This is a genomic window from Telluria sp. BA11 (assembly GCF_056680305.1).
Window position 1 is genome coordinate 287,445 of record NZ_CM155275.1, and the last position, 230,686, is coordinate 518,130.

General features: G+C 64.2%; 193 protein-coding genes, 1 tRNA gene, 2 pseudogenes and 2 riboswitches (2 of these 198 only partly in view). Of the genes and pseudogenes, 69 read left to right on the forward strand and 127 right to left on the reverse strand.

The window, feature by feature from the left end:
- A protein-coding gene (locus AC1MGT_RS01240; protein WP_499502617.1) for an OsmC domain/YcaO domain-containing protein crosses the window boundary here: on the reverse strand, positions 1-2,134 show its 5' portion. It extends 65 nt beyond the left edge of the window; only the first 2,134 of its 2,199 coding nucleotides appear in the window; its start codon is at positions 2,132-2,134; its stop codon lies off the left edge, out of view.
- Positions 2,135-2,467: 333 nt separating this feature from the next.
- The gene (locus AC1MGT_RS01245; RefSeq protein ID WP_499502619.1) at positions 2,468-3,466 is read right to left on the reverse strand and encodes a GlxA family transcriptional regulator; all 999 of its coding nucleotides are present in this window, start codon (positions 3,464-3,466) and stop codon (positions 2,468-2,470) included.
- Between the two features lie 138 nt (positions 3,467-3,604).
- Here AC1MGT_RS01245 and AC1MGT_RS01250 point away from each other — a divergent pair, with 138 nt between their 5' ends.
- The 5 genes from AC1MGT_RS01250 to AC1MGT_RS01270 all read left to right on the forward strand — a co-directional run bounded on the left by AC1MGT_RS01250 (position 3,605) and on the right by AC1MGT_RS01270 (position 12,903).
- A complete protein-coding gene (locus AC1MGT_RS01250) occupies positions 3,605-4,153 on the forward strand; it encodes a cysteine hydrolase family protein (RefSeq protein ID WP_499502621.1) in 549 nt (182 codons plus the stop codon).
- Between the two features lie 611 nt (positions 4,154-4,764).
- Positions 4,765-7,608, forward strand: a complete 2,844-nt coding sequence (locus tag AC1MGT_RS01255) for a TonB-dependent receptor (protein WP_499502623.1) — start codon at positions 4,765-4,767, stop codon at positions 7,606-7,608.
- Positions 7,609-7,709: 101 nt separating this feature from the next.
- The gene (locus AC1MGT_RS01260; RefSeq protein ID WP_499502625.1) at positions 7,710-8,807 is read left to right on the forward strand and encodes an amidohydrolase family protein; all 1,098 of its coding nucleotides are present in this window, start codon (positions 7,710-7,712) and stop codon (positions 8,805-8,807) included.
- Positions 8,804-11,497, forward strand: coding sequence for an alpha-galactosidase (locus AC1MGT_RS01265; protein WP_499502626.1), 2,694 nt, complete (start codon positions 8,804-8,806; stop codon positions 11,495-11,497). Before AC1MGT_RS01260 ends, AC1MGT_RS01265 begins: the two co-directional genes overlap by 4 nt.
- A complete protein-coding gene (locus tag AC1MGT_RS01270) occupies positions 11,494-12,903 on the forward strand; it encodes a DUF4832 domain-containing protein (protein ID WP_499502628.1) in 1,410 nt (469 codons plus the stop codon). The genes AC1MGT_RS01265 and AC1MGT_RS01270 overlap by 4 nt, the downstream gene beginning before the upstream one ends.
- Positions 12,904-12,934: 31 nt before the next feature.
- Here AC1MGT_RS01270 and agaR read toward each other — a convergent pair whose 3' ends face one another.
- The 5 genes from agaR to AC1MGT_RS01295 all read right to left on the reverse strand — a co-directional run bounded on the left by agaR (position 12,935) and on the right by AC1MGT_RS01295 (position 18,151).
- Entirely contained in the window at positions 12,935-13,702 is a 768-nt protein-coding gene (gene agaR / locus AC1MGT_RS01275; RefSeq protein WP_499502630.1) for a transcriptional repressor AgaR, read from the reverse strand.
- 78 nt (positions 13,703-13,780) lie between these two features.
- The gene (locus tag AC1MGT_RS01280) at positions 13,781-14,749 is read right to left on the reverse strand and encodes an N-acetylglucosamine kinase (RefSeq protein ID WP_499502631.1); all 969 of its coding nucleotides are present in this window, start codon (positions 14,747-14,749) and stop codon (positions 13,781-13,783) included.
- On the reverse strand, positions 14,733-15,917 hold the full coding sequence (locus tag AC1MGT_RS01285; protein WP_499502633.1) for an SIS domain-containing protein: 1,185 nt from the start codon (positions 15,915-15,917) through the stop codon (positions 14,733-14,735). Before AC1MGT_RS01285 ends, AC1MGT_RS01280 begins: the two co-directional genes overlap by 17 nt.
- Complete coding sequence (locus tag AC1MGT_RS01290; protein ID WP_499502635.1) at positions 15,911-17,221, reverse strand: D-tagatose-bisphosphate aldolase, class II, non-catalytic subunit; 1,311 nt, start codon at positions 17,219-17,221, stop codon at positions 15,911-15,913. The genes AC1MGT_RS01285 and AC1MGT_RS01290 overlap by 7 nt, the downstream gene beginning before the upstream one ends.
- A gap of 3 nt (positions 17,222-17,224) precedes the next feature.
- A complete protein-coding gene (locus tag AC1MGT_RS01295) occupies positions 17,225-18,151 on the reverse strand; it encodes an EamA family transporter (protein ID WP_499502637.1) in 927 nt (308 codons plus the stop codon).
- 334 nt (positions 18,152-18,485) lie between these two features.
- Here AC1MGT_RS01295 and AC1MGT_RS01300 point away from each other — a divergent pair, with 334 nt between their 5' ends.
- The 17 genes and pseudogenes from AC1MGT_RS01300 (at position 18,486) to AC1MGT_RS01380 (ending at position 42,819) form a co-directional block, all read left to right on the forward strand.
- Positions 18,486-20,486: an NPCBM/NEW2 domain-containing protein gene (locus tag AC1MGT_RS01300; RefSeq protein WP_499502639.1), complete on the forward strand. Its 2,001-nt coding sequence runs from the start codon at positions 18,486-18,488 to the stop codon at positions 20,484-20,486.
- A gap of 21 nt (positions 20,487-20,507) precedes the next feature.
- Positions 20,508-22,175, forward strand: coding sequence for a sodium:solute symporter family transporter (locus AC1MGT_RS01305; RefSeq protein WP_499502641.1), 1,668 nt, complete (start codon positions 20,508-20,510; stop codon positions 22,173-22,175).
- A 510-nt stretch (positions 22,176-22,685) separates the two neighbouring features.
- Entirely contained in the window at positions 22,686-23,921 is a 1,236-nt protein-coding gene (gene proV / locus AC1MGT_RS01310; RefSeq protein ID WP_499502642.1) for a glycine betaine/L-proline ABC transporter ATP-binding protein ProV, read from the forward strand.
- Complete coding sequence (proW, locus tag AC1MGT_RS01315) at positions 23,918-24,970, forward strand: glycine betaine/L-proline ABC transporter permease ProW (RefSeq protein ID WP_499502644.1); 1,053 nt, start codon at positions 23,918-23,920, stop codon at positions 24,968-24,970. The genes proV and proW overlap by 4 nt, the downstream gene beginning before the upstream one ends.
- Positions 24,971-24,982: 12 nt before the next feature.
- Positions 24,983-26,032 carry a glycine betaine/L-proline ABC transporter substrate-binding protein ProX gene (proX, locus tag AC1MGT_RS01320; protein WP_499502646.1) on the forward strand — a complete coding sequence of 350 codons (1,050 nt, stop codon included), beginning with the start codon at positions 24,983-24,985 and terminating at the stop codon, positions 26,030-26,032.
- Positions 26,033-27,349: 1,317 nt separating this feature from the next.
- Positions 27,350-29,434 (forward strand): ankyrin repeat domain-containing protein, encoded by a 2,085-nt coding sequence (locus tag AC1MGT_RS01325; RefSeq protein WP_499502648.1) that lies wholly within the window; start codon positions 27,350-27,352, stop codon positions 29,432-29,434.
- A 308-nt stretch (positions 29,435-29,742) separates the two neighbouring features.
- Positions 29,743-30,204, forward strand: a complete 462-nt coding sequence (gene tssE / locus AC1MGT_RS01330; RefSeq protein ID WP_499502649.1) for a type VI secretion system baseplate subunit TssE — start codon at positions 29,743-29,745, stop codon at positions 30,202-30,204.
- A 14-nt stretch (positions 30,205-30,218) separates the two neighbouring features.
- Positions 30,219-32,063 carry a type VI secretion system baseplate subunit TssF gene (gene tssF / locus AC1MGT_RS01335; protein ID WP_499502651.1) on the forward strand — a complete coding sequence of 615 codons (1,845 nt, stop codon included), beginning with the start codon at positions 30,219-30,221 and terminating at the stop codon, positions 32,061-32,063.
- Positions 32,027-33,100, forward strand: a complete 1,074-nt coding sequence (gene tssG, locus AC1MGT_RS01340) for a type VI secretion system baseplate subunit TssG (protein ID WP_499502652.1) — start codon at positions 32,027-32,029, stop codon at positions 33,098-33,100. Before tssF ends, tssG begins: the two co-directional genes overlap by 37 nt.
- A gap of 23 nt (positions 33,101-33,123) precedes the next feature.
- Positions 33,124-35,952, forward strand: a complete 2,829-nt coding sequence (locus tag AC1MGT_RS01345; RefSeq protein ID WP_499502654.1) for a type VI secretion system Vgr family protein — start codon at positions 33,124-33,126, stop codon at positions 35,950-35,952.
- A gap of 10 nt (positions 35,953-35,962) precedes the next feature.
- Positions 35,963-38,302 (forward strand): T6SS effector phospholipase Tle3 domain-containing protein, encoded by a 2,340-nt coding sequence (locus AC1MGT_RS01350; protein ID WP_499502655.1) that lies wholly within the window; start codon positions 35,963-35,965, stop codon positions 38,300-38,302.
- Positions 38,299-40,119 carry a type VI lipase adapter Tla3 domain-containing protein gene (locus AC1MGT_RS01355; RefSeq protein ID WP_499502657.1) on the forward strand — a complete coding sequence of 607 codons (1,821 nt, stop codon included), beginning with the start codon at positions 38,299-38,301 and terminating at the stop codon, positions 40,117-40,119. The genes AC1MGT_RS01350 and AC1MGT_RS01355 overlap by 4 nt, the downstream gene beginning before the upstream one ends.
- Positions 40,120-40,164: 45 nt before the next feature.
- The gene (locus AC1MGT_RS01360) at positions 40,165-40,443 is read left to right on the forward strand and encodes a PAAR domain-containing protein (protein ID WP_499502658.1); all 279 of its coding nucleotides are present in this window, start codon (positions 40,165-40,167) and stop codon (positions 40,441-40,443) included.
- 153 nt (positions 40,444-40,596) lie between these two features.
- Positions 40,597-41,127 carry a hypothetical protein gene (locus AC1MGT_RS01365; protein ID WP_499502660.1) on the forward strand — a complete coding sequence of 177 codons (531 nt, stop codon included), beginning with the start codon at positions 40,597-40,599 and terminating at the stop codon, positions 41,125-41,127.
- Positions 41,128-41,282: 155 nt separating this feature from the next.
- A pseudogene (locus AC1MGT_RS01370) lies at positions 41,283-41,519 on the forward strand (hypothetical protein); the annotation flags it as partial.
- Between the two features lie 121 nt (positions 41,520-41,640).
- Entirely contained in the window at positions 41,641-42,504 is an 864-nt protein-coding gene (locus AC1MGT_RS01375; RefSeq protein WP_499502661.1) for a T6SS immunity protein Tli4 family protein, read from the forward strand.
- A gap of 48 nt (positions 42,505-42,552) precedes the next feature.
- A complete protein-coding gene (locus tag AC1MGT_RS01380; protein WP_499502662.1) occupies positions 42,553-42,819 on the forward strand; it encodes a PAAR domain-containing protein in 267 nt (88 codons plus the stop codon).
- A 151-nt stretch (positions 42,820-42,970) separates the two neighbouring features.
- On the opposite strand, the gene guaA is transcribed toward AC1MGT_RS01380, so the two are convergent.
- Complete coding sequence (gene guaA / locus AC1MGT_RS01385; RefSeq protein WP_499502664.1) at positions 42,971-44,581, reverse strand: glutamine-hydrolyzing GMP synthase; 1,611 nt, start codon at positions 44,579-44,581, stop codon at positions 42,971-42,973.
- Between the two features lie 167 nt (positions 44,582-44,748).
- Entirely contained in the window at positions 44,749-46,209 is a 1,461-nt protein-coding gene (gene guaB, locus AC1MGT_RS01390) for an IMP dehydrogenase (RefSeq protein WP_499502666.1), read from the reverse strand.
- A gap of 149 nt (positions 46,210-46,358) precedes the next feature.
- On the opposite strand from guaB, the gene AC1MGT_RS01395 reads away from it, so the two are divergent.
- A complete protein-coding gene (locus tag AC1MGT_RS01395; RefSeq protein ID WP_499502668.1) occupies positions 46,359-46,889 on the forward strand; it encodes a DUF4124 domain-containing protein in 531 nt (176 codons plus the stop codon).
- Here AC1MGT_RS01395 and AC1MGT_RS01400 read toward each other — a convergent pair.
- Both AC1MGT_RS01400 and AC1MGT_RS01405 read right to left on the reverse strand, forming a co-directional pair.
- Complete coding sequence (locus AC1MGT_RS01400) at positions 46,861-47,193, reverse strand: RnfH family protein (RefSeq protein ID WP_499502670.1); 333 nt, start codon at positions 47,191-47,193, stop codon at positions 46,861-46,863. The genes AC1MGT_RS01395 and AC1MGT_RS01400 overlap by 29 nt on opposite strands.
- Positions 47,186-47,617, reverse strand: a complete 432-nt coding sequence (locus AC1MGT_RS01405) for a type II toxin-antitoxin system RatA family toxin (RefSeq protein WP_499502672.1) — start codon at positions 47,615-47,617, stop codon at positions 47,186-47,188. The genes AC1MGT_RS01400 and AC1MGT_RS01405 overlap by 8 nt, the downstream gene beginning before the upstream one ends.
- Positions 47,618-47,713: 96 nt before the next feature.
- On the opposite strand from AC1MGT_RS01405, the gene smpB reads away from it, so the two are divergent.
- Positions 47,714-48,163, forward strand: a complete 450-nt coding sequence (gene smpB, locus AC1MGT_RS01410; RefSeq protein ID WP_343028481.1) for an SsrA-binding protein SmpB — start codon at positions 47,714-47,716, stop codon at positions 48,161-48,163.
- A 6-nt stretch (positions 48,164-48,169) separates the two neighbouring features.
- Here smpB and AC1MGT_RS01415 read toward each other — a convergent pair whose 3' ends face one another.
- From AC1MGT_RS01415 to lepB, 4 genes are all read right to left on the reverse strand, one after another.
- On the reverse strand, positions 48,170-48,787 hold the full coding sequence (locus tag AC1MGT_RS01415) for an ATP-binding cassette domain-containing protein (RefSeq protein WP_499502674.1): 618 nt from the start codon (positions 48,785-48,787) through the stop codon (positions 48,170-48,172).
- On the reverse strand, positions 48,784-49,863 hold the full coding sequence (locus AC1MGT_RS01420; RefSeq protein WP_499502676.1) for a hypothetical protein: 1,080 nt from the start codon (positions 49,861-49,863) through the stop codon (positions 48,784-48,786). Before AC1MGT_RS01420 ends, AC1MGT_RS01415 begins: the two co-directional genes overlap by 4 nt.
- A 30-nt stretch (positions 49,864-49,893) precedes the next feature.
- Positions 49,894-51,087 (reverse strand): multidrug effflux MFS transporter, encoded by a 1,194-nt coding sequence (locus tag AC1MGT_RS01425; RefSeq protein WP_499502678.1) that lies wholly within the window; start codon positions 51,085-51,087, stop codon positions 49,894-49,896.
- A 131-nt stretch (positions 51,088-51,218) separates the two neighbouring features.
- The gene (gene lepB / locus AC1MGT_RS01430) at positions 51,219-51,890 is read right to left on the reverse strand and encodes a signal peptidase I (RefSeq protein ID WP_499502680.1); all 672 of its coding nucleotides are present in this window, start codon (positions 51,888-51,890) and stop codon (positions 51,219-51,221) included.
- A gap of 156 nt (positions 51,891-52,046) precedes the next feature.
- On the opposite strand from lepB, the gene ppk1 reads away from it, so the two are divergent.
- Together ppk1 and AC1MGT_RS01440 are read left to right on the forward strand one after the other, a co-directional pair.
- Positions 52,047-54,197 (forward strand): polyphosphate kinase 1, encoded by a 2,151-nt coding sequence (ppk1, locus tag AC1MGT_RS01435; protein ID WP_499502682.1) that lies wholly within the window; start codon positions 52,047-52,049, stop codon positions 54,195-54,197.
- The gene (locus tag AC1MGT_RS01440) at positions 54,169-54,636 is read left to right on the forward strand and encodes a SixA phosphatase family protein (RefSeq protein ID WP_499502684.1); all 468 of its coding nucleotides are present in this window, start codon (positions 54,169-54,171) and stop codon (positions 54,634-54,636) included. Before ppk1 ends, AC1MGT_RS01440 begins: the two co-directional genes overlap by 29 nt.
- On the opposite strand, the gene AC1MGT_RS01445 is transcribed toward AC1MGT_RS01440, so the two are convergent.
- The 3 genes from AC1MGT_RS01445 to AC1MGT_RS01455 all read right to left on the reverse strand — a co-directional run bounded on the left by AC1MGT_RS01445 (position 54,633) and on the right by AC1MGT_RS01455 (position 57,536).
- Positions 54,633-56,087, reverse strand: coding sequence for a Ppx/GppA phosphatase family protein (locus tag AC1MGT_RS01445; protein WP_499502686.1), 1,455 nt, complete (start codon positions 56,085-56,087; stop codon positions 54,633-54,635). The two genes, AC1MGT_RS01440 and AC1MGT_RS01445, sit on opposite strands and share 4 nt — an antisense overlap.
- Positions 56,088-56,181: 94 nt before the next feature.
- On the reverse strand, positions 56,182-56,373 hold the full coding sequence (locus AC1MGT_RS01450) for a hypothetical protein (protein WP_183552938.1): 192 nt from the start codon (positions 56,371-56,373) through the stop codon (positions 56,182-56,184).
- The gene (locus AC1MGT_RS01455; protein WP_499502688.1) at positions 56,370-57,536 is read right to left on the reverse strand and encodes a PepSY-associated TM helix domain-containing protein; all 1,167 of its coding nucleotides are present in this window, start codon (positions 57,534-57,536) and stop codon (positions 56,370-56,372) included. The genes AC1MGT_RS01450 and AC1MGT_RS01455 overlap by 4 nt, the downstream gene beginning before the upstream one ends.
- A gap of 118 nt (positions 57,537-57,654) precedes the next feature.
- Between AC1MGT_RS01455 and AC1MGT_RS01460 the strand changes: the two genes are divergently transcribed.
- Positions 57,655-59,838, forward strand: coding sequence for a TonB-dependent receptor (locus tag AC1MGT_RS01460; RefSeq protein ID WP_499502690.1), 2,184 nt, complete (start codon positions 57,655-57,657; stop codon positions 59,836-59,838).
- A 13-nt stretch (positions 59,839-59,851) separates the two neighbouring features.
- On the opposite strand, the gene AC1MGT_RS01465 is transcribed toward AC1MGT_RS01460, so the two are convergent.
- The 3 genes from AC1MGT_RS01465 to ppsA form a co-directional block, all read right to left on the reverse strand.
- A complete protein-coding gene (locus AC1MGT_RS01465; protein ID WP_499502692.1) occupies positions 59,852-60,772 on the reverse strand; it encodes an SPFH domain-containing protein in 921 nt (306 codons plus the stop codon).
- A 52-nt stretch (positions 60,773-60,824) separates the two neighbouring features.
- Positions 60,825-61,247 carry an NfeD family protein gene (locus AC1MGT_RS01470; RefSeq protein ID WP_499502694.1) on the reverse strand — a complete coding sequence of 141 codons (423 nt, stop codon included), beginning with the start codon at positions 61,245-61,247 and terminating at the stop codon, positions 60,825-60,827.
- Positions 61,248-61,338: 91 nt separating this feature from the next.
- Positions 61,339-63,771, reverse strand: coding sequence for a phosphoenolpyruvate synthase (gene ppsA / locus AC1MGT_RS01475; protein WP_183552948.1), 2,433 nt, complete (start codon positions 63,769-63,771; stop codon positions 61,339-61,341).
- Positions 63,772-63,968: 197 nt separating this feature from the next.
- Here ppsA and ppsR point away from each other — a divergent pair, with 197 nt between their 5' ends.
- Entirely contained in the window at positions 63,969-64,826 is an 858-nt protein-coding gene (gene ppsR, locus AC1MGT_RS01480; protein WP_183552950.1) for a posphoenolpyruvate synthetase regulatory kinase/phosphorylase PpsR, read from the forward strand.
- Positions 64,827-64,847: 21 nt separating this feature from the next.
- Here ppsR and AC1MGT_RS01485 read toward each other — a convergent pair whose 3' ends face one another.
- The 19 genes from AC1MGT_RS01485 to rpsB form a co-directional block, all read right to left on the reverse strand.
- Complete coding sequence (locus tag AC1MGT_RS01485) at positions 64,848-65,279, reverse strand: hypothetical protein (RefSeq protein ID WP_499502695.1); 432 nt, start codon at positions 65,277-65,279, stop codon at positions 64,848-64,850.
- 88 nt (positions 65,280-65,367) lie between these two features.
- Complete coding sequence (locus tag AC1MGT_RS01490) at positions 65,368-66,306, reverse strand: IS5 family transposase (RefSeq protein ID WP_499501859.1); 939 nt, start codon at positions 66,304-66,306, stop codon at positions 65,368-65,370.
- A gap of 132 nt (positions 66,307-66,438) precedes the next feature.
- Positions 66,439-67,635 carry an EAL domain-containing response regulator gene (locus tag AC1MGT_RS01495; protein WP_499502696.1) on the reverse strand — a complete coding sequence of 399 codons (1,197 nt, stop codon included), beginning with the start codon at positions 67,633-67,635 and terminating at the stop codon, positions 66,439-66,441.
- Positions 67,636-67,685: 50 nt separating this feature from the next.
- A complete protein-coding gene (locus AC1MGT_RS01500) occupies positions 67,686-68,480 on the reverse strand; it encodes a TrmH family RNA methyltransferase (protein WP_499502698.1) in 795 nt (264 codons plus the stop codon).
- The gene (gene rnhB / locus AC1MGT_RS01505; RefSeq protein ID WP_499502699.1) at positions 68,477-69,145 is read right to left on the reverse strand and encodes a ribonuclease HII; all 669 of its coding nucleotides are present in this window, start codon (positions 69,143-69,145) and stop codon (positions 68,477-68,479) included. The genes AC1MGT_RS01500 and rnhB overlap by 4 nt, the downstream gene beginning before the upstream one ends.
- Positions 69,146-69,153: 8 nt before the next feature.
- Complete coding sequence (gene lpxB / locus AC1MGT_RS01510) at positions 69,154-70,344, reverse strand: lipid-A-disaccharide synthase (RefSeq protein ID WP_499502701.1); 1,191 nt, start codon at positions 70,342-70,344, stop codon at positions 69,154-69,156.
- Positions 70,328-71,116, reverse strand: a complete 789-nt coding sequence (gene lpxA, locus AC1MGT_RS01515; protein ID WP_258834502.1) for an acyl-ACP--UDP-N-acetylglucosamine O-acyltransferase — start codon at positions 71,114-71,116, stop codon at positions 70,328-70,330. Before lpxA ends, lpxB begins: the two co-directional genes overlap by 17 nt.
- A 9-nt stretch (positions 71,117-71,125) precedes the next feature.
- Complete coding sequence (gene fabZ, locus AC1MGT_RS01520; protein ID WP_183552960.1) at positions 71,126-71,638, reverse strand: 3-hydroxyacyl-ACP dehydratase FabZ; 513 nt, start codon at positions 71,636-71,638, stop codon at positions 71,126-71,128.
- Positions 71,635-72,687, reverse strand: a complete 1,053-nt coding sequence (lpxD, locus tag AC1MGT_RS01525; protein ID WP_499502703.1) for a UDP-3-O-(3-hydroxymyristoyl)glucosamine N-acyltransferase — start codon at positions 72,685-72,687, stop codon at positions 71,635-71,637. The genes fabZ and lpxD overlap by 4 nt, the downstream gene beginning before the upstream one ends.
- 56 nt (positions 72,688-72,743) lie before the next feature.
- Positions 72,744-73,289, reverse strand: a complete 546-nt coding sequence (locus tag AC1MGT_RS01530) for an OmpH/Skp family outer membrane protein (RefSeq protein WP_332531605.1) — start codon at positions 73,287-73,289, stop codon at positions 72,744-72,746.
- Between the two features lie 40 nt (positions 73,290-73,329).
- Complete coding sequence (bamA, locus tag AC1MGT_RS01535; RefSeq protein ID WP_332531604.1) at positions 73,330-75,678, reverse strand: outer membrane protein assembly factor BamA; 2,349 nt, start codon at positions 75,676-75,678, stop codon at positions 73,330-73,332.
- An 81-nt stretch (positions 75,679-75,759) separates the two neighbouring features.
- Complete coding sequence (rseP, locus tag AC1MGT_RS01540; protein WP_499502705.1) at positions 75,760-77,097, reverse strand: RIP metalloprotease RseP; 1,338 nt, start codon at positions 77,095-77,097, stop codon at positions 75,760-75,762.
- 17 nt (positions 77,098-77,114) lie between these two features.
- Complete coding sequence (gene ispC / locus AC1MGT_RS01545; RefSeq protein WP_499502707.1) at positions 77,115-78,287, reverse strand: 1-deoxy-D-xylulose-5-phosphate reductoisomerase; 1,173 nt, start codon at positions 78,285-78,287, stop codon at positions 77,115-77,117.
- Between the two features lie 12 nt (positions 78,288-78,299).
- Positions 78,300-79,130, reverse strand: coding sequence for a phosphatidate cytidylyltransferase (locus tag AC1MGT_RS01550; protein WP_499454690.1), 831 nt, complete (start codon positions 79,128-79,130; stop codon positions 78,300-78,302).
- Positions 79,131-79,883, reverse strand: coding sequence for a polyprenyl diphosphate synthase (uppS, locus tag AC1MGT_RS01555; protein ID WP_499502709.1), 753 nt, complete (start codon positions 79,881-79,883; stop codon positions 79,131-79,133).
- A 188-nt stretch (positions 79,884-80,071) separates the two neighbouring features.
- Complete coding sequence (gene frr, locus AC1MGT_RS01560; RefSeq protein WP_258834509.1) at positions 80,072-80,632, reverse strand: ribosome recycling factor; 561 nt, start codon at positions 80,630-80,632, stop codon at positions 80,072-80,074.
- Positions 80,633-80,657: 25 nt separating this feature from the next.
- On the reverse strand, positions 80,658-81,374 hold the full coding sequence (pyrH, locus tag AC1MGT_RS01565) for a UMP kinase (protein WP_183552976.1): 717 nt from the start codon (positions 81,372-81,374) through the stop codon (positions 80,658-80,660).
- 394 nt (positions 81,375-81,768) lie between these two features.
- Complete coding sequence (gene tsf / locus AC1MGT_RS01570) at positions 81,769-82,677, reverse strand: translation elongation factor Ts (protein ID WP_183552978.1); 909 nt, start codon at positions 82,675-82,677, stop codon at positions 81,769-81,771.
- A gap of 139 nt (positions 82,678-82,816) precedes the next feature.
- Positions 82,817-83,569, reverse strand: coding sequence for a 30S ribosomal protein S2 (gene rpsB, locus AC1MGT_RS01575; RefSeq protein ID WP_183552980.1), 753 nt, complete (start codon positions 83,567-83,569; stop codon positions 82,817-82,819).
- 295 nt (positions 83,570-83,864) lie between these two features.
- Between rpsB and map the strand changes: the two are divergent.
- The 3 genes and pseudogenes from map to AC1MGT_RS01590 all read left to right on the forward strand — a co-directional run.
- Positions 83,865-84,755: pseudogene (gene map, locus AC1MGT_RS01580) on the forward strand (type I methionyl aminopeptidase); the annotation flags it as partial.
- 10 nt (positions 84,756-84,765) lie between these two features.
- A complete protein-coding gene (locus tag AC1MGT_RS01585; protein ID WP_499502711.1) occupies positions 84,766-87,348 on the forward strand; it encodes a [protein-PII] uridylyltransferase in 2,583 nt (860 codons plus the stop codon).
- A gap of 30 nt (positions 87,349-87,378) precedes the next feature.
- Entirely contained in the window at positions 87,379-88,125 is a 747-nt protein-coding gene (locus tag AC1MGT_RS01590) for a pseudouridine synthase (RefSeq protein ID WP_499502713.1), read from the forward strand.
- Between the two features lie 290 nt (positions 88,126-88,415).
- Here AC1MGT_RS01590 and AC1MGT_RS01595 read toward each other — a convergent pair whose 3' ends face one another.
- The 6 genes from AC1MGT_RS01595 to AC1MGT_RS01620 form a co-directional block, all read right to left on the reverse strand.
- Positions 88,416-89,396, reverse strand: a complete 981-nt coding sequence (locus tag AC1MGT_RS01595; RefSeq protein ID WP_499502715.1) for an aldo/keto reductase — start codon at positions 89,394-89,396, stop codon at positions 88,416-88,418.
- Between the two features lie 69 nt (positions 89,397-89,465).
- Positions 89,466-91,115, reverse strand: a complete 1,650-nt coding sequence (locus AC1MGT_RS01600) for a hybrid sensor histidine kinase/response regulator (protein WP_499502716.1) — start codon at positions 91,113-91,115, stop codon at positions 89,466-89,468.
- A 169-nt stretch (positions 91,116-91,284) separates the two neighbouring features.
- Complete coding sequence (locus AC1MGT_RS01605) at positions 91,285-92,013, reverse strand: amino acid ABC transporter ATP-binding protein (protein WP_499502717.1); 729 nt, start codon at positions 92,011-92,013, stop codon at positions 91,285-91,287.
- A gap of 20 nt (positions 92,014-92,033) precedes the next feature.
- Entirely contained in the window at positions 92,034-92,726 is a 693-nt protein-coding gene (locus AC1MGT_RS01610) for an amino acid ABC transporter permease (protein WP_499502719.1), read from the reverse strand.
- Positions 92,727-92,742: 16 nt separating this feature from the next.
- Positions 92,743-93,441, reverse strand: a complete 699-nt coding sequence (locus AC1MGT_RS01615; protein ID WP_499502721.1) for an amino acid ABC transporter permease — start codon at positions 93,439-93,441, stop codon at positions 92,743-92,745.
- A gap of 2 nt (positions 93,442-93,443) precedes the next feature.
- The gene (locus tag AC1MGT_RS01620) at positions 93,444-94,274 is read right to left on the reverse strand and encodes an ABC transporter substrate-binding protein (RefSeq protein ID WP_499502722.1); all 831 of its coding nucleotides are present in this window, start codon (positions 94,272-94,274) and stop codon (positions 93,444-93,446) included.
- A 184-nt stretch (positions 94,275-94,458) separates the two neighbouring features.
- Here AC1MGT_RS01620 and xth point away from each other — a divergent pair, with 184 nt between their 5' ends.
- The 3 genes from xth to AC1MGT_RS01635 all read left to right on the forward strand — a co-directional run bounded on the left by xth (position 94,459) and on the right by AC1MGT_RS01635 (position 96,600).
- Positions 94,459-95,253: an exodeoxyribonuclease III gene (gene xth / locus AC1MGT_RS01625; RefSeq protein ID WP_258834520.1), complete on the forward strand. Its 795-nt coding sequence runs from the start codon at positions 94,459-94,461 to the stop codon at positions 95,251-95,253.
- A gap of 58 nt (positions 95,254-95,311) precedes the next feature.
- Positions 95,312-95,887: an MliC family protein gene (locus tag AC1MGT_RS01630; RefSeq protein ID WP_258834521.1), complete on the forward strand. Its 576-nt coding sequence runs from the start codon at positions 95,312-95,314 to the stop codon at positions 95,885-95,887.
- A gap of 86 nt (positions 95,888-95,973) precedes the next feature.
- Positions 95,974-96,600 (forward strand): LysE family translocator, encoded by a 627-nt coding sequence (locus tag AC1MGT_RS01635; RefSeq protein ID WP_499502724.1) that lies wholly within the window; start codon positions 95,974-95,976, stop codon positions 96,598-96,600.
- An 11-nt stretch (positions 96,601-96,611) separates the two neighbouring features.
- On the opposite strand, the gene AC1MGT_RS01640 is transcribed toward AC1MGT_RS01635, so the two are convergent.
- The 3 genes from AC1MGT_RS01640 to AC1MGT_RS01650 form a co-directional block, all read right to left on the reverse strand.
- On the reverse strand, positions 96,612-97,691 hold the full coding sequence (locus tag AC1MGT_RS01640) for a catalase family protein (protein ID WP_499502725.1): 1,080 nt from the start codon (positions 97,689-97,691) through the stop codon (positions 96,612-96,614).
- An 85-nt stretch (positions 97,692-97,776) separates the two neighbouring features.
- Positions 97,777-100,197 carry a glycoside hydrolase family 31 protein gene (locus AC1MGT_RS01645; protein ID WP_499502726.1) on the reverse strand — a complete coding sequence of 807 codons (2,421 nt, stop codon included), beginning with the start codon at positions 100,195-100,197 and terminating at the stop codon, positions 97,777-97,779.
- Positions 100,198-100,304: 107 nt separating this feature from the next.
- A complete protein-coding gene (locus AC1MGT_RS01650) occupies positions 100,305-101,537 on the reverse strand; it encodes a beta propeller repeat protein (RefSeq protein ID WP_499502727.1) in 1,233 nt (410 codons plus the stop codon).
- A gap of 204 nt (positions 101,538-101,741) precedes the next feature.
- Between AC1MGT_RS01650 and AC1MGT_RS01655 the strand changes: the two genes are divergently transcribed.
- Together AC1MGT_RS01655 and AC1MGT_RS01660 are read left to right on the forward strand one after the other, a co-directional pair.
- Entirely contained in the window at positions 101,742-103,244 is a 1,503-nt protein-coding gene (locus AC1MGT_RS01655) for a peptide MFS transporter (protein WP_499502728.1), read from the forward strand.
- 46 nt (positions 103,245-103,290) lie between these two features.
- Positions 103,291-104,487 (forward strand): pyridoxal phosphate-dependent aminotransferase, encoded by a 1,197-nt coding sequence (locus tag AC1MGT_RS01660; RefSeq protein ID WP_499502729.1) that lies wholly within the window; start codon positions 103,291-103,293, stop codon positions 104,485-104,487.
- Positions 104,488-104,500: 13 nt separating this feature from the next.
- Here the strand turns inward: AC1MGT_RS01660 and AC1MGT_RS01665 are convergent, their stop codons facing one another.
- Positions 104,501-105,418 (reverse strand): LysR family transcriptional regulator, encoded by a 918-nt coding sequence (locus AC1MGT_RS01665; protein WP_499502730.1) that lies wholly within the window; start codon positions 105,416-105,418, stop codon positions 104,501-104,503.
- A gap of 182 nt (positions 105,419-105,600) precedes the next feature.
- Here AC1MGT_RS01665 and AC1MGT_RS01670 point away from each other — a divergent pair, with 182 nt between their 5' ends.
- Complete coding sequence (locus AC1MGT_RS01670) at positions 105,601-106,077, forward strand: VOC family protein (protein ID WP_499502731.1); 477 nt, start codon at positions 105,601-105,603, stop codon at positions 106,075-106,077.
- Positions 106,078-106,289: 212 nt separating this feature from the next.
- Complete coding sequence (locus tag AC1MGT_RS01675) at positions 106,290-107,657, forward strand: serine hydrolase domain-containing protein (RefSeq protein ID WP_499502732.1); 1,368 nt, start codon at positions 106,290-106,292, stop codon at positions 107,655-107,657.
- A gap of 55 nt (positions 107,658-107,712) precedes the next feature.
- Here the strand turns inward: AC1MGT_RS01675 and AC1MGT_RS01680 are convergent, their stop codons facing one another.
- The 5 genes from AC1MGT_RS01680 to AC1MGT_RS01700 form a co-directional block, all read right to left on the reverse strand.
- Complete coding sequence (locus AC1MGT_RS01680) at positions 107,713-108,864, reverse strand: MFS transporter (protein WP_499502733.1); 1,152 nt, start codon at positions 108,862-108,864, stop codon at positions 107,713-107,715.
- On the reverse strand, positions 108,854-109,387 hold the full coding sequence (locus AC1MGT_RS01685) for a TetR/AcrR family transcriptional regulator (RefSeq protein WP_499502734.1): 534 nt from the start codon (positions 109,385-109,387) through the stop codon (positions 108,854-108,856). Before AC1MGT_RS01685 ends, AC1MGT_RS01680 begins: the two co-directional genes overlap by 11 nt.
- A gap of 106 nt (positions 109,388-109,493) precedes the next feature.
- Positions 109,494-110,789 (reverse strand): hybrid sensor histidine kinase/response regulator, encoded by a 1,296-nt coding sequence (locus AC1MGT_RS01690; RefSeq protein ID WP_499502735.1) that lies wholly within the window; start codon positions 110,787-110,789, stop codon positions 109,494-109,496.
- A gap of 9 nt (positions 110,790-110,798) precedes the next feature.
- Complete coding sequence (locus AC1MGT_RS01695; protein ID WP_499502736.1) at positions 110,799-112,265, reverse strand: ATPase domain-containing protein; 1,467 nt, start codon at positions 112,263-112,265, stop codon at positions 110,799-110,801.
- Entirely contained in the window at positions 112,265-112,648 is a 384-nt protein-coding gene (locus AC1MGT_RS01700) for a hypothetical protein (protein WP_499502737.1), read from the reverse strand. Before AC1MGT_RS01700 ends, AC1MGT_RS01695 begins: the two co-directional genes overlap by 1 nt.
- A gap of 319 nt (positions 112,649-112,967) precedes the next feature.
- On the opposite strand from AC1MGT_RS01700, the gene AC1MGT_RS01705 reads away from it, so the two are divergent.
- A complete protein-coding gene (locus tag AC1MGT_RS01705) occupies positions 112,968-114,764 on the forward strand; it encodes a DUF885 domain-containing protein (protein WP_499502738.1) in 1,797 nt (598 codons plus the stop codon).
- Positions 114,765-115,009: 245 nt separating this feature from the next.
- Here AC1MGT_RS01705 and AC1MGT_RS01710 read toward each other — a convergent pair whose 3' ends face one another.
- The 7 genes from AC1MGT_RS01710 to AC1MGT_RS01740 all read right to left on the reverse strand — a co-directional run bounded on the left by AC1MGT_RS01710 (position 115,010) and on the right by AC1MGT_RS01740 (position 126,918).
- Positions 115,010-115,495 (reverse strand): hypothetical protein, encoded by a 486-nt coding sequence (locus AC1MGT_RS01710; protein ID WP_499502739.1) that lies wholly within the window; start codon positions 115,493-115,495, stop codon positions 115,010-115,012.
- Complete coding sequence (gene def / locus AC1MGT_RS01715; protein ID WP_499502740.1) at positions 115,495-116,031, reverse strand: peptide deformylase; 537 nt, start codon at positions 116,029-116,031, stop codon at positions 115,495-115,497. Before def ends, AC1MGT_RS01710 begins: the two co-directional genes overlap by 1 nt.
- Positions 116,028-116,921: a UTP--glucose-1-phosphate uridylyltransferase GalU gene (gene galU, locus AC1MGT_RS01720; RefSeq protein WP_499502741.1), complete on the reverse strand. Its 894-nt coding sequence runs from the start codon at positions 116,919-116,921 to the stop codon at positions 116,028-116,030. The genes def and galU overlap by 4 nt, the downstream gene beginning before the upstream one ends.
- Before the next feature lie 9 nt (positions 116,922-116,930).
- The gene (ligA, locus tag AC1MGT_RS01725; protein WP_499504361.1) at positions 116,931-119,258 is read right to left on the reverse strand and encodes an NAD-dependent DNA ligase LigA; all 2,328 of its coding nucleotides are present in this window, start codon (positions 119,256-119,258) and stop codon (positions 116,931-116,933) included.
- Positions 119,259-119,298: 40 nt separating this feature from the next.
- Positions 119,299-120,714 (reverse strand): cell division protein ZipA C-terminal FtsZ-binding domain-containing protein, encoded by a 1,416-nt coding sequence (locus tag AC1MGT_RS01730; protein WP_499502742.1) that lies wholly within the window; start codon positions 120,712-120,714, stop codon positions 119,299-119,301.
- Between the two features lie 194 nt (positions 120,715-120,908).
- Positions 120,909-124,421: a chromosome segregation protein SMC gene (gene smc / locus AC1MGT_RS01735; RefSeq protein WP_499502744.1), complete on the reverse strand. Its 3,513-nt coding sequence runs from the start codon at positions 124,419-124,421 to the stop codon at positions 120,909-120,911.
- 91 nt (positions 124,422-124,512) lie between these two features.
- Complete coding sequence (locus tag AC1MGT_RS01740; RefSeq protein ID WP_499502745.1) at positions 124,513-126,918, reverse strand: DUF1631 family protein; 2,406 nt, start codon at positions 126,916-126,918, stop codon at positions 124,513-124,515.
- A gap of 181 nt (positions 126,919-127,099) precedes the next feature.
- Here AC1MGT_RS01740 and AC1MGT_RS01745 point away from each other — a divergent pair, with 181 nt between their 5' ends.
- Complete coding sequence (locus AC1MGT_RS01745) at positions 127,100-127,504, forward strand: hypothetical protein (protein ID WP_499502746.1); 405 nt, start codon at positions 127,100-127,102, stop codon at positions 127,502-127,504.
- A 50-nt stretch (positions 127,505-127,554) separates the two neighbouring features.
- Here the strand turns inward: AC1MGT_RS01745 and AC1MGT_RS01750 are convergent, their stop codons facing one another.
- Positions 127,555-128,115 carry an ATP-dependent Clp protease proteolytic subunit gene (locus tag AC1MGT_RS01750; RefSeq protein WP_499502747.1) on the reverse strand — a complete coding sequence of 187 codons (561 nt, stop codon included), beginning with the start codon at positions 128,113-128,115 and terminating at the stop codon, positions 127,555-127,557.
- 407 nt (positions 128,116-128,522) lie between these two features.
- Positions 128,523-128,607: riboswitch (glycine riboswitch) on the forward strand.
- A gap of 17 nt (positions 128,608-128,624) precedes the next feature.
- A riboswitch (glycine riboswitch) is annotated at positions 128,625-128,721 on the forward strand.
- A 46-nt stretch (positions 128,722-128,767) separates the two neighbouring features.
- Here AC1MGT_RS01750 and gcvT point away from each other — a divergent pair.
- The 3 genes from gcvT (at position 128,768) to gcvP (ending at position 133,303) form a co-directional block, all read left to right on the forward strand.
- Positions 128,768-129,886, forward strand: coding sequence for a glycine cleavage system aminomethyltransferase GcvT (gene gcvT, locus AC1MGT_RS01755; protein ID WP_332533356.1), 1,119 nt, complete (start codon positions 128,768-128,770; stop codon positions 129,884-129,886).
- 58 nt (positions 129,887-129,944) lie between these two features.
- Entirely contained in the window at positions 129,945-130,325 is a 381-nt protein-coding gene (gene gcvH / locus AC1MGT_RS01760; protein ID WP_332533355.1) for a glycine cleavage system protein GcvH, read from the forward strand.
- Between the two features lie 95 nt (positions 130,326-130,420).
- On the forward strand, positions 130,421-133,303 hold the full coding sequence (gene gcvP / locus AC1MGT_RS01765; protein WP_499502748.1) for an aminomethyl-transferring glycine dehydrogenase: 2,883 nt from the start codon (positions 130,421-130,423) through the stop codon (positions 133,301-133,303).
- 25 nt (positions 133,304-133,328) lie between these two features.
- Here the strand turns inward: gcvP and AC1MGT_RS01770 are convergent, their stop codons facing one another.
- Positions 133,329-135,041 carry a methyl-accepting chemotaxis protein gene (locus AC1MGT_RS01770; protein WP_499502750.1) on the reverse strand — a complete coding sequence of 571 codons (1,713 nt, stop codon included), beginning with the start codon at positions 135,039-135,041 and terminating at the stop codon, positions 133,329-133,331.
- Between the two features lie 162 nt (positions 135,042-135,203).
- On the opposite strand from AC1MGT_RS01770, the gene AC1MGT_RS01775 reads away from it, so the two are divergent.
- Positions 135,204-136,250, forward strand: coding sequence for a DUF3108 domain-containing protein (locus AC1MGT_RS01775; RefSeq protein ID WP_499502751.1), 1,047 nt, complete (start codon positions 135,204-135,206; stop codon positions 136,248-136,250).
- Between the two features lie 37 nt (positions 136,251-136,287).
- Here the strand turns inward: AC1MGT_RS01775 and AC1MGT_RS01780 are convergent, their stop codons facing one another.
- From AC1MGT_RS01780 to AC1MGT_RS01820, 9 genes are all read right to left on the reverse strand, one after another.
- Positions 136,288-137,973, reverse strand: coding sequence for a peptide chain release factor 3 (locus tag AC1MGT_RS01780; protein ID WP_499502752.1), 1,686 nt, complete (start codon positions 137,971-137,973; stop codon positions 136,288-136,290).
- Between the two features lie 94 nt (positions 137,974-138,067).
- Positions 138,068-142,720: a pilus assembly protein gene (locus AC1MGT_RS01785; protein WP_499502753.1), complete on the reverse strand. Its 4,653-nt coding sequence runs from the start codon at positions 142,718-142,720 to the stop codon at positions 138,068-138,070.
- A 28-nt stretch (positions 142,721-142,748) separates the two neighbouring features.
- A complete protein-coding gene (locus AC1MGT_RS01790) occupies positions 142,749-143,351 on the reverse strand; it encodes a pilus assembly PilX family protein (RefSeq protein ID WP_332533350.1) in 603 nt (200 codons plus the stop codon).
- A complete protein-coding gene (locus AC1MGT_RS01795; RefSeq protein ID WP_499502755.1) occupies positions 143,348-144,532 on the reverse strand; it encodes a PilW family protein in 1,185 nt (394 codons plus the stop codon). The genes AC1MGT_RS01790 and AC1MGT_RS01795 overlap by 4 nt, the downstream gene beginning before the upstream one ends.
- Complete coding sequence (locus tag AC1MGT_RS01800; protein WP_499502756.1) at positions 144,529-144,981, reverse strand: type IV pilus modification PilV family protein; 453 nt, start codon at positions 144,979-144,981, stop codon at positions 144,529-144,531. Before AC1MGT_RS01800 ends, AC1MGT_RS01795 begins: the two co-directional genes overlap by 4 nt.
- Positions 144,978-145,613, reverse strand: coding sequence for a prepilin-type N-terminal cleavage/methylation domain-containing protein (locus AC1MGT_RS01805; protein WP_499502757.1), 636 nt, complete (start codon positions 145,611-145,613; stop codon positions 144,978-144,980). The genes AC1MGT_RS01800 and AC1MGT_RS01805 overlap by 4 nt, the downstream gene beginning before the upstream one ends.
- On the reverse strand, positions 145,601-146,017 hold the full coding sequence (locus AC1MGT_RS01810) for a type IV pilin protein (RefSeq protein ID WP_332533346.1): 417 nt from the start codon (positions 146,015-146,017) through the stop codon (positions 145,601-145,603). Before AC1MGT_RS01810 ends, AC1MGT_RS01805 begins: the two co-directional genes overlap by 13 nt.
- 206 nt (positions 146,018-146,223) lie before the next feature.
- A complete protein-coding gene (locus AC1MGT_RS01815) occupies positions 146,224-147,540 on the reverse strand; it encodes a sensor histidine kinase (protein ID WP_499502758.1) in 1,317 nt (438 codons plus the stop codon).
- Between the two features lie 13 nt (positions 147,541-147,553).
- Entirely contained in the window at positions 147,554-148,249 is a 696-nt protein-coding gene (locus AC1MGT_RS01820; RefSeq protein WP_499502759.1) for a response regulator transcription factor, read from the reverse strand.
- Positions 148,250-148,538: 289 nt separating this feature from the next.
- On the opposite strand from AC1MGT_RS01820, the gene AC1MGT_RS01825 reads away from it, so the two are divergent.
- Positions 148,539-149,342 carry a Crp/Fnr family transcriptional regulator gene (locus AC1MGT_RS01825; protein ID WP_183553067.1) on the forward strand — a complete coding sequence of 268 codons (804 nt, stop codon included), beginning with the start codon at positions 148,539-148,541 and terminating at the stop codon, positions 149,340-149,342.
- 4 nt (positions 149,343-149,346) lie between these two features.
- Here the strand turns inward: AC1MGT_RS01825 and AC1MGT_RS01830 are convergent, their stop codons facing one another.
- The 11 genes from AC1MGT_RS01830 to AC1MGT_RS01880 all read right to left on the reverse strand — a co-directional run bounded on the left by AC1MGT_RS01830 (position 149,347) and on the right by AC1MGT_RS01880 (position 160,071).
- Positions 149,347-150,837 (reverse strand): CHASE3 domain-containing protein, encoded by a 1,491-nt coding sequence (locus tag AC1MGT_RS01830; RefSeq protein ID WP_499502760.1) that lies wholly within the window; start codon positions 150,835-150,837, stop codon positions 149,347-149,349.
- A 201-nt stretch (positions 150,838-151,038) separates the two neighbouring features.
- Positions 151,039-151,671 (reverse strand): response regulator, encoded by a 633-nt coding sequence (locus tag AC1MGT_RS01835; protein WP_091873377.1) that lies wholly within the window; start codon positions 151,669-151,671, stop codon positions 151,039-151,041.
- Positions 151,672-151,917: 246 nt separating this feature from the next.
- A complete protein-coding gene (locus AC1MGT_RS01840) occupies positions 151,918-152,325 on the reverse strand; it encodes a MerR family transcriptional regulator (RefSeq protein ID WP_332533342.1) in 408 nt (135 codons plus the stop codon).
- Positions 152,326-152,331: 6 nt separating this feature from the next.
- Positions 152,332-152,700, reverse strand: a complete 369-nt coding sequence (locus AC1MGT_RS01845; protein WP_183553735.1) for an integration host factor subunit alpha — start codon at positions 152,698-152,700, stop codon at positions 152,332-152,334.
- A 152-nt stretch (positions 152,701-152,852) separates the two neighbouring features.
- Positions 152,853-155,279, reverse strand: coding sequence for a phenylalanine--tRNA ligase subunit beta (gene pheT, locus AC1MGT_RS01850; RefSeq protein ID WP_499502761.1), 2,427 nt, complete (start codon positions 155,277-155,279; stop codon positions 152,853-152,855).
- Between the two features lie 23 nt (positions 155,280-155,302).
- Positions 155,303-156,316 (reverse strand): phenylalanine--tRNA ligase subunit alpha, encoded by a 1,014-nt coding sequence (pheS, locus tag AC1MGT_RS01855; protein WP_499502762.1) that lies wholly within the window; start codon positions 156,314-156,316, stop codon positions 155,303-155,305.
- A 137-nt stretch (positions 156,317-156,453) separates the two neighbouring features.
- On the reverse strand, positions 156,454-156,813 hold the full coding sequence (gene rplT / locus AC1MGT_RS01860; protein WP_183553077.1) for a 50S ribosomal protein L20: 360 nt from the start codon (positions 156,811-156,813) through the stop codon (positions 156,454-156,456).
- Between the two features lie 20 nt (positions 156,814-156,833).
- Positions 156,834-157,031 carry a 50S ribosomal protein L35 gene (rpmI, locus tag AC1MGT_RS01865; RefSeq protein ID WP_183553079.1) on the reverse strand — a complete coding sequence of 66 codons (198 nt, stop codon included), beginning with the start codon at positions 157,029-157,031 and terminating at the stop codon, positions 156,834-156,836.
- Between the two features lie 289 nt (positions 157,032-157,320).
- Entirely contained in the window at positions 157,321-157,791 is a 471-nt protein-coding gene (gene infC, locus AC1MGT_RS01870) for a translation initiation factor IF-3 (protein WP_221290154.1), read from the reverse strand.
- A gap of 87 nt (positions 157,792-157,878) precedes the next feature.
- Positions 157,879-159,789 carry a threonine--tRNA ligase gene (gene thrS / locus AC1MGT_RS01875; protein WP_183553081.1) on the reverse strand — a complete coding sequence of 637 codons (1,911 nt, stop codon included), beginning with the start codon at positions 159,787-159,789 and terminating at the stop codon, positions 157,879-157,881.
- A gap of 205 nt (positions 159,790-159,994) precedes the next feature.
- Positions 159,995-160,071, reverse strand: a tRNA-Val gene (locus tag AC1MGT_RS01880).
- Positions 160,072-160,205: 134 nt separating this feature from the next.
- On the opposite strand from AC1MGT_RS01880, the gene AC1MGT_RS01885 reads away from it, so the two are divergent.
- Together AC1MGT_RS01885 and AC1MGT_RS01890 are read left to right on the forward strand one after the other, a co-directional pair.
- A complete protein-coding gene (locus tag AC1MGT_RS01885; protein WP_499502763.1) occupies positions 160,206-161,129 on the forward strand; it encodes a cation diffusion facilitator family transporter in 924 nt (307 codons plus the stop codon).
- 106 nt (positions 161,130-161,235) lie between these two features.
- Entirely contained in the window at positions 161,236-162,165 is a 930-nt protein-coding gene (locus AC1MGT_RS01890) for an NAD(P)/FAD-dependent oxidoreductase (RefSeq protein WP_499502764.1), read from the forward strand.
- A gap of 11 nt (positions 162,166-162,176) precedes the next feature.
- Here the strand turns inward: AC1MGT_RS01890 and AC1MGT_RS01895 are convergent, their stop codons facing one another.
- From AC1MGT_RS01895 to AC1MGT_RS01920, 6 genes are all read right to left on the reverse strand, one after another.
- Positions 162,177-162,806, reverse strand: coding sequence for a hypothetical protein (locus AC1MGT_RS01895; protein ID WP_499502765.1), 630 nt, complete (start codon positions 162,804-162,806; stop codon positions 162,177-162,179).
- The gene (locus tag AC1MGT_RS01900; protein ID WP_499502766.1) at positions 162,803-163,750 is read right to left on the reverse strand and encodes an MlaD family protein; all 948 of its coding nucleotides are present in this window, start codon (positions 163,748-163,750) and stop codon (positions 162,803-162,805) included. The genes AC1MGT_RS01895 and AC1MGT_RS01900 overlap by 4 nt, the downstream gene beginning before the upstream one ends.
- A gap of 20 nt (positions 163,751-163,770) precedes the next feature.
- Entirely contained in the window at positions 163,771-164,577 is an 807-nt protein-coding gene (locus AC1MGT_RS01905) for an MlaE family ABC transporter permease (protein WP_499502767.1), read from the reverse strand.
- An 84-nt stretch (positions 164,578-164,661) separates the two neighbouring features.
- Positions 164,662-166,902, reverse strand: coding sequence for a RelA/SpoT family protein (locus AC1MGT_RS01910; RefSeq protein ID WP_499502768.1), 2,241 nt, complete (start codon positions 166,900-166,902; stop codon positions 164,662-164,664).
- Positions 166,903-166,906: 4 nt separating this feature from the next.
- Positions 166,907-167,257, reverse strand: a complete 351-nt coding sequence (locus AC1MGT_RS01915; protein ID WP_499502769.1) for a RidA family protein — start codon at positions 167,255-167,257, stop codon at positions 166,907-166,909.
- A gap of 41 nt (positions 167,258-167,298) precedes the next feature.
- On the reverse strand, positions 167,299-168,186 hold the full coding sequence (locus tag AC1MGT_RS01920; RefSeq protein WP_499502770.1) for an alpha/beta fold hydrolase: 888 nt from the start codon (positions 168,184-168,186) through the stop codon (positions 167,299-167,301).
- Positions 168,187-168,335: 149 nt separating this feature from the next.
- Between AC1MGT_RS01920 and AC1MGT_RS01925 the strand changes: the two genes are divergently transcribed.
- The 6 genes from AC1MGT_RS01925 to AC1MGT_RS01950 all read left to right on the forward strand — a co-directional run bounded on the left by AC1MGT_RS01925 (position 168,336) and on the right by AC1MGT_RS01950 (position 173,377).
- Positions 168,336-169,118 (forward strand): 3-hydroxybutyrate dehydrogenase, encoded by a 783-nt coding sequence (locus tag AC1MGT_RS01925; protein ID WP_499502771.1) that lies wholly within the window; start codon positions 168,336-168,338, stop codon positions 169,116-169,118.
- 163 nt (positions 169,119-169,281) lie between these two features.
- On the forward strand, positions 169,282-170,583 hold the full coding sequence (locus tag AC1MGT_RS01930; RefSeq protein WP_499502772.1) for a dicarboxylate/amino acid:cation symporter: 1,302 nt from the start codon (positions 169,282-169,284) through the stop codon (positions 170,581-170,583).
- 143 nt (positions 170,584-170,726) lie between these two features.
- Positions 170,727-171,230, forward strand: coding sequence for a GAF domain-containing protein (locus AC1MGT_RS01935; RefSeq protein WP_499502773.1), 504 nt, complete (start codon positions 170,727-170,729; stop codon positions 171,228-171,230).
- Positions 171,223-171,633, forward strand: a complete 411-nt coding sequence (locus tag AC1MGT_RS01940; RefSeq protein ID WP_332533718.1) for a DNA-binding transcriptional response regulator — start codon at positions 171,223-171,225, stop codon at positions 171,631-171,633. Before AC1MGT_RS01935 ends, AC1MGT_RS01940 begins: the two co-directional genes overlap by 8 nt.
- Before the next feature lie 89 nt (positions 171,634-171,722).
- A complete protein-coding gene (locus AC1MGT_RS01945) occupies positions 171,723-172,109 on the forward strand; it encodes a BlaI/MecI/CopY family transcriptional regulator (RefSeq protein ID WP_332533719.1) in 387 nt (128 codons plus the stop codon).
- On the forward strand, positions 172,106-173,377 hold the full coding sequence (locus tag AC1MGT_RS01950) for a M56 family metallopeptidase (protein WP_499502774.1): 1,272 nt from the start codon (positions 172,106-172,108) through the stop codon (positions 173,375-173,377). The genes AC1MGT_RS01945 and AC1MGT_RS01950 overlap by 4 nt, the downstream gene beginning before the upstream one ends.
- A 133-nt stretch (positions 173,378-173,510) precedes the next feature.
- Here the strand turns inward: AC1MGT_RS01950 and AC1MGT_RS01955 are convergent, their stop codons facing one another.
- Both AC1MGT_RS01955 and AC1MGT_RS01960 read right to left on the reverse strand, forming a co-directional pair.
- Positions 173,511-174,170 carry a 3-oxoacid CoA-transferase subunit B gene (locus AC1MGT_RS01955; RefSeq protein ID WP_499502775.1) on the reverse strand — a complete coding sequence of 220 codons (660 nt, stop codon included), beginning with the start codon at positions 174,168-174,170 and terminating at the stop codon, positions 173,511-173,513.
- Between the two features lie 34 nt (positions 174,171-174,204).
- Complete coding sequence (locus tag AC1MGT_RS01960) at positions 174,205-174,909, reverse strand: CoA transferase subunit A (protein WP_499502776.1); 705 nt, start codon at positions 174,907-174,909, stop codon at positions 174,205-174,207.
- A gap of 129 nt (positions 174,910-175,038) precedes the next feature.
- Here AC1MGT_RS01960 and AC1MGT_RS01965 point away from each other — a divergent pair, with 129 nt between their 5' ends.
- Positions 175,039-175,596 carry a LuxR C-terminal-related transcriptional regulator gene (locus AC1MGT_RS01965; RefSeq protein ID WP_499502777.1) on the forward strand — a complete coding sequence of 186 codons (558 nt, stop codon included), beginning with the start codon at positions 175,039-175,041 and terminating at the stop codon, positions 175,594-175,596.
- 32 nt (positions 175,597-175,628) lie between these two features.
- Here AC1MGT_RS01965 and AC1MGT_RS01970 read toward each other — a convergent pair whose 3' ends face one another.
- From AC1MGT_RS01970 to AC1MGT_RS01980, 3 genes are read right to left on the reverse strand one after another with little or no spacing between them, the layout of a single operon-like run.
- Positions 175,629-177,164, reverse strand: coding sequence for an HAL/PAL/TAL family ammonia-lyase (locus AC1MGT_RS01970; RefSeq protein WP_499502778.1), 1,536 nt, complete (start codon positions 177,162-177,164; stop codon positions 175,629-175,631).
- Positions 177,161-177,592 (reverse strand): acyl-CoA thioesterase, encoded by a 432-nt coding sequence (locus AC1MGT_RS01975; protein WP_499502779.1) that lies wholly within the window; start codon positions 177,590-177,592, stop codon positions 177,161-177,163. The genes AC1MGT_RS01970 and AC1MGT_RS01975 overlap by 4 nt, the downstream gene beginning before the upstream one ends.
- Positions 177,593-177,608: 16 nt before the next feature.
- Positions 177,609-178,385: an SDR family oxidoreductase gene (locus AC1MGT_RS01980; RefSeq protein ID WP_183553104.1), complete on the reverse strand. Its 777-nt coding sequence runs from the start codon at positions 178,383-178,385 to the stop codon at positions 177,609-177,611.
- Positions 178,386-178,567: 182 nt separating this feature from the next.
- On the opposite strand from AC1MGT_RS01980, the gene AC1MGT_RS01985 reads away from it, so the two are divergent.
- Together AC1MGT_RS01985 and AC1MGT_RS01990 are read left to right on the forward strand one after the other, a co-directional pair.
- Complete coding sequence (locus AC1MGT_RS01985) at positions 178,568-180,244, forward strand: electron transfer flavoprotein-ubiquinone oxidoreductase (protein ID WP_499502780.1); 1,677 nt, start codon at positions 178,568-178,570, stop codon at positions 180,242-180,244.
- 131 nt (positions 180,245-180,375) lie between these two features.
- Positions 180,376-180,729: a hypothetical protein gene (locus tag AC1MGT_RS01990; RefSeq protein WP_499502781.1), complete on the forward strand. Its 354-nt coding sequence runs from the start codon at positions 180,376-180,378 to the stop codon at positions 180,727-180,729.
- A gap of 60 nt (positions 180,730-180,789) precedes the next feature.
- On the opposite strand, the gene AC1MGT_RS01995 is transcribed toward AC1MGT_RS01990, so the two are convergent.
- Together AC1MGT_RS01995 and AC1MGT_RS02000 are read right to left on the reverse strand one after the other, a co-directional pair.
- A complete protein-coding gene (locus AC1MGT_RS01995) occupies positions 180,790-181,629 on the reverse strand; it encodes a transporter substrate-binding domain-containing protein (RefSeq protein ID WP_499502782.1) in 840 nt (279 codons plus the stop codon).
- Between the two features lie 60 nt (positions 181,630-181,689).
- Entirely contained in the window at positions 181,690-182,799 is a 1,110-nt protein-coding gene (locus AC1MGT_RS02000) for a Gfo/Idh/MocA family protein (RefSeq protein WP_499502783.1), read from the reverse strand.
- A 126-nt stretch (positions 182,800-182,925) separates the two neighbouring features.
- Here AC1MGT_RS02000 and AC1MGT_RS02005 point away from each other — a divergent pair, with 126 nt between their 5' ends.
- Positions 182,926-183,897 carry an SMP-30/gluconolactonase/LRE family protein gene (locus tag AC1MGT_RS02005; protein ID WP_499502784.1) on the forward strand — a complete coding sequence of 324 codons (972 nt, stop codon included), beginning with the start codon at positions 182,926-182,928 and terminating at the stop codon, positions 183,895-183,897.
- Between the two features lie 6 nt (positions 183,898-183,903).
- Here AC1MGT_RS02005 and AC1MGT_RS02010 read toward each other — a convergent pair whose 3' ends face one another.
- The 5 genes from AC1MGT_RS02010 to AC1MGT_RS02030 all read right to left on the reverse strand — a co-directional run bounded on the left by AC1MGT_RS02010 (position 183,904) and on the right by AC1MGT_RS02030 (position 186,553).
- Positions 183,904-184,308: a hypothetical protein gene (locus AC1MGT_RS02010; RefSeq protein ID WP_332533729.1), complete on the reverse strand. Its 405-nt coding sequence runs from the start codon at positions 184,306-184,308 to the stop codon at positions 183,904-183,906.
- An 88-nt stretch (positions 184,309-184,396) separates the two neighbouring features.
- Positions 184,397-184,858 carry a metallophosphoesterase family protein gene (locus AC1MGT_RS02015; RefSeq protein ID WP_499504242.1) on the reverse strand — a complete coding sequence of 154 codons (462 nt, stop codon included), beginning with the start codon at positions 184,856-184,858 and terminating at the stop codon, positions 184,397-184,399.
- A gap of 6 nt (positions 184,859-184,864) precedes the next feature.
- Complete coding sequence (locus AC1MGT_RS02020) at positions 184,865-185,155, reverse strand: DUF378 domain-containing protein (RefSeq protein WP_499502785.1); 291 nt, start codon at positions 185,153-185,155, stop codon at positions 184,865-184,867.
- Between the two features lie 144 nt (positions 185,156-185,299).
- Positions 185,300-185,917 (reverse strand): YcbK family protein, encoded by a 618-nt coding sequence (locus tag AC1MGT_RS02025; protein WP_332533731.1) that lies wholly within the window; start codon positions 185,915-185,917, stop codon positions 185,300-185,302.
- A 111-nt stretch (positions 185,918-186,028) separates the two neighbouring features.
- The gene (locus AC1MGT_RS02030) at positions 186,029-186,553 is read right to left on the reverse strand and encodes a GNAT family N-acetyltransferase (RefSeq protein ID WP_499502786.1); all 525 of its coding nucleotides are present in this window, start codon (positions 186,551-186,553) and stop codon (positions 186,029-186,031) included.
- 221 nt (positions 186,554-186,774) lie between these two features.
- Between AC1MGT_RS02030 and AC1MGT_RS02035 the strand changes: the two genes are divergently transcribed.
- Positions 186,775-187,794: a sulfate ABC transporter substrate-binding protein gene (locus AC1MGT_RS02035; RefSeq protein WP_499502787.1), complete on the forward strand. Its 1,020-nt coding sequence runs from the start codon at positions 186,775-186,777 to the stop codon at positions 187,792-187,794.
- Between the two features lie 60 nt (positions 187,795-187,854).
- Here the strand turns inward: AC1MGT_RS02035 and AC1MGT_RS02040 are convergent, their stop codons facing one another.
- Positions 187,855-188,823 carry an IS1595 family transposase gene (locus tag AC1MGT_RS02040; RefSeq protein ID WP_499502788.1) on the reverse strand — a complete coding sequence of 323 codons (969 nt, stop codon included), beginning with the start codon at positions 188,821-188,823 and terminating at the stop codon, positions 187,855-187,857.
- Between the two features lie 335 nt (positions 188,824-189,158).
- On the opposite strand from AC1MGT_RS02040, the gene AC1MGT_RS02045 reads away from it, so the two are divergent.
- Positions 189,159-190,130 (forward strand): serine hydrolase, encoded by a 972-nt coding sequence (locus tag AC1MGT_RS02045; protein ID WP_499502789.1) that lies wholly within the window; start codon positions 189,159-189,161, stop codon positions 190,128-190,130.
- Positions 190,131-190,179: 49 nt separating this feature from the next.
- On the opposite strand, the gene AC1MGT_RS02050 is transcribed toward AC1MGT_RS02045, so the two are convergent.
- The 7 genes from AC1MGT_RS02050 to AC1MGT_RS02080 all read right to left on the reverse strand — a co-directional run bounded on the left by AC1MGT_RS02050 (position 190,180) and on the right by AC1MGT_RS02080 (position 204,359).
- Positions 190,180-190,707, reverse strand: coding sequence for a GNAT family N-acetyltransferase (locus AC1MGT_RS02050; RefSeq protein ID WP_499502790.1), 528 nt, complete (start codon positions 190,705-190,707; stop codon positions 190,180-190,182).
- 39 nt (positions 190,708-190,746) lie between these two features.
- Positions 190,747-191,409 (reverse strand): thiol:disulfide interchange protein DsbA/DsbL, encoded by a 663-nt coding sequence (locus AC1MGT_RS02055; RefSeq protein WP_499502791.1) that lies wholly within the window; start codon positions 191,407-191,409, stop codon positions 190,747-190,749.
- An 86-nt stretch (positions 191,410-191,495) separates the two neighbouring features.
- The gene (recD, locus tag AC1MGT_RS02060) at positions 191,496-193,421 is read right to left on the reverse strand and encodes an exodeoxyribonuclease V subunit alpha (protein WP_499502792.1); all 1,926 of its coding nucleotides are present in this window, start codon (positions 193,419-193,421) and stop codon (positions 191,496-191,498) included.
- Positions 193,408-197,055 (reverse strand): exodeoxyribonuclease V subunit beta, encoded by a 3,648-nt coding sequence (gene recB / locus AC1MGT_RS02065; protein ID WP_499502793.1) that lies wholly within the window; start codon positions 197,053-197,055, stop codon positions 193,408-193,410. Before recB ends, recD begins: the two co-directional genes overlap by 14 nt.
- Entirely contained in the window at positions 197,052-200,453 is a 3,402-nt protein-coding gene (recC, locus tag AC1MGT_RS02070) for an exodeoxyribonuclease V subunit gamma (RefSeq protein ID WP_499502794.1), read from the reverse strand. The genes recB and recC overlap by 4 nt, the downstream gene beginning before the upstream one ends.
- A 72-nt stretch (positions 200,454-200,525) precedes the next feature.
- Positions 200,526-203,579 (reverse strand): CHASE domain-containing protein, encoded by a 3,054-nt coding sequence (locus AC1MGT_RS02075; protein WP_499502795.1) that lies wholly within the window; start codon positions 203,577-203,579, stop codon positions 200,526-200,528.
- 198 nt (positions 203,580-203,777) lie between these two features.
- On the reverse strand, positions 203,778-204,359 hold the full coding sequence (locus AC1MGT_RS02080; protein ID WP_499502796.1) for an acyl-homoserine-lactone synthase: 582 nt from the start codon (positions 204,357-204,359) through the stop codon (positions 203,778-203,780).
- 236 nt (positions 204,360-204,595) lie between these two features.
- Between AC1MGT_RS02080 and AC1MGT_RS02085 the strand changes: the two genes are divergently transcribed.
- A complete protein-coding gene (locus tag AC1MGT_RS02085) occupies positions 204,596-204,811 on the forward strand; it encodes a helix-turn-helix domain-containing protein (protein WP_332530918.1) in 216 nt (71 codons plus the stop codon).
- Here AC1MGT_RS02085 and AC1MGT_RS02090 read toward each other — a convergent pair.
- Together AC1MGT_RS02090 and glpD are read right to left on the reverse strand one after the other, a co-directional pair.
- On the reverse strand, positions 204,786-205,538 hold the full coding sequence (locus AC1MGT_RS02090; RefSeq protein ID WP_499502797.1) for a helix-turn-helix transcriptional regulator: 753 nt from the start codon (positions 205,536-205,538) through the stop codon (positions 204,786-204,788). The two genes, AC1MGT_RS02085 and AC1MGT_RS02090, sit on opposite strands and share 26 nt — an antisense overlap.
- A 289-nt stretch (positions 205,539-205,827) precedes the next feature.
- Entirely contained in the window at positions 205,828-207,390 is a 1,563-nt protein-coding gene (gene glpD, locus AC1MGT_RS02095) for a glycerol-3-phosphate dehydrogenase (protein WP_499502798.1), read from the reverse strand.
- An 88-nt stretch (positions 207,391-207,478) separates the two neighbouring features.
- Between glpD and AC1MGT_RS02100 the strand changes: the two genes are divergently transcribed.
- Complete coding sequence (locus AC1MGT_RS02100) at positions 207,479-208,162, forward strand: phosphohydrolase (protein WP_499502799.1); 684 nt, start codon at positions 207,479-207,481, stop codon at positions 208,160-208,162.
- A gap of 18 nt (positions 208,163-208,180) precedes the next feature.
- Here AC1MGT_RS02100 and AC1MGT_RS02105 read toward each other — a convergent pair whose 3' ends face one another.
- The 3 genes from AC1MGT_RS02105 to AC1MGT_RS02115 all read right to left on the reverse strand — a co-directional run bounded on the left by AC1MGT_RS02105 (position 208,181) and on the right by AC1MGT_RS02115 (position 212,774).
- Positions 208,181-209,614: a sugar porter family MFS transporter gene (locus AC1MGT_RS02105; RefSeq protein ID WP_499502800.1), complete on the reverse strand. Its 1,434-nt coding sequence runs from the start codon at positions 209,612-209,614 to the stop codon at positions 208,181-208,183.
- Between the two features lie 524 nt (positions 209,615-210,138).
- Complete coding sequence (locus AC1MGT_RS02110; protein ID WP_499502801.1) at positions 210,139-212,232, reverse strand: ATP-dependent helicase; 2,094 nt, start codon at positions 212,230-212,232, stop codon at positions 210,139-210,141.
- Positions 212,233-212,555: 323 nt separating this feature from the next.
- Positions 212,556-212,774: a hypothetical protein gene (locus AC1MGT_RS02115; protein WP_499502802.1), complete on the reverse strand. Its 219-nt coding sequence runs from the start codon at positions 212,772-212,774 to the stop codon at positions 212,556-212,558.
- Between the two features lie 141 nt (positions 212,775-212,915).
- On the opposite strand from AC1MGT_RS02115, the gene AC1MGT_RS02120 reads away from it, so the two are divergent.
- The 4 genes from AC1MGT_RS02120 to AC1MGT_RS02135 all read left to right on the forward strand — a co-directional run bounded on the left by AC1MGT_RS02120 (position 212,916) and on the right by AC1MGT_RS02135 (position 216,935).
- Positions 212,916-213,515 carry a chromate transporter gene (locus AC1MGT_RS02120; protein ID WP_499502803.1) on the forward strand — a complete coding sequence of 200 codons (600 nt, stop codon included), beginning with the start codon at positions 212,916-212,918 and terminating at the stop codon, positions 213,513-213,515.
- On the forward strand, positions 213,512-214,093 hold the full coding sequence (locus AC1MGT_RS02125; RefSeq protein ID WP_499502804.1) for a chromate transporter: 582 nt from the start codon (positions 213,512-213,514) through the stop codon (positions 214,091-214,093). The genes AC1MGT_RS02120 and AC1MGT_RS02125 overlap by 4 nt, the downstream gene beginning before the upstream one ends.
- Positions 214,094-214,176: 83 nt before the next feature.
- Positions 214,177-215,019 (forward strand): S-formylglutathione hydrolase, encoded by an 843-nt coding sequence (gene fghA / locus AC1MGT_RS02130; RefSeq protein WP_499502805.1) that lies wholly within the window; start codon positions 214,177-214,179, stop codon positions 215,017-215,019.
- A 377-nt stretch (positions 215,020-215,396) separates the two neighbouring features.
- Positions 215,397-216,935, forward strand: coding sequence for a methyl-accepting chemotaxis protein (locus AC1MGT_RS02135; protein ID WP_499504243.1), 1,539 nt, complete (start codon positions 215,397-215,399; stop codon positions 216,933-216,935).
- 61 nt (positions 216,936-216,996) lie between these two features.
- Here the strand turns inward: AC1MGT_RS02135 and AC1MGT_RS02140 are convergent, their stop codons facing one another.
- Genes AC1MGT_RS02140 through AC1MGT_RS02195 form a run of 12 tightly spaced genes read right to left on the reverse strand, consistent with a single transcriptional unit; the run spans position 216,997 to position 227,640 of the window.
- Complete coding sequence (locus AC1MGT_RS02140; protein WP_499502806.1) at positions 216,997-218,004, reverse strand: MBL fold metallo-hydrolase; 1,008 nt, start codon at positions 218,002-218,004, stop codon at positions 216,997-216,999.
- Positions 218,005-218,036: 32 nt separating this feature from the next.
- Positions 218,037-219,716, reverse strand: coding sequence for a 4Fe-4S binding protein (locus tag AC1MGT_RS02145; protein ID WP_499502807.1), 1,680 nt, complete (start codon positions 219,714-219,716; stop codon positions 218,037-218,039).
- Positions 219,713-220,354, reverse strand: coding sequence for a DUF3306 domain-containing protein (locus tag AC1MGT_RS02150; RefSeq protein WP_499502808.1), 642 nt, complete (start codon positions 220,352-220,354; stop codon positions 219,713-219,715). The genes AC1MGT_RS02145 and AC1MGT_RS02150 overlap by 4 nt, the downstream gene beginning before the upstream one ends.
- Positions 220,351-220,779 (reverse strand): DUF3305 domain-containing protein, encoded by a 429-nt coding sequence (locus tag AC1MGT_RS02155; protein WP_499502809.1) that lies wholly within the window; start codon positions 220,777-220,779, stop codon positions 220,351-220,353. The genes AC1MGT_RS02150 and AC1MGT_RS02155 overlap by 4 nt, the downstream gene beginning before the upstream one ends.
- Positions 220,780-220,810: 31 nt before the next feature.
- Positions 220,811-221,386, reverse strand: a complete 576-nt coding sequence (locus AC1MGT_RS02160; RefSeq protein WP_499502810.1) for a hypothetical protein — start codon at positions 221,384-221,386, stop codon at positions 220,811-220,813.
- Positions 221,383-221,847, reverse strand: coding sequence for a hypothetical protein (locus AC1MGT_RS02165; RefSeq protein WP_499502811.1), 465 nt, complete (start codon positions 221,845-221,847; stop codon positions 221,383-221,385). The genes AC1MGT_RS02160 and AC1MGT_RS02165 overlap by 4 nt, the downstream gene beginning before the upstream one ends.
- A gap of 8 nt (positions 221,848-221,855) precedes the next feature.
- Positions 221,856-222,980: a formate dehydrogenase subunit gamma gene (locus tag AC1MGT_RS02170; protein ID WP_499502812.1), complete on the reverse strand. Its 1,125-nt coding sequence runs from the start codon at positions 222,978-222,980 to the stop codon at positions 221,856-221,858.
- A gap of 9 nt (positions 222,981-222,989) precedes the next feature.
- Positions 222,990-223,217, reverse strand: coding sequence for a hypothetical protein (locus tag AC1MGT_RS02175; RefSeq protein WP_499502813.1), 228 nt, complete (start codon positions 223,215-223,217; stop codon positions 222,990-222,992).
- A complete protein-coding gene (gene fdh3B / locus AC1MGT_RS02180; RefSeq protein ID WP_499502814.1) occupies positions 223,214-223,885 on the reverse strand; it encodes a formate dehydrogenase FDH3 subunit beta in 672 nt (223 codons plus the stop codon). Before fdh3B ends, AC1MGT_RS02175 begins: the two co-directional genes overlap by 4 nt.
- A gap of 34 nt (positions 223,886-223,919) precedes the next feature.
- Complete coding sequence (locus tag AC1MGT_RS02185) at positions 223,920-226,739, reverse strand: formate dehydrogenase subunit alpha (protein ID WP_499502815.1); 2,820 nt, start codon at positions 226,737-226,739, stop codon at positions 223,920-223,922.
- A gap of 30 nt (positions 226,740-226,769) precedes the next feature.
- Positions 226,770-226,979 (reverse strand): twin-arginine translocation signal domain-containing protein, encoded by a 210-nt coding sequence (locus AC1MGT_RS02190; protein ID WP_499502816.1) that lies wholly within the window; start codon positions 226,977-226,979, stop codon positions 226,770-226,772.
- Complete coding sequence (locus tag AC1MGT_RS02195; RefSeq protein ID WP_499502817.1) at positions 226,969-227,640, reverse strand: TorD/DmsD family molecular chaperone; 672 nt, start codon at positions 227,638-227,640, stop codon at positions 226,969-226,971. Before AC1MGT_RS02195 ends, AC1MGT_RS02190 begins: the two co-directional genes overlap by 11 nt.
- A 235-nt stretch (positions 227,641-227,875) precedes the next feature.
- Between AC1MGT_RS02195 and AC1MGT_RS02200 the strand changes: the two genes are divergently transcribed.
- The 4 genes in view from AC1MGT_RS02200 to AC1MGT_RS02215 are tightly spaced (at most 25 nt apart) and all read left to right on the forward strand, a layout consistent with a single transcriptional unit that may run on beyond the window.
- Positions 227,876-228,772 (forward strand): formate dehydrogenase accessory sulfurtransferase FdhD, encoded by an 897-nt coding sequence (locus AC1MGT_RS02200; protein WP_499502818.1) that lies wholly within the window; start codon positions 227,876-227,878, stop codon positions 228,770-228,772.
- Positions 228,773-229,480, forward strand: coding sequence for an ABC transporter permease (locus AC1MGT_RS02205; protein ID WP_499502819.1), 708 nt, complete (start codon positions 228,773-228,775; stop codon positions 229,478-229,480).
- On the forward strand, positions 229,477-230,130 hold the full coding sequence (locus tag AC1MGT_RS02210; protein ID WP_499502820.1) for an energy-coupling factor ABC transporter ATP-binding protein: 654 nt from the start codon (positions 229,477-229,479) through the stop codon (positions 230,128-230,130). The genes AC1MGT_RS02205 and AC1MGT_RS02210 overlap by 4 nt, the downstream gene beginning before the upstream one ends.
- 25 nt (positions 230,131-230,155) lie before the next feature.
- Positions 230,156-230,686, forward strand: partial view of an ABC transporter substrate-binding protein gene (locus AC1MGT_RS02215; protein ID WP_499502821.1) — the 5' portion only. Its footprint extends 273 nt past the window's final position; only the first 531 of its 804 coding nucleotides appear in the window; it begins with the start codon at positions 230,156-230,158; its stop codon lies off the right edge, out of view.

Consider the following 230,686-nt stretch of genomic DNA (forward strand, 5'->3'; position numbering starts at 1 on the left):
GACGGTCGAGACCCTCCAGCGCCATGCTCGTCGGGGTCAGGCCATGGAAGCGCACGCTGCCGTCCACCGAGCCGAGTACCGCGTCCATGCGCTCGTCGCCATACATGCGGCGGAAGTTGGCGACATAATCGTCCAGTTCCAGATCGTCGTCGAGCGAGACTTCCAGCACCACATTCATCGCCTGATAGAACAGGCCGCGTTCGACGGTGTTGTCGTTGTACTGCAGGAAGGCACCGACCAGTTCATGGGCATCCTCGAGCTGGCCCAGCGCCAGGTGAATCAGCAGCTTGAGTTCGAGCACGGTCACCTGACCCCACTCGGTATTCTCGTCGAACTCGATGCCGATCAGCGTAGCGATATCCGAATACTCGTCGAGCTCACTGTTTTCCAGCCGATCGATCAGCGCTTCGAGGCTGGCGTCGTCGAGGCGATGCAGATTCAGGATATCGCTGCGGAACAGCAGCGACTTGTTCGTGTTATCCCAGATCAGGTCTTCGACCGGATAGATCTCGGAGTAACCCGGCACCAGGATGCGGCATGCCGTCGCACCAAGCTGGTCGTACACCGCCGTATAGACTTCCTTGCCCATGTCGGCCAGGATCGCCAGCAGCGTCGCCGCTTCCTCGGCATTGGCGTGTTCGCCCTCGCTCGAGAAATCCCATTCCACGAAATCGAAATCGGCTTTCGCGCTGAAGAAGCGCCACGAGACGATGCCGCTCGAATCGATGAAGTGTTCGACGAAGTTGTTCGGCTCGGTGACGGCATTGCTGGCAAAGGTCGGCTGCGGCAGATCGTTCAAGCCTTCGAAGCTGCGGCCCTGCAGGAGTTCGGTCAGACTGCGCTCGAGCGCCACCTCGAAACTCGGGTGCGCGCCAAACGAGGCAAATACGCCGCCCGTCTTGCGGTTCATCAGCGTCACGCACATGACGGGATACGTGCCGCCCATCGATGCGTCTTTCACGAGCACCGGGAAGCCCTGCTCTTCCAGCGCCGCGATGCCGGCCACGATGCCAGGATATTTCGCCAGCACTTCTTGCGGCACGTCCGGCAGCGCCAGTTCACCTTCGAGGATTTCGCGCTTGACGGCGCGCTCGAAAATCTCGGACAGGCACTGTACCTGGGCTTCGGCCAGCGTGTTACCGGCGCTCATGCCATTGCTGACGAACAGGTTCTCGATCAGATTGGTCGGGAAGTACACGACCTCATTGTCCGACTGGCGCACGTACGGCAGCGCGCAGATGCCGCGCGCGGCATTGCCCGAATTGGTGTCGATCAGATGCGAGCCACGCAGTTCGTCGTCCGGGTTGTAGATCTCGAGACTGTAGGCATCGAGAATCTCCGCCGGGAGCGCGTCGTTCGGGCCTGGCTTGAACCAGCGCTCGTTCGGATAATGGACAAACGGCGCATTGGCGATGTCTTCGCCCCAGAACGCGCCGGCGTAGAAGTGGTTGCAATTGAGACGTTCGATGTATTCGCCCAGTGCCGAGGCCAGTGCGCTTTCCTTCGTCGCGCCCTTGCCGTTGGTGAAGCACATTGGCGAATGGGCGTCGCGGATATGCAGCGACCACACGTTCGGCACGATATTGCGCCACGAGGCGATCTCGATCTTGATGCCCCAGTCAGCCAGCATCCCCGACATATTGGCGATGGTCTGCTCAAGCGGCAGGTCCTTGCCGGTGATGTAGGTGCGCGAGTCGGTCGATGGCTGCAGCGTGAGCAAGGCCTGCGCATCGGCGTCGAGATTCTCGACTTCTTCGATGACGAATTCGGGGCCGGCCTGCACCACTTTCTTGACCGTGCAGCGGTCGATCGAGCGCAGGATGCCCTGGCGGTCCTTGTCCGAGATATCGGCAGGCAGCTCGACCTGGATCTTGAAAATCTGCTGGTAACGGTTTTCCGGGTCGACGATATTATTCTGCGACAGGCGGATATTTTCGGTCGGGATGTTGCGCGTATCGCAGTACAGCTTGACGAAGTACGCCGCGCACAGGGCCGACGAAGCCAGGAAGTAATCGAACGGGCCCGGCGCCGAACCGTCACCCTTGTAGCGGATGGGTTGGTCGGCAATCACCGTGAAGTCATCGAACTTCGCCTCGAGACGAAGCTTGTCGAGAAAGTTGACCTTAATTTCCATCGCAGATTTCCTCAGTAACGCTCTAAATCGTTCAAAAACATAAAGCCCTGTAAAAACAGGGCTTTATTATTATGCAGACACTTGCAGCTGCGCTGCCAGAAGCTGGCACCACGCAAGCAGCGCGCCATTCTAGCATTATTGCGGTGCCAGATCGTCGCTGGCGGGCGTGATTATCACGCGATCTGGCGACGGTTCCATGTACTCGCAAGGTTGGCGCCGCCGCTAACGCGGGGTTTATGGTTTCGCAGACTTATACGTTGGTTAGTTACATTTTATCGAAGAAAGGCGCCTGTCTCCTCGAGCCGGCGACGATCTTTATAGCCATTGCCCTGATCAGGTTTCAGCACGCTCAACGCTACTGGCCCGAAAACGCTTGCGGTAGTCGGACGGCGATGTACGCAGGGTTGCCTTGAAATGCTGCCGAAGCGACAGCGCCGTGCCAAATCCGGATGCGTGCGCGACGCGCTCGATCGACAAGTCCCCTGCCTCGAGCAGCCGCTGGGCATGGATCAGTCGTTGATTCTGCAACCACTGCTTGAAAGAGGTTCCGGTCGCAAGGCGAAAATGACGTGTGAAATTGCGCCGGCTCATGGCAGCGCGCTCGGCCAGCATGTCAATGCTGTGCTCCTCGTGCAGATGTTCACCGACCCACTCGAGCAACTGGGCGAACCGCCCTGCCGCAGCGTCGTCCGGCAACGGCCGTTCGATGAACTGCGCCTGCCCGCCGTCACGGTGCGGCGCGACCAGGATATGCTTTGCGACACGATTGGCGACCTCGGCGCCACAAAGCCGCCGCAGCAGATGCAGGCAGCAGTCGAGGCCGGCGGCAACACCCGCCGACGTCAGTATGTCGCCATCATCCACGTACAGCACGTGCCGGTCCACGGCAAGTCGGGGATAGTGCTGCGCGAGCATGTCTGCCGCCTCCCAGTGCGTTGCCACGGTCCGGCCATCGAGCAGGCCGGCCTGTGCCAGCGGAAACGCGCCCAGGCACAAGCCGACGATGGTGGCGCCGCGCGCATGCCCGCGACGCACACTGTCAAGCAGGCTGTCCGGTGCGCTGCGCCCGTCTGCGTGCCAGGACGGCATGACGATGATGTCAGCCTCGTCGACTGCCGAGAGATCGGCATCGATCGCGATCGCGAATCCGGCGGAGGTCGGCAACGTGCCCGTCTGCGGTGCGCAGACAGTGATCTCGAACGACATCGCACCGGCACTGGCCACGTGGCTGCCGAACACCAGGCAAGGCACCGACAGATGAAATGGCGTGATGCCCTCGAAAGCGATGATGGCAACTTTTTGGTGGTGGACTGCAGGCGCAATAGGAGGCATGGCCCGATTGTATCGAAAGTTAGCCTTCGGGCCAATGTTCGATGGTGGCCGTTGCGAGCACAATCGGTCTTCCGGCTTGCCCGACACGTCACGCGATATTGTCGCTGGCTGCCTCACTTCAACGAAAGGAACACCACCATGAACAAACGTGCTGTCGTCGTCGTCGACCTCCAGAACGAGTATCTCCCTACCGGAAAACTGGCCCTGGCCGGCATCCATGACGCCTTGGCCAATGCAGCGCGCGTGATCGCCGATGCCCGCGCCAAAGGCGACCTGCTCATCCATATTCGCCACGAGTCCACGGACCCGGACGCGCCCGTCTTCACGCCGGGAACGGATGCCGTCCAGATCCACGACACCGTGGCGCCGGCGCAGGGCGAACCGGTCATCGTCAAGAACTTCCCGAATGCTTTCCGCAAGACCGATCTCAAGGCACTGCTCGACGACCACGGCGTCGATCGGGTGACGGTCATTGGCGCCATGAGTCATATGTGCATCGATGCGACGACCCGTGCAGCGTCCGACTTCGGATACAAGACCACGGTCGTGCACGATGCGTGCGCCACGCGCGACCTCGAGTTCGGTGCACAAACCGTGCCGGCCGCGCAGGTGCACGCCGCATTCATGTCGGCACTTGCGTTTGCCTACGCATCGGTGATGTCTGCCGACGACTACCTGGCGGGCTGACAGGCCGCTGATCCCGGACAGGCTGCCGCGAGCGTTCGGCTGTTGGTAGCCCGATGCCGTGCGCGGTGGCCTGCTCCGTCCCTGGCGCTCTCGCATTCGTTCACGCCCATCCAAATCCCCGCTGACCACGATCTCGTCCCGAAGCCACTTCGGCGATAACCCATCGACCCCGGTCACCAGTTCTCACCCCCTCCCCTCTCACATCCAACCGGTTCGGCACCGTTTGATCGCGGCGCCGACCTGCCCGTGCACAGGCGCGCCTCACCAAACAAAAATCCGCGGCAGACCCGACTTTCGAATGAAAGAATTTTTATGAAATACGTTAACACAACGGAAATTCGAAAAAACGAAAGATGTTTTGTATTACACAGAATTTCGCTATAGACTTGGTGTCACAGCGATCGTTCGAGCATTGTCGAAGACTTTCGATATCTCTCAACCGAAAGCTGCGCGATGAGGATTCAAGCAATACGAAATAAAACGAAAGATAGAATCGAGTCACATCAGCTGGTAAGTACCCCGGCTCGTGGAGGCAGTGATCGCAACTAGACAGCCTTTCCGTTTGCCAGCCATTGCCACGCTGCTCCAACAACTTATAAAGGAAGCGTTTCATGAATTCTCCTTCACAGTGCCGCTCGCGCGCCGATCGTCAGGATCGGTTTATGCTCAATCCGCTCACGTCCGCTTGTCTGCTCGCGCTTGCCACACTTGCGACATCGGCCCGCGCTCAGGATGTCATCGCGCCCGATGCCGGCAAACTGGAGCAAGTCGTCGTGACCGGCACCCGTGCCAGTCTGCAGCAATCGCTGGAACTCAAGCGCAACGCCGCTGTTGTACAGGACAGCATCAGCGCGACAGAACTTGGGCGCTTCCCCGACAACAATGTGGCCGACTCGCTCAGTCATATCACCGGCGTGTCGATCACCCGTACGGCCGGCGGCGAAGGCCAGCGGGTCAGCATCCGCGGCCTGGGCCCTGACTACACGATCACCACGTTCAACGGGCGCCTGCTGGGCACCGACAGCGCGGGCCGATACTTCGCGTTCGACGTGCTGCCGGCCGACGTGATCAGCGGCGCCGACGTCGTCAAGTCGACCCAGGCGCAGCTGATCGAAGGCGCCATCGGCGGCCTGGTGAACCTGCGCTCGGCCAGCCCGTTCGACCAGAAAGGCCAGCGTGGCCTGGTGCGCGCCGAGGCTGACCGCAACGACATGAGCAGCCTGAACGGCAAGAAGCTGTCCGCCACCTACAGCAACACCTTCGATAACAAAATCGGCGTGCTGCTCGGCCTCGTGTATGCCAAGCGCGACGTGCGCACCGACACTGCCGGCAACGACGGCGGCTGGTCGCGCAACCCCATCCCGAGCGACCCGAGCCAGTTCTGGGAATTTGGCAATACCTGGGGCGGCGCCATCGATCCGAATGGCAACGGGGTACTCGACCCCAGCGAAGAAGGCCTGATCGGGCCGGGCCAGTTCCGCTTCGGCTCCATCATGGAGAAAAAAGAGCGCATCGCGCTCTCGGGCAAGGTGGAGTGGCGGCCCAGCAGCGACGTCAAGGTCATTTTTGATGGCTTCAAGACGCGGCTCGACTCACCCCAGGTGGGCTACCAGCTATCGTACTACCCGCTGTACGCCCCGGGCCGCTGGTCCGACGTCAAGGTCACCAACAATGTCGTGACGGACCTGACGTTAAACAGCAACGACCCCGAGCTGCGCCTCAATCCCGAAGTGCTGAACAAGACCGAATATCGGGTCGTCGATACCGCGATGTACGGTACCCGGGCCGAATGGCGGATTTCCCCGACGCTGAACGTGGCTGGCGACGTCTATCTGTCCACGTCGAAGCGCGACTCCGGCGGCAAGGACAGCTACGTCGTGCTGCGCATGAACCAGCCCAATACCACGCGCATCCGGCTCACCGGCGCCGCCGTGCCCGATGTGACGACCACGCTGGCCGATGGCCGCGACCTGCAGAGCGGCCTGGCCCAGGGCCTGTTCAGCGGCAACGACTTCAACACCCACTTCTACAGCCGTGCGGGCGACAATATCGACGACCGCATCGGCGGCGCGACCGTCAATGCCGACTGGAAGGTGGACCGCTACAGCATCGACTACCTCAAGTTCGGCCTGAGCCAGACCAACCGCAAGAAGTCACGCGACATGATCAACAATGCGTTCAACTCGGGCCAGGATCACTACTCTGGCGAAAACGCGATCAACGTCGGCACCCTGGGCGGCAACGTGATCAACCAGACCCTGAGCCCGAAAGGCTTCCTGTCGGGCGTCAACGGCAACTTCCCGCGCAGTTTCCTGGGCTTTGACGTCGACCGCTACGCGCAGGCACTGGCTGGCCTGGACGGCAAGCCACGGCCAGGCGGCGGCGTCTACAGCTCGACCCTGTCGGCGCCAGCGTTCAACCCGCTGGAAAGCTACCGCGTCGAAGAAAAGACCTCGACCGCGTTCGTGCAGGCCGACCTGGCCGGCGAGCGCTGGTTTGCCGACGTCGGCGTGCGCTTCGTGCGCACCAAGACCGGTGCGCAGGCGTGGGACGCCAAGATCGAAGACATCGTGCAGAACGGCGCTTTCAACTTCACGCCTGTCTACGCCGATCCGTCGATCGTGCGTCAGGACGCCACCTACAGCTTCGCCCTGCCGTCGGGTAACTTCACCTACTCGCTGACCGACAAGCTGCAGCTGCGGGTTGGCGCCGCCAAGACGATGGCGCGCCCGTCGGTCGACAAGCTGGCGCCGTCCAGCACCACCGCCAGCATCTCGTGGGGCGACTTCACGCAGATCTACGGCGGCAATGCCGACCTCAAGCCGTACACGGCGCACCAGGCCGACATCTCGCTGGAGTGGTACTACGCCAAGAGCTCGGCGCTGACTTTCGCCGTCTACCAGAAAAACATCAAGAACCAGATCACCAATCTCTACCTGGCCGGTCAGGACATCGGTGCACCCGGCGGGCGCCTGTTCAACGTGCAGCGCCCCATCAACGGCGACAGCGCCAAGGCGCGCGGCATGGAGATCGGCCTGCAGCACCTGTTCGACAACGGCTTCGGCGTACGCGCACAATACACGCGCAATCTGTCGAGCAGCTGGGTCGGCGGCGTCGAACGCCCGCTCGAAGGCATTGCGCCAGCAACCGCATCGCTGGGCATCCTGTACGAACGGGGTCCGTGGAGCATGAGTACCACAGCCGACTTCACCGATTCGTTCGTCACCGCGACCAACGTGATCGGTTCCGGCTTCAACGAGGTGACCAACTCGGTGACCTGGCTCACGGCCCAGCTGGCCTATGATGTGAACAAGTCGCTGCGTATCAGCATCGAAGGCAACAACCTGACCGATGCCGAGCAGGCACCACGACTGACCAATGGCACCGTCAGTCTGCCCAACGGCTATTACCGTTACGGCCGCTCCGTGACACTGGGCGCTAGCCTGAGGTTCTAATGCAGCACGCGGCGCCATGGTACGTGGCGCCGCACAGCCCATCGCCAGCGCGGGCCGGCCTGTCAGTTCACCGGCCCGCAACACCGAGAACTGGAATCCTGATGCACACTTCTGTTTTTTCCCTTGCCGTCCTGCTCGCCGGGGCCATCCCTTTCTCCTCGTACGCCGCGGACGAATCCAGCTACACGATGGCGGACTATGCCAGCGTTGCCAAGATCGACGCGCACCTGCACCTGCACAATGCGGCGCCGGCGTTCATGGACGCCGCCCGGCGCCAGAATTTCAAGATCCTGTCGATCAATGTCGACTACCCTGATTTCCCACCACTTGATGACCAGCAGCGCGTCGCCATCGCACTGAAAAAGCAATTCCCGCAGGACGTGGCATGGGCAGCGAGCTTTTCCGTCGATGGGTCCGCCCAACCTGCGTGGCTCGCCGCCACCCGCCACCGCATTGCCGCGTCGATGGAAGCCGGCGCCGTGGGCGTGAAGGTCTGGAAGAACATCGGCATGAGCCTGCGCGGCGCCGATAAAGAACTGGTGATGATCGACGACGCGCGCTTTGCGCCGTTGTTCGACGACCTGGCCCGCCAGGGCATCCCGTTGCTGGGCCACCAGGGCGAGCCGCACAATTGCTGGCTGCCGTTAAAACGCATGACGGTCAACAACGACCGCACCTACTTCAAGAACCACCCGCAATACCATATGTACCTGCATCCCGAAATGCCAAGCTGGGAAGCGCAGATGGCCGCGCGCGACCGCATGGTCGCGGCGCATCCGACGCTGCATTTCGTCGGCGTGCACCTTGCGTCGCTCGAGCGCAATGTTGACGAACTGGCCGCCTTCCTCGACCGGTTCCCGAACGCCGTCGTGGATGCTTCGGCCCGCATCGGCCAGCTGCAGTACCAGAGCCAAAAAGACCGCGAAAAGGTGCGCAACTTCTTCATCAAGTACCAGGACCGCATCCTGTACGGCAGCGACATGGCGCAAGAGCCTGGCCAGGATGGGGCCGCACTGGGTCGCGAGGCTGAAGGGGTGTGGCGCATGCACTGGCGCTACTTCAATACGGCAGAGTCGTTCAAGGTCGCCGATCTCGACCAGCCCGTCCAGGGGCTCGCATTGCCACGCGACGTTGTGGACAAGCTGTATCGCACGAATGCCGAGCGCGCTTTCCCCGACGCCTGGAAAGGCCAGCCATGACCGCGCGCCGTGCATTCCTCGGGTGGCTTGGCGCGGCGCCGCTGGCCACGCAGATCCCGCTGGCCCAGGCAGCGCCCGCCGCCGTGGCCGGCAAGGGCCATGTGCGCATGCGGGACGCCGCCGTGTCACTGCAGTTCGACGAGCAGTTGCGCTGCCGTGTCGTCAGCCTGCTGGGCAAGCAGCCTATCGCGCTGACCGGCTTTGACACCAGCGAACACCTGGTCGTCGGCGGCAAGCCGCTCGGCCGCTTCACGTTGCAGAAAGCCGAGCCGGCCCCGGCGACGACGCCGTTTGGCGCGGGACAGGCGCTGCACCTCGTTGGCCGCTCTGCGGAGGGCATCGAGAAGCGCGTCACCGTGACGCTACTTGACGAGCATCCGGGCGTGGCTTTGCTGGACGTGCAGTACGTGAATACAGGCGCCAAGCCGCTGACGATCGACGCCTGGGTAAATGGCGCGCACCGCCTGGCTGCCGCGCCGCGCCATGCGGGCGGCTACTGGACCTATTCCGGCGCCAGTCACGCCGACCGGCGCGACTGGGTGCAGCCTGTCAAGCGCGGTTTCGAGCAAGGCAACTTTTTGGGCATGAATGCATCCGACTACGGCGGCGGCACGCCGGTTGCGGATGTCTGGCGCCGCGACGTCGGCCTGGCCGTTGGCCACCTCGCGCTGCAGCCGCTGCTGGTGTCACTGCCCGTCAAGGCGGTCGGCGATGCGGTGGACATCTCGCTGCGCGGCGACGTCCCACAGACGCTGGCCCCGGGCGCCACGTTGGCCACCCCACCCACGTTCATCGCCGTGCACCGTGGCGACTTCTACGTGCCGCTCGACCGCTATCGCCGCCTGATGGCCGCGCAGGGCCTGGCAGCTCCCGAGCCGCCGCAAAGCGCCTACGATGCGCAGTGGTGCGCGTGGGGCTACGAACGTGACTTTTCGCTCGACTATGTGCGCGCCACGCTGCCCAAGGTGCAGGAACTGGGGTTCAAGTGGGCCGTGCTGGACGACGGCTGGCAGGTCAAGACCGGCGACTGGACGCCCGACCTCGCCAAATTCCCGCGCGGGGGTGACGACATGAAGGCGCTGGTCGCCGACATTCACGCGCGCGGCATGAAGGCGCGGCTGTGGATCGCGCCACTTGCCGTGGCCCCCGGCAGCGACGAGCTGCACGAGCATACCGATCTGCTGCTGCTCGACGAGACCGGCGCGGCCCAGGACGTGACCTGGTGGAACTGCTTCTACCTGTGCCCCGCCTACGACAAGACGCAGACGCGCCTGGCCGCGACGCTGCGCATGATCATTGCGGACTGGGGCTTTGACGGCCTGAAGGTCGATGGCCAGCACCTGAACGGCGTCGCGCCATGCTTCAATCCCAAGCACCAGCACAAGCGCCCCGAGGAATCGGTCGAGGCGGTCGCGGACTTCTACAAGGTCATGCACGACGTGGTGCATGCGGCCAATCCGGAAGCGGTGCTCGAGGTGTGCCCGTGCGGCACCAGCTACGCCTTCCACAATATGCCGTACATGGACCAGGCGCCATCGTCCGACCCGCTGTCGAGCTGGCAGGTGCGCCACAAGGGCAAGACGCTCAAAGCGCTGATGGGCCCATGGTCCGCCTACGCAGGCGACCACGTGGAACTGAGCACGGGTGGGCAGGATTTCGCTTCCAGCGTCGGCATCGGCGCGGTCGTTGCCACCAAGTTCACGTGGCCGGTGGACCCGAAACCCAAGGACTCGTTCCTGCTGACACCCGAGCGCGAAGCGCACTGGCGAAAGTGGGTGGACCTGTACAACAAGGGGCGCCTGGCCGAAGGCCGTTACCGCGGTGAGCTGTACGACCTGGGTTTCGACAAGCCGGAAACCCACGTCGTGGAGCAGGACGGTGCATTGCACTACGCGTTCTATGCCGATCGCTGGGATGGCATGGTCGCCTTGCGTGGCCTCGGCCCGGGCACCTGGACGGTGCGCGACTCGCTCAGCGGCAGCGTATTGGGGAAGGTGACAACCAACAAGCCAACGCTGCCGCTGCGCTTCACGCACAGCCTGCTGATCGAAGCGCGCCCCGACCTTCCCGACCAGCTGCCCGTTGCGTTTGCCAGCAACGTCAAGGCCGTGGGCGCGGACGGCTTCCCCCACGCATCGCAATGGGCCGACGCACCCACGACCTTCTTCCGCCACGACTGGCAAGGCAAGCCGCTCCCTGGCCCACAATCGACGCGCGTTCAGCTGCTGCGGGGCGCAGGCCACCTGTACCTGCGCTTCATCTGCAAGTACGAGACGCTCACCACCTTCGACCAGGCCGGCCCGGCGGGCGCCATCTGGCCGCTGTGGGAGCGCGACGTCGTCGAGGTGTTCCTGCAGGCGCCTGATCGCGCCGGACTGAAAAGCTATCGCGAGATCCAGGTTGCGCCCAATGGACTGCTGCAGGAAATCGCGATCGAGGTGTCGGGCAAGCGGCGCATCGACGGCGGCAGCCGCGCCAAGGCGCACGTCGATGCGGGCAACAAGGTCTGGACAGCCGAGCTGGCCATACCGATGCAGGGTGGAGACGGCTGGCGCCTGAACCTGTTCCGCATCGAAGGCCCCGAAGCTGCCGGTGACAACCGCCTGCATTCGGCGTGGAGTCCGACCCGCACTGCGGCGCCCGACTTCCACGTACCAGGCGCGTTCGGCCGGCTGCTGATCGACGCATGATGCTGCAGCGCCTGCGTCCACTCGCCCTGCTCGTCATGCTGTCGGCGCACGCCCACGCCGGGCACACGACCGACCGCCCGTCAGGCAGCCCCGTCGAGACAACGTTCCAGGCGTCGGGCGACGAGATCGCCAACCCCGAGCGTGGCATGTATGTCTGGGCGGCCGACAACCTGGCGGCCTGGACGCAGACGCAAGCCGATGCCCAGTTTGCGGCCGGCTACCGGCTCGTCTATGCCCCGGTGCGGCTGGACGCGCATGCCGGCCACGCGCTGCCTGCGACGCTGCTGGGCGAATTGACCGACGGCTTTGCGGTCGCCCGCCGCGCGGGCCTGAAAGTCATTCCGCGTTTCATGTACAACTTCCCGGCAGGCGAAACTGCTTACCGGGCGGCGCAGGATGCTCCCATAGATCGCGTGCTGGAACATATCGGGCAGCTCAAGCCGGTCCTGGCGGCGAACGCGGATGTCATCGGCTATCTGCAGGCGGGCTTTGTCGGCGCCTGGGGCGAATGGCATACCTCGTCGAACAACCTGACCCTGCCGGCGCGGCGCACGCAGATCCGCGATGCGCTGCTGGCCGTGCTGCCCCCGGACCGCTTCCTGCAAGTGCGCTATCCACCCTATCTGATGGCGTGGGCGCCGCAAGCGCCGCGCTGGCGCGACGGTTCGGCCGCGGCACGCATCGGCGTGCACAACGACTGCTTTCTGGCGTCAAGCACGGATGTTGGCACCTACAGTGAGAATGCGGCGAGCCGGCAGCGCGAGCGCGATTACGTGGCCGCGCTGTCGACGACAGCGCCATTTGGCGCAGAGACCTGCAATCCTGCCGATGCGGTCAACCCGACGCCACGCACGAACTGCGACGACATCCTGCGCGAAGGCCGGCGCTTCGGCCTGACGTACCTGAACGACACTTACTATCGCGACCGGTTTCACCAGCGCTGGCAGACGCAGGGTTGCATGGCGCAGGTCAAGCGCAGCATGGGCTACCGGTTCGAGCTCTCGACGTTGCGGCATAGTTGGCGCATCGTGGCTGGCCGGTCAGGCGAGCTGGTGCTGACCGTGAAAAACACCGGTTGGGCGCGCGCCTTCAACCCGCGAGGTATGCAGATGATGCTCAAGCACCGCGCTACCGGCAGGGTCGTACGGCTGGCCCTGACGTCGATCGATCCCCGTGCCTGGCTGCCGGGGCAGACCAGCACCGCAACCGCACGGATTGCGATCCCGGGCGGCACGCCCACCGGCGCCTACGACATGCTGCTGGCATTGCCAGATGGCGCAATGTCGCTGGCCGACGACGTGCGCTACAGCGTGCGGCCTGCCAACGCCGACGATGCCGCCAAAGCGCAGGGATGGGATGCATCGCTGGGCGCGTTCCGTACCGGGACAACGCTGAACATTTTCTGACGTGCAGCCACGCCGTGCGCGCGTGGCCGGCTTACTCGGCGATCAGGAGTTCGATGCCGGCCTCGCGCAGGCCGTCCCGGTATTGCGGACTGATATCGCCGTCGGTGATGACAGTGTGAACGCGGTCGAGCTGCACGATACGGTGCAAGCTGATGAAGCCGAACTTGGAGGAATCGGCCAGCACGATGACTTTTCTGGCGCGCTCGACCATCTTGTGGTTCAGGCTGGCTTCCGCCTCGTGGTGGGTCGTCACGCCGAACTGCAGGTCCAGCCCATCGACGCCCAGGAACAGCTTGTCGAAACTGTAGGCCTGCAGGCAGGCTTCGGCCTGCAAGCCCTGGATGGACAGCGCCTGCTTGCGCAGCAGGCCGCCCGTCAGAATGAGGTCGACGCCTGCGGCATTGACCAGCTCCCACGCGATATTCAAACCATTGGTCAGCACCGTCACGTTCTGCACGTCGCGCAGGTGGCGCGCCAGCGACAGCGTCGTCGTGCCCGAATCGATGATGATGTTTTCGCCCGGCTTGACCAGGCGCGCAGCCAAGGCGCCGATGCGCTCCTTCTGCTCGTGATTCAGTGCGTCTTTTTGCGACACCGTGTGTTCCGTCGGCGGCATGCGTGCCAGCGTGGCGCCGCCGTGGCTGCGGATGGCCAGGCCCTGCGCCTCGAGCGCACTCAGATCGCTGCGGATCGTCACTGCCGAGACCTTGAGTTGCTTGACGAGTTCACTGACCTGGACCGAGGCTTGTTCGGTAAGAGCTTTAAGAATGGTGTCGCGGCGCTGACCGGTTTGACCCATGATTGGATACGCAGATTTAATAAAAAAACAGCTTACCAGATTGGCGCACCGCCAGCACACCATGTGCTTGCCGGCGCATCATTGCGTGCCTGCCAGGCGGTCGAGCGCTGCCGGGTTCAGCGGTATGCCGACCTGCTGCGCTGCATACACGGCCGCACCGAGCACCGGCGGCAGGCGCGGCGCCATCAAGCGATACGCGCCGGCACTGCTGGTAGCCAGCGCGCTGGCAAACGGCGCACGTAGCGGGCCTTCCACGCCGAACAGGCCGCCCGAATACGAGACCGTGACTTCGGTGCCTGGATCGACCCCGAGCTGGCCCCGCACCGCATCGACCAGTGCGGCCACCTCCACCGCAGCCGACTCGAGGATCGCTGCTGCCTGCGCATCGCCGAGCGCTGCCGCTTCGGACACGAGGCGCGACAGCGCGGCCACCTTGCTGCGCTCTCCTTTGAGCTCGCCATAGACAACCTGGCACAGGTCGAGGTCATGCTGCAGCGCCAGACGGGTGCGCATCAAATCATGCAGCGGCCCGCGCGGCGCGCGGCCATCGCTCATGCGCGAAAACAGCGCGAGCCCGGCCCGGGCAATCCAGTAGGCCGAGCCCTCGTCGCTGAACAATTCGCCCCACCCGCCGGCACGCGCGCCTTGCCCGCCGATGCGCCCATAGGCCATCGAGCCGGTGCCCGCGATGACGCTGATGCCGTCGGCGCAGGCCAGCGAGCCGGCCCAGCTGCACACCATGTCGTTGTCGCACAGGTAGCGTCCATGGCCCAGCACGGGGCGCGGCAGCGCATCCAGTTGCGGCTGCACGGCGCGGTCTTCGCCGTACGCGGGCAAGCCGAAGAACGCGAACGCGACGTCGTTCGCGGTCACGCCGGCTGCCGCGAACAACCCGGCGCAGCCGCGCGCCAGCACGTCAGCAGCACCTTCCATGCCGACTTCGAGGTAGTACGCGCTGCTCTGCTCATTGCGCGCCAGGACCTGGCCCTGCCGGTCGATCAGCGCGAACGCCGTCTTGGTGCCACCGCCGTCAACCCCGAGAAACATCGTTGTCCTCCGCCAGTGGATAAATCGTGACGCCCTGCACCACGCGATTGACGGTGCCCGACACGCTCGGCGTATCCGGGCGCAAGCCCAGCGCCAGCGACTGCAGCAGTGCGAACGCCTGGCAGAACACGATGTACGGTAGCGCCAGCGCCAGGTCCGGGGCTTGCCCGACGCCATCCAGCGTGATGCAGGCGTCACCCAGCGCCGGTTCGTCGCGGCCGCTCAGCGCCAGCACGCGGCCGGCCCGGCCATCATTGCGCAGCTCGCGCAGCAGGTCGAGGTCATAGCGGCGGGCACGGGGATCGTTCGACAACAGCACGACGACCAGCGTGTCGGCATTGACGACCGTCTTCGGCCCATGGCGAAAGCCCAGCGGCGAGTCGAACAGCGCGACGACCTGGCCATCGGTCAGTTCGAGCAGCTTGAGCGAGGCTTCACAGGCCAGCCCGCGCAGCGCATTGCTGCCAAGGTAGACCACGCGGCTAAAGTTCTGGGCCACCAGCCCGTCCAGCAGCGGCAGCATTGACGCCAGCACCTGCGCGGCCGCAGCCGATGGCCCGGCGGTAGCGCCCGGCGCCAGCACGCCAAAGGCGCTCGCCGCAGTCAGCAACATCGATGTAAAACTGGTGGTCATGGCGAACCCGCGGTCGTGCGTGGCATCCGGCAGAAGGATCGCATACGCATTGTTGCGGCCCTGCGCCATCCGGCACAAGGCGCCGTCGGCATTGCAGGTGATGACCAGGTGGTAAATCTCGTCCACCACCCCGTCGGCCAGATCGACCGCCGCAACACTTTCCGGGCTGTTGCCCGAGCGGCCGAACGATACCAGCAGCGTCGGCACCTTTGGCTGCAGGAACTGGCGCGGGCCCGACACCAGGTCGGTGGTGGGCACGGCGTCTGCACGCCAGCCGCCGCCCAGCAACGCCGGCGCCAGGCATTCGCCGATGAAGGCCGAGGTGCCGGCGCCCGTCAGCACGATGCGCAGGTCGGGCTTCGCGAGCAAGGGCCCCAGGAACGCGTCGAGCGCGCTGCGCTGATGGGCGACCAGTGCCTCGATCTCGGGCCAGATGGCCGGTTGCTGCGCGATTTCGCGCGCGGTAGCGCCGGCGCCGGCGGCATCGAGCCGCTCCGCGCCAATGCCCAGAATATTCCTGTCAGCGACTAACATGCTTCCAACTCCTTCGTTGCGGCGCCTGCCATGCAGGCCGCCATGTATTGGCGCAGCACTCTGGCCACGCCTTCTTTGAGCAGATCGACCGGCTGGTTGTTCAGCCGCCCTTCGCGCACGGCGTCATATTGGAACGGCAGGTACTGGCTCAGCAGCGTGAGCGGCGGTGGCGTACGTTCCAGGTTGGCCAGCAGGCGCGCCTGCGCGGCCTGGATGGCCGGATGCGGCCAGTAGTAGCGGATCCGGTCACTCAGGCTGTATTGCTGGTCGAAGCGGGCGCGGCGCGGCTCATTGTCGTAGTACTTTTGCCACTGCGCCGGCTCGGCACGCATCACGTCCAGCACCGTGTCCTTGAACCCGGAGCCCTTGCCATCGCCCGCCATCGCTGCCTCGATATCGGCCAGCGCCCACAGCGTTTCGCGCAGAGCGAAGGTCGCGCCGGGGCCCACCTTGAGGATCGCAAAATGGCCGGCGACGAGCGCGGCCAGGTTGGCCGCCGTCTGGTAGTCGGTCGAATGGGCCTCATAGACCAGCGTGGGTACGTCTTCGATCATGCGGCCAAGGTCCACCGCGCGCTCGGGTCGGAAGTCGATTACCTTGTGGTGGTCGAATTCAACGCCCGGCTGCACCACCAGGCCAACCACGCGCGGCCACGCCGCATCCAGTCCGGCAGCAGCGAACGCAGCGCGGTGCGCCGCGATCGTCTGCGTCGCCGCGGCAGGCGTCGTAACGCTCAGTTCGGCCAGGTCTTCATGGGCGCCGCCGGGCACCGGCACTTCGGTGCCCACCACATACACGGGCGCTTCGCCGCCAGCCGCCTGCCAGGCCCGCTCGGCGACGGCGCACAACCGCGCAGCCCGCGCGGCTACTACCTCATCCTGCAGCGGCACCGGGTCGCCGGCGCACGACATCGAGCAATCCAGATGGATCTTGCGAAAGCCCGCCGTGACGTATTGTTCGATCAGCACCTCGGCCTTGGCCATGGCCGCATCCGCGTGCTCGCCCTGCCAGGCATTGGGGCCCAGATGGTCGCCACCCAGCAGCACACGCTCGCGCGCCAGGCCAACGCGGTCGGCGATGGCGTAGACGAAATCACGGAACGCGCTCGGGGTCATGCCGGTGTAGCCGCCATCCTGGTTCACCTGATTCGACGTGGCTTCGATCAGCACCGGCTGCGCCGGCCCCGCCGCGAGCGTTACTTCCATCGCTGCCTCGAGCACGATCGGATGCGCCGAGCACACCGCGTGGATCCCGACGGCTTCGCCGGCCTTGTGCCGGCGCACCAGATTCAACATGTAGTCCATTTGTCAGGCTCCTTCGGTTGATTCGGCAGGCGCGACATCGTCCGCCTGCAGCGCAAGAAACAGCGCAGCCGCCAGCGCCAAGGCGATGCCGGCCAGCCGGTAGCCGCCCGGCACGGCGCCGGCCAGCGCCATTGCGATCACGGTGGTCAACAGCGGCGCGCCGGCATTGACCAGCGGCGACACCGTCAGCGCCTTGCCGTGCCGGAACGCATACACCAGCGTCAGCGCACCGATGGCATTGAGCACCTGGGTGGCAGCGGCCAGCAGCGGCCCGGATGGCCCGTAATTGATCGGCTGCGAGAAATCGGTCATCGCCAGCGCCACTGGAATGCAGAGCAATGCGCTCGCGGTCATGTAAAAGAAGATGCTTTCGGCATCCATGCGCGTATTGGCCAGCTTGATGAAGTACGCCTGCAGGCCCCATGCGACCAGCACGCCGATCGCCAGCACGAACCACAGCCCGTACTGCTGCGGTGCGCCGCCCGGGTTGAAGTCGAACAGCGGCAATGCGCACACGGCCAGCACGATGCCGAGCACGCCCATGCGGCCCGTACGCTCATGCAGGAACAGCAGCGAGAGCACGATCGTGATGACGGGCGAAAGCGAAATCAGCGGGAAAATCAGGTAGGCCGGGCCGGCCTTGACTGCGTAGAACAGCACCATCTGGCCACCCGCGCCCAGGAGGCCAATGGCCAGCCCGTAGCCTACGGCAGTGCGATCGCGGCGTACGCGCCAGCCGGAGCGCGCCAGCACAAACAACGCCGGCGGCACCATCGTCAGCGCCCACACCACATACACCAGCGTTTCGGGGAAGCCGTTCTGGGTGGGCAAGCCGGCGAACGCGCCCCACACGCCCCACAGCAGCGCTGTCGCCAGCGCGTAGCCAAGCCAGCGCGGCCTGGCAGCACCGGTGGCGACTTGTTCAGGCAAAGTTCTCTTTTCGACGGTGTCTGCGGGATTCACAGGGCCACCCATGCTGCCAGCCCGGCCATGCAGTACGCAACTCCATCGCTCGATATGCTTTTCATCCGTATCTTCCTCCGCCAGGTGCGTTTGTTTCAAACGTTTTCGTTGCCATCGATGTGATAGTAAAGAAGTGCCAAACGAAAAGCAAAGTCTTTCCAAATATTTTCGATATCGCGTGTTTTTGATGACAAAATCGCGCCTTTTATTTTCGAATACTTTCGATTACCATCTGGACAACGGATGTACGTGCCGTCCCACCTTTTCCGCCCGCAGACAAATTCATCGTCAGGAGATTTGCATGAACCATCGCTGGACTGAACCACGTGAACCCAAAACCTGGACCGTTGTGTGCGGCAGCCTGGCCGCTGCCCTGGCGCTGTCGTTAATGCAGGTGCATGCAAAATCTCCAGATGCCCCCCTGGCTCCGGCAGGCCGCTGGGAAGGCAATACGAGCGGCAGCGCCAGCACGCCGCCGATGGGCTGGAACAGCTGGAATGCGTTTCGCACGGAAGTCGACGAAGGCAAGGTCATGGGCGCGGCACAGGTTCTTGCCGACAGCGGTCTTGCAAAGCTCGGCTACAACCATGTCATTCTCGACGATGGCTGGTGGATGAAACGCCGTACCAGCGATGGCCGCCTGCAGATCCGTACGGGCATCTTCCCGTCTGCCGCCACCGGTGGGCCGGACGGCACCAGCTTCAAGCCGTTCACCGACAAACTGCACGCGATGGGCTTCAAGGCGGGCATCTATACAGACGTCGGCCGCAATGCGTGCTCGCAAGCCTACGACCTGCATTCGCCCAACCTGCCACAAGGCACGACCGCCGAACGCGAAGTGGGCCTGGACGGCCACGTCACGCAGGACATCAATCTGTATTTCAAGGAATGGGGCTTCGACTACCTGAAGATCGACGCCTGCGGCCTGGCCGATTTCATCCCGGGCTCGGACCTGGTCAGGAAGCAGAGCTACCGCGGCATGGCGCCGCTGATCGAACGCGGGTCGATCAACCGCACGGATGTCGGCGCCGTGCGCGCCCGTTACGAAACCGTTGCTGCGGCAATCAAGGCGGCGCGCCCGCTGGGTGATTATGTGATGTCGATCTGCGCCTGGGGCATGGCGAACGTGCGCAGCTGGGGCAAGGATGTCGGCAACCTGTGGCGCACCAGCGCCGATATCACGCCGAGCTGGACCAGCATGCTGCACAACTTCGACAGCGCTGCCAAACGTGCGCTGTACGCAGGCCCCGGCCACTGGAATGACCCCGACATCCTGCACATCGGCCATGGCGAATTCGATGCCAGCAACCCGGTCGAAGTGCGCTCGCATTTTTCGCTGTGGGCGATGATCAATGCGCCTTTGCTGATCAGCTATGACTTGCAGCATGGTCCGGCGTCGCTGCTCGCCGTCCTGGGCAATGCGGACGTGATTCGCCTGAACCAGGACAAGGCCGGCCACCAGGGCATCGTCGCCTATGATTCGAACGATGCGCAGATCATCGTCAAGACGCTGGGCGACGGGCAGCGCAAGGCAGTGGCGCTGTTCAACCGTGGCGCAGCGCCCGCACCGGTGACGCTGCTGGCGATGCACCTGAAACTGGCGGATGGGGCACCGGTCACGCTGCGCAACCTGTGGACGAAGGAAACCTTGAGCTTCACCGGCGAAAAAGCCTTCACGCTTGCGCCGCACGAGACGCTCGTGTTCGAAGTGCACGGCAAACGCCAGCTGGAAAACGGCGTGTATCTGTCGGAAATTCCTGGGTCGATCAACGTCGCCGTTGACGGGACGCGCCAGCCGCAACTCGATCCGACCGTCCATCGCATGATCGACCCGTGGTCGAGCACCCGCTCCGGCGGCTCGCGGCCCCAGTACGCGGGCTGGGGCGGCGCGCAGCCGGATGCAACGCCGTTTGGCCAGAGCCTGCAGGTGGCCGGCCAGGTGTTTACGTCGGGACTTGGCGTGCTGTCCAATTCGCGGCTTCAGGTGAAGAACGATGCTGGCTACGCGCGCTTGACCGCATCGGTTGGCGTGGATGATTCGACTGAAAACACCAAGGAGCTGGTGCGCTTCTACGTGTATGGCGATGGAAAACTGCTGGCGGCAAGTGCGCCAGCAAGGTTTGGATCGAAGGCCCAGGCATTGACGGCCGATGTGCGTGGCGTGAAGGTCGTTGAACTGGTGGTGCGGGACGCCAAAACCGGCAACGCGGTGCCTGTCGTTGCGACCTGGGGGGATGTTCGGCTGACGCAGGCGGCTGCTGCTGTGGCGGGTCCGCGACCGTCGGGCAGCGCCCGCATCTGAGTACCGGGACACGACACCACCATGACCTCATTCACCGGCCTCGACACCCTCGTCTTCCTCATCTACTTCGTGGCCATTTCGGCCTACGGCATCTGGATCTACTGGAGCAAGAAACGCTCATCGGGCAAGGCCACCCACGACTTTTTTCTGGCCGAAGGCTCGCTCACGTGGTGGGCCATCGGCGCCTCGCTGATCGCATCGAACATCTCGGCCGAGCAGTTCATCGGCATGAGCGGAGCGGGCTTTCGCATCGGGATGGCGATCGCAGTATATGAGCTGATGGCCGCAGCGACGCTGGTCATCGTCGCCGTGTTCTTCATGCCGATCTACCTGAAGAACCGCATCTATACGATGCCGCAATTCCTCGAGCAGCGCTATGGCCCGGCGGTGGCGGCAACGATGGCGGTGTTCTGGCTTGGCCTGTACGTGGTGGTCAACCTTACCGCCATCCTGTACCTGGGCGCGCTGGCGATCAGCAGCATCGCCGGGCTGAACGTGCTGGCCTGCATGCTGTTCCTGGCCGTGTTCGCGACCGTCATCACGCTGGGCGGCATGAAGGTGATCGGCTACACCGATGTGATCCAGGTGCTGTGCCTGGTGATCGGCGGGCTCGTCACGACCTGGATCGCGCTCGACCTGGTAGCGGCGCTGGCCGGTGGCCAGGGCGCGGTGCGAGGCCTGAGCGAACTGTATCTGCGCGCCGGCGAGCATTTCAATATGGTGCTCACGCGCGACGATCCCAACTACATGGACCTGCCCGGCATGTCGACCATCATCGGTGGCATGCTGATCGTGAACCTCAACTATTGGGGCTGCAACCAGTACATCGTCCAGCGCGCGCTGGGTGCGAACCTGCACACGGCGCGCAAGGGGCTGCTGTTTGCCGCCTTTCTCAAGCTACTGATGCCGGTGATCGTGGTCTTGCCCGGTATAGCGGCCTACGCGCTCGACAAGTCCGGCACGCTTGGCGAGGCGATGCGGCCGGACGGTGAACTGAATCCCGACCGCGCTTATCCTACCCTGCTGGCCCTGCTGCCGGCCGGGCTCAAGGGGCTCGCGTTCGCTGCGCTCGTTGCGGCGGTCGTTGCGTCGCTGGCCGGCAAGGCCAATAGCGTCGCGACGATCTTCACGCTCGACGTCTACAACAAGCATGTCAACCGCGGGGCCAGCGAGCAGCGCATGGTCTGGATCGGCCGGATCTCGGTGGTGGCGGCGATGGCCATCGCCGTGCTGCTTGCGCCCTTGCTGGGGATCGACAAGAAAGGTGGCTTCCAGTACATTCAGGAATACACCGGCTTCGTCTCGCCCGGCATCCTGGCGATGTTTTTGCTGGGCTTTTACTGGCGCAAGACCACCGCTGCGGCAGCCATGTTCGCCACGATCGGCGGGCTGGTGTTCTCGGTGTTTCTCAAGTTCTTGCCAATGGTGATGGACCTGGGGTTTCTGGCGCCGATCGGTTTTGCGGTCAATAACGGCGCTGGTGGTTACGAAATCCCTTTCCTTGACCGTATGCTGATCGTGTTTGTCATGGTGGTCATTGGCATGGTTTTGTTGAGCACTACGGCGCAGCGGGATGGCAGCCACAAGCGCATGGTGATCGACCGGTCGATGTTCCGCGTTGATCGCGGATTTGCGATTGGTTCGGTGGTTATTTTTGCCGTGCTGGTGGTGATTTACGGCGGCTGGTAGTTTGATTGCACGTTGTCGCGCCAGTTCGATTTGTGGTTCGAAGGGAATGAAATCAGCAGCGCGCTCCTGTTCACAGCCGGGTCCGTGTCCGAATGTCAGACCTGACCCCGGCTTGTATCTGTTATAGCAACCATGTTCCCGCGCAAAAAGCAATTGTCCTTTGACATGATTGCTGCTATAATTGCGGCCCTTTTACAACAAAACCCCCGGTAGCACATCTGCTATCGATCGCTTTCCATGCCGTGCATGGGAACCGAACCCCGGGCCAACCGCCCACATCAAGCAACGTTCGCCGCATGGTGGTTGAACGGCACTCAGCGTCATTAACACGCACACAGCACCCGGCACGCGTTGCGCACACCGCAAGCGCCGGCTCGCCTTTGCCATTGTCGCCGCGTCGACAGGCCTGGCACGCGCTGTCTGCATCACGACCATGTCGCGATCTCCGCCGCGGGCCTCGTTGCCTGCTGCGATTTCATTTCATCCGACGGATCGAGGGAGAACCACACCGTGGCAAAACAAATCATCATCGACCAGGTCTTCAAAGTCTTCGGCGACAAGCCGGAAGCCGCCCTGGCCCTGGTTCGTCAGGGCGCCAGCAAGCAGGATATCCTGGCGCAGACCGCCTGCACCATCGGCGTGTTCGACGCCAGCTTCACGATTGAAGCAGGCGAAATTTTCGTCATCATGGGCTTGTCCGGGTCGGGCAAATCGACCATGGTGCGGATGCTCAATCGCCTGATCGAACCAACCTCAGGGCGCATCCTGATCGACGGCAATGACATCAACACCCTGCCCGATGCCCAGTTGCGCGCGCTGCGCCGCAAGGACATCAGCATGGTGTTCCAGTCGTTCGCGCTGCTGCCGCAACTTACCGTGCTCGACAACACGGCGTTCGGCATGGAGCTGGCCGGCACGCCGAAGGCCGAGCGCCATGCGCTGGCCTTGCAGGCGCTGGACCAGGTGGGCCTGGCCGGGTATGGCGCCAGCTATCCGGACGAATTATCGGGCGGCATGCAGCAACGCGTGGGCCTGGCCCGCGCGCTGGCGTGCGATCCCGCCATCCTGCTGATGGACGAAGCGTTTTCGGCGCTCGATCCGATCATGCGCACCGAGATGCAATCGGAGCTGCTGCGCCTGCAGCAGATCAAGCGCCGCACCATCGTGTTCATCTCGCACGATCTCGACGAAGCGATGCGCATCGGCGACCGGGTGGCCATCATGAAGGACGGGCATGTGGTGCAAGTGGGCACGCCGGAAGACATCCTGCGCCAGCCTGCCAACGACTACGTGCGCAACTTCGTGCGCGGTGTCGATGCCGCGGCCGTGTTCAAGGCCGGCGATATTGCCCGTAAAAGCCAGATCGTGGTGTCGGAGTCGCCGGCGCGCGGCTCGCGCGCAGCGCTGTCGATGCTGGAAGAACAGGATCGAGCCTATGCCTACGTCGTCGACCCCCAGCAAAAATTCCTGGGCGTGGTCTCGGCCGACTCCCTGCGCAGCGCGCTCGACGGCCACGTCGGCCCGCTGGGCCTGGCACATGCCTACCTGTCCGATGTCACCACCATCGACGCCGATGAACCGGTGGCCGGCCTGTTCGGCCAGGTCGCGCAGATGCCGTATGGCGTGCCTGTGGTGACGAACGATGGCAAATACCGCGGGGCCATCAGCAAGACCACGTTGCTGAAATTCCTCGACCGCGATACGCCGCCCCTCGCCGCATCACATATCCCGAAAGGACAAGCATGAATCCCGGCACCGCTGCAGCGACCCAACCGGTCGCCCCACAAGCTGAGCAGATCAATCCATGGCTGCCGACGCCGCCGCGCGATACCTCCTGGCTCGACGCCGCGCCAGCCGCCTCGCCCGATCAGGCCGGCGTCGGGCTGTCCGACCTGCTGAACGGCTCGCTGTCGCTCCAGTCCGGGATCAACGATGCGCTGGGCTGGGTGGTCGAACACTTCCGCCCATTCTTCCAGATTGTGCGCGCACCCATTGACGCCACGCTCGACGCCGTCAGCGCGCTGTTGCTGGCTGCGCCAGCGCTCGCGGTAATCGCCGTCATCGGCGTGCTGGCCTGGCAATTCACGACCCGGACGCTGGCCATTGGCACCGTGATTGCGCTGCTGATCGTATCGATGCTGGGCATCTGGTCCGACGCCATGATCACGCTGTCGCTGGTACTGACCTCGCTCGCGTTCTGCATGGTGATCGGCTTGCCGCTGGGGATTTTCCTGGCCAGTAGCGACCGTGCCCAGAACCTCCTGCGTCCACTGCTCGACGCCATGCAGACCACGCCGGCCTTTGTCTATCTGGTGCCGGTGGTGATGCTGTTTGGTATCGGTAATGCGCCGGGCGTGATCGTGACAATCATCTTCGCCCTGCCGCCGCTGGTGCGCCTGACCAATCTCGGCATCCGCCAGGTGCGGCCCGACCTGATCGAGGCGGCACGCGCATACGGTGCCTCGCCGTGGCAGTTGCTGACCCGCGTCCAGTTTCCACTGGCGATGCCGTCGATCATGGCCGGCATCAACCAGTCGCTGATGCTGTCGCTGTCGATGGTCGTGATCGCCTCGATGATCGCCGTCGGCGGTCTGGGCCAGATGGTCTTGCGCGGCATCGGCCGCCTGGACATGGGTCTGGCAACCGTGGGCGGTCTGGGCATCGTGCTGCTGGCAATCACGCTGGACCGCTTGACGCAGGCGATGGGACAACCACGCCGTGGCGTACGCCACTGGTACCAGACCGGCCCGGCCGGGCTCATCCTGCGCCTGACGCGCGGCAAGCCACAATCATAAAAAGGAACACGAATGCATCGCATGAGAAAATTTACGATCAAACACCAGTCACAACGCATGTTTCGCTGGATCGCCACCATTGCGCTTGGCGCACTGGCGCTGAGCACCCACCTGGCCATGGCACAAACACCGGCAGACGCCCTTCCCGGCAAGGGGGTGAAGGTGCAAGCGCTGCAAAGCCCGGTGGCCGAAGAGACATTCCAGACCATGCTGGCCGACCGCGCGCTGGCAGCGCTGGGCTACGCACCGCAACCCATCAAGGAAGTGGAATACCCCACGGCCCACGTCGCCATTGCCAATGGCGATGCCACGTTCCTGGCGGTGCACTGGGATCCCTTGCACAAGGATTTCTATGACAACGCCGGCGGCGACGCCAGGTTGCTGCGCACCGGCGAGTACGCCGGGCCAGCAGCCCAGGGCTACCTGATCGACAAGGCCACTGCCGACAAATACGGGATCACCAATATCGGCCAACTGCGCGAGCCGCGTCTGGCCAAGCTGTTTGACAACGACGGCGATGGCAAGGCGGACATGGCCGGTTGTAATCCGGGCTGGGGTTGCGAAGCGGTGATCGAACAGCATATGGACGGCTTCAAGCTGCGCAGCACGGTCACGCATGTGCAGGGTAATTACTCTGCACTGATCGCCGATACCATCGGCCGCTTCAAGCGCGGCGACCCGATCCTGTATTACGCCTGGACGCCCTACTGGGTCAATGGCGTCCTGATCCCGGGCAAGGATGTTGTCTGGCTGCAGGCACCGAAGACGGCGTATCCGGGCAAGCCCGATACACGCCTGGCCGATGGCAGCGACTACGGCTTTGCCATCAACACGACACGCTTTGTCGTGAACCGCGCCTGGGCCGAGAAGAACCCGGCAGCCGTGAAGCTGTTCCAGGTGATGCGCTTGCCCGTTCCCGATATCGACGCGCAGAACGCTCGCATGCGCAGCGGTGAAAACTCCCAGGCTGACATTGCGCGCCATGTGTCGGGGTGGATCAAGTTTCATCAGAAGGAATTTGATGGCTGGATTGTGCAGGCGCGGGCGGCGGCGGCGCGGTGAGATTGCCGCAGTCATGGTGAAGCGTCGTCAGGACGCAGAGATTGCTCTAGTCATGAAGGTGGCTGCCTGGCCGTGCTTGAACCATCTGTAGAGCCCCGTGATCAAGACTAAGCTAGTGGCAATGTCGAGCCAGGTTCACCGCAGTTCAGATCCTGGCTACCATGGTCGCCGACGTGCAGCGACCGCGGCACCTGCAGCGCGACTGGGCGGTGAACGGGGCTTGCCGAACGTCGCAAGCCTCAGCCTCAATGCCCGTGCGGCCTGCACGACGACTCAGTTCGCTGATATCCCCAAAGCCAGCGAGGTTCCGGCCCGCGCCCGGTTCGACATGGTGCCACCGAAGCGATGTGCTGCACGGATCGCGCGGTCAGGCTGCCCGCCCATGTCGATACCCTAGCGGGCCAAAACCGCCAGTCGGAGTGAGGCTATCCGGACACCGACTACCTGGTGTTTGCTGCGTGGCGCAACTTCGTGCTCTCAGCGAAGGTTGATCTTCGGGCAACTCATCCATTTCTACAGCGCGCTGCACAGCCCCAGCGTCCTGCGAAGTTGGTCATCTGAGGCGCCTCCGTCCCTACAAGCCTGGTTGATTAGCTGAGAAATTACTGTAAGTGTTGGCCGTGAAGTTATCCGTTTTTGATGCACTAAACGTTGGTTAGTTACATTTTAACGCAGTTTTTCGTTAGTGTCCAGCCTACTCCAGCCGATTTCCTGATCACTCCATGTGTGCCTGCGCGTCGATTCGCGTTCACCCTCCATGATTTAGATTATCGGCAGACCACAGTTGGATCGTGTGTTACGAGGCCTTTGGGCAGGCGCGCATCATTCCTGGGTGTATCGCCAGAGTCAGGTCGAACAGGATCTCGTACTTCCCGCGTGGATCACCGAATACCGCCGGATCGACGGCATTGCGCCGACGTTCGCACACGAAAGGACAAAGCCGCCCAGCCCACCCTGAAGCAGCATGCATGCTTCCCATTCGAGATCACGCAACTGTGCGTGATCTCGCTTTAGTACATTCCTGAGCCATCCGCCCTGCTCTCGGTAGTCGACGCACCATGCCAGGCTATTGATCTTGCATTTGGCAACAATTGGAATGACTTCGAATCATCCTGCGGAGACATGCTCGTCCGCCGAGGCCAATCGCCGCGAAAAGCAGGACGGTCCAGCCGTAGACGTACGTTTGTGACTTCAGCAGGGAGAGGCCGCAGGCACCCACTCCTCATCCTACAGAGGCTTTGTCACCCAGCAATACTACTCTCCAGCAATCCGATAGGCTCGACGATCCAACCCATCAACATCTAGGAGGGGGCATCAATGCTGCATGCACATCAAGCCGCGACGAAAGGAATCCTTGCCATCATCATCGTCTGTATGAGCTGCATGGCCTGCACCGCGGAATGGCGTGGCTCGACCGCGCCGCCAGAGGATGCGACACCGATGCTGCCGGGAGGGCTGGACAACCCGGCCTTCCTGGCCTGGCTCGGTCCGGTGCCAGCCGGCCTGACACGGGATCAGGTCGGCCAACGCAGCACCGCCGTGTTTGATCTTGTAGTGAAGGAGATGGCTGCCGACCATGACCTGAAGGCCTTCACCTGCAAGACGCCGGCCGAAGTCGGCCCGGTGCCGATGATGGACGCGGTGGAACGCTATATCGACGGACTGCCGGAAAGCCAGGACGATGATGCCCTGTTGCATGGGCTGAACCAGGCTGCCCGTGCCGGCAACTGGATTGCGCGCGCCAACCTGTTTTTCCTGATGAGCCAGCGGCAACAGTTGGATCTGGTAGGGGAGCTACGGATGATCCAGCTGCTTGAATGGATGCACAAGCGCAGGCTTGGCGCCCTGTATGCCTTCGTGGGCGACGCGATCATGGCGTCAGGTATCACCAATGGTCTCTCGGGAAACGGACCCACTGCGATGGATGAATTCGCGGCGCTGCGCAACAGCTACCAAGCCCAATACGAGGTCGGGCAAGACCTCAAGAAAAGCGCTGACCCGGACAAGGTCCGGCTGGGCGAACGGATGATCACCTGCGCGCTCGGCTCTTCCCCGGCCTATGCGCGTGTGTTTACCGGTGAAGCGAAAAAGCGACGCGATGCCCTCTATGAGAAAGAGCACGAGGCCAGCTTTTCGCCACTGCACCGTGCGGTGCGTGACGGTGACGTCGCGCAGGTGGAGAAGCTGCTGGCAGTGCCCGGCACCGACGTCAACGCCAAGAGCAGCCGCGATCAGACTCCGCTGGATATGGCATTTCTCGGCAAGGTGCAAGAAGCCCGCATCGTCGAGGCGCTGATCAAGCGGGGAGCGAACGTGGCCGGAAACGGCGCGGTCGACAAGCGCGCCGGACGCTACGATCAGGACGAGGTACTGAATCGCGCGATCAAAGCGAACCCGGCGGACCTGCAGGTCGTCGAAATGCTGGTGAAGGCGGGAGCAGAACCATTTGAACGGACAGCAGTGCATGAAACAATCATTACCACCCCGTTTAGCGATTCATTCGACGCCTACGAGTCCGGTAGGCAACCGGCGATACTCGAGTTTCTCCTGTCGACGAGAAAGCTGGACCCACGATCGGCGCTGGCGGGTGAATACCTTGAACACGCGGTCAGCCATCCGAAGGTACTGGCGCGTCTGCTCGGCTACGGCATCAAGCCCGAGCATGCGGACGATCTACTGTTCGAGCTAGCGAGCGCCGGTTCGTATCCCGCTACCCTGGCGGTGCGTCAGCAGTACCTGGCAATCGCTGCCGATCTGGTCCAGCACTACCCAAGCATGGCGAAAGCGATCAGGGGTGAAGATGGATACCGCAGCATGAAGCGGGCAGTTTCCATCTGCAACCTCGAATTCGCAAGTTGGCTTCTCGACAAGGGGGCATCCATGCGTCCCACCGATGGTGATGACCCGGGCGCACTCGTCTCGGCGGTTGTCGATCACTGCGACAAGACGTATTCTCCATCACCTGATACAGATTCGTCGGCTGACCGCGACCACTGGCGCATGGTGTTCCTTGGAAAGCTCAAGGCCAAGAGCTACGACTTCAACGTCGAGGCAAACGGATGTCCGGCCTGGTCGTACGGTGGCAGCAGTTGCCTGGGCCCCGAAGACGACAATCTGACATTGGCGCTGCTGGCACTGGGGGCGGATCCGTACCTTTGGTATCCTCGCCAGGACCGCAGTGCGCTGGTCTGGGCCATTGACCGCTGCAGGACAGTGGTGCTGGATGCAATGCTGGCGAAACCACCGAGCAAGCTCGACGCACTGACCATGAAAGGACTCGACGCTGCACTGGAAGCGACGACAAGAGAACCGTGGCCGGGCCTGAACTGCCCCACGGACTTCATGGGCAAGACAGCGAGCATGCTGATCTCGTACGGAGCGGGTCGGGACGCAGGCAAGTGACAGCGTTCACGGCTGCGGCAAGTCTCGATGAGGGCCGGGTTGTAGACCACCACTTCTCATTGGCAGCCCAAAAAAAGCGCCATGCCACCATGGATTACTTCCTGTGCCCGCCACGGAGCGATTGACCTGTGTTGTACCAGTCAGACGCACGACATCCGAATTGTTTGCGTTACCGCATACTCGCGATTCTTGTCGGCTCAATAATTTCCCTTCGTAAAATCGAAGCCGGACTTGCCCGGTGCGGTCATGCGTGCCACGCCCATGCTGCCCTGCCCTGCCCTGAGAACGAATAACGGGAGCGCTTGAAGATGGTGACGTACACCTCCAGTGTGTGGGACCGGCTGATCGCGCCAATCCCCGCATGCGCCGTCGAGCGGCGACCGCTTCAGCTAACGCTGGCGCAATACAAGCTTGCCATTGCACGCGACCTCGAAGCCCTGCTCAACACCCGCGTTGCCATTTCCCCGGAAGAGCTGGCGACGTACCCTGCCTGCAGGGAATCCATCGTCAATTTTGGCCTGGCTGACTTCGCCCAGCTGTGCCTTACCAGCAGTACCGACCGCAAGAAAATCTGCGATCTGCTCACTGCGGCCATCGTGCGCAACGAACCGCGGCTGGCACAGGTACGGGCCCGGCTGGTCGAAGAATCTGGAAGGGTAAACCGACTCAGTTTCGCCATCTCTGGCCAGCTGCGCACGCTGGCCAATGACGACCGCGTGCAGTTCGACATCATGCTCGAACCCTCGAGTCTGCAGTACGCCATTCGCTGATCCCCGGAGGCCAGATGAAGAGACTCCTGAAAGCAATCCGCCTGTATTACGAGCGCGAACTCTCCACCATGCAGTCCTTCAACGCCGAGTTCGCCGCCGAATTTCCCGCCCAGGCCGGTCAGCTTGGTATGGAAGGCGGGCAACGCAACGATCCCCATATCGAACGTTTTATCCAGGCCACGGCATTATCGAACGCTCGTATTGCCAAGCTGATCGATGACAATGATTACAAGGTGACCGAGGCACTGCTGCAGCTCAATTATCCTCATTACTTGCAACCTTTTCCCTCCACCGCCATCGTGCGCGTCGATCCCAGCGCCGGTCTTGCGACGATGACGGCGCCAGGGCTGATTCCCCGTGGCGCCACGCTGGTGGCCCGCTCGGCCGACGGACCCTCGTGCCGGCTGCGCACCGTGTTCGACGTGCACATCACCCCCCTGGTTGTGGCAAAGGTGGCCTTTCAGTCGTACTTCAACTTGTCGCCGGCGATGCCGCGACCGGCCGCTGTCACCACGATGCTTTCCATCGACATCGAATCAAAAGCGGCCACCCTGAGCCTGGGGCTGGTGCAGTTGGACAGGCTACGCCTGTTCATCGATGCCGAACCGTCTCTGTGCGCGACCACACGCGACCTGCTGTTCATGCATGCCAAGGCGGCGTACCTGGAGATCGACGGCAATTGGCTGGCTCTGCGCACCGTGCCGCTCAAAGCGGTGGGATTCGATCCGCACGACGCAGTTCTTCCGCGCAGCAACTTGTCGCATCCCGCCTATCTGTTGCTGAGCGAGTACTTTGTCAATCCTGAGAAATTCAATTTTTTCGACATTGACTGGCAGGTGCTGGCGCCCCACCTGCCGGCCACGTGCCGGCGCCTCACCCTGCACCTGGGGTTGGCTGGCGTAGCTGCCGATACGCACACTGGCCGCGCACTGAGCCAGCTCTCGAGCGAGAACTTCGTACCCGGCTGCACGCCGGTGGTGAATCTGTTCAGGCACGCGGCCTGCCCGATTGAACTGACGCACATGACGCCTGATTATGCATTGCTCGCCGATGGCGTCTACGCCGACGTCTGCGACATTTATAGCGTCGACAAGGTGACCACAGTGCAGAAATCGCGCCACGGCCAGTCCTTGACCGAATTCCGGCCGTATTACTCGCTGCGCCATGGCGAGGCTGGCGGGCGCCAGGGCCGCTACTACGTGGTGCGCCGCGACGAGCTGGCAGCGCTGCGCCACCCCGGTCACGCCACGCGCATCGCGCTTGTTGACCTGGACCTTGATCCACTGGATATAGCCGATGCCAGCGTATCGATAGAACTCACCTGCACCAACCGCGATTTGCCCAGTCGGCTCTGCTACGACACCGCGGGCGGCGACCTCAAGCTTGAGCAGGCGACTGATGGCTATCCGCTGCGTTTCCTGCGCCGGCCAACTCCCCAGTACCGCTTCAATGCGCAGGACCATTGGCGCCTGATTGCCCACCTGTCGCTCAGTCATTGCGCGCTCTCTGCCGACGGCCTGCATCTTCTTCAAGAAACGCTGACGCTGTACGACTTGCCACAGTCGTCGGTATCACAACGGCAGATCGCGGGCATCGTTGCCCTGGAACAGCGTGAGACAAGCCTCTGGCTGCGCGACGACGGTCATAGCGCCCTGGTGCGGGGTCTTGCGGTGCGCGTTACGCTCGATGAGGACGCCTTCGCCGGCAGCGGCATCGACTTGTTCGTCTCGGTGCTCGACCATTTTTTTGGCCTCTATGTGCATTGCCAGAGCTTCACCCAGTTGACGGTTTTTTCGCATGCTAGCGGAAAGGAGCTGATCCGATGCCACCCACGCAACGGCGCGCGCAAGCTGGTCTGATCGACCGGTTGATCACGCATCCCTGCCGGTTTCATTTTTTCCAGGCCGTGCACCTGATCGAGCTATGGCTGCAGCGCGACGCGGCTTCGCACGGCAAAAAACTCGAGACGGTACTGCGTTGCAAAAACAGCGTCGCACTGGGCTTTCCGTCCAGTCAGATCGAGGCACTTGCCATTCACGCCGACGCCCCCGAGATTCCGGCGACACCAGACGGACCGGTTGCAGCGCCGGTGGGCCGCCTGCGCCACGTCCGCCTCACTCCGGCCTTCATGGGTTTTCTGGGCGTGCACGGCGTGCTGCCCTACGATTACACCGCCACGATCGCTGCGCAGGTTGCCTTTGAAAAAAACCACGCCGGCCGCGCTTTCTTTGATACCTTTTCGCACCGCATGATGGTCTTGTTCTACCGGGCCTGGGCCGCCTGCCACATTGAATCCGGCGAGGACGCCGACGGCCGCGACCGTTTTCTGGAGGCGCAACTGGCCCTGGCTGGCAGGCCCCGGCGCCCAAAGACAGAGCGGGCAGGCAAGGCCACCACCGTCATCCCCGCTGAAGTCCTAGCCCGCTACGCTGCGTTGATTCGTCATCGTCCCGTGCAGGGCGAAATGATCGCCGGCGTGCTGACCGACTTTTTTGGCGTGCCCTTTCGCACCGAGCCGCTGGTGGGTTGCTGGGTCGATGCTGGTCAAGACAATCGCACTGTCCTCGGTGTACAAAGCCATGTGCTCGGCTTTGGCAATATGCTGGGCCCCCGCTACTGGCGCCGCGATGCCCTGGTGCGCCTGTGGGTTGGCCCGCTCACGCGCCTCGACTTTGACCGTTTTCTTGCCGGGGGCAGCGCCGGCCCGGCGCTCAGGGAAATGCTGGCCCTGTTCGCCATGCCTGGCGTCGCATTCGAAGTGCGCCTCATTCTACGGGCCGCCGATGTCCGCCCGATCGCCCTCGACAACCGTGCCCGGCTGGGTCGAGCCTCGGTCGTGCTCACCGCGCCGCGAACGAAAGACCATGCCGACACCCGCTACCTGATCGCCTTTTAATTGCAGCCAGGATGGAGATACCCGTGGACCATGACAACGATTTTGACGTTGCCGACGAACTCAACAAAATCCTCACCGCCAGCAACCGCCCGCTGCGCATGCAGCTGGGTTTTCCCGACGGCGTGGCCAGCGACGTGCTGCTGCCGCAGCGGATCGAAGGGGTTGAGGCGATCTGCGACGGCATCGAGATGCGCATTGACTGCCTGGCGCTCGACGCGCACCTGCAACTTGACACGCTGATCGGGCTACCCGCGCAAGTGCAGATTGTGACTGACCAGGGACAGCTGCGCAGCATTTGCGGCATCGTCGCTACAGCCAGTGCCGGCGAAAGCGATGGTGGCCTGGCCAGCTACCAACTACTGATGCGCGATGCGCTGGCCATCCTCGACCTCGATGTCGGCACCCGTGTGTTCCTCGACCAGACCGAACTCGATGTCATCAAAACCGTGCTCGGCGAGGCGCGCCGCGCCAATCCGGGCCTGGCCGCGATGTTCGAGTTCGAACTCGAAACGGCGCTGGCGCTGCGCGACTTTCCAGTGCGCCGCCAGATCGTGCAATACAACGAAGGCACGGGCGCTTTCGTGCGCCGCCTGCTCCGGCGCCGCGGTGTTTCCTGGTTTTTCCGTCCAGGTCGCGCCGGGGAAGCAAGCGAACCTGCGGCGGCCGACGGATCGGCCTTGGCGCCGGCGCACACGATGGTGCTGTTTCAGGACGCCAGGCGGCTCAAACCAAGTAGCGCCGGCACCATCCGCTTTCATCGCGACAGCGCCACCGAAGAGCGCGACTCGATCACCGCGTTCGGCGCAGTGCGCGCCTTGCGCCCGGGCCGGGTGAGCCGTCATAGCTGGGATTACGCCAATCCTCGCGGCACCGACTTCATGCGCGCCAGCTTCGCCAGCGCCGACGATCAGGGCGTCAAGGGAAACAAGCTGGCCGCCACGCTGGACCACTATCTCACCGAGGCGCCGCACGTGCGCGACACCTACGAGGACCTCGAGGCGCTGGCCCGCCAGGCGCTGGAGCGCTCGAATTTCGAGGCCAGGTGCTTCCACGCCGAGGGCGGCGTGCGTGACTGCACCGCCGGCGAATATTTCATCCTGGCCGGCCACCCCGAGATCGACCGCCACCCGGACGCCGAGCGCGAGTTCATCGTGCTGTCCTCGCATATCACCGCGCAGAACAACCTGCCCAAGGAATACGATGCACGCGTCGCGCGCCTGTTTGCGCGCAACCGCTGGCACACCGATGCCGCCGACCTGCCCCTGGCGGCGCAGAACTGGTTCGATTCAAGCCAGTTCCGCTTCCAGTGCCGCCTCACCTGCGTGCGGCGCGACATCACCTTCGTGCCAGCCTGGGACGCGCGCGTCGACGTACCGCAGGCGCAATTGCAAAGCGCCATCGTCGTCGGCGCGCCGGGCGAGGCCGTCCACTGCGACGCCCAGGGCCGCGTCAAGGTGCAGTTTACTGCGATGCGCGCAGCCGACCATGCGCACGCCGAGGGCGCAGGCGCCTCGGGAACAGACCGCGACTCGGCCTGGGTACGTGTGGCCAGCAGCTGGGCGGGCACTGGCAGCGGCATGCATTTTGGCGCCCTGGCGCTGCCGCGCCCCGGCACCGAGGTGTTGATCGGTTTTCTGGGCGGCGACTCGGACAAACCCATCATCATCGGTCAGCTCTACAACATGCTGGCCCGCCCGCCTTACCTGGGCGCCGGCGCCTTGCCCGGCAATAAATATTTGTCCGGCATCAGAAGCCTGGAAATCAAGGGGAGCCGGGGCAATCAGTTGCGGTTTGACGATACGACCGGGCAGATCAACGCACAAATGGCGAGCGACCATGGCCGTAGTGAACTGAACCTCGGCTGGCTGACACAGCCACGCAGCGAGGGGCACGGCGCGCCGCGCGGCGAAGGCGCCGAACTGACCACCGACGCGCAACTGGCGCTACGCGCCGGCAAGGGCATGTTGCTGTCGGCCTGGTCGCGCCTGAACGACGGCGGCAAGCAGCTTTACCGTGCCGACTACCTGGCGCTGATGCAGGACTGCGTCGATCTGTTCCGCTCGCTGGGCCAGTTTGCGGCGCAAAACCAGGCGCTGCCCGTCGATGACAAGCCGCAGGACGAGCTGCAGGTCGCCATCAAGCAGTGGGATAACGGCAGCAACACGGCGCCGGCAGGCACTGGCGGCGGCGCGGCGGCGATCGGCGTCACGGCGCCGGACGGCATCAGCTTTGCCAGCGCCAAAACCATCGTCAGTTACGCCGCCGTCAACATTGACAGTGTCGCCCAGCGGCATATGCAAATGACTGCCGGGCAGCGCTATAGCATCAATGCCGGCAAGGGGATTTCGCTGTTTGCGCATCATGACGGCATCGCGGCCATCGCCCACCACGGCAAGCTACTGCTGCAAAGCCAGCATGACGACACAGAAGTCAATGCTGCGAAAAACTGCAAGGTGACGGCAACAGAAGGCAAAGTCACGATCATGGCACAGGAGATCGAATTCATTGTCGACAACGGTTCGTTCATCAAGCTCGGCAAGGACGGCCTGACGTTTGGCAGCAAGATGCCGCTCAAATTCCGCGGGCCCGACTTCGATTTCGACGGTCCCGCGACGATGGCAACGGCGTTCCCGTCGTTTGGCAACGGCGCTACCGACCTGAAATTTGTCGCCAAATATTACCCACATCAAGATGGTGGTCTGCCGGCTGCCGACCTCACCCACAAGATTGCCACCACCGCAGGCGAAACCCTGGAAGAAACAACTGACATCGCGGGTAAAACCTCCTTGCTCATGAGCGACGCGATGCACACCGCCGACATCGACATCAGCGACCCACCGCCGAACCAATAGGAGAATCGAGATGGGCTATCAAAAAACATCTTTTTCACGTGGAACCGCCACTGGCATCTACACCTCGGGGCGGATTAGGGACAAGGTCGTCGCCGTGCGTCACAACTTGCCTGGCGCTGTCATTCTGGTGCATGGGGTCAACGATGTAGGCACTGCGTATGAGGCGGTCGAGAACGGATTGTGCGCAGGGTTGACCCAGCGCCTGCGCGGCGACCTGCGTCCGGCAATCTACAGCAATCCAAGGGCTGGTGACGCCGAGGTGCTGAAGGACGATCCCGATGCGGTTTATTACAAGCGCAGCGTCACGAAGGAAATGCACAGCCCGGTCATACCGTTTTATTGGGGCTTTCGGGAGGAAAACAACTCGGTCAAGCCGGGTTTCAGAACGTCGCATGGTCAGGCACTGGACCGTTATGGCAACCGCCTCGACAAGGATTTCTCCAAAGGTGGCGGCCCGTTCGCCAACGCCACGAACTCCTTGCCGGAAATGTGGAACCGCGGCAAGTCGAAAGCGCTTGGCCTGCTGGATGCCGCGCAGCGTGACGCCACCCATCCAGTGCTCGACAATCCCGGCCGGCTCTACATGGTCTTGGCCGCGCAGCGCCTGGCCGCCCTCATTACAATGCTCCGCGATTACGATGCGGACGAAACCGTCAGCATCGTCGCGCATAGCCAGGGTTGCCTGCTCAGTCTCCTGGCCCAGGCGTTCCTCCTTGAAACCGGCGGTAGGGCGTTGCAACCCGATACCCGGCCGGCCGACACGCTAATCCTCTGCAACCCGCCCTATAGCCTGGTCGACGAGACACCGATGCTGGCCAGTGCGGTCGATTATTATTCCGGCCGCGATGCGGCGATGGCACAGCGCTACCCCAGGCTCAGTGGCGGCCAAACCCTGCACGCGCGCCTGACGACGCTGGCAAATATCGTTGGCGGCGTGCAAAGGAAAAAACATACGATCCCGCCCCTTGCCGAACTGCCCGATACGTCGAAGCACCGGGGTGTGGTGGGCGCCAAATGGGTGGCCAGCGAGGACCGCGACAACCGCGGCAAGGTCTATCTGTACTTTTCGCCCGAAGACATGACGGTCGCACTGGCCAACGTGCAGGGTATCGGCTGGCAGGGCGTGCCCGAATACCTGCGCGGCACCCAGGTGTCCGCCAAACCCTATTCGATCGCCGATGACGACGGCGAACCCCTCAACATCAATGCCACTATCACCCGAGCCGAGAAGGTAGTTCGCAAACCGCTCGCCGAACTGGGGCCAGGTTTTTTTCAGCGGGTGTTCACGATCAAACGGCGCCCCGACTTCCGCACCGGTGCACAGGTGCTGATTGGTCAAAAAACGTCGCCCTACGATTTCGCCCTGCGCGTTGAAGGCGAGGACGACCAGGCGCATACCGACATCAGCGATTCCGCCGTCAGCCGCCATGCCGTGCGCGCCCGCCTCGATGAGCCGGGCCAAGCGCCGCGCACCGCGTCGGGTGAGGAAAAGGCACGCTTCGGACTGCGCAAGATTACCGGAGAGCCGTTGCCAACGCCGGTGCCGGCCAGCATGGGCGAAGGTGCGTTTGCCGATGCCAGAGGCCGCTTCGGCGCCATGGAGCGGGTCGACCAGATCGATGCGGCCATTGCCGTGACCAGCAGTTACGGTATTAACCATCGGCTGGAATGCATCGACGACCCGGTCGGCGTGGCCGTCCCGCGCGGGATCGCGCTCATGGGCAGCATCAATCGCACGCTCTATCGAGGCGTTGTCGCCAACGCCGCGCCGGCCAGCGCCGCGGTGGAACAGGCAATCAACCAGGGCAAGCAAGCCCATGCGCGCTGCAAGGTACTGGATGTGTTCGTCTGCGTTGGCGACACCGTCGCCCGGCGCCCAACCGACCCGCCAAAGCTGATCATCCAGCGCACCGAGACGGCAGACGAGGCGCGCCTTCGCTGGCAGCTCGCGTCGATGGCGCGCTCGTTTCATGGCGCGGTTTACGGCGGCAGCAAAAATCATCAACAGGTGACTGCTTACGATGTGGCGATTGGTAGCGGAAAGGCGACGACCCATCCCGTGTTTTACGCCTACCTGTGTGCGGTGGCGGATTGGCGGCTCAAAGACCCCGTGAACAAGGAACCGCTGCGGCCAGGCATCCTTGGATGGAGCAAATTCAAGAACGATTTCGCAATCTACTGGAACGACGAGCCAGCGTGGCGCAGGGATCTTATCAGTGCGAATGTTGCTTACTACTCAACTGGCATCCTTCCCAGCAGCTTGCCGTTACCACCGGAAGGTTTGCCATCCGCCATCGTTCTTCAAAACTTCAGCGAGGGCGCAATCGGCGTCAAGGGGAACCAACGATGAATGCATCAGCGCAGCATGCAGCCAAAGGACAGGTGGTCTGGAAATATCTGCTAGGCGCGGTATTGGCACTCTTTATCGTCGTCCCGCTATGGATGGCACTCGATCTCACTGTGCTTCAGCCTGATTCCATCGATCAACCGGAGATAACGATGAAAAAACTGTGGTGGTTTGGTGTACCCGTCATGCTGGTAGCCGTCTTGTTCGGGGGGCGTTGGGTCATGGCATCACAACAGGCGCAGGTGCGCCAGGCGCAATTCAGACTGGAAACGGCGAAAGCCGAGCGCGTGCTGGCGGAAGGCCGCGCGGAGCAGGGTCGACGCGAATATGTGCTCGAGGTGATCAGCATGGGCGTCACACTCGACAAGTACCGGCAAGGCAAACTTTGGGATGCACTTCAATCAGGCAATGCCTACACATCAATCCGCGAAAAAGATCCGAAGAAGTATCCGTGGGGCGAGACCGACAAGCTACAAATGATGGGTGGCCGCGGTGGCGATACGCTGGAAAATGGTGCCGGCTACACCGTAATGGACTGGGGAGTGCCGGTGTTTAACGCAAGACCGGCTTGTCATAGCCTGGAAAATGCGGATACGCCGCTCACTGCCGATTCGGGTCTGGTCGCCGGCGCCAATTCGTCAGGCTTACTAACCCACCTGTTCGTCGTCGGCCCACGACGGTTCGAGGACCGGCCCGACCACATTCTTGAAGATATTTTTGATTTTTTCGACAAGAACCCCGATCTCCCCTACGTCATCTTCAACTCCGACGATGGCATGGACATCAGGAATATGTCCAAGCCCGATGGAAGCCCGAAATTGGTCAAGGAAGGATATTACGTCCCCGAAATGCCCGATGCTTCCACGCTTTTTTTACTTGCGCGGCGCGAACGGGTGGACGCGATCCGACCCTTTGCTTTCGAAGATGTCGACGAAGAACAAAGCGTGGAGATCCTGAACCGGGATGGCATCGGCCGTCGGTTGTTCCTCGCGTACCTGGACGTCATGAACACAGTCCCTAAAAAGCCCAAGACGGCAGACCATCCTTTCGACACCCCGCGCCAACCGCTGATTGATGAGTGGCTACCCGCCGCCGCGAAATTCGCGGTCCGTCACGACATCCGCGGCACAGGCCCGACCAGTTTCCTAGACGGGGCATTCAACGCCAAACATCGCCCGCCGCTGGACTGGAAGCCGACGCCCTGGTTCCCGGTCCCCTGGAACAATCTGCAGTTGAAGGAATTCGACAGCATGCCGACCCTCGGGTTCGTCCACCGGCCGGTCTTCGTCAACATGAGCGACGAACACGGCAAACCCTTGAGCCGGCGCGATCTGCGAGAAAATGCCCTGCTTGACGGCTGGCACGCAGCGCTCAAGACGCTGCCGAAGGCGCAGCGCGCCAAGGGGCCGGCCCGCATCATCGCCGCCACTGGCAACCAGAAAGAGCAGTTACTTGCCTTGCACGGCGTGCTGAGCCGTTACGCCCACGCAGGCGGTCCTGAAATCGATACGGGCAGAATCGACCAGTTCATCAATACCGACCACCGCCTGGGCAATACCGGGGCCAACACCCTGTTCATGCAGATGGCGATTGGCGTCATGGGCAGTTACCGCGCGGGCGGCGCCAGCGCAGCGATTAATTTGCGCGACCCGAAAGAAGCGAGCATCGTTTTCATCACACCGCCATCCGACGAAAAACGCAAAACCCAGTATCACGCTAATGGCGGCGACGTCTTCAGGCACATCCACAGCCATTCCATCGACCCGGCCAATTACGCTCCTCCCGGAGCGACTGCGACAACCTCGCCTGCCCCGCCATGAGTGACGCCTTATCTCGCGTGACTAACTAATAGAAGGAGCATTGAAATGAAAAAAAATGTCATCCGGCTTGGCGATGCTACATCGCACGGCGGCAAGGTCATCGATGTGCGCGCCCGTCACTTCCAGGTTGACCAGATCCCGGTTGCGTGTGTTGGCGACCTTTGTAGCTGTCCGGTTCCGGGCCACAACGGCTGCACTGTTGCTACCGGCTCTGCACATCACCGTATCGATGGCATTCCCGTTGCCTACGACAGCGATGTGACGAGTTGCGGCGCGCAACTTAAATCGAGCCTTACGAACTTTCACTCTGTCGGTCAAGATTAGGAGACCGAGCTTTTCAGCAATGCGATTGCAACGTTGGCGATGCCCAAGTCATCCAATACATCGTTCTTATCAAAAACCGTGGCTGTACGCGACCATCCAAACTGGTAATGGAAAGCCTCACTAAGGAGCCTCCCAAGCGGCAATGTCTATGATATGTACCGCGACACGGCCTCGTGGTATCGCATGATTGATCCGGCGCTGGCTGATCCAGCAAATAAGTTCTTAGGCCCTGACAAAGTTGCTACTGAAATCAAAAATGCAATTGCGCAGGCTGAACGTTTTCATACAACGTTGCTCGGTGATTACTACCATCCCAACAGCTACGCCTTCTATGGCGACGACCCTGGTCATCTTTCGTTCGGCACCTGCCGTTGGCATGCGGTCAAGACAGCGTCTGCGCCCGAAAAAAGCGTGCTTGCTTCAGGGATGCTTATCAGCCGCACCCCCGAGACCGGCGGCCGCATGGTGAAATTTTCGAATGGCGGCACCGTGCAGTTTACGCATTCGGTCCAGGATGGCCCGGGCGACGGTACGGTGCCACAGCAATCAGGTATGGAACCGGCGCAAGGCGTCAAGCAACTGTTTCGCACTAGGGGCTACGACCACCAGGGCAGCTACTCGAATGAATCGATGCTGGCCCTTACCATGCAACTAATTGTCAGAATTGCCTTGGAGGCCAAATGACCAATGCACTTCCGTACGAGCACAGAAGGTGGCTCGCCAGACTGATCATCTCTGCTTGCCTGCTCCTCGTCTGCATCGCGTTCACGCGGAAGGTGCAAGCAGCCTTTCTCAACCACCAGGTGACGAACATGACCGCTGAAATGCAGGACCTCAAGATGAAACCAACGTGCGTCGGCCGCTTCGTGATCGACCTACCTGCCGACGCCGAAGTGTCATACCGGGGCGCGATGGTCGCTGGCTGGAGCATCGTGACCTACGAAGAGACGGATGAACACTTCACCGCGAGACTGGAGGAAAGGGAAAATCAGCTATCGGGTCAGAAAAATGAACGAGGAATGCCCAGCCTTGAAAGCACACGCAAATTTGATGGACGTGGATTGCACGGAAAGGTCCTCGTTTTCGACAGGCAGTGGATTCCCGGCCTGCCACATGAACCAATCACTGAAGCCGTCAAGGCAGAGGCTATGATTCGTGTGCAAAAGCACAGTTTTAATCTGAGTATGAAATATGTCAATGACAACGATCTCCAAGAACTTACCAAACTGGTTACTCATCAGATCGCGCGAGGAAAACGAGATCCCAGCCGAGGCTGGCTTCTGTTTCGACGGCGGATTTATCACAGAGCCATTAAAAGTCGAGCAGAGCGAACGCACAACCCTGTTCGTCGGTCTCAATGGGCACCCCGATGTGTCGATAGCGCTCAGCATGATAGCCGGTATCACCACACCAAAAACCTTGCTTCAACGCGATGCGGACGCACCAACTATCAACGCAAATCGTTCCCGTTTCCATACCTTGCGGCGCGGGGCGCGGGCGCTCAATGGCGAACCCGGTGAAGAGATTCTCGACCGCGTCCACGAGTTCAATGGGAACTATTGCCACTCGTTTATGTGGGAGCTCATCCACAATAAAACTGACACCGTTTTCACGCCTCAGATGTCATTCGAACTGAGCACCGGCCATAGTGAATCCGGCACCACCGTCGATTCCAGTCTGACGGACGCCCAAGCGCTGACACTCTGGGACAAGATGCTGTCCTCGTTGCGTGTGCGCCCCGTGGTGGTCGCTGAACCGGTCGCCGTCACACCTACCCAAGCAACTATCGGCACACGTGCCAACAGCGGCATGGCATGTCCTGCCAGCGGCTGGTGGCATTGCGTCAATTCGCTTGCGCAGGACAATACCCACTGGTTTCAACGTGGCCAGATATTGCCGAAAGCGTCTTTGCAAAGACAACAGTCAATCCTGGACCGACTTAAGGGCACGCCAGACTTGAGAAGCAAACCGACCGTCTGGGAGTTCGTCCGCATTGACGACGGTGCGAAAAACAGCCCGGAACAAGCGCTCGGGCATGACAGCATGGACAAGCCGGCATAACAGGCGCCATGACAACTAGTATCCTCGTCACCAGCATAAAGGACCACCATGCCCAACGTCATTCGACTCGGCGATCCAACCTCTCACGGCGGCAAGGTCATCTCCGTCAGTACCAGCGACTACCTGTTGGACGGCATTGCCGTTGCGCGCGTGGACGACCACTGTAGTTGTCCAATTCCGGGACATGGCATAACCAAGGTGGTGGAAGGCGATGCTAATTACATCGTCGAGGGCAAACCGGTTGCGCTTGCGGGACACAAGACTGGCTGTGGCGCGCAATTGATCTCGACAGTCGACAACTACGAGATCGGATGATAGGCCGTCGAAGATCGGACCGGCTCAATACGAGCATCAGTGAAGGCAATAAAAGGCTGAGGCGGCCATCCAAGACAGAAAAAAGCCCCTGAAATCAGGGGCTTCATTCACTTCAACTCCGGGTGGTCGACAGCTCACGCCCAGCTGGAAATTACTCCCACTCAATCGTCGCCGGCGGCTTCCCCGAAATATCATACACAACGCGGTTAATCCCCCGCACTTCATTGATGATGCGGTTCGACACCTTGCCCATCAACGCATGCGGCAGATGCGCCCACTGCGCCGTCATGAAGTCCAGCGTCTGCACCGCGCGCAGCGCGACAACATATTCATACGTGCGGCCATCGCCCATCACGCCCACCGATTTCACCGGCAGGAACACGGCAAACGCCTGGCTGGTCGCTTCATACCAGTTCAGCGGCGCCTTGCCCGCATCGATGCCCGGCACGTGCGGCACCTCGAATGGCGTATTGCGCAGCTCTTCGATGAAGATCGCATCGGCTTCACGCAGCAGGTCGGCGAACTCTTTCTTGACTTCGCCCAGAATGCGCACGCCCAGGCCCGGGCCCGGGAACGGGTGACGGTAGACCATGTCATGCGGCAGGCCCAGCGCGACGCCGAGTTTGCGGACTTCATCCTTGAACAGTTCGCGCAGCGGCTCGAGCAGCTTCAGGTTCAGCGTCTCTGGCAGGCCGCCCACGTTGTGGTGGCTCTTGATTGTCTGGCCTTTTTTACCTTTACCAGCCGACTCGATCACGTCCGGATAGATCGTGCCTTGCGCCAGCCATTTCGCATTGGTCAGCTTGCCCGCTTCGACCTGGAACACTTCGACGAACTCGCGGCCGATGATCTTGCGCTTCTGCTCGGGATCGTTCACGCCGGCCAGGTGGCCCATGAACTGGTCTTCGGCATCGATGCGGATCACTTTCACGCCCAGGTTCTTTTCGAACATGCTCATGACCATCTTGCCTTCGTCCTTGCGGAGCAAGCCGTGGTCGACGAACACGCAAGTAAGCTGGTCACCGATCGCGCGGTGGATCAGTGCGGCAGCCACGCTCGAGTCGACGCCGCCCGACAGGCCCAGGATCACGTCGTCGGTACCGACCTGTGCGCGGATCTTTTCAACGGCTTCGCCGATATAGTCCGGCATGTTCCAGTCCGACTTGCAACCGCAGATCTCGTGCACGAAGCGGCCAATGATGGCCTCGCCCTGCGTTGTGTGCGTCACTTCGGGGTGGAATTGCAGCGCGTAGAAATGGCGCTCTTCGTCGGCCATCGCGGCGATCGGGCAGCTGTCGGTCGAACCCATCAGCTTGAAGCCTTCGGGCATATCCAGGACCTTGTCGCCATGGCTCATCCATACCTTCAGCATGCCGTGGCCTTCGTCGGTGACGAAGTCGTTGATGCCGTTGAGGAGCGCCGTATGGCCACGGGCGCGCACTTCGGCGTAGCCGAATTCGCGCTTCAGTCCGTTTTCAACTTTACCGCCCAGCTGGGCCGCCATGGTCTGCATGCCGTAGCAGATACCGAGCACCGGCACGCCGGCTTCGAACACGGCTTGCGGCGCGCGTGGCGAATCGCCTTCAAGCGTCGAATTGTGGCTGCCCGACAGGATGATGCCCGAGGCGCCGTAGTTGCGGACGAACTCGTCGCTGACGTCGTAGGGGAAGACTTCGGAGAAGACGCCGGCATCGCGCACGCGGCGGGCGATCAGCTGGGTGACCTGGGAACCGAAATCGAGGATGAGGATTTTGGAGTGCATGAGTTAGCTGTCAGTAGAAATCTAGGTAGGGTGGACGGGTTTCCCGTCCACGCGTTCAGACAAAGCCAGCACTGATTGAACGCGTGGACGGCAGAGCCGTCCACCCTACGGATGCGGCCGCAAGCGGCCACCTGGGTGCGGCCGGTTGCGGCCGCGTCGCGTGTCGATTACTCCGAACGGTAGTTCGGCGCTTCTTTCGTGATCTGCACATCGTGCACGTGCGATTCGCGCATGCCGGCCGACGTGATCTCGACGAATTCGGCTTTCGAGCGCAGCTCTTCGATGGTGCTGCAACCGCAGTAACCCATCGACTGGCGCACGCCGCCGATCAGCTGGAAGATGATCGCCAGCACGCTGCCCTTGTAGGCTACGCGGCCTTCAATACCTTCAGGCACGAATTTGTCGGCCTTGCTCGACGCTTCCTGGAAGTAGCGGTCGGCCGAGCCGTCGGCCATCGCGCCCAGGCTGCCCATGCCGCGGTACGATTTGTAGCTGCGGCCCTGGTACAGGATGACTTCGCCCGGTGCTTCTTCGGTACCGGCGAACATGCTGCCCATCATGACGGTGTGTGCGCCTGCCGCCAGTGCCTTCGAGATGTCGCCCGAGAAGCGGATACCGCCGTCGGCGATGCACGGTACGCCCGTGCCTTCAAGTGCTTCGGAGACATTGGAGATCGCGGTGATCTGCGGCACGCCCACGCCGGCAACGATACGGGTGGTGCAGATCGAGCCAGGGCCGATGCCGACCTTGACCGCATCAGCGCCCGCTTCGACCAGCGCCAGCGCGGCCGATGCGGTGGCGATATTGCCGCCGATGACGTCCACGTGCGGGTAACGGTCCTTGATCCAGCGTACGCGGTCGAGAATGCCCTGCGAGTGACCGTGGGCGGTGTCGACCACCAGCACGTCCACACCGGCAGCGACCAGCAGTTCGATGCGCTCTTCGTCGCGCTCGCCGACGCCGACAGCGGCGCCCACGAGCAGCTTGCCCTGCGAATCTTTCGAAGCCAGCGGGTGCTCGTGCGACTTCTGAATATCCTTGACAGTGATCAGGCCGCGCAGCTCGAAGTTGTCGTTGATGACGACCACGCGCTCGAGGCGGTGCTTGTTCATCAGGCGCTTGGCTTCGGCCGTGTCCGCGTCTTCCTTGACCGTGACGAGCTTGTCGCGCGGCGTCATCTTGGCGCGCGCTTCGGCGTCCAGGTCTTCCTCGAAACGCAGGTCGCGGTTGGTGATGATGCCGACCACCTGGTTGCCTTCGACCACCGGGAAGCCACTGATGCCATGCTGTTGCGACAGCGCCAGCACTTCGCGGATCTTCATGGTCGGTGGAATTGTGATCGGATCGCGCAGCACGCCCGCTTCGAAGCGCTTGACCCGCGCGACTTCGCGCGCCTGGTCGGCTGGACGGAGATTCTTGTGGATGATACCGATGCCGCCCTCTTGCGCCATGGCGATCGCCAGGTTCGCTTCGGTCACGGTGTCCATCGCGGCGGACAGCAGCGGAATGTTCAGCGTGATATTGCGGGTGAGCTTGGTGCGCAGGGAAGTTTGGGCCGGGAGAACGTTGGAGTAGGCCGGGACGAGCAGCACGTCATCGAAGGTGAGTGCTTTTTGGAGGAGACGCATAGTATTTCCTATAGGCGCAAAAGCGAATTATACAGAAACCCGTGATTTCCGTCGCCGCCCTGGCCCAAATTTAGTTGGTGCGGTACGGTTTGCGATTGACAGCCAGGCCGAAGCATGGCGAAATCTGTTAATTCTCAGGAGCAATTTCTATGTCGCAGATGCCGTACCGCGCCCTTGGCGCCACCCTGCTCTTCCTTGCCGCCACGGCAGCGCAAGCCCAGTATGTCTGGATCGGCCCCGGCGGCACGCGCCAGTATTCGGATCGGCCGCCCCCGCCCGGCACGCCGGCCAGCAAGATCGTCAAGGCGCCGGGCCGCGCCAATCCCGAACTGGCGCCGGCGCCCGCGCTGCCCGCCACCACGCCAGTCGAACCAGTCGCCACCGATCCAGCCGCGAAGCCGCTGCCGCCGAAGGGCCCGCCCACATTGGCCGAGCAGGAAGCCGCCTACCGCGCGCGCACCAAGGCACGCGACGAAGCCAATCTGAAAGCGCAGGAAGAAGCACAGCGTGCGCGCCAGCTGGCCGAGCGCTGCAACGCCGCGCGCGAGACGCAGGCGCAGCTCGCGTCCGGCACGCGCATCGCGCGCTATGGCCAGGATGGCCAGAAGAGTTATATGACGGATGCCGAGCGGGCCACGCGGGCCACACAGGTCAATCAGGCACTGCAGGACTGCCGCTAGCGCCTTCCCGCTTGGCCGCGCGCTTGCGGCGCGACTCTTTCGGGTCGGCCACAAGTGGCCGGTAGATCTCGATGCGGTCGCGCTCGCGCAGCACCGTGTCGAGGGTCTTTTTCTTGGCGTAGATGCCCACGGGCTGCGTCGTCAGATTGATATCCGGGAAGGCTTCCAGCACGCCGCTGCGCTCGATGGCCATGCCGATCGTCGTGCCGGGCGCTACCTGCAAGTCGCGCAGCCACTCGACCTTGTCGCTCGCATAGCAGACCGAGATGCCCAGCAATGCCGGCGCGGCCGCAACGTCAGCCATACACGACCTCGGCGCGCTTGCAGAACGAGTCGACCATGCTGTTGGCGATCATGCCGAACACAGGCCCCACGATCTGCGCCAGGATCATGCTGGAGAATTCGTACTGCATGTCGAAATCGATCTTGCAGGCGTCAGCGCGCAGCGACTTAAAGCTCCAGGTCGCCTCGAGCAGCTTGAACGGGCCGTCGACCAGATGCATCTTCATCTGGGTCGGGCGCTGGTTGTGGTTCGATGTCGTGAAGCTTTGCTTGACGCCATGAAAATTAATTTGCAGGGCCGCGACGAGTTTGTCATCGGTGCGCTCGACGATGTTCACGCCACTGCACCAGGGAAGAAACTTGGGATAATCTTCGACTTTGGCAACGAGGTCGAACATCTGTTCTGCGCTATAGCCAAGGAAAACTGATTTGTGCACTACTGCCATTGGTCAACCGTTTGTTATGATGGGGGTCGTTTGCAAGTGGCGCCACCGTTGGCGCAATAGCAGTAGTTTAACCGACACGCGAATTTTCGCCTTTTCATGAGCATCGCTGACAATAAAAAAGCATTTTTTGACTACTTCATCGAAGACCGCTACGAGGCAGGTCTCGTGCTGGAGGGTTGGGAAGTCAAGGCCATCCGCGAAGGGCGGGTGCAGATCAAGGAAGCCTACGTGCTCGTCCGTGACAACGAGCTGTACCTGTTCGGTGCGCACGTTAGCGCATTGACGACCACGTCGAGCTTTAGCCACCCTGAGGCGCTGCGCTCGCGCAAGCTGCTGCTGCACCGCGCCGAGATCGATAAGCTGATCGGCAAGGTGGAGCGTTCCGGCTACACGCTGGTGCCGCTCAACCTGCACTTCAAGAAGGGCAATGTGAAGTGCGAGATCGGTCTGGCCAAGGGCAAGAAGCAGCACGACAAGCGCTCGACCGAGAAAGACCGCGACGCCAAGCGCGAGGTCGACGCGGCCATGAAGACCAACCGGCGCTAAGCCGTTCTACGCGTCCCGTGCCGGCAGTGCCAGCACGCGGGCGCCGGTCAGCGCGATCAGGTCGCGGTCATGGGTCGAGAACAGCACCAGGTGTTCGTGCGCCCGCGCCCCAATCTGATCGATCAGAAATGCGCGGGCGTCGGCATCGATGCCATTGGTCGGCTCGTCCATCAGCACGACCTGCGCGCCCCCCATCAAGCCGGCGGCCAGCATGAACTTCTTGCGCGTGCCAAGCGACATGTCGCCAAAGCGCGCGCCAAGATATGCCCCGATCCCGAAGCCTTCCAGCAGCGCGCGATGCGGCCCGTCGCAGCCACGCAGCGCCTGCACCATGCGCAGGAATTCGTCGCCGGTCATGAAGTCGTACGCAACCGACGCGTCGGGCACCCAGGCCAGCGCCGCGCGTGCGCCCTGCCCGCGCGCCAGGTCATGCCCGCAGACCAGCACCCGCCCCGCCTGCGGAGCGTCGACGCCGGCCAGCAGCGCCAGCAAGGTCGACTTGCCGGCGCCGTTGGGTCCCACCAGCGCCACGGCGCCTGCGCCAAAGGCCAGGTGCAGGTCCTCGAACACCACCTGGCCGCCGTAGCGCATGCCCAGTCCTTCGGCTGTCAACAGCATCGTCATTGTGTTGCTCCCATCAGGATCAGTGCAGCGAACGTCAGTGCGGCCTTGAACGCGGTGCCGTACCGGTGCCGCTGCAGCGCCGGTGCGCCGAGCAGCGCGAGCAGCAGCAGCGACAGGCCGAGGGAGCAGGCCAGCATTGGCAGCAGGTCCGGACTGCTCCCCGGCGCGGCGCGATACCCCAGCCACACCAGGATGCCGATGCCGCCGCCCAGGCCCAGCACAACCAGGTGCTCGGCCGCGAGCACTTTGGCCACGCCGAACGGCATGCTGCGCAGGTAGGATTCGAGCGGCTGGCGCGCCTGCCAGAACGCGTAATACAGGCCGGCGAGCGCAGACGCGCTCACGGCGCACGCTACCGCGATGAAGCCTGCGGCATCCTGGCGCTTGCCCACCTGGCAGATCATCCACCAGCTGGCCGCATGCGCAAGTAGCGCCGCCCCGATGCGCGGCAGCGCCACGTGCAGGTGGCCGCGCCATAGGCTACGCAGCTGCAGCAGCGTCAGGAACACCATCGGGGACCCGCGCAGCACACTGCTTGCGCCCGTGCGCTGCGGACCACGCGCGCGGCCAGCACCGAACACCACGGCATGCGCCACAGCGAGTGTCAGCAGGACCAGCCCAAGAACATACAGGGGAAAGAAACCGTCAGCGCCGGGCGGCGACGCGGGGCTCGTGGCCACAGTCCAGAAGGCGACCGCAAACGGCAGCGCCCACCACTGCAGCGCGACGAACAGCAAGGCAAGATCCAGCGCCGGCGCCACACGCCCTCCGTGCAGGCTCGCGCGGGCAAAGCCCGCTAGCGCCGCGCCACGAACGAATGGCCGGTGGACGCGCGCCCACAATGCAACCGCCGCCAGCCAGCCGGCGACGTAGATCGAACCGGTGCGCCAGTCAACAGGATCGCGCCATAAGTGCAGGATCGGCGCGCCCAGCAATGTGGGTCGCTCGACCAGCGCGAGGCCGAACAAGGCAAGACAGATGACCAGTGCGTGCGCATAACGCGCGTACAGCGCCCGCGACTGCGCGGCGAAATACCGGCGGCGCAGCAGGAACAGGGCACCGAAAGGTTCGGCCACCGCTGCCCGCCAGCGCCGCACGGCCATCATTCAGGCCGCGGCGACGACGGGTTTGACCGCCATGAGCACCGACAGGCGCCAGGCAGCAAAGCTCAGCGCCAGCCCGGCCGCCACGCCCAGCGCGAGGTGCAGCGCGCTGTGGAACAGCAGCGGCGCCACCAGGCCCGAAACCAGCGCGAATGACATCATCTGAATGAAGCCGATCATCGACGAGGCCAGGCCGCGGTTATCCGGGAACAGCCCCAGCGCGGTGATCTGGATCGCCGGCATGGCAACCGACAGGCCGAACGTGTAGACAAACAGCGGCAGCACGGCCCACGGTACGGCGGCGGTGAACACCGCGTTGTAGCCGACATTGAAGGCCGCGCCCAGCGCCATCACGCCAAAGCCCAGCCACATCATGCGGGTCGGCGTGCTTTTGTGCGCGTGCTTGCCGCCCCATGCGGAGCCAACCACCATGCCGCCGACGAGCGGGATGAACATCCAGGCAAACGCCGTCTCGGGCAGGCCCAGGATGACCATCACGAAGTTCGAGGCCGAGCCGATGTACAACGACAGGCCCGAAAACGCGAGGCCCAGCGCCAGCGAGAGCAGCACGAACTGCGGATGGCGCAGCACCTTGATGTAGTTGCGGCCGATGGTCCCTGGATGGAACACCTGGCGCTTTTCACGGGGCAGGCTCTCGGGCAGGAACTTCAGGCACACGAGGATCAGCAGCGCGCCGAACACCGCCAGGAACACGAACGACGAGCGCCAGCCAAAGGTGACGTGCAGCCAGCCACCCAGGACCGGCGCGATCGCCGGCGCGAGGCCGAACACCATCATGATGTGCGACATCATGCGCTGCGCCTGCGCGCCCGAGAAGCGGTCCTGCACGATGGCTTGGCCGATCACCGAACCCGCGCCGGCCGACAGCCCCTGCAACGCGCGAAACACGAGCAGCCAGCCAAAGCTCGGCGCCCATGCCGCGCCAATCGAGGCCAGCGTGTAGACGGTCAGCGCGGTCAGGATCACCGGACGGCGGCCGAACGAATCGGACAGCGTCCCGTAGAACAGCATCATGAACGCAAACGTGAACAGGAACACGCTCAGCGTCTGCTGCACCGCGACCGGTCCGACCGCGAATTCGGCGCCGATGGCCGGCATCGACGGCAGGTAGGTGTCGATGGCCAGGGCCCCGATCATGCCGAGGCAGGCGAGGATGACGGTGAGGAGTTTTTGCATGGACGGCGCTTTCGGAAGACCTGCCGGCGCTGCACGGTGCGCGATGCACGATGCATGGGGCCGGATGACGGGCATTGGAGGGCTGCGATTGTAATCGATTTCGGCCTTCCCGATCTGCCGCCGCCCTGTTTTCAGCGGGTGTGCAGCGCCATGCCGAAACGCTCGAAACGGGGCTTCCAGTCGTGCTGGTAGTTGGCAGAAACCAGGATGCGTTCGGCGCGGCCAAGCAACTTTGCACGCGGCACCAGGCCGATGACGCGCGAGTCGGCGCTGTTGTTGCGGTTATCGCCGAGCATCAGGTACTGACTGGGCGGTATGCGCATCAGCGCGATGTCACGCAACGCGGGCACGCCAGGGAGCAGTTGTACGCGCTGATGCGCGCCGCCCACGGATTCGCTGAGCCGGACGGCATCGACCTCGCGGCCCCAGGCGGACTCGCGTGCGGTCCCCGCCAAGCCGTAGGCAGCCTCTTCCCCATTGATGCTCAGGCGGTCATTGCGCATCTCGACCAGGTCGCCCGGCAACGCCAGCACACGCTTGATCAGGCGCGTGCCGTCGCGCGGCGAATAGAACACGACCACGTCGCCGCGGGCAGGATCCCCGAGGTGCGCCACTTGCCGTTCAGTCAGTGGTATCTTGAGGTCGTATGCCAGCCGGTTGATGAACACGACGTCGCCCTCGAGCAGATTGGGCCGCATCGACCCGGATGGAATCGGGCTCCAGTCGGCGATCGCGGTGCGAAACACGCCGAACAGCAGCAGAAACAGCAGAAAACCTTTGTTGGCGCGGATGAGTTTGGTCACGGACTGCTCCTGATTGGGTGATGGAGCCATCAATGGTAAATGTCGATCAACCGTCGATGCTTAGCCTTTCATTAACAACGCAATCCTGACAGCAGTGTCACCACGCTGTCATATTCGACAACTAGACTGATTGCGGGACGACTACGACCGCAGACCATGGATATGAAGAAAAAGGCCACCGAGGCTGACTTGAAACAATTTTCCGACGGCAGCGCCTATTTGAATCGCGAGCTGTCGCTGCTCGAATTCAATCGCCGCGTGCTGGCGCAGGCGGAAGACCCCACCGTACCGCTGCTCGAGCGCCTGCGCTTTTTGTGCATCGTCGCGAGCAACCTGGACGAATTCTTCGAAGTGCGCGTGGCCAGCCTGCTCGCCACCTACCAGATCGACCGCAACGACAGCGAATTGCCCGAGACCTTGGCCGCCGACCTCGAACGCGCGAGCGCCGAGTGCCGCCACCTGATCGCGCGCCAGTACGCGCTGTTCAATGACGAGATCCTGCCGCAGCTGTCCGGGCAAGGCATCCACCTCCTGCACCGCAGTGAACGCAATGCGGCCCAGCGCGCGTGGGTCAAGCAGTACTTCGACCGCGAAGTGCGCCCGCTGCTCACGCCCATTGGCCTCGATCCGGCGCACCCGTTCCCGCGCGTGATCAACAAGAGCCTGAACTTCATCGTTGAACTGAGTGGCAAGGATGCGTTCGGGCGCGGCTCGGGGATCGCCATCATGAAGGCGCCGCGCGTGCTGCCGCGCGTGATCCGCCTGCCGGACGACCTGTCGGACAAGCCGGGCACCTCGTACTGCCTGCTGTCGTCGGTGATCCAGTCGCACATGGCCGAGCTGTTCACGGGCCGCGAAGTCGTCTCGTACTCGCAGTTCCGCGTCACGCGCAACAGCGACCTGTGGGTGGATGAAGAGGAAGTGAAAAACCTGCGCCAGGCGCTCCAGAGCGAGCTGCATGGCCGCCAGTACGGCTTTGCCGTGCGCCTCGAAGTGGGCCGCTCATGCCCGGCGCACCTGGCCGATTTTTTGCTCAACCAGTTCCACATCGACCGCAGCCGGCTGTTCCCGGTCGACGGCCCGGTGAACCTGGGGCGCCTGCTCGAAATCGTCAACCAGCATGACCAGCCCGAGCTCAAGTTTCCGTCGTATGTGTCGGGCTATCCGGGCAAGCTGTCGGGCGCCGACATGTTTGCCGCGCTGCGCAAGCAAGACGCGCTGCTGCACCACCCGTTCGAATCGTTCCAGCCGGTGATCAACTTCATCCAGTGCGCAGCGGCCGATCCCAACGTGGTGGCGATCAAGCAGACCATCTACCGTGCGGGCAGCAATTCCGAACTGGTCGAGGCCTTGATCACGGCGGCTGAACGGGGCAAGGAAGTCACCGTCATCGTCGAACTGATGGCGCGCTTCGATGAAGAAGCCAATATCAACTGGGCCGAAAAGCTCGAGAAGGCTGGCGCCCAGGTCGTGTACGGCGTGGTTGGTCTGAAGACGCACGCCAAGATGGCACTCGTGCTGCGGCGCGAACCGAGTGGCCTGCGCCGTTACGCGCACCTCGGCACCGGCAACTACAACCCCACCACCGCCCGGTTCTACACCGACTTTGGCCTCCTCACGTCCGACGAGGATCTGACCTCGGACGTCAACGAAGTCTTCATCCACCTGACCAGCATGACGCGGCCCAAGCAGCTGGCCAGCATCTGGCTGGCGCCGTTCTCGCTGCACAAGGAAATCGTGCGCGCGATCCGCAACGAGACCGAGCTGGCGAAACAGGGCAAGCCGGGACGCATCATCGCCAAGATGAATTCCCTGACCGACGAATCGGTGATCAAGGCGCTGTACGACGCCTCGTGCGTGGGCGTGAAGATCGATTTGATCATCCGCGGCGCCTGCGCGCTGCGCCCGGGCGTCGAAGGCCTGTCCGAGAACATCAAGGTGCGCTCGATCGTCGGGCGTTTTCTCGAGCACACGCGGATCTATTACTTCCGCAACGACCTGAAACACGATACGTACCTGAGCAGCGCCGACTGGATGAACCGCAATCTGTTCCGCCGGGTCGAGGTGGCATTCCCGATCCGCGCGCCGCTGCTCAAGCGCCGCATCATGCGCGAAGGCTTGCTGCCCTACCTGAAGGACAATGTGAATGCCTGGGAACTGGGTAGCGATGGCCGCTACCGCCGCCGCCGGCCACGCGGCAAGCAGGTTGGCTTCAGCGCGCAGCAGGCGCTGATGGACATGCTCGGCGCCGAGAGCGCCCCCAACAAGGAAATCGACAATGGAACTGATCCTCTGGCGCCACGCTGAAGCCGAACCAGGCTCGCTTGAACTGGCCGACGAACACCGCGCGCTCACACCGAAAGGCCAGCGCCACGCCGCCCGCATGGGTGCGTGGCTGGAGCGCAAACTGCCGGCCGACTGCCGCATCCTGGTCAGCGCCGCCACGCGCTGCGTGCAGACGGCCGACGCGCTGGGGCGGCGTTACAAGGTGGTGGAAGCATTGAGCACGGCGTCGAGCGCGGAAGCGATCATCGAGGCCTGCGGCTGGCCAACGCACCGCCAGCCGGTGCTGGTGGTCGGTCACCAGCCGCTGCTGGGTGACGTGGCCTCGCTGTTATTGTGCGGGCAGAAGCAGGACTGGCGCATCCGCAAGGGCGGCGTGTTCTGGATCGAGCACAAGGCCAGCGATGGCATGCCGTACATCCGGCTCGTCGCCGGACCGGATGTGATTGGCAAGCTGCGTTAAACCTGGCGCACCTGGAACGGGACGCCGACCTCGCTCCAGGCCTGCACTTCTTTCTCGAGCCATGGCGCGAGCGTCGGGTGCTTGCGCATCAGCTCCGCCGGCAGATCGAGGTCGATGCGGGCTTTCATGCGCAGGCGCAGGCCGGCGATATCGTCGTCGGCGCGTGCGTGCATCAGCACGATCGCCAGGCGCAGCGCCAGTACGGCCTTGGCCAGGTCAGCCTCCACCAGCGTTTCGCGGATCTTGCGCAGATTGCCTTTCTGGCCCAGCACGAGCGTCGACAGCATGCGCTGCTCGCGCGTCGTGAAGCCACCCAGATCAGCGTGTTCGACGATGTAGGCGCCATGCTTGTGCGCGCCGCTCATCGAGATCGCCAGGCCGATTTCGTGCAGCATCGCAGCCCAGGCCAGGTACGGCCGGTGCGTCTCGCCCTGCGGCTGCAGGCGTTCGAACAGCTGCGTCGCGATGCCCACGGTGCGCAGCGCGCGCCCGCTGTCGACGCGGAAGCGTCCCATGCAGGCGCGGATCGCGGCGTCGCGCCGGTCGCGCCGGTTCGCGCGCAGTTCGAGATCGGACAGCACGCCCAGGCGCAGGCCCGCATTGATGGCCGTGAGCCGCTCGACCTTCAGCTCCTGCATCGCGCCGATCAGCACCGTCAGGCCGCCGACCATCACGGGCACGCGCTCGCGCTTGACACCCGGTAGCACGAAGGCATCCACGTGACCCAGGTCGAGCAGGATGGCGCGCAGTGCCTGCAGGCTGTGCTGCGAGACCGTGCCGTCGCCGATGGCGTTACGCGAGATGACTTCGGAAATCGCCCGCATCGTGCCCGACGAGCCGTAAGCGGTGTCCCAGCCCTTGGCGTGGTACAGAGAGGCGGCGTCTTCGAAGCGCGCGCGCGCGGCCGTGACGGCGGCGTCGAAATTGTGCGCGGTGATGCGGCCATCCGGGAAATACGCCAGTGTTTGCGGCTGGGTGCCGATGCCGAAGGATTCCACCAATTGAATGTCGCCCCCGGTGCCGGCGATGACCTCGGTCGAGCCGCCGCCGATGTCGATCACCAGGCGCCGCTCGTCGTGGCGCTCGATCGCGCGCGCCACGCCCATGTAGATCAGGCGCCCTTCTTCCTCGCCCGAGATGATATCGATCGGATGCCCGATCGCGTTCTCGGCCAGCGGCAGCAGCAGGTCGGCGTTTTTCGCCACGCGCATCGTGTTGGTGGCGACCACGCGCATGGCGTCGAGCTGGTATTCATCGAGGATCTTGCGGAACTCTTGCAGGCAGTGGATCGCGCTGCGCATTGCCGCTTCGCTGAGCATATTGTCGGCATCGAGACCGGCCGCCAGGCGGATCGGATTGCGCGCGGTGCGCACGATGTGGATGCGGCCACCGGCTGGCTCGCCGATGTGGAGGCGGAAGCTGTTGGACCCGAGGTCGACTGCTGCAAACATGAGGCCCTTTCGATGATGACCGGATGCCTGGGCGGCAAGGCGCCGCAGCAGGTATCCTCAAGGGACCGAGTATACAGCCTGTGCCGGTGTGCGCCTAGAGCGCGCTGCGCTGCGCTGGCGTGCGGCGCATGCCGAACCAGAAGCCCAGCAGGCAGGGGATGCCGAGGGCGACGGCCGAGACGGCATCCCAGATGCCGTCGCCCAGCAGCGCCGAGATCAGGCCAATGGTGGTGAGGATGCCGAGCACGATGGGCGCGCCCCAGATTTGTGATGGTGTGCGGATCATGAGCGTTCTCCGGTGAGTGTTGGCGTTGCCGGTAGCGGGTGCGCGTGCGCCGCGACCTTGGTGGTGGCGTTGCCCGTCTTGCCGCGCTTGAGCCACAGGTACAGGCCCGTGCCCAGCAGGATGATGGTGGCGATGTCGAGCAGCGCCCACAACAGCTTCATCGCCTGTCCCCCATAGTCGCCGAAGTGCAGCGGCTGCGAGACCAGCAGGGCTTTCAGATACCACGGCAGCACCGGTGCGTCAGTCAGCTGGCCCGTGTTCGCGTCGACCAGCACCGGCCGGTACATGCGCGAGCTGAAGGCTTCGTTGCCGTTCATGTAGATGCCGTAGTGATGTTCGCTGCTGAAATCGGTGCCCGGAAACGCGACGAAGGCCACACGCATGCCCGGCAGCGCCGCCTTGGCCGTCTCGATCGCATCGTGCACCGACGCGGTGTGCGGCAGCGGCTTCTTGCCTTCGTACTGCTTGAGGATCTGCGCCAGCTCGTTCTTCTGGTAGTACTTGTACATCAGGTCGGCCCAGGTATTGATCATCCCGGTACCGCCGACGACGAACAGCCAGACCAGCGTGACGATGCCCAGCATATTGTGCATGTCGAGCCACTTCAGACGCGCGCTGCGCTCCTTGCGCACGGTGCCGAAATCGAGCTTGCGCATGAACGGCGCATACAGCACGACGCCACTGACGATGGCCACCAGCAGCAGCAAGGCCATGAAGCCCAGGAACAGCATTCCGGGCAGGCCCATGAACAGGTCGACGTGCAGCGCCAGCATCGTCGACATGAAGACGCCGCCCTCGAACGCCGGCTCGGTGATCACTTTCGTGGTGCGTGCATCGACCGCGATCGGCTTGTAGTTCGGATCGTGCATGTGGTCGGCCAGCGTGACGTTCCAGATCTCGGGCACGTCGGCTTCCTGCGAGATGAACATCGGCTTCTTGGCCGGGTACAGCTCCTTGGCCGACGCGATCACGGCGTCGACATTCCCCTGCGGCATTGGGCTCGACAGCACGGGCGGCTCCACCTCGGTACCGAGCAGGTGGCCGATTTCGTGGTGGTAGATCAGCGGCAGACCGGTCAGGCACAGCAGCAGCATGAAGATGGTGCAGATCAGGCTGCTCCACTTGTGGATCCAGCCCCAGCGGCGCAGGGAGACGGGTGACATGATGGTTGCGCTTGCCTATGGCAAAAATCGTTGAGTCCAGAATAATAATCGTTCTCATTTACATTTGCAAGGCGCGAGGATAGAATGCGCGCTACCCTATTCACCCAGACTGCATCACATGAACACTCGCCGTTTCGCCCTGACCCCGGCCGCATTCGCCGCCGCCCTCCTCGCTGCAGGTACCGCATTCGCCCAGGACGGCGCGCCGGCCACGGACGACAGCGCCGTGCCGACCGTCGTCATCAGCGCGTCGGCCGACGCATCGGCCCAGGGCCTGCCGGCTGTCTATGCGGGCGGCCAGGTCGCGCGCGGCGGCCGTCTGGGCCTGCTGGGCAACGTCGACATCATGGACACGCCGTTCAACAGCACCAACTACACGCATGCGCTGATCCAGGACCAGCAGGCGCGCAGCGTGGCCGACGTCGTCCAGAACGACCCGTCGGTGCGCGTGGCGCGCGGCTTCGGTAACTACCAGGAGCTGTACATGATCCGTGGCTTCGCGGTGGGCTCGGACGACACCGCGTACAACGGCCTGTATGGCCTGCTGCCACGCCAGTTCGTCGCGACCGAACTGGTCGAACGCGTTGAAGTGCTGCGCGGCGCCCACAGCTTCATCAACGGCGCGGCCCCTGCCGGCGGCAGCATCGGCGGCTCGATCAACCTGCTGCCCAAGCGCGCGCCGAATCAGGACCTGAGCGAAGTCACGCTCGGCGTCGAGACGGGCGGCCAGGGTTACGGCGCCATCGACCTGGGTCGCCGCTTCGGGCCGGAAAGCCGCGCCGGCGTGCGCGTCAACGTCGCGCACCGCAAGGGCGACACCGCGGTCGATCGCGAAGGCCGTGAACTGAGCGTGTATTCGCTGGGCGTCGATTACCGTGGCCGGGGCTTCCGCCTGTCGGCCGACATCGGCGCGCAGGACCACGAACTGACCAACGCACGCCCGAGCGTGACGCTGGGCGCGACCACCCCGATGATTGCGGCGCCAAGCGCCGACCGCAACTTCGCGCAGCCATGGACCATCTCGGAAGAGCGTCACACCTTTGGCACCGTGCGCGCCGAAGCCGACCTGGCCGGCGGCGCCGTCGCCTGGGCCGCGCTGGGCGCGCGCAGCGGCCAGGAATACAACATCCTGTCCTCGATCACGGTCAACAACGCCAATGGCGACGGCACCATGAGCCGCTTCGACAATATCCGCAAGGACCAGGTGCGGACCGGTGAAGTGGGCGTGCGCGGCGCGCTGCGCACCGGCTTCATCAAGCACATGCTCAGCGCTTCGGCCTCGGGCTTCCACAGCGAGTCGCGCAACGCCTACGGCCTGAGCGACTTCGCCGGCTTCGCGTCCAACGTCTACATGCCGCGTGATGTGGCAGCGCCATCGTCATCGTTCTTCACGGGCGGCGACATGGGCAATCCCCTCGTGACGTCCAAGGCAATCCTGTCGAGCCTGGCAATCGCCGACACGCTGTCGCTGCTGGACGACAAGGTGCTGGTCAACCTGGGCCTGCGCCACCAGCGCCTCAAGGACTACGGCTACGACTATGGCACCGGCCTGGAAAACTCGGCCTACGAGGCCAGCGAGAACACCCCGTTCGCCGCCGTTGTCTACAAGCCGCGCAAGGACCTGTCGGTGTATGCCAACTACAGCGAAGGCTTGCAGCGCGGCGCGGTTGCCTCGGGCACCGAGATCATCAACCAGGGCCAGGTCTTCGCGCCGTATGTGTCGCGCCAGCGCGAAGCAGGCGTGAAGTTCGACAGCGGCCGCTATGGCGTGACCGCCGCCGTGTTCTCGACCAGCCAGCCGAGCGGCTATGTGCAGAACCGCGTGTTCGGCGTGTTCGGCGAGCAGCGTAATCGCGGCCTGGAGCTGTCGGTGTTCGGCAATCCGGTGCGCGGCCTGCGCGTACTTGGTGGCCTGACGCTGATCGATGCCGAACAGCGCGTCACGGCCGGCGGCATCAACCAGGGCAAGGATGCGATCGGCGTACCGGAAACGCAGCTGAACATCGGCGCCGACTGGGACGTGCCGGGTGTGCAGGGCCTGGCACTGAACGCCCGCACCGTCTACACGGCGACCCAGTACGCCGACGGCGCCAACACCCAGAAGCTGCCGTCGTGGACCCGCGTCGACCTGGGCGCAACGTACCGCACGACCTTCATGGACCGTGACCTGACGCTGCGCGCCCGCGTGGACAACGTCGCCGACAAGAACTACTGGGCCTCGGCCGGTGGCTATCCGGGTTCGGGTTACCTGGTGCTGGCGGCGCCGCGCACCGTGGCGGTATCGGCGACGGTCGGCTTCTAAGCTGATGTTTTAATCATCGCTGCGCCTTGACGATCTGCAGGGCGCTGGCGATGGCGGTGCTGATGTCGCCCATATTCGCGGGCACGATCAGCGTGTTGTTGGTTTTGGCCAGGTTGGCAAAGGCATCCACATAATGTTCGGCCACGCGCAGGCTGACGGCGTCCATCCCGCCCGGTGACTGGATCGCATCGCCCACCTGGCGCAGCGCCGAGGCGCTGGCTTCGGCCAGCGCGACAATCGCCGTCGCCTCGCCCATCGCGCGGTTGATGGCGGCCTGCTTCTCTCCTTCCGAGCGCGCAATCGACGCCTCGCGCTCACCGCTGGCGATATTGATCTGCTCCTGGCGCCGGCCCTCCGACGCCGCGATCAGCGCGCGCTTTTCGCGTTCGGCCGTGATCTGGGCCTGCATCGCATGCAGGATCTCAGCCGGTGGCGTCAGGTCCTTGATCTCGTAACGCAGCACCTTGACGCCCCAGTTGGCGGCCGATTCGTCGATCGCATTGACGATGTGGGTGTTGATATGGTCACGCTCTTCGAACGTTTTATCGAGTTCCATCTTGCCGATCACCGAGCGCAGCGTGGTCTGGGCCAGTTGCGTGATCGCCTGCAGGTAGTTCGATGAGCCGTACGACGCGCGCATCGCATCGGTGACCTGGAAGTACAGGATGCCGTCGACCTGCAACTGCGTGTTGTCGCGCGTGATGCAGACCTGCGGCGGGACGTCGAGCGGGATTTCCTTGAGACTGTGTTTGTAGGCGACGCGGTCGACGAACGGCACGACGATGTTCAGGCCCGGCGCCAGCGTGGCGTGGTATTTGCCGAGGCGCTCGACGACCCAGGCATTCTGTTGCGGCACGACGTTGATGGTCTTGAAGACGAAGACCAGCGCGATGACGAAGATGATCAGTGCGACGATGCTGAGGGTCGATTCCATGGGGCTCCCTTTGAGGTTGGTGTAGATCCGGATTGGATGGGACGGGGCAGCATCACTGCCGTGCCACGATGAGGCGATTGCCCTGCACTTCGACGATTTCGTGTTCGCCCGGCTGCGCGTCCTGGCCGGGCTGCAGTTCGACGTCCCACAACGCGCCGCGGTACATCACGCGGGCACGCCCGCCATGCCACTGCGGCACGCTGACGCGCTGGCCGATGTCGAGGTTGATGCTCGGGTCATTCGCCGCCGGGCGCCGGCCGCTGCGGGCAAAGCGCGTGCGGCGCAGGACCAGCGTTGCCGCGATCCCGATTGCCGCCGCGACGAGCGTCTGCAGCGCGCCGCTCGCGCCCAGCCAGGCAGCGAGCGCGCCGAACACGAGGCCGAGCGCGATCATCAGCAGATAGAACGTGCCGATGAACAGCTCCGCCACAATCAGTATGCCGGCCCCGATCAGCCAGTAGGTCCAGTCGGCCATGGTGTGTCTCCTTTTTATTGTGGTGAAAAAAAACCCCCGCTACCCGAAATGGATAGCGGGGGCCTCGCGAGCACCGGGTGCCCGCGCTTGCTTACATCTTCGCCAGCTTCTGCCAGGTGTCGATCACCGAGTCAGGATTGAGCGACATCGACTCGATGCCCTCTTCCACCAGCCACTGCGCGAAATCAGGATTGTCCGATGGACCCTGGCCGCAGATGCCGATGTACTTGCCCTTGGCGCGGCAGGCCTTGATCGCCATCGACAGCAGTGCCTTGACGGCCGGATCGCGCTCGTCGAAGTCCTTGGCCAGCAGCTCCATGCCGGAGTCGCGGTCCAGGCCCAGCGTGAGCTGGGTCAGGTCGTTCGAACCGATCGAGAAGCCGTCGAAGAACTCGAGGAACTGCTCGGCCAGGATCGCGTTGGATGGCACTTCGCACATCATGATCAGGCGCAGGCCGTTCTCGCCACGCACCAGGCCATTCTTGGCGAGCAGGTTCACGACTGCCTCGGCCTGGCCGAGCGTGCGCACGAACGGGATCATCAGCTCGACGTTGGTCAGGCCCATCTCGTTACGCACGCGCTTCATGGCCGTGCACTCCATCGCGAACGATTCGGCGAAATCGTCGGCCAGGTAGCGCGCCGCGCCGCGGAAGCCCAGCATCGGGTTTTCTTCGTCCGGCTCGTAGCGCGAACCGCCGATCAGCTTCTTGTACTCGTTCGACTTGAAGTCGGACAGGCGCACGATGACCGGCTTTGGCCAGAACGCCGCAGCGATCGTCGAGACACCTTCGACCAGCTTGTCGACGTAGAAGGCGCGTGGCGAAGCGTGGCCACGGGCGACCGATTCAACAGCCTTTTTCAGGTCGGCGTCGATGTTCGGGTACTCGAGAATCGCCTTCGGGTGCACGCCGATATTGTTGTTGATGATGAACTCGACGCGCGCCAGGCCCACGCCGCTGTTCGGCACCGACTGGAAGTCGAAGGCCAGTTGCGGGTTGCCGACGTTGAGCATGATCTTGGTCTTGATCGGTGGCAGTTCGCCACGCGCGACTTCGGTCACTTCGGTTTCCAGCAGGCCGTCGTAGATCATGCCTTCGTCGCCTTCGGCGCACGAGACGGTGACCAGGGTGCCGTCCTTGAGAACGTCGGTCGCGTCGCCACAGCCGACGACGGCCGGCACGCCCAGTTCACGCGCGATGATCGCCGCGTGGCAGGTACGGCCGCCACGGTTTGTGACGATCGCTGCGGCGCGCTTCATGACCGGTTCCCAGTTCGGATCGGTCATGTCGGCCACCAGCACGTCGCCCGGCTGGACGCGGTCCATTTCGGACGGGTCGGTAATCACGCGCACGCGGCCGGCGCCGATCTTCTGGCCGATTGCACGGCCGTGGGTCAGCACGGTGCCGGTGCCCTTCAGGTGGAAGCGCTGCTGCGCGTCGGTCGACTTCTGCTGCGACTTGACGGTCTCGGGACGCGCCTGCAGGATGTACAGCTTGCCGTCGCGGCCATCCTTGCCCCACTCGATGTCCATCGGACGGCCGTAGTGGTTCTCGATGATGACGGCGTACTTGGCCAGTTCGATGATTTCTTCTTCGACCAGCGAATAGCGGTTGCGCATTTCGATCGGCACGTCGACGGTCTTGACCGAGCGGCCGGCCTTGGCTTCGGCGGTGAATTCCATCTTGATCAGCTTGGAGCCGATATTGCGGCGGATGACGGCCGACTTGCCCATCTCGAGCATCGGCTTGTGGACATAGAATTCGTCCGGATTCACGGCGCCCTGCACGACGGTCTCGCCCAGGCCGTAGCTCGACGTGATGAAGACGACGTCCTTGAAGCCCGATTCGGTGTCGATGGTGAACATGACGCCGGCGGCGCCGGTGTCCGAGCGCACCATGCGCTGCACGCCGGCCGACAACGCGACTTCAGCGTGGGTGAAGCCCTTGTGCACGCGGTACGAGATCGCGCGATCGTTGTACAGCGACGCGAAGACGTGCTTCATCGCCTCGAGCACGTTGTCGATGCCGACCACGTTCAGGAACGACTCCTGCTGGCCCGCGAACGACGCATCCGGCAAGTCTTCGGCGGTGGCCGACGAACGCACGGCGAACGAGACTTCGGTTTCCGAGTCGGCAAACAGGCGCTCGTAGAAGTTGCGGATTTCTTGTTCAAGGCGCGGCTGGAACGGCGTGGCGACGATCCATTCACGGATTTCGGCGCCGGCGACGGCCAGCGAACGCACGTCGTCGATGTCGAGGTTGTCGAGGCGGCGCGCAATGCGCTCGCCGAGCGATGCGCCGCCGTCGATGCTGTGATCGAGGAAGTCGCGGAAGGCATCGGCGGTGGTGGCAAAGCCGGTTGGCACGCGCACGCCGGCACCGGCCAGTTGGCTGATCATTTCGCCGAGGGACGCGTTCTTGCCGCCGACCGACTCGACGTCGGTCATGCGCAAGTCTTCGAACGACGCGACGTAGACGCGGTCGGCCTGCCCCGGTTGGATCGCTGCAGTAGCTGGATTGGTCATGATAAAAAACACCTTACTTGATGATGGAAACCTGTGGGTGCATCGGTGCAAGGCGGGGGCGCGATTCGCGTATTCTTGTTATTCTGGCCCGCGTGCAGCACAATGCAAAATCCGTTGCCGAGCATTCTACCCCGCAAGACGGGGATGTGCAGCGCACTTTACATGCAACTCTGTCAGCAAAGCTTAACAAACCGACCATGATCGACGATCCCCAGTCCCTGCCCGCACTGGCGCCGGCCCCGTCCCGCACCGTGTTCTTCGTCTCAGACGGCACCGGCATCACCGCGGAGACGTTCGGTCACGCGGTCCTGAGCCAGTTCGAGATGCGCTTCCGGCAGATTCGCCTGCCCTTCATCGACTCCATCGAAAAAGCGCACGACGCCGCGCGCCGCATCAACGACAGCTTCGCGCTGCACGGCCAGCGCCCGATCGTGTTCTCGACGCTGGTCAAGCACGACCTGTCGAGCGTGATTCGCTCGGCCAAGGGCATGCACATGGACCTGTTCCAGACCTTCGTCGCCCCGCTTGAGCAAGAACTGGACGTCAAGTCGACGCACACGATCGGCCGCATCCACAACGCGGTCGACAGCGAAGAATACAAGAACCGCATTGAAGCCATCAACTTCTCGCTCGCGCACGACGACGGCCAGTCGCACAAGAACCTGGCCGATGCCGATGTGATTCTGGTCGGGGTGTCACGGTCAGGGAAAACGCCGACAAGTCTGTACCTGGCGATGCAATATGGCCTGAAAGCCGCCAACTACCCGCTGATCCCGGACGACTTCGAACGCGGCCGCCTGCCGAGCAACCTGCCGCCGTACAAGGCCAAGCTGTTCGGCCTGACGATCACGCCCGAACGCCTCTCGCAAATCCGCAACGAACGCCGCGCCGGCAGTAAATACGCCTCCATTGAAAACTGCCGCTACGAAGTCAACGAAGCCGAACTCCTGATGCGCCGCGAAGGCATCCGCTGGCTCTCGTCAACAACAAAATCCATCGAAGAAATCGCGACAACGATCCTCCAAGAAATCGCCCCCGACCGCCGCGAATACTGAACAATTAGGGTCAGAGTCGAATTATTGAGCAATTTCTTTTTCATCCCGGCGGATTCTAGCCGGGATAACTTCAACTTGCGCCAGAACTCTTGAATCCCAATTAGGGTCAGAGTCGAATTGTTTGACAACTTTCGAAAACAGAGCGACCTCAATCAGATGAGGTCGCTTTTTTAATGGGAAATTGCCCAATAATTCTACTCTGACCCTAATTGCAAATAACTTGATTAGAACCCAGGAATTAAGCTGGGAGGGCTTGCGCGATAAATCGGAGGTGCCGCCCGGCGATGATCGGCCAAGCGGCTGTCGCAGCATGGCAACGATAGTCCGGCCGACAATTAAAGCGAAGCGGGCTGGCAACGAACAATTAGGGTCAGAGTCGAATTGTTTGACAACTTTCTCGAAAAAAACACCCTTGATAAGATGGGGCTGTAGATTCGCAGATAAATTGCTCAATAATTCTACTCTGACCCTAATTGTTGGAGCTCAGTGGCTTTGTTGCATAAATCAGCAGAGTTCGTAATTCCCCAAACCCCAGGCGGAATTACGGCATGCTCACCGCCATAGTCGTAGGCGTGCCCAACCGGGTGAACCGATTGAGAATGGCGGCACGGACCTGTAGTTCCGCGACCTGACGGTCGAAATCACGTGCCATAACGCGTTCACCGAGCAGCTTGAAACAACGCATCTTGGTCTCGACAAGGCTGCGCCGGTGATAGCCGCTCCACTTCTTCCAGATTTTCCTGCCCAGTAGACGCGTGGCCGCCAGGATGGCGTTGCGGGCTGTGGCGCCTGGGCGCCGATCCTTCCATGGCTTGGCGTTCTTACGAGTTGGAATAACCGCTTGTGCCCCACGTTGCGCGATCGCTTCATGACAGTCTTTGGTGTCGTAGGCACCATCACCGCTGACGCTTGCGACGGTCTCGCTGGCGGGAATTTGGTCGAGCAGGTATGGCAGCATCTGCGCATCGCCTGTGGCGTTGTCGGTCACTTCAATGGCCCGGATTTCCAGCGTGGCCGCATCAATGCCAAGGTGGACCTTACGCCACTGACGACGATAGTCGGTCCCATGTTTTTTGGTCTTCCACTCGCCTTCGCCCAGCATCTTAATGCCCGTGCTGTCGACTAGGAGGTGCAATCCGGTTACAGTCGGCTGCGCTCCGATCGTTACCGGTAGATATTTCTGGCGCCGGCTAACGGTGCTGAAGTCAGGCACCTGCCAGTCCAGGCCAGCGAGCTTGAGCAGGCTTTGCGCCATGCCCATCGCCTGGCGCAGGGCCAGATTGAACAAGCCCTTGATGGTCAGGCAGAACTGGATTGCCGCCTCGCTGTACTTCGGTCGCCGGCCCCGCTTGCCGCTGGCACTGCCGTGCCAGCGCATGTCCTTTTCCAGCCAGATGAGCAGCGAGCCGCGCGCCTTCAGCGCCGTGTTGTAGTCTTTCCAGTTGGTCGTTCGGTACTTTGGTTTTGCTGGGGCAGTCATGCCGTCAGTTTACCCCGCACCCACGCTAGACCGCTGAACGGGGCCTATTTGTGCAACAAAGCCGAGCTCAGTAAAAAGGAAATTGCCCAACAATTCTACTCTGACCCTAATTATTGGGCTATTGGGTGGGGGCTAGAAGTATTGGCGCCAGTCGCTTAGCCAGGCGGGGAAGGCGGCGGAGGGCATGGGATTGGCGATGTGGTAGCCCTGGGCATAGGTGCAGCCGAGGGCTTGCAGGAAGTCCCAGTCGCGGCGGGTTTCGACGCCGACGGCGACCGACTTGCGGTCCAGGCTGTGGGCCAGGCTCAGGCAGGAGCGCAGGAGCGTGCTCAGTGGCAGGCGGCGTGAGGCGCCGTCGACGAAGCTGCGGTCGATCTTCAGTTCGGTAAACGGGATACGCGCCAGCAGCTGCAGGTTTGAGCGGCCGGTGCCGTAGTCGTCGATGGCCAGGCCAAAACCCATCATCCGCAGCCGGACCAGGCGCTCGATGAAGTCGGGGTCCGTATTCAGCACCGACGATTCCGAGATCTCGAATGTCACGTCGGTCGCGGCGACCCCGTGGCGCTCCAGGCACGCCGACATCTGGCGCACGAACGCGGGATGGGCCAGCGTCTCGGAGGCGATGTTCAGCGAGATCGGGATCGCGATGTCCTGATCCTGCAGCCAGCGCCGGCGCTCCACCGACAACTCGATCATGCTCCAGTCGAGAAAGTCGATGCGGCCACTCTCGCCCAGCGCATCGACGAACGAGGCTGGCCCCAGCACGCCATGCTCCGGATGGTTCCAGCGTGCGAACACTTCGAGGCCTTTGACCTGCCCCGTCGCCAGCTCGATCTTCGGCTGGAAGTACGGCTCGAACTGGCGCTTTTGCAGGCCGATGCCCACTTGCTGGAACGTGAAGCGCGGCTCGGCTGGCGCCTGCGTGAAGCGCGGCAGCGGCGTGTAGTTCTCCAGCACCGGCTTGAGCGTCACGGCGGCGACCGGTCGGCCGATGGCGCCGAGCAGCTCGATGCCGAAGGCTTCGGCCAGCGTCTCGACGGAGAACAGCAGGTCGGCCGGCTGCGCGCCGGTCACGATCAGGCGCGCGGCGCACTTGATCTCGCCCAGGCGCCGCAGCAGCGTCAAGCCATCCATGCCGGGCAAGTCCAGGTCGATCAGTGCGACGTTGACGAGCGGTGTGGCCCCGGCTTCCAGCGCCTGCAGCGCAGCCGCGCCGTCGGCGACGTCGGTGACCTGGCCCGCGCCGAGTTGCCCCAGCAAGGCGACCAGCGCCCGGCGCTCGGAAAGGTCGGCTTGCGCCACCAGAAAATGCAAATGCGCGATGTCCATCGTTACTCCACTCTACAAGCCGCTAGCCTACTGGATGGCGCAGGCGCCGTCTATGCCCGCGATGCCTGCTGCTGGCGCAGGCCTTCAAAGAAGCACACGGCAGCGCAGGCCGCGACGTTGAGCGACTCGACCTGCCCCAGATGCGGTACCGCGACGCGGTGCGTGGCCAGCTCCAGCACCTCGGTCGATACGCCCTGCCCTTCGTGCCCCAGCACCCAAGCCACAGGTAGCCGCAGGTCCAGCGTGTACAGGCCTTCAGCCGCATAGCCGCTGGTGGCCAACACCGGCACCTGCGCGGTGCGCACCAGGTCCGGCAATTCGACATGCTCGAAAATCTCCAGCACGAAGTGCGCGCCCATCGCCGCGCGCAGCACTTTCGGCGACCAGCAGAACGCGGTGCCTGGGCTGCAATACACCTGCTTGATGCCCGCAGCAGCGGCGCTGCGCAGGATCGAGCCGACGTTGCCAGGGTCCTGCACGCCGTCGAGCAGCACGCTGGCCATCACCAGCCCCGGCGCCGTCGCCGGCTGCGGCGTGTCGATCACGAACAGCAGGTGCACGCCATGCTCGACCTGGCTGACGGCGTTGAACAGCGCATCGGGCAGCGCCGTCACCGGCGCGTTGACGGCGCCGCAGCGTGCAACAATGGCCTGTACTTCGGGATTGCCCAGTGCGCCCTCGGACACCACACAGTGGCGCGGTGCGCCGCGCAGGTCGAGCCAGGTCTGGCACAGGTGCACGCCATCGAGCAGGCTATGGCCGGCCTTGCGGCGGGCCTGCGAGCTGGTGGCGAGGGCCTTGATCTCTTTGTAGAACGCGTTATCGCGCGAGGTGATGGTCTTCATGCGCTCACCACATTGCCAGCCACGGCGCCAAACAGGTCGGTCTGCAGCATGCCGCGCACCGGTGCGAACGAGCGGCGGTGTGCGGGCGACGGCCCGTGCGCGCCCAGGCGTTCCAGGTGCAGCGCGGTACCATAGCCCTTGTGCTGGTCGAAGCCGTATTGCGGATACTGTTCGTGCAGCTGCACCAGCGCCGCGTCGCGCGCGGTCTTGGCCAGGATCGACGCGGCCGAAATCGCATTGACCTTGTCGTCGCCCTTGACGATCGCGTGCGCGCGCACCGTCAGCTCGGGGCAGCGGTTGCCGTCGATGAGCGCGATGGTCGGCGCATGCTGCAATGCTTCCACGGCGCGGCGCATCGCCAGCATGGTCGCCTGCAGGATGTTGATGCTGTCGATTTCTTCGCACGAGCATTCCGCCACTGCCCAGGCCAGCGCTTGCGCGCGGATCAGCGGCGCGAGTTCGTCGCGCCGCGCGGCGGTGAGCTTTTTCGAATCGCGCAGGCCGTCGATCGGGCGGCGCGGATCGAGGATGACGGCGGCTGCAAACACGGGCCCCGCCAGCGGGCCGCGGCCCGCTTCATCGACGCCGCACACGATATCCAGTGCGGTGAACGGCCGGCCCCTGGTGGGCAGGCCGGGATACAGATTGATTCTGGTTTTTGTCATCTACGTGTTCAGGGCGCCGTGCGCCCGATAATCTGCAGCACCGCCTGCGCGCTCTCTTCGGCGCTGTTGCGCAGCAAACTGTGGTGCATGTCGAGGAAGCGCTGCGCCAGGCGCTCGCGCCCCGCGGTGTCTTCCAGCTGGTGCCAGACGGCGTTGGCCAGCGCTTGAGGCGTGGCCGCATGCTGCAGCAGTTCCGGCACGACGAATTCGCGCGCCAATATGTTCGGCAGGCCGATCCACGGCTGGTAACCCATGTGCCGCATGATTTCCCACGAGGCGCGCATGACCTTGTAGGCGATCACCATCGGCTTCTTGAATAGCGCGACTTCAAGGGTGGCCGTACCCGAGGCGACCAGCACCGCGTCGGCGGCGGCAATCGCCGTATGCGAGCCTTCGGCAGTCACCATCAGCTCCACGCCCTGCAGGCCGGCTGCGGTGACGATCTGGTCGAAGTAGGCCCGCTGGCGCTCGCCGGCCATCGGCACGACAAAGCGCAGGCCAGGATCGCGCGCCGCCAGCAGCTGCACGGCGCGCACGAACGGCTCGGCCAGGTACTTCAGTTCGCCCATGCGGCTGCCCGGCATGACGGTGACGACGCGCGCATCAGTTGGTAACCCCAGTGCGCGGCGCGCACCGGCCACGTCGGGCGCCAGCGGAATCGTCTCGGCCAGCGGGTGCCCGATATACGTCACTGGCACGCCCGCCGCACGGTAGATCGCTTCTTCGAACGGGAAGATCACGAGCATGTGCGACACGGCGCGCTGGATCTTCTTGATGCGGCCACCGCGCCAGGCCCAGATCTGCGGCCCGATGAAGTGCACCGTCGGGATGCCCGCCGCGCGCAGCTGCTCTTCCAGGCCAAGATTGAAGCCCGGGTAGTCGGCGCCGATGAAGGCAGCCGGCCGCTCGGCGATCAGGCGATCACGCAGGCGGCTCTGGATGCCCTTGAGTTCACGGTAGCGGGGAATGACTTCGAACAGGCCGCGCACCGTCAGCAGGTCCATGGGGACGTCGCTGACCATGCCCTGCTCGATCATGCGCGGCCCGCCGATGCCGTGGAAGCGCGCTTCCGGCAGGTGCGGGCGCAGGCCGGCCAGCAGGCGCGCCGCCAGCATGTCGCCGGACGCTTCGCCGGCCACCAGGGCCAGCGACACGTCGTGGCCCGCAGCGGACGGCACGCCGTCAGCGAACGATGCCACGGCTCGCGGTGCCGAGGAAATCGCGCAGCAGGCGAATGTCGTTTGCCGCTGCCGGCAGGCGTTCTTCTTCGGCTTGCAGCGCGGCTTTCGATTCTTCGAGCGTCAGGCCATTCCGGTACAGCAGCTTGTAGGCGCTGCGGATGCCGTCGAGCTGCTCGCGCGTGAAGCCGCGGCGCTTGAGGCCTTCAAGGTTGACGCCGCGCGCACCGGCCGGATTGCCCGACACCAGCACGTACGGCGGCACGTCCTGCGTCAGGCTCGTGTACATGCCGATGAACGCATGGGCGCCGATCTTGCAGAACTGGTGCACGCCGACAAAGCCGGACAGGATCGCCCAGTCGCCCACGTGCACGTGGCCCGCCAGTTGCGCGTTGTTCGAGAAGATCGTGTTGCTGCCGACCTGGCAGTCGTGCGCCAGGTGGACGTAGGCCGAGATCCAGTTGTCGTTGCCCAGGCGTGTGACGCCTTCATCCTGCACCGTGCCCAGGTTGAAGCTGACGAATTCACGCACCGTGTTGCGGTCGCCCACTTCCAGCCGGGTCGGCTCGCCCTGCCACTTCTTGTCCTGTGGCGCGGCGCCAATGGAGCAGAACTGGAAGAACTTGTTGTCCTTGCCGATCGTCGTGTGGCCGTCGATGACGACGTGCGGCCCGATGACGGTACCGGCATCGATGCGCACGTTCGGGCCGACGATCGAGTAGGCCCCGACCTCGACCGAGCTGTCGAGCTGCGCCTGCGGATCGACGATCGCGGTTGGATGAATCTTGCTCATCACGTCTCCTTACTCGGGCGTGGATGCAGCCGGTGCCGCCCCGGCGCCTTTCATCGGCGCTTCGGCGGCGCCCCGGATCGTGCACATCAAGTCGCCTTCGACGGCGACCTTGCCGTCGACCGTGGCGACGGCCTTGTACTTCCAGATGCCGCGCGAAACGCGCACGATTTCCACTTCCATGCGCAGCTGGTCGCCCGGCTCCACCGGCCGCTTGAATCGCGCATTGTCGATGCCGACGAAGTACACGACCGAGTTTTCGTCGGGCTTGACGCCCATGGTCATGAACGACAGGATCGCGGCAGTTTGCGCCATCGCTTCGATCATCAACACGCCCGGCATCACCGGCTTGTGCGGGAAGTGGCCGTTAAAGAATTCTTCGTTGATGGTGACGTTCTTGATCGCGACGATGCGCTTGCCCAGTTCGACGTCCAGCACGCGGTCGACCAGCAGCAGCGGATAGCGGTGCGGCAGGTATTCCTTGATCTGGTTGATATCGAGGGTGGTGAGTTCTGGCGTAGTCATTGTTGTTGTTCTGTGAGGGTTTTGATGGTTTTCTCGAGCGCGCGCAGTTTTTCGCGCATCGAGCCCAGGTTGCGCACGATCGCTGCGCTGCGTTCCCATTCGGCGTTCTTGGCCAGCGGGTAAAAGCCCGTGTACTGGCCCGGTTCGAGCACCGAGCGCGACACCATGCTACCCGATGAGATATGCACGTTATCGGCGATCTCCAGGTGGCCCAGCACCATGGCGGCGCCGCCGAACGTACAGCGGCTGCCGATTTTCGCGCTGCCGGCCACGCCGACGCAGCCGGCCATCGCGGTGTGCGCGCCGATGCGGGTGTTGTGGCCGATCTGGATCTGGTTGTCGAGCTTGACGCCGTCTTCGATGATCGTGTCTTCGAGCGCGCCGCGGTCGATCGTCGTGTTGGCGCCGATGTCGACGTCGTCGCCGATCAGCACACGCCCGGTCTGCGGAATCTTGATGTACACGCCGCCTTCATTGGCAAAGCCGAAGCCGTCGGTGCCGATCACGGCGCCCGAATGCAGGATGCCCCGCTTGCCGATCTCGCAGCCAGCGTGGAACGTCACGTTCGCGAACAGGTGCGTGCCTTCGCCGATGACGGCGTTGCGCCCGACGTAGCAGCCGGCGTCGATGACGGCCTGCGCTTTGACGACGGCGCCGTCGTCGATCGTCACGTGCGGCCCGATATGGGCGCTCGGATCGATCACGGCGGTCTGCGCAACGACGGCGCTCGGGTGCACGCCTGCGGGCGGCACATGGTCGGTCAGCGAAGCGAAATACTGCGCCGCGCGGGCGAAGTATGCGTAAGGGTTGGTGGTGACGATGCGCGCGCCTTCATAGGTCGCGGCTACCGTCGGGTCGTCCAGCGGCGACAGGATCAGGGCTGCGGCCCCGCTTTGCGCCGCCAGTGCGCGCAGCTTGCTGTTGGAGAGGAAGCTGATGTGCGAAGCGCCGGCCGTGTCCAGGGGAGCAATCGCCGTAACCTCAAGGTTCGGGTCGCCCACCAACTGTCCGCCGAAGCGCTCGACCAAATCGCCTAGTCGAATGCCCATCTCGGTCTTTCAGTGTGAGTCAAAATCGGTAAAGCAGGAAAACACTGCCAACAAGCTTACTTGTCGAGCAGCTTGAGGATCTTGTCGGTGATGTCCACGCGCGGATTGACCCACGCCGCTTCGACCAGCACCGCGTCCAGCTTTTCGGCTTCGGCGTACTGCTCCACGAGCTTGTAGGCCTTCTGCGCGATCGCGGCGCGTTCTTCGTTCTTGCGCTGCTGCAGGTCTTCCTGGAACTCGCGCTGCATGCGCTCGACGTCTTTCTGCATGTTGAACAGCTCGCGCGCGCGGCGCGTGCGTTCCAGTTCGGCCAGGCTGCTGCCTTCGGCATCGAACTTCTCGGACGCACCCTTGAACTTGCCAACCATCTCTTCGACGGCCTTCTGACGCTTGGAGAATTCGGCCGCCAGCTTGGCGTCGGCCGCCTTGGCCATCTTGGAGTCGGTCATCAGGCGCTCGGTGTAGACGAAGCCGATGCGGCCCGTCGCCACCTGCGCCTGCGCCTGTGCCAGCGGCGACGCGCACACCGCGGCCAGCAGCAAGGCTGGCGCCACGGTGGGCTTGAAGCCGTCAGGCAGCGAGGCAATCAGATTTTTCAACATAAAGTCTCTCGCAATCGTTCTTCAGGACGCAGTGGGCCGGTCAGAAACCGGTACCCATCTGGAACTGGAAGCGCTCCAGGCGGTCACCTGGCAGCGAATTCAGCGGCTTAGCATAACTCAACTTGAGCGGACCGACCGGGGAAATCCAGGACAGACCGATACCGGCCGAGTAGCGGAACTCGCCGAAGCGGATCTTCGCATCCTCCTGGAACACCTGGCCGCCGTCGGCGAAGGTGAACCAGCGCAGGCTGCGGTCGGTGCCGCTGCCCGGGAACGGGAACTGCAGTTCGGCGTTGACGATGATGCGTTTCGAACCGCCGATCGCATCGTAGTAACGCTGGTCGACCACGCCGAGCGACGAGCTCTCATAGCCGCGCACCGAACCGATGCCGCCGGCATAGAAGTTCTTGAAGACCGGGTAGGCGCTGCCGCCAATGCCCTTGCCGTAATCGAACTCGCCGCGCAGGGCCAGCGTCATCCAGCGCGTGACCGGCTTCCACCACTGGTGTTCGTACACGAGGCGGTAGTACTTGGCGTCGCCGATCGCGTCGACTTCGAAGTTGGCGCGCTGGAAGCGGCCGCGGCTCGGGGTTACGGCGCTGTCGCGCGTGTCGCGGCCCCACGCCACCGTCAATGGAATCGCGTTGGTGGTGGCCGAACCGACACCGCTGGCCGGACCGCCGTTCTGGCGCACGAACGTCTGGTAGATGCTCGGCGACGATTCGTCGGTTTCCAGTTCGGTGCGTTCCAGGCCCGCGCCGAAGTAGACGGTATCGGACTCGGAGAACGGCACGCCGAACGTCATGTTGCCGCCGGTCTGACGCACCGTGTACGAACCGATGTTCAGCGCCGGTGGACGCGACGTGCGCAGGTACAGCGAGAATGCGCGCGAGACGCCGTCATCGGTGAAATACGGATTAGTCTGCGAGAACGCGATCGTCCGGTTGTACTTGCTGGTATTGAGTTCGATGCCGACCGTGTTGCCGCTACCGGCGAAGTTGGCCTGCGAGATCGACGCGGTGAACGTGAACTTCTCGGACTGCGAGAAAGCGCCGCCGATCATGAAGTTACCGGTCGGTTTTTCTTCGACGGCGATGTTGACGTCGACCTGGTCGGACGTGCCTGGCGACTCTGGCGTTTCAACCTTGACGTCCTTGAAGTAGCCGAGGCGGTCGACGCGGTCACGCGAGAGCTTGACGCGATTGGCGTCGTACCACGAGCTCTCGAACTGGCGGAATTCGCGGCGGATGACTTCATCGCGGGTCACCGTGTTGCCGGAGATGTTCATGTGGCGCACATACGCGCGCTTGCCCGGATCGACGAAGAAGGTGAAGGCCACTTCGCGCTTCTCGCGGTTCAGTTCAGGGTTGGCCGTGACGTTGGCGAACGCGTAGCCGAAGGTGCCCAGGCGATCGGAGATCAGCTTGTTGGTGCCCTCTTGCAGGTCGCCCACGTAGGTCTTGCCCGGCTGGAGCAGGATCAGCTGCTTGAGCTCTTCTTCGCGGCCGAACATTTCGCCTTCGAGCTTGACGCTCGAGACGGTGTACTGCTCGCCTTCGGTGATGTTGAGCGTCAGGTAGATGTCGCGCTTGTCCGGCGTGATCGACACTTGCGTCGATTCGACGTTGGCTTCGAGGTAGCCGTGATTCAGGTACCACGACTTGATCTTTTCCAGGTCGCCGGTCAGCTTCTGCTTGGAATACTGGTCGGCCTTGGAGTACCAGGTGAACCAGCCCGATGGACGCAGTTCGAGCAGCTGGCGCAGCTCTTTGTCGCTGAACGCCTTGTTGCCGATGATGTTGATGCCCTTGATCTTGGCGACGTCGCCTTCGTCCACGTTGAACATGATCGTCACGCGGTTGCGCTCGATCGGGGTCACGGTGGTGGTGATCTTCACGCCATACAGGCCATGCGACAGGTACTGGCGCTTGAGTTCCTGCTCGGCGCGGTCGACCGACGCCTTGTCGAAGATCTTGGTCTGGGCCACGCCGATTTCGGACAGCGCCTTGACCAGCATGTCCTTTTCGAATTCCTTGGTGCCCGTGAAGTCGACCGACGAAATCGCCGGACGCTCTTCGACCAGCACGACCAGCACGCCGTTTTCTTCTTCGAGGCGGATGTCCTTGAAGAAGCCGGTTGCGTACAACGCCTTGATCGCGCTCGACGCCTTGACGTCGTCGAAGGTCTCGCCCACGCGCACCGGCAGGTAGCTGAACACGGTGCCTGCCTCGGTACGCTGGATGCCCTCGACCCGGATGTCCTTGACGACGAACGGGTTGACGGCCATGGCATTATTTGCGTACAGCGTGGCGCACAGCGCCACGACGGCGGAGCCAATCAGGCTGCGGCGAATGAACGGCAAGGCGAAACGATCTGGTTGTGATTTCATTGGCTGGATCAAAGGGTCACTCATTTGGACAACGATTGCTTGGTGATTTGACTGGGCTCCCGGGGAGCGAACCGCGGGCGGCTAGAGTAAGCGTCCCAGGTCGTTGAAGACGGCGAGCGCCATCAGCATGAACAGCAGGCCGACCCCGGCGCGCTGTGCGAACTCGACGACGCGCACAGAAACAGGACGCCCGGTCAAAACTTCCAGCGAATAATACAGTAAATGGCCACCATCCAGAACGGGAATTGGTAACAAATTCATGACGCCTAAGCTGATACTAATAAAGGCAATAAACTGTAAATAGCTCACGAGCCCAATGCGGGCGGTCTGTCCGGCGTAATCGGCGATCGTGATGGGACCGGTCACATTTTTCAATGACGCTTCGCCGGTAATCATCTTGCCGATCATTTTCAGCGTCATCGTGGACGTTTCCCAGGTGCGCTCGGCACCGCGCGCGATCGCATCGAACGGGCCTGACGAGACAGTCACCATCTCGGGCGCCTGCGCTACCATCGCCTTGATCACGCCGCGGCCATTGGCGTCCGCCTCGGGCGTCAGAGACAGCGTGACGGGCGCGCCGGCACGCTGGACCTCGACCTGCAGCGCGCGGCCGGGGGCCGCGCGCACTGCCTCGATGAAGGCGATGCCATCCACCACCGGCGCACCGTTCAGGCGCAGCACGAGGTCACCGGCCTGCAGGCCGGCGCGCTGCCCTGCCCCGTCAGCGATCACCTTGTCGATGCGCGGCTGCGGGCGCCACAGGTCCAGGCCCAGCGTCGCCATCACATCGCTGTCGACATCGAGCTTGCCGATGACGGACGCGGGCAGCACCACGGTGTAGGCCCCGCCGCCCGTGCTGCGCAGGTCCAGGCGCGCATCGGTCTTGTCGACCGCCGCATGCATGATCTGCCAGCGCAGCTCGGACCACGAGCGTACGGCGCTGCCGTTGACGGCAACCACCGTCTCGCCACCGCGCACGCCGGCGCGGTAGGCGTCGGTCGATTCGGCCACGGCGCGCAGGCGCGCCGACGGCTCGTCCACGCCATGCATGAAGAGTGCGGCCATGAGGGCGATTGCCAGCGCGAAGTTCGACAGCGGTCCGGCGGCGACGATGGCAATGCGCTTCCAGACGTTCTGACGCGTGAATTCGCGGGCCAGCTCGCTTTTGTCGATCGGGCCGGCGTCGGGATCGCGGCTGTCGAGGAACTTGACGTAGCCGCCCAGCGGCAGCAGCGAAACTGCCCACTCGGTCTGATCTCGCCCGAAACGGCGCGACCAGACGACGCGCCCCATGCCGATCGAAAAACGCAGCACCTTGACGCCGCAGGCACGCGCCACCAGGTAGTGACCCAGCTCGTGGATCACGATCAGGGGGCCGAGCGCCAGCGCAAACGCCAGCACGGTGTAAAGCAGGGTCATTGGGCGGTATCCGTCAATCAGTGCAGGCTGGCGACTGCATGCGCTGCAGCCTCGCGGGCACGCGCATCCTGGGCCAGCACGGCCTCGATCGATGGCGCCGGGCCATGCTCGACGGCGTCGAGTGCATGGCGGATCACGCGGTCGATATCGCGGAAACCAATGCGGCGCTCGAGAAACGCATCCACCGCCACTTCATTGGCGGCGTTGAGCAGTGCCGGGGCCGTGCCGCCGGCGCGCAGCGCGTCGAAGGCCAAAGCAAGGCACGGGAAGCGTGTGAAGTCGGGCGGGAAGAACTGCAGCGCCTCCATCTGCGTCAGGTCGAGTTGGGCCACGCCCGATGCGATCCGGTCCGGGTATGCCAGTGCGTGCGCGATTGGCGTGCGCATGTCCGGGTTGCCCAGCTGTGCCAGCACCGAACCGTCAACGTACGACACCATCGAGTGGATCACGCTTTGCGGGTGGATCACGACCTCGATCTGGTCGGCCGGCGCACCGAACAGCCAGTGGGCTTCGATCACTTCGAGGCCTTTGTTCATCATGGTTGCCGAGTCCACCGAGATCTTGCGGCCCATGACCCAGTTCGGGTGCTTGCAGGCTTCGTCCGGGGTCACGTCGCCGAGCGTCTCGACCGCGCGGTTCAGGAACGGGCCGCCCGATGCGGTGAGCAGGATCTTGGCCACGCCGGCCGCCGCCGGCACGCGGCCAAACGCCGCAGGCAGCGACTGGAAGATGGCATTGTGTTCGCTGTCGATCGGCAGCAGCGTCGCCTTGTGTTCGCGCACGGCGTCCATGAACAGCTGGCCGGACATGACCAGCGCTTCCTTGTTCGCCAGCAGGATCTTCTTGCCGGCGCGGGCGGCGGCCAGCGTCGGGGCCAGGCCGGCGGCGCCGACGATGGCGGCCATGACGGTGTCGGTCTCGTCGCTTGACGCGATATCGCACAGCGCCTGCTCGCCGTATTCGACGCTGGTGGGCAGGTCGGCAATCAGCGCCGCCAGGCGTGCGGCCGCGTCGGCGCTACCGACCACGGCACGCGCGGGACGGCAGCTGCGGCATGCGGCGGCCAGTTCTTCGACGCGCGTGTGGGCGCTCAGCGCGTACACCTGGTACTGCTCGGGATGGCGCGCCAGCACGTCGAGGGTCGAGGCGCCGATCGAGCCGGTGGCGCCCAGGATGGTAATGCGTTGCATGTGAACTTCCTTCTAGAGCCAGGTGGCGATCAGCGCCGCCAGTGGCAGGACCGGCACGAGTGCGTCGATCCGGTCCAGCACGCCGCCGTGGCCCGGCAGCAGGTTGCTGCTGTCCTTGGCGCCGGCGCGGCGTTTGAGCTGGGATTCGAACAGGTCGCCAACGACGCTGGCAACCACGATGAGGGCAATCACGGCGAACATGCCGAGCCAACCCAGGCCCGCCTGCACGCGCACGGCAAACGTGCCGGCGAAGGCTTCGCCGCCGAACAGCACGGTGCACGCAGCCAGCACCAGCGTGACGAGTCCGCCGCCGATGGCGCCCTCCCACGATTTACCGGGCGAGATGCTGGGCGCCAGCTTGCGCTTGCCGAAGGTCTTGCCGCAGACATAGGCAAAGATGTCGGCGGCCCAGACGATGGCCAGCACCGACAGCAGCAGCACGGCCGAATAGTTGAACAGGTACACGATAGCCACGAAGCAGGCCACCAGCGAAATCGCGTATAGCAAGCTGAGCAATGTGTTGGGTGTGCTCGACAGCGGCGGCAGGCCGAACTTGAGCGTGGGGGCGAAACGCAGCGCCCACAGCAGCACGCCGATACCGAACCAGAAGGTGGGATTGCCCTGCTCGCGCACGAAGAATGCGTAGGCAAAGGCCAGCGTCCAGGCGCCGGCGATCAGGATCGCACTACGGGCGCCGGGATTGAACAGGCGAAAACATTCCCAGATCGCGGCGCCGAAAAAGACGCAGGCCACCACCGCAAACGCCGTGTAATTGTTGGAGTACAGAACCGGCAGCAGGACTGCCAGCAGGACGAGTGCAGTGAGAATCCGGGTCTTGAGCATTTAGTTGGTCTTCTTCGCTACTTGGGCGCCGGTCTGGCCAAAGCGCCGTTCGCGCTCCTGGTAGGAGCCAATCGCCTCGTCCAGCGCCTTTGGCGTGAAGTCAGGCCAGAAGGTGTCGGTAAAGTGCAGCTCGGCATATGCCAGCTGCCACAACAGGAAATTCGAAATGCGTTCTTCGCCGCCGGTGCGGATGAACAGGTCGGGCTCAGGCGCATACGCCATCGCCAGGTGTGGCGCCAGCATCTCTTCACTGAACTCGGTGACGCCGGGGTTGGCTTTCACCATCTTGCCGGTTGCCTGCATGATATCCCAGCGCCCGCCATAGTTCGCGCACACGGTGACCGTCAGGCGCGTGTTGCCGGCCGTGCGGCGCTCGGCATTGGCGATCATGTCCTGCAGCTTGGCGTCAAAACGACTCAGGTCACCCACCACTTTCAGGCGGATATTATTGGCGTGCATCTTGGCGACTTCGCGCTCGAGCGCCGTCACGAACAGGCGCATCAGCAGCGAGACTTCGTCGGCCGGACGGCGCCAGTTCTCGGACGAGAACGCGAACAGCGTCAGGTACTCGACGCCACGCTCGACGCAGGCTTCGACCACGCCGCGCACGGCTTCGACGCCCTTGACATGGCCGGCCACGCGCGGCAGCAAGCGTTTAGTTGCCCAGCGACCGTTACCGTCCATGATGATGGCGATATGGCGTGGCACGGCGGACGTATCGGGAACGGCGGTGGTCGAGCTTTTGAACATCATGATTCCATAAAACTGCGCCATAAAACTGCGCCATAAAACTTCGCCAGAGAACTGCGCCAGAGAACTGCGCTAGAAAATTGCACCTGGCATTGCGCAATTGGCCAATCATAAGGCACGCGGACCGGCCGCGGCAAGTTGCCGGGGCCGGTCCGCAGGAAAGCCCGGGGGCTTGCCGATGAAATGCCTGCTTACACCGTCAGGATTTCTTTTTCTTTCTCGCTCAGCAGCTTGTCGATGTCGGCCACGGCCTTGTCGGTCAGCTTCTGGATTTCGTCCGAGGAACGGCGCTCGTCGTCTTCCGATGCGGTCTTGTCTTTAACCATTTTCTTCAGCGCTTCGTTGGCGTCGCGACGGATATTGCGCACGGCAATCTTCGCGTCTTCACCTTCGGACTTGGTCAGCTTGACCATTTCCTTACGGCGCTCTTCGGTCAGCGGCGGGGTTGGCACGCGGATCATTTCGCCCTGCGACGACGGGTTCAGGCCCAGGTCGGCATCACGGATGGCTTTTTCGATGGCTGCCAGCATCTTCTTTTCGAATGGCTGGACGCCGATCGTGCGGGCATCGACCAGCGTCAGGTTGGCGACCATCGGCAGCGCCGTTGGCGAACCGTAGTAGTCAACCGTGACGTGATCCAGAATGCCGGTGTGGGCGCGGCCGGTACGGACCTTGGCCAGATCGGCGCGCAGGGTTTCGATGGACTTGACCATGCGGTCTTGTGCGTTTTTCTTGACGTCAGCTAAGGACATGCTGCTCTCCTGTTGTTCAGTTAATTTAGACGTGGACCAGTGTACCTTCGTCTTCGCCCATGATCACGCGCGTGAGCGCGCCGGGCTTGACGATGGAAAACACCTTGATCGGCAGTTTCTGGTCGCGGCACAGTGCGAACGCGGTGGCGTCCATCACTTGCAGGTGCTTCGAGATCGCTTCGTCGAACGTGATGCTCTCGTAGCGGGTCGCGGTTGGATCCTTGTTAGGATCGGCGCTGTAGACGCCGTCGACCTTGGTGGCCTTCAGGACGATCTCGGCCGAGATTTCGGCGCCGCGCAGGGCAGCAGCCGTATCGGTCGTGAAGAACGGGTTGCCGGTACCGGCGGCAAACACGACGACCTTGCCTTCTTCGAGGTATTGCAGCGCTTTCGGGCGCACGTATGGCTCGACGACCTGCTCGATGGCGATGGCCGACATGACGCGGGCGGTGATGCCGACGTGACGCATCGCGTCCGCCAGTGCCAGCGCATTCATGACGGTGGCCAGCATGCCCATGTAGTCGGCGGTCGCGCGGTCCATGCCCTGGGCGCCGGGGGCGACGCCGCGGAAGATGTTGCCACCGCCAATGACGACCGCGATCTGCACACCCAGCTTGGCCACTTCGGCCACGTCGGCCACCATGCGTTCGATGGTGGCGCGGTTGATGCCGAACTGATCGTCGCCCATCAGTGCTTCGCCAGACAGTTTCAGAAGGACACGTTGGTAAGCTGGTTTTGTCATGATGAAGCGGCTCCTATAGGATGGTTCTGTGGTTCGAATTCGGGGCTGACCGGCGCCTCGTGGGCGGGTCTCATCCGCTGCGGGACGGATGGGATTGTAAAGCGGGTACGACTTGGGGCGCGCTACGCATGGCGTTTGGCTGCGCAATCATCTGGATCGTAGGGTGGACGGCTTCGACGTACACGCGTTGATCGTTGGCGATAAGGTCATCCGGAATGATAGCGGAGCCACAATATCCATCGCGCAAAACTTACGTTCGGATACCAAACCAGACCAAACCGGCTCCGCTCGCTGCCCCATCACCGCGCTGCCAACCATCACCGCGTGGGCGGCATAGCCGCCTGCGCGGCCCGGCCCACCCTACAAAAACGGGCCTCACGGCCCGTTTGTTTGATTACTGCTTGTTGGCAGCCATCTGTGCTGCGACTTCAGCTGCGAAGTCGTCGACCTTCTTCTCGATGCCCTCGCCCACCACGTACATGGTGAAGCCCTTGACGGTGGTGTTTGCCGCCTTGATCATCTGTTCGATCGACTGCTTGTCGTTCTTGACGAACGCCTGGTTCAGCAGCGAGACTTCTTTCAGGTACTTCTGCACCGAACCGTCGACGCGCTTGGCGACGATGTCAGCCGATTGTGGCTGCTTGCCTTCGGCGACGGCCTTGTCGGCATCTTCCTTGGCTTTCAGCTCAGCAACCGAACGCTCTTTTTCGATCATTTCTGCTGGCACTTGCTCCGACGACAGAGCGACTGGCTTCATGGCAGCGATGTGCATGGCCAGGTCCTTGCCGACTTGCTCGTCCGCACCTTCGAAATCGACGATGACGCCGATACGGGTGCCGTGCAGGTACGACGCCAGCTTGCCGGTGGTTTCGAAACGCTGGAAACGACGCACGGTCATGTTCTCGCCGATCTTGCCGATCAGGGCAGTACGGACGTCGTCGAAGGTACCGCCTTCGTGCGGCAGGGCTGCCAGTGCAGCGACGTCAGCCGGGTTGTTTTCGGCGACCAGGCGTGCTGCCAGGTTGACCATGGCCAGGAAATCATCGTTCTTCGCGACGAAGTCGGTTTCGCTGTTGACTTCGACGAGCGCGCCGACGTTGCCCGAAATATAGGTAGCAACAACGCCTTCAGCGGTCACGCGTGCCGATGCCTTCGATGCCTTGCCGCCCAGCTTGACGCGCAGGATTTCTTCAGCACGACCCATGTCGCCGTCGGCTTCGGTCAGTGCTTTTTTGCATTCCATCATTGGTGCATCGGTCTTGGCGCGCAGTTCGCCAACCATTGCTGCAGTAATAGCTGCCATAGTGTGTTCTCCTAAATGTGTATCCAGGGGTGCGGTCCGCTCAAGTTGAGCGTCCTGCAAGTATTTAGCTTAAAAAAAGGGGGGCTCGACAGTCCGGCGCCCCCTTCTATGTGGCAGCAGGCACATGGCCTGCCATCACTTATGCCTGCTCGGAAACTTCGACGAAGTCGTCGCCGCCGGCTGCCTTGACCATGTCAGCCACTTCGTTGGTCGCGCTGGCGCGACCTTCGATGATCGCATCGGCAACGCCGCGTGCGTACAGGCTGATGGCTTTCGACGAGTCGTCGTTACCCGGGATGATGTGGGTGACGCCTTCTGGCGAGTGGTTGGTGTCGACGATGCCGATGACCGGGATGCCCAGCTTGCCGGCTTCGGTGATCGTACCCTTGTGGTAGCCGACGTCAACGACGAAGATCGCGTCTGGCACGCCGCCCAGATCCTTGATGCCGCCGATCGACTTTTGCAGCTTGATCATTTCGCGCGAGAACATCAGCGCTTCTTTTTTCGACATCTTCTCGACCGAGCCGTCTTCGACCAGGACTTCCATTTCCTTCAGGCGCTTGATCGACGTCTTGATGGTCTTGAAGTTGGTCAGCATGCCGCCGAGCCAGCGCTGGTCGACGTATGGGACGCCGGCGCGTTGCGCTTCAGCTGCGATGATGTCGCGAGCCTGACGCTTGGTGCCGACCATCAGGATCGTGCCGCGGTTGGCGGAGATCTGCTTGATGGTTTTCATCGCATCCTGATACATCGCCATGGTTTTTTCCAGGTTGATGATGTGGATCTTGTTGCGATGACCGAAGATGAACGGTGCCATCTTTGGATTCCAGAAACGGGTCTGGTGGCCGAAGTGAATACCGGCTTCCAGCATTTCGCGCATAGTAACGGACATGTAATTCTCCAGGGTTGGGTCTTGAATGTGGCCAGTCACCAAGCAGGCACCCTTTTAGGGCCACATTCGCGATTTCTATCAATTAAAAAACTTTATTTTTACAACGTTGCACGATGCGAATCCGAGCAACCCGAGATTCTAGCGGAATTGTCAGCATTATTCAAGCGTGCAATCGCAGCCGGGCCAGGCGGCGCGTTGCCCCAGGCTCTGTCCCTGCCTTACAGCTGTGACGCGACATCACTTATAATGGCGGCCATACTGCCCCGACCATTGCCACCCCGGTCGCCGGGCGCTCACCCGATACCACGCAGGATACGACTCTCCTATGGCCACCATCATCAAGACCCTCGAAGAAATCGACGGCATGCGCGTCGCTTGCCGCCTCGGCTCGGAAGTGCTGGACTATATCACTCCGTTCATCAAGCCTGGCATCACCACCGGCGAGCTCGACCGCCTGGCGTACGAGTACATGGTCAACGTGCAAGGCACGATCCCGGCCACGCTTAACTACGCCCCGCCTGGCTACCCACCGTTCCCGGGCTCGATCTGCGCCTCGCTCAACGACGTGATCTGCCATGGCATCCCGGGCGACCGCGTGCTCAAGAGCGGCGACGCGCTGAACATCGACATCACGCCGATCACCAAGGAAGGCTTCCACGGCGACAACAGCCGCATGTACCTGGTCGGCGAACCGTCGATCATGGCGCGCCGCCTGTCTGAAGTCACCTTCGAGTGCATGTGGCTGGGCATCGCCGCCGTCAAGCCGGGCAAGCACCTGGGCGACATCGGCTACGCGATCCAGCAGCACGCCGAAAAGAACGGTTACAGCGTGGTGCGCGAATTCTGCGGCCACGGCGTGGGCCGCTCGTTCCACGAAGAGCCGCAAGTGCTGCACTACGGCCGCCCGGGCACGCTCGAAGTCCTGCAACCCGGCATGATCTTCACGATCGAGCCGATGATCAATGCCGGCAAGCGCGACATCAAGGAAATGCCGGACGGCTGGACCATCAAGACAAAAGACCGCAGCCTGTCGGCGCAGTGGGAGCACACGGTGCTGGTCACCGAGACCGGCGTCGAAGTCTTGACGCTGTCGGCCGGCAGCCCGCCGCCGCCGGCGATCGCCCTGCCGCTGCTCGGGCCGGACTTTGTCTGGTCTGCGCCTGCCCCTGCCGCCGCAGCGGCATAAGGAGCCGGCCATGGGTCACGCCGAACACCTGGACACCGTCCGCACCACGCTGCGCCAGCGCCTCAAGAATGAGCGCCAGCTCGTGTTCCAGGCGTTCCAGGAAGACGGCATGCCCGAAAAACTGCTGCGCAACCTGCGCCAGGTCGTCGATGCGGTACTGATCGATGCCTGGCAGGCGGCCGGCCTGCCGGCCGGCACGGCGCTGGTGGGCGTGGGCGGCTACGGACGCGGCGAGCTGTTTCCATATTCGGACGTCGACCTGTTGATCCTGCTGGCCGCCCCGCCGGACGCGATCACGCAGGCGCGCCTCGAAGGCCTGGTCCAGCTGCTGTGGGACCTGGGCCTGGAGATCGGCCACAGCATCCGCACGGTCGACGAATGCCTGATTGAATCGGCGGCTGACATCACGGTGCAAACAAGCCTGCTCGAGGCGCGCCTGGTCACCGGCAACGAGCCGCTGTTCGACACGCTGCAGCAGCGCTACCGCGAGGCGCTCGACCCACAGGCGTTCTTCCGGGCCAAGACGGCCGAGATGCGCCTGCGTCACGCCAAGCACGAATACACGGCGTTCGCGCTCGAACCGAACGTCAAGGAAAGCCCGGGCGCGCTGCGCGACCTGCAGGTGATCATGTGGGTGGCCAAGGCCGCGGGCCTGGCCGACAGCTGGGGGCAGCTCGCCACGCGCGAGCTGATCACGCGCATGGAAGCGCGCCAGTTGATGGAAAAGGAAAGCGCCTTCAAGGACATCCGCATCCGCCTGCACCTGCACACCAAGCGGCGCGAAGACCGTTTGGTGTTCGACGTGCAGACGGCGATTGCCAACACGCTGGGCCTGGTCGAGACGGACGACGGCCCGAACGTGCGCCGTCCGAGCGAACTGCTGATGCAGCGCTACTACTGGGCCGCCAAGACTGTCACGCAGCTCAACACCATCCTGCTGCAGAATATCGAGGCCCAGCTGTTCCCGCAGCCAGCCGTCGCCTTCCCGATCAGCGCCCACTTTTTGCAGATGGGGAACCTGATCGACATCGCGCAGGACGACACGTTCGAACAGACGCCCACCGCGATCCTCGAACTGTTCGTCGTGATGACCGAGCGCCACGACATCAAGGGCATGACCGCGCGCGCCACCCGCGCGCTGTGGCATGCACGCACCCAGATCGACGACGCGTACCGCGCCGATCCGGTCAACAAGGCGCTGTTCCTGCGCGTGCTGCAGGCGCCGCGCGGCATGGTGCACGCACTGCGCCGCATGAACGAATTCGGCATCCTGGGCCGCTACCTGCCGGCGTTTCGCAAGATCGTCGGCCAGATGCAGCACGACCTGTTCCACGCTTACACGGTCGACCAGCACATCATGATGGTGGTGCGTAACCTGCGCCGCTTCACGATGCCCGAACATGCGCACGAATACCCGTTCTGCAGCCAGCTGATCGCCGACTTCCGCGACCGCTGGGTGCTGTACGTGGCCGCGCTGTTCCACGATATCGCCAAGGGCCGTGGCGGCGACCACTCCAAACTCGGCATGGACGACGCGCGCCAGTTCTGCAGCAGCCATGGCATGACCGAGGCCGATACCGAACTGGTGGTGTTCCTCGTCGAGCAGCACCTGACGATGTCGCAGGTCGCACAGAAGCAGGACCTGTCCGATCCTGACGTGATCGCGGCGTTTGCCGCCGTGGTCAAGGACGAACGCCACCTGACGGCGTTGTATCTGCTGACCGTGGCCGACATCCGCGGCACCAGCCCGAAGGTCTGGAATGCGTGGAAGGCCAAGCTGCTGGAAGACCTGTACAAGACGACGCTGCGCGTGCTGGGGGGCGAACCGCATTCGGCCGACCGCGAGCTGCGCGCGCGCCAGAAAGAGGCGCTGGCCACGCTGCGCCTGTTTGGCCTGCCGGTCGATGCGCACGAAGCGTTGTGGAAGCAGCTGGACGTCGCGTACTTTTTGCGCCACGACGCGTCCGACATCGCCTGGCAGACGCGCGCCCTGCACGACAAGGTCGACAGCGACAAGCCCGTGGTGCGGGTGCGCCTGGCGCCGATCGGCGAAGGCCTGCAGGTGGCCGTGTACATCAAGGATCAACCCGACCTGTTCGCGCGCATCTGCAGCTACTTCGACCGCAAGGATTTCTCCATCCTCGACGCCAAGATCCACACGACGCGCCATGGCTATGCGCTCGACAGCTTCATGGTGGCCGACGAACACTTCGCCGGCAGCTACCGCGACATCATCAACCTGATCGAGCATGAACTGAGCGCCCTGCTGGTGTCGCAGGAACCGCTGCCGCCACCGTGCCGCGGGCGCCTGTCGCGCATGTCGCGCACGTTCCCGATCACGCCAACGGTCGAAGTGCGGCCCGACGAACGGGGCCAGTTCCACGTGCTGTCGATCGCCGCCAACGATCGTATGGGCCTGCTGTATGCGGTCTCGAGCGTGCTGACGCGCTACCGCATCAACCTGCACACTGCCAAGATCATGACGCTGGGCGAGCGCGTCGAAGACGTGTTCCTCGTCGACGGCCCTGCCCTGAACAACCCGCGCATCCAGGTCCAGCTCGAAACGGACCTGCTCGACGCGCTCAAGATCTGATATTTACTCCTCCACCGAAAAGCTTTGACAATGACCGAACCGCTCCGCCTCTCCAAACGAATGTCCGAACTGGGCCTGTGCTCGCGCCGCGAAGCCGATGAATGGATCGCGCGCGGCTGGGTGCGAGTGGACGGCCAGGTGGTGTCGGAGCTGGGCAGCAAGGTGCTGCCGACGCAGCGCATCACGGTCGAGCGCCAGGCCGCCGCCGAGCAGTCCAAGCGCGTCACGGTGCTGATCCACAAACCGGTCGGCTACGTCAGCGGCCAGGCCGAAGACGGCTACACGCCGGCCGTGGCGCTGATCCGGCCCGAGAACCGCTGGGCCGATGATCCGTCAACCGAGCAGTTCCACCCGACCCAGTTGCGCAGCCTCGTTCCCTGCGGCCGCCTGGACATCGATTCCGTGGGCCTGTTGGTGCTGTCGCAGGATGGCCGCATTGCCAAGCAGCTGATTGGCGAGACGACGTCCATTGAAAAGGAATACCTGGTGCGCGTGGAGTACACGAAGCCGGGCACGCTGCCCGACAGTGAACTCAAGAAGCTGAAACACGGCCTGTGGATGGATGGCAAACCGCTGCTGCCGGCCAAGGTGCGCTGGCAGAACGAGGACCAGTTGAGCTTCACTTTGATGGAAGGCCGCAAGCGCCAGATCCGTCGTATGTGCGACATGGTCGGCCTGAAGGTGCTGGGCCTCAAGCGCGTGCGGATCGGGCGCGTCAAGCTGGGCGACCTGCCCGTGGGTCAGTGGCGCTATCTGACGCCGGAAGAAGGGTTCTAAGCGTTCAGATGCGATCCTGGCCGATATTGCCTGACCGGATCACGGCTGCACAGCCGGGGTCAGGTCTGACATTCGGACACGACCTCAGCCTTAGTCACTTCTAATAGCGGGGTCACAGCCGGGGTCAGGTCTGACATTCGGACACGAACTCAGCCTTAATCACGTCCAATAGTGTCATGACCAGCATTAGCATCGCGATGTGACAGCTATTTCCGACTAACCCGGCTACCCAACTGCCGAGGCCGTGTCCGAATGTCAGACCTGACCCCGGCTTTTGGGCGGCAGGCAGGTTATGGCAATGGCGCGTCTTCGGCCACCAGACCCTCGGTGCGCAGCGCTTTCCAGAACGCCTTCGGAATCGCCATCTCCATCAAGACCGCATTGCGCCGCAGGTGCTCGGGGCTGCTTGCGCCCGGGATCGTCGCGGCGACCACCGGATGCGCCAGGCCGAACTGCAGCGCGGCGGCAGCCAGGTCGACGCCGTGGTCGACCGCGACTTTGCGCAAGCGGTCGCGCTGCGCCAGCTTGTCCGCATCAGCCGGGCCGTAATCGTAATTCGGCCCGCCGGCCAGGAAGCCTGAGTTAAATGGCCCGCCGATGACGACCTTTGCGCCGCGCTCGGCGCATAGGGGGAACAGTTCGGCCAGCGGCGTCGTTTCCATCAGCGTGTAGCGCCCGGCCAGCAAAAAAATGTCGGGGTCGGCATCGCGCAGCGCGCGCAGGCATGGTTCGACCGTGTTGACGCCCAGCCCCCAGGCCTTGATGACGCCCTCCTCGCGCAGCTTCGTCAACCCCTCGAAGGCGCCGCCCGGGCCGGATGCGATCCGGTAGTAATGGTCGAACTGGTCGCCAAACATGTCGGGCGACAGGTCATGCACATAGACGATGTCGATGGACGCCAGTGCCATGCGCTGCAGACTGTCCTCGACTGAACGGCGCGCGCCGTCGGCCGTGTAGTCGATGACTCGCTTGAATGGCAAGGCGCCGACGAACGGCGCGGCGATCTCGCCCGGGGTGGATGGGGCCAGCAGGCGGCCGACCTTGGTCGAGAGCGTGTAGTCGGCGCGCGGGCGGCGGCGCAGTGCGTGCCCGAAGCGGTGTTCGGACAGGCCGGCGCCGTAGTGCGGCGCAGTGTCGAAGTAGCGGATGCCGGCGTCCCATGCGGCGTCGGCGGTCGCCTGGGCCGCTTCGTCGCTGGTGGCGTGGTACATGTCGCCAAAGCCCGTGCCGCCCAGGCCCAGGCGGGTGATCGGTTGGTAGCGCTGCGTCATGGTGTGTCCCTTGTGCGTAAATCAGAAGCAAATTTTGCCTGACGCACGCGGACCCCGTCGCACAGCAGGCTAGCGCCGACGCCGTTCGATCTGCACCAGCGCCGCGCCCAGCACCTCGAGGTCAACCGGTTTGGCGAACAAGTCGTGAAAGCCTGCGGCGCGTGCTTCGGCGCGGTCTTTCTCCTGCGCGTAGCCGGTGACGGCGATCAGGATCGCATGGTCGGTCCCGGGCCTGGCGCGCAGTGCCCGTGCCAGCTCGAATCCATTCATCTCGGGCAGGCCGATATCGAGCAGGCACACGTCCGGCTCGAACGCCGGCAGCGCTTCCAGCGCGGCGCCCGCCGAATGGGCTACCGACACCGTGTGACCCAGTGTCTCGAGCAGCAGCGCCAGCGTCACGGCGGCGTCTTCATTGTCGTCGACCACGCCGATGCGCAGCGCGGCCGGATTGCCTTGCTGCGCATCCGTCCCTGCAGTTGGTGCAACGGCGCCAGCGCGCGACGACAGCGGCAGCGTGACCCGGAACGTGCTGCCGCAACCCGGCCCGTCGCTGGCGGCGGTTACTTCGCCGCCATGCAGCTTGAGCAGGCTGCGCACGAGCGCCAGCCCGATGCCCAGGCCGCCCTGGCTGCGATCCAGCCCGCGCGTGCCCTGCGAGAAGAGGTCAAACGCAGTGGCGATCAGCTCGGGAGACATGCCGATGCCGTCGTCGCTGATCGTCAGGTCGAGCAGCGCGCCGCGCGTGGCCAGGCGCACCTCGATGCGCCCGCCCTCGAGCGTGTACTTGGCCGCGTTGCTGAGCAAGTTGGTCATGACCTGCACCAGGCGCTTGCGGTCGCCCACGACCAGTGCCGGCATCGGCATCGCCTCCTGCACCAGCCGATGGCCGTGCTTCTCGATCAGCGGCCGTACCTGTTCGACCGCGTCGGCCAGGACATCCTTCAGGTCAAGTTCGACGAATTCGAGCTCCACCTTGCCGCGCGTGACGCGTGACACGTCGAGCAGGTCGTCGATCAGGGATGTCATGTGGCCCGCCTGGCGCGCGATGATATCGGCAGCGCGCTGCACCATGCTTGGCTGGAGCTCGAAACTCGACAGCATCGTGGCCGCCGAGACGATCGGCGCCAGCGGATTGCGCAACTCGTGCGCCAGCATCGCCAGGAATTCATCCTTGCGCTGGTCGGCGCGGCGCAGTGCCTCGTTCAGCGCTTCCTGGTCAGTCAGCGCCCGGCGCAGCTCGATCTGGCTCATGACCTGGTGCGCCATCGTCGTGAGCATGAACTGCTGCTGCTCGGTCAGCCCTTCCGGCCGCGGTTTCTTGTCGAGCACGCACAGGGTGCCGAGCGGTACGCCGTCGCGCGTGCGCAGCACGGCGCCAGCATAAAAGCGCAGGCCGCCATCGGCCGTGACGAGCGGGTTGCAGCTGAAGCGGGGATCGTCCTGGGTGTCGGCCACGATCATCTGCTCTTGCTCCAGCAGGGCGTGGCGACAGATCGAATTATCGAGCGGCATTTCGCGCGTGCCAAGGCCGATCTCCGACTTGAACCACTGGCGCCCGCGCGCGATCAGGTTGACGGCAGCAATCGGCGCATCGAGCAGCTGGCTGACCAGGCGCACCACGTCATCGAACGAGCGTTCCGGCGGCGTATCGAGGATGCCGAAGGAATCGAGGACGGCGAGGCGTGCATCTTCATCGAAGTTGGCAGAATTGGACGTCATCGCGGGAAAGCTTCAAGTGGCACGGTAAAAGGAAGCCGGCATCGGCATAGTGGAAAAGCATGATCGGCACGCACAGATGTGCCTACCGGCCAGCCATTATAAATACCAAACCGCTACCCTGCATGTGCATGGCGTCCACGAAACTGTGCATGCCCGCCGTGGCAGGATGTTAGTTGCGGTTGCGATCGGCGAGAAACTGGATGGCGCGGGGGTGCTGCGGATTGGCGAAGAAGTCGCCGGGTGCGCCCTTCTCCAGGATTTTACCTTCGGCCATGAACCAGATGCGGTCGGCCACGTCGCGCGCGAACCCCATCTCGTGGGTCACGCAGACCATCGTCATGCCCTGTTTTGCCAGCGAGCGCATCACTTGCAGCACCTCGCCCACCATCTCCGGATCGAGCGCGCTGGTGGGCTCGTCGAACAGCATGATCGACGGCCGCATGGCCAGCGCACGGGCAATCGCCACGCGCTGCTGCTGGCCGCCCGACAGCGCGTCCGGATAGGCATCGGCCTTGTGGGCCAGGCCCACCTGATCGAGCAGCAGCATCGATTGTGCGCGCGCTTCAGCCTTGCTGGCGCGCCCCAGCTGCACCGGCGCCAGCATGCAGTTCTCGAGCGCCGTCAGGTGCGGGAACAGGTTGAATTGCTGGAACACGAAGCCGATGCCGGCGCGCAGCGCGTTCACGTCAAAGCCTTTGGCGTAGATATCGCGCCCGTCGATGGCGATGCGGCCGCCGTCGATGTCTTCGAGCCGGTTGAGCGTTCGGATCAGCGTCGACTTGCCCGACCCCGATGGCCCGCACACGACCAGTACTTCATTTTTTTCCACGCGCTCGGTGATCCCCACCAGCGCGTGATAATCACCGTAATACTTGTTGACGTTATCGAGAACGATCATCGTTCGCTTCTTTCAGGAATTCAGTGCGCGCCGACGGGCCGCCGCTGCAGGCGCCGTTCGAGCAGGAAGGCCAGGCGCGACAGGCCGAAGCACAGGATGAAATAGGTCAGCGCCAGGATCAGGTACACCTCCACCGACCGGGTGAACACGAGCGTGTTGATCTGCGTGGCGATGAACGAGACTTCCGACAGGCCGATGATGTAGCCGAGCGAGGTCGCCTTGATCGTCGAGACCAGCTGGTTCACGATCGAAGGCAGGCCGTGGCGCAAGGTCTGCGGCAGCACGACGTGGCGCAGCGCCTGGCCGTAGCCCAGGCCCAGCGAGCGGGCGCTTTCCAGCTGCCCTTTCGGCAGCGCGCGGATGCCCGCCGCCACGATCTCGGCCAGATACACGCTGTCAAACACCACCAGCACGATCAGCATCGTCGCGGCCTGCGAGGTCTTCACGCCGGTCACGGCCGGCAAGAAGAAGTACACCCAGAACAGCACCAGCAGCAGCGGCACGGCGCGCACGAGCTGCACGAACGCGCCCACCGGCAGGCTGATGGCGCGCCGGCGGCTCACGCGCGCAATGCCCAGCATCAGGCCGAGCGGCATGGCCAGCAGCAGCGCGGCGCCGGACAGCAGGACGGTGAGCACCAGGCCGCCCAGCGGGCCATCCGGGTATTGGCCGACCAGGAAGTACAGCCAGTAGGTATCGATCAGTTCCAGCATCGGGACGCTTTCATGGTCAGGCCGCCGTGCGCACCGGATAGCGGCGCTGGAACAGGTAGGCCGCCGCCGAAATAAGCAGCGAGACGGTCAGGTAAGCCAGCGTGGCAAAGGTGAACGCCTCGAGGCTGCGAAAGCTCGCCGTCTCGACGCGTGCGGCCTGGTACATCATCTCGGCTGCGCCGATCACGGTGGCCACGCTGGTGTCCTTCCACAGATTGACCGTCTGCGACAAGAGCGGCGGCACGGAAGCGCGCAGCGCCTGCGGCAGCAGCACGAGGCGCACCGCCGCGGCGCGCCCCAGGCCCAGCGAACGGGCTGCTTCCAGCTGGGTCGCGGGCACCGCGCGGATACCGCTGCGGATATCCTCGGCCATGTGCACGCCGCTGTAGAGTGTGAGCGCGATGACGGCGCATACTACTTCGGGATTGTTCGCGTACAGGATCTCGCGCAGGCCCTCGGGCAGCAGCTCGGGGAAGGCAAAATACCAGAACAGCAGGTGCGCCAGCAGCGGCACGTTACGGATCGATTCGACGAGCGTGGTGCCGACCGCGCGCAGCAGTCCGGACGTCGACGTGCGCATCACCGCCACCAGCGCGCCGAACGGCAGCGCGAAGGCGAAGCTGATCACGGTCAGCTGGATCGACAGGATGAAGCCCTGCACCAGCCAGTCGTGGTACTCGCCGGATTGCAGGATGGTCGGATCGAACAGCGCCAAGGTCAGATCTTGTCAGTGCTGATCTTGAAGGTCCGCTTGGCGATATTGGCGCGCGTGCCAGGGCCATACCATTTAACGAACAGGTTTTCGGCCGCGCCATTGGCTTCGAGCTCGCGCAGCGCCTGGTCGACGACGGTCTTGAGCCCCGCCTCGCCCTTGCGCAGACCGAGGGCGATCGGCTCGACGCCGATCGACTGCGGCAGGATCACGAAGTCCTTTGCAGCCGGGCCCAGTTTGCCGTAGTCGGCCAGCAGCGACGACTCGTCGTTGACGTAGGCCGCACCCTTGCCCTGGCGCAGTGCCTGGAACGCTTGCTGGGTATTCTCGAAGGTGACGATACTGGCCGTCGGTACGGCCTTCTTCATATTGGTTTCCTGCGTGCCGCCGCGGACCGTGACGACCTTCTTGCCCGCCAGTTGCGGCAGCGCCGTGATGCCGCTGTTCTTGCGCACCATGACCTTCGAACCGGTGACGAAATGCGTCAGCGCGAAGTCGACCTGCGCTTCACGTTCCTTGTTGTGCGTGAGCGTGGCCGCCAGGATGTCGACGTGGCCCTGCTGCAGCTCGGGGATGCGGGCCGACACGGCCAGCTGCTTGAACACCGGCTTGACGCCGATTTTCTTGGCCACGGCGGTAGCGACGTCGATCTCGTAGCCCACCAGCTGGCGCGTCTTCGGGTCGATGAAGCTGTTCGGTTCATCGGTGCCGAGCACCCCGAACACGATCTGGCCTTTTTTCTTGATGTCGGCCAGCTGGTCGGCTTGAGCCATGCCCATGGTGAGCGAACTGCCCAGCGCAACGGCGCAGAGGATGAGGGAACGGCGGTTGATCATGCAAAAATCTCCAGCAACAATATTCGATGATCGAAGTATAGAACAAACACTTATATGAGAAAACGAACTATTCGCCATAAGATCATACTGTTTTACGTATATGTACCGACGCGCGCCCGATAAGGCGTGCGACTGATTCCACGCAATATTGTCATAATTACCTGTCACGATTGCGGAACACCCCATGCTGCTCGCCACCTACAACGTCAACAGTATCAACAGCAGGCTGGACGCCCTCTTGCACTATCTCGAGGAGCGCCAGCCCGACGTCGTGTGCCTGCAAGAACTCAAGGCGCCGCAGGAAAAATTCCCGATCGCGGCGATCGAAGCGGCTGGCTACCACGCACTCTGGCACGGCCAGAAAAGCTGGAATGGCGTGGCGATCGTCACGCGCGAGCCGGCGCAGGAAGTGCAGCGCGGCCTGCCGGGCGACGACGCCGACGAGCAAAGCCGCTACCTCGAGGTGGCCTACCAGGGCATCCTGATCGCCTGCCTGTACCTGCCAAACGGGAATCCGGCGCCCGGCCCCAAATACGACTACAAGCTGGCCTGGATGGAGCGCCTGCGCCTGCGCGGCCTCGAGCTGCTGGCCGCAGGCGTGCCGGCCGTGCTGGCCGGCGACTTCAATGTGATCCCGACCGAGCGCGATGTCTACAAGCCCGAACGCTGGGTCGACGACGCGCTGTTCCGCGACGAGACCCGCGCTGCGTTCGGGCGCCTGATGGAACAGGGCTGGCTCGATTCGCTGCGCGCACTGCATCCCGACGAGACGATTTACACGTTCTGGGATTACTTCCGCAACGCGTTCGGCCGCGACGCTGGCCTCCGCATCGACCACTTACTGCTGAGCCCTGCGCTGGCGCCGGCACTCAAGGCGGCCGGCGTGGACAAATTCATGCGCGGACGCGAAAAGCCCAGCGACCACACGCCGACCTGGATTGAACTCGACCTGAGCAAAATTCCGAACAAATCCGCCTGACCCAATTCACGACGGCGCCCCCATCAATGCGCCGCGACCACCACCATAAGGAATCCTCATGAAAAAACTGCTCATTCTCGCCGCTGCCCTCGCCCTGCCGATCGGCGCGCAAGCTGTCTCGATGCCAGGCTTTTGCGCCAAGGGCATCGGCTCGGCCGAAGCCAAGGTCTGCGGCCATCCCGGCTCGGCCGAATCGGAAGGCCTGATCTACGCGATGTACCGCGCAGCGCTGGAAAAAATCGATGCCGGTGCCGGCAAGACGCTGCAGGAACAGCACACCAAGTGGTGGGACGGCGTCAAGCAATGCGCCGACGCCAAGGACATGACCACCTGCATCAACAATGCCTACGGCACCCGCGCCATGCAGCTGCAGACGGCCTACAAAGTCACCAAGGCCAAGGGCCCGGTCAAGTACACCTGCAGCGACAAGAGCAAGATCACCGCCTTCTTCCTCGAAACCACGCCAGCGTCGATGGTCGCAGCGCGCAACAAGGAACACGTGCTGCTGCGCGGCGAGCCAAGCGACAACGGCGTCGCCTACGGCAACCGCGGCGAACAGTTCAAGGAACAGAATGGCAAGGTCACCATCAAGTGGGGCGAGAACGCCAAGGAACTGAGCTGCAAGAAGGCGTGATGAGCGCTTGACCCCGCACTGCGGGATGCTTGACGAAGGGCGAACATGCGCTATGCTGTTCGCCCTTTCTTCATCTCGCCGCCACCATGCTTTCGCCCGAACAGCTCTTCGGCTTTCTCGCCGCCGCCATCCTGATCACGCTCTCTCCCGGCCCCGACAACCTGATGGTGCTCAGCACCGGCATTGCCAAGGGGCGCATGCGCGGCGTGGCCTTCGGGCTTGGCTGCGCCTTCGGCTGCCTGAGTCATACGCTGCTGGCTGTCATTGGCGTGAGTGCGCTGATCGCGGCATCACCGACGGCATTCACGGCGCTCAAGGTCGCCGGTGGCCTGTACCTGATCTGGATGGGCTGGGGCGCGATTCGCAGCCGTGGCGGCGCGCGCGTCTCTGGTGAGGGATTATCGAACGAACCGGCCGGGCGCCTGTTCGCCAAAGGCCTGGTGGCCGCGGCGATCAATCCGAAAGTGGTGTTGTTCTTCCTGTCGTTTCTGCCGCAATTTGTCGTTGCGGCGCGCGGCGATGCCAATCTGCAGATCGGCGTGCTGGGGATTGTCTTCACGCTGCAGGCGGCCGTGATCTTCGGCCTGCTCGGCTACTTTTCGGGGACGATCGGCGGGTGGCTGAATCGCACCCCCACGGCCGGCATGTGGCTTGACCGGATCGCAGGGGCAGTGTTCATCGGACTGGGGCTGCGCTTGATCGTGGCCCGCTAGTCACAGCACTGTCATGCCGACGGCTCGTGGATCGGGCAGCGGTTGAACTCCGAGCGGAATTCGCGCGAGGTGGCCATCACCTGACGCCGCGCGCGGTTGACTGACCCGAGCGGGCGGTGTTCGACGAGGCAGTTCCACTGGTCGTAGGCGATTTCGTCTTCCAGCTTTTCCAGCGACGCATCCCAGCTCGTTTGCGGTGCCAGGCGCACGCGCGCCACGGCGATGAACGGACTCAGGTCCTGCGGCCACTCGACCGAGGCATCCTCGATCGGCATCTTCTCGACATCGACGTTCAGCTGCACGCGCAGTTCCCACTCGCCGCCCTGCGACGCGAAGTGCGAGCCGATCGCGTGGCGCTGCGCGTCGTCTTCGGTCTTGATCGATGCGCCATCGAGCGCCAGCAGTTCGGGCGCGACGGGCGCCAGCGACAGCTTGGCCATGTACTGGCCGTACAGGTAGGGCGTCTGGCTGAAGTAGGTCTCGCCCAGCGGATGGTGCTGCGGCTCGCCGCCCAGTGCCTTGAGCATGCCGCTCTCGCCACCGACCGCTTCCAGTGCATTTTCAGCGGTGCGCAGCACGGCCGAGATGATCTTCTTGCCGGTTTCCGATGCGTTGGTGGTCGCTGCCAGCATCTTCACACTCTTGAGGAACCCCTGCGGATCGGGCGCCGAGAACACCGGGCCGTTCACCATCAGGAAGTCCTGCGAGTTGCCGCTCTTGGCCGTGTCGAAGCGCTCGCCCGGCACGTTCAGCACTTTCATCGCCACGGCGCGGTGGGTCGAGACACCGTCCGGCAACTGCTCGGCCGGTGGCGACGACCATCGCAGCAGCACGTCATAGGTACCGGCCTGGCCGAACAGGCCCTGGGCCAGTTGCGGCGGCAGGTTGTCCAGCACGGTCAGCTTGCCGCGCACCAGGGCGTGGCCCTTGGCGTGCACGGCGCGGCTGGCGTGGCCCTCGGCGTCTGCCACCTTCTTGGCCATATTGGCAAACACGGTTTGCAGCGCGTGGATGGTCTCGGATTCGTCGAGGCCGACGTGTTCGAACTCGCTACGGAATACGAGGGGATTGGCTGGTGCGGTGGTCGTCATTGGGGGCTCCTGAAATGAAGCCTCCAATGTAGCGAACTTCACCCATGCGCGATGTTCGCCAGAGCACCGTCCAGACCACGCGCCGTTACAGCGTGACGACTACCTGCGCCGCCTGACCGGCCTTCGCCGCAACCGGCACTTCCAGCAGGTGCTGCTGGGCGTTGAACACAAAGCGCACGGCGCGTCCGTCAACGGTCACCGCCCGCGGTTTGGCCGCCACGTTGTGCACCTTCAGCGAAAAGCCCCGTGGGACGGCAGTCATCGCCTTGCCGGTTTCGGTGGCAAAGCCGATCTCGAGCTGCGTTTTGCCGTCTGCCTCGCCCAGGCGGCTGGCAAAGCGCACGATCTCGTACTTGCCCGCCGCGAAGGCGCCGGCCGTCTCGCCATCGTCGTCATACAGCTTGCCGCTGGAGGTCTTGACCGAGGCATCGTGGTAGTAATGCAGGTCGATGTGGCGGCCCGTGTAGTCGCGCGTCGTCTGCACCACCTTTGCCATTGGCACGAACGCGCCGGCGCGCACGTAGACGGGGATGTTGGCGTCGACCGGCCGCACGGTTTCCAGGATGCCGCCCTTGTGCGCCTGGCCCGTATGGAAGTCGAACCACACGCTGCCCGTGGTCGGGAAGTACACCTCGGCGCGCGTGGCGCCCGGCTTGACGATCGGCGTGACGAGGAAATCCGGGCCCCACAGATAGGTCGAGGAGCGTTCGATCGGCTGAGCCGGATCGGTTTCGACGAACATCAGGGGGCGCATCAGCGGCATGCCGGTCTGCTGGTTGTCGAACGCGATCGTGTAGTTATACGGCAGCATCGCGTAGCGCAGCCATACCGCTTCGCGTGCCAGCACCTTGGTGCGTTCGGAGCGCAGCACGGGTTCGGACGCCACCGCCTCTTGCGCATGCGGGCGGAAGATCGGCTGGAACACGCCGTACTGGAGCCAGCGCACGTACAGTTCGTCGTCGAGCACCGCGCCGGCAAAGCCGCCCAGGTCCGAGTGCATGTACGCCAGGCCCTGCATGCCCATCTGCAGCGAGATTTCCATCTGGGACTGTAGACCGCCCCAGCTGCGGCTGACGTCACCCGACCACGGGATCATGCCGAAGCGCTGCGAGCCCGAGTAACCGGCGCGCATCAGGATGAATGGCCGCTCGGCCGGGAATTCACGCCGGTAGCCTTCGGCGATCAGGCGCGCCCAGTCGTGGCCATAAATATTGTGGACCTGGTCCGCCGTGCCGGTGCCGTGCACCAGGTTTGACGGATGCAGTTCCGGTTCGCCCAGGTCGCCCCACCAGCCCGTGACGCCGCCCTTTTTCAGGTCGCGGTAGATGTTCCACCACCAGTCGCGCCCTTCCTGTTTGTACAGGTCGATCAGGCCCGTGTTACCGAAGTAGAAGTCATACGTGGCCGGCTTGCCGGCGCCGTCCAGCGCCAGCACGTTCTTGTCGACGGCTTCCTGCCAGCGCTTGGACGTGGTCAGCACGAACGGCTCGGTGATGACCACCGTCTTGACGCCCTTGGCCTTGAAGTCGGCCATCATTTTTTCGGCGTGCGGGAACGTGTCGCGGTCCCAGTCCATATTGCCCATCGTGCCCTGCACCGTTTTGCCGAACCAGTACAGGTCGAGCACGACGGCGTCGAGCGGAATCTTCTCTTGCGCGAACTTGTCGACGATGGCGCGTGTCTCGGCCTCGGTCTTGTAGCCGAAGCGGCTGGCGAAGTTACCGAAGGCCCAGCGCGGCGGCAGCGGCTGGCGGCCCGTCAGGTCGGTGTAGCCGGCCATGACGGCGTCCCAGGTATCGCCCGCGACAACCTGGTAGGTCTTGCGCCCGCCGATGACTTCATAGCGCAGCGTACCGTCCTTGCGGCTGTCGAAATCGAGCCAGCCGACCTGTGGATTGTCGAAGTGGATCGCGTATTTTTTCGACGACAGCGCCACCGGGATCGTGAAGTTGAGCAGCTCGGAACGTTCGGCGTAGCCGTAGTCGGCCTTGTTGTACAGACGCAGGCGGTTGCCGCGCCGGTTCATGCCGAGCGCACGCGCCCCGCCGCCGTACAGCGCCTCGCCGTCGTCAAGCCCGAATTCGATGGTGTCCATGCCGTCGACGCGGCCAAAGCCACGTTTCTCGGTCACGAGTGGCTTGCCCTTGTACGTATAAGCGATGCGAAACGGCTTGCGCTCGACCGTGACCGCGATGCCGTCGGTGGCGTAGGTGATGCGCGCGCCGTCGTCCTTGAAGCTGGCCGGGGCCTGCACCGGGGCCAGGATCACCGCATGCGAGGCCGGGTCCAGCTGCTCGCCATTCGGGATGAAGGTGGTCTCGACAATCGCGCTCGAATACGGCTTGATCAGGTAGCGCCCGTCGGCCGTCGCGATCTCGAGCGTGTTGCCGTTCTGCGTGACGCTCTTGAACTGGCGCTCGGCGTTCTGCGCAAACGCGAACGTGCTGGTGACCAGTGGGAGTGCGGTGATGCACAGGGCAAGGCGGGCGATCGTGGCTATTGTCATGGCTTGGTTGTCGTTATGTCAGGTTGTGCGGCTGCAGCCGAAGCATGACAGAATTCGGCCGCCACCAACAGCCTTGCCCTACATGAAACCTGAAGACCGTTCGCCGCCTAGCAGGTACCGAGCGTCAGCAGCATCAGGCGGCCCTGGCCATCTGCGCGCTCGTTGGTCACGACGATGATGCGGCCCTGCGGATCCTGGCTCAGCGCCGACACCGACGGCGTCGAGAATTCGTCATCGGTTTTCTTGTCGAAGCCCGGCACGAGCGCCGAGATGTCTTTCCACGAGTTGCCGCTGTCCTCCGACCAGGCCAGATAAGGCCGGCCATGCAGTTTGTCGAAGCCGCCGATCACCAGCGTGCCCGGCTTGTCGCGCAGCGGCAGGAAGGCGCCGATGTACGGGTAGCTTTTGGCGCTCGTCAGCGGCTCGCGCAGTACGAACCGGAAGCTGCGGCCCTCATCGAGGCTGCGCAGCAGGCCGCCTTCGACACCGACGTAGACGATCTCGGTGCCCGGCACCGATTCGATGAACTGGACATTGCGGTTTTCCAGTTCTGGCAAGGTCAGTGGGAGTTTGGCGCCGCCCGCCAGCGCGCCACCGTCTGCGGTGAGGCGATAGGCCTCGACGAAGGCCATGTCGAGCGGGCACTCGCCGCCGACCAGCACGCGCTCCCCCAGCACGTGGAACTTGGTCGCGTAGCACATCTGCGAATCCTTCGAGCCCCGGATCACTTGCCAGGTCGCGCCGCCATCGCTTGAGGTGAGCAGGTTGTTGCCGCCGCCCGCGTTGCTGTACAGGCGATTGCCGGCCAGTTTCAGGTCCTGCATCGACAGCGTCTCGCAGAAGTAGTCGTTGCAGGTGCGCAGATCCTGGTCGCGCGGCGCGAAGCTGGTGGCGGCTGGACCCAACGAGCAGGTCGAGTGCTCATTGCTGGTCTCGGGCGTATCGGCCCACGGCTGCATCAGCCACACGTCCTGCCCCACCAGCTTGATCTTCGGCGAACGCCCGATGAAGTCGCCGACCGGTGCCATGGCGCACGCGCCCAGGTCCACGGGGCGCCAGGTCGAGGCGGCAGTCACGGGCAGCGCTGTGCGCAGGACGGCCGAACCTTCGGTCGCGCTGTTGGCCAGCGACAGGTAGGCGCTGTCGCCCCGGAACACGACCGTGTCCATCGCGCGCGTGGTCGACGACAGCAGTTCGAGTTTTGTTTCGACCGGCGTGACGGCCACTGGTGGCGGGAGCGGCACCGCCGGGTTGTCCGAGCCGCCGCAAGCGGTGACGAGGGCGCCGAGCAGCAATGCGCAGGCGATGCGGACGGCCATGGGCCTGGTGTGGTCAATCATGCGAGTCTTTCGGATCTTGTGGATGTTGTCAGTGCGCGATTCTAGGCAATCACCGGCGCTCGCTTGCGGGTTTATTGTCCGTCGACTGTCGTGAAACTGTAAGCACGGCGCAACGTGCCCGACGATACGTCTTCCATCCAAATCGCATAGAATCGTCGGATTTTGCGCGCCGGCCTGACCGGGGCGCAGTTGCAGAGGACTTGTATGGACACGACACTCGGGCGCCCGGTCAGCCAGACCCGCTCATTCGCCACGATCGCGCTGATCGAGTTGTGGGAGCGCTTCGGCTACTACGGCATGCAGGCGCTGATCGTCTACTTCATGGTGCAGCGCCTGGGATTCGACGACACCCGCGCCACGCTGGTGTGGGGCGCAGCCGCCGCCCTGATCTACGTAGCGCCGGCGATCGGTGGCTGGATCGGCGACAAGGTACTCGGCACGCGCCGCTCGATGGTGATCGGCGCGATCATCCTGTCGCTCGGCTACGCGCTGATGGGCATCCCGACGACCAACACCTGGCTGACGTTTTCGGCGCTGGGCGTGATCGTCGTCGGCAATGGCCTGTTCAAGCCCAATACCGCCAACCTGGTGCGCAAGATCTACGAAGGCAACGACTCGAAGATCGACAGCGCCTTCACCATCTACTACATGGCGGTCAACGTCGGCTCGACGGTCTCGATGCTGGCCACGCCGGCCATCAAGGACCATGTCAACGCCAACTACGCCGGTGAACTGGGCTGGCACGTGGCGTTCGCATTCTGCAGCGTCGGCCTGTGGGTGGGCCTGATCACCGTAGGCCTGTTGCGCCGTACGATCGGGCATATCGGCTCACCGCCGGACAACCTGCCGCTCAACTGGGGCAAGCTCGCGCTGGTGCTGGGCGGTGGCGTGCTGGCCGTGATCGCATCGGCCTTCATCCTCGAATACGGCTGGCTCGCGCGCCTGTTCGTGTACCTGGCGGGTCTCGTCGTGCTGGGCATCTTCATCCACCTGATCCGCACCAGCCAGGCCAGCGAACGCTCGGGCCTCGTCGCCGCGCTCGTGCTGACGCTGCAGACGGTGTTCTTCTTCATCTTCTACCAGCAGATGTCGACATCGCTGTCGCTGTTCGCGCTGCGTAACGTCGACCTGGATTTCAGCCTGTTCGGCAGCCACCTGTTCACCTGGTCGCCGGCGCAGTTCCAGGCGCTAAACGCGATCTGGATCATGCTGCTCAGCCCCGTGCTGGCCTGGGTCTACACGCGCGCCAGCGACGCCGGGCGCGACCTGTCGATCGCCGCCAAGTTCGCGCTGGGCTTTGCCGTCGTCGCCGCGGGCTTCTTCACGTACGGCTTCGCCGGCGCCTTCGCGGTCAATGGTTTGACCTCGTCATGGATCATGATCGCGGGCTACGGCCTGTATTCGCTGGGCGAACTGCTGGTGAGCGGCCTCGGACTGGCGATGATCGCGCGCTACGTGCCGGCGCGGATGGGCGGCTTCATGATGGGCGCCTACTTCGTGGCGGTCGGCATTTCGCAATACCTGGGCGGCCTGGTGGCCACGATGGCCAGCGTGCCGCAGGGGATGACTGACCCGCTGCAGACGCTCCCGATCTATACGAGCCTGTTCAACAAGCTGGGCCTGGCGGCAATCGCCTGCACGCTGATCGCGCTGGCCGCACTGCCGCTGATGCGCCGCCTGACGGCCGAGCACCACACGCACCGCTAGGGTTCTTGTAAGATGGCCGGATTGCTTCTTTTCCGATCCGGCCATCATGTCTTCCAATTCCCTCGACACCAACCTGCAGGTCGCACAGCGCGTGCACGCCATCGAACCGTTTCGCGTCATGGAAATGGTCAAGGCCGCCGCGCAGCTGCGGCGCGCGGGCCACGACATCATCAGCATGAGCGTCGGCGAGCCCGATTTCACGGCGCCCGACATCGTCGCCGATGCGGCCGTCGCCGCAATCCGCGGCGGCGTTACCCAATACACCGAGTCGCTCGGCCTGCCCGAGCTGCGCGCTGCGATCTCGGGCCACTACGCCGCCACGCAGGGCCTGGACATCGATCCGCGCCGCATCGTCATCACCGCCGGCGCCTCGGCAGGCCTGCTGCTGGCCTGCGCCGCGCTGGTCGGCCAGGGCGCCGAGGTCCTGATGCCCGACCCGTCCTACCCATGCAACCGTCATTTCGTGACCAGCTTCGGCGGCACGCCGATCCTGGTGCCCTCCTCGTTCGAGGACCGCTACCAGCTCGGCGCGCACCATGTGCACGAGCGCTGGACGGCGCGCACGCGCGGCGTACTGGTGGCCTCACCCTCCAACCCCACCGGCACGTCGATGACGCCGGCGCAGCTGCGCGACATGCTCGCTGCCGTGCGCACACGCGGCGGCTTTGCCATCGTCGACGAGATCTACCAGGGGCTGTCGTACGACCACGTGCCGGTGAGCGCGCTGGCGCTGGACCCGGATGTGATCACGGTGAACAGCTTCTCGAAATACTTCAACATGACCGGCTGGCGCCTGGGCTGGCTCGTGGTGCCCGACAGCCTGGTGCCCGTGTTCGAGAAGCTGGCGCAGAACCTGTTCATCTGCGCGCCGACGATCGCCCAGCATGCGGCGCTGGCCTGCTTCCAGCCCGAAGCGCTGGCGATCTTCGAAGCACGCCGCCAGGAATTCCAGCGCCGCCGCGACTATCTGGTGCCGGCATTACGCGAGCTTGGGTTCGGGGTGCCGGTAATGCCCGACGGCGCGTTCTACGTCTACGCCGACATCACCGCGCTCGATCATCCGCTGCGCGGCGACAGCGCGGCGCTGAGCATGGCGCTGCTCAATGACGCGCACGTGGCAATCGTGCCGGGAGATGACTTCGGCGTGGCGGCACCTGCGCGCCATGTGCGTTTTTCGTATGCGACGAAGTATGAGCGGATCGAGGAAGCGGTGGCGCGGCTGGCGCGGCAGCTGAGGCGCTGAAGGCCCGGCACCGTCAATCCTCGGACACCGGCGATACTGCGACCAGGTCGACGAAGGCACGCAGCGGCGCCGGCATGCGTCGGCTCGGGAAATACAGCTTGGGGCCGTCGAATCGTTGCCACCACGTTGTCAGGACAGGCTCGAGACTGCCGTTCTCGAAATACGGATCGAGCCAGTTCCTGAAAGTGCAGATCAATCCATGTCCGGCGCGCGCCAGTTCGATACCGGCAGCGGCTGCATCGACGCCGATGATCAACCGGCTCGCCGGATCGACGGTGATTTTTTCACCGTCACGCTCGAAGTCCCACGCAGTGAGCGCGCCGCTGGCAAAACGCAGACGCACGCACTGGTGCGCCATGACGTCGCGGGGATGCGCGGGGTGGCCATGCGCCCGCAGATACGATGGCGCCGCGGCGAGCGCCAGCTCCTGGTAGCGCGGCCCGATGGGTACTGCAATCATGTCCTTCGCAAGATGTTCGGGATAGCGAATGCCGGCCGCACAACCCTGCGCAATCGTGTCCGTCAACCGGTCATCCACGACCAGTTCGACGCGCACTGCAGGGTGCGCAGCAAGAAAGCGGTCGATCAACGGCGGCAAGATGTCGACCATGACCGAACCGGCCACATTCAGTTTCAGTAATCCGGTCACTGACGTCGACGCGGCGCTGATCTCTTGCAGGGCGGTGCGCGTTTGGGACAACAAGGGGCCCAGGCGGGCTTCCAGCTCGCGCCCTGCTTCCGTTGGCGTCACGCTGCGCGTGTTTCGGGTCAGGAGGGGCAAGCCAAGCTGCTTTTCCAGACGCGTGATGGTGTCGCTGACATTCGACGGCGCCAGTCCCAGCCGTTTGGCGGCGGCGCGGAATCCCTTCGCATCGCACACGGCGATAAACACGGAAAGATCGTCCAGGGATGGCTCGCGATTGTTCTTCATGGCGATCAGTCTATTCTGAAACCACCGTCTTATCAAACTGGCTGGCCTCTTCTACACTGGTTTGCGCCGGATCCGACCGCCCGACAGGCGGCGTGTCCAGGCGCCCAGTGATCGCTGGAGAGAACGCACAAGTAGTGCCGTTCTTCTGGCTGATGTGTTTGCGACCCTTTTGAAAGAACCCCATGCCAGCATCCAACGACGCCACGTCGACCAACCCGACGAGCCCGTTTACCTCATGGCGAGGCGACCATGCCGGACTGCGCGTGCCGGACTTTGAGGCCGCTGCCGCCTGGTACACCGGTACGCTCGACTTTCGTCTGATCCGCACGATGGCCCTTGGCGAAAAAACCCTGGCTTTTCTCGCCCCTGCTGCTGACGATAGTTTTCGCATCGAGTTGATTGCCGGTCCCGGCTGCGCACCGCGTCCCGCGTACGACCAGCTGATCGATACCCATGCCGTCGCGGGATGGCACCATCTGTGCCTGCGCGTCGAGGATGTCGATGCCGCGATCGGTGAACTGAGACGTCGTGATGTGAGGATCGTCAGCGAACCGCGGGACGCCCCCGGACTGGCGCTGCGTTTTGCTTTTTTCAGCGATCCATGGGGCAATCTGATCGAACTGACGCAGCCTCTATGGAACATTCAAGCTGCCGATTAGCCTGAACAGCAACATAGCCCGACGTGCGCTGACGTCGCCGGCATATAAACAAACGGCTACACCAGCCGCTGGCGCGGCCATCGTTGATAAAGCCAGCAGTCCGGCGTGTGCATCCCGTATCATGCCATCTTCAAAAGGCATCCCATTGGTGTCATTCCATGCCGTTTGCAATGCCAGCTGTTTCCACTCAGAGAGGTGAATGCACAATGCGCATGTCAATTTCAATCGTCCTGCTGGCCGCGTTCTCGGCCGGCACAGCCCATGCCGACGCCCTCGACGCTGCCATTGAACGCATGATGCTGGCCCGCCAGGTACCGGGTCTGGCGGTGGTCGTGGTCAAGGACGGCAAGATCGTGCGTGAACGGGGCTATGGCCTGGCCAACGTGGAGCACCGCGTGCCGGTCACGCCGGACACCGTTTTCCAGTCCGCTTCGACCGGCAAGACGTTCACGGCTGCATTGGTGCTGTTGCTCGAGAAAGACGGCAAGCTGACACTCGACGACCCGATCTCGCGCTACCTGGACAACACGCCGACCGCATGGAAAGCCATCACGATCCGCCACCTGCTCACGCACACGTCCGGCCTCGGCGACCCCTACACGAAAATCGACCTGCGCAAGGATTACAGCGATGATGAACTGATCGCACTGGAGGCGTCCCTGCCCCTGTTGTCTGCCCCCGGAGAGCGCTTTGCCTATAGCAATGCCGGCTACCACCTGCTCGGCTTTATTTGCAACCGGGTTGGCGGCAAATATTTCGGCGACCAGCTTGAAGAACGCATCTTTGCGCCGCTCGGCATGACAACCGCGGGCGTGATCAGCGAATCGGACATCGTACCGGGCCGCGCCGCGGGCTACGAGCGGATCGCCGGCAAACTGCAGAATCAGCGCTGGGTGGCGCCCAGCCAGAACCGCACTGCCGATGGCACAATCCAGCTGAGCGCCCGCGACCTGGCGCGCTGGAGCATGGCGCTCGACGGCGATGCCGTTCTCGATGCCCATGCCAAGGCCGCCAGCTGGACGCCGGCGCGCCTGAACGACGGCAGCAGTGCTCCCTACGGTTTGGGTTGGTACGTGGGCAGCCAGCAGGGCCACCGTGTTGTCCAGCATGGCGGCGCCTGGCAAGGCTTCAAGGCGGCCCTCGCGCGCTACCCCGATGACCGCCTCACGGTGGTAGTACTGGCCAATTCGGCTGCTGCACGCCAGGGCAAGATCGCGGACATGATCGCCGCGCACTACGTGCCCGCACTGGCTGATCCGCGCCCGCCGGCCATTGCAGACCGCGCGCCTGCCGACACCGCCGGCGCGCGCAAGGTGATTGGCGAGCTGGCTGCAGGACAGATTCCCGCAGGCCTGTCCGAAAGCGAACGCGGCCGATTCAATGGGCGATGGGTCACGCAGATTGCCACCGAGTTCCGTGATTACGGCCCATTACGCAACGTCGATGTGCTGGCACGCAGCAACGAGGGAAACGGCAAGCAGGCACGCTATCGTTTCCTGTTCGAGAACGAGACCGTGCTGGTGGCGCTGGAGCAAGACCGCAACGGGCTGATCAAGCAGCTGGGCGTCTCGCTGGAATAGCCTCGCGGCGTGGACACAGCGCAGAATTGGCACACACCGGGTGTAGGAATAAGCGTCAAGGCGCGACAAATGCCTTATGGGTAGAATGCCGTGGACGAATACCAGCTGACAGCAAGGCCACACCCGCAAATACAGCCAACGCCACAAACGCGCTATAGCCGCTCAACAATGTGCCAAATAATGGCGATCCTGCGCTCTGGCCTGCTGCGAGAATCAGAAACGGGATGCCCAAGCCCAGGTCGGGCCGATCCGGAAGCAGCCGGATACCCTGGATCAGAAACGCGCCGGACGACGTGATATACGCAGCCCCGAACAGCGCCACGCTGATGAAAGCGAATGCCACCGAGACCGACGTGAAGGACAGGCCAAGCATCCCCACCGCCATCCCGACCAGCGAAACCCAATGAACCCGCACGAGGCCGAACCGCTGCACGAAAACGCCCGTCATCGCGCCGGCAACGCCGGCCAGACCAAGCGCCACCCAGGTCCAGGCGATATCGCTTTGCGTGAAGTCGAATTCATCGCGCAACAGACTGCCGCCAAATGTCCAGACTGCGGTACTCGACAAGCCCATCAAAAAGCTGCCCACGCAGAGCGCCAGCATGCCGGGGCGCTTGAAGATGGCGAATGAAACCGGCTCGCTCGCGGTGCGTTTGTGCCCTGTTGGCACTGCATACCATACCCACACGGCGACTGCGCAGCTGATTGCCGAAAACAGGATATAGAGTTCACGCCAGCCACCGAAGGCGATCAGGCTCGCCAGGCCGGAAAATACGATGCCCGCTGCGGTGCCCGCATTGATGATCGCATTGGCTTTCGGCCGGTGGGCATCGTCAAATTGCAATGAGACCGCCGTCGCCAGTGGCGGCGAGGTCAGGCCGGTACTCAGCCCTGCCAGCGCAACGCCCACCCCCAGTACCCATCCGGTCGTGGACGACGTAATGATGACCATGCCGATGGTCGACGCCAATCCTGCGGCAAAGGCAATCGCCCGTGGCGAGCACGCACGGTTCAACGCGAAGGTGATGCACACGCCAATGCAATACGCGACGAACGCGCTGCTGCCGATCCAGCCCGTGGTGCCGATATCGAGGGATAGCTCAGTGCGTATCTGCGGCAGCAGCAGCCCGAAGGCAAAGCGCGCGAGCCCGTACGAGACGGCAGTCAGCGCGAAAGCCGCCGCCAGAAGGTTGACGTTATGTTTCACTGTGCTTGCCTGCATGGGCCATCAGGGATGTGGCAGCAGCCCTTGCAGCGCGAATCACCGTTGTATTGTCCAGGCTGGCGATGGCCGTGGCGCCTTCGAACAGGATCCAGATCTGGGAAGACAGCAGCGCATCGTCATGACCCAGTGTGTGACTGACGCGCCTGGTGATTTCCCTGAAAAACGCGGCTTTTTGCCCGCGCACCAGGGCCACGATGTCGTCGTTCGCACCCCGGTATTCATTGCCCGCCCGCAGCAGCAGACAGCCCGAGGCACCGAATTGGTCCGACCATCGTTCGAGCGTATTGAACAGCGATTCGACAGTGCCGATCTCTGCGTCGTCATGATTCAGAAGAGCAATGAATGCCGCATGCCGCGATTCGAGCGCAGCCATGACGAGTCCGTCCCGCGAACCGAAGTGCTTGTACAGCGTGCGGGTGGATGCGCCGACCGTGGCGCCGATGTGATCAACGCCGATGCCGCGCAAGCCTTCCCGCGCGAACAGCTGTGCTGCAGCTGCAGCCATGTCCGTTTTCTTGTCCATGGCCCAAGTGTACAACGATCGTTGTACATGTCAAGCGTGCAGAGTCTGCACGTGATTTGTTTCATGATGCATGGAGAGTGAAGTCTATTTACGCTGACGCAGCCGACACGCCAGCCAGCGCCTCGACGAGCGTGGCCGGCGACACCGGCTTGACCAGGTAGCGATCGAATCCAGCTGCCAGCGCCCGTTCGCGATCACGTGGCTGACCATAGCCCGACAGCGCCACCGTCAGTGGCCGTGGGATGGACTGGGCGGCGCGCAGGCGCGCCATCAGTTCGAACCCGTCGATGCCGGGCAAGCCGATGTCGCACACGATGGCGTCGAAGCGCCCTTCCAGCGCGAGCGCCAGGCCGGCATGGCCGTCTGCTGCGATCTCGACCTGGTGGCCTTCGAATTCAAGCAGCAGGCGCAATACGTCGGAGGCGTCGCCATTGTCTTCGATGATGAGGATCCGACGCGCGGCACTGGCCGCATGTGCCGGCGCTGCGATAGCGGCGCGCGGCGCCGCGGCGGCCGACTGCGGCAGGCAGACGGTAAAGGTGCTGCCCTGCCCCGGGCCATCGCTGCCGGCAGTGACGCTGCCGCCATGCATGGTCACCAGATTGCGCACGACGTTCAGGCCCACGCCCAGTCCGCCCTCGGAGCGCGCCAGCGAGCGTGGCCCCTGCGTGAACAGCTCGAACGCGCGCCCGATGGTCTCGTCCGACATGCCGGCGCCATTGTCCGCAATCGTGACCGCGATGCCCTCGCCGCAGCGCACGGAGACGGCAACGCGGCCACCATCCTGTGTGTACTTCGAGGCGTTGTTGAGCAGATTGGTGAAGACCTGCGTCAGACGCACGCGGTCACCGTCGACGACGAGATCGCGCTCGTCGTGGGTGATCGTGAGGCTCTGCCTGCGCTCGCGTACCCGTGGCATGATCGTCTCGGCGGCGTGTTCGAGCACTTCGGCCAGGCGCAATGGCTCGATCGCCAGCGTGATCTTGCCGCTGCTCAGGCGTGCGGCGTCGAGCAGGTCGTCGAGCAAGCGCGCCATATGGTCCACCTGGCGCTGGATCACGGCCGTCAGGCGCGCCAGCGGTAACGAAGCGACCGGGCCACGTTCGAGCAGGCCTGCCGAGACGCTGATGGGCACCAGCGGATTGCGCAGTTCGTGCGCCAGCATGGCAAGGAACTCGTTCTGGCGCCGGTTGTTGTCTTCGGCATCGTCGCGCGAGGTTTGCGCATCGACCGCCGCCAGCACCAGGTGTTCGTTGGCCTCGCGCAGGCTGTCAGCCAGCGCCGTGCTGGCCTCGAGCTCACGCCGCAACTGCGCGTTCTCGCGCTCGAGCTGCGCGAGACGGCTCTCGGCCGTGACGGGTTCGTTGCCCGGAAGCGCCGGCATGGAAGTCATTCAGGTGGCGCCGCGCGTGGTCGGCAACCCGTGCAGCACACCCTCGTGCGCGGTGCTGATCGCATCGATGTGGATGCCAGCGTCGTCGATATGGAATTCCCGCAGATCGTGACTGTGGCTGCTGCCGCGTACCTTGACCACCGAAATGAACCGGCGCAGCTGGCCGGCGCTCTCGCCAAAGCGCATCAGGACGATCGCATCGGTCAGGTAGGCCACTTCGGCCTGGCTGAAGCGCAGATGGGTGAAGTCGTCATCCATCCCCATCGTGACGAGTACCGTGACGTTGCGCTTGGCCAGTGACGTGAGCATCTGGAACACGGTGGCGCGCAACTGATTGCGCCCTTCCGGCGCCAGGTACAGCGACAGCTCGGACAGTGAATCGACCACCACCCGGCGCGCGCCGGTACGGTCGATCGCATCGTTCAGCGCCTCGAGCAGCTCGTCGACCGTCAGGTCGATCATGCGGCTTTCGAGCACCACCACGTCGCCTGCGTCCACCATCGCGGCCAGTTCGGCATTGCGCAGGCGCGATGTTCCTTTCTCGAACGACAGGGCCACGCCCTTCTCGCCATGACGTACGCCCTCTTGCAGGAAGCGCGTGGCCAGGATGGTCTTGCCGCAACCGCTGGGCCCGGTGACCATCAGCGAATGCCCCTGCGGCAGGCCGCCATGCAGCAGCACGTCGAGGTCGCGCGTGCCGGTCGGGATACGCTTGTGATCGCGGTCGGTCGGCGCGCCGTCGTGATGGTCGTGGGCCAGCGGCGGCAGCATGCGTGGGTAGACGCGGATGCCGTCGCTGGTGATACGGAAGGTGTGCGAGCCGTTCATGTGGGCCTGGCCGCGCATCTTCACCACGCGCATCTTGCGCACCACCGAATTGTCGTCATGGACGGGCGTCAGCGAGATCATGCCATCGGCCACCGTCATGATCGGACTGGCCTCGACATCGCTGTTGGCATATTCGCCGATCAGGAAGGTGGTCGCTTGCCAGCTCGTCATGCGCGTGCCGAGATCCTGGATGAAGTGCTGCAGGTCGGCCACGCCCTCATTGCCGCTGCGCGCCGTCTGCGCCACCGAGCGGAACGAATCAACGAACACGAGGCTCGGCGCGAAATCTTCGACCTCTTTCATCACGCGCGCCAGGACAGTGCTGAAGTCGCCAGCGCGCAGGTCTTCGGCCAGGTTCACGTAGCGCACCGCAGTGCCGACCTTCTGCATGTCAAAGAAACTGTACTGCTGCTGGTAACGCAGCATCTTCAGCGGCGGCTCGCCCAGCACGGTGAAGAACAGCGCGCGGCGCTCGGGCGTTGCGATCGAGAACATGATCTGGTGGGCGAGCGTGGTCTTGCCCGAACCCGGTGGCCCGGCGATCAGGTTGAACGAAAACTCGCTCAGCCCTCCTCCGAGCAGGACATCGAGCCCTTGCACACCAGTGCTCAATTTCCCAAGTGATACTTTGTCGCTCATTACTTGTGCTCCTGTACTTTCTTGTCTTCTCCGTCAACCGTCGCGGCATCGAGCAGGCGTCGCGCAAGTGCGTGCCCGATCAGCGACGCCAGCAGGTCGGTAAACGTCTGGAGCAGGGCCGCGTGGGCCGCTTGTGCGAGGTCGGGTGCAACGCTGGCGAGCATGTCGTCAAGCGCGTCGATTTGGGCGGCGCGGGTCTTGCACGGCGCAGTCGTGGCCAGCCATGTGTAGTCGGGACCGACGAGGCGCAGGGCCCGGCCATACAGCGCGCAGAAACCGTTGTCGCCAATGAGTGGGCCCAACTGGTCGGCTAGACGCCGCCAGGACTGAATGAGTAACAGGTGCTCGACGGAGCGGCCGGGATCACCCTTACTCGTCATCATGTCTGGATCGAAAAGCAATTGCGGCCGTTATCATCATGAAAGGTCCATGCACGCTGCGGTGCGGATTGGTCGTACGCCCGCGTCGTGTGGTGCCCGGCGATAGGTTGGCAACATTATATCGTGGCTTTTGATCGTTTCTTTTGAAAGGCTGAAGTAAATCGTGCGCAGCAATATGCCTCTGCAGGCCATCGACAAGGCGTCAATACGCCGTGGAGAGGGTGTTTGCATGCAGTAGGCATTCCCGGCAATCCCCGCTAAGATGGCATGCGCCGGGCGAACATGCTCCCGAGCATCATGCACACTCATGGATTGGGATTCAATGGAAAAGAAGAAGCTCAGCGCCGTCATCTCGACGGCCTTCGTGGTAATGGGATTGGCCATGGCGCCAGCAGCAGCGATAGCGGCTGTGCCTGCAGCGGGCAAGGCTGCGCAGGCAACGCCAGCCGATGCGCGCTTCAAGGACATCTATACGCGAGAATGGAAGTGGCGCGTCGCCGAAAAGCTCGAGCGCGATGAGGACGCACCGGACGCCAGCCGCGGCTTCGCCCGGGTCGATGCGCCAGCGCAGGAAGCGCGCCGCGTGTACTGGGCCGGCATCCTGAAACAGCTCGATGCGATCAAGCCCGCCAGCCTGTCGCCAGCAGAGCGCATCAACTTCGCCGTGTACCGCGCGCAGATCGCCTCGCTGCACGACGCCCAGGTATTCCGCGAGTTCGAGCAGCCGGTCAATGCCGACAGCGCGTTCTGGACCGGCGTCACCTACGGCGCGCGCCGCCCGCTCAAGACCACGCAGGCTTACCGCAACTATCTTGACCAGCTCGAGGGCATCCCGGCGTACTTCGACGAAGAGATCGGCAATATGCGCGCCGGCCTCGCGCGCGGCTTCACGCCGCCGAAGGTCACCCTGGCCGGCCGCGAAAGCACGCTGCTATCGGTAACCGAGGCCAAGACACCGCAGGATACGGTGTTCTACGGCCCATTCAAAGAGATGCCGTCGACCATGCCTGCGACCGAGCAGGAAACGCTGCGCCGCCAGGCCGTGGCGATCATCGCCGACAAGGTGCAGCCGGCGCACGCGAAAACCCTCGCCTTCTTCCGCGACGAATACGTGCCGAAGGCCCGCACCACGCTGGCCGCCCAGGACATGCCGGGTGGGAAGGATTACTACCAGTCGAAGATCGTCGAATTCACGACGACCAACCTGACGGCCGACCAGATCCATGCGATTGGCCTGGCCGAGATGGCCAAGATCCGCGCCGAGATGCACGACATCATGCGGCAGGTCGGCTTCAAGGGTGACCTGCAGGCCTTCCTGCAGTTTCTGCGCACCGATCCGCAGTTCTATGCCAAGACGCCCGCAGAGCTGCTCAAGAGCGCGGCGTGGACCGCCAAGCGCTTCGACGCCAAGGCTGACCAGTACTTCGGGCACCTGCCGCGCCGGCGCTTTGCGATCGTGCCGGTGCCGGACGATCAGGCACCATTCTGGACAGCGGGCCGCGGCGGCCCGGGCATGTACTGGGTGAACACCTACAACTTGCCGGCGCGCCCGCTCTACAGCCTGCCGGCGCTGACGCTGCACGAATCGGCGCCCGGCCACGCGTTCCAGATTCCGCTGGCGCAGGAGCAGAAAGGCGTGCCGCCGTTTCGCCGCGCGTACATCTCGGCCTATGGCGAAGGCTGGGCACTGTACACCGAGCGCCTGGGCGCCGAAATGGGCATCTATGAGACGCCGTATGAAGTGTTCGGGATGCTCAGCTACCAGGCCTGGCGCGCGTCACGCCTCGTGGTCGACACGGGTGTGCACGCGAAGGGCTGGACGCGCGAACAGGCGCAGGCCTACCTGATGGAGAACACGGCGCTGTCGAAGCACGAAGTCGAGACCGAAGTGGATCGCTACATCTCGTGGCCGGGCCAGGCGCTGTCGTACTACCTGGGCCAGATGGCAATCCAGGAAGCGCGCGCCAGGGCCGAAAAGGCGCTGGGACCGAAGTTCGATATCCGCAACTTCCACGACACCGTGCTGCATATGGGATCGGTGCCGCTGCCGGTGCTTCAGCAGCGGATCAACGCCTTCATCGCCGACGGTGGACCGAGTCCGTATCCGAAGGAAAGCTGACCGCTCCGGCGTTGAACGCGTGGAAGGCAAAGCCGGGGTCACAAAGCCGGGGTCAGGTCTGACATTTGGACACGGCCTCAGCCTTAGCAAAGCCGGGGTCAGGTCTGACATTCGGACACGGCTTCAGCCTTAGCCACTTTCATCAGTGTCTTGCCTAGTGTTAGCATCGCCCCGGCCTGCTAGTCACGGCTACCTGACTGTCGAGATCGTGTCCGAATGTCAGACCTGACCCCCGCTTTTTGCATTTATCGCTGGAACAGTTTGAACTTGAGCTGGAACGAGATACCGCCGTACAGGCGGTCCTTGTAGTTCGGGATGATCCCGACATTCACGCCAACGCGCTCGTACTCGTAGGTCAGCGTGGGAATCACACCTGGGAACCAGCCGCCGTCGCGCGTCTTCGGGTAGCCGTCGAACGCCGCCAGCGCCAGGCCCACCCGCACCGGTCCCACTGCGTATGGCTGCCAGATCACGCCAGCGTAGTTCGACCAGGCGCGGTCGCTGTTGTAGAAGCGCCCGCCGGTGGCGGCCAGCGTGCCGCTGAAGCGGTATTCGAGCGCGAGGCCCTTGTTGTTATTGTTCAGGTCCTTGTCGCCGTCGAAGTGGGCCGTGTAAAAGCCTGTGTCGATCCACAATTCGCTTTTTGGCGCCGGGTCGATCTTCGTGAAGAAGTCGGCGCCGTGCGCCAGCGGGGCCGCGCCCAGGAGCGCCAGCAGATAAAGAGTGCGCATCAAGCGTCGGCTTTCTGATCAAGCTCAGGAAACATCACGTCGGTGAAACCGAAGCGGTTGAAATCGCGGATACGCGACGGGTACAGAATGCCCAGCAGGTGATCCACTTCATGCTGCACCACGCGCGCATGGAATCCTTCGGCGTCAACGGCGATGCGCTTGCCGAACTGGTCGAAGCCTTCGTAATGCAGGCGCGCGTAGCGTGGGACGCTGCCGCGCAGGCCCGGTATCGACAGGCAGCCTTCGAAGCCCTCTTCCATCGCCTCGCCGATCGGCGTGAGCACGGGATTGATCAACACGGTTTCCGGCACCGGCGGCGCGTCCGGATAGCGCTGGTTGCTGGCAAAACCGAAGACCACCAGCTGCAGGTCGATGCCAATCTGCGGCGCGGCCAGGCCCACGCCTTTGGCCGCATGCATGGTCTCGAACATGTCCGCCACTAGCGTGTGCAGCTCGGGCGTGTCAAATTGCGTGACCGGCGGGGCCACGCGCAGCAGGCGCGGATCGCCCATGCGCAGGATGGTTCGTACGGTCATTGCGCCCCCTCCCCAGCCAGCAACGCGGTCAGCGACGCGCGGAAGCCTTCGGCGGTCTCGGGGTGTTTCAGGCCCATGGCCGTCATCGCCTGAAGGTAACCTAGTTTGGAGCCGCAGTCGTAGCGCTGGCCGGCGTAGCGGTAGGCCAGCACGCGCTCGGCCTGCATCAGCGCGGCAATGCCGTCGGTCAGCTGGATTTCGCCGCCGGCGCCCTTGCCGATCGTCTCGAGGTAGCCGAAGATCGATGGCGACAGCACGTAGCGGCCAACGACGGCCAGCGTCGACGGGGCATCGGCCGGCTGCGGTTTCTCGATGATGTCGGACACCAGTTCGAGGTTCGGGCGGTACGGCGAGGCGCTGACGATCCCGTACTGGCGCGTCTGCTCGCGCGGCACGTCCTGCACCGCCAGGATGCTGCTGCGCTCATACGTGTAGAGGTCGGTCATCTGCGCCAGCACCGGCTTGTGGCCGGCGGTCGTGTCCATGAAGTCGTCGGCCAGCAGAACGGCAAATGGATCGTTGCCCACCACCGGGCGAGCGCACAGCACCGCGTGGCCCAGGCCCAGAGGTGACGACTGGCGGATGTAGATGCAGTTGACGTTCTTCGGAATGACATTGCGCACCGTCTCGAGCAGCGCCTGCTTGCCGGCCGCTTCCAGCTCGGCCTCGAGCTCGTAGGCGGTGTCGAAATGGTCTTCGATCGCGCGCTTGTTGCGGCCCGTGATGAAGATCAGCTCCGTGATGCCGGCGGCGACCGCCTCTTCGACCGCGTACTGGATCAGCGGCTTGTCGACGATCGGCAGCATTTCCTTCGGCTGCGCCTTGGTCGCGGGCAGGAAGCGGCTGCCAAGGCCGGCCACAGGAAATACGGCTTTGCGGATCAGGGTCATCGGGTTCAGTCAGGTTGGTGATGATTGGCCGAGCAGCGCGAGCAGCGCTGCTTCGTCCAGGATCGCGACGCCCAGTTCTTCGGCCTTGGCCAACTTGCTGCCCGCCTCCGCACCGGCCACCACGTACGAGGTCTTCTTGGATACCGAGCCGGCAATCTTGCCGCCGGCCGCTTCGATCAGGGCGCCGGCCGCGTCGCGGCTCATCGTCGGCAGCGTCCCGGTCAGCACGAACGTCTTGCCGGTCAATGGGCCTTCAGGCGCCAGCGCAGCTTCGGGCACCGCGTCGAGCAGTTCGCGCCGCATGGCAGCAAGCGCCGTCACCAGATCGCGGTTGGCTGCGTCGGCCAGCCATCCTTCCAGCGCGCTCGCCACCGTGGCCGGCAAGCCGAAGATCCCGAAGTCGGTGCGCGCCGCGATGGTGTCCAGGGTCTGGCCGGCGGCGATGATCTGGCGCGCGCGCGGCTCGGTCAGTTTCGGAATATCCAGCGCGGCCAGCAGCTTGATCTCGTCGAGCTTCTCGCGCAGCTGCGCCTTGGGCGGATGCTCGCCCTTGGGCGCCACGCCGGCCGCCAGCAAGGCATCCAGCGCATTCTGATTTTTTTGTTCAGCGAAGAAGTCGGCGATCGACTGCGCCACCGTGCCGCCGATATCGGGGAGCACGCGCAGTAGCGCGGCCGGGGCACGGCGCACCAGCGCCAGGCTGCCCAGATACTCGGCCAGCGTCTTGGCGGTGGACTCGCCAACATGGCGGATGCCCAGCGCGAACAGCAAGCGTTCGAGCGGTGGGGCCTTGCTGGCGGCAATCGCCGCGAGCAGATTGTCAGCCCACTTGGTCGGCACCTTGCCCTGCCGGACGGTCTCCGGTGTCGCAGCGTCGGCCTCGTCGGCCAGGCGCTTCATCTTGAGCAGGTCGTCCTGCGTCAGCTTGTACAGATCGGCCACGCCAGTGACCAGGTTCGCTTCGACCAGACTGTCGATGTAGCGATCGCCCAGCCCTTCGATGTCCATCATGCGCCGGCCGGCGAAGTGGCGGATCGCCTCTTTGCGCTGCGCGGCGCAGGTCAGGCCGCCGGAACAGCGCGCGACGATTTCGCCTTCTTCGCGCACGACGTGCGAGCCGCACACCGGGCAGGTCGCAGGCAAGGTGTACACCGGAGGTTCCGGCGTCGGGCGGCGTTCGAGCACCACGCCCAGCACTTCGGGAATCACGTCGCCGGCGCGGCGCACGATGACCGTGTCACCCACCCGCACGTCCTTGCGCCGCACTTCATCTTCATTGTGCAGCGTGGCGTTGGTGACGGTGACGCCCCCGACCGATACGGGCACCAGGCGCGCGACCGGCGTGATGGCGCCGGTGCGGCCGACCTGGACCTCGATCGCCTGGACCGTGGTCAAGGCTTCTTCGGCCGGGAATTTATGCGCCAGCGCGAAACGCGGCGCGCGCGAAACGAAGCCCAGCGTACGCTGGTCCTCCAGCCGGTCGACCTTGTAGACAACGCCGTCGATCTCGTACGGGAGCGACGCGCGGCGCTCGCCGATGTCGCGGTAGAACCCCAGCAAGCCATCGCGGCCGGTGACCACCTGGCGTTCCTTCGCCACCGGCAGGCCGAGCGCATCGAGCCAGTCGAGCATGGTCGAATGCGATGCGGGCAGCGCCGCCGGCGCGCCCTCGAGCTGGCCGACGCCATAGGCGAAAAAGCGCAGCCGGCGCGCGCTGGTGATGCGCGCATCCAACTGGCGCAGGCTGCCGGCGGCGGCGTTGCGCGGATTGGCAAATTCCTTGTGGCCGGCGGCGCGCTGGCGTTCGTTCAGGCTCTCGAAATCGCGCTTGAACATCAGCACTTCACCACGCACTTCGAGCACGGCCGGCACGGCGTCGCCATGCAGGCGCATCGGGATCACGCGCACGGTGCGGATGTTGGCGGTGACGTCTTCGCCCGTGTAGCCGTCGCCGCGCGTGGCGGCCTGCACGAAGCGGCCGTTTTCGTAGCGCAGGCTGATGGCCAGGCCGTCGAATTTGAGTTCGGCGTTGTAGGCGACCTCGCGCGTCTCGAGCCCTTCGCGCACGCGGCGGTCGAAGTTGTCGACATCCTCGTCGGCGAACCCGTTATTCAGCGACAGCATCGGCACTGCGTGCGTGACCTGGTTGAATTCGGAGATCGGGGTGTCGCCCACGCGCTGGGTCGGTGAATCGGGCGCGATCGCTTGCGGGTGCAGCGTCTCGAGCGCAGCGAGCTCGTGGTACAGGCGATCGTACTCGGCGTCCGGAATCGTCGGGGCGTCGAGCACGTGGTAGTTGTAGCTGGCGCGGTTCAGTTCCGCGACCAGCCAGGCCATCCGGGCCGGGGCATCGAGTTGCTCGGTCACGGCACGATCCTCAGCAGAACAGGCGCAGCGCCCGGGTCGAACCGGCGGCGATGTCGGCGGCGTCCATCTCGGCGTAGAACTCCACCACCTGGCCCTTGATTTCGTCGAGCGCCTCGGCTTCGAGCGGCTGGTTGCCATCGTCGACGATGGTCGCGTCCAGGCGCTGCGTCAGTGCGCGCGCGGTATCGACCATGCGGCCGAAGGGATCGCGCGCCGGGGCCACGCAAGGCACGTCCAGCAGCAGCGTCAGGCGCGACGTGGTGTCGGCGCCCAGCGTGACGTTGGTCGAAAGCGTAAACAGCACGCTGTTGCCGGCGCCGTCACGGTCCGGCATCGCAAAGCGCCCGTCGGGCCGCACGTCGAAGCCCGCGTTCTCAAGCGCGCCGATCAGCGTGGACATCGCCCATGGCGCGCCGTTGGCGGCCAGGTTGACGCTCAGTTGCGCGTCGTGACCGGCAACGAAGCGGTGCAGCGTACGTGCTTCGCTCATCACTTCGATCATGTCGGGCACGTGCGGCTCGGCGCCGATGTCGTCACCCACTGCGCGCAGGCGCGTGACGAGTTCGGAGTATTCGAGTTCATTCAGCGCCGTGGTGCGCGTGGCCATCTGGACGCCCGCCTGCAGCTTGGTGTAGACGCCGCCGTGCACGATCGGCTCCCACTCGCCGCTGACGGCAAAGCCGATGTAGTGGATCGGCTTGTTGCCCACGCGGCGCAGGCCGTGCAGCGTCGGCAGGATCTTGTCGCCACGGACCGGCGCTTCGAGCGCCAGCGGGATCATGCAGTCGATCAGCGGGTCGACCAGGCATTCGGCCAGTTCGGCTGGCGGCATGCCGGGACGGGTGCCCGGGAGCGATGCGGCCACGGCGTCCTGCGCGGCGGTGGCACCGGCGGCGCGGTAGGACGGTGGCACGACGGGTGCAGCTGGTGCAGCCGGTACAACTGGCGCGGGTGGCGTCGTTGGCGTGGCTGGCGCAGGTGCCGGCGTCGTTACAGGCACAGGCGTTTCTTCGGCTGCTGGCGCGGCAACCGGCGCTGGCGTCGGCGTGTCGCCCAATACCGGCGCATCGAGCTGCGGCTCGGGCTTGGTGTCGGCGACCGTGAACGCGTCCGCGTCGAGCGTCGGCTCGTTCACGCGCGTGTAGGTGAATTCCGTGTCTTTCACGGGCGCCGCGGCGCCGGTGACAGGGGCCGCTGGCGGGTTGGCTGGCAGTGTCGCTGGCGGCACGCCGAGGTCGAACATCGGCTCGCTGCGTTCGGCCGCCGGCGCGCCTTCGCCGGTGCGCATCAACACGTCGTCGTGGTCCGATGCGAACGCGCGCTCGACGCTTTTCCTGGCCTTGTACTCTTGCCATTTGTTGTAAGTGACGACACCGACGACGAACACGCCGCCGGCTGCGATCAGGCTCATTTGGAGATCAGTCATGCTGCTTGTGCCTCAATAGCGAAAGTCGCGCCGGACGCACGGTCCTGGTCTTGCCGCGAACTGGGTGATTCAATCGAAATGCCACGTGTGCGGGCAGTCCCCACGCGAAGGCATGCAATGATACCAACTCCCCCGCGTGAATGTCATTTATTAGCATTCTGACACGGGCCGGGCCGCACGCGAAGGCCGCGCGCTCACGCGGCGACGAGATCCGCCGCCGCTTCCATGTCCACCGCGACGATGCGCGAGACGCCCTGCTCCTGCATCGTCACGCCGATCAACTGGCTGGCCATCTCCATCGCGATCTTGTTATGCGAGATGAACAGGAACTGCGTGTGCTCCGACATGCGCTTGACCATGCGGCAGAACCGCTCGGTGTTGGCGTCGTCCAGCGGCGCATCGACTTCGTCGAGCAGGCAGAATGGCGCAGGATTCAGGCGGAACATCGAAAACACGAGCGCCGTCGCGGTCAGGGCCTTCTCGCCGCCCGACAGCAGGTGGATCGTCGCATTCTTCTTGCCCGGCGGTTGCGCCATCACCTGCACGCCCGCGTCGAGGATCTCGTCGCCCGTCATCACCAGGCGCGCATTGCCACCGCCGAACAGGATCGGGAACAGTTCCGAGAAATGGCCGTTCACGCGGTCGAACGTGTCTTGCAGCAGGTCGCGTGTTTCGCGGTCGATGCGTCCGATTGCGTCTTCCAGCGTGGCGATGGCTTCACTCAGGTCGGCGTTCTGCGAATCGAGGAAGTGCTTGCGCTCGCTGGCCTGTGCCAGTTCGTCCACCGCCGCCAGGTTGACGGCGCCCAGGCCGGCGATGGCATTGGTCAGGCGCGTGACTTCGCCCTGCAGGTATTGCGGCTTCAGATCGGGGACAAGCTTGGCCTGCAACTCGGCTTCATCGGCACCGGTGGCGGCCAGCGCTTCGGCGAACTGCTCCTGGTTCAGACGCGCCGCCTGCTCCTTCAGTTGCAGCTCGGTGATGCGGTCACGTTGCGGCTGCAGGCTGCGTTCGGTCTGCATGCGCGATTCTTCGGCCGTGCGCAGTTGCTGCGCGACCTGGTCGAGTTCATGGCGGGCCGCCGACAATGCCGCTTCCTGCGTCGTGCGCTGATCGAGCAGCACTTGCAGGCCTTCGTGGGCGCTGCCGCTTTCCAGCGCTGCCAGTTCCAGCCGCGCCTGCGCCAGGCTCGCCCCAACCTGCTCGGCCTGCGTCGCGGCGGTGGCGATCGTGCGGCGCAATTCATCGATGCGGCTGCGCTGGGCGCGCTCGGCGAACTGCGCTTCCTGCGCGCCGCGTTCCAGGTCGCGCAGGTGTTCGCGCGCGCGCGCCAGCGCCTGCTCCTGATCCTGGAACGCGGCCTGGTCGTCTTCGCTGGCGTCCTGCAGCTCGGCCAGTTGCATCTCGAGTTCTTCGAAAGTTTGCTCGGCCTCCGCCTGCGCCTGGCGCTGCTCGGCCTCTTGCGCCGCAATCTCGGTCAGGTCGGCCGCGATCTGGCCGCTACGCTGGTTGAAGCGCGCTTCGATCTCGCTTTGCTTGAGCACCTCGATCTGCAACGCGTGTACCTCGCGCTGCAGGGTCGCGACGCGGGCGCGCGCATCCTGCACACGCCGCGCCAGATCAAGAACAGCGGCGTCGGCGCGGGCGGCGCGTTCGCGCGCCTCGTTCGCCAGCAGCGCCTGCGCGCGCACCTGCTTGTCCGTGTTGTCGATCTCGTGCTGGCGCGCCAGCATGCCATCCTGCTCGGCGTCGGGCGCATGGAAACGCACGCTCGAACGCGTGATCACGTGTCCCTGGCGCGTGACGAAGCTGGCGCCGTGCGGCAGGCGGGCGCGCGCATCGAACGCTTCCGACGCGTCCTGCGCGATATACACGCCGTGCAGCCAGTCGTCGAGCACACCGCGCACGCCGGCGTCGTTGATGCGCAAGAGGCTCGCGAACGGCGTCAGGCCGGCCGGTGCCGGTTCACGCGCAGTACCAGGCTGCGGCGCGTACAGCGCCAGGCGCGCCGGTGGCGGGTCGTTGAAAAAGGCCTTGGTGGCGTCGAGGTTCGACACGTCGAGCGCGCCGGCGCGTTCGCGCAGCACGGCTTCGAGCGCGGTTTCCCAGCCCGACTCCACATCGAGCTGCTGCCACAGGCGCGGCAAGTCGGCCAGCGCGTGCTTCTGCAACCAGGGCTGGACCTTGCCTTTCGTTTGCACGCGGTCCTGCATCTGGCGCAGCGCGGCCAGGCGCGCTTCCAGCTGCGTGTTGGCGGCGCTCTCGCGCTGGACGTCGCCGTTGGCCTGGCGGCGCTCGGCTTCCACGGTGTCCTGGCGCGCCGTGGCGTCGTCCAGCGCCTGCGTCTGTTCTTCGAGCGCCAGCTGCTTTTCTTCGAGTTGCAGGCGCAGGTTGTCGAGCGTGGCGCTGTCGGGCAGGTTCAGCGTGTTGCGCTCTTGCTGCAGGCGCTCGCGCCGCACGACCAGGTTGGCCAGGATGCCGCCGGCGTTGCGTCCGTGGGCGGACGCAAGCTCGATGCGCTGCTGTACCGCCATGATGCGCGCACGCGCCGCATTGGCCGCATCCTGGCCGGCGCGCCAGGCCGCTTCGAGTTCGGGCAGGCGCTCGCCATGCACTTCGACCGCGATCTGGGCGCCCTCGGCCCGCGCGGCCAGTTCTTCAAGCTGCATCTCGGCTTCTTCCTGGCCTTCGCGGTGCTCCTCGGCCTGGGTCGACCAGCCGTCGCGCTGGGCGCTCAGCGTGGCGATCTGGTTTTGCAGGCGCGTGCGCGATTCGACGACGAACTTGATCTGCGCTTCGAGGCTGCCGATCTCCGCATTTACGCTGTAGAGCGCACCCTGCGCCGTGTGCAGGCGGTCGCCCGCCGCGAAGTGCGCCTGGCGCAGGTGTTCGAGGTCGAGCTCCACGCCGCGCAGTTGCGCGGTCTGGGCTTCGAGCCCGGTCTGCGCGTCTTCGATCTCGCGGAAGAACCTGACCTGCTCGGCGTTGGCGTCGTTCTTGCGCAGCAGCCAGAGGAGCTTCTGCTTTTCTTCCTGGTCGGACTGCATCTGCTGGAAGCGCCGCGCGACGGCCGCCTGCGCTTCGAGTTTTTCCAGGTTGGCGTTCAGTTCGCGCAGGATGTCTTCGACCCGCAGCAGGTTCTCGCGCGTGTCGGACAGGCGGTTTTCGGTTTCGCGCCGGCGTTCCTTGTATTTGGAGACGCCGGCCGCCTCTTCGAGGAACACGCGCAGCTCTTCGGGTCGCGATTCGATGATCCGCGAAATCATGCCCTGGCCGATGATGGCGTAGGCACGCGGCCCAAGGCCCGTGCCCAGAAAAATGTCCTGGATGTCGCGCCGGCGGACCGGCTGGCCGTTGATGTAGTAGGTGGAGGTGCCGTCGCGCGTGAGCGTGCGCTTGACGGCGATTTCCGCGTACTGGCCCCACTGGCCGGCGGCCTTGCCGGCGTTGTTGTCAAACACAAGTTCGACCGACGAGCGCCCCGCCGGCTTGCGATGCGTGGAGCCGTTGAAGATCACGTCCTGCATCGACTCGCCGCGCAGCTCGGAGGCCTTGGATTCGCCCAGCACCCAGCGCACGGCGTCGATGATGTTCGACTTGCCGCAGCCATTGGGGCCGACCACGCCGACCAGCTGGCCGGGCACCTGAAAATTGGTGGGATCGACGAACGATTTGAATCCCGACAATTTGATGGAAGAGAGGCGCACGTTGCGTGGGAGAAGAAGGTAGCGAAGAAGCGATCATCATACCATCGCCGGGATGGCGAAGGCCATGACCGGGAGGCCGACAAACGAGCGCTTACTCGGCGGCGCGATGATCCGCCGGCGGGCCTGCGTCGTTGACCGCCGCGCTGCCGACGGCGGCGCCGAGGATACGGCCGACGACCCCTTCGGCCAGCACGACCCGGATCGCGCCGGCGCGCAGCAGATCCGCCAGGCGACCTGCCGGCAGCGAGAACGCTTCCTGGCGCGCGGCGCCGGAGAAGATATACAGCGTGCGCAGCGGACTGACCCAGGCCAGGCGCACCTTGCGGACGCGATCCCCTTCGGCCAGTTCGAGACGCATGCCGCGCTCCAGACCCGCCAGGGTGTCGGCCTCCGGCCCCTGACTGGCGTGCGCCTCGTCCTCAGCCTGCGCCTGCTCTTGTGCCACGCGGCGCAGCGCATCCTGCTGCGCCGCCTCGACCGCCAGTTCGAGCTGGCGTTCGGGCGCCAGCTCGATCGGCGCGCGCACGATCGAGGCGTGGCATTCGGCCAGCTCGGCGAAGAACTGGAGCCGCTCGGCGTCCTGCCAGCGCGTGGCGTCGAGCCATTTGTTCAGGCTTGCCAGCAGCGCGGGCAGGCGCGCGATCAGGGTCTTGCGCTGCTCTTGCGTCGCCTTGGGTTTAACGCTCCAGATCAGATCTTCCATCGTGCGCGTGGCATTCTCGATTGCACCGGGGCGGCTGTCTTCGATCGTATAGGCCAGCGCCAGCGCGGCGCTCCAGCGCTGTTCGAGAAAGCCCGCCACCGCTGGCACAAGCTGCTCGCCGGTCAGGCGCATGGCCACGGCGCGCTGGGCCGAGCGCTCAGCCGCGAGCCGCTTTTCCTGGCGCGTGGCGTTGGCGATCGGGCCGGCAATGGCCGCCTGCTCGGCGGCCTCGCGTGCGGCCAGGCCGGCTTCGAGTTCGGCCACGGCGGCCTCGAATTCGGGCTGCTCGGCATCGCGCACCCGCTCGACGCTGCGGCGCATGGCGTGGTAGACGGGATCGTTCTGGTCGGCCGGCTGCTCCCAGCCCGTCTGCGAGAGCAGGTCGAGCAGGCGCCGGGCGGGATGGGCCTCCTCGTAGAAGAAGCTGCGGTCGCGCAGGGCCGCCTTGAGTACGGGCACCTGCAGGAATGCCAGCAGCTCGCGCGTCTCGGGCGCGACGCCGTCGTCCTGCAGCACGCCTTCGAACACGCGCGACAGCAGATCGAGCGTGGTGGCGTCGCCGCGCGAGAGTGCGCCGGGCGGCAGGCTGGCGCGCAGGCGCGGGAGGTAGAAGGCGCTGTGCGGGACGCTACTGTGAGTGCCGTGACCCGTGCTGGTGGCCCCTGGGGCACCGGCGTTGACGGCAAACGGGGGCAGATCCGGCATGCCGGGGATGGCGGCGCCGGTGCCGAGGCGGCCGAGCAGGTCGATCAGCGGCAGTGCGCCAAGCGCAGGTGCTGCGCTGGCGGCGCCATAGGTGAATCCGTGGGCGGGCATCGACATGGCGTGGCCAGGCGGGCCGGGGTGGAAGGCGGTTTGGGCGCCAACTTGTGCGCCAACCTGGACGCCAGCATCCGTGCTGACCGGCGTGCTCGCTGCCGGCGCCGCATCCGCCCCCCGTTCCGGCGGCGCGACCGCAAAGCCCGACGCGGTACTGGGCCGCCAGCCACCGCTGCCCTGCGGCAGGTTCGGAATCTCCGGCACGGCCAGCGCCGGGTCGAACAGCTGGCGCAGCTGGTCCGACAGCGACGCTTCGCGCCGTGCACGTTCGGCGCGGCGCGCAGCCCGGTCGTCGGTCTTGGCAAAGCGCGTGTCATCGCCCCTGCCCTTGCGCGCGGCCTTGAGCGCTTCGGTCAACGCTTCATAGAGCGGGCCGAGGTCGATCATCAGGCCCGGGCGCAGCAGTGGCGCCAGCAGGCCGTGCGCTTCCGGGTCGGGCTCGAACTCGCACCACGCCGCGTGCAGCGCGCCCAGGAACACGGCAGGGCGAAACGGGTTATGGGCAGCGCGCACGAGGTCGCGCCCCAGCAGCAATCCAAGGCGCACGCCGAGGGTGGCCAGCTGCTCCGAGTATTGCAGGTCGAACGGGCGGCTGACGGCGTCCAGCGCCATCTGCTGGTCGATCTGCTCGAGCGGCACGAGGCTCAGCGCCAAGGGGGCGGCCTGCGCAGCCGAGGCGCCTGGCGCCAGTAATGCGATCTCGGCCTCCAGCGCCGTTTCAAGAGCGCTGGTGGCCAGGTGGACGAACGCGTAATCGTTGCTCTTGAGGAGATTGCCGGATTTGACCCGACGCATGACGGCGCGGGGATCCGGGCCGGCTGTAGTAAGGTCAAGCAGGACCGACACGATGCGCCGCACGACGTCACCCAGGTCCGTGCCGACCTGGCGGCAGGCGATGGCGACCAGCTCGGCAAGCGTTGCCTGCTGGGCGGCGGCATTGCGCGCTGCGTTGGTCTGGACGGATGGGGTGGCCATGACGATTCGGCGAAATAAGGCGAGCCTCTATTTTGCCACACTCTTGCCAGTCAGCAATGAGCAAACACAGCGGGCCAGAGGCAGAGCGACACTGCGCAGGCTGCGCCAGCGCGGCGCTTGCCTGGGTCGATAGTAGCTTCCCAGGCAGGCGCCTGTCTACAGAGGCAGAGGCCGCTGTCTAATGAGTCTGCAGCGCGGCGCTTCGCCAGGTGGCAGTTCGCGGAAACGAACAACGCCATACCGGCGGCAGGAGTACGATCTGTCGACACTATTGAAAGGAATCATCATGGTCGAGAAAAACAACGCTGGTGCGGGTGCAGGCAATCAGGCCGCCACGCAGGCGCAGCATGTCGACGCTGAACGCCAGCGTCGCGAGAACAATCCAGCCGGGCAGTCCAATGCTTTGTCGAACCAGCAACCGGATTCAGCGACCGATGCATCGATGCAATCGGCGTGTCAGCCCACGCCGGTCCAGCAACCGGATACCCGTGTAAATGAATCGCATGAACCTGGCTCACTCTCCGCTGCCGACGTGCAGGGCGGCATTCCCGGGCCGCACGCGAGCGCAGGGCGCCAGAGCAACTAGAACGACACCAGGCGCTGAGCCAGACTCGCGCCAGGCAGATCGGACGACGGTCAGATATTGCGCAGGATTGCGCCTTTGGGCGGCGCAAAGTCTTTCACTTCATGAATCATCCTGGCCAGCTTGGCATCGCGCGCCGTCATGTGCAGGTCGCCGTACTGATGCACGCTCCATTGCTCGGGCGTGAGCTCGATCTCCTTGCGCAGGATCGCCTCAGTACGCGCATCGTCGGCGCGCAAGCCCTCGACGATGATATTGAGCGCGTCCGGCCGCGAACCGGGCGAGGCCGTCGCGTGCGACTTGTGAATCATGAACCGCGCCGTCTCGCTGGCATAGCGGCGCGACCCGGCCAGATACACGACAACGGCAATCGACGCCACCGCCCCGGCGTTGTACATGACGAATTTAATGGGCGAATTGGCCATGAAGTTATACAGGCACAGCCCATCGCTGACATAACCGCCGTTGGATTGCAGCAGCACGTGGGCGGTATCGATGCCATCTTCCGTCATATTGGCCACCGCCTCGAACATCCGGTGCACCATATCACTGTTGACATCGCCAGACAGCGTAAACCACCCCTCTTTCTCCTGCAGCGCTTTAGCTTGATTCATAGTCTGTTCCGCCTACAAAATAAGTGAACCAAGTGTAGCAAATCCCCTCGCACGCTCTCCACAACCGACCACCAATAGTGCAAAGCAATGTTTCAGGGCAATCCCACGCCAACCCACAATCAGGGTCAGAGTAGATTTAATGGGCAATTCCTCAAAGTTGTCAAACAATTCGACTCTGACCCTCATTATTATTTGCTAATTTAGCGCTACCAAAATCCGGGTTCGATTCTCTTCGTCATCTAGTTTTCTAAACGCATCGTTTTTATTGCCGCACAGGTCAAAAATAATGAGGGTCAGAGTCGATTTAATGGGCAATTGTCAAAAGTTGTCAAACAATTCGACTCTGACCCTAATTATGAGTTTGGGGGTGTGCGGTTGACAGTCGGCAAAGGGTGGAATATCCTCCGCAGTCTTGATCGGGAGAGCGCAGCTTGCTGCCGCCGAAGGGGCACTCACCCATAAACTCTCAGGCAAAAGGACCGGTCAAGGGACTGCGGCGCGACGCGCGGCGGTTCAACTCTGGAGAGCGGCCGCGGTAGCGGTCCACCGAAGGGGCAAGCGGCGCACAGCCGCTATCTCTCAGGTACCAAGGACAGAGGGGTCGACAGCGCACGACGACCGTGCTGTACCCCTATTTCTGCCTGAGGATTCCATGACGCTCAAAGCGACCCCGCTCAATTCCGCTCACCGCGCCGCCAACGCCAAGATGGTCGATTTCGGCGGCTGGGACATGCCCGTCAACTACGGTTCGCAAATCGAAGAGCACAACGCGGTGCGCAGCGACGCCGGCATGTTCGACGTGTCCCACATGTGCGTCGTCGACGTCAAGGGCGCCAACGTGCGCACGTTCCTGCGTGGTCTGCTGGCCAATAACGTCGACAAGCTGCAGGTGCCGGGCAAGGCCCTGTACTCGTGCATGCTCAATCCCGAAGGCGGCGTCATCGACGACCTGATCGTCTATTTCCTGTCCGAAGAATGGTTCCGCATCGTCGTCAACGCCGGCACGGCCGAAAAAGACGTCGCCTGGATGAACCAGCAGAACACCGCCACCAACAGCGGCGTGACCATCACCGCGCGCCGCGACGGCAACGATCCGATCGCGCTGATCGCCGTGCAGGGCCCGAACGCCCGCGCCAAGGTGTGGCAGGTGCTGCCGACCACCCAGGCGCCATCGGAAAACCTCAAGCCGTTCAACGCCGTCATCGTTCCCGATACGGCGTTTGGCGAAGCGATGATCGCCCGCACCGGCTACACGGGTGAAGACGGTTTCGAGATCGGCGTGCCGGCGTCGCAAGCCGAAGCGCTGTGGAATGCCTTCGTTGCCGTCGGCATCAAGCCGGCCGGTCTCGGTGCGCGCGATACGCTGCGCCTGGAAGCCGGCATGAACCTGTACGGCCAGGACATGGACGACTCCGTCAACCCGCTCGACGCCGGCCTGGCCTGGACGATCGACCTGGTCTCCGAGCGCGATTTCATCGGCAAGGCCGCCCTGCAGGCCAAGGGCCAGGGCGCGCAGTTCGTCGGCCTGATCCTGCGCGAAAAAGGCGGCATCCTGCGCGCGCACCAGAAAGTGGTCGCGGCCTCCGGCCTGGAAGGCGAAATCACCAGCGGCACCTTCAGCCCGAGCATGCAGCAGGCGATCGCCCTGGCACGCGTGCCGATGGACGTGGCCATCGGCGACACCGTCCACGTGATCATCCGCGACAAGCGCCTGGCCGCCAGCGTCGTCAAGCTGCCGTTCGTGCGCAACGGTAAAGTGCTGGCCGCCTGAGCGCTGCCCTGCATCCAGAACACCTATACTGCTATCCACCCAACTACCCGGAGTCCCCATGAACATCCCTACCGACCTGAAATACACCGAATCCCATGAGTGGGTTCGCCGCGAAGAAGACGGCACCCTGACCGTCGGCATCACCGAGTACGCGCAGGACGCGCTGGGCGACATCGTGTTCGTCGAACTGCCGCAGGTTGGCAAGGCCTTCACCGCCGGCAGCGACGCCGCCGTCGTGGAATCGGTGAAAGCCGCCAGCGACATCTACGCGCCAGTCGACGGCACCGTCACCGCCGTGAACCAGCCAGTGGCCGACGCGCCGGACTCGATCAACCAGGACGCCTACGGCAGCTGGTTGTTCAAGCTCGCGCCAAGCGACGCCGGCTCGTACGACAATCTGCTCGACGCTGACGCCTACGGCAAGACCACCGACCACTGATCCGCCTCCAGGTGCGCCGCCGGCCCCGCCGGGGCGCACCGCCCTGCACCACCCGCCATTCTCCTTCAACGTCGCCGCAGACTGTGTCCCCCAACATGACCCGACCAAGCCTCACCCAACTCGAAGCACGTGATTCATTCATCCCGCGCCACATCGGCCCGTCCGACGCCGACCAGGCAGCGATGCTGTCGGCCCTCGGCTACGAGACCCGCGCCGCGCTGATCGACGCCGTCGTGCCAGCCAATATCCGCCGCAAGGACAAGATCGACCTGGGCCAGTTCGCCGAGCCACGCACCGAAGAAGAAGCACTGGCCACCCTCAAGGGCCTGGCCTCGAAGAACAAGGTGCTCAAGTCGCTGATCGGCCAGGGCTACCACGGCACCTTCACGCCAAAGGTCATCCTGCGCAACATCTTCGAAAACCCGGCCTGGTACACCGCCTACACGCCTTACCAGCCAGAGATTTCGCAGGGCCGCCTGGAAGCGATCCTGAACTTCCAGCAGGCCGTGACCGACCTGACCGGCATGGGCATCGCCAACTCGTCGATGCTGGACGAAGGCACCGCCGCCGCCGAAGCCATGACGCTGATCCAGCGCGTGGGCAAGTCGGCATCGAAAGTGTTCTACGTCGCCGACGACGTGCTGCCGCAGACCCGCGAAATCATCGAAACGCGCGCGCTGCCGATCGGTGTTGAAGTGCGCACCATCGCCGCGGCCGACGTCGAGTCGCTGGGCGAAACCTGCTTCGGCGTGCTGCTGCAATACCCGGGCGTGAATGGCGAAGTGCGCGACTACCGCGCCGCCGTCGAGAAACTGCACGCCGCCGGCAGCATGGTGATCGTGGCTGCCGACCTGCTGGCACTGACCCTGCTCACGCCGCCGGGCGAATGGGGCGCCGACGTCGTCGTGGGCAACAGCCAGCGCTTCGGCGTGCCGCTCGGTTTCGGCGGCCCGCACGCCGGCTATCTGGCCACGCGCGACGAATTCAAGCGCAGCATGTCCGGCCGTCTGGTCGGCGTGACGATCGACGCGCAGGGCAACCAGGCCTACCGCCTGGCGCTGCAGACGCGCGAACAGCACATCCGCCGCGAAAAAGCGACGTCGAACATCTGCACCGCGCAAGTGCTGCTGGCCGTGATGGCCGGCATGTACACGGTCTACCACGGCCCACAGGGTCTGGAGCGCATTGCGCGCCGCGTGCACCGCCAGACCGCGATCCTGGCCGCCGGCCTGCAGCAACTGGGCTTCGAGCTGGTCAACCAGACCTACTTCGACACGCTGACCGTGCGCGTCAAGGACGCCGGCGCGATCCATGCCGCAGCGGTTGAGTACGGCATCAACCTGCGCCAGATCGACGCCACGCAAGTGGGCATCGCGCTGGACGAAACCGTCACCCGCGACGACCTGGCCACGCTGATGGCCATCTTCGGCGACGGCAAACCGGTCGACCTCGACGCACTGGACGCCGACGCCAGCGATGCGCTGCCGACGGCCCTGGCCCGCACCAGCGACTACCTGACCCACCCGACCTTCAACCGCTACCACGCCGAGCACGAAATGCTGCGCTACCTGCGCGCACTGGCCGACAAGGACCTGGCGCTGGACCGCACGATGATTCCGCTCGGTTCGTGCACGATGAAGCTGAATGCGACGTCCGAGATGGTGCCGGTCACCTGGCCCGAGTTCTCGAACATCCACCCGCTGGCGCCGAACGACCAGACCGTCGGCTACCGTGAAATGATCACGCAGCTCGAGGCGATGCTGTGCGCCGCCACCGGTTACGCCGCGATCTCGCTGCAGCCGAATGCTGGTTCGCAGGGCGAGTACGCCGGTCTGCTGGTGATCCAGAAGTACCACCAGGCGCGCGGCGAAGGCCACCGCAATATCTGCCTGATCCCGTCGTCGGCCCACGGCACCAACCCGGCGTCGGCCAGCATGGTCGGCATGAAGGTCGTCGTTACCGCCTGCGATGAAAACGGCAACGTCGACCTGGCCGACCTGAAAGCCAAGGCCGAGCAGCACAGCGCGAATCTGGCCTGCGTGATGGTCACCTACCCGTCGACCCACGGCGTGTTCGAAGAAGGCATCAAGGAACTGTGCGAGATCGTGCACCAGCACGGCGGCCAGGTGTACGTCGACGGCGCCAACATGAACGCACTGGTGGGTCTGGCCTCGCCGGGCGCGTTCGGCGGCGACGTCAGCCACCTGAACCTGCACAAGACCTTCTGCATCCCGCACGGCGGTGGCGGCCCGGGCGTCGGCCCGATCGGCGTCGGCGCGCACCTGGCGAAGTTCCTGCCAAACCAGCTCTCGACCGGCTACGTCCGTGACGAACAGGGCATCGGCGCCGTCAGCGCTGCCGCCTTCGGCTCGGCCTCGATTCTGCCGATCTCGTGGATGTACATCGCGATGATGGGCGCGGATGGCCTGACGGCAGCGACCGAAGTGGCGATCCTGAACGCCAACTACATCGCGCGCCGCCTGGCGCCGCACTATCCGGTGCTGTACGCGGGCCACGACGGCCTGGTGGCGCACGAGTGCATCATCGACCTGCGTCCGCTGCAGGACAAGACCGGCATCTCGAACGAAGACGTGGCCAAGCGCCTGATGGACTTCGGTTTCCATGCGCCGACCATGAGCTTCCCGGTCCCGGGCACCCTGATGATCGAGCCGACCGAATCGGAATCGAAAGCCGAGATCGATCGCTTCATCGAGGCGATGATCACGATCCACGCCGAAATCGTCAAGGTCGAGCGCGGCGAGTACGACCGCATGGACAATCCGCTCAAGGGTGCACCGCACACGGCCGAAGTGGTCACGAGCGACGACTGGGCCCACGGCTACACGCGTGAAGTGGCGGCGTTCCCGGTCGCGAGCCTGCGCAAGAAGAAGTACTGGCCACCGGTCGGCCGCGCCGACAATGTGTACGGCGACCGCAACCTGTTCTGCGGCTGCGCGCCGATCAGCGATTACGAGTAATCACTGACCTGCTCCCGCAGCGGCATCATTTGCGGCTCGATGCGAGCCGCAAATGCGATGCCGAGTGACGGCGGCGTTCCCGGTTTGACCCACGTCGTTCGCGCGTGGGTTCGCCGGGGACGCCGCTGTTTTCATTGGGGCCTGGCGGTACCGGCAACGTCGCCGCTGGCGCCCCGTGGCTACCCTCTTCCTCTTCCAGCCTGAACCCGGCCACGGTGCGCGCCAGCGCAATGGCCTGCATCTGCAGCATGCAGGCGGCGCTGGCGGCTTCCTCGACCAGCGTGCAGTTCTGGCGCGTGACCTGGTCCATCTGCACGATCGCCTGACTGACGCCCTGCAGCTGCTTCGCCTGGCCATCGCCGGTCGAGCCGATCCGCCCGACCAGATGTTCGACATCGCGCACCGAACTGGCGATGCGCTGCATATTGCTGCCGGCGTGCAGCGCCCACGCCGTGCCGCCATCGATCTGCGCCACCGACTGCGCGACCACGGCGCGGATTTCCTGACTGGCTGCGGCCACCCGCCGCGCCAGCGAGCGCACCTCGGTCGCCACCGCCGCCAGATCCGTGGCGCTCATTGGCGCACGCGAGGCGTCCAGCGCGGCATTCAACACCCGCGTGCCCGTTTCGCCTGCCGCCACCTCCAGCGCATCGACGATCGCCATCACCTGCTGCGCGCTGCGCCGGCTCGCGTCCAGCGTGTTCACGAGCCGCTCGACCACACCACCGCCGTCCTGCGCGACGTTACCGGCGCCGGCGGCGAGGCGGTTGGCGGCCCGGGCGTCATCAACGTTGTCGCGCACGTTTGCCGCCAGCGCTTGCAGCGTACCCTCGGTGTCCGCCAGCGCCTCGGCGCGGTACACGGCGCGGCTGCGCAGGCTCAGGCTACCCAGCTTGATGTCGCGCGACGCTGCACCGATCGTGCGCGCGGCCTCGACGACCGTGCACAACATGCCATTCAGGTTGCGGATGCTCGCATCGAGCAGGCGCGACGTGTCGGCGATTTCGTCGCTGCCATAGTCACGCTCCTGCACCGTGAAGTTGCCGCTGGCCAGGCTGCTGGCGGCCATGCCGATGCCGCGAATCTCGCCGAGCAGGATGCGGCGCACGGCGAACGTGATGGCCAGCGACAGCCCGATCGCCAGCACCAGCACGGCCGGCATCAGCAGCGAGACCATGCGAAAGTCGGCCTTGGCGCCTGCGGCGGCCTGGCGCGCCAGCGTGTCTTCGAGCGCGCTCAGGCCCGCCAGGCGCTGGTCGACCAGCGCGTAGGCAGCTTCGGCCTTCTGCATCGCGTTGGCGCTGATCGAGCCGTCCAGTGGTGCGAGCTCGATGACGTCGCGCACCGCGCGCGCGTAGCGGCGCTGCGCCTGCGCGGCCTGCTCGACGTGACGCAGTTCGGCGCCCGTCAGCGGGCCGGCCGACAGCGTCGTGAGGCCAACCGCAATGCGTCCGTGCTGCGCCAGGATGTCGCGCCGCAGCGGCTCGGTGCGGGCCGGCGGAAAGCTGCCGCCCATCCAGCTCAGGTAACGGTAGATGTCGGCATGCGCCTTGTGCGATTGCGTGCCCAGGCTGGCGGCAGCGTGCAGGCTGGCGGCGCGCTGGCCCACGATCGATTCGAGCGATGCATTCTGGCGCGCCAGTGCGACATAGGCCGCGCAGGACAGTACCAGCAGCAGCACGAGGACGGCGCCTGGGGCCAGCAGGAGCTTGGGGCCGATGCGAAGACGGGCCAGCATGTCAGGCCGCCGTCATGGCAGGTGGAACGACAGGGCGGCGCGGCGGTATCATCATGATGGTATCCCCTTTAGAGCGCAATATTTCTTGAGTGCACTCTTGAATGTACGCCGCAGAACAAGCCAGCCTTTGTGATGGCGCAAAGCGCGCGCTACACTAGCGGCATGATCTTTATTGCTCCACTGCAGCGGAACCGGCGCCTGCTCCTGGTCTGCGTGCTGTCGCTTCTGCTGCACGCACTGGTGATCGCCTGGATCGACGCGCGCCTGACGCAGCGCCCCGCCGTCATCGGCATGCCGGCGTTTACGGTGCGGCTGGCCTCGTCCGAACGGGGCATCGTGGATGCACCACCCAGCGCGGTCGAAGCACCCGCCACACCTGCTCCACCAGCCGCCCCAGCGCCGCCCGTGGCGCCCGCGCCCATCGCCATGGCCGATGGCGGCCCTGTTGCGATGCCGTCCGCCGCGCCGCCGATCGACGCTGGCGAGGCCGCGCTGCCCGCCGCCAGCGGCGGCAGTGCTGCCCCCATCCAGATGCCGGGCACCTACCGCGTCAAGCCACCGCCGTCCGGCCGCATCGACTACACCGTCGTCACGCGCAGCAGCCTGGACGCGCCGTCACAGGACGGCGGTAGCGCGCGCATGGTCTGGCGCAGCGATGGCACGCGCTATGCGGTCGAACTCGATGGTGTGCTGGGTACGATCTCCAGCGAAGGCCAGGTCGACGATGCCGGCATCGCACCGCAACGGGCATTGACCGGGATGGGCACTGGCGCCTTGACCACCGTGTTCGACCGCGGCAGCGGCACCATCGGCGCCGGGCCGCAGGGACAGCCCTTCCCGCTCGTGCCGGGAAGCCAGGACACGGCGTCGGTCTTGCTGCAACTGGCGGGCATGGGCGTGGGCGATGCAGGCCAGATCAAGGACGTGCTGGAATTCTGGGTCGGCGGCGTAGGCGGCGCCGGCATTGAGCGCTACCAGGTGACGGGGCCGGAACGGATCGCGACGGCCGCCGGGCCGCTCGAGACCTTGCGGCTGGTGCGCCTGGGCGAGCCGGGTGCGCCCGTGCTGGAACTGTGGCTGGCGCCGCAGCATGCGTGGCTACCGGTGCAGCTGCGCGTGACCGACGCGCTGGGCGCCTCGCGCACGCAAACGCTGGCATCGATTGCGATCGACACCAGCGCAGCACCAAAAAAATCAGGGGAAGAATAACGGCCCGCGTCAGGAAGACGCGGGCTCAGGCCTAAAATCAGGCCAGCTTGACCGCGTGCTCGCGGGTGGCGTGGAAGGTCAGCTTGGGCCAGCGTTCCTGCGTCAGGCGCAGGTTGACGCCCGAGGTGGCCAGGTACGCCATATTGCCGGCCGCATCGTAGGCCACGTTGTGACCGAGCGAGTTTTCGAAGTCGGCCAGCGCCTTCTTGTCGTCGCTCGAGACCCAGCGCGCGCTGCTGATGCTGGCGCTTTCGAATACGGCGTCGACGCCGTACTCGTTGAGCAGGCGGCTGGCAACCACCTCGAACTGCAGCACGCCGACGGCGCCCAGGATCAGCTCACTGCCCAGCACCGGCTTGAAGACCTGCACCGCGCCCTCTTCGCCCAGCTGCTGCAGGCCCTTGTGCAACTGCTTCATCTTGAGCGGATTGCGGATGCGCACCGAGCGGAACAGCTCTGGTGCGAAGTACGGAATGCCGGTGAAGCTGAGCATTTCGCCTTCGGTGAAGCTGTCACCGATCTGCATATTGCCGTGGTTCGGCAAGCCGATGATGTCGCCGGCGAAGGCTTCTTCGACCTGCTCGCGGCTCGACGCCATGAACGTCACGACCGACGACAGCTTGACGTCGCGACCAAGGCGCAGGTGCTTGACCTTCATGCCTTTTTCAAAGCGGCCCGAGCACACGCGCAGGAATGCGATGCGGTCGCGGTGGGCCGGGTCCATATTGGCCTGGATCTTGAAGACAAAACCGGAGAATGGCACTTCGCTTGGCAGGACCGAGCGCACCGTGGCGTCGCGCTCGCGCGGCGCAGGCGCCCAGTCGACCAGCGCCGACAGGATTTCGCGCACGCCGAAGTTGTTGATCGCCGAGCCGAAGAACACCGGGGTCTGCACGCCGGACAGGAAGCGCTCCAAGTCGAACACGTGCGAGGCGCCGTGCACCAGCTCGACTTCCATCTTGAGCTGCTCGATCTCGAGCGGGAACATCTCGGCCAGGCGCGGATTGTCGATGCCCTTGACGATCTCGAAGGCGCCATCGGCTTTTTCTTCACCGGCCTTGAACAGCATGATCTCGTCCTTCAGCAGGTGGTACACACCGCGGAAGTTCTTGCCCATGCCGATCGGCCAGGTCACCGGCGCGCACTCGATCTTGAGCACCGATTCGACTTCGTCGAGCAGCTCGAGCGGATCGCGCGTTTCGCGGTCCATCTTGTTCATGAACGTGACGATCGGCGTGGCACGCATGCGGCACACCTCGAGCAGCTTGATCGTCTGCGCTTCGACGCCCTTGGCCGCATCGATCACCATCAGCGCTGAGTCGACCGCCGTCAGCACGCGGTAGGTGTCTTCGGAGAAGTCCTGGTGGCCGGGGGTGTCGAGCAGGTTGATGACGTGGTCGCGGAAATCGAACTGCATCACCGACGAGGCAACCGAAATGCCGCGCTGCTTTTCGATGTCCATCCAGTCGGACGTCGCATGGCGCCCGCTCTTGCGGCCCTTGACGGTACCGGCCAGCTGGATGGCGCCCGAGAACAGCAGCAGCTTTTCGGTCAGCGTGGTTTTACCGGCATCCGGGTGGGAAATGATGCCGAAGGTGCGGCGGCGCCCCACTTCGCGCGCGATCACGCCGGCCTGTGCGGCCGAGTTGGTGGTAGTGGTGGTGCTGTCATCGCGCGCGTCAGGCGTGTCCTGCGCGGCGGAGGTGTCGGTATCGTTGGCCATAGTCGAGCCCTTCAAACGGCCCTTGTCGAAAACCCTCGATTTTACCGTTTTCGCAAGGCGCCGTGTGAACTCTCTTTGCTCCCTATGCCATCCCTCAGTCGCGCACGCGGCGCCAGCCGGCGCGGTGTGCCTCGATCGTTTCCGATGGCGGGAACTTGCCGGTCACCATGGTGCCGTCGGCAGTGGTGGTGATCGTCTTGAGCGCGCCCGACGGCAGGCGGATCACGATGAAGCCCACCGCGGCCGAACTGGCCAGCGGATACCCGGCCAGCCCGTCCGGCGAGGCCGCGCGGCCGGTGCAGACATTGAGCTGGTAGATATTGCTGGTGCCGCCGACCTTGCAGTCGGTCGACGAACTTGGCAAGTTGGTCACCACGTTGATGGTGCCGGCCACCACTTGCGGGTCGAGGTTGACGCGCTCGCCGGTATTGAGGTTGAAGTCGGTGAACCAGCCCTTCGTGCTGGCCAGGTTCACGTCACCGCCATCGATCGTGTAGGGCGCATTGCCCGTGTCGTCGCCGTTCACGCGCGCCAGCGTGCGCTTGACCATGGCCGAAGACTGGCGCCATGCGGCCGTGCTGATGCCCTCGCCGTCATCCTTGAGCAGATAGGCGCTCTGCACCTCGGTGCTGGTCACGTCGACCAGGTCGAGCAGGCGGCCCGTCCCGAACAGCACGACGCGCTGCGCCGAGGCGACGGTCTTGTTGTCGACGGTGGTGTCGACCCGGCACAGCGTGACTTCAGGGCGGGTGGTGACCGGCTGATTCACGCCGGCGTCGCCCATCAGCACGCGCGCCGGTGTCCCGGCGCCGGTGAAGTCGAAGCGCCACATCTTGCCGGTATTGTCGCCGCCGTACACATACGTCACACGCGGATCGTTGTTCGGATCATTCGTGATCGCCGAGATCTTGGCCAGGCCGGATGGCGTGGCGACACTGCCCTCGCCGGTCGTCGCCGAGCGCGATTCGATCACCTTGCCGGTGGCAACGTCGACCACCAGCAGATAGCCCTTGCCGTCGCCCCCATCGACGCCGTCGACACCCGGGATATTGTTGTAGCCCGAGGTCAGGAACACGACCCATTTCTCCACGCCGGCGCTGTCGACGATGGTGCCGAACTGCGGGTTGCCGAACGTGAGGCCCAGACGCGTGTCGACGTTGCCGGCACAGGCGCTGGCGTCGGCGCACAGTTCCCACAGCGCTTTTGGCGCGGCCGGGTCGGTGACATCGAGCGCGTAGTAACCGCGCCCGCCCGCGTTCAGCCCCGCCACCAGCACCGACTTCCATTCGGTGCCGACCTGGACGTCCGCAATCTCGGGCGAGCCGTCGACCGAAAAGATGTGGTTGGTGCCATAGGTGGTGCTGGCCAGCTGGTGCAGTTTCTTCATCGTGATGCGCGGGACGTACGCCCACAATTCTTCGCCCGAGTTCGCGTCGAATGCGTGCAGCATGCCGTCGTTGGCGGCGGCGAACACGGTTGCCTTGCGGCTCGCATGGGTGGTCTTGAAGGCACCATAGCCGGGCCGGTCGAAATTGCGGCGCGGTTCGCGCAGGTACGCCGGCTTGGACGAGGCGATATCGCCCAGCACGATCGGGATCGTCGTCTTGTCGGTGCCCACTTCCTGGCGCGAGAAGGCGCGCAGGACGTTGTCGTTGGCGTACTGCTGGCGACCGCGCAGCCAGTTGACGATATTGCGGCCATCGTTGACCAGCGCGCGGTTGGCCACCGACATATTGGCGCACTGCGTCAGCGCATTGCACTTGTTGTCGAACCAGGCGCGCGTGCCCGTGTCCATCGTGTCATAGCTGAACGCGGCCAGGGCCCCATCCTTGAGCATGTAGATCGAGCGGCCGTCCAGGCCATCGTCACCCACCTCGACCTGCCTGCCGAGCAGGCTCGAGGTATTCCAGTCCTCGGTTGCCGCCACGTCGCCGGTGATGGTATTGACCTTGCGTTTGGACAGGCGCCCGTACCAGTGCACGGTGGTGAACGTCGCCGAGAAGATGTCATTGTCGCTTTGCGAGATGTTCGGGGTCGAGGTGGCCGCCGCCGCCGCTGCGCCGGTCTTGACTTCGATGTTCGACAGGGCCGTACGCAGCCCTTCCACCACCTGCATCGGATCGGACGCCGAGAAGTACTTGCCATGGCCATTGATCGCGGCATGCCACAGATCGTCCACGCGCGATTGCAGGGCAGCCGAGCCGCTGTCCTCGTCGACGTCCGGATCGGGCCAGACGTAGCGCCCCTCTTTGTTCCAGGGGCAGTTGAGCGCTCCGCTGACCAGCTTGTAGAAGTCGCCGTTCGGATCCGGGTCAGTGTCGTATTTCGCCTCGTAGTTCATGATGCCGTCCACGCCCAGGCCGAGGGCATAGGTGCGCATGTGCAGGCGGTTGTTCTCGCCGGTGCCAGCCGGCACCGCGCCGGGTTTGGTGTAGTCCTCGAGCGTGGGGCGCAGTGACACGGTCTTGTCGGCCGAACCGCCGTTGTACCAGTACAGCGCGATGTCAGCCAGCGATGGCTTGCCCTGACCGCGCGGATCGACGCAGCCCTTCGATTGCAGGCAGAAGCGCGCCGGATTGTTGACTTCGTCGTTGCTGGCCACCCCGAGCGGCGCCTTGCCATTCCAGTAGCCGTCGGTGGTGATGAACGTGAAGTTCTGCTGGCACGGGAACTTCACGACTTCCTCGCCGGCCGCGTAGTTGTACGGACTCTGGTTGGCGTACATCTTGCCGATCGCGTGCAGGGCCTGGCGCACCGGGGTCGAACCCTCCGTATCCATCGCGTACAGCGCGTCGTACCAGCTGTTGCGGTCAGCGCCGGCAAACGGCTTGGGCTTGTTCATGGCGCCTTCGACCGCGGCAACCGACAACGCGACCAGCCCGACGTTGTACTTGTCGGTGACGGGCGAGAACGCCTGGCCAACGGCCGTCTTCATCATCTGGTTGCGGGTGCGGTAGTAGCCATACCAGTTGGCAAAATTTGTCATCTCCTGCGCATACGAGCAGGAGCCGCTGGTGCAGTCGGTGCGGCCGATGGCGCGCGGGTAGATAGTGCGGCCGGGAACGATGTCCGTGCGCACGAACACCGAGCCACCCAGGCCGGTAGCCGACGTCGGCACGATGTCCGAGATCGCGTTGACAGCGCTCATCGTCAGCCAGGTGTTGTTGTTGAGCCGGTTGTTACTCGGAATGGTGTAGTCGATGCCCAGCCCTTCGGCTTGGCCGGAGCTGTCCACCAGGCACAGCGTCGTGTTGGGCTCGTTCGCACAGACCGGCGACGAATTCGGGGTGCCGCCAACATAGGCGGTTACATTGCCCCGGGTGCCGATCCGGGCTTGCAGTGCAGCCACAACCGCGCTCGCGCCCGTGCTGCGGTTGAACGTGATGTCGCCGCCCAGCATGCCGCTGCCGGCAAAGTTCAGGCGGCTCATTACTTGCCTGTCGCGGTTGTTGTTGCTGTTGTTGGTGGTGCCGCTCACGCGCAACAAGGCGGTCGCGCCGGTGCCGTCCGCGACCATCAGGCCGGTGCCGGCGCGGCTGTTGTCGGACACCAGGCTGCACACGCTGAGCGACTTGGTGGTCGAACCCGCAGGACACGAGACCGGCACGACACCCACCACGTTGTCGGCGCCGAGGGCCACGCCCAGGCTGCTGCAGCTGGGCACCGCGCCGTTTCTCGGGGAGCGCACGCAGGCGAAGTAACTGTCGGCGTCGCCGACCTTGTTATTGATCGACACGGCCAGCGCCTGGGCCAGGGCAGCCTGCTTGTCGGCCGTGTTGGTGCCGGCTGCCGCAGTCACGGCGCTGTTGGTGATCACCTGCGTGCCCAGCGGACCGACGGCGGTTACCTCGGGGATCGAGCGCGTGCTGGCGGTATTGGAAGCCCCGATGGTGATCGTGCCGTACCACGGCGCCACCACGTTCTCGGCGCCGAAACGCGGAAACTTGTAGTTGCCGACGAACTTGGCCTGGCATTTGGTCAATGCTCTCGAGTCGCACCAGCGCACGCGCGCCGCGACGGTGTAGCCTGATGCCGGCGACGTGCCGTTGGCGGTCGCGGCGCGGCAATCGGTCAGGTTGGTATTGGTGCAGTATTCGGCGACGTTGTTCGTGTAGTAGTACGGGGTGCTGTAGACATAGCGTGCACGGTAGCGGGCGTTGGTCGGGTAGGCATAGCCACCCGTATTGCGCACGCAGTTGTTCATGTTACCGTCGCACCATTCGATATCGTAGAAGCCATCCACCAGATTGCTGGTGTCCGTCCTGGTGCCCAGAAAGTCCGCTTTGTTGACGCCATACACGTCGGTCGGCACGCGCTTCCAGTCGCCCGTGCGCCCGGCGTCGAGATCGGGATACGACGTGCCGTCGGCCTTGACCGGCGGGACATACCGCACCGCCGGGTCGTAGTACTGGCGGTTGAAGCCGGCACTGGCAAATGGCGGATCGCCAATCTTGCAGGCACGCGTGCCGGCCGACATCGTGGTACCGGCGCGGCAGGTGTCGGTGACGTTGATGTAATCGGGCGTGTAATTGAAATTCATCGACCCCGAGTTATCGTACAGCAGCATCAGGTTCGGCTTGACGGTGCCGCTGCCGCTGATATTGAGCAGCGGCAATTGGGCGATGGCGGTGGGTTCTGCCTGCGCCAGTGGCGCGCCCAGGAGCAGCGCCAGCAATGCCAGCGGTACCAGCTGTGCCAGCGGGCCAATGCGGCCGGCGGCACGCGTGGGGGTCGTCGAGAAGTTCATGGGCAATCCGTTCGTTTGTACGGCGCCATCAGACGCCGATCAGTACTACCATCTGGTTCACCACGGTACCGCCGCGCGCACCGTGGATGCGGGCGGTAATCACATAGTGCAATTGCGGGCTGGCGGCGTACACGACGCCATCGGTGCGAATGCTCTCGCCGATGGCGGTCGCGTTGCCCAGGCCGGCCGTGTTGGCAGCGGTCTGCACGCAGGCGTTCTTGTCGTCGAAGGTGCCGGTGCTCTTGCACAGGCGGTGGATCACGTATTCCACCTCGGTGCCGCCCGAATCCGTGACCTTCTTGCTGTCGCTCCAGAACTCTTCTTCACGGGTGGACAGACCGGGCGCCATGGTGGCGCGGTAACCCTCCGCCGGCTGGTGCGCCGTCAGCGCGCCCTTGTCGGTCTTGGCTTTCTGGTCGATCCACTCGAAGCCCTTGTGCAGCCCGAAATCGGCAGCGCGGCTGAGCGTGGCGTCGTAGGCGAGGCTCGATGCGCTCAGCGTCGTGCTATTGCTCGACTTGAGCAGATAGATGCTCGTCACGAGCATCACGAGCATCATGATCAGCATGACCGGCAGCGCGATGCCGCGCTGGGCGGCCCGGAACAACGGTTGCGGACGATGCGCCATCATGGCCTCCATCCCGCATTGCGCAGCGGGACAATGGTGTCGAATACACGGTAGCGATAGCACGTCCAGTCGACTGGATCGTTCTCCACCGCCAGGTCGATCTCCACTTCTTCCGCCGTGGCCTCGCTCGGCTGCGCGCGCGCGAACAACGTCGGCGCGGTGGTCGTGGCAGTGCACGTGCCGTCAGCGGCAGGCCGCTCGGGGTTTTTCCCGCGCGCCACCACGGCGATGCGCAGCGCCACGATGCGGCCATAGTCGCCGGGACTGCCGGTCACGCCATCGCCGTCGGCATCGATCATCGTGGACGACCAGGCACTGATGGCGGTGCCCTTCTCGAGTGCAAAGGCGGCGCCAAGGCGCCGGTCGAAACCGTACTGCGCCTTGAGCGAGACGATGTCGCCAGTCACCGCCTGCGCATTTTGGGCCGCATTGGCCATGTCGGTGGCGCGCAGGCGCAGGTAGCCACCCTCGACCGACCAGGTATGAAACGCCAGGCGCGCGCCCGGTCCGAGATTGAACAGGCGGGTCGTATTGCCCGTGTAATTCGCGCCCAGCGCGCCGCGGTTGAAGCGCTGGCTGGTCGCGCCGAAGGAGAGTTCAGGCTTGTCGGGAACGCTCGATATCTGCGCCAGCGCGCAATCGGCCCCGATGTTCTCGGGCGCGACGACGATCACGTCACCGAGCGTGAAGTAACCCCATGGATCGCGATCGACCTCGACGCTGGTGCCGCCAATGTAATTCTTGATCACGCGCATGGTCGACGTGCCGCCAGGAGCGCCGCCTGCGTACAGCGTCAGGCGGTCCGGGCCCGTGCCGCCCGGCTCGATCACGGCAGCGGCCAGCGGCCGGATCGTGGCCGCGCCGCGCTTGGCCGGCGCCAGCTCGTAGCCCTGGCTGTCGGCAAACATGGTGTTGCAGCCGGTGATCAAAGGATCGTTCAGGCCAAAGCCGGCCTGCTCGGCGTCGCTGCTGATCTGGAACATGGCCAGCATGCCGTTCTGCATCGAGTTGGAGCCGCCCAGCGCGGCGTCCTTGTTGCGCTCGCTGTCGGTCATGATCCGGGTGGCAAACAGCACTGCCAGCAGGCCGATGACGACGCTGACCATCAGTTCGACCAGCGAAAAGCCGCCGGCGCGGAGAATGGACGGGGACGGGAACGGGACCCTCATGGACGGGGCGCTCATGGTTTCGATGCCGTCAGGTAGGATTTGATCCGATGGGTATTGCGCTGGCTGTCGCTGGTGCGCTGCCAGCCGATCGCGATATTCACTTCGGTGCGGCCGACAGCCGCATTGGTGGCCACGCCCACCACGACGCCGGCGCCCGGAATCCGCTCCTGCACCGCCGCATGCCAGGCGGCCAGGCGCGCACCCGGGGTGCCGCCGGCGGCCAGCGCATAGTCAGCGGCGTGCGGCATGTCGCTGTACATGATGCCCAGCAGTTCGTTGGCAGCGACGGTCGCCTCGGCCCGCATTCCGGCATCCGACAGCGCCGCGATCGAACGCGCCTGCAGACCCAGCGTGCCGACCAGGGCAATACCCAGGATCATCACGGCAAGCAGCGACTCGAGCAGCGCGACGCCGTGTTCGGCACGGCGGATCATTGAGGTGCGAATCGTTGCAGTGCGGATCATTGCGGGCACCTGCGTGAATCGCCGGGGGCGGCGCCCGGCACACAGGTCACCGCCATGCCGCCCAGGGTCAGCACGACGGCCGAGGGCTTGAATTCACCCACGAGCGTGCCCGCTGGCGCGAGGTCGACACGGCGCACCTGATTCGGCTGGCCGGCATCGATCCAGCCCAGCGGCGTGAAATACACGGCGTCATCGTCGGCCGGATCCAGCGTGATGGTCAGCATGGTGGTCGGGGGCAGCGTGTCGGCGCTGCGCACGAGCGAGCGGTAGTCTGCCGTCGGGCCGGTTGCCCCCCTGGCCGCCGTGGTGGCGGTCGACCAGTCGTTGCTGCCATCGGTGCAGGGGTTGTCGCTGTTACGCAGGCACACATCGATCTGCCAGCCTGGCTGGCCATTGGCGGCGGGAGCAAACACCAGCCGGCTCTGGCTGTTGTGCGTCATGGCCAGGTTGCGCGCCTGCGCGAAGCCGTCGGCGTAGAACTGCGCCGCGCCGGTGGCGCGCGTACTGGCCAGCCAGCCCGTCATCTGCGGCACGCCGACGGCCAGCAGAATGCCCAGCACGACCAGGCCGACCATCGACTCGATCAGCGTGAAGCCGCCTGCAAGGCGCCGGGGTGGGCTTATTGGGTACATGCGCCATCCTTGCGGTCGACCCAGCAAGTGTCTTTCTTGGTCCAGCCGGCCGGTGCGCCGGTGGTGGCGCGGGTACCGGCCTGGTCGATGGTATAGACGAACTCGGCGGCGCCCGCGCGGCCGGTTGCGGTCAGCACATAGGCGCTGGCGCTGGCGCTCGTCAATGCGTAGGTGAAGTTCTTGGTGTCGGCGGGCTTGCCGGCAAAGCCCTCGTACGTGCGTTCGTTGGACCAGTACTGCTCCAGACGCGGCTGGGTCGACGCCAGGTCGCCATGGGCTTCAGCCAGGCGCGCGCGCAGAATGTAGCTATTGTAAGAAGGTAAGGCAATGGCGCTCAGGATGCCGATGACGGCCACGACGACCATGAGCTCGACGAGCGTAAAACCGGATTGACGTTGCTGCATGAAATTCTCCTGGGCACCGGGCGCTGATGGCCGGGCTACATTTGTTGCTCGGCATGTTTCCAGGTGGAATCATAAATCATGTAGCTGTCATTTCCCTGAGGGAATGCTGACAAATCCCTGACAACTGCGCAAAAATGCGCTGCTTGCTTGACGCAACAACATTGTTTCGGGGATTACCGTGTTTGCCGCAGCCATCGGACAGGTTGTCAGCCAGATGCGCCAAAACGCACAACGACGTGCGTGCCACCGCCCGCTGCCCCGCCGATCGTCACGTCCGCGCCGTGAGCGCGCGCGATGTCGCGCACGATCGCCAGCCCCAGGCCGCTGCCAGTGGACTTGTCATCGAGCCGCACGAAGCGCTCGAACACGGCGGCGCGCCGGGCGGCGGGAATGCCGGGACCGGAATCGACGACGGAAAACTGCGCCGCGCCGCCATCCATCCCGCAACCGACCGTCACCTGTCCGCCGTCCGGCGTATAGCGCAACGCGTTGTCAACCAGGTTGTCGATCAGATCGCGCAATTGAAAGGCGTCGCCCGTGACTGGCGCCGGTGCCAGCTCGAATCCCAGATCGATCCCCTTGCGCGCCGCCTTGTCGACGAAGAACTGGATCGATTCCTGCACCAGCAGCGCCAGGTCGAGCGGGCCGACATGGTCACCTGGCCGCCCTTCCCTTGCCCGCGCCAGCGCCAGCAACTGATTCACCTGCCGGATCATGCGCTCGTTGGCCAGGCCCATCATGGCAAGCGACGCCACGGTGTCGGCGTCCTGCGCGTGACGGGCATGCAGCCATTCGAGCTGCAGTTGCACGCCGGCCAGCGGCGTACGGAGCTGGTGCGCCATGTCGGCCAGGAAGTCGCGCTGGGCCCGCGCGCCGGCCTCGACTTTGTCCAGCAGGTCGTTGAAGCCACTGACCACCGGCGCGATTTCATACGGCACCCCGTCGGCGGGAATGGGGGCGAGGTCGCCCGGTCCCCGCCTGGCCAGCTCGGCGCGGATGCGCGCCAGCGGCCGCAAGCCATTGCCAACAGAAAGCCAGACGACGCCAACCAGCGTCAGCGTGCCGAGCGAGACCAGCACGACGAGGGAGCGCACGATGGCGGCGCGTACCTCGAGGCGCTGGCGCAATGTGTGGGCGACGCCGACGTGACGTACGCCGGTCGGCGTGGCCACGGCCAGCGCAACGACGCGGACCGGCTCGCCGTCAACGTCGGCGTCATACGCCGGCGCGCCGGGGCGCAATGGCGGAAAAGTCCTGCTTCCTTCGAGATGCCGGCCTCCCACGTCGCGCACGACGAACCAGGCGCGCTCACCCGTCGCAGCAGGGGCCACGGGCGGCAGGCTGGCAGCACTGCCGGCGGCCACGCGGCCCGCCAGGGCCGTGGCGGTGTCCATGAGGCCGGCGTCGAACGCCACCTGAGCGGGTGTCCAGGCCAGGCCCGCGACCAGCGCGGCGAGCACGAGATTGACAAGCAGAATCGGCCCGAGCAGCCATTTCAACAGGCGCAGGCGGATGCTGTTCATCGGGAGGATCCGATCATGCGGCCGCTTCGAGCAGGTAGCCGAAGCCCCGGATAGTGCGGATCGCCACGTCGGCGCCATCGAGCTTCAGGCGCAGGCGCGAGACATAGACTTCGACGGCATTGAGCGTGACATCGTCACCCCACGGCAGGATGGCGTCGAGAATCTGCTGCTTGGAGACGACGCGGCCTGCATGCTGCAGCAGGTATTCGAGCACGCCCCACTCGCGCACGGACAATTCAATAGCGCCCTCGCCGATGCGTGCGCGGCGGGTAGCACTGTCGAGGCTGAGGCGCCCCAGGGTCAGGACAGACGACGGTGGCGCATGACGGCGGGCCAGCGCGCGGATGCGGGCGACCAGTTCGGCAGTGGCAAATGGTTTGACCAGATAGTCGTCGGCGCCGGTTTCCAGGCCGCGTACGCGGTCTTCGACGGCGTCGCGGGCGGTCAGCAGAAGGACGGGGATTGCGCCACCACGCGCGCGCAGGCGGCGTACCACCTCGAAACCATCGATGCCTGGCAGGCCGATGTCCAGCACAGCGACGTCGAATGTGGGGGTGGACTCGGCACGTTGCAAGGCGGTGTCAGCGGCAAGGCCGTCGCGCACCAGGTGCACGGTCATGTCCTGCGCGTTGAGCGCGCGCAGCAAACCGTCGGCGAGCACGGTATCGTCTTCGACCAGCAATATATGCAGCCCGATTTGCAGCCCCATTTGTAGGAATATCCTGTTTTGTGGACGATGGACATCACCGCCGGCACCCTGAATTATGCGTTATTTTTTGTTTCCATAACAAAATACAACGCCTTTTAGGGGCAAAACAGGCATTTCTCCCAGTAGGACTGGGCTGACACGTGATGATGCTTGCAACCTACACCGGGGCGACTACATGTCTTATGTGCGGCAACAGACGGTAGACGTAAAGTACACACATCGCAACGAGGCAAGCACCATACGCCTTCTGACTTGCACCCGACGCACGATAGACCTAAGAGGACATAAAATGAACAACACTCAACTTGCTGGTATCACACAAAAAGCAAAAAGCCAGACCCCTGCCACGAGTGAGGCAATGAAGTCCCAGTCTAAACCGATCGTCAGCTACAGCGGCACCCAACAAAATGAATTGCTGGCAGCACTGCCACGCATGGATCTCGAAGAAATGTTCGACCACCTCGAACTGGTGGCGATGCCATTCGGTAAAGAACTGTTCGAGTATGGCAGCAAACTGGAATACGTGTATTTCCCGACAACGGCAATCGTGTCGCTGCTGTATGTGATGGAAGATGGCGCCACGACCGAAATCGCTGTCGTCGGCCACGAAGGTGCAGTCGGTGTCTCGCTGTTCATGGGTGAGCGCGCTACCTGCTCGGCTGTCGTGCAAAGCGCTGGCTACGGTTATCGCCTGCGCACCCAGTACCTGCGTGACGCCTTCAACCGCGGCGGCGCCCTGCCACAACTGCTGATGCGCTACACCAATGCCCTGTTCGCCCAGATGGCACAGAACGCGGTCGGCGGCCGTCACAGCTCGATCGAACAGAAGCTGTGCCGCTGGTTGCTCGACCGTCTGGATCGTTCAGCAAGCAACGAACTCAAAGTGACCCAGGAACTGATCTCGATCATGCTGGGTGTGCGCCGCGAGAGCATCACTGCTGCCGCCGGCAAGCTGCAAGACGAAGGCCTGATCCAGTACCGTCGCGGCAACATCACCGTGCTCGACCGTGCTGGCCTGGAAGACTACGCTGGCGAATGCTACAAGGTCGCCAAGTCGGAATACGACCGCCTGCTGTCGGACGTTGCACGCTAAGTAATCAACCCGGATTCGCCGCCCTGTGCGGCAGCGAATCCTGACAATCCGGCCCTGCACTTTGCGTCAGGGCCGTCGGTGTGTATACGGTGCCTGCCACCTCATTGCCGCCCGGCGCCAATGCCGGAATCAGCGCGCGAACACACGTTCCAACGTCATTCACTCCCCGCTCCACCACCAGCGTACCGCCCAATAGCAAGGCGCGTTCACGCATGCCAAGCAAGCCATGGGATTTCGTTCCGGTCAGCATGCCATCAGGGATGCCGATGCCATCGTCGGTAATTTCCAGGCCCCATCCAGTCGGCTCGCGTGTCAGGTTCACGATGACATTGCGCGCCTTCGCATACTTGGCGATGTTGTTGAGCGCCTCCTGCGTGATGCGGAACAAGGCGATGGCCTGCGTCGGACCAGCTTCATCGACATCAGGATCGATCAGCGCATCACAATCGAGCGATGTCACGTGCGCATAATCGGCGCAATAACTTTGCAGCGCCGCCGACACGCCCATATTGTCGAGCAGGCTCGGGCGCAAGTTTTCGATGATGCGGCGCTTGAGCTGTACGGTGTCCACCAGCGTGCGGCGCGCACGACCCAGTTTATCCGCCAGATCCGGTTCATTCGCACGCAAGCGATCAATGACCGTGGCCAGGTCGATGCCAATTGCCGTCAGGTTGGCACCCATCTCGTCGTGCAATTCGCGTGCAAGCCGTGATTTTTCTTCTTCCGACACGCGAATCAGGTGGCGCGACAGGACGGACAATTGCGCCGTACGCTCCGCGACAATGTGCTCGAGGCCGTCATTCGTCTGCTGCAACGCATGCTCGGCATCCAGGCGCGCCCCAAAGGCGCGCTGCACCAGTTTGTAAAAGAGCAGCAGGATAATGATGGCCGCGACATTGATGCCGACGCCGAACAAGGCCGCATGCCGGTATTGCTGATAAAACCCGGCGGTGCGCGACTTCAGTAACTCGTTCTGTTCACGCGCCATGATCACCACTTGCAGGCGGATTTCATCCATCTCCGCGCGTTCGTCCGGTGACGCAGCATTCGCAACGATGTCATCCAGGCCACCCTGGCGGAATATGTCAAGCGACTGATTCAGCAAGGCGAGCTTACGCTGGACCAACGCGCGCAGTTGCGCCAGATTGCGGGTCTGCGACGGATTGTCTGCAAGCAGCACACCAAGTGCGCGCAATTGGGCATCGATCTGCTGCGGCGCGCCGCGCAGCGGGCTCAGATAAATGGGATCGTTCGACAGGAAATAGCCACGCAGACTAGTTTCGGCATCCGTGACGAGGAGATTCAGGTATTGCAGCTCGTCGGAGACCTGGGCAGTCTGCGCCTGGAGCAGATTGGCGTCGCGCAAATCATCGAGATTGCGCAACAAGAATACGCCATTGACCACAAGCAGCACCACGCAGACGAGGCACAGCACCGACTTGTGAAGAGGAAGACGACGGGCCGGGCGGTCCGCCCAGGTGGTAGAAAAATACATCCAGACATCCTTTCACGCTGACAACGCGGCCTCGCATTCTACCTGTAAGGACGTATTGTTGCGCCGCAAAATGGCCTGACGTAACTATTTGTTGCAGTTGATGTTGTTGAATACTGCTAACTTCATATTACCGCTGCCCCAATGACAAAACGCGCCGAAGCGCGTTGTGGGACCAATCCGATATGAATCATCAGCGCGTGCTTAGTCGAGCAGATTGTTCTTCATGGCGTAATAGGTCAAGTCAGAGTTGGACTGCAGGCCCATTTTCTCCATGATACGGGTACGGTAGGTCGACACGGTCTTGATTGACAGCGACAGCGCATTGCCGATATCGGACACGGTCGCGCCCTTCGCCAGACGCAGAAACACCTGGAACTCGCGATCGGACAGCTCGGTGTGCAGCGCCGTGTTCGGATCACGGTCAAAACTCTGGGCCAGCAATTCACCAACCGTCGACGAGACGTAACGCCGGCCCTGGAACACGGTGCGCACGGCCGTCTTGAGCTCGTCCGCTTCGCATTCCTTGTTCAGGTAACCATTCGCACCCATCTTGAACAGGTTCAGCGCATATTGCTGCGCTGGATAACCCGACAGAATCAGCACGGGCAGATTGGGCTGGCCCTGACGAATCGTACGCAGGATGTCGATGCCGCTTTGGTCTGGCATGGCGATGTCGAGCAGCAGCACGTCGCAAATCTCGCGGCGCGCGATATCCAGTGCCTCACGGCCCGTAGCGCCTTCGGCCACGACTTCAAAGTCGCCCGACGACGAAAAAATCTGCTTGAAACCTGCTCGTACTATCTGGTGATCGTCACAAATGGCAACGCGTATCATTGTCTTCCCTTAAATTTTCCTTGCGCAGGAAAGTGCCGGATCTGCTCCGCCCGGTTGATGCGTGTCATTCAGCATCGCGCGAGTGACATTTTAACACTCCGCGGCCTGCCTTCAACAGCAGTACGAATGCATGAGTGATCAAACGTGGTGCTTGACCCGGCGACGACCCGCTGCCTGCGGGGCCGCGAGCGAACCGGCGCAGTCTGGTGCGGCAATCTGGTCGATGGCGTGAGGTGCTGGCCTGCACTAAGGCGCTGGCTGCGATCCGTGTTTCAGCAGATCGAGAATATCCAGCAAGCCGGCGCGCAGTTTGTCGCCATCGATGGCCGGTGGGGCGTCGCGCAGGCGCTCTTCGTCGAGCTCAGCCACCACGGTGGCGCGATGGTCGAGCCGGTTGCGGGCGCCGCTAATGGTGAAGCCCTGCTCGTACAGCAATTCGCGGATGCGCCGGATCAACAGCACTTCGTGGTGCTGGTAATAGCGGCGGTTGCCACGACGTTTGACAGGCTTGAGCTGGGTGAATTCTTGCTCCCAGTAGCGCAACACATGGGGTTTGACACCGCACAGCTCACTGACTTCCCCAATCGTGAAATAACGTTTGGCCGGAATCGGTGGCAGCACGGTCAGTTCGGTCTTGTTTGGTCGGTCGTTCATCGTCTATCAGGCTGCGCGCGCCATCGAACCCGAGCCCGAATTGCCTGGCCCGGCTTCTTCCACCATGGCCTTGAGCTTCTGGCTGGCGTGGAACGTCACGACGCGGCGTGCCGTAATGGGAATTTCTTCCCCGGTTTTCGGATTGCGGCCAGGCCGCTGCGGCTTGTCGCGCAACTGGAAATTGCCAAAGCCCGACAGCTTGACGGCTTCGCCGCGCTCGAGTGCATTGCGGATCTCGTCGAAGAAGGTCTCGACCATGTCCTTGGCTTCGCGCTTGTTCAGCCCGACCTGCTCGAACAGCAGTTCGGCCAGCTCGGCTTTGGTCAGCGTGGGCAATGACTGCTCTGCCTCTTTACGCACGCGCGCCACCAGCATTGCACGATCCAGATCGGCCACGAGGGCTTCCTGGAACACGGTCGAATCAACGTCGTTATTGTTAATTTTGAGGCCCTGCCCGTAAGTCAAACGATGCCGCGGCGACAGCAACACGGCTTGGGACCCGTGTGCTGTCAGCCTGGAGATGCATATTATGCACGCAGCTTCGCGTTCAATTTGGTTGAAGCAGTAGCGAGCACCGCCGCCATGATGGCGTCGACCGCATCGTCCTGCAGTGTCGATTGAGTATCTTGCAAGCTAAAGCGGAAAGCAAGGCTTTTTTCATCCGCTTCGAGACCCTTGCCGCGATATTCATCAAACAAAACAACGGCTTGCACGATCTTTCCCATAGGATTTACTGCGATTTCAGCAGTAAAAGCGTCGAGTACGGACTGGGCCGCCACGTCCTGTTTTACGACCAGTGCGAGGTCGCGCGTGGCACCTGGGAACTTGGAAATCTCGGCATAGACCGGCACGATACGACCGCGCAATGCTTCAGCATCGACCTCGAACACAACCGGTGCTTGCGGCAGATCATACTTTTGCAGCCAGCGCGGGTGCAGCTCGCCGATCACGCCAATCTGCTGGTCGTCGAGCATGACGTTGGCCGAGCGGCCCGGGTGCAGCGCTGGATGTTCGGCAGTGGAGAAACGCAGCTGACGCGGCGCGAACAGTGCTTCGAGATCGGCCTTCAGATCGAAGAAGTCGACGGCGCGCGTGGCGACGTCCCACTGCTCGTCGAGCGCAGGGCCGTAGGCAATCGCGGCGACGCGCTTTGGCTGGTCGTAACCGGCCACCGTCAGCGGACCATCCATGACCGACGCGTTGCGCTTGAACACACCGCCGACTTCGAACGCGCGCACGCGGCCAGCCTTGCGGTTGATGTTGTAGCGCACGTTGGCGACCAGGCTGCCGATCAGCGACGAACGCATCACGCTGAGCTGGCTGGCAATCGGGTTTTGCAGGCGGATCGGCTCGAGGTTACCGGCGAAATCCTGTTCCCACGTGCTTTCGACAAAGCTCATGTTGACCACTTCCTGGAAGCCCAGGTCGGCCAGCTGGTGGCGGATCGCAAACAGCGAGCGGGTGTTTTCCGGCTCGATCAGCATTGCGCTCTGCGCGGTGGGCGGCCGGGTCGGAATGTTCTCGAAGCCGTAGACGCGCGCGACTTCCTCGATCAGGTCTTCCTCGATCTCGATGTCGAAGCGGTAGGTTGGCGCCGTCACGTGGAACACGCCCTCTTGCTGCACGAAGCCCAGCTGCAGGCGCGTGAAGATGTCGGCGATCACGGCGTCGGTCAGCGGCACGCCGATCACTTGCGCGGCGCGCGCCGTGCGCAGCACGACCGGCGTACGCACCGGCAGGTTGACGATCTGGTCGTCGATCGGGCCGACCTTGCTGTCCGGCGTACCGCAGATGTCGATCAGGAGCGCCGTGATGCGCTCGAGGTGCTCGGGCACGGTCGCGTAGTCGACGCCACGCTCGAAGCGGTGCGCGGCATCGGTCGAGAAATTGAAGCGGCGGGCACGGCCCTGGATGGCGTTCGGCCACCAGAATGCCGCTTCCAGATAGATATCGGTGGTGTCGAGCGACACGGCGGTCGAGTCGCCACCCATGATGCCGGCCAGCGATTCGATCTGTGCTTCATCGGCGATCACGCCGACCCACTCGTCGACGGCAACGGTGTTGCCATTCAGGAGCTTGAGGGACTCACCGGGCTTGCCCCAGCGTACGTCGAGGCTGCCGTGAATCTTGGCCAGGTCGAACACATGCGACGGACGGCCGACTTCGAGCATCACGTAATTGGAGATGTCGACCAGGGCCGACACCGAGCGCTGGCCGCTGCGTTCCAGGCGGCGCTTCATCCACTCGGGCGTGGCCGCGCGCGCATTCAGGCCGCGGATCACGCGTCCGGCGAAACGGCCGCACAGGTCCGGCGCCGACACTTTGACGGGCAGGATTTCATCGCTGTTGACCGCGACGGTGCGGGTCGGCTCGAGCGTCAGCGGTGCGCCGGTCAGCGCTGCAACCTCGCGTGCCACGCCCAGCACGGAGAGGCAATCGGCCTTGTTCGGCGTGAGCTTGATCGTGAACTTCAGGTCGTCCAGGCCCAGGTAGTCGCGAATGCTCTGGCCCACCGGCGCATCGGCCGGCAGTTCCATCAAGCCATTGCTTTCTTCCGAGATGCCCAGCTCTTTGCTCGAGCACATCATGCCCTGCGACTCGACGCCGCGCAGCTGGCCAACCTTGATTTCAAACGGCTTGCCATCGGTGCCTGGCGGCAGCACGGCGCCGGCTTTCGCGCAGATCGCTTTCATGCCGGCGCGCACGTTCGGCGCGCCGCACACGATATTGAGCAAGGTGCCGGTGCCGACATCGACCTGGCACACGTTCAGGCGGTCGGCGTTCGGATGCTTGACGACTTCCTTGACCTCGGCCACGACGACGTTCGAGAACGGCGGCGCGACCGCTTCGACCTCTTCCACTTCGAGGCCCGACATGGTGAGCAGGTGCGACAGCGCGCCGGAGTCGATCTGCGGATTGACGATCGAGCGGAGCCAGTTTTCGGAGAATTGCATAATCTTTGTGCCTCAGCGTCGAATTAATTGAACTGCTTCAGGAAGCGCAGGTCGCCTTCGTAGAACAGGCGCAAATCACTGATTCCATAACGCAGCATCGTCAGGCGCTCGAGGCCGGAGCCGAACGCGAAGCCGATGAATTTTTCCGGGTCGAGCCCGAAGTTGCGCACTACCGTCGGGTGCACCTGGCCGGCGCCCGAGACTTCGAGCCAGCGGCCCTTGAGCGGCCCGGAGCCGAACGCGATGTCGATCTCGGCCGACGGTTCGGTAAACGGGAAGTACGACGGGCGGAAACGCACTTGCAGGTCGTCGGTTTCGAAGAAGGCCTGGACGAAGTTCAGGTACACGCCCTTCAGGTCGGCGAAGCTGATGTTTTCGCCGATCCACAGGCCTTCGACCTGGTGGAACATCGGCGAGTGGGTCGCGTCGCTGTCGACGCGGTAGGTGCGGCCCGGCGCGATGACCTTGATCGGTGGCGTGTGGGTGCGGGCATAACGCACCTGCATCGGGCTCGTGTGCGTGCGCAGCAGCAGCGGCTTGCCGGTGCTGTCGTTGCCTTCGATGTAGAAGGTGTCCTGCATCGAACGGGCCGGATGGTTTTCGGGGCTGTTCAGTGCCGTGAAATTGGTCCAGTCGTTTTCGATCTCGGGGCCGTCGGCCACGTCGAAACCGATGGAGCGGAAGATCTGCTCGACACGTTCCCAGGTGCGCATCACCGGGTGGATGCCACCCTTCGAGCGGCCACGGCCGGGCAGCGTCACGTCGATGGCTTCCATGGAAAGACGCGCCTGCAGCTGCGCCTCGGCGAGCGCCTCGCGGCGCGCGGTCAATGCCTGTTCGATTTGTTCTTTGGCGGCATTGATCAGGGCGCCCTGCGCCTTGCGCGCATCGGGGTCGAGCTTGCCCAGACCCTTCATCAGGTCAGTCACCTGGCCGGTCTTGCCCAGGTACTTGGCTTTCGCATTTTCAAGCGCGGCGGCGTCTGGCGCCTCCGCGAAATCGGCACGGGCCGCGACGACGAGTTCTTCCAGGTTCATGCTTGTTCTTTTCCTGTTTTTCGTTGGCGGGAGACGCCAGAATCAAAAACGGGGCACAGGTGTGAACCTTGCCCCGCTTCTTTGTGCGCCACGCCCGGTGAGGGGCGCGGCACCAACTTGCTTAGCAGCTTAACGAATCAAGCAGCCAGCTTGGCCTTGACGGCGCTGACAATCGCGGCGAATGCCGGCTTGTCATGCACAGCCATGTCGGCCAGGACTTTACGGTCCAGTTCAATCGCGGACTTCTTCAGGCCGTTCATGAACACGCTGTAGGTCATGCCGTGCGAACGCGATGCCGCGTTGATACGGGTGATCCACAGTGCGCGGAAGACGCGCTTCTTGTTGCGACGGTCACGGTATGCGTATTGGCCAGCGCGCATGACTGCTTGCTTGGCAACACGATATACCTTGCTGCGACGACCGCGGTAACCTTTGGCAAGGTCAAGAACCTTCTTATGACGGGCACGTGCTGTAACCCCACGTTTAACTCTAGGCATAGTAGCTCCTTAGTGTGAGATTAAGCAGATGGCATCATGCGGTAGACGGACGTGACGTCTGCTGCATTGATGTTGCGGGTGCCGCGCAGTTGGCGCTTGTTCTTGGTGGTCTTCTTGGTCAGGATGTGACGCTTGAACGCCATACCCGATTTCACAGTACCACCTGGACGCACGCGAAAACGTTTCTTCGCGCTGCTTTTGGTTTTCATTTTTGGCATAGTCATCTGCCCTCGCGGACAGTCTCATATGTAACAGGATTGCAGGTGGCAGCGACGCTGCTCTTAGATGCCTACTTTCACTTGTTTTGCAGCAGACGCAGAGCCTGCTACAACCTGCTTGTCGCAAACAGGAATCGAAGATTGTAGCACAGCTTCCACGCGCTGCGATAGCCGACAGCAAGAAACACTGCCAGCCAGCGACACCAGGCGTACGGACGCAATAAAGCCGGGCCGGGCTGCAGACACTGTCTGCAACGCGGACCCGGCTCTGGATGCTCCCGGCGAAGAATTACTTCTTCTTCCTCGGCGCGACCACCATGATCATCTGGCGACCTTCGAGTTTCGGGAACTGCTCCACCTGACCGACTGCATCGAGATCCGTACGCAAACGCTCGAGCACACGCATACCGATATCCTGGTGGGCCATTTCACGACCGCGGAAGCGCAGCGTGATCTTGGCTTTGTCGCCTTCTTCCAGGAACTTGATGAGGTTACGTAACTTGATGTTGTAGTCGCCATCATCGGTACCCGGACGGAATTTGACTTCCTTGACCTGGATGATCTTCTGCTTGAGCTTCGCCTCATGCGCCTTTTTTTGCTCCGAATACTTGAACTTGCCGTAGTCCATCAGGCGGCAGACCGGCGGGACCGCGTTTGGCGCGATCTCGACCAGGTCGACGTTCAGTTCTTCGGCCATGCGGAACGCGTCGGCGAGACTAACGATGCCCAATGGCTCGTTCTCTACGCCGTTCAAACGCATTTCGGGATGGGTGATCTCGCCATTGATGCGATTATTCTTGTCAGTAGCTATGTTGTTTCCTTTGAACGTATTGAAATTTGGCCGGGATTACTTGGTCTTGGCGGCGACTTCGCCCACCAGACGTTCCACGAGTGCATCGACGGACATCACGCCCAGATCGACATTGCCTCGGGCTCGCACAGCCACGGTATTCGCGTCTTTTTCTTTATCCCCAACAACGAGGATGTACGGCAGTTTTTGGACGGAATGTTCACGTATTTTATAGGTGATCTTCTCATTGCGCAAATCAGCGTGAACACGCAGGCCTGCAGCGCGCAACTTGGCCTCGACTTCTTTCACGTAATCGCCCTGCGCATCCGAGATGTTGAGCACCGCCACTTGCACCGGCGCCAGCCACAGCGGCAGCGCACCGGCATAGTTTTCGATCAGGATACCGATGAAACGTTCCATCGAACCGACGATCGCACGGTGCAGCATCACCGGCACGCGGCGGGTGTTGTCTTCTGCGACATACTCGGAACCAAGACGGCCCGGCATCGAGAAGTCGACCTGCACGGTGCCGACCTGCCATGGACGGCCGAGGCTATCCTTCAGGTGGTACTCGATCTTCGGACCATAGAATGCGCCCTCGCCCGGCAATTCGGTCCAGGTCACGCCGCAGGCACGCAGCGCCGAGCGCAGCGATTCTTCGGCCTGGTCCCAGACCTCGTCCGAACCGATGCGGCTGTCGGGACGCAGCGCCAGCTTGACGTCGATATTGGCAAAGCCGAAATCGTCGTACACGGCCATCGCCTGGGCGTGGAACGACGTGACTTCGCGCTCGACCTGCTCTTCGGTACAGAAGATATGGCCGTCATCCTGGGTAAAGCCGCGCACGCGCATCAGGCCATGCAGCGCACCGGACGGCTCGTTGCGGTGGCACTGGCCGAATTCGCCGAAGCGCAGCGGCAGGTCGCGGTACGAGCGCATGCCCGAATTGTAGATCTGCACGTGGCCCGGGCAATTCATCGGCTTCAATGCGTACGAACGGTTCTCCGACTCGGTCGTAAACATATTGTCGCGGTAGTTTTCCCAGTGACCGGTCTTTTCCCACAGCGTACGGTCGAGAATCTGCGGCGCCTTCACTTCGCTGTAGCCGGCGACCTGGTATTTGTGGCGCATGTACTGCTCGACCTGCTGCCAGATCGTCCAGCCCTTCGGATGCCAGAACACGAGGCCCGGGGCTTCTTCCTGGAAGTGGAACAGGTCCAGCGACTTGCCGAGTTTACGGTGATCGCGCTTTTCGGCTTCTTCGAGCATGTGCAGGTACTGCTCCTGGTCTTCTTTTTTGGTCCAGGCGGTGCCGTACACGCGCTGCAGCATCTCGTTCTTCGAGTCGCCGCGCCAGTAGGCGCCAGCCAGCTTCATCAGCTTGAAGACTTTCAGCTTGCCGGACGATGGCACGTGCGGGCCGCGGCACAGATCGGTGAAGCTGCCTTCGGTGTACAGCGAGACATCCTCGTTCGCCGGGATCGAGGCAATGATTTCCGCCTTGTAGTGCTCGCCGATCGATTTGAAGTAATCGACGGCTTCGTCACGTGGCAGCACCTTGCGGGTGACCGGCTCGTCCTTCTTGGCCAGCTCGGTCATCTTCTTTTCGATGGCGGTCAGGTCGTCCGGGGTGAACGGGCGCTTGTACGAGAAGTCGTAGTAAAAGCCGTTTTCGATGACCGGACCGATTGTCACCTGCGCTTCAGGGAACAGCTCCTTGACCGCGTGCGCCAGCAGGTGGGCGGTCGAGTGACGGATCACATCCAGGCCTTCCGGGTCGCGGTCGGTGACGATCGCGAGGTCGGCGTCGGCGTCAATCAGGAACGACGTGTCGACCACTTTGCCGTTGACCTTGCCGGCAAGCGCTGCCTTGCCCAGGCTCGGGGCAATGCTCTGCGCTACCTGCGCCACCGTCACGGGACCGTCAAACTGGCGGCTGGAACCATCGGGAAGTCGGACGTTCAACATGCTGTACTCCAATCGTGGCGCCGCGCGCCGTTAAATAACAAGAATCAAGGATAGTAAAATCTGGACGAAAAAAAACGCGGGCTAGCCGCGTTGATTCGTTGTGTTAAGCAAAAGCACACCCCTTCGCGTCTAGCGATTCCCCCACAACGTCGTTGTAGTTCGCGGTGTCATAACCGTGGTGCCTTTCTCGCTCTTACTAATGTTCTGGTGGGCGGTGCAGAATTCGAATCTGCGACCCCTTGGATGTCGACCAAGTATTCTAACCAGCTGAACTAACCGCCCGATGCCGTCATTATAGGGACCCGATGCGGGAACTGCAACCCTCGCACAAAATTTATTGCTGACCAGGCTGAAATGCTGGGGATGCACCAGATGATTTACACTGCTGATCCTGCCCCATATTGAATGCATTGGCGATGACGTACCAGCCGCACGACCCTTCCCACCTGCATGCCCACCTCGACGGTGACGCACGCCACTCCCATTCCATTGAAGCGCGCAGCCAGAAGGCGCTGGCGTTCGCGATGGGCCTGACGCTGCTGTTCGCACTGATCGAGGTGATTACCGGCTTCGTGTCGAACTCGCTGGCCCTGATCTCGGACGCCGGCCACATGGTCACCGACGCCGCCGCACTGGGCCTGGCCCTGCTCGCACAGATGATCGCCAAGCGCCCGCCATCGGCGCGCCACTCGTTCGGCTTCGTGCGCGCCGAAGCGCTGGCCGCGTTCGTCAATTGCCTGGTCATGCTGGCCCTGGTGGGCTGGATCGGCTGGGAAGCCATCCAGCGCCTGATCCATCCGGAGCCCGTCAAGGGCGGCATCGTGCTGGTCGTCGCTGCCCTGGGCGCCTCGATCAATCTGCTCGTCGCCTGGATCCTGTCGCGCAACAACGACAGCATCAACACGCGCGCCGCGCTCGTCAATGTGATGGGCGACCTGCTCGGCTCGCTGGCCGCGATCGCGTCCGGCGCGATCATCTATTACACCGGCTGGCTGCGGGCCGACCCGATCCTGTCGATCTTCGTCGCCCTGCTGATCCTGCGCTCGACCAGCGGCATCCTGCGCGAGTCGTACCACTTTCTGATGGAGGCGGTCCCGCACGCGATCGACTTCGTACAGGTTGGTGCCGACATGGCCGCCGTCGACGGCGTACTGGCCGTGCACGACATGCACGTCTGGGACATGTCGCCCGGCCATCCTGCGCTGATCGGCCACATCGAGATCCGCAGCCTGGAGCAATGGCCCGCCGTGCTGGAAGCCGTGCGCGCGATGCTGCGCGCGCGCCATGGCATCGACCACGTGACGTTGCAACCGGAAGCGGCCGGCGGCAAATCGCTGTGAAACCGGCCGTGGCAATCGGCAGCCAACCAATCGTGTAAGCGCAGGCCGACTCAGCGTGAGCGCGCGCGCCGATACCCCATCCTGCGTTCGGCGACATAATGCTGCCATGGACCTTACACCAAACGTATTCGATACCCTCATCATCGGCGGCGGGCCAGGTGGCCTGACCGCCGCCATCTACCTGCGCCGGTTCACCCGCAATGTCGCCCTGGTCGACAAGGGCAACAGCCGCCTGGCCTGGATTCCCGTCTCGCACAACTATCCCGGCTTCCCGGACGGGATCAATGGCAAGCTGCTGCTCGACCAGTTGCGCTGCCAGCTCGGCAAGTATGGCGGCCACGTGATCCCCGGCGAAATCAGCAACCTGCGCATCGACGATGGCCTGTTCATCGCCGACTGCACGAGCCCGGACGGCGACGTCACCGAAATGCGCGCCTACACGGTGCTGCTGGCCACGGGCGTGGCTGACGTGGGCATGCCGGTCGAACGCTGGGACGAAGCGGTGGCCAGCGGCGCGGTGCGTCTATGCCCCGTGTGCGACGGCTACGACGTGATCGACAAGCGCATCGCCGTGGCAACGGCCGAAGTCAATCCGGTCGGCCACGCGCTCTTCATGCGCAGCTTCAGCCGCGACGTGCTGCTGTTCGAGCGTGCCGACGAGTCGGTGGTCGACGCCGACCAGCATGCTCAGCTGCAGGCGGCGAACGTGCAGCACATCGCATCACCACTGGCCGGCGTCACGCTGACGGACGACCTGAAACCCGTGCTGCACACGCGCGACGGGCAATCCTACGAATGCGATGTGTTCTACCCGATGCTGGGCGAAAATGCGCGCTCCGCCCTGGCGGCCAACCTGGGCGCCGAAACTGTTGAATGCGACACGCTCACGGTGGACGACCATTGCCGCACGGCCGTGCCCGGGCTATACGCGATCGGCGACGTCACGCGCGGGCTGAATCAGATCACGGTAGCGACCGGTCAGGCAGCGATTGCCGCAACGACGATCCACAACACACTGCCGTGGGCGCTGCGCTGACGGGTTAAGGGTTACTGGCCACCGGCCAGCTTGCGGCGCCGCTCGATTGCTGCCTGCGCGGCCGTGTCACCCGCCGCCTCGGCACGCTGCGCCTGCACGCCCAGCCATGCCAGCAGCGGCCGGCGCCAGCCCTGGGTCGACGCCGTGTCGACTGCCAGCGCGATCCCCGCCGGCGTGATGCGGCTCGCCTTGAACTGCGCGCCAGCCGCAACCAGCCGCGCCAGCGGATCGGCAATGCTCTGCAGCGCGCCGCCACCAACCACAGCGCGATGCTGCTCCGGCAGCAGCGTCACATCCAGCCCATCCCACTGCCCTGCCAGATACGCTGCGTAGGCACGCTGCGCCGGTGTTGCATCAGGCGCCAGCGCCGCGTAACCTGGGCAATCCTCGAACACCAGGCTGGCCACCTGCGCCGCGCAGCGCACCAGCTCGACCTGGGCCACATGGTCGGCACGACCGGTGGCAGTCGTCTCGGCGCGCGCTTCGCGGAACTCGGTGTTCGATGCGGCCGTGTGCCCTTTGAGGTAGTCGTCAACCGACGCGTCGAGCGCGCCCTTGGCATTCGCCTGCCAGTCGGGCGGCAGCGGCTTGCTCGCGCAGCCGGCCAGCAAGGCGGCGATCAACAATGGGATGGTCTTCATGGCAGCTTGATCTCCGGATTGGTGCGCGCGAACGGCCACTTGCGGTTGATTTCCTCGACGAGGCGATTCACCTTGCGCAGGCTAGCGTCGACGTCGCCGCGCAGTGCACTCAGGTCTTCCGTCGCTTCGCGCGTGTTGGCGCCAACGGCCTGCGCTTCGACCAGCACCGCATCGACTTTCTTGAGTGTGGCGCTCGCGTCCTTGAGTACGACATCCAGCTGGCGCACAGCCGCCTGGGCATCGTCCATGACGCCGGCCTGGCCGAACACGCGCTGGTCGGCCTTGGCCAGGATCAGGTTGACGCGGTCGAGCGCTTCCATCAGCTTCTTCGCTTCTTCGTCGCCACCGAGCGCGCCACCGAGCACGCCGTAGCGCCCGGACATGCGGCCCGTCACGGCTGACAGGTTCGACAGGCTGGTGTTCACGTCCGAGCCGGACGACGTCATCGTTTCCAGGTTTTCCAGCAGCCCGCGCGCCGTGGCGACGATGCGCGGGATTTCCGCGGTGGCGTCGCCGCGCAGCACGGTGCGGGTCGAGCCGGCCGGCAGCGGCGCATCGGTCAACACGCCCGTGTAGGCGCGCAGGCGCGTTTCACCGACAATGCTCGACTCCAGCGTGAAGACGCTCGAGGTGCGCAGCCACTTGGCGTCCTTGCTCTGGACGTCGACCAGGATATTCACCTTGCCGGTATCGGCCAGCTCGACCTGGCGCACGCGCCCGATCGGAAAGCCGGCAAAGGTCATGTCCATGCCGGGAATGACGCCGGTCGAATCGTCGGCCACGAGCGTCAGGCGCTGGGTCGGCTCGAACACGCCGCGCGCGTACATCACGTAGAACACGAAGCCGCAGATCATCAGCCCCAGAAAAACGAGGAGGATCACGGCCTTGGTTTCAACGTGCTTCGGTTCGTCGGGAAGCGCGCTATCGGGAATCTGGTCCGTCATGTCAATGTGGGTCCTGTCAATCAGATGTATTTCAGTGCAAGCGAGGCCGCTTCGATCACGATCAGCACGAACAGCAGGCGCAGTGCGCCCGGCTGCACGGTCGAGACCAGACGGCGCGGGTAGCGCTGCAATTCGAGGATGGCGGCCGTCGGGATCAGCGCCACGGCCAGGCCGAACAGCACCGTCTTGAGCACGAAGCCCGCCGTGACGGTTGGTGCGAACACGCGCCCGACCGTGCGGGTATAGTCGCCCAGGCCCCACGGCGAGACGCCGTACACGTTCAGGTAGGCCAGCAGCAGCACGACAATGGACGTGACCAGCGCCAGCGTCAGCACCGCCACCGCATTGGCGATCAACTGGGGCACCAGGTCGCGGCGCATGCGGCGCAAGGCATCGTCGCTGGCGCCACTCGCAGGCAGCGCGCGACGGGCCAAGCCCAGCGCCGACGCGTCGAACGCCATGCTGGCGCGCAGCGCGACGAACAGCGCCGCGCACAGCGGAATCAGTTCGAGCACCAGTACCCTCACCACCATCTCAAGCGCGAAGCCCGACAAGCCGTAGCTCTTGGCCGTGACCAGCACGATGCGGATGATGACGAGGCTCACCAGGCACGCGGCCAGCGTGAACCAGGGCAGCACCTGCCAGGTGCTGGCGTGGATGTGGCGCGCGGTGGCGTGGAAGCGTTCGCGCTGCCAGGTGGACGGCGAGAACGCGAGCACGATGGCGATTGCGCCCAGGTGAATCATGTACCACCAGCTGCGCAGGTAGCGTCTGGCGTGCGCGAACCAGAGTTCGGGATGGGCGGTAGAAGGAAGCGAGCGCGGCATGGGCTGAATGATACTGCGGTTGCGGCAGGCTGCGCGGGTCGGTGACAAATGATTACGTCACGTCGCCGCGCACCGGGCATGACGCTACTGCCGCTTCGCCTCCATCACGCCGCCTACTTCCATGATCGCCGCCAGCGCCTTCTGCGCCTGCGCCGTCGACCCGATTTCGGCCGTGAAGATCATGCGCGCCTGACCCTTGGCGCTTTGCGTATTCACTCCGATCACATTGATCTTCTCGCGCGAGAAGACTTCGGAGATATCGCGCAGCAGCCCTTGCCGGTCCTGCGCCAGGATGAACAGGTCGACCGGATAAACGGTTTCATTCCCCGCTGAACCCCACTCGGTCTGGATGACGCGTTCCGGCGACTTGGCCTGCATCTCCGAGAAGTTCTTGCACGTCAGCCGGTGAATCGAGACGCCCTTGCCGCGCGTGACAAAGCCGATGATCGGATCGGGCGGCGCCGGCTTGCAGCACTTGGCCAAGAGCGTCATCAGCCCCTCGGTGCCCAGCACCAGCACGCCCGACTTGGCGCCCTGCTCCACGCTCGAGGCGCGGCTTTTGTTGTCGAACTTCGGTTCCTCAACGGGCGCCGGTTCGTCGCCATCGTGCAGCGCCGCTTCCACGTGGCGCAGGCTGAACTTGTCCTTGCCCACTTCGATGAACAGTTCGTCCACCTTGGCAAAGCCCAGCTTCTGCGCGAGCATTTCCAGATTGACGGCCGTCTTGCCCTCGCGCTGGAGCGACTTTTCGACCAGCGCGCGGCCATGGGCCAGCGTTTCGGCCTGGTCCAGCGCGTGGAACCAGGCGCGGATCTTCGAGCGCGTGCGGCTGCTGACCGCGTAACCGGGACTGAGCCAGTCGCGCGACGGACCCTGATTGCCACTCGATCCCTTGGCCGTGATGATTTCGCAGGTCTGGCCGTTTTTCAGTTGCGTATTGAGCGGCACCATCACGCCATCGATGCGCGCGCCGCGGCAGCGGTGGCCGACATCGCTGTGCAGGTGGTAGGCGAAGTCGATCGGCGTGGCGCCCACCGGCAGTTCGAGCACCCGCGCCTGCGGCGTCAACACGAAGATACGGTCGTCGAGCGTCGTGGCCTTGAGCTTTTCGACCCATTCGCGCTGCAGTTCTTCCTGGCCCGACACCGCATCGGACACGTCGGTCTTCCAGGCCAGCAGCTGGCGCAGCCAGGCGATCTTTTCGTCGTATTGCTGGCTCTTGAAGTTGGAACCGCCTTCTTCTTTATAGCGCCAGTGCGCGGCGATGCCGTATTCGGCAAAGTTGTGCATCTCTTGCGTGCGGATCTGCACTTCGAGCGGCCGGCCGTCTTCCGCCATGACCACCGTGTGCAGCGAGCGGTAGCCATTGGGCTTCGGCCGCGAGATATAGTCGTCGAATTCCTTCGGCACCGGCGTCCAGATATTGTGGATCACGCCCAGCACCGTGTAGCAGGTCTTGATGTCGGGGACGATCACGCGAAACGCGCGCACGTCATACAGCTCGGTGAAATCGAGCTCCTTGCCGCGCATCTTGCTCCAGATGCTGTAGATGTGCTTCGGGCGGCCGGACACATCGGCCGGAATCGACGCCGATGCCAGCTCGCTTTGCAGCCGCTCGATCGACGAGGCGACAAAGCTCTCGCGCGACATGCGCTTTTCTTCGAGCATCTTGGCGATGCGCTTGTAGGTATCGGGTTCGATGAAGCGAAACGCCAGGTCTTCCAGTTCCCACTTCAGTTGCCAGATCCCGAGGCGGTTGGCCAGCGGCGCATAAAAGTCCAGCACCTCGCGCCCGTAGGCGCGTGTGACATCGTCAAACCGTTTGTGCTCGGCGAAGTGGCGCAGCGTGGCCGCGCACGACGCCAGGCGCATCAGCACCACGCGCATGTCGGTGGCCATCGCCAGCAGCATCTTGCGCAGCGTCTCGTTTTGCGCCGCCGCCTGCTGCGCCGCGTTCTTGCCGCTGCCCACGGGCGCGCCGCCGGCGGTCAGGTCGCGCAGGCGGATCAATTGATGCACGCCCTGCACGAGCGCGACGACGCCGGCGCCGAAGCGCTCCTCGAGGTCGGTAAACACGGCCGGGTCCATCAGCGCCAGCTCGAACACCAGGCCGGCGATGCGGGTTTCGGCATCGGTATTCAGGTACGCGAGCGTGCCAGCAGCGCCAAGCGAGAATTCGAACGCGCTCTGGCCCGAGCCGGCCAGACGCGTGCCGTAGGCGCCGAACGCGTACTCGAGCGCAGCGTGCACGCGCACGCAGTCCTCAGGGCTCAGCCCCTGTACCAGGCCGGTCTTGGTATCTCCTAACAGTGCGGTGGAAACCATGCGCTCAGCGCAGTGCGGCGATGATGCACACCTCGACCAGGCAGGCCGGGTTGGCCAGCCTGGCTTCGACGGTGGCGCGCGGCGGCGTGTGGCCCTGGGCGACCCACTCGTCCCAGACATCGTTCATGCCGGGGAAGTTGTCCATGTCCGAGATGAAGATGTTGCAGGACAGGATGCACGATTTGTCGCTGCCCGCTTCGCCCAGCAAACGGTCGACGTGGCCCAGCACTTCGCGCATCTGGCCATCGATGCCCTGGGTGGTGTCCTCGGCGATCTGGCCGGCCAGGTACACGGTCTCGTTGTGGATCGCGACTTCGGACAGTCGTTTGCCTACGTGCAGTCGTTTGATTTCCATGATGTCTTTCTGTTCGATAAAGGTTGATTCAGGCCGGATCGTCATGATCCCGTGCCGGTTAAAAAATCGCGGGCAATGGCAATCTGGTCGGCGTGCACGAACGTCGGCGCATGGCCGACGCCGGCAATTTCGACCAGACGCGCACGCGGCCCGCGCGTCGTCATCTGCTGCGCCGTGGCGCGCGAGAGCAGGTCGGACTGCTCGCCACGTACCAGCAGCGTGGGACATGTGATCGCATCCCAGGCTGCCCACAACGCCGCTTCGTCCTCGGCCGCGCGTTCGACCGTCATGCTGCGAAACGGCTGTGCCAGGCCAAGGTCGTAGTGGCGCCGCCACTGGCCGTCGGCGTCCTGGCGCAGCACATCGCTGGCCAGCTTGTGCCACTCGTCGTCGGCGTGCGGCCCGAACGTGGCCGAGACAGCCTTGATGTAACCCGCGCCCGCGGCAAAGCTCGGAAAGCGCACGTCCTGGCCGATGTACTCGCCGATGCGCTGCAGCGCTTCACCGCCCAGCGCCGGGCCGATATCGTTGATCACGAGCCGCGAAATCGGCGAGCCTTCAAGGGCGGCCAGTGTCATGCCGATCAGGCCGCCCATTGAGGTGCCGAACCAGGCGACGTCTTCATTGTCGGAGCCGGCAGTCACGCGGGCGATCAGCGTGACCATGTCGGCCACGTATTGCGACACCTGGTAACCGGCCGGATCGCGCAGCCGGTCGGAGCGGCCGCGCCCGACGATATCGGGGCATACGACGCGAAAGGTATCGCACAGCGCGCGCGCCAAATGGTCGAAGTCATCCCCGACACGGGTCACGCCGTGCACGCACACGAGCACCTTCGGATTGTCCGCCGCGCCCCATTCCTTGTAGGCGACGCGGTGCAACCCGGCAGGCGACATGCACTGGACGCTCTTGAATCTGGGCTCGGACATCGCGACTCCGGAATAAGAAAATCATGAAAGGCGCCTGGCTGCTTTCGCACGCGGGAGGCGTTACGGTTAGAATTCTACCAATTCTGAGGGAGTTCCCCCCATACGCTCGCCAACGGGCATTTACCCATGAGGACACAATGACATCGACCATGCTAAACGGTAAAACGGCTCTCGTCACCGGATCGACCTCGGGCATCGGCCTGGGCATCGCACGCTCGCTGGCCGAACAGGGGGCCAATATCGTGTTCAACGGCTTCGGCGACGCGCAGCAGATCGAAAAGCTCTACACCGATATCGGCGCCGAATTTGGCGTGCAGACGGCGTACCACAATGCCGACATGTCCAAGCCCGACGAGATCGCTGCGCTGATGCAGTATGCGAACGACAAATTCGGCGGCGTCGACATCCTGGTCAACAATGCCGGCATTCAGCATGTGGCAGCGCTCGAAGATTTTCCGGCCGAACGCTGGGACGCGATCATCGCCATCAATCTGAGCTCGGCGTTCCATACGACGCGCCTTGCGCTACCCCACATGAAACAAAAGAACTGGGGCCGCATCATCAACCTGGCCTCGGTCCATGGCCTGGTGGGTTCGAGCCAGAAGTCGGCGTATGTCGCGGCCAAGCACGGGCTGGTCGGCCTGACCAAGGTCACCGCGCTGGAAACGGCGCAGACGGGCGTGACCTGCAATGCAATCTGCCCCGGCTTTGTGCTGACGCCGCTGGTCCAGAAGCAGGTGGACGACCGCGCTGCTCGCGAAGGACTCGACAACGACGCCGCGCGCAAGGCGCTGCTGCTCGAGAAGCAGCCTTCCGGCGAATTCGTCACGCCCGATGAACTGGGCGCACTGGCCGTGTTCTTCTGCAGTCCGGCGGCAAACCAGGTGCGCGGCGTGGCCTGGAATATGGACGGCGGCTGGGCCGCTCAGTAACAATTCTCCCGTCGTGGCCGGGCCTTGCGTCCAGCCGCGCACATTCCCGGTGCGCAATTTTTCACGTTGCCCTGCTGCGGTGCAGCATGCGGATTTCCACAATAGCCCGCACCGTCTGAATGCGCCACCATGGCATCACTACCAACCTCGTTGAAGAGTTGCCATGAAGAAGCCGTTTTATAAAATCCTGTACGTCCAGGTGTTGTTCGCCATTGTTCTTGGCGTGTTGCTGGGCGTATTTTACCCAGAGGTAGGTACCGCGATGAAGCCTTTGGGAGACGGCTTCATCAAACTGATCAAGATGATCATCGCCCCCGTCATCTTCTGTACCGTCGTTGCCGGTATCGCCGGCATGCAGGACATGAAGAAGATCGGCCGCGTCGGCGGCAAGGCACTGCTGTACTTCGAAGTCGTGTCGACCTTCGCCCTGGCCATCGGCCTGGTCGTGGCCAACGTCGCCAAGCCGGGCGCTGGCTTTAACGTCGATCCGGCCACGCTTGATTCGAGCTCGATTGCGCAATACACGACCAATGCGCATGCCCAGACCACGACCGAGTTCATCATGCACATCATCCCGACCACGTTCGTGGATGCATTTGCTACGGGTAACATCCTGCAAGTACTGCTGGTCGCGATCCTGTTCGGTTTCGCGCTGTCGATGATGGGCGAACGCGGCCGTCCGGTGACCAAGCTCATCGATGACGTCTCGCACGTCATCTTCGGCATCGTCAACATCATCATGAAGGTCGCTCCGCTGGGCGCGTTCGGCGCGATGGCGTTCACGATCGGCAAGTACGGCATCGCGTCGCTGCTGCCGCTTGCCAAGCTGATGGGCTCGTTCTACCTGACCTGCGCCCTGTTCATCTTCATCGTGCTGGGCGCAATCGCCCGCTTCACCGGCTTCTCGATCTTCAAGTTCATCCGCTACATCAAGGAAGAACTGCTGATCGTCCTGGGTACGTCGTCGTCGGAAAGCGCGCTGCCAAGCCTGATGCGCAAGCTGGAAAACCTGGGCTGCGCCAAGCCGGTCGTCGGCCTGGTCGTGCCAACCGGTTACTCGTTCAACCTGGACGGCACCAATATCTACATGACGATGGCGGCCCTGTTCGTGGCGCAAGCAACCAACACCGACCTGACGCTGACCCAGGAACTGACCATCCTGCTGGTGGCGATGCTGACCTCGAAAGGCGCATCGGGCATCACCGGCGCCGGCTTCATCACGCTGGCCGCGACGCTGGCCGTGGTGCCGACGATTCCGGTGGCCGGCATGGCGCTGATCCTGGGCATCGACCGCTTCATGAGCGAAGCGCGCGCGCTGACCAACTTCATCGGCAACGGTGTCGCCACGGTCGTCGTGTCGAAATGGGAAAACGAACTCGACGTCAAGCGCATGGACGATGTCCTGCATAACCGCGTGATCGTCGAAGACCAGACCACGATGAAGGCCGTGCGCGAAGCGGCGTAATCTTCTGCCCTTGCCCGTCCACGAAAGCCGCACCCTTCGGGGTGCGGCTTTTTTTTGGCGTGCCTGATCGTGCGGAGGCGGCCTGGTAGCGTCTGGTATATTGAACATCCCGACTGACGACCGGCCGCGCCGGTGCTTCCACGATGCTGATTGCCGCCACCCCCGACAAGGAAGCCGCGCGCCTGGCCGCCCTGTATGACCTGCTGATCCTCGACACGCCCGCCGAGGAGCGTTTCGACCGGATCGTGGCCTTTGCTGCCACCGAGTTCGACGTGCCGATCGTCACCATCACGCTGATCGACACGGATCGCCAATGGTTCAAGGCCCGCACCGGCACCGAACTCTGCGAAACCGGCCGCGACATCTCGCTGTGTTCGCATGCGATCCTCGAGCAGGACATCCTGGTCGTGAATGACACGCTGCTTGACCCGCGCTTTGCCGACAACCCCCTCGTTACCGGCGCGCCGCACATCCGCTTCTATGCCGGCGCGCCATTGATCCTGCCCTCTCGCCTGAGCCTGGGCACCCTGTGCCTGATCGACCGCAGGCCACGCACGCTGGACGCGATGGAACTGGGCATCCTGCGCACGCTGCGCGACCTGGCCGTACTGGAACTGCGTAATGTCGGCGAGGTGGCCGATGCCTGACGCGACCACCCACATCCTGCTGGTCGAACCGGAACCGATGCTGCGCCGTACCGTGGCGATGACGGCGCGCAGCCTGAACCTGGGCCAGGTCCATGAAGCGGCAACGAGCGCGGCCGCACTACGCTTGCTGAGCGTGCGCACCTTCCAGGGCGCGGTGATTGCAGTCGACTGCGTGGGCAGCGGCAAGGACAGCCGTTACGATCTGGGCCTGATCGACCGCCTGCGCGCCGATGCGGCCGCCAACAAACAAGGCTTGTCGATCGCGATCATGACCGAGACGGCCACGCCCGAACTCCTGAGCGACCTGCGCGAACGCCGGATCAGCCGCGTGATCCTCAAGCCGTTTCGCGCCAGGGTCGTGCTCGACACGATCGAGACGATGTGCCGCGCGCGGAAGACCTGAACCCTTCCCCGCACGGCACGCTTAAATCTTCGTAGACAACTCGATCTAGACAAGATAATCTAGCTTCATCTTGCCTACCCGAGGATGTCATGCCGCTCTCCCCTGACGCGCCCAAGCCCACGCCTGCTGAGCTCGACCTGCTACAAGTGCTGTGGCCGCTGGGCGCCGCTACCGCCAAGCAAGTGCATGAGGCGATGCTGCCGCAGCGGCCCGATGTGACGTATGCAACAGTGCTGCGGCTGATGCAGGTCATGCACGCCAAGGGCTTGCTGGGCCGCGACGAGAGCGAACGCTCGCACGTCTACAGCCCGGTCCACGCGCGCGATGCGCTGCAAGGCAATCTTCTCAACGACCTGATGCAGCGGGCCTTTGCCGGCTCGGCCAAGGCGCTCGTGCTGGCGGCGCTCAAGAGCGGCATCTCGAAGAAGGAACGGGCCGAGATCGAGCAACTGCTCAAGGACGGGGACGGCCAATGACCGCCGCCCACCTGGTCGCCAGCATTGGCTGGACACTCGTCGAATTCATCTGGCAAGGGGCGCTGATCGGCTGCGCCGTGGCGCTGGCCATGAGCCTGCTGCGCAATGCGCGCGCCGAGCACCGGTACGCCGTCGCCTGCACCGGGCTGTTGCTGTGCTTGCTCTGGCCCGCTGCCGAACTGGCGGCGCGCCTGGCTGGAACGCATGACCTGGCGACCCAGCCGATGGCAACCTTTGCCAGCGGCCTGCTGGCGGGTCCGCTCGACGAGAGCTGGCGTACCGTGTTCGAACGCAACCTGAGCTGGATCGTCGGCACGTGGGGTGTCTGCGCTGCCGTACTCGCACTGCGGATGATTGCCGGATTGCTGTGGCTGCACCGCGCTGCAGCGATCGAAGCGTCCGAACCGGTCTGGCAAGCCCGGCTCGACCGGATGGCGCAGGCGGCCGGCATTGCGCGCACGGTCAGGCTGCGCATCATCGCGGGCCTGGCCAGCCCCGTCACCTTTGGCTGGTGGAGGCCGGTGGTGCTGGTGCCGGCATCGCTCGTATCCGGCATGCCGCCCCACTTGCTCGAGGCACTACTGGTGCACGAACTGGCCCATATCCGGCGTCACGACTACCTCGTCAACCTGCTGCAGAACGTGGTCGAGGCACTGCTGTTTTATCACCCGGCAATCTGGTGGATCTCGGGACGCATCCGCGCCGAACGGGAACTGGTTGCCGACGCCATCGCAGCAAGACAACTGGGCGAACCGCGGCGCCTGGCTCTTGCGCTATCCGAACTGGAACGACGCCAGTTTTCAACCCAGCATCTGGCCCAGGCGGCCAATGGAGGCAATCTCATGCAACGCATCAAACAACTCGTTCGTCCCGACACGCAGGCATTGAACTGGAAAGCCGCGCTTCCGGTACTCGGCCTGGCCTTGGCCGCCCTGGCCGGCTGCACGAGCACGGCGCCGGTCAACCCGTTCGCCGCGATGCCCGACAACGACACGACGATACCAATGGCAAAATTCAATTCGTGTGCAAGGCCCGTGTACCCGGCCGATGCGCTGGCGGCCAAGATCGAAGGCACGGTGACACTCGCGATGCTGGTAAGGGCCGATGGCAAGGTGCGCGAAGCCGTGGTACGCAAAACCAGCGGCAATGGATCGCTCGACGAGACGGCGCGCGCGGCACTCGCCAAATGCACCTTCCAGCCGGGCACGGTGAATGGCGCACCGAAGGAACAGTGGGCCGAGGTGCAGTACGTGTGGGTCGCGAGCTGATTCGCTCTACCGCCAAGCATAACCGTAGGGTGGACGGCTGCGCCGTCCACGCGTTCAACGATTGCTGATGCGCCACGAAATCCGTGCAGGTTGAACGCGTGGGCGGCATAGCCGCCCACGCGTTCAACGACGGCTACGCGTGCTGGACGGCCGACACGTCCAGTTCGCAACCAGTCGCTGCGACAATCTCGTCCACGCTCACGCCGGGCGCCAACTCAACCAGCTTCAAGCCGGTGGGCGTTACGTCGAGCACGCCCAGATCGGTGATGATGCGATCGACCACGCCGACACCGGTCAACGGCAGATCACATTTCTTCAGCAACTTGTGGCTGGTGGAGCCATCCTTGGCGGTGGCGACATGTTCCATCACCACGACCACGCGCTTGACGCCGGCCACCAGATCCATCGCGCCGCCCATGCCCTTGACCATTTTCCCCGGGATCATCCAGTTGGCCAGGTCGCCTTCTTCCGACACCTGCATCGCGCCCAGGATCGCGAGGTTGATCTTGCCGCCGCGGATCATGCCGAACGAATCGGCCGAGCTGAAGTAGGCCGAGCCCGGCAACGCCGTCACGGTCTGCTTGCCGGCGTTGATCAGGTCGGCGTCGACCGCATCCTCCGTCGGGAACGGGCCGATGCCGAGCAGGCCGTTTTCAGACTGCAGCGAGACCTCGATATCTTTCGGTACATAGTTTGCCACGAGGGTTGGCAAGCCAATACCCAGGTTCACGTAGAAGCCGTCCTGCAGCTCCAGCGCCGCACGCGCGGCCATTTCATCACGAGTCCATGCCATGTTGTTGTCTCCGTTTCTGTCGTCGGGTTAAAGCTCAGTTGCTCGCGGTGCGCACGGTGCGCTGTTCGATACGCTTCTCGGGCGACGGGTTGTGGACGATGCGGTGCACGAAGATGCCCGGGGTGTGCACGTGGTCGGGATCGATCTCGCCGGTCTCGACCAGCTTCTCGACTTCGACGATGCAGATCTTGCCGGCCGTGGCCACGTTGGGGTTGAAGTTGCGGGCCGTCTTGCGAAACACGAGGTTGCCCGAGCGGTCGGCCATATAGGCCTTGACTAGCGACACATCGGGGAACAGCGCATGCTCCATCACGTAATGCTCGCCATTGAATTCGCGCGTTTCCTTGCCGTCGGCGACGATGGTGCCATAGCCGGTCTTGGTGAAGAAGGCCGGGATGCCGGCGCCGCCGGCGCGCAGCTTCTCGGCCAGCGTGCCTTGCGGCGTGAATTCGAGTTCGAGTTCGCCGGCTAAAAACTGGCGCGCGAACTCCTTGTTTTCGCCGACGTACGACGCGATCATTTTCTTGATCTGGCGTGTCTCGAGCAACTGGCCCAGGCCGAAACCATCGACGCCTGCGTTGTTGGAGATGGCGGTGAGTTGCTTGACACCCGAGTCGCGCAATGCCGCGATCAGGGCTTCCGGAATACCGCACAGGCCAAACCCGCCCACGGCGATGGTCTGGCCGTCCTGCACGACGCCTTCAAGTGCCGAGCGCGCGTCTGGATACACTTTATTCATACCTGTCCCTTTTATAAGTTTGAGAACCCGTCTCAGCATAGAATACCGGCAGCCCGTGCACAATACCGTAGAACTACCGCCATGCCGCGCCACCTGCACGCCAATGAACCACGCCCTGACCAACCTCACATGAACCTGCCGCACACGATTGACTACGAGATGATTTTCCAGCACGCGCCGGTGGGCATGTGCATCTCGCGCGACCGGGTGATCGAGGCCTGCAATGGCGCGCTGGCGACCATGTTCGGGTATCCGGCCGGCCATCTGACCGGCTCGTCGTTCTCGGTGCTGTATCCGACGATGGACGAATTTTTGCGCACGGGCGACCGCATCATCCCGATCATGAATGCGAAGGGGCGCTACTCGGACGAGCGCATCATGCGCCGCGCCAACGGCGAGCTGTTCTGGTGCCACGTGACGGGCCGTGCGCTGTCCCCGCTCGAGCCCCTGGGCGCGGGCGTCTGGATCTTCGAGGATGTCAGCGAGAAGCGGCCCGTGACGGCGCAACTGACGCCGCGCGAACGCGAGATCGCCGCGCTGCTGGTCGAGGGCAAGACCAGCAAAGTGATCGCGCGCGAAACCGACCTCAGTCCGCGCACGGTCGAAATGCACCGCGCGAGCCTGATGCGCAAGTTTGCGGCATCCACGTCGGTGGAACTGGTGCACAAGCTGGTGGGCGCGGGCTGACGGGCCACCAGCGCCCAAAATCACCTCCCCAGTTATTGGTACAGCTTCCAGTGCTGTTCGTGCATGCGCTCGATCAGCAGTCGCAGATCGCCATCGAGCCGCCGGTCTTCACGCACCGGCGCAATGTCCTGGCCCAGCTCCTCCAGCATCTGCGCCAGCGGTGCCGGCAACGCGCGGTCCGGCTCGAGCCGGCAGCGCAGCCACACGCCCTGACGCACCGCGATCAAGAGCGCCGCAGCCACCTGCTCGGTCAGTTCCAGCACGCGCAGGCAGTCGCGCGCGGCGATCGTGCCCATGCTGACCTTGTCCTGGTTGTGGCATTCGGTCGAGCGCGAAAAGACCGATGCCGGCATCGTCAGCTTGAGCGCCTCGGCGGTCCAGGCCGAGGCGCTGATCTGCAGTGCCTTGAGGCCGTGATTGATCGCAGCGCGCTCACCCTCCATGCCTGACAGATTGGCGGGCAGCCCGGCGTTGTAGCGTGGATCGACCAGCAGCGCCAATTGCCGGTCGAGCAGGTCGGCCAGGTTGGCGACGGCATTTTTCATGCTGTCCATTGCGAACGCGATATGGCCGCCGTAGAAGTGCCCGCCATGCAGCACGCGCTCGCCCTCGGCATCGATGACCGGATTATCGTTGGCGCTATTGAGTTCGTTCTCAATGGTGGTGCGGAAGAACGGCAACGCGTCGGCCAGCACGCCGATCACGTGCGGTGCGCAGCGGATCGAATAGCGGTCTTGCAGGCGCTTGCCATTGCGCTCCTGCTGGCCGGTATAAGCCAGATCGGCGCGCAGCCAGGCGGCCACGTCCTGCATCCCCGCATGCGGCTTGACCGAGAACAGCGTTTCGTCGAAGTGATGGGCGTTGCCATCCAGCGCGAACGAGGCCATCGCCGTGATGCGCGTGGTCAGGCGCGTCAAGTAGTCGGCGCGGTCCCAGGCCAGGCAGGCCAGGCCCGTCATGACGGCGGTGCCGTTCATGATCGCCAGGCCCTCCTTTGGCCGCAGGCGCAGCGGCGCGATGCCGGCCTCGCGCAGCGCATCGGCAGCGGGCATCTGCACGCCCCCGCGCAACACTTCGCGTTCGCCGCACAGCACGGCTGCGAGATAGGACAGCGGCGTCAGATCGCCACTGGCGCCGACCGAGCCTTCGCTGGGGATCAGTGGCAGCAGGTCGGCGTCGAACAGCCGCACGATCTGCTCGAGCAGGTCGATGCTGACGCCCGAAAAGCCTTTCGCCAGTGACGCCAGGCGCGCGGCCATCATGGCGCGCGTCTCAAACGGGCTCAGAAAACTGCCCAGGCCACAGCCATGGTAGGTGTACAGGTGATGCGGCAGTTCGGTTACGAGCGCCAGCGGTACCGGCACCGTGCACGAATCGCCGTAGCCGGTGGTCACGCCATAGATGGCGCCGTCTTCAAGCAACAGCTGGTCGAGGAAGTCGGCGCCGCGCTGAATAAAAGCGCGAAAGGCCGGGTCGGGCGAGAGCACCGGCCGCGCCGTCCCGCGCGCGATGGCGACGATGTCTTCCAGTGCGAGGCGGTTGCGGTCGATACAGACCACGGCGGTCACGCAGCAGGAAAGACGCCGCGCAGTGCAGCCGGCAACGGGGCCGACTTGCCCACCTTGAAATCGACCCACACCACCTTGGCCATCCCGTTGGCATGCAGCTCACCCGGTGCGCCGTCCGCGTCCAGCAAACGGATTTCGTGCGACACCTCGATGCTCGAGCGCCCCGGCGGAGCGACGAAGGTACGCACCTCGATCTCGCCCGGATAGGTCAGCTGCTTGAGGAAGTTCATCGACGCGTTGACGATGACGGGGCCTTCGTCGCGCGAATCGGGCAAGCCACCGACCTGCTCGAGCCAGGCAATGCGGGCTGACTCGATGTAACGGAAGTAATTGGTATTGTTGACGTGCCCCATGGCGTCCATATCGCCCCAGCGGATCGGCATGCGCATGGTGTGCACCAGCATCGGTGCGATGTTCTCACTACTCATTCTATGGTTCCTGGCGTTAGTGCGCCATCATGCCGTCGTCGGCCGTGATGATGGCGCCGTTGATGAAGTGGGCTTCTTCGGCGGCCAGCAGCAGCAGCAGGCCGTCGAGGTCTTCGGGCCGGCCGGCGCGCTTGCGCGGCAACATCTCGACAAGTTTGCGGCCCTGCTCGGTTTCGAAATAATCTTCGTTCGCGTCGGTGGCGATATAGCCGGGGCAGATGGCATTGACGTTGATGCCGTACTTGCCCCACTCCACCGCCATCGCCTTGGTCATCTGCACCACACCGGCCTTGCTCATGCAATACACGCCAATCTGCGGCAGCACGCGCAGGCCCGCCACCGAAGCGATATTGACAATGCGATGCTGCTTGCGCGGGTCGCCCTTGGCGCGCGCGATCATGCGCTTGGCGGTTTGCTGGGCCACGAAGAACGCGCCGCGCAAATTGGTGTCCATGATGTAGGTGTAGTCATCCTCGCCCACGTCGATCAGGCGCTGGGTCGAGGACACGGACGAGTTGTTGATCAGGATATCGATCGGCCCTGCCTCGGTTTCGGCATGGGCGATGGCCGCCTTGATGCTGCCGAGGTCGGTCACGTCGAGCCGCACCACGTGCGCGGCGCCGCCGTCGGCTTCGATCTCGGCGCGCAGCTCCTTGAGGCGCTCGACGCGGCGCGACGCCAGCACGACCTGTGCGCCGGCGCCGGCCAGGGCCTTGGCGAAACGGGCGCCCAGACCGCTCGATGCGCCGGTGACCATGGCGATCTTTCCTTCAAAATTGACTTCAATGCCCACGTCCGACTCCCCGATGTAAGTACGATCACGAGTTGCGAAAGCACCATGATCCCACAAATGTCTGGTATTCGATTGTCCCTTCTAATAATGCCTTTACAATGGCCGCGATATTGCAATGAACAGCGAAAACCCGCACACTCGTGCTATTTTCTGATTACCGTCATCCCTTTCCCAAAAAAACCATGACAGAGACAACGAACTTTCTCGAACAATACGGCCCGCGCGAAGCGATGGAATACGACGTCGTCGTGGTCGGCGGCGGCCCGGCCGGCCTGTCGGCGGCGATCCGCCTGAAACAGCTGGCTCTTGATAAAGGCCAGGAAGTCACGGTCTGCGTGCTGGAAAAAGGCGGCGAGCTGGGCGCCCACATCCTGTCCGGCGCGGTGATGGATCCGCGCGCGATCAATGAACTGATCCCCGACTGGAAAGAAAAAGGCGCACCGCTCAATACCGCCGTGACCGAAGACCGCGTCCTGTTTCTGAGCGAAACCAAGTCGTATGCCACGCCGGCATTCGCCATCCCGCCGGCACTGGCCAATCACGGTAACTACGTGATTTCGCTGGCCAATGTGGTGCGCTGGCTGGGCCAGCAAGCCGAGGCGCTGGGCGTGGAAATCTTCCCGGGCTTCCCGGCCGCCGAAATCCTGTACAACGAAGACGGCTCGGTCAAGGGCGTTGCGACCGGCAATATGGGGATGAAGCGCGATGGCGAGCCGGGTCCCGAATTCCAGCTTGGCATGGAGCTGCATGCCAAATACACGTTCTTCGCCGAAGGCTCGCGCGGCCATCTGGGCCGCCAGCTGATGGCCAAGTACGAACTGAACAAGGGCAAGGACCCGCAGACCTACGGCATCGGCATCAAGGAATTGTGGGAAATCGATCCGGCCAAGCACCAGCCGGGCCTGGTGATCCACACGGCCGGCTGGCCGCTGCCGAACGATACCTACGGCGGCTCGTTCCTGTACCACCTGGAAAACAACCAGGTCGCAGTCGGCTACGTGGTCGGCCTGTCGTACGAGAATCCGTACCTGTCGCCATACGAAGAATTCCAGCGCTATAAAACGCACCCGGCCATCCGCGGCTTCTTCGAAGGCGGCAAGCGCATCTCATACGGCGCGCGTTCGATTACCGCAGGCGGCCTGCAATCGCTGCCTAAAACGGTATTCCCGGGCGGTGCGCTGATCGGCTGCGATGCGGGCTTCCTGAACACCAGCCGCATCAAGGGCAGCCACGCCGCGATCAAGACCGGCATGCTGGCCGCCGAAGCGGCATTTGCCGCGCTGGGCGAAGGCCGCACGAGCGACGAGCTGACGAGCTTCCCGGCGGCGTTCGAACAATCGTGGCTGCACGAAGAGCTGCACGTGGCGCGCAACTTCAAGCCGTGGATGAGCAAGGGCCTGGTGCTGGGCACGATCATGACGGGCATCGACCAGATCGTGTTCCGTGGCAAGGCGCCCTGGACGCTGCACCACAAGCATGCCGACCATGAATGCCTGAAGCCGGCGTCGCACTTCAAGCCGATCGTCTATCCGAAGCCGGATGGCAAGCTGACCTTCGACAAGCTGTCGTCGGTGTTCATCTCGAACACCAACCACCGCGAAGACGAACCGATCCACCTTACGCTCAAAAATCCGAGCGTGCCGGTCGACGTCAACCTGGCCAAGTACGCCGGGCCCGAACAGCGTTACTGTCCGGCTGGTGTGTACGAGTACGTCAAGCGCGAAGACGGGGGCGACCGCCTGCAGATCAATGCCCAGAACTGCGTGCACTGCAAGACCTGCGATATCAAGGACCCGACGCAGAACATCGTCTGGGTGACGCCGGAAGGTGGCGGCGGGCCGAATTATCCGAATATGTGATTGCCGGGCCTTCCGCTTTTATTGCTGACTTTGTAAGAATCATCCTGCAATACCACCGCCAATCTGCTGATTGGCGGTCGACGCGAACGGCGTAGCATGGGTCGCTCCTACACCAGTGGCAGGAGGCAGCGATGGGTGATTCCACACGCAGCAATGACCAATCATCGGGGCGCTCAAACCCCGGCATGCAGCAAAACAGCAATCTGCAAGGCGGCAAGCAGGATATTGCTGGCAACAAGCAGTCCACCGGCCAGCAAGGTGGCCGCACGCAGGAGGGCAAGCAGCATGATACCGGCAGCCGGCAAGGCGCTGGTGCCCAACAGCAGAACCAGCAACATGGTGGCCAGCATGCATCAGGCGGCACCCCGGCGCTGGATGACCTGAATGCCGACCGCGCCAGCCGCGACCAGGGTTCGCCGGGCAGCGGGTCCCGGCAAATGGACCAGCAGAGCGACTGGCAAGGCAAGCAGGACAAACAACGCTGACGTGGCACTGTCCACACAAAAGCGCGGCGCCATGACTGGGCCGCGCTTTTTTTTGCGCCGTCAGGATGGCGGCATGCTGCTGGCGTCGTGACCGAACCACTTGAGCGACAACGCGCGCAGCGTGCCATCGGAGCGCGCCTCGCGCAGCGCCTTGTCGATCGCCAGTTTGAATGCCGGACGGCTCTTGCGCAAGGCGATGCCAACGGGCTCAGGAGTGCCGATGCGGGCACCGGCCTTCAGTGGAAGCTGCGTCTTGCGGATCAGGTAATGCACCAGAAGGCTGTCGTCGAGCAAGGCGTCGATACGGCCAAAGGCCAGGTCCTGCAGATTCTCGGGCGCGGCCGGATAACGCTTGATCTTGATGCCCGGGACCGCCCTGGCCTGCTGCTCGAACACGCTGTTCTGTCGCACGCCCAGTGTGCGGCCCTTGAGGTCGGCCAGCGTACGGTAAGTGGCGCGCTCGTTCTTGCGTACGATGAGCTGGGACTGCGAATAGCAATATGGCGCGGAAAAGTCGAACGCTTTCGTGCGCTGTGGCGTGATGATGACCTGACTGATGGCCACATCCACCCTGCCCGCTTGCACCGCCGGCAGGATCGCGCTCCATTCGGTCAGCACGAATTGCGGCGCGAGGCCCATGCGCGTCGCGACCGCGTGCGCCACATCGACGTCATGACCGGTCAATTGCCCGCTCGCCGGGTCGGTGAAATTGAAGGGAGGATAGGTGCCCTCGAGCGCGATGCGCAGGGTGCCCTGCGGGCCGGGCGGGTTTGCCTGGTTTGCCTGGTCTGCCAGGCCCGCCGCGCCCGCCGATGGCGTACATAGTGCGGCTGACGCCGGTAGCGCCAGCAACTGCCCCAGCAGGCGGCGCCGCCCCCCGTTTGCGATCCCTTTGGCCATCCCATTGCCTCGCGCGGTCAAAGATACGTTATAACCGAAAAGCAGCAGGATGGGACAGGGTCAGGACCGCACGACGATCCGCTTCTGTTCGCGCGCCGAGCGGTACGCGGCCTCGATGATGCGGATGTCGCGCAGGCCTTCTTCGCCAGGCACGAGCGGCTCGCGGTTCTGCATGACGCACTGCGCCATGTGGTCGAGCTGGCCAACCCACTGGTTCGCATACGGTCCGGGTGGGGGTTTGACCTCGGTCTTGTCGCTGCGTTCCTGGCCCACCCACATGCGCTGGCCGCTGTAGGCAGTGGCCGGTTCCAGTTCGATGCGGCCCTTGTCACCCATCAGCACAAACTGGTTGCGGTTTGCGCTGTACATCGACATGCACGAGCCGATCGCGCCGGAAGGAAACTCGAGCTGGAAGTCGATCATGTCTTCCACTTCACGGAAACGCGGGTCGCTGCGGTTGGTGGTTTCTTTGGCAAACACCGCTACCGGCTCTTCGCCGGTCATGTAGCGCGCCGCCTGCAGCGCATAGATACCGATGTCCATCAGCGAGCCGCCGCCCGACTGCGCCTTCTTCATGCGCCAGGTGTTCGCGTCGCCCGCGACAAAGCCATGCTCCGAGCGGAAATAGCGGATATTGCCGATCGCGCCCGCGCGTGCCAGGCGGATGGCCTCGACATTGTGCGGCTCGAAGCGCGAGCGGTAGCCGATCATCAGCTTCTTGCCGGCCTTGCGGCAGGCGGCAATCATCTGTTCGCACTCGGCTGGATTGATGGCCATCGGCTTTTCGCACATGACGTGCTTGCCGGCCTGGGCGGCGCGGATCGTGTACTCGGCGTGCATGAACACAGGCAGGCAGATATACACGATGTCGATGTCGGGATTGTCACGGATGCGGTCGAAATCGCTGTACGAATAGATGCCGCGTTCGGGCACGCCGTATTCCTGCGCCACCTTCCTTGCCTTGGCGGGGTCGCCGCTGACGAGCGCAACGAGGCGGCTGTGCTGGCAATTCTGGAACTGCGGGATGATGCGGCCCAGGCCATAGCCGCCCAGGCCCACGATGGCGTAGCCGAGCTTGCGGCCGGTGCTGGCCCAGCCCGGGTTCACTGCGCTTGCGGCAAGGACGCCACCTGCAGCCATGACCAGGCCGCGCCGTTGTAAATCGATCATGCTTGTCTCCTCCAATAAGGTTGCGGGAATGTTATCGTCTTGTGGAGAGAAGGATACAATTGATTCATTTGAAATGATAGCGGTATCACCGCCTTCATCTACCGTTCACTTTGCCAGGAGTTGCCCATGTCCGTGCCCCCCCGTCGCGCCCCACGTCGCATTCCGCTCGTCCGCCTGATGTTTGCCGCCAGCGTCGCCGCCATCCTTTCGCCAGCAGTATTGGCTGCCCTGGCCGCCAGTTGCAGCGGCAAGGCCCCGTCGGGCGAGCTGAAAGCCGAGCGCATCGCTGCGATAACGCCATCGCGGGGCGAACCGGGCTTGTATGAGGGGGCGGTATGGACGAATGGCGCGCTGTATTTTTCGGACTTCAGCTTCAGCGAAGGCTTTCCGTCACGCGTGCGCAAGTACACGCCGGGCGGTGACGTCACCACGGCGATTGAAGATGCGGGCAGCAACGGCCTGGCGGTCGACGCCAAGGGCGCGCTGGTCGCGGCCACCCACAAGTACAAGGCGCTGTCGCGCTACAACCTGGCGGACGGCAAGCGCACGGGTGTCGCTTCACAGTTCCAAGGGCAGGTCTTCAATTCACCGAACGATATCGCCATCGCGGCTGACGGCACGATCTACTTCACGGATCCGGATTACCAGAAAGCCGCAGCGCCCGGCGGCCAGCCGGTGACCGGCATCTATCGCGTGGGGACGGATGGCGCGGTGACACTGGTCGATGGCTCGCGCAAGAATCCAAACGGGATCGCCCTGTCACTCGACGGCAAGATGCTGTACGTGAATGCGAGCGATGGCGCAGTGCGCGCCTACCCGATCAAGAATGGCGTGCCGCAGGCCGGGCGCGACCTGATCAAGGGCATTGAGAACGGCGACGGCATGACGCTGGACTGCCACGGCAACCTGTACGTCACGGAACATGCGCCCAAGCGCGTGCGGGTATTTTCGCCGCAGGGCCGCGAACTGGCGACAATCCGGGTCGACGCCAATGTGACGAATGTGGCGTTCGGCGGCGCTGACGGCAAGACGCTGTACATCACCGGCGCCGGCGCCGTCTGGCAATTACCGCTGGACGGCACGGGACTGCCCTACTGAAGCGGCCTACCAGCTCGGGCGCGAACCTGGCCCGAAGTTGTGGCCCGTGACCAGCGTGGTGCTCTGCACGAGCGTCGACAAGCCCAGGATCAGCTGGACGAGCTTATCGTCCGGCAGCACCCAGATCTGACCGCGCGGCTGCTCGGCGCCGGTGGCGGCCATGATCAGGGGCGCGATCCAGGCGGCGTCGCTGTCGACGTCGAGCAAAATGGCGTCGGCCGTCGTCTGCATGTGGACGAGCCCGCCTTCGGCAATGGCGAAGCAGATGCCAACGCCCGTTTCCTGCGGCGTGATCAGCTCCTGCATGGCGGCGTTGTGCTCGTCGATCCAGAGCTCGACGTCTTGCGGCGTCTCGAGCGCGGTCCAGGGACGGGGTTTGAAGCGGGGTGGTTGTTCGGGCGGGAGGGTCATGTGCTGCAAGCAAAAGGGGACGGGGCGTATCTTACGGCAATTTCCATCGCCGCGGGCCAGGTCCACGCTCGCCAGGGTCGCGCTTACATCATGGGATGTCGAGCGTCACGAGCCGCACGCTTGCATGCCCATCATCGATGATGAGTTCGCCGACCGATACGGGCAGCGTAAACCGGCGCCGCCCCGCCGCACCCGGATTGACGTACAGCACACCGCCCCGCTCGACGCAGGCCGGCTTGTGCGTGTGACCGGTGACGACAACGCGCACGCCGCTTGCCACCGGGTCGATGGCAAGCTCCTTCAGGTCGTGCAGCATGTGGATGGCGACGCCGCCAAAGGTCACCGTGACGGTTTCAGGCAATGCCCGAGCCCAGGCGCCGCTGTCGTTGTTGCCGCGCACGCTCGTGAGCGGTGCGATTTCGGCCAGGCGCTCGAGCGTGGCCGGATCGACGATGTCGCCGGCATGCAGGATGGCATCGCTACCCTGCAGGAAGTCGAGCGCCTGTGGACGCAGCAGGCCGTGCGTATCGGCGATCAGGCCAATGCGAATGACCACTTATGGGCGCTTGCTGCCGGCCATCTTGGCCATCGTGACAACCGAGTACAGTGCCGCCAGGCCAACGAGGACGTAGACAACACGGGTGAGCGTCGAGCCCGGCGCGAACAGCACGCCGACCATGTCGATGTCGAACAGACCGACCATGCCCCAGTTCAGGCCACCAATAATCAACAGCACCATCGCAATGTAATCCAGTGCAGACATGGCAGAGCGGCCGTGCGTACGCGCCGTCACGCGGCGATCGGGAATCGAACGGCGATCCATGGTTGGGGTATTGATTGTTGACATCAGAGCCTCCTGGGAAAGTGACGTGGACACCACCGGGGCGGCGCCCCGGCACTTGCTGTCCATACTAGCCCAGGTTAACAAACAGGCACGCACCGTTGCAGCACGTGCACACCGCTGCCCCGTCACGGGGCTGCGGCCGCGAACTCAGCCTTTCCAGGTACGCGCCAGGCCCGTATCGGCGTGGATCCAGCCACCGCGCGGACCGCTGCGGTAGTAGTAGCCGACGCCGCCGCCACGGAAGCTCTTGATCAGGCCGCCGAGCACTTCTTCGTTCAGGTTGGCGATACGGATATCGGCTGCCTTGCCGACCAGGTGCAGCGACTGGCGCGCCGCCGGGATGCCCTGCTCGCGCAGGCGCGCGTTCGAGGCCGGCGAACGGTAGCCCGACAAAATCTCGAGCGGCTTGATGATGCCGAAACGGGCGATGAAGGCCTGGGTGCTCCACAGCATCTCGAACAGTTTCGGATCGATGGGGGCGGACGCCTTGCCGTTCACGTCGCGCAGCAGATGGCATAGTTCCTGGTATGCCGACTCGATGACTTCGCCGTCTTTCCAGTACAGCACATTGGCCGTCTCGCCGCTTTGCGGGCGTGTGACAGACAAGGTACGTGGCTTGACCCAGAAATCGAGGTCAAGCGCCTGCGAATCGAACAGGTCAGGTGGCGGTTGAAGGTCAGTTGCCGCGGCGGCCAGCGGCGCACCGATGACACCGATGGCGGCAAGGCGCGCGCCCTGATGGAGGAAGTCTCTGCGGGAAGCCATATATGCGTTGGTGTAACTCGTGAATATCGATGGGCCGTACTATAGCGTATTCGTCATGGATAGCGCTGTGTGGCGTGCAGCGCGCGCGCCTGGTTGCGCTGCGCCCCACGCTCAGTCGCTGCAGTTGCAGAACCGCTTGCGCGCGCCGCCTTCGCTGGCGCCGTCGAGCCGCTTCCACATCAGGTCGCTATCGAGGCCGAAACAGGATTTTTCCTTGCCCGCATTGCTGTAGCCGTGACGCTCGAAGAACGCGCTCGCGCCGGCCGGGCTGTGCAGATGCAGCTTGCTGATGTTCCAGGCACGCGCCTGCTCTTCGACCGCCGCCAGCAGCGCCCGGCCCACGCCACAGCGCAGCGCATCGGGCAGCACATAGCACAGCGCCACCTTGCCGGCCGGGGTCAGCAGCGTCAATCCGACCATCCGCCCTTCACTCTCGGCGACCACGGCAAAATTGGCGGGCGCGGCAAACCAGGCGGCGACGGTGGCCGGCGTCTTGTTGCCGAGCCAGGCGTCGAGTACTGCCGGCTGGCCATGGTGGTCGGCACGGCAGCCTTCCTCGATGGAGCGGCGCAGCAGATTGCATGCTGGCGCGGCGTCGGCGGGAATTGCCTTGCGGATTTCAATACGCGTGGACATCGATCATCAACATAAATACGGTACAAAGACGTGAGGTGGCGACAGATGGCGCCCCCGGCTTAACACGGGCTCGACTATACACTGAAAGCCAACGACCCTGCTGGCGGCAGGGACAAGCGCTTGATGGGCATAACCATATGACGAAAGTATTGTTCCGTTTGCCGACCGCATCGGGGAACATGCACGCTGTCACTCCAACTTCAAGCAAGCGAGACCACATTATGCGCATCACCCCTCCGAACACGCTGCGCCGCTCGATCCTGGCGCTGGTCCTGGCTGCCGGCAGCGCCGTGCCGCTGCACGCCAGCGCCGCCGGGCCCGAGCTGCTGAACGTGTCGTACGACGTCGCCCGTGAATTGTACAAAGAAATCAACCCGGCGTTCATCGCATCCTACAAGCAGCAAAGCGGCCAGACGGTCGAAGTCAAGCAGTCGCACGGCGGCTCGAGCAAGCAGGCGCGCGCCGTGGCCGATGGCCTGGCGGCGTCAGTTGTCACGATGAACCAGGCCAATGACATCGACATGCTGGCCGACCGCGGCCTGGTGGCAAAAGACTGGGCCAAAAAGTTCCCGAACAATGCCGCGCCCTACTACTCAACGATGGTGTTCCTGGTCCGCAAGGGCAACCCGAAGCAGGTACGCGACTGGCAAGACCTGGCGCGTCCTGGCGTGGCCGTGATCATCCCGAATCCGAAGACCGCCGGCAACGGCCGCTACACCTATCTGGGCGCATGGGGTTCCGTGATCAAGAAAGGCGGCAACGAGGCCGCTGCCCGCGACCTGGTCTCGAAGATCTTCAAGAACGTGCCGATCCTGGACGGCGGCGGCCGCGCCGCGACCACCACCTTCACTCAGCGCCAGATCGGCGATGTGCTCGTGACGTTCGAAAACGAAGTGAGCATGGTGCGCAAGGAGTTCGGCAACGACTTCGAAGTCGTCTACCCGACCAGCTCGATCCTGGCCGAGTCGCCGGTGGCCGTCGTCGACAAGGTCGTCGATCGCCAGAAGCTGCGTCAGCCTGCTACGGCTTACCTGAACTTCCTGTACAGCCCGGTGGGCCAGGAAATCGGCGCCAAGCACTTCATGCGCGTTCGCTCGGAGGCCGTCATGAAGAAGTATGCGGCCAACTACAAGCCGATCAGCCTGTTCACGGTCGACGAAGTCTTTGGCGGCTGGCGCGCAGCGCAAAAGCGCCACTTTGACGATGGCGGCGAGTTCGACAAGATCTACACCGCGAAGTAATCCGCACCACCTCACAACAGCCCTGCCATGTGCAGGGCTGTTTGCATGGCTCAGTCAGCGTTATCTGTTGATGACGCTGATAGCAATGCGAAGCAACTGTTCCGGCGAAATAACCCGCTCGCCATCCAGCGCCCAGCGCCAGCCCAGGTAATTGGGCAGGTAGCGCGATGCCACGCCACGAAAGCCCTGTAGCCAGGCCTTGAAGCGCTGATGGTAGGCGTTCACGTTCTGCACGTGGATGGCAAGGCTGCCCAGACGCCTTGCATGCATACCGGCGCGCACATTGACCGCCTCGTGCGCGATCCTGTGCTTGCGTGCAAACGCGCGGTAAGCGGGATGGCCGTCACTGACCAGCAAGGCCTGCCTGCCGAGCCTGGGTAGCAAGTCACGCTCGAGTTGCACAGTCTTGAGCGCACCGCGCCCGGTGACGGCATCAATGGTGCGCCCTTCGCGGTCGCGCGCGACCAGGATGCAATCCAGTTCGCTGGAAATGCCCCGTCTGGCAGCATGGCCGCCGCGGTGGCGCGGTGGCCGATCAAGCGTACGCGAACCTTTTTGTGACTCGAGCAGAAATGTTTCGTCAGCCTCGACGATGCCATTCAGGAGCGCGGGCCGGTCGAGTTTGACCCAATGCAGGAAGCGGTGGCGCCAGCGAAAGGCAGTGTTGCGGTGTACGCCGACTCGATCTGCCGCCTTGCGCACGGTCAGTGAATCGAGCAGCACCTGCGAATAGGCGAGCCATTTGCCTTTGAGCCTCAGCCGCGCCAGTGGCGTGCCGGTCAGGTCATTGAAGGTGCGGCCGCAGGCGCAGCAGCGGTAGCGCTGCAAGTCGTTGGCGAACCCGTGCCGGTAGCAGTGCCCGTTGCCGCATCTGGGGCAACAACGGCCTGGCGCTCTGACCTCAGCAATGAGCGCAACCACCTGATCGAGCCCGGCTGCAGGATGCAGGGCATCGAGCACTTGCCGGCGCTGCGGCTGGTTCAGCAAAGGCAGTTTTGCGAACCAGCCTTTGAAACGTGGCGCTTTCATGATCGACTCCTGACGCTGGGGACAGGGGTTGGACCACTGGACTACTCGTCAGTTCAAAGCCAGTCTCTATTTAACGTTGACTGCGCCTTTGCATTTGGTCACACTAACCAAGTCAGTCGACATTTCTGTGCGACATGCCCTATTAATAATATGCACCTGCGATGCCCTATTTCGATAGAAAATTGGGTTTAGACAGGGGAATTTTCTTGTGCACCATAGACATGGTTGGCGGATGGATGCTATCTTGCCTGCCTTCTAGTTGCTCTAGAAACAGATGTTGATCCGCGCCGCCCGGCGCCCAGCTCCATCAACCTCAACCCAGATTCCAGACAGACATGATCAAACACCTGTTCGCCACGGCCCTGATGACGTTGTCGGCCGCGGCATTCGCCGTGCCGTTCGGCTCCCAGTCCGTGCTCGTTGTTGAAAACGACACCGGCAAAATCCTCCTTGAAAAAAATGCCGACACCGTCGTCCCGATTGCATCGCTGACCAAGCTGATGACGGCCATGGTCGTGCTCGACGCCAAGCTCGACATGAACGAGCAGATCGAGATCGACCGGGATGACGTCGACCGCGTCAAGTTCAGCAGCTCGCGCGTGCCGGTCGGCGCCAGCATTTCGCGCAGCGACGTGCTGCACCTCGCGCTGATGTCCTCGGACAACCGCGCTGCCGCCGCGCTGGCCCGCACCTACCCGGGCGGTAACGAAGCCTTCAAGGCGGCCGTGCGCCGCAAGATCCGCGCGCTGGGCATGACCCAGACCACGATCGAAGAGCCGACCGGCCTGTCGCCGCAGAACCGCTCCACCGCAGGCGACCTGGTCAAGATGGCCGTCGCCTCGGTGCGGTACCCGGATATCGTGCGCATGACCACCGAGACCAGGGAAACGATCGACATCAACGGCCGCGGTGTTGAATACCACAACACCAACCGCCTCGTCGGCGCCAAGGGCTGGGACATCGGCCTGTCGAAAACCGGCTACACGAACGAAGCCGGCCGCTGCCTGATCATGAACATCACGGCAGCCGGCAAGAAGGCAACGCTGGTGCTGCTGAACGCCGGCGCCTCGTCGGCCCGCGTGCTCGACGCACTGAACATCCGCCGTTTCATGACCGGCGACGCCGCACCGGTGGCCCGCGTCGCACGCGCGGCCCGCGCCTCGTCGGGCGGTCCGCGCATCAAGGCCAGCGCCGGCAGTGTGAAAGCCAAGGCAAAAGCCCGCACGAAGGTCGTCAAGTCGAAGATCAAAACGACCAAGAACCGCAAGGTCGCGAAGGTCAAGACGACGCGCAAGCGCCGCGACTGATCAGATGATTGGTAGGATCAAGGGGCCGCGAGGCCCCTTTTTCTTGCGCTCACGGTTTGACGAGTGACAGCATGTGGGCATCCACCCACTGCCGGCCCAGTTTGATTCGCTTGCGCGCGATGCCTTCGTCGACTGCTCCGGCCTTGCGGGCGGCGTTCAGACTCGCGTCGTTACCGACGGCCACCACGATTTCGAGACGCTGCACCTCCAGTTCCGTCCAGGCGTAATCGGCGAGCGCGCGGATGGCTGCCGACGCTGCGCCCTTGCGCTGCCACGATTGGCGCACCCAGTAACCAAGGTTGCAGAATCCATGCATTGCGTTCATCTGGTTCAGGCCACAGCCGCCGACGAACATGCCGGATGCGCGGTCGAAGATAGCGAACTCGAAGCACGTCGCTTCCGCCAGTCCTTTCTCGCAGGTCGCGATCCAGGCAAGGGCATCGCTCATTGAAAACTGCGCCGTCGCCCAGGGCATCCACGGCGCAAGCGTCGACGTCGATTCCAGGATGGCCGCAACCATTGCCGGCGCATCGCCAGGAACATAAGGGCGGAGGACGAAATCGGTGGAAAACAGCATGGGGCGCCCCTGTTTATTGCACATCCGGCCCGGCACGCTTTACCGGGTGGCAGCTGCCTTCACCACGAGCGCATCCATCACCTGCCCAGTCGCCGCCATGACGTCAGCGGCATCCTGGATCCTGTTCGCCTGCTGCACCTGCGATGGCGACACGACATACGTGCCATCGATGACAATGGTCGGGGTGCCAGTGACCTTGTAGGCGTCGACGATCTGGCTCAGGCGTTTAAGCCTGGTCTGGACGCCGAACGAGTTCCACGTGTTGGCAAACGCCGCCTTGTCGAGTCCATTCTCGCCGGCCCACGCGATGATGTCGGCGTCCTTCATCAGGCGCTTGCGCTCGACGTGCACGGCATTGAAGACGCGCCCGTGATACGCCTCGAGCTTGCCCATCGCTTCGAGCGTCAGGAACAGGCGCGCTTCCGGATCGGCCGGGCCCTGGAACGGCAGCGGCACGCGGCGCAGCGCGATCCGGTCGCCCTGCTGCTTGACCCAGTTCTTCAGCGTCGGTTCGAAGGCATTGCAGGCGCCACAGTGATACGCGAAGAATTCGATGACCTCGACCTTCTTGCCCTCGGCTTGGGTTGGCTGCGGCGCAGCCAGTGTCGTGAAGTCTGCGCCATCGCGTGGCGCGGCTGGCGATGCGTTGGCAAGGCCGGCCACCAGGGTGGCGGCGATGAGGGCAAGTCGCAGGGCGCGCATATCGATCCTTTTCAGTATGAAGCAAACATTCTAGCGAACGGCAACAGCATCAAATGCACGCATTCTCACGGCACCGCACGAGTGGCTTACGCCACCAGATCGCGCAAGCCACTCGTGCGGTGCGTGCGGCTGGCAATCGCCTGCTGCAGCACGTCGCCGCCAGGCGTCACCAGCGTGAACACCTCGCTGGCGCGCGTGATGCCCGTGTAGACCAGTTCGCGCGTCAGCACCGCATTGCGCTCGCGTGGCAGCGCCAGCACCGTGTGGCGAAACTCCGAGCCCTGCGATTTATGCACGGTCATCGCGAACGCCGTCTCGACATTGCGCAGGCGCGTGGCCAGCACGCTGCGCACGGCGTCACCTTCCAGGAAGTACACGCGCAGCGCGCCGGCGCGCGCCGGATCGGGCAGCGTGACGCCGATATCGCCGTTGAACACGCGCGTTGAATAATCGTTGCGCGTGACCATGACTGGCCGGCCGACATACCACTCGGCGCCATGGCGCAGCAAGTGACTCGCCGCGAGCCGCTTTTCGATGGCCTCGTTCAGGCCCGCCACGCCCCACTCGCCATCGCGCACCGCACACAGGATGCGGAAGGTCTCGAAGCTGAGCAGAATCCGGCGCACCCAGTCTTCATGCTCGTCCTGGGCGCCTTCGCGCAGCAGTTGCAGGTATGGCGCATAGCCGGCATGCGCCAGCTGCAGGAGCTGCGCCGGCTGCGCATGTTCAAGCCAGCGCACACTCTCGTCCCCGGCCCGCAGGACCTGTTCGGCGCGCGCGGTGTCGCCGCCATTGACGGCCAGCGCCAACTGGCCGATCGGCCCGCCGAAGCGGCGGCTGTAACGCAGCATCACCGTCTGCTGGGCCAGCGCGCCGCCGTCGCCCCGATAGATGTCCGGGATGACTTCGCCGCTCGCAGCCTCGATGTAGGCAATCGTCGCCGCGCTGTAGTGGCCTTCGTGCGCCGCATGGCACAGGTCACCCAGCACCGCGCCCGCCTCCACCGACGCCAGCTGGTCCTTGTCACCCAACAGGATCAGCGTCGCGCCAACAGGCAGCGCATCGAGCAGGCTCGCCATCATTTCCAGGTGCACCATCGATGCCTCGTCGACGATCAGCACATCGACGTCCAGCGGATTGCCGCGGTGGTGCGCGAACGCGCGCGTGTCGGGGCGCGCGCCGAGCAGGCTGTGGAGCGTGCGCGCCGCGCCCATGCGCGCCGTCAGTTCACGCAGCGGCAGGTCGCCGCCGACACGGTCCGCGAGTTCATTCAGGGCCTTGTCAATGGACTGCTTCAGGCGCGCCGCCGCCTTGCCCGTTGGTGCGGCCAGCGCCACGCGCTGGCGCCCTGCTTCCGGGGCCGTCGCGAACAACAGCGCCAGCAGGCGCGCTACCGTGTAGGTCTTGCCGGTGCCGGGACCGCCCGTGATGATCGCCACCGAACTGCGCAGCGCCACGGCGCAGGCGAGCTTTTGCCAGTCGGGTCCCTGGGCGCCAGGCTGCGCCACGAACAGCTTGTCGAGCCAGCTGCGCACGAGCGGTGTATCCACCGGATGCGTGGCCGCCGCGCGCTCGCGTACGGCCTGCGCCACCAGCGTCTCGTCGCGCCAGTAACGCCGCAGGTACAGGCGCTGGCCATCGAGCACCAGTGGCTGGTCGAGATCGAATTCGCCGCGGATCCAGACCTGCTGGCAGTGCGCGAGCAGCTTGCTCCATCCTGCCACGCCGCGCGGCAACGGCGCGGCCGCCTGCGCCAGCTGGCGCCACAGGTCGTCGCTCCAGCCCAGCAGCAGCGCCGGCCCGGCGGCCAGGTCGTCCAGCTGCAGGCAGCTGTGGCCATGGCCTTCGAGCTCGGACAGCACCGCCGCCGCCAGGATCAGCGCGGGCGGCGCGTCGCCCAGTTGGGCAATGAAGCGCGCGAACGCGCCCGACAGGCGACGCAGCTCGCCCGCTTCGGTCAGCGCGGCGATCTCGCGCCACAGACCATCGATATCGGCGTCAAGCTTCGCCATGTGCATCCTTGTCCAGCAAGCGTTCCAGTCCATCCAGCAGCTCGAGGTCGGGCGCCAGCATCCAGCAGCCGCGCGTGACCGGGTTGGCGATCCCGCGCAGGAACATGAAGATGGCGCCGCCCAGCTGGTATTCGGGCTCGTAGGCGTCGCCCAGGCGTGCGCGCAGCAGGCGGTGCAGGGCCAGCAGGTAGATGCTGCCCTGGATTTCGTAACGGTGCTCGGCCATCCCGGCAGTCATTGCGGCCTGGCTGTACGACGCGTCGCCCGGCCCCAGCGCATTGGACTTGTAGTCCAGCACCCAGTAGCGGCCTTCGTGCTCGAACACCAGGTCGGCAAAGCCCTTGAGCATCCCGTGCAGCACACGCTCGGGCAGCACGGGCCGTTCGAGCCCGCCCAGCAGATGCGTGCGGCACAGCGCGTCCAGACGCTGCAGGTCGAGGTGCTCGCTGGGGAACCAGAACTCCATCTCGGGCAGCACGCCATGCAGGCCGCGCAGCCGCGCATTCAGTGGCGGCAACGGCGTATCGACGATTTCGCGCAGCCACGCCAGTGCATCGGCGAGGCGGTGGCCCCAGCCCGCACGCTCGATATGCTGCACCAGGCGCGCCTCGCAGTTCGGGTCGTCCAGGCAGTCGAAGCCTTCGCGCGCCAGCCACTCGAGACGCTCGTGCATGAAGTTGCCCGGTACCGAACCGCGCGGGAAGCGGTGCCACGGCGCGTCCTCGATGCGGGGCGGCGTGGCCGCTTGCGGCACGTCCTCCATCAGCGTCTGGTCCTGCGCGCGCATCGGTGTGGGCGGCGCGATCGCATGGCGCGTGAGCGACGTGAACGAGCCGACCGACCAGTCGCGCTCGAACTCGGCACGGTAGCGCGGCGCATCGAGCAAGTCGGGGCGGATGTCCTGGCGCGACAGCATCGTCACCGCATCCGGTTCGGGCAACGCGTGCAGCGAGATGCCATCGGCGTTGCCCGCCACGACATCGAAGTGCCCGCGCAGCGCCTCGGCAGCAATCGCCTCGCCCCCGGCCAGCAAATAGCCAAGTGCCGACTCGTGCAGCTTGTTCTCGCCCTTGCGCGTGCCGGAAACGGCCGCTGCGCCGAGCCACAGGAAGTGGCGCGCACGCGTCAGTGCGACGTACAGCAGGCGCAGGTCTTCTTCGATGCGCGCGCGATCGACCGCCGCGAGCGCGTCGTCGGTCAGAGCTAAATCAAGATGGCGCGTGCCGGCATCGTCCACGTACTCGAAGAACGCGCGGTTGCGACGGTTGGTGGCGCGCGCCGTCACGGCAAACGGCAGGTACACCAGCGGGTATTCCAGGCCTTTCGACTTGTGGACCGTGACGACCTTGACCAGTTCGGCGTCGCTCTCCAGGCGCAGCACGCGCTCGTCGCCGCTCGAACCCAGCCCGTCGATCTGCTCGGCGAACCAGCGGATCAGGGCCTGTTCGCCCTCCAGCTGGCTGCTGGCTTCCTGCAGCAGTTCGGCCAGGTGCAGCAGATTGGTCAGGCGCCGCTCGCCGCCCGGTTCGCGCAGCAGGCGCGCCGGCAACCCCAGTTCGTGGATGAAGCGGCGCAGCATCGCCAGCACGCCCTGGCGCTGCCAGCTGCCGTGCAGGGCTTTCAGTTGCTCGACACGGGCTTCCCAGACCATCTCGTCGTGCGAGAACTGCGCCAGTTCGGCCAGCCCCAGGCCGGCGGTGGCGGTGGCAAACGCCGCCCGTGCCAGCGCGCCATCGAGCGGATTGGCCACCGCGTACAGCCAGCGCAGCACGTCGGCCGCTTCGTCGCTTTCGACGACCGAGTCCTTGTCGGACAGGTAGACGCTGGCCACCTTGCGCCGCATCAGCGCGCGCCGGATGGCGCCGGCTTCGCGCCGGTCGCGCACGAGGATCGCGATATCGGCCGGCATCAGGCGCGTGAACGCCGCGCTCTCCCCGGTATCGTCGTCGAAGCCCACGCGCTCGTCATTGAGCAGCCGGACAATGTGCTCGGCGCAGTGATGGGCAAACACATCGCGGTAGTCGTCGGCCTTCAAATCTGCACGGTCCACGATGTTCACGGACAGCGCACCGGTATCGTCACCCAGGCCCACGAGATGGCGGCGATGGCCCTGCGCCTTGACCGCGTCGAACGGCAGCGGGTTGTCGTCGCCGCGCCGGAACCGGAACGCCGCGCCCGGATGCGCGCCCTCGGCATGCAGGAACAGGCCATTGACGGCGCTCACGAGCGGCGCGGTCGAGCGGTAATTGGTGTCGAGCTGGTAGTGGCGCCCCGCCGTCGCGCGGCGCGCGGCCAGGTAGCTGTGGATGTCGGCGCCGCGAAAGCCGTAGATCGACTGCTTCGGGTCGCCAATCAAGAACAACCCATGCTCTGCGTCGTTTGCTTCGACCCGGTACAGCAGGTCAAAGATGCGGTACTGGTCGGGCGACGTGTCCTGGAATTCATCGACCAGCGCCACCGGATACTGGCCCACGATGCGCGCGCGCAGTGCGGCGCCGTTCTCACCTTCGAGCGCAACCTTCAGGCGTTCGAGCATGTCGGCAAAGCCGAACTGGCGGTTGCGCCGCTTGAGCTCCTGCATGCGCGCGCCGATATGGCCGGCGGCGTGGCGCAGCAGCGCGTGGGCGATTGGGTCCAGTGCGGCCAGGCTGGCCTGCAGCGCGGCGGTGGCGTCGAAACAGTCCGGCACGTCGGTCGAAAAATCCTTGCTGAACGCGTCGGCGATGCCGTCCGGCGTCAGGCGGCGCCACGCCGTGTCGGTCAGGTCAGGCATGTGACGCGCCGGGTCCGTGGCCCACGCCCGCAGCGCTTCGAACCATTTGACGAGCGAATCGGCGCGCAGTTTGTTGCCGTTGAAGCACTTGGGCTGGCGCTCGCGGTGCCCGGCGATCCAGCGCTCCATCTCGTGGGCGCGCTCGAACCAGCCATCCTTCAAGCGCATCAGCTCTTCGCGCTGCGCCTTGGCCAGCCGCGCCACCAGTTGCTTCAGTGGTTCGGCCGCGGGTGCGCCGAGCAAGGCGTCGCGCCGCACCAGCTCGCGCACGCTCGTCTTGAGCGCTTCGACATCGCGCCAGCTGTCCATCACAACCGCCAGCGACTCGGCGCCCAGCGGATAGACCTGCTGGCGCCAGTAATCATGCGCAGCGTCCTCGAACAGTTCGCGCTCGTCGCTGACCAGTTCTTCGTCGAACAGGCTGCCGCTGTCGAAGGCGTGCTCGCGCAGCATGCGCTGGCACCAGGCGTCGATCGTGAAGATCGCTGCTTCGTCCATCGTCTCGGCCGCCATGAACAGGCGGTGCCCGGCGATCTGGCGCTCCCTACCCGCCGTGTAGCTGGCGGCCAGCTCGTGCAGGTAAGGGTCGGCCACGTCGAGTTCACCGCGGAAATAGCTTGCTGCCTGCACCAGCCGCTCGCGCACGCGGTTGGCCAGTTCGCGCGTGGCGGCGCGCGTGAACGTCATCACCAGGATCTCGGATGGCAGCAGTGGCCGCACGAACCCATCCTGCCCGCCGTGCCCCAGCACCAGGCGCACGTACAGCGCGGCGATGGTCCAGGTCTTGCCGGTGCCGGCCGACGCCTCGATCAGGCGCGAGCCGTGCAGCGGGAAATCGACTGGCTCAAGTTTGGTGCTCATGTGGACGACTCCTGCAACGGCCTGACCTTGACGCAGTCCTGCATCCAGCGTGCCAGCGGTCCATACAGTTCCTCGGCCAGATCGGGCCAGCCGCCGGCGTTCTTCAACGCGTCGAAGTCCGGCCACAGGCGCGCCAGGCACAGGTCGTCAACCTCGCCACGCAGCTCGAAGCCACCGTCGTAGGTCGCGCGCGGATCGCCCTGCGCCAGATGCGCCAACGCGGTCTTGCATGCCACCGGCAGCGGGCTGTCCAGATTGGCGCGCCACAGGCGCACCAGGTCGCGCAGCGTTTCCAGCGCCGCGTCCTGGGCCAGCGGCGCCATCTCGAGCACCACGTCACGCGCCACCAGGTAGCCTGTCACCGGATTGCCGGCAGCGGCGGCGGCCAGCTGGCGCAGCCACGGCGCGATCAGCTTGTCGCCGCGCGGATTCCCGGCCCGGTCCAGCACCTTCGACGAGATCTGCATCAGCCACGCACTGCCCTCGCCGCTTGAACGCAAGCGGTCGATCCAGTCGTCCAGATGGATGTCACCCAGCAGCAGGCTGACAGCGAATTTCGGCGCCGATTGCGGGAAGCGCAAGCCCAGGCGCAGCCACTCGGTGCGCACGGGCGCCAGGCTCTCGACCAGCTGCTCCTGCCACATGCGGCCCATCAGGCCGATCGGCAGCACGCCTTCGCGCGCCAGACGTTCGGCGCGCACTGCCAGCGTGGCGCGCACATCGCCGATGGCCTCGGCCTCGCCGCTGTCGTCCAGCAGGTGGTCTTCGATCTGGTAGCGTTCAAGTGCATCGAGGCCAAACGGTTCTTCGTCATCGCCCACGTGCGCGGCATCGGCAAACACGACGCCCAGCCGGCGGCGGAAGAAAAAGCGCGCCGGCTGGCGCAGGAAACTGGCCAGCTCGCCCAGCTTGAGGACGAAGTCGGGTTCGAGCTCGTAGGCCGGCAACGCATCGTCGACCGGGTAATCATCGGCGCCGTGCGCGGTGCGCCATTCGCCCGCGTACGTGAGCAGACCGCCGCGCTGGAAATAGCGCCGGCTGAACGGCTGCAGCGGATGCTCGGTCGTGATGTGATGCAGGTCGTCCATGTCCCAGCCGGCCTTGAGGTAGTCGCGCAACTGCGCCACCAGCACCGAGGGTGGCTGCTCGCTGTTGTCGCGCACATTGCGCCCGACCCAGCTCACGTAGAACTTGTCGCGCGCGGCCAGCAAAGCCTCGAGCATCAGGTAACGGTCATCGTCGCGGCGCGAGCGGTCACCGGGGCGCGCCATGCCGGGCAGCGCCAGCAGGTCGAAGTCGGACGGGCGCGCGCGGCGCGGGAAGTCGCCATCGTTCATGCCCAGCAGGCAGACGGCGCGAAACGGCACCGCGCGCATCGGCATCAGGGTGCAGAAGGTCACGCCGCCCGACACGAACTGGTGATTCAGCGTGGGCGCATCGAGTTCGTTCATCCACGCTTCGCGCAGCACCGCCAGCGGCACCGGTTCGTCAAAGCCTGCACCGGCGCAGGTTTCGAGCCAGCATTGCAGGCCCTCGCCCAGGTTCGACAGCGTCAGGCGGTCGGCTTCGTCGCCGGCCGCATAAAAGCACGACAGCATCTCGCGCGCCGCCTCGCCCCATTCGGCCGGCCGCAGCGATGCATCGAGCCGGCCGCGCCAGGTCAGCAGGCATTCGACCAGCTGGGCGAGCGAGCCGGCCAGCGCGGCATCGAGGCCACCGACTTCGGCGTACGGCTCGATGTCGCCGAAACTGGCGCCGGCGCCGCTGGCGTAGCCGAGCAGCATGCGGCGCACGCCGAAGATCCAGGCATTCTGCTCGCCCGTCATCCCCAGACCCAACCCCGCGCGGTGGTCGTGGTCCAGGCCCCAGCGCACGCCGGCGCCATCGATCCAGCGGCCCAGGATCGGCAGATCCTCGCTCGTCACGCCAAAGCGGCGCGCGACGGCAGGCACGTCGAGCAGGTCGCGCACCTCGCTCTGGCGGCAGCGCTGCTGCGGCAGGCGCAGCAGCCACTCGAGCGAGACCAGCAGCGGATTGACGCTGCGGTCGCGCACGTCGCCGATCTCGAACGGGATGTGGCGCGGGTCGTGCCGCCGGTGCTGGTCGAACACCGCGTGGATCGCGGGCGAGAACGCATCGATGTCGGGCACCATCACCACCACGTCGCGCGGGCGCAGCGTCGGATCGAGCGCGAACCACGACAGCAGCTGGTCGTGCAGCACTTCGATCTCGCGCTGTACGCTGTGCGTGACGTGGAACTCGATCGAGCGGTCATCCATCATCGGAGGGACATGCGGGTGCTCGGACAGCGGCACCAGGTCGCGCACCGCGGCCTGGACCTGCGACAAGAGCGTGCCGCCATCGTCATCGGTGAACAGGTCGACGCGCAGTGGCGCCGGCTGACCTTCGCCGTCTTCGCTGGCCTCGTGCTGCTGGTCGAATTCATCGAGCATGCGGACGAAATCGCGGCCCTGCCTCCCCCAGCTAGCCAGCAACGGATGGCTGTGGACATGCATTTCCTCGATCGGGATCGTGCCCAGGTCGACGCCCTCGCGCTGCGGCTGGCGGCGGCGCGCCGCCTTGAGCAACTGGCTGCCTTCGATGATGTCGCCCCAGTAGAACTGGCACGGATTGGGTACCGCGAACAGCACCTGCGTGTGGCGTGCCAGCGCCGATATCGCTTGCAGTGTCTGGTACGGCAGCGTCGACATCCCGAACAGCACGACGCGGCGCGGCAGGCGGCTGGCTGGCGCCGCATCGGCCGCGACGGCGGCGAGGAACTGGTCGTGAATGGTGGCGCGGCCGCTCTCGCGCTGCGTCTCGGGCAGGCTCGCGTGCACGGCGCGCCAGAGGCAGGCTTGCCAGCGCTGCTCGGGCGCGAGCGGGACCACGTCGCCCCCGGCGCGGCGCAGCACGTCGCGCCCCGCGGCCCAATCGGCCAGCCAGTCAGCGCGATACACCTGGTACTGGTCGTACAGGTCGGCCACGCGTTCGGCCAGTTGCAGGCGGCGCTCGGCGTCGCCATCGGCGAGAAAGCGCGCCAGTGGCGCATAGCCGTCGTCCTGCAGCAGCGTCGGCAACAGGCGCATCAGGCGCCAGGTGAGCGGATCCTTGTCGAACGGCGCGCGCTGCGGCACGCGCTCGCGCCCCAGCATGCCGCGGTAGGCTTCCCACATGAAGCGCGCCGGCAGCGCGACGCGGGTGGCGGCGCAGACGCCGTTTTCCTCGGCCAGCGCGATCTTGAGCCATTCGGCCACGCCATTCGACTGGACGAGAAAAATCTCTTCCTCGAGCGCCCCCAGGGGATGGTTGCGCAGCCAGTCGAAGACGGCGCTGCGCAGCAGCTCCATCTGGTTACCGTGGAGGATCAAGAGACCGGGAGTGATCGGGGCAGACATGCGCGGGGCGTGGGCAATCGGGACCAAAGCATACCGCGTTTGGCCCCCTGGTGGTAGGGCCAAAAGGGCTGGTCAGCGGCCGTCGCTGGCCCGCCCGCCAAACTGCGCCGAGACCTCGCGCTCGATGCGCACCAGCAGCGCCCGCAGGCGCGCCGTCAATGCCCGCGCCTGCGCCGTGCCACCCCCGCGCAGGTCGCGCACCGGTTGCGCTTCCAGGTCTTCGCAGATGGCGGCGAACGCGGTGGCGCCGACCGCACGCGCGGCCGACTTCAGTTGGTGCGCCAGGCTGGCGGTATGGGTCAGATCGCCCCCTGCCAGCGCCGTGTCGATGCCGGCCAGGTTCTCGCGCGTGGTGTCCAGGAACAGGAACGCGTATTTGCGCATCCTTTCGAGGTCGCCCCCGGCCGTCGCCGCCAGCAGCGCCACGTCGAGCACCGCACTACCCGGTGCCATGGCCGCCGGCAGGTTGACGGCGACGTCCGACACCGGCGCCGTGGTGCGCCCCAGGCAGCGCGCGATGGTGGCAGCCAGCAGTTCGGGCACCACCGGCTTGGCGAGAAATTCGTTCATGCCCGCCGCCATACAGCGCGCGCGGTCGTCCACGCCGGCATTGGCCGTCATCGCTACCACGAGCGTGCCGGCCAGGCGCGGATCGCGCCGGATGCGGCGGGTCGCCTCCAGGCCATCCATCACCGGCATCTGCACGTCCATCAGCACGCAGTCGAAGCGCGCCTCCGCCATCGCCGCCAGCGCCTCTTCGCCGTTGCCGGCCACGACGACGTCGGCCCCGGCCAGTTCGAGCAATTCGCGCGCCACCTGCTGGTTGAACGGGTTGTCCTCGACCAGCAGCACGGCGCAACCGTCCAGGCGCGCCTGCGCCGGCGCGGGCGCTGCGCCCAGGCCGGAACTCGCGCCCGCCCCCACCCGCGCACCGGCGCCATCATCCAGCGCCAGACGCGCGGTAAACCAGAAGATGCTGCCCACGCCAGGCGTGCTGGTAACGCCGACTTCACCGCCCATCAGTTCGGCCAACTGGCGGCTGATCGCCAGTCCCAGGCCGGTGCCGCCGTGAAGGCGCGTGGCCGACTGGTCGGCCTGCTGGAATGGCGTAAACAGGTGCTGCAGCGCGTTTGGCGCGATGCCGATGCCGCGGTCTTCGACTTCGAAGCGCACCAGGATTTCCGGACCAAATGCATGCGCCAGGCGCGCCCGCATCGTGATGCGGCCGCGCTCGGCGAACTTGACGGCGTTGCCGGCAAAATTGAGCAGCACTTGCTCGAGGCGCAGCGAATCGCCGCACAGGGGCCGCATCAGCTCGGGCGCGATCTCGATATCGAAACCCAGGCCCTTGGCGGCAGCCGCCGTGCCCAGTTGCGCCTCGACGTTGCGCATCAGGGCGTCGGGCATGAAGCGTTCGGTGGCCAGTTCGAGCATGCCGGCCTCAATCTTGGAAAAATCGAGGATGTCGTTGATGATGCCCAGCAGGTGCTGGCCCGAGTGATAGATCTTTTCGAGGTAGTCACGCTGGCGCGGATCGGGCCCGGCCTGCAGCGCCAGGTGCGTCATGCCGATGATGCTGTTCATCGGCGTGCGGATCTCGTGGCTCATGTTCGACAGGAAGTCGCTCTTGGCCTTGCTGGCGGCGTCGGCGCGCGCCTTCAGGCGGTGCAGCTCGGTGATGTCGGTCGACACGCACAGCACGGCCGGCTCTTCGTCGACCTGCAGCGGCACGCGCACGCTCCACAACTGGCGCGTGGCGCCGTCCGGACCGGCCTGGGCCACTTGCGCGCTGCTCTGGCGGTCGGCCCGCAGCACGGCGCGGTCCAGCTCCCAGGTGGCGTCGGCCTGACCCACGTCCATCGCCTCGGTATCGGGCCGGCCGATCAGGTCCGTCGCCGGGCGCCCGAGGCGCGAGGCGCCCTTGGCATTGAGGTAGCGGATGCGGCGCGCGCCGTCCTTCAGGTACACCTCGGCGTCGATGTTGTCGAGCACCGTGTCGAGCAGCAGGCGCTGCTCGACGGCGGCGCGCCGCGCCCGGTACTGGGCCAGGAACAGCCCGTACATCAGCAGCGTGCCGATGAAACCTGCGGCGAGCGCGCCCAACGGGACATAGCGGTCGACGCCCACCAGCATCTCGTCCATGGGCGCCGAAAAGTGGGCTTTCCAGCCATTGCCGACATAGTCCACGCCCAGTACCGACACGAAGTGCAGCGCCGGATCGGGCGCCGCCCTGCGCACGTCCACGCCATGCAACAGGATATCCCCCGCCGCCGGCGCGCCCGGCAGGCCGGTGTAGCGGCGTCCCGTGCCATACAGGCTCACACGCAGCGGCTGCGCCTCGAGCGAGACAAGCGCATGACGCACCATTTCCTGCACCGAAAAGAAGATGCCGAACGAGCCCAGATAGGCGGCCCGGCGCTCGGCCACACCCAGCGGCAGCACGCCCCCGACGTACACGGGCAGGCGCATGCCAAGCGCGTTGTGCGGCACCGGGTCGGGCAGGAACACGGGTTGCCCCGACGCGACGATGGTGCCACTGTCGCGCGCTTGGGATATCGCCCGCGCGACCAGCGGACGGGACGCCATGTCGAAGCCGAGGCGCCGGGTCGGCTTGTCGGCCGGATACTGATAGGTCACCACTTCGTACCACGGGCGGCGCCCGGCCGGAAAGATCTGGAAATCCGGGTACCCGCGCACATCGACGCTGCGGTCGGCGCGCATGGCGGTAACAAAGGCGGCGCGCTCGCTATCGGGCACGCGCGTGGCGAACGTCAGGGCTTCGATGGCCGGATAATTATTCGGCAGGTCGAGCGCTGCCGCGTAACGGTGAAACGATGCGCGGTCGGGCACCGCACTGCCGCCGCCGGCCGCATGCAGGGCGGCCATCGCGCGCACGGCGCGGGCATACGAGGCGATGGCGTTGTCGAGCCGTTCCTGGGCGCCGCGCGCCAGGTTGTCGAAGCGGCGCCGGGCGTCAGTCTCGACGGCGGCACTGGCGACCGCATGCAGCAGCATGCCGATTGCCAGCGCCAGCAGCACGCCGCCGCCCCACAGCACGATGGGCCGGCCCACACGCGCTGCGGCAAATTCGATGGCGCGGGCGCCACGCAAGGCTGATCGCTTCATGCTTTCCCTTTCGGGCGATGCATGCCCCGCATATTGGTAAGAATCAAGATGAGTATATCGGTGCACCGGCGTGGCACGACCACGGTCACCATCCCGATGAGGCACGCGAGCAACAAATCGTCTCTCACGGGACCACCGCCCAAGGGCGGCTGCTGCATCTGCCGAGGCCACGGCCGTACCAGGCGCCGTGGCCCCCGTTCACGATGCCAGACGCCTGGCAAACAGCGCGTCCCAGGTCGGCGCGATCTCGACGTACAGCGCCACGGCCTGCTCGATCCCGACGGTCTGTGGCTTGCCGATGCGCGTGATGACCACGCCGGCGCGCCGCAGCATGCGTTCGATCGCCGTCGTGGTCACGGTGATGTAGCGCGACAGTCCGCGCTGGTGGGCGTCGTCGATGATGGCGGCAATCGACTCCATCGTCATGGCCGAGAAACCGTAACCGGTCACCCCATCGGTTTCCAGCGCAAAGCGTGACAGCTCCCAGATCTGCGGGTCGCTCGGCGCCACCTGCCCATCGAGCAGTTGGGGGAACGAATCCTTGAGCATGTACGGTCCCTCCGTGGGCAGCAGTCTCCAGCAGCCGCGCAGCGTGGCGTCGTCGCGCATCAGCATGTAGCGCGGCTCGAGGGCGTCGTAGCCATCGATCTCCATGCCTGACAACACCGGCACTTCCCAGCCAAGCCGCCCGCGGAATACCCGGGCGCGCAGCAAGTGCATTTCGCACAACTCGTTCGATGGAATGGCGCGGCGTGGCGCGATCCGGATATGCATGCTCATTACCCCTCCCTGAAATGACATCTGGTCGATCGGAAAATGCAAACCGCATAAAATCGTTATGCAAGTCGGGTAGCGTGGGTACTATCAGCTCTGCTAGGTGGCGAGCAATGTCGGGGGTGCAATACTTTTGCTTATGCAGTTTTCCAAGTGCTGGCCTCACTTTCCCGAAAGGAATAATCATGGCAATCGAAATGATGTCTGACGCGCTCGGCGCCGACATGCACGCCAACCACGTTATGCAGGCAGCTGGTGCTGTGCGCATGGCGCCGCATGAACTGCGCCGTCTGCGCATCACCAAGCGCGAGAGCCAGGAAAAGTTCTGGGGCCGCTTCGGCGTCACCCAGTCGAGCGGCTCCCGCTTCGAGACTGGCCTCGCCATCCCGACGCCCGTGTCGATCCTGCTGCGCATGTATGTCAATGGCAAGCTCAGCGATGGTGATCTTCAGGGGTAATCAAGCCAAGGCCGATGGCCTTGACGACTGCCTGCTGGCGGGTGTTGACGTCGAACTTCTGACGCACATTCGCCAGATGAAAGTTCACGGTCGCTTCGGAGCAGTTGGTAATGCGCGCAATTTCCCATGACGACTTGCCCGCCATGACCCACTGCAAGACTTCCAGTTCGCGCTTGGTCAGGCGCGGCGCCGCGCCCCGCCCTTCTTCAGGACGGATACCTTCTTCGCGAAAGCGCTGCGATGAGGCGAACGCGTAATCGCGTACCAGCGCCAGCATTGGCAGGGCTTCCATCACGGCGCGCTGGGCAGAAATATCCGGCCGCGCATCGGAGGCAAAACTGATCACCCCGAATTCGCCCTGCGGGCCGTGCACCGGGAGCGTCACGCCGCTGCGGATGCCATGCGCGCTCGCCTCTTCGTACAAGCCGGCTTGCTGGGTACCCGACGCGAACAGGCCCGGCTCCCACACCATCGGCAAGGTGCTGGTCAGGCAGTGCGCCACCGTCGGATCGACATAGGCAAAACCGTTGCGGTCGTAGCGCTCGCGCCAGTTGTCCGCGTAGTTACTGCGCAAAAAGGCGGACTCGAAGCGCGCATGGCGCGAACCGACCAAGCCGAACAGCACCTGATCGAATCCCAATGTCCGCGCGAGATTGAACAGGGACGCGCTCCACTGGGTCGCATCCCTGGCTTCCATCAACTCGAGTAGCAAGGCGGTATCAATCATGGGGTCGTAAGAATATGCATCAGCGCTATCCTAGTCGGTTCACCCCCCTTCAAAATCCTCGAAAATTAACAATCAAGATATTTACACGCAGCCATTTCGCTGTTGTCGTGCAATGACAACAACTATTTTCAGTTCAACCCGTATTGCAGATTGCGTTTGCCGGTCGTGTGTGGGGTCAATTGCATTGCATTCCGCTGTTGCAGTTCATCTTTATGCTTTTGTTAACGGAAAACAAATTTGTGTCTTGACGTAGATCAATGAATGTTCTGCTGCTACTGCAGGTGAAGGATCACACCGGATCGTCCACCTGCGCACGCCCGATTGCCGCCGCCTTCTGTGCTGCGATCCAGGCGTCGACTGCCTTGCCGGCGCCGGGCCGCAGGTGCAGGCCTAGCTTGCTGCGGCGCCACAGCACGTCGGCTGCGCAAGTCGCCCATTCATGCGCCATCAGATAGCGTAGTTCGGCTTCATACAGGCCGGGCGCGACCTCCAGGCCAAGGTCGTCCAGCGCCTGGCACCCGTCCAGCAGGCGCGCCACGCGCGTGCCGTACGCGCGCGCATAGCGCAGCGCGAGCAGCGCTGGAAGCCAGCCGTGGCGCTGCCGCAGCGCCGCCACCCAGCCGTCGAATTCGAGCACGGCCCGGCGATCGGGCATAGCACCGAACAGGTCGCCACCAGGCAGCACAGCGCGCGCCGTCCAGGCGCCTGAGACTGACCGGCCAAGCCGCGGTGCCAGCCAGTCGAGCGCTTCCTCGGCCAGCTTGCGGTAGGTGGTGATCTTGCCGCCGAACACCGACAGCAGCGGCGGGCCATCGGCGTCGCGTGCCAGGTAATAGTCGCGCGTGACCGCTGCCGCCGTGCCCGCATCGTCGGCCAGCAGCGGGCGCACGCCGGCGTAGCTCCAGACGATATCGCGCGGTGCAATCTGGCGCCGGAAATAGACGTTGGCCAGCGCGCACAGATAACGTCGTTCGTCGTCGGCAATGGCCACGTGGCCGGGGTCGCCCGAAAACTCGACGTCGGTGGTGCCGATCAGCGTGAACGCGTCTTCGTACGGCAGCGCGAACACGACCCGGCCATCGGTATGCTGGAACAGGTAGCCGCAGGCATGGTCGAACAGGCGCGGCACGACGATGTGGCTGCCCTTGACCAGGCGCAGCGCGCGCTGCGGCGCGGCGCCGCCGGCGCGCAGGGCCAGGCGCCCCGCCCACGGCCCGGTGGCATTGACCAGGCCGCGGGCACGCACAGCGAGCGGTCCGCCGGCGCGCGCCAGCCGCGCCTCCCAATGTTCGGCGCGCCGCACGATGTCGTCACACGCCGTGTGCGGCATGACCTGCGCGCCGCGTTCGTGGGCATCGAGCGCATTGAGCACGACGAGGCGCGCATCGTCGACCCAGCCGTCCGAATAGGCAAAGGCGCGCGCGAACCCGGGCTTGAGCGCATCGCCCGCGCGGTGCCCGGCCAGGTCGATCGTTTCTGCACCCGGCAAAAAGTCGCGCGTTGCAAGCCGGTCGTACAGGAACAGGCCAGCGCGGATCAGCCACGCCGGCCGCGCGCCACGCACATGGGGCATGATGAAGCGCAGCGGACGGGTGATGTGCGGCGCGCTGCGCAGCAGGATTTCGCGCTCGGCCAGGGCCTTGCGCACCAGGCCGAACTCGCGGTGTTCGAGGTAGCGCAGTCCGCCGTGGATCAGCTTGCTCGATGCGGACGAGGTGTGCGCGCCAAGGTCATCCTTGTCGCACAGGATGACCTTCAGGCCGCGCCCGGCGGCGTCGCGCGCAATGCCGGCGCCATTGATCCCGGCGCCCACGACCAGCAGGTCGCAATCGATGAACGTGTCCGTTGCCATCCTTCCCCCTCACCGCTGTCATGCCGGGCTGCGCCCCTGCCCGGCCAATTATGCGCAAAATGGCAGAGCCGGTGTGTAAAATCGCCACATGCACATACCATCTTCGCCGGCCCTCGAAGGCACCAGGCCGGACACCACGACGCGCGCCTGGGTCCGCATGCCGTCAGGCCGTCGCCTCGACCTGCTCGACCCCACCCCGTTCGACTGGGACGACGCCGACCTGGCGCTGGGCCTGGCCCGTACCTACCGTTGGGGCGGTCACTCGGCGTGGCCGCTGCCGCTGTCGGTCGCGCAGCATTCGATCAGCGTGATGCTGCTGCGGCGCGCGGCGATGCCCTCGTTGTCGCCGCTCGACGAACTGCGCGAGCTGCTGCACGATGCCGAAGAAGGTTTGCTGGGATTCGATGCGATTTCGGTCATCAAGCCGTTTTTGGGCGACGCCTTTCGCGCCCTGACACAGCGCCTGGAACACATGGTGTTTTTGCGCTACGGCCTGCCGGCCTGGGATGCGAAGTCGCACGCGGCGCACAAGAAGGCCGACCGGCTGGCTGCGGCCAGCGAAGCGGTCCATGTGGCAGGCTGGTCGGCTGAAGAGGTCCGGCGCACGCTCAAGATTCGCGCGGCGATCCTGCCTGAGGACCCGCTGGCGCGCTACTATGATTGCACGCCATGGGAACCGTGGCCACCGGCGCTGGCCTGTGAACGTTTTTTGCGTGAGCTCGAACGGCTCACAGAAGCTGCCGCAACGTCGTCGATCAAGCCGGCGCCCTGAGAAGCGCCGGCCTGCCACTTACGCTTTCGCGCGCGTGGTCAGTTCTTTTTCCAGAAACTTTTCCAGGCCTTCGAGGGAGCGACCGCGCGTTTCAGGCAGGCGTAGCGCAACAAAGAGCAGCGAGCCGACATTGATGGCAGCGAACAGGAAGAAGGTCGCACTGCCGAACTGCGCCAGCGCCAGCGGGAATAGCAAGGCGACGATCGCGTTGAAGATCCACTGGCACGCCACCGCAGTGCCGGTCAGCACGCCGCGCAGATGCATCGGGAACAGTTCGGACATCAACAGCCAGTACACAGGCGCGATCAGCATCTGCATGCACAGCAGGAAGCACAGGATGCAGGCCAGCGCGGCGTAGCTGCGCGTGATGCCATCGGGCATCCACAGCAGCACGGCGCCCAGCGCAAACTGCATGACGACCACGCCGGTCAAGCCCGACATCAGCATCGAGCGGCGACCGTGCTTGCCGATCAGCCAGATACCGATGAAGGTGGCGATCACGGCCACGACGCCGTTGCCGATGGTCGCGGTCAGGGCCGCATTCGTGCCCAGGCCCGTCGACTGCAGGATGATCGGGGTGAAGTACATGAAGGCATTGACGCCCGTGAACTGCGCCATGAAGCCAAGGCCGATGCCGAGCCACAGCAGTTTCCTGATCCATGGCGTGCCCAGCACTGCGGACCAGCCGGCCTGCTCGTGCTCGATCTGGTTCAGCCTGGTCATGTCGGCCATCTCGGTCTCGATCTGCTTGTCGCTTGAGCGGATCTGCTGCAACACGGCGCGCGCTTCATCCATCCGGTTCTTGCTGGCCAGCCAGCGCGGCGACGGCGGCACGAACATCATCCCCACACCCAGCAGCAAGGCGGGCACGGCGGCGATGGCGAGCATGTAGCGCCAGACATCCGGCGAATTCGAATAATGTGCCAGCACCGCATTGAGCACATAGGCGATCAACTGGCCGGTCACGATCATCAGCTCGTTCTGCGTGACCAGTCTGGCGCGCCTGCTGGGTCCAGCCATCTCGGCAATGAACACCGGCACGGTGGAGGACGCGCCACCCACAGCCAGGCCAAGCACGAAACGCATCGCGACCATAACCTCGACCGATGGCGCAAGGGTCGTGCCGAGCGCGCCGATCATGAACACCAGCGACAGCCAGATCAGCGTCATGCGACGACCGAATTTGTCCGACAGCGTGCCTGCCATCAGCGACCCCACGGCAGCGCCGAACACGAGCGCGGACGTCACGATGCCTTCGGTCAGTGGGGTCAAGCCGAGGCCGCCCTGCGATGGCGGCGCGCTCATGAACGGCAGCGCGCCGGAAATCACACCGGTGTCGTAGCCGAACGCGAGCGCGCCCATCGTCGCGACGATGGCGACCTTGAAGACGAAGCGGCTTTCCTTGGTATCGGGCGGCGCTGGCGCGTCTGCCGGGGGGACTGCTGAAGACATACGGATCCTTTGTTGGACATGGACAGGATAGGGAAACAGCGGGCCCATGTCGTCACCGTCCGGGCGACGGCGGCGTTGACAAACGCACGGAGACATTACCCATCACGGCATATTACTTGGCAAAGGATAAAGAACTGCAGATGACACGACTGTTCGATAACAAACATATTAGTGAATGTTTGCTACTGACAAAAAAACAACCGTGTTGTCGATATTGAATCGAGATCAGTTGTCAGGCCAAACATGCCGGAAGGCATTAATAGAAGCTAACTAGCTGATTTTGTTCATGGTTTTAGGCTATCCACAAGAATTGTGGATAACTGTGTGGACAAGCGCCACTTGACAAGCCACAAAGCCAGACGGGATGCGGGTTTCAACAAATTGCCCGTTCGAGAGGCAAAATTTTGTTCCAATAAAATCAACCACTTGCACGTGCACCACATGGGAGCAACAAGTTTATATGCGGTCCACTCCTACAAAAGCGTGACATGGGGGATAAGTGGCCAACGTCGCGTGATTTGCCGTCATTTCCAGGCGCTGCGGGCCCGGTCACGCACGAGCATGCGGACGCTGTCAGGCATGGGCGTGCGCAGCTCGCGCTTGTCGGCGCTCAGCCACGCCGATTCTTCGAAATGCTTGAGCATCACGGGCGTGACGAAGCGCGAACGCGTCGCATACACATGGCGATCGCCCATGTTGGATTGCTGCTTGATGAAGAAGCGGTTGGGCACGATCAGGTGCAGGTTGTCGCGGGCCCGGGTCATGGCCACATACAATAAACGACGCTCTTCCTCGATATCGTCCTGGTTGCCAGTGGCCATGTCCGACGGTATGCAACCGTCGACCACATTGAGCACATGCACCGATTTCCACTCTTGCCCTTTGCTCGAGTGGATGGTGGACAGGATCACGTAATCGTCGTCGAGCAGTGGCGGGCCGGCGCGGTCGCTCGTTGCTTCGGGCGGGTCGAGCGTGATCTCGGCCAGGAAACTCTCGCGGTTGGCATGGCCACCCGACAGGGCGACAAGCTGGTCGAGGTCGAGTGCGCGCACCTGGAAATCGTCGTGCAGGCGCTCCAGGTGCGGCGCGTACCAGTCGCGCGCCAGTTCCAGGTCTTGCGGCCAGCGCAGGCCAGGGGTGCGCAGGCGCGCATACAGCGCGCAGAACGCCTGCCACTCGACGCTGCTGCGCGCCGGCACGGGGAACGCCGCCAGCGTGGCGGCGACTTCGCTGCTCTCGCCCACCGCGTCCAGCACGCGGGTGGCAGTCGCCTGGCCGATCCCGGGAATCAGTTGCAGCACGCGAAACCCGGCCAGCCGCCCGCTCGGGTTCTGGGCAAAGCGCAGCAGCGCCAGCACATCCTTGATATGCGAGGCCTCCAGGAATTTCAGGCCGCCGAACTTGACGAACGGGACGTTGCGCCGCATGAGCTCGAGTTCGAGCGCGGCACTGTGGCTGGCCGCCCGAAACAGCACCGCCTGCGACTTGAGCGGCACACCTTCCTCGCGCTGCTCGAGGATGCGGCTGCAGACCCAGCGCGCCTGCTCGGCTTCGTCGGGAATCAGGACCAGCTGCGGCTTGATGGCCGATGCCTTGTCGGTCCAGAGGGTCTTGGCGTGGCGCTCGAGCGCCGCGCCAATGACGGCGTTGGACGCGTCCAGGATCGGCTGCGTCGACCGGTAATTGCGCTCGAGCGTGATCAGGTGCGCCGGCTGCGTGAACTGGCCCGCAAAATCGAGGATGTTGCGCACGGTGGCACCGCGAAATCCATAGATGGACTGGGCGTCGTCGCCGACCACCATCACGCCCCTGCCATCGGGCTTCATGCCGGTGATGATCGCGGCCTGCAGGCGGTTGGTGTCCTGGTACTCGTCGACCAGGACGTGGTCGAACCAGCTGCCCAGCTCGGCCCCCAGCACCGGGTCGGCGGCCATCTCGGCCCAGAACAGCAGCAGGTCGTCGTAGTCGAGCACATTCTGTTCTTGCTTGGCATCGACATACGCGCCAAACAGCGTCTTGAGCTGGGCTTCCCATTCGGCGCACCACGGGAAATAGGCTTGCAATACCTGATCCAGCGGATCGCGGCTGTTGACCACCCGCGAATAGATCGACAGGCAGGTGCCTTTCATGGGGAAGCGTTTTTCGGTGCGCGACAGGCCGATCTCGTGGCGCACCATGCCCATCAGGTCCTCGGCGTCGCCCCGGTCGTGGATCGTGAATTGCGGATCGAGCCCGATGCGCCCGGCAAATTCGCGCAGCAGGCGTGCGCCGATGCTGTGAAAGGTGCCGGCCCAGGGCAGCGCCACCGGCGCCTGGGTCCGGGCAGCCGCGCCCCGGCCAAGCAGGCGGTGCAGGACGCCGCTGGCGCGCTGGCTCATCTCGCCGGCGGCGCGGCGCGAAAACGTCAGCAGCAGGATGCGCTGCGGATCGGCGCCGGCCCCGATCAGGCGCGCCACGCGGTGCGCCAGGGTATTGGTCTTGCCCGACCCGGCGCCAGCCACCACCAGCAGCGGACGCGGCGTGGCCACGCCGATGTCATGCTCGACCGCGGCGCGCTGCTCTGGATTCAGGCTGGCGAACGGGTCCTCATTGGCAGGCTCGGCGGTAGCGGTGGTCATGGTGTGGCAGACGGAGAAAGCGATACTGTACATTTATCCAGTACCAAACCACAAGCGCTAAATCGCCTGACCGCGCCCTGCCCGCGCCTGACCTCGGGCGCGAATTACCGTCCCAGCGCCAGGCCATGAAAAATAAAACTGTTTTGGATATCCACAAAGTCTGTGAATAACTATGTGGAAAAGCGGGGGCTTGACACGCTGGACATGGCCTGCGGGGCGGCTTTCAACAATTTGCCTATTGGGAAGGCAACGACGGTGACAACTGCAAATTAGCCCCTGACAAAGGTGCCGGCACCCTTGACAGCGCCGTACCCCTGTGCGGATTACGCCAGTGCGCGGCGCCGTTCGGGCTCAAGCAAAACACGCTCGATGACCTTCGGCCGCACACCGTTGGACTTCAGGTATTCGACCGCCGGGACGACGCCGAGTTCGCACAAGGTGGCAATGCCACGCGTGACGACATCGCGCTGGTCGGCATTCGATCGCAACTCGGACACGCTGGCAGCGCGTGGATGGATGTCTTGCGCGTGCAGTGATTTCATCGCTGAACTCCGGTGATGGTGGATGCGTCATGCACCACGATTATTGGCGAACCAAATGCAAAGTCAATGGCAAACCTGTATCAGTTCGCGAATACCATGTCATGCCGAGCGCGAGCACGGCGCAACAGCGATAATGATGGGATGAGCCCCTCGCCCCTTCCCTCCCCAAGCGCGCCGCCCTCCGCAGCGCACCCGGTGCCGGCCTCGTGCACCGACCTGTTCATCTCGTTCACGCTGATCGCCCTGCAGGGCTTTGGCGGTGTGCTGGCCGTGATCCAGCGCGAAATGGTCGAGCGCAAACGTTGGCTGAGCAATGAAGAATTCATCGAGGAATGGTCGGTCGCGCAGATCCTGCCCGGGCCGAACGTGTGCAACCTGGCGCTGATGATCGGCCAGCGCCATTTCGGCCTGGCCGGCGCGATGAGCGCATTGGCCGGCTTGCTGGCGGCGCCGCTGGTCGTGGTGCTGGCGCTCGCCCTTGTGTACGCCCGCTTCGCCGATGTGCCACAGGTCCAGGGCGCGCTGCGCGGCATGGCGGCCGTCGCCGCAGGCCTGGTGGCGGCCACCGGCCTGAAGATGTCGGCCGCATTGGGCAAGAACGTGCTGCCGCTCGTCGTCTGCGTACTCATCGCCGCGGTCGCCTTCGTGCTGCTGGCCTGGGTGCGGGTGCCACTGGCGGCCGTCGTGTTGGGACTCGGCGGCCTGGGCTGCGTACTGGCCTGGCGCAGGCTCACCCCATGAGCGCGCCGCAACTCGTCTTCACCTGGACCGACTGGGTCAGCCTGTTTACGCACTTTCTGGGGTTGTCGCTGATGTCGCTCGGTGGCGCCATCTCGACCACGTCCGAGATGCAGCGCTACCTGGTCGAGCGTCAGGGCTGGCTGACGCCGGCGCAATTCGGCGACTCGGTCGCGCTGGCGCAATCGTCGCCCGGGCCGAACGTGCTGTTCGTCGCGCTACTGGGGTGGAACGTCGGCCTGAACAACGGCAGCACGATGGCTGCGCTCTGCGGCGTGGTCATCGCGATGATCGGCATCATGCTGCCGTCGACCGTGTTTACGTATCAGGTGGCCCAGTGGGCGCATCGCAATCGTGGACGGCGGGCCGTGCGCGCCTTCAAGCAGGGCATGGCCCCACTCGTCATTGCGATGCTGCTGTCAACCGCCTGGCTGCTGGCCTCGGGCGGCGCTAGCGGTCCGGATCACTGGCCACTGTGGCTGCTGTCGGCGGCCAGCTGCATCATTATCTGGCGCACCCGCCTGCACCTGCTGTGGATGCTGGCGGCCGGCGCCGCGCTCGGCGCGCTTGGACTGCTGTAGTTGGCATGTAGTTGGCATGTAGTTGGCATGCCTTCGCAGGACGCGGCATACTGGCCGCATCTTTCACTGTCCCCCACATGACGATGTCCGAACTCCTGAACCAACATGCCTGCTTCGGCGGCGAGCAGCGTTTCTACCAGCACGATTCCAGCGCCATCGGCTTGCCGATGAAGTTTTCGGTGTACCTGCCGCCCGAGTCCAGCGGCAAGAAACTGCCGGTGCTGTTCTACCTGGCCGGCCTGACCTGTACCGAAGAAACGTTCATGACCAAGGCGGGTGCGCAGCGCGTGGCGAGCGAACTGGGCATCATCCTGGTGGCGCCTGACACCAGTCCGCGTGGCGCCAACGTGCCGGGCGAAACCGACAGCTGGGACTTCGGCGCCGGCGCCGGCTTCTACCTTGACGCCACCGAAGCGCCATGGTCGACCCATTACCGCATGCACAGCTACCTGCTCGAACTGCATGCGCTGGTGCTCGATCTGCTGCCGGCGGATCCGGCGCGCGTTGGCATCTTTGGCCATTCGATGGGCGGCCACGGCGCGCTCGTCATGGCGCTGCGCCACCCTGAACTGTTCCGCTCGGTGTCAGCGTTTGCGCCCATCGCCGCGCCGAGCCGCTGCCCATGGGGTGTCAAAGCCTTTGGCGGCTACCTGGGCCCGGATGAAAGCACCTGGCAGCAATATGACGCCAGTGCGCTGATGGCGCAGCAGGAAACGGCGCCCTTCCCGGACGGTATCCTGATTGACCAGGGCCTGGCCGACAAGTTCCTGCCCGAGCAGTTGCGGCCGGAAGCCTTCGAAGGCGCCTGCGCCCGCATCGGCCAGCCGCTCACGCTGCGCCGCCAGCCAGGCTATGACCATGGCTACTACTTCATCTCGACGTTCGTCGAAGACCATCTGCGTTTCCACGCACGTCAGCTCGGCTGATTCATGACGGCTTCAGCCCGGCTGAAGCCGTTTTACCGCACGTTCCCCTCCCCGCTCTCCCGCTTCCGTCGTCAGTTCCGCTCGCCTGCGCCCTATCCGCAATGATTGCTGTCTGATAACTGCAACAAAACTCGTCATTCTTCAGATCGTCTTCACGCAAGTGACAATCACCATAGTCACAAAGTTTCCACAAGGATACAATACTTTCTCAAAATCCCCACCTGCATCCCCATCTGCATCCCCATCGTTACCGCGCGGCTCGCCAGGATGCACGTCCCCACTTCACGTTCGTCAAACACGTCAATAAAAAGATGAAACTCAGCTTCCGCACCAAACTTTACTTGCCACTCGTTCTCAGCTGGTTGTGCCTGTCAGTGATGGCGATTCTCCATGTCTACGAAAGTAACGCCCAGCGTCTCGAGGAACGTAAAATCGCGCTCAGATTTGCGACCGATGTCGGCATGTCCACCGTCAAGGAATACGCGGAATTGGCGTCATCTGGGGCGATGACCGTCGCGGAAGCACAGCAGCAAGCCCTCAAACGTCTGAAGTCCATGCGTTACGGGAAGGATGGCTATTACACGGTCGTCGATTCGACCCCGAAAATGCTGATGCACCCGGTCAAGGCGGAGCTGATCGGCAAAGACCTCAGCGACTTCAAGGATACCAACGGCACCTACTTGTACCGTGACGTGGCGGCCATTGCCAAAGCCAGCGGAGAAGGCTGGGTTGAATACGTCTGGCCCAAGCCAGGCAACCCGGACCAGCAGCAGGTGTTTCCGAAAGGCGCCTATGTGCTCACCTACAAGCCGTGGGACTGGACCTTCATGACCGGTCTCTACATGGATGACCTGCATGACGCGTTCGTTGGCGACCTGTGGCGCGCCGTCGTCTTCCTGGCGATTTGCGGTGTGGTCCTGAGCACGATTGTGTTGCTGGTACTGCGTAATATCACGCGTTCGATCCGCCAGGCGGTCAGTGCAGCGGACGCCGTGGCCGGCGGCGACCTGACCCATCACATCACGATCGAAGGCAAGGACGAGATCGCGCAACTGATGTCGTCGCTTGACAGAATGCAGCAAGGCCTTGCCAACGTGGTGAGGGAAGTACGCCAGGGCACGGACGCCATCGCTGCCGCTTCATCGCAGATCGCGCAAGGCAATCTCGATCTGTCGGCGCGTACCGAGCAGCAGGTCGCTTCGCTCGACAAGACTACCGCGTCGATGGAAACGCTGGCCGGCACGGTACGCGAGAACGGCGAGTATGCGCGCCAGGCCAACACGCTGGCGCTGTCGGCGTCCGATGTAGCAACCCACGGCGGCACGATCGTTTCTCAAGTGGTCACGACGATGGCGTCGATCAATGCCTCATCGACCAAGATCGTCGACATCATCAGCGTCATCGATGGCATCGCCTTCCAGACCAATATCCTGGCGTTGAACGCTGCCGTCGAAGCAGCACGGGCGGGTGAGCAGGGTCGCGGCTTTGCGGTCGTGGCCGCTGAAGTGCGCAACCTGGCCCAGCGCTCGGCTGCAGCGGCCAGGGACGTCAAGACGCTGATCAGCGACTCGGTTGCGACGGTCGAGGCAGGCAGCAAACTGGTCGGCGAAGCGGGCAGCACGATGGATGACATCGTCGCGAGCGTCAAGCGCGTGACGGATATCATCGGAGAAATCGCGGATGCCGGGCAAGCGCAGCAGGTGGAGCTGAAACAGATCAACGACACCATTCTCGAGATGGACAGCACGATGCAGCAAAACGCAGCGCTGGTCGAAGAAGCGGCATCGGCGTCCGCGTCGCTTCACACGCAGGCACACAACCTGACCGGTGCGGTCAGCCTGTTCAAGCTGTCGGCAAACCAGCTTCACCCGGGCACGGCGCCCCGCCTTGCACTGACGTCACGCGCCAACAACTGATCGTCGGCCTCGGTCATCGCCCTGCACTCCTGCACGGCGGTGACCGCGCGTCAGCACCGAATCACTTCGCCGGCGGCTTGCGCAGCACGAACCGGTATCGCTCGCCATGCGCCAGGAAGCTGACGCGGTCACCCCACCCTGCTGCCTTGACCTCGCGCGCGAAATCGGCGAGCGGCGACTTGAAGACATCGTAGTCGTTGTAATGGATCGGGATGGCATGGCGCGGCTGCACGATCTGCAGCAGCTGGACGCCGTCCTGTGCGTCCATCGTCACCTTGAACACGCCCAGGATGCGGGTCCCGCCAAGATGCAGCAAGGCCAGGTCGATGCCGGGGAAGCGCTGCGGAATGTCCTTGAGATCGTCGTGGATCAGGGTATCGCCGGTCACGTACATCCGGTAATCCGGTTGCGCGGGGTCAGCGCCGAAGTCATACACCGCCCCCATGACGCTGGGCAGCAGCGCCTGCGCGCCGAGCTTGCCATGCCTGCCCGGCGCTGACGTGATCCGCACGCGCGTGCTGCCTTTCTCGACGTCGAGCCGGTCCCAGTGCGCCAGGCCGATCGTGCGCACGAAGCCCAGGTTCTTGAGCGCTTTGGCCGCGCCGGGGGTCGTGACAATCGGGATGTTCTTGTCGAGCTTTTGCTGCACCCGCTTGTCGAAATGGTCTTCGTGCATGTGCGACAGCACCACCAGGTCGATGGGCGGCAAATCCTCGAGCGCGATCGCGGGGTTGGTCAGGCGCTTGGACGTCAAGCCATAGCCAAGGTGGACGTGCTCGCCCTTGTGCAGGAAATTCGGGTCGGTCAGGATGGTGAGGCCACGGTAGCGGATCAGTACCGTCGCCGTGCCGATGAACTGGACGCCGTCTTCCTCGGCGACCGGCGCGGTGGAGGCGGCCGGCAGCGTCAGGGAATACCCGGCCCCGGCTGCCGGCAGCGCTTTGGCTGGCAGCGCCGCCGGCTGCTGCCCCCCGGCATGCGCAGCGGCGACTGGCGCCATTGCCGGCGCCACTGCGAGCGCCACCATCGTCAACAGGCTACCCGCGCGCTTCGTCCAGTGTCTCATCATTGCCTTCCTTTACAGCTGCCTTGCGGATTGAGCTACAGGGTGCGCCTGAGGGTCGTCACCTGCATCTCGTCGGTCGGCGTCATCATGTCCACCACGCGGCAGTCGCCGCACATCTTGAGGCGATCCAGATTGCCCGTGAAGGCAGGATGCGCGGCGAGCCGGCCAAGCATGTTCTCGACCATGTGCAGCGTGCCGAAGGCCTTGCTGCAGCGGATGCAGTGGAACGGCTGCGACTCGTTGATGACCACCGCCTGCATGCGCTCGGGCGCGAACGACATGCGCGGCGCCAGCGTGATTGCATTTTCGGGACAGGTATTGGCGCACAGCCCGCACTGGACACAGTTCTTCTCGATGAAGCGCAGTTGCGGCGTGCCCTGCCCGTCCTGCAGCGCCGCGGACGGACACACGCCCACGCACGACATGCACAGGCTGCACGCCTTGCGATCGAGCGCCAGCGCGCCGAACGGCGCGCCTGACGGCAGACCGATATGCTGCGGCTGCAGCGGCGCGTGCCGGTGCAGGTGGTCGAGCGCGTAATCGAGCGCGGTGCGCTTTTCTGGCGACAGGTGGAACAGGGCCGGTGCGCGTGGCACATCGCCGCGCGGCGCATGCCGCAGCGCCAGCGCAAGCTCCTGCGCCGTATCGCCGTTTGCGGCGTCGACGTGGATCAGCTGGAAATGCGGCCCGGCGTATCCGAGGCCATCCAGTACGGTCTGGGCGATCTGCATCTGGTGGCTCAGGGCCTCGACATACTGCGGCGCCTCGTCGCCCGTACAGAGGATCGAGATGCCGGCCGCGCCGTAGGCCAGCGCGGCCAGCCAGACGTCGATGCCGGTCGAGGCCACGTGGTGGAGCGGGTACGTGAGCACCCGGCCCGGGATTGCATCGCCCAGCCCATCGAGCGCGGCCTGGCCGGACGCATCGTGCAGCAGCAGGACGGGCTGCGCGCCGCCGGCATCGGTGTACCCGTGCAGCAGCGCCTGGATCCGCTTGCCGGTCACCGGCACCAAGGGATACGCGTAACGCATCGCGCCTGTCGGGCACACGGTCCCGCAGGCGCCGCAGCCGGCGCACAGGTAGGGGTTGACCCGGACCTTGTCGCCAGCACTGACGATGGCACGCGCCGAGCAGATGTCGACGCAGGCGCTGCAGGCCTTGATGCCGTTGCGCCCGTGCGCACAGATGCGCTCCTTGTAGCTGAAGTAGGTCGGTTTCTCGAAGTCGCCCACCATCTCGAGCAGTGTCTCGACGGCAGCCAGGCGCGCTTGCCCATCCGGCCCCGGCGCCTGATAGCCATGCGGCCGCTGGTGGCTGTCGATCAGGCGCACCGGGCACAAATCGAGCACGAGATCGAACCTGCCCTCGCCCACCGGCTCGCCCGGCGCCTGCCAGCGCGCCTCGAACGCGCCCAGCCAGCCGGCCAGCGCCACCGTGCGCGCGGTGTGCACCGGAAAAAGACGCGCCACGCCATCGGGTTCATCAAGCAGCAGGACGGTGACCGGCAGCGCCGTCGCCAGGCGTTCGGCCAGTGGCAATGCATCGCGGGCGGCGCCGACCACGAGGGTGCGGCCCGTCGAGCGGTATTCGACCGTGGCGACCGGCTCGACGTCGGGAAATGCGTGCAGTACCTGCAGCGCGGCGCGGCGCGCCAGCGCGTCATGCTGTTGCTGGACAGGGGCGACGGGCGCCCCGTCGCTGAGTCGAATCGTCATGTGGTTCCTTGTGGTGATGCAGGTGCACCTTGCGGCATGTCGGCAAACGGCAGAGGCACGGGCGCGGGCACGGCATCGCCTTCAGCAGTCTGGTGCATAACGGCGTCCATCGTTGCAGGGGATGGCGCAGGCGCCTCGTCGTGTACGGCAAGCGTGTCGTCGGGCGGCGTGCCGTCAGGCGGGGTATCGTGGTCTGCGGCCTCATCCGGCTCGTCGCTCTTGCCGAACAGGCGGTCGAGCACACCCGGCGCATGCTTGAGCGAAGCGAGCATCGCGTCGGTGAGCGGTGAAGCCTTCGTGTAGTCGCTGATATAGATGTCAAGGCCGTCCATGACGGCGAAGTTCGGATCGGCGAACAGCTTTTTCAGTGCCAGGCGCCGCACGGCCGGGTCGACGCCGCCAGCGACAAACGCGGCGTAATCGGACTCGGGCGTCAAAAGTGCCACGTCTTCCAGTGTCGGCGCCGGCCGTTCGGCCGCACCGGCCGGCGCCACCGGGGGTTGCTGAACCGGCTGCAGCGCCGGCTGAACGACGGCGGCCTGGGCCTGCGACGCATCGGCAGGCGCCGGCTCGGGCTGTGCCTTCAGGCGTGCCCAGCGGCGCAGGAAGCCTTCTTCGGGCATCGGGGCGTCGCTCATCCGTGCTGCCGCCCCTTGCGCGGGCGCGGCGTGAAATTATCGCGCAGGTAGCTTGCCACCCACTGGTAGATCTCGGCCGGCATGGTCACGCCGTCGGCGTCCTCGCCCGAATCAAACATGCGCGTGCCTTCGACATAGCTGACGGAGGCACGCGCCGGCATGGCGCGCCCGTCCACCATGCGCCACAGCACGAACACCTTCGAGTCAGGCGCCATGATGTTCTCGTAATAGCCTTCGTTTTCATCGGTGTAGAGTTCGAGCTCGATCCCCGACACCAGGTAATAGTCGCGCTCGGCGCTTTCGCTGAGCATCTGCAACGCGGCCAGGCCGCCACGGTCGGGCACCACGCCGACGGCGCTCCAGCTGTCCATGGCGCCCCATTTGTGCATAACGGCGCGGCGTTGCATGATGAATGCAACGGGCATGCTTCCCATTTTCATGACGGTGTGCGCGCTTTCATTGTTTGGGCGCGTTGTCCGGCACGCCCTCCTTGTTCACGGTGGGCGCTGCGCCGCGCGGCAACTGCGGCGTCGGGCGGCGCTTGACGTCTTCGCTCGGCCGCGCCGTGCCCAGTTTTTCACTCTTGACCGGCACCGTCGCTGCCTTGAGCGCATGGATGCTGCGCGGCGCTGCGCCCGTCGCGGGCGCGGCTGCAGCAGTGCCGGGCGCAGCATTGGCCGGCGCGGCCGCGGGCACCCCGGCCGAAGGCGGCGTCACGTCCGATGCCGCCACCAGCGGCGCCGGCGGAATGCTGGCCCGCGCCGGTGGCGGCACAATCTTGTAGCCTTCGCTTGCGGCGCGTTCGCGCCAGTGCGCACTGACCTCGTCCATCGAGGCGGCCAGCCGTTCTTTTGCCAGCGCAGCCTTGGCATCGGCATCCGCCTTCTTGGCCGCAGCGGCCTGTGCCTGCGCCGGCGTGGGCGGCGGCAGTGCGGCCTGCGCACCGCAAGCCAGCCCCAGGCCGACGAGCGCGATGGTCAGAAGCACCTTGCCACCAGTCAGTGCCTGCGTGATATTCGCGTGCGGTGTCATTTGCCCTCCGTCTGTCGCGTTGCCGGCCCCTGAGGGGCATTATTGGATGCCGTTGGTGCGGGGGCATTCGCCGGCGCCGTTGCGCCGCCGGTGTCGCCCGACTGCGGGCTCCCGCCCAGCGCGCCGACACCCGTCGGCGTGGTCGTGCCGCTCGACGGCCCCTGGCCAGTCTCGCGCGTCGCACCGCCGATTTCCGCTCCGCTGGTATTGCCGCCAGCGCCGCCGGCGATGCCCGGCGTGCCGCCGGCATAGATGGCGTCCGTCGTGGGCCGATCGGTGGCGGCCATGATGGCGCCGCTGCTGGCGCCACCGGCGCTGATCTGCCCCGGGTATTTCGTCTGGATCACACCGTTCGCCGCCGGCGCCGGCTCCCTGTTGCAGCCGGCGAGCAAGGTCAGCGCGCCCAGCATCAGCAGCGCCGGCGCCCGGCGGGCAGCGATGGTCTTCATCGATATTGTCATGGTCGTCCTCACAGTGCCGGTCCTGGCTGGGGCCGCGGCCGCGGCCCGCGCTTGCCCGTTGCCGCTTCCGTGTCCATGCCCGGCACCACATTGCCATCCTTGTCCAGGCCAGGGGGCACGCCGGTCTTCATTTGCTCATACCACAGCCGGTGGTGCGCCTTGGCCCAGTTCTCGTCCACGGTGCCGTGGCGCATGCCTTCGTAGGCGCCGGGCGTGCCGACCGTGCCGATGAAGGCGTGACCCATCGTGAACGCCATGTACAGCGCCGCGCCCGTCACGTGCAGCACGTTTGCCACCTGCATCACGTAGCGCGTCTGGCCGACCGCAAAATCCAGCACCAGGCCGGAGACCGACACGATCAGCCCCAGCAGCGCCACACCGCCCCAGAACCACGCCTTCTCGCCCGCATTGAAGAAACCGGCTGGCACGTGCTCATGGGTGATCAGCCCCCCACCCTTCTTGATCCACAGCCAGTCGGCGCGGTTATAGAAATTGCGCTTCAGGAAGGTAGCGAACATCAGGATCGAGCAAATCACGAACAGGGGGCCGACGAAGTTGTGCAGGTACTTCGAGAGGATCGCGACCCAGGAGAACACGTTGTGTCCCATCCAAGGCAGGAAGATGTTCTTGCCATACATGATGATGATGCCGGTGATGCCCAGGGCGACGAAGGCAAACGCCGTGGCCCAGTGCACCTGGCGCTCCCAGCGGTTGAAGCGCTGGAGCTTGCGGCCCGATTCGGGCTGCGGTTCGGCCGGACCGATCGTCTTGTAGAACACGAAGATCGCCAGCGGCACGCCGAGCAGGATGAAGCCCGCGATGGTGGCCAGCGGGCCGTTGCGCAGATGGCGCCAGGTATTGCCGCCGCGCTGGACGATCACATTGCCCTCCTTGCTGCCGTACTGGCCCAGGAAATGGCGGTCCATGTGCACGCGGCCCGAATCGGTCGAGAGCAGGCCCGGATCGGGCACGCGTGAATCGGCCTCGATCTGCAGCATGGTCTGCTCTTCGGCATAGGCGGGCGTGGCGCGTTCATTCTTGCCCTGGGCCCAGGCCCCGGACGCCATCAGTACGCCCAGTACCAGCAGCCCCAGGCAAAGCATGGCGCGCAGCGCATTGGAAGTGGCTCGCATGATGTCTCCTCAGGGATTGGCGCGGTTGTACTCGTTCTGCTTGCCGTTGCGGTTCTCGATCGTGGCCCACCATGCCAGCCGGTCATTGTGGAAACGGCGCTGGAAATGGCGGTCGTCCGGCTTGCCGGCGTACTCGCCGCCGATCCAGTGCGGGTGCTGGTCCACTTCGAGGCAGCCGGTCAGCAGCAGGGGCGCGGCCAGCGCGCAGACCTTGAGGATGCGGGTGCAAGAGGTCATGTCGGCAGCCTCCCCGGATCGTTCTGCACATCGTTGACCTTCTGGTTCACGCGTGGCAGGTTGCCCTTGTTCGTGATCTGGCCGCCGCGCTTGGGCTTGCCATAAGCGATTTTCCAGCCCCACAGTTCGGGACCGTAGCCGCGCGTCTCGACCCGCTGGCGATAGATATCGGCAATGATGTTGGCTTCGCCACCCAGCAGCGCCTTGGTGCCGCACTGCTCGGCGCAGGCGGGCAGCTTGCCTTCGGCGATGCGGTTGCGGCCATACTTCTTGAATTCGGCTTCGGACGTGTCTGGCTCGGGACCGCCCGCGCAGAACGTGCACTTGTCCATTTTGCCGCGGTGGTTGAACAGGCCCGTTTCGGGAAACTGCGGCGCGCCGAACGGGCAGGCGTAGTAGCAGTAGCCGCAACCGATGCACTGGTCCTTGCTGTGCAACACAATGCCGTCTTCAGTGTGGTAGATGCAGTTGGTCGGGCACACTGCCAGGCACGGCGCATCGGTGCAGTGCATGCAGGCGACCGACACCGAGCGCTCGCCCGGCACCCCGTCATTGATCGTCACCACGCGGCGCCGGTTGATGCCCCAGGCCAGTTCATGCTCGTTCTTGCAGGCGGTCACGCAGCCGTTGCAGTCGATGCAACGCTCGGTGTCGCAGATGAATTTCATTCTTGCGCTCATCGTATTTCTCCTGATGGTCGCGTCAGGCCCGTACCACGCGGCACAGCGACACTTTGGTTTCCTGCATCATCGTCACGGCGTCGTAGCCGTACGTCCAGCCGGTGTTGATTGCCTCGCCGCGCACGATCGGCGCACCGCCCTCCGGGTAGTTGTCTTTCTGGTCTTCGCCCATCCACCAGCCGCCGAAGTGGAACGGCGCCCACACCAGGCCCACCGGCACGCGCTCGGTCACCATTGCCATCATCTTCATGCGCGCCCCGGTCGGGGTTTCGAGCCAGACGTACTCGCCGATCTTCGCGCCGATCTGGACGGCGTCGCTCGGGTTGATCTCGACGAACATGTTCTGCTGCAGTTCGGCCAGCCATGGATTCGAGCGTGTTTCTTCGCCCCCGCCCTCGTACTCGACCAGCCGGCCGGACGTCATGATCAGCGGAAAGTCCTTGGAAAAATCAACCGCCTGCACCGATTTGTACAGCGTCGGCAGGCGCCAGTGGTTGGCCTTGTCGTCGTAGGTCGGGTATTGCGCGACCAGGTCGCGCCGCGGCGAGGCCAGCGGTTCGCGGTGGACCGGTACCGGATCGGGGAAGTTCCAGACATTGCAGCGGGCACGCGCATTGCCGAACGGCGCGCAGCCGTGCGCGATGACGACGCGGATGATGCCGCCGGACAGGTCGGTCTTCCAGTTCTTGCCTTCGGCCATGGCCTGTTCTTGCGGCGTGAGCTCGGCCCACCAGCCCAGCTTCTTCAGGAACACGTGGTCGAACTCGGGATAGCCAACGTCGAGTTCGCTATCCTTGTTGGCCGAGCCGTCGGCCGCCAGCAGGCTCTCGCCATTGTGCTCGACGCCCCAGTTGGCACGAAACGGCAGGCCGCCCTCGGCCACGCTCTTGTTCAGGTCGTACAGGATCGGCGTGCCCGGATGCTTCATTTCGGGGGTGCCCCAGCATGGCCACGGCAGGCCGTAGTAATCGCCCTTGCACGGTCCCGAATCGGCGCGCAGCGTGGTCGGGTTGAACGTGTGCTTGTTTTCCATGTGCAGCTTGAGCCGCTCGGGCGAACAGCCCGTGTAGCCGATGGTCCAGCAAGAGCGGTTGATTTCGCGCAGGATGTCCTCGACCACCGGCTCGTTGTGCACCACCTTGATGGTCTTGCACAGCTGGTCGGCAAAACCCAGCTTGCGGGCGAACAGGTACATGATTTCGTGGTCGGTCTTGCACTCGAAGAGCGGCATGATCACGCGTTCGCGCCATTGGATCGAGCGGTTCGACGCCGTGCACGATCCTTGCGTCTCGAATTGCGAGGCCGCCGGCAGCAGGTAGACGCCATCGGTGCGGCCATGCATCGCCGCCGTCATGCTGGGGTACGGGTCGATGACCACCATCATGTCGAGCTTTTGCATCGCCGCCTTCATGTCGGGCAGGCGGGTCTGGCTATTGGGCGCGTGGCCCCAGTAAAACACGGCGCGCAGATTGCTCGGCTGGTCGATGAACTGGTTCTGCTCGTTGACCGCGTCGAACCAGCGCGACACCGTGATGCCGGGCTTTTCCATCAGCTCTTTCGAGCCGAAGCGCGATTTGATCCACTCGTAGTCGACGCCCCAGACTTCGGCGAAGTGCTTCCATGCACCTTCGGCCAGGCCGTAATAGCCAGGCAGCGAATCGCCGTTCGGGCCGACGTCGGTGGCGCCCTGCACATTGTCGTGACCGCGATAGATATTGGCCCCGCCACCCGGGACGCCAATATTTCCCAGCGCGAGTTGCAGGATCGAGAGTGCACGCACATTGGCGGTGCCCACGTGGTGCTGGGTAATGCCCATGCACCAGACCACCGATGACGGGCGGTTGAGGGCGAGTATTTCAGCCGTCAGGCGCACTGCCGACTCGGGCACGCCGGTAACATCGGACACCTTGTCCGGCGTCCATTTCGCCACTTCCTTGCGCACCTCGTCCATGCCGGTCGTGCGCTCGCTGATGTATTTTTTGTCTTCCCAGCCGTTTTCGAAGATGTGCCACAGGATGCCCCAGACCAGCGGAATATCCGTGCCCGGCCGCACCCGCACGTAATGGTGGGCAAAGCGCGCCGTGCGCGTGAAGCGCGGATCGATGACAATCATCTTGGCGCCCAGTTCCTTGGCATGCAGGAAGTGCAGCATCGAGATCGGGTGCGCCTCGGCCGGATTGGAGCCGATGAACAGGACGGCCTTGCTGTGGTGCAGGTCGTTGAACGAGTTGGTCATCGCCCCGTAGCCGAAGGTCTGGGCCACGCCTGCCACCGTTGTCGAGTGGCAGATGCGCGCCTGGTGATCGCAGTTGTTCGAGCCCCAGAAGGCCATGAACTTGCGCAGCAGGTAGGCTTGCTCGTTGTTGTGTTTCGAACTGCCGATGAGCATCAGCGCATCGGGCCCGGCCTCCTCGCGCAGTTTAAGGAGCTTGTCGCCGATTTCGTTGATGGCCTGGTCCCACGACATGCGCACATATTTGCCATTGACCAGCTTCATCGGATAGCGCAGGCGATGCTCGCCAAAAGCGTGCTCGCGGACCGAGGCGCCCTTGGCGCAATGGGCGCCCATATTGATCGGCGAATCGAAGGCGGCTTCCTGGCGTACCCAGACGCCATTGGCCACCACGGCGTCGACCGAGCAGCCGACCGAGCAGTGGCTGCACACCGTGCGCTTGACTTCGGTTGGCACGGGCGTATTGGGCAGCGGATCGGCTTGCGCCTGCTCGATGACGCCCAGGGGCAGATGGCGCCCCAGTGCGCCAGCGCCGGCAATGACGCCGGCACCAGCGAGGAAGCGGCGCCGTTTCAGGGCGCTGTCGCGCGTTGACTTGACCAGGGACATGGGGTGTTCCTATTGGATAGTGGGTCGTCGCTACCAGTAGGCAGCCGTCTGGTAGTAGCGACGGATGTGCTCCGTCTCGTGGTAGCCGCGCTTTTCCGCAGGGTCGGCCGCAACCGGGGCGAGCTCGGGCGCGGCGGCGGTTGCCGCACCAGCCACCACCAGCGCGCCCAGTGGCGCGGCTTTCAGGAAGCTGCGGCGGGCCGGGTCGGGCAGCACGGCAGGCTGTTGTTTATTGTCCATGATTGTTCTGGGCATTGACTTGTTCTCCTACTTCAAAGGCTTGCGCCTCGATGGCCAGGAAGGCAGCGCCAAGGCGCGCTACCAGGCGGTAATAATTGGCGCCTTCGGCGGCGGCGATATCGTCCAGTGCGCGTTCGTACCATGGCGCGATATGGCGCTCGAAGAAGTGTTGTTGCTGCTCGATCGATGCGCGCGCGCTACCCGGCATGCCCAGGATCAGCACACGCATGGTCTCGCACAGTGCGCCCAGGTGGTCTTCGAACTCGCCGACGCCACGCGCACGGCGCAAACCCAGACGCGCCAGGTCGGCGCGCAGTTCGGCCAGCGGCGTGTCATTCATGAAGCCGGCGATGTAGCGCGAACCGTATGGATCGACTGGCGGCGTGCCGATGCTGATGAACAGGGTGTCGAACTCGGCAGCGACGGCGCCCGCGTCCATCACGCTCGACGCCAGCGTCAGGTGCTCCCAGCAGCGCTCGAGTGCGGGGTCGCCGCCCTGCGCAACGATCGGGTTGCTGCTGGCAAGAGCGTCGAGCAGCGCCATGTCGGGCGGTGCGAGCAACAGGCGTGCCAGAAGGGCGTACAGATCGGCCCGGGCCTGGTCATCTGGGCTGGGCGGCGCGTGGACCGCGTGGCTGGCAGGAAGCTGGATGGCATGCATTGCAGGGTCGGTAGCCTGTAATTACGAGTAAGTCACGGTATGAGGTGTAACTGAACGTTACATGAAGTTTAATTGTCGGGAAATTATCGGGGCGCACAATTGAGCACATCAACCTTCGCCAGCGTGAATGCGCCGGCCACAGCACACGGCAAACCTGGAAAAGTCAGCCGCGCCTTCCGTGCGCGAGCCGGGTCGGCTTATACTTTTATAAAATATTCAACACAGGAGGCGCTGCTTGACCACCGTTGACCTCACCGCGTACACCCCGCCCGGTAAACGGCCGGCGCTGTCCGATGCGCGCGCGGTCCTTACCCGCGACATACTGTCGATCGATGAACGCGGGCGCCGCAAGGTGCTGGCGATTCCCGCCGAGCGCCCCCTGACGGTGTATGTCGACAAGCGCGAACTCGTCACCCTGATGACGCTGGGCAGCGCGCCCGAGATGCTCACCCTTGGCTATCTGCGCAACCAGCGCCTGGTGCGCAAGCTGGCCGACATCGTCTCGATCCAGGTCGACTGGTCGGTCGACGCGGTGGCCGTCGTCACCCGCAGCGGCATTGCCGACATCGAACAGCGCACCGCAAAAAAAGTCGTCACGACCGGTTGCGGCCAGGGCTCGGTGTTCGGCGGCCTGATGGATGAAGTCGACAGCATCGTGCTGCCGCCGGATGCCCGCCTGACCCAGTCGAGCGTGTACCGCATCGTCGAGACCATCCGCACCCAGCAATCGATCTACAAGCAGGCCGGCTCGGTGCACGGCTGCGCACTGTTTACACGCGATGGCGAGTTGCTGTACTTCGTCGAGGACGTGGGCCGCCACAATGCGGTGGACGCCATCGCCGGCCTGATGTGGCTGGACGGCGTGGATGGCGCCGACAAGATTTTTTATACCACTGGGCGCCTGACGTCCGAAATGGTGATCAAGGGTGCACAGATGGGGATTCCGTTCCTGCTGTCGCGTTCGGGCACCACGCAGATGGGCCAGATGGTGGCCGGGCGGGTCGGCATGGCCCTGCTGACGCGCTGCAGCGGCCGTCACTTCCTGCTGGTGGCGGGCCACGAGCGGCTGGTGTTCGAGCCGCACCTGCTGGATACGCCGCAGGTGCGGCCGGCCGGCGAACCTGTCACCTGAATGGGCCTGCTCGAAGCGACGAGCGGCGCCTTCGCATTGCTGCTGCGCGGCGATGCGGCGCTGTGGCATATCGTGTGGGTCTCGGTCAAGACCACGCTGTCGGGCCTGATCCTGGCCACGCCCCCGGCCGTCGTGCTCGGCTACCTGATCGCGATGCACCGGTTTCCGGGGCGGCGCATCGCCGTCTGGCTGGCGCAGGCCGCGTTGTCGCTGCCCACCGTGCTCATCGGCCTGCTGCTCTACCTGATGCTGTCGCGGCGCGGCCCGTTGGGCGATCTGGGATGGCTGTTCTCGCAGCCGGGCATCATCGCCGGCCAGTGCCTGATCGGCCTGCCGGTGCTGCTGGCGTTCACGCTGGCAGCCGTGCAGGCGCTCGATCCGCGCTACGCCGAAACCGCGCTGGCCCACGGCGCCTCGCGCCTGCGCGTGATGTTTTCGGTCCTGCATGAAGCCCGCTACGGCGTGATGGCGGCCGTGATCAGCGGCTTCGGGCGCGTGATCTCGGAAGTGGGTTGCGCGCTGATGGTAGGCGGCAATATCGAAGGCCATACCCGCACCATCACGACCGCCATCGCGCTCGAGACCAGCAAGGGCGATTTTGCCCAGGGCATTGCGCTGGGCATCGTGCTGGTGACGCTGGCGCTGGCCATGAACGGCGTGCTCGTGCTGTTGCAGGGCGACGCGCACAATCCGGGAGCGCGCCTGTGACGCCGCTCCTGTCCGTGCACGCGCTGCACAAGCGCCATGGCGAGCGCCTGCTGTTCGATATCGGGCGCCTCGACATCGCGGCCGGCGCTGCCTACGTGCTGACCGGCGCCAACGGATCGGGCAAGAGCACGCTGCTGCGCATGCTGGGTGGCCTGGAACGCAGTGCAGCCTGCAGCGTCGAGTTCGATGGTCTGCACCTGCCGCTCTACCCTTATCCCCGGCCACTGCGGCATGCGATCGTCTACGTGCACCAGCATCCGATCATGTTTTCCACGAGCGTGGCCCACAATATCGCCTACGGCCTGCTGGCGCGCGGCGGCGACCGGCGTCTGCTGCGCGGCCTGGTTGATGAAGCGATGGACTGGGCCGGCGTGACCCACCTGCGCGACAACGATCCGGCGCGCCTGTCCGGCGGCGAAAAGCAGCGTGTGGCGCTGGCGCGCGCCCGTGTGCTGCAGCCGCGCCTGCTGCTGCTCGACGAGCCGACCGCGAACCTTGATGGCGCAGCGCGCGAACAGGTCATTGCCCTGATCCCGACCCTGATCGACCAAGGCGCCAGCGTGATCGTGGCCTGCCATGACCGCGATCTGATCAACCTGCCCGGCGTGCAGCGCCTCAAGCTGCGCGACGGGCGCCTCGAAGCAAGATAATCCCAACCACCACCTGGAGAACCTCATGAAACGCCGCGTCGTCCTTGCCCTCGTGCTCATCCCCACCCTCGCCAGCTCCGCTGCCATGGCGCAGGACGTGATTCGCCTGTCGACCACCACCAGCACCGAAAACTCGGGCCTGCTCAAGCAGGTGCTGCCGGCCTTCGAGGCCGCCACCGGCGCCCGCGTGCAGGTCATCGCAGTCGGCACCGGCAAGGCCCTCGAACTGGCCAAGAACGGCGACGTTGACGTGGCACTGGTCCACGCCCGCACGCTGGAAGACAAGTTTGTCGCCGAAGGCTGGGGCGTGGACCGGCGCGACGTCATGTACAACGACTTCATCGTGGTGGGGCCGGAGGCCGATCCGGCGCGCATCAAGGGCTCGAAGGACGTGATCGACGCCTTCAGGCGCATCACTGCCGCCAACGTGCGCTTCATCTCGCGCGGCGACAACTCGGGGACCGACGTGATGGAGAAAGCCTACTGGCAGCAGGCAGGGACCAAACCACAGGGAAGCAACTATGTATCGGCCGGGCTGGGCATGGGCGAAGTGCTC

Coding starts and splice junctions, on each gene's coding strand:
- AC1MGT_RS01245 (WP_499502619.1), bottom strand. CDS start 3,466: ATGCCTCCTATTGCGCCTGCAGTCCACCACCAAAAAGTTGCCATCATC.
- AC1MGT_RS01250 (WP_499502621.1), top strand. CDS start 3,605: ATGAACAAACGTGCTGTCGTCGTCGTCGACCTCCAGAACGAGTATCTC.
- AC1MGT_RS01255 (WP_499502623.1), top strand. CDS start 4,765: ATGAATTCTCCTTCACAGTGCCGCTCGCGCGCCGATCGTCAGGATCGG.
- AC1MGT_RS01260 (WP_499502625.1), top strand. CDS start 7,710: ATGCACACTTCTGTTTTTTCCCTTGCCGTCCTGCTCGCCGGGGCCATC.
- AC1MGT_RS01265 (WP_499502626.1), top strand. CDS start 8,804: ATGACCGCGCGCCGTGCATTCCTCGGGTGGCTTGGCGCGGCGCCGCTG.
- AC1MGT_RS01270 (WP_499502628.1), top strand. CDS start 11,494: ATGATGCTGCAGCGCCTGCGTCCACTCGCCCTGCTCGTCATGCTGTCG.
- agaR (WP_499502630.1), bottom strand. CDS start 13,702: ATGGGTCAAACCGGTCAGCGCCGCGACACCATTCTTAAAGCTCTTACC.
- AC1MGT_RS01280 (WP_499502631.1), bottom strand. CDS start 14,749: ATGTTTCTCGGGGTTGACGGCGGTGGCACCAAGACGGCGTTCGCGCTG.
- AC1MGT_RS01285 (WP_499502633.1), bottom strand. CDS start 15,917: ATGTTAGTCGCTGACAGGAATATTCTGGGCATTGGCGCGGAGCGGCTC.
- AC1MGT_RS01290 (WP_499502635.1), bottom strand. CDS start 17,221: ATGGACTACATGTTGAATCTGGTGCGCCGGCACAAGGCCGGCGAAGCC.
- AC1MGT_RS01300 (WP_499502639.1), top strand. CDS start 18,486: ATGAACCATCGCTGGACTGAACCACGTGAACCCAAAACCTGGACCGTT.
- AC1MGT_RS01305 (WP_499502641.1), top strand. CDS start 20,508: ATGACCTCATTCACCGGCCTCGACACCCTCGTCTTCCTCATCTACTTC.
- proW (WP_499502644.1), top strand. CDS start 23,918: ATGAATCCCGGCACCGCTGCAGCGACCCAACCGGTCGCCCCACAAGCT.
- proX (WP_499502646.1), top strand. CDS start 24,983: ATGCATCGCATGAGAAAATTTACGATCAAACACCAGTCACAACGCATG.
- AC1MGT_RS01325 (WP_499502648.1), top strand. CDS start 27,350: ATGCTGCATGCACATCAAGCCGCGACGAAAGGAATCCTTGCCATCATC.
- tssE (WP_499502649.1), top strand. CDS start 29,743: ATGGTGACGTACACCTCCAGTGTGTGGGACCGGCTGATCGCGCCAATC.
- tssF (WP_499502651.1), top strand. CDS start 30,219: ATGAAGAGACTCCTGAAAGCAATCCGCCTGTATTACGAGCGCGAACTC.
- tssG (WP_499502652.1), top strand. CDS start 32,027: ATGCCACCCACGCAACGGCGCGCGCAAGCTGGTCTGATCGACCGGTTG.
- AC1MGT_RS01350 (WP_499502655.1), top strand. CDS start 35,963: ATGGGCTATCAAAAAACATCTTTTTCACGTGGAACCGCCACTGGCATC.
- AC1MGT_RS01355 (WP_499502657.1), top strand. CDS start 38,299: ATGAATGCATCAGCGCAGCATGCAGCCAAAGGACAGGTGGTCTGGAAA.
- AC1MGT_RS01360 (WP_499502658.1), top strand. CDS start 40,165: ATGAAAAAAAATGTCATCCGGCTTGGCGATGCTACATCGCACGGCGGC.
- AC1MGT_RS01365 (WP_499502660.1), top strand. CDS start 40,597: ATGTACCGCGACACGGCCTCGTGGTATCGCATGATTGATCCGGCGCTG.
- AC1MGT_RS01375 (WP_499502661.1), top strand. CDS start 41,641: ATGACAACGATCTCCAAGAACTTACCAAACTGGTTACTCATCAGATCG.
- AC1MGT_RS01380 (WP_499502662.1), top strand. CDS start 42,553: ATGCCCAACGTCATTCGACTCGGCGATCCAACCTCTCACGGCGGCAAG.
- guaA (WP_499502664.1), bottom strand. CDS start 44,581: ATGCACTCCAAAATCCTCATCCTCGATTTCGGTTCCCAGGTCACCCAG.
- guaB (WP_499502666.1), bottom strand. CDS start 46,209: ATGCGTCTCCTCCAAAAAGCACTCACCTTCGATGACGTGCTGCTCGTC.
- AC1MGT_RS01395 (WP_499502668.1), top strand. CDS start 46,359: ATGTCGCAGATGCCGTACCGCGCCCTTGGCGCCACCCTGCTCTTCCTT.
- AC1MGT_RS01400 (WP_499502670.1), bottom strand. CDS start 47,193: ATGGCTGACGTTGCGGCCGCGCCGGCATTGCTGGGCATCTCGGTCTGC.
- AC1MGT_RS01405 (WP_499502672.1), bottom strand. CDS start 47,617: ATGGCAGTAGTGCACAAATCAGTTTTCCTTGGCTATAGCGCAGAACAG.
- smpB (WP_343028481.1), top strand. CDS start 47,714: ATGAGCATCGCTGACAATAAAAAAGCATTTTTTGACTACTTCATCGAA.
- AC1MGT_RS01415 (WP_499502674.1), bottom strand. CDS start 48,787: ATGACGATGCTGTTGACAGCCGAAGGACTGGGCATGCGCTACGGCGGC.
- AC1MGT_RS01425 (WP_499502678.1), bottom strand. CDS start 51,087: ATGCAAAAACTCCTCACCGTCATCCTCGCCTGCCTCGGCATGATCGGG.
- ppk1 (WP_499502682.1), top strand. CDS start 52,047: ATGGATATGAAGAAAAAGGCCACCGAGGCTGACTTGAAACAATTTTCC.
- AC1MGT_RS01440 (WP_499502684.1), top strand. CDS start 54,169: ATGGAACTGATCCTCTGGCGCCACGCTGAAGCCGAACCAGGCTCGCTT.
- AC1MGT_RS01445 (WP_499502686.1), bottom strand. CDS start 56,087: ATGTTTGCAGCAGTCGACCTCGGGTCCAACAGCTTCCGCCTCCACATC.
- AC1MGT_RS01450 (WP_183552938.1), bottom strand. CDS start 56,373: ATGATCCGCACACCATCACAAATCTGGGGCGCGCCCATCGTGCTCGGC.
- AC1MGT_RS01455 (WP_499502688.1), bottom strand. CDS start 57,536: ATGTCACCCGTCTCCCTGCGCCGCTGGGGCTGGATCCACAAGTGGAGC.
- AC1MGT_RS01460 (WP_499502690.1), top strand. CDS start 57,655: ATGAACACTCGCCGTTTCGCCCTGACCCCGGCCGCATTCGCCGCCGCC.
- AC1MGT_RS01465 (WP_499502692.1), bottom strand. CDS start 60,772: ATGGAATCGACCCTCAGCATCGTCGCACTGATCATCTTCGTCATCGCG.
- AC1MGT_RS01470 (WP_499502694.1), bottom strand. CDS start 61,247: ATGGCCGACTGGACCTACTGGCTGATCGGGGCCGGCATACTGATTGTG.
- ppsA (WP_183552948.1), bottom strand. CDS start 63,771: ATGACCAATCCAGCTACTGCAGCGATCCAACCGGGGCAGGCCGACCGC.
- ppsR (WP_183552950.1), top strand. CDS start 63,969: ATGATCGACGATCCCCAGTCCCTGCCCGCACTGGCGCCGGCCCCGTCC.
- AC1MGT_RS01490 (WP_499501859.1), bottom strand. CDS start 66,306: ATGACTGCCCCAGCAAAACCAAAGTACCGAACGACCAACTGGAAAGAC.
- AC1MGT_RS01495 (WP_499502696.1), bottom strand. CDS start 67,635: ATGGACATCGCGCATTTGCATTTTCTGGTGGCGCAAGCCGACCTTTCC.
- AC1MGT_RS01500 (WP_499502698.1), bottom strand. CDS start 68,480: ATGAAGACCATCACCTCGCGCGATAACGCGTTCTACAAAGAGATCAAG.
- rnhB (WP_499502699.1), bottom strand. CDS start 69,145: ATGACAAAAACCAGAATCAATCTGTATCCCGGCCTGCCCACCAGGGGC.
- lpxA (WP_258834502.1), bottom strand. CDS start 71,116: ATGAGCAAGATTCATCCAACCGCGATCGTCGATCCGCAGGCGCAGCTC.
- fabZ (WP_183552960.1), bottom strand. CDS start 71,638: ATGACTACGCCAGAACTCACCACCCTCGATATCAACCAGATCAAGGAA.
- lpxD (WP_499502703.1), bottom strand. CDS start 72,687: ATGGGCATTCGACTAGGCGATTTGGTCGAGCGCTTCGGCGGACAGTTG.
- AC1MGT_RS01530 (WP_332531605.1), bottom strand. CDS start 73,289: ATGTTGAAAAATCTGATTGCCTCGCTGCCTGACGGCTTCAAGCCCACC.
- bamA (WP_332531604.1), bottom strand. CDS start 75,678: ATGAAATCACAACCAGATCGTTTCGCCTTGCCGTTCATTCGCCGCAGC.
- rseP (WP_499502705.1), bottom strand. CDS start 77,097: ATGACCCTGCTTTACACCGTGCTGGCGTTTGCGCTGGCGCTCGGCCCC.
- ispC (WP_499502707.1), bottom strand. CDS start 78,287: ATGCAACGCATTACCATCCTGGGCGCCACCGGCTCGATCGGCGCCTCG.
- AC1MGT_RS01550 (WP_499454690.1), bottom strand. CDS start 79,130: ATGCTCAAGACCCGGATTCTCACTGCACTCGTCCTGCTGGCAGTCCTG.
- uppS (WP_499502709.1), bottom strand. CDS start 79,883: ATGATGTTCAAAAGCTCGACCACCGCCGTTCCCGATACGTCCGCCGTG.
- frr (WP_258834509.1), bottom strand. CDS start 80,632: ATGTCCTTAGCTGACGTCAAGAAAAACGCACAAGACCGCATGGTCAAG.
- pyrH (WP_183552976.1), bottom strand. CDS start 81,374: ATGACAAAACCAGCTTACCAACGTGTCCTTCTGAAACTGTCTGGCGAA.
- tsf (WP_183552978.1), bottom strand. CDS start 82,677: ATGGCAGCTATTACTGCAGCAATGGTTGGCGAACTGCGCGCCAAGACC.
- rpsB (WP_183552980.1), bottom strand. CDS start 83,569: ATGTCCGTTACTATGCGCGAAATGCTGGAAGCCGGTATTCACTTCGGC.
- AC1MGT_RS01585 (WP_499502711.1), top strand. CDS start 84,766: ATGGGTCACGCCGAACACCTGGACACCGTCCGCACCACGCTGCGCCAG.
- AC1MGT_RS01590 (WP_499502713.1), top strand. CDS start 87,379: ATGACCGAACCGCTCCGCCTCTCCAAACGAATGTCCGAACTGGGCCTG.
- AC1MGT_RS01595 (WP_499502715.1), bottom strand. CDS start 89,396: ATGACGCAGCGCTACCAACCGATCACCCGCCTGGGCCTGGGCGGCACG.
- AC1MGT_RS01600 (WP_499502716.1), bottom strand. CDS start 91,115: ATGACGTCCAATTCTGCCAACTTCGATGAAGATGCACGCCTCGCCGTC.
- AC1MGT_RS01605 (WP_499502717.1), bottom strand. CDS start 92,013: ATGATCGTTCTCGATAACGTCAACAAGTATTACGGTGATTATCACGCG.
- AC1MGT_RS01610 (WP_499502719.1), bottom strand. CDS start 92,726: ATGCTGGAACTGATCGATACCTACTGGCTGTACTTCCTGGTCGGCCAA.
- AC1MGT_RS01620 (WP_499502722.1), bottom strand. CDS start 94,274: ATGATCAACCGCCGTTCCCTCATCCTCTGCGCCGTTGCGCTGGGCAGT.
- xth (WP_258834520.1), top strand. CDS start 94,459: ATGCTGCTCGCCACCTACAACGTCAACAGTATCAACAGCAGGCTGGAC.
- AC1MGT_RS01630 (WP_258834521.1), top strand. CDS start 95,312: ATGAAAAAACTGCTCATTCTCGCCGCTGCCCTCGCCCTGCCGATCGGC.
- AC1MGT_RS01635 (WP_499502724.1), top strand. CDS start 95,974: ATGCTTTCGCCCGAACAGCTCTTCGGCTTTCTCGCCGCCGCCATCCTG.
- AC1MGT_RS01640 (WP_499502725.1), bottom strand. CDS start 97,691: ATGACGACCACCGCACCAGCCAATCCCCTCGTATTCCGTAGCGAGTTC.
- AC1MGT_RS01645 (WP_499502726.1), bottom strand. CDS start 100,197: ATGACAATAGCCACGATCGCCCGCCTTGCCCTGTGCATCACCGCACTC.
- AC1MGT_RS01650 (WP_499502727.1), bottom strand. CDS start 101,537: ATGATTGACCACACCAGGCCCATGGCCGTCCGCATCGCCTGCGCATTG.
- AC1MGT_RS01655 (WP_499502728.1), top strand. CDS start 101,742: ATGGACACGACACTCGGGCGCCCGGTCAGCCAGACCCGCTCATTCGCC.
- AC1MGT_RS01660 (WP_499502729.1), top strand. CDS start 103,291: ATGTCTTCCAATTCCCTCGACACCAACCTGCAGGTCGCACAGCGCGTG.
- AC1MGT_RS01665 (WP_499502730.1), bottom strand. CDS start 105,418: ATGAAGAACAATCGCGAGCCATCCCTGGACGATCTTTCCGTGTTTATC.
- AC1MGT_RS01670 (WP_499502731.1), top strand. CDS start 105,601: ATGCCAGCATCCAACGACGCCACGTCGACCAACCCGACGAGCCCGTTT.
- AC1MGT_RS01675 (WP_499502732.1), top strand. CDS start 106,290: ATGTCAATTTCAATCGTCCTGCTGGCCGCGTTCTCGGCCGGCACAGCC.
- AC1MGT_RS01685 (WP_499502734.1), bottom strand. CDS start 109,387: ATGGCTGCAGCTGCAGCACAGCTGTTCGCGCGGGAAGGCTTGCGCGGC.
- AC1MGT_RS01690 (WP_499502735.1), bottom strand. CDS start 110,789: ATGCCGGCGCTTCCGGGCAACGAACCCGTCACGGCCGAGAGCCGTCTC.
- AC1MGT_RS01695 (WP_499502736.1), bottom strand. CDS start 112,265: ATGAGCGACAAAGTATCACTTGGGAAATTGAGCACTGGTGTGCAAGGG.
- AC1MGT_RS01700 (WP_499502737.1), bottom strand. CDS start 112,648: ATGATGACGAGTAAGGGTGATCCCGGCCGCTCCGTCGAGCACCTGTTA.
- AC1MGT_RS01705 (WP_499502738.1), top strand. CDS start 112,968: ATGGAAAAGAAGAAGCTCAGCGCCGTCATCTCGACGGCCTTCGTGGTA.
- AC1MGT_RS01710 (WP_499502739.1), bottom strand. CDS start 115,495: ATGCGCACTCTTTATCTGCTGGCGCTCCTGGGCGCGGCCCCGCTGGCG.
- def (WP_499502740.1), bottom strand. CDS start 116,031: ATGACCGTACGAACCATCCTGCGCATGGGCGATCCGCGCCTGCTGCGC.
- galU (WP_499502741.1), bottom strand. CDS start 116,921: ATGACCCTGATCCGCAAAGCCGTATTTCCTGTGGCCGGCCTTGGCAGC.
- ligA (WP_499504361.1), bottom strand. CDS start 119,258: ATGGCCTGGCTGGTCGCGGAACTGAACCGCGCCAGCTACAACTACCAC.
- AC1MGT_RS01730 (WP_499502742.1), bottom strand. CDS start 120,714: ATGACTGATCTCCAAATGAGCCTGATCGCAGCCGGCGGCGTGTTCGTC.
- AC1MGT_RS01740 (WP_499502745.1), bottom strand. CDS start 126,918: ATGGCCACCCCATCCGTCCAGACCAACGCAGCGCGCAATGCCGCCGCC.
- AC1MGT_RS01745 (WP_499502746.1), top strand. CDS start 127,100: ATGAGTCTGCAGCGCGGCGCTTCGCCAGGTGGCAGTTCGCGGAAACGA.
- AC1MGT_RS01750 (WP_499502747.1), bottom strand. CDS start 128,115: ATGAATCAAGCTAAAGCGCTGCAGGAGAAAGAGGGGTGGTTTACGCTG.
- gcvT (WP_332533356.1), top strand. CDS start 128,768: ATGACGCTCAAAGCGACCCCGCTCAATTCCGCTCACCGCGCCGCCAAC.
- gcvH (WP_332533355.1), top strand. CDS start 129,945: ATGAACATCCCTACCGACCTGAAATACACCGAATCCCATGAGTGGGTT.
- gcvP (WP_499502748.1), top strand. CDS start 130,421: ATGACCCGACCAAGCCTCACCCAACTCGAAGCACGTGATTCATTCATC.
- AC1MGT_RS01770 (WP_499502750.1), bottom strand. CDS start 135,041: ATGCTGGCCCGTCTTCGCATCGGCCCCAAGCTCCTGCTGGCCCCAGGC.
- AC1MGT_RS01775 (WP_499502751.1), top strand. CDS start 135,204: ATGATCTTTATTGCTCCACTGCAGCGGAACCGGCGCCTGCTCCTGGTC.
- AC1MGT_RS01780 (WP_499502752.1), bottom strand. CDS start 137,973: ATGGCCAACGATACCGACACCTCCGCCGCGCAGGACACGCCTGACGCG.
- AC1MGT_RS01785 (WP_499502753.1), bottom strand. CDS start 142,720: ATGAACTTCTCGACGACCCCCACGCGTGCCGCCGGCCGCATTGGCCCG.
- AC1MGT_RS01790 (WP_332533350.1), bottom strand. CDS start 143,351: ATGATGGCGCATCGTCCGCAACCGTTGTTCCGGGCCGCCCAGCGCGGC.
- AC1MGT_RS01795 (WP_499502755.1), bottom strand. CDS start 144,532: ATGAGCGCCCCGTCCATGAGGGTCCCGTTCCCGTCCCCGTCCATTCTC.
- AC1MGT_RS01800 (WP_499502756.1), bottom strand. CDS start 144,981: ATGATCCGCACTGCAACGATTCGCACCTCAATGATCCGCCGTGCCGAA.
- AC1MGT_RS01805 (WP_499502757.1), bottom strand. CDS start 145,613: ATGTACCCAATAAGCCCACCCCGGCGCCTTGCAGGCGGCTTCACGCTG.
- AC1MGT_RS01810 (WP_332533346.1), bottom strand. CDS start 146,017: ATGCAGCAACGTCAATCCGGTTTTACGCTCGTCGAGCTCATGGTCGTC.
- AC1MGT_RS01815 (WP_499502758.1), bottom strand. CDS start 147,540: ATGAACAGCATCCGCCTGCGCCTGTTGAAATGGCTGCTCGGGCCGATT.
- AC1MGT_RS01820 (WP_499502759.1), bottom strand. CDS start 148,249: ATGGGGCTGCAAATCGGGCTGCATATATTGCTGGTCGAAGACGATACC.
- AC1MGT_RS01825 (WP_183553067.1), top strand. CDS start 148,539: ATGAACAACACTCAACTTGCTGGTATCACACAAAAAGCAAAAAGCCAG.
- AC1MGT_RS01830 (WP_499502760.1), bottom strand. CDS start 150,837: ATGTATTTTTCTACCACCTGGGCGGACCGCCCGGCCCGTCGTCTTCCT.
- AC1MGT_RS01835 (WP_091873377.1), bottom strand. CDS start 151,671: ATGATACGCGTTGCCATTTGTGACGATCACCAGATAGTACGAGCAGGT.
- AC1MGT_RS01840 (WP_332533342.1), bottom strand. CDS start 152,325: ATGAACGACCGACCAAACAAGACCGAACTGACCGTGCTGCCACCGATT.
- AC1MGT_RS01845 (WP_183553735.1), bottom strand. CDS start 152,700: ATGCTGGTGGCGCGCGTGCGTAAAGAGGCAGAGCAGTCATTGCCCACG.
- pheT (WP_499502761.1), bottom strand. CDS start 155,279: ATGCAATTCTCCGAAAACTGGCTCCGCTCGATCGTCAATCCGCAGATC.
- pheS (WP_499502762.1), bottom strand. CDS start 156,316: ATGAACCTGGAAGAACTCGTCGTCGCGGCCCGTGCCGATTTCGCGGAG.
- rplT (WP_183553077.1), bottom strand. CDS start 156,813: ATGCCTAGAGTTAAACGTGGGGTTACAGCACGTGCCCGTCATAAGAAG.
- rpmI (WP_183553079.1), bottom strand. CDS start 157,031: ATGCCAAAAATGAAAACCAAAAGCAGCGCGAAGAAACGTTTTCGCGTG.
- infC (WP_221290154.1), bottom strand. CDS start 157,791: ATGCGTTTGAACGGCGTAGAGAACGAGCCATTGGGCATCGTTAGTCTC.
- thrS (WP_183553081.1), bottom strand. CDS start 159,789: ATGTTGAACGTCCGACTTCCCGATGGTTCCAGCCGCCAGTTTGACGGT.
- AC1MGT_RS01885 (WP_499502763.1), top strand. CDS start 160,206: ATGACGTACCAGCCGCACGACCCTTCCCACCTGCATGCCCACCTCGAC.
- AC1MGT_RS01890 (WP_499502764.1), top strand. CDS start 161,236: ATGGACCTTACACCAAACGTATTCGATACCCTCATCATCGGCGGCGGG.
- AC1MGT_RS01895 (WP_499502765.1), bottom strand. CDS start 162,806: ATGAAGACCATCCCATTGTTGATCGCCGCCTTGCTGGCCGGCTGCGCG.
- AC1MGT_RS01900 (WP_499502766.1), bottom strand. CDS start 163,750: ATGACGGACCAGATTCCCGATAGCGCGCTTCCCGACGAACCGAAGCAC.
- AC1MGT_RS01905 (WP_499502767.1), bottom strand. CDS start 164,577: ATGCCGCGCTCGCTTCCTTCTACCGCCCATCCCGAACTCTGGTTCGCG.
- AC1MGT_RS01910 (WP_499502768.1), bottom strand. CDS start 166,902: ATGGTTTCCACCGCACTGTTAGGAGATACCAAGACCGGCCTGGTACAG.
- AC1MGT_RS01915 (WP_499502769.1), bottom strand. CDS start 167,257: ATGGAAATCAAACGACTGCACGTAGGCAAACGACTGTCCGAAGTCGCG.
- AC1MGT_RS01920 (WP_499502770.1), bottom strand. CDS start 168,186: ATGTCCGAGCCCAGATTCAAGAGCGTCCAGTGCATGTCGCCTGCCGGG.
- AC1MGT_RS01925 (WP_499502771.1), top strand. CDS start 168,336: ATGCTAAACGGTAAAACGGCTCTCGTCACCGGATCGACCTCGGGCATC.
- AC1MGT_RS01930 (WP_499502772.1), top strand. CDS start 169,282: ATGAAGAAGCCGTTTTATAAAATCCTGTACGTCCAGGTGTTGTTCGCC.
- AC1MGT_RS01935 (WP_499502773.1), top strand. CDS start 170,727: ATGCTGATTGCCGCCACCCCCGACAAGGAAGCCGCGCGCCTGGCCGCC.
- AC1MGT_RS01940 (WP_332533718.1), top strand. CDS start 171,223: ATGCCTGACGCGACCACCCACATCCTGCTGGTCGAACCGGAACCGATG.
- AC1MGT_RS01945 (WP_332533719.1), top strand. CDS start 171,723: ATGCCGCTCTCCCCTGACGCGCCCAAGCCCACGCCTGCTGAGCTCGAC.
- AC1MGT_RS01950 (WP_499502774.1), top strand. CDS start 172,106: ATGACCGCCGCCCACCTGGTCGCCAGCATTGGCTGGACACTCGTCGAA.
- AC1MGT_RS01955 (WP_499502775.1), bottom strand. CDS start 174,170: ATGGCATGGACTCGTGATGAAATGGCCGCGCGTGCGGCGCTGGAGCTG.
- AC1MGT_RS01960 (WP_499502776.1), bottom strand. CDS start 174,909: ATGAATAAAGTGTATCCAGACGCGCGCTCGGCACTTGAAGGCGTCGTG.
- AC1MGT_RS01965 (WP_499502777.1), top strand. CDS start 175,039: ATGAACCTGCCGCACACGATTGACTACGAGATGATTTTCCAGCACGCG.
- AC1MGT_RS01975 (WP_499502779.1), bottom strand. CDS start 177,592: ATGAGTAGTGAGAACATCGCACCGATGCTGGTGCACACCATGCGCATG.
- AC1MGT_RS01985 (WP_499502780.1), top strand. CDS start 178,568: ATGACAGAGACAACGAACTTTCTCGAACAATACGGCCCGCGCGAAGCG.
- AC1MGT_RS01990 (WP_499502781.1), top strand. CDS start 180,376: ATGGGTGATTCCACACGCAGCAATGACCAATCATCGGGGCGCTCAAAC.
- AC1MGT_RS01995 (WP_499502782.1), bottom strand. CDS start 181,629: ATGGCCAAAGGGATCGCAAACGGGGGGCGGCGCCGCCTGCTGGGGCAG.
- AC1MGT_RS02000 (WP_499502783.1), bottom strand. CDS start 182,799: ATGATCGATTTACAACGGCGCGGCCTGGTCATGGCTGCAGGTGGCGTC.
- AC1MGT_RS02005 (WP_499502784.1), top strand. CDS start 182,926: ATGTCCGTGCCCCCCCGTCGCGCCCCACGTCGCATTCCGCTCGTCCGC.
- AC1MGT_RS02010 (WP_332533729.1), bottom strand. CDS start 184,308: ATGACCCTCCCGCCCGAACAACCACCCCGCTTCAAACCCCGTCCCTGG.
- AC1MGT_RS02020 (WP_499502785.1), bottom strand. CDS start 185,155: ATGTCAACAATCAATACCCCAACCATGGATCGCCGTTCGATTCCCGAT.
- AC1MGT_RS02025 (WP_332533731.1), bottom strand. CDS start 185,917: ATGGCTTCCCGCAGAGACTTCCTCCATCAGGGCGCGCGCCTTGCCGCC.
- AC1MGT_RS02030 (WP_499502786.1), bottom strand. CDS start 186,553: ATGTCCACGCGTATTGAAATCCGCAAGGCAATTCCCGCCGACGCCGCG.
- AC1MGT_RS02035 (WP_499502787.1), top strand. CDS start 186,775: ATGCGCATCACCCCTCCGAACACGCTGCGCCGCTCGATCCTGGCGCTG.
- AC1MGT_RS02040 (WP_499502788.1), bottom strand. CDS start 188,823: ATGAAAGCGCCACGTTTCAAAGGCTGGTTCGCAAAACTGCCTTTGCTG.
- AC1MGT_RS02045 (WP_499502789.1), top strand. CDS start 189,159: ATGATCAAACACCTGTTCGCCACGGCCCTGATGACGTTGTCGGCCGCG.
- AC1MGT_RS02050 (WP_499502790.1), bottom strand. CDS start 190,707: ATGCTGTTTTCCACCGATTTCGTCCTCCGCCCTTATGTTCCTGGCGAT.
- AC1MGT_RS02055 (WP_499502791.1), bottom strand. CDS start 191,409: ATGCGCGCCCTGCGACTTGCCCTCATCGCCGCCACCCTGGTGGCCGGC.
- recD (WP_499502792.1), bottom strand. CDS start 193,421: ATGGCGAAGCTTGACGCCGATATCGATGGTCTGTGGCGCGAGATCGCC.
- recB (WP_499502793.1), bottom strand. CDS start 197,055: ATGAGCACCAAACTTGAGCCAGTCGATTTCCCGCTGCACGGCTCGCGC.
- recC (WP_499502794.1), bottom strand. CDS start 200,453: ATGTCTGCCCCGATCACTCCCGGTCTCTTGATCCTCCACGGTAACCAG.
- AC1MGT_RS02075 (WP_499502795.1), bottom strand. CDS start 203,579: ATGAAGCGATCAGCCTTGCGTGGCGCCCGCGCCATCGAATTTGCCGCA.
- AC1MGT_RS02080 (WP_499502796.1), bottom strand. CDS start 204,359: ATGAGCATGCATATCCGGATCGCGCCACGCCGCGCCATTCCATCGAAC.
- AC1MGT_RS02085 (WP_332530918.1), top strand. CDS start 204,596: ATGCAGGCAGCTGGTGCTGTGCGCATGGCGCCGCATGAACTGCGCCGT.
- AC1MGT_RS02090 (WP_499502797.1), bottom strand. CDS start 205,538: ATGATTGATACCGCCTTGCTACTCGAGTTGATGGAAGCCAGGGATGCG.
- glpD (WP_499502798.1), bottom strand. CDS start 207,390: ATGGCAACGGACACGTTCATCGATTGCGACCTGCTGGTCGTGGGCGCC.
- AC1MGT_RS02100 (WP_499502799.1), top strand. CDS start 207,479: ATGCACATACCATCTTCGCCGGCCCTCGAAGGCACCAGGCCGGACACC.
- AC1MGT_RS02105 (WP_499502800.1), bottom strand. CDS start 209,614: ATGTCTTCAGCAGTCCCCCCGGCAGACGCGCCAGCGCCGCCCGATACC.
- AC1MGT_RS02110 (WP_499502801.1), bottom strand. CDS start 212,232: ATGACCACCGCTACCGCCGAGCCTGCCAATGAGGACCCGTTCGCCAGC.
- AC1MGT_RS02115 (WP_499502802.1), bottom strand. CDS start 212,774: ATGAAATCACTGCACGCGCAAGACATCCATCCACGCGCTGCCAGCGTG.
- AC1MGT_RS02120 (WP_499502803.1), top strand. CDS start 212,916: ATGAGCCCCTCGCCCCTTCCCTCCCCAAGCGCGCCGCCCTCCGCAGCG.
- AC1MGT_RS02125 (WP_499502804.1), top strand. CDS start 213,512: ATGAGCGCGCCGCAACTCGTCTTCACCTGGACCGACTGGGTCAGCCTG.
- fghA (WP_499502805.1), top strand. CDS start 214,177: ATGTCCGAACTCCTGAACCAACATGCCTGCTTCGGCGGCGAGCAGCGT.
- AC1MGT_RS02135 (WP_499504243.1), top strand. CDS start 215,397: ATGGCGATTCTCCATGTCTACGAAAGTAACGCCCAGCGTCTCGAGGAA.
- AC1MGT_RS02140 (WP_499502806.1), bottom strand. CDS start 218,004: ATGATGAGACACTGGACGAAGCGCGCGGGTAGCCTGTTGACGATGGTG.
- AC1MGT_RS02145 (WP_499502807.1), bottom strand. CDS start 219,716: ATGACGATTCGACTCAGCGACGGGGCGCCCGTCGCCCCTGTCCAGCAA.
- AC1MGT_RS02150 (WP_499502808.1), bottom strand. CDS start 220,354: ATGAGCGACGCCCCGATGCCCGAAGAAGGCTTCCTGCGCCGCTGGGCA.
- AC1MGT_RS02155 (WP_499502809.1), bottom strand. CDS start 220,779: ATGCCCGTTGCATTCATCATGCAACGCCGCGCCGTTATGCACAAATGG.
- AC1MGT_RS02160 (WP_499502810.1), bottom strand. CDS start 221,386: ATGACACCGCACGCGAATATCACGCAGGCACTGACTGGTGGCAAGGTG.
- AC1MGT_RS02165 (WP_499502811.1), bottom strand. CDS start 221,847: ATGACAATATCGATGAAGACCATCGCTGCCCGCCGGGCGCCGGCGCTG.
- AC1MGT_RS02170 (WP_499502812.1), bottom strand. CDS start 222,980: ATGCGAGCCACTTCCAATGCGCTGCGCGCCATGCTTTGCCTGGGGCTG.
- AC1MGT_RS02175 (WP_499502813.1), bottom strand. CDS start 223,217: ATGACCTCTTGCACCCGCATCCTCAAGGTCTGCGCGCTGGCCGCGCCC.
- fdh3B (WP_499502814.1), bottom strand. CDS start 223,885: ATGAAATTCATCTGCGACACCGAGCGTTGCATCGACTGCAACGGCTGC.
- AC1MGT_RS02185 (WP_499502815.1), bottom strand. CDS start 226,739: ATGTCCCTGGTCAAGTCAACGCGCGACAGCGCCCTGAAACGGCGCCGC.
- AC1MGT_RS02190 (WP_499502816.1), bottom strand. CDS start 226,979: ATGGACAATAAACAACAGCCTGCCGTGCTGCCCGACCCGGCCCGCCGC.
- AC1MGT_RS02195 (WP_499502817.1), bottom strand. CDS start 227,640: ATGCATGCCATCCAGCTTCCTGCCAGCCACGCGGTCCACGCGCCGCCC.
- AC1MGT_RS02205 (WP_499502819.1), top strand. CDS start 228,773: ATGGGCCTGCTCGAAGCGACGAGCGGCGCCTTCGCATTGCTGCTGCGC.